Below are 225821 nucleotides of genomic sequence, written 5' to 3'. Positions count from 1 at the left end.
TGCAGGATGCGGCCCCTGTCCTGGGGGTCGTATCTGCGCATCATGGTCAGCAATCCGCATTCGCCACCGGGCAATTCGTGCAGGATCGCGGCGCGGTCGCCAAGCCGCATGACGCCGTTGGCAAGGTCGCCCTCCCAATCCTCTGTGACCGCGTAGCGCTCCATCAGTTCAGGCGCCAACCGCCCGGCCAGTTCGAAGAACGGGTCGATCGTCTTTGTCAGTGTGGAATCGGCTATCTTGAACAATACATTCCCCAAATGTCGCGGCCAAGAAAACTGCCGGCAAAGGCAGAAACATGCGACCGTCCCATTGGCCCCCCGGCTTAATGGCGATCGCTCCCTACGTGGTGGATGCGCGACCGATGATCGATTTACTGTGTACTCCTCTCCATCACGATTACGCAAACAAGGTCGTATTCAAAGATATGCAAATGCTTTTCGAGATGCGATCCGAAGTCGGCCTCCGATACCCGATGAGCAGAGGCAATACGGACCCGCAATAGGATCGTCAGGCTCTTCCGGTCTCTCAATGCCAGGGCGGGAGCCTCGGCATTCAGCGCATCCGTCGACGCCGGATGCCGGAGAAGCGCGTTCTTTTCGCAACAAGATGTAGCATCAATAGAAATCTAATCAATCATCGATTGTGCGCGCGCAATATAGTCAATTTGATAAATTCTAGCTTCCAATGCAATGACAGTGTTTGCGAAAGTCACTGTGGGAGACGCGTAAACCTGTGCTTTGTATTGATAAAAGGACAGTCGAGAGACGTCGAACGCGGCTTGTTTCTGCTTCGAAAGCAACTCAAACCCTTTGGCCGCACTTTGACTATCCCAAGATCTTGGGAGATATGCCGGCACTCAATAAAAAAGGGCGACCCGAAGATCACCCTTTTCAAACGTAAGCGCTTAACCGGCAGGCAAGGACCGAAGTCTTGCATTCCGATGCCCATGCCGCGATTTCAGCGCGCTTGACGCGCTGAAACACTTTGGAACATGGGCGTGCTTGATGGTCAGCTTATCGTAATAAGGCTGTCGCCTTATTACATCATGCCGCCCATGCCGCCCATGCCGCCCATGTCAGGCATGCCGCCGCCGGCTGCTTCCTTCTTCGGAAGCTCGGCAATCATGGCTTCCGTCGTGATCAGCAGCGAAGCAACCGAAGCTGCGTTCTGCAGAGCCGTACGCACAACCTTGACCGGGTCGACGATACCCATGGCGATCATGTCGCCATATTCCGACGTCTGGGCGTTGTAGCCGAAGTTGTCCGTGTCGCCGTCGAGGATCTTGCCGACAACGATCGAAGCCTCGTCACCAGCGTTGGTGGCGATCTGACGGACGAGCGACTGCAGAGCCTTGCGAACGATGTTGATGCCAGCTTCCTGGTCATCGTTCGCACCCTTGACGGTGATCTTGGTCGACGAACGCAGGAGGGCTGTGCCACCGCCGGGAACGATACCTTCCTGAACAGCAGCGCGCGTTGCGTTCAGAGCGTCGTCGATGCGGTCCTTGCGTTCCTTGACTTCGATTTCCGTCGAGCCGCCAACGCGGATAACGGCAACACCGCCAGCGAGCTTGGCAAGACGTTCCTGCAGCTTTTCGCGGTCGTAATCGGACGAGGTCTCTTCGATCTGAGCCTTGATCTGGGAAACGCGACCTTCGATGTCCGACTTCTGGCCGGCACCGTCGACGATCGTGGTGTTTTCCTTGGTGATCGAGACCTTCTTGGCGCGGCCGAGCATGTCGAGCGTGACATTTTCGAGCTTGATGCCGAGATCTTCGGAGATAACCGTACCGCCGGTGAGGATCGCGATGTCTTCCAGCATGGCCTTGCGGCGATCGCCGAAGCCCGGAGCCTTGACGGCAGCGATCTTCAGGCCGCCACGCAGCTTGTTGACGACGAGCGTTGCCAGAGCTTCGCCTTCGACGTCTTCAGCGATGATGACGAGCGGCTTGCCCGACTGAACGACAGCTTCCAGAACCGGCAGCATGGCCTGGAGGTTCGAGAGCTTCTTTTCGTGGAGCAGGATGTATGCGTCTTCGAGATCCGCAATCATCTTTTCCGGGTTGGTCACGAAGTAAGGCGACAGGTAGCCGCGGTCGAACTGCATGCCTTCGACGACTTCGAGTTCGGTTTCAGCGGTCTTGGCTTCTTCGACGGTGATGACACCCTCGTTGCCGACCTTCTGCATGGCTTCGGCAATGTCCTTGCCGACCTGCGTGTCGCCATTGGCGGAGATCGTGCCGACCTGGGCAACTTCTTCCGAGGTCGAGATCTTCTTGGCCTTGGCCTGGAGGTCCTTCACGACTTCGCCGACAGCGAGGTCGATACCGCGCTTCAGGTCCATCGGGTTCATGCCGGCAGCAACAGCCTTGTTGCCTTCGCGCACGATGGCCTGGGCCAGAACGGTCGCCGTGGTGGTGCCGTCGCCGGCGATGTCGTTGGTCTTCGAAGCAACTTCGCGGACCATCTGGGCGCCCATGTTTTCGAACTTGTCTTCGAGTTCGATTTCCTTGGCAACCGATACGCCGTCCTTGGTGATGCGCGGTGCGCCGAAGGACTTGTCGATGATGACGTTACGACCCTTGGGGCCGAGCGTAACCTTCACAGCGTCAGCGAGGATATCGACGCCGTGCAGCATCTTTTCGCGCGCAGTGCGGCCAAACTTGATTTCTTTAGCAGCCATTTTCAAAACTCCCGGGCATCAAGCCCATTGGTGAATTGTTTATCGGGAAGAGGGGTCTTCGGCAGTTCAGCCGATAACGCCCATGATGTCGGATTCCTTCATGATCAGGAGATCCGTGCCATCGAGCTTGACTTCGGTGCCCGACCACTTGCCGAACAGAACGCGGTCGCCGACCTTGACGTCGAGTGCAACGAGTGCGCCCTTGTCGTCGCGAACGCCCGAGCCGACGGCAACGATTTCGCCTTCAGCCGGCTTTTCCTTGGCGGTGTCGGGGATGATGATGCCACCCTTGGTCTTTTCTTCAGACTCGACGCGCTTGACTACAACGCGGTCGTGCAGCGGACGGAAATTGGTGCTTGCCATTGTCTAATACCTCGATCGAATGACATTCGCGGGCATCGAGCCCGCCTGGATGTTGTTAGCACTCTCGTCGGTGGAGTGCTAGCGGCTTCGATCTAGGGATGGAAAAAGGCTGAGTCAAGAAAAAGCGAGAAATTCTCTTCGCAACGTCATCGGTTTTATAGGCGCCCGCAGTGACGGGAATGTGTCTGACCGGCCGAGCCTTTCGGGTCAACCGTCTTGTGATGCGCACACGACCGGAATCGGCAGGCATGGTAAACGCTGCAACGGCGCCCGGCGGGATGGCGCATGCCAGCCGCACCGGCGCCGATCCGAGCGGCGTTATGTGACCGTTTTGCCGTCGTAAAGCGCGTCGTGATAACTGCCGAATTCGCCGATGATCTCCAGTTCGGCCATGAACCGTGCGGGGTCGAAGCCTTCCTTGGCGTGGAAATCCGCCATCGCGGTCTTGGCCGCTGCCATGGCGGCCGCGTCCCTCCATTCGACGAGCGTCGCGATCTTTACGACGGGGGTTCCATGCGCGACGAGGACGCGATTATAGAGGCAGCCGTCCAGTGTACCAACATAGCCGTGGATGGTCGCCAGCCTTTCGGCAAAGGCAGCGACATGGGCTGCGGGGCAGAGGAAGGTGTCGAGGCGAAAGACCGAGCGTCCGCTATCGGGTGGCGGCATCATCTTCATATCTCCCGTTCTGGTGCGGTTGAGGTTCCCATTCTGCCAGGCTAGTTCCTCAACCATGGTCGAGGTCAACACGGTCGTTCCGGTGCCGCGACCCGACGGTCCTGGGCTGAAAATCGGACGTTTGCGCCTGCCGCTATCGGCTTTCCCTGCCGTTTCAACGCAATCTCTCTTGTAATCAGCCGGCCGGTTTGCGATGTGACGCGTGACATTTCGATATGGGACGATGACATGGCTAAGCGCATTCAGGCACTGAACGAAGCGATCGGCGACTACGACGTGATCCTCTGCGATGTCTGGGGCGTGCTTCATAACGGTGTCGATGCCTTCGATCCGGCGTCACAGGCGCTGGCGGCGGCGCGCGAGGCCGGGCTTACCGTCGTGCTGATCACCAATTCGCCCCGTCCGTCACCGGGCGTTATCACCCAGCTGCGCCAGATCGGCGTGCTCGACACCGCCTATGACCGGATCGTCACGTCTGGCGACGTGACCCGCAAGCTGATCGCCGAAGGCCCGAAAAAGGTCTTCCTGCTCGGTCCCGAGCGCGATCTGCCGCTGCTCGACGGCACCGGCGCCGAGGCTGTCCCGGCAGAAGAGGCCGATGCGATCGTCTGCACCGGCTTTTTCGACGACGAGAAGGAAGTGCCGGAAGACTATCACGACATGCTGACGACATTTGCCGGCCGGAACGTGCCGCTGATCTGCGCCAATCCGGATCTGGTGGTCGAGCGCGGCCACAGGCTGATCCCCTGCGCCGGTGCGGTCGCCGCCTATTATGGGCAGCTTGGCGGCGCGACACGCATTGCCGGCAAGCCGCATCGGCCGATCTACGAGGCGGCGATTGCGGCTGCCCGTGAAGCGCGCGGCACCGACATCGACATGACCCGCGTCCTCGGCGTCGGCGACGGGATGCCGACCGACGTCAAGGGCGCTCTCGATTACGGTCTCGATCTGCTCTATATCTCCGGCGGCATCCATGCCGGCGAATACACCCTCGACGGCGAGACCGATGAAGCCCTGCTCAACGCCTATCTCGAACGCGAAAAGGCGACCCCGCGTTTCTGGATGCAGCGTCTCGCCTGAACCCTTCTGAGCCCATGACCGTCTTTCACCGCAACGAACACAAGACGCCGCTTCCCGACACGCTGAAAGGCGGCGTCATTGCCATCGGCAATTTCGACGGCGTGCATCGCGGTCACCAGGCGGTCTTGAGCCGGGCGCTCGAGATTGCCGGGCGCCTCGGCGTTCCGGCCCTGGCGCTGACCTTCGAGCCGCATCCGCGCTCGGTGTTCAACCCGGACAAACCGGTTTTCCGGCTGACGCCGGCGCCGGTGCGGGCGAAGGTACTGGAGGCCATGGGCTTCCAGTCGGTGATCGAATATCCGTTCGACCGGGCGTTCTCTCAGCGTTCCGCCGACGAATTCATCCGCTCGATCCTGATCGACTGGCTGGGGGCCAGTCATGTCGTGACCGGCTTCGATTTCCATTTCGGCAAGGGGCGCGAGGGTGGGCCGGCCTTCCTGATGGCGGCCGGCGAGAGCTACGGTTTCGGCGTCACACTGGTTGACGCCTTTCGCGACGAGAATGCCGATATCGTCTCCTCGAGCCGTATCCGGGCACTGCTCGGACAGGGGGAGGTGGCGGAAGTCGCGGGCCTTCTCGGCTACCGGTTCACGGTCGCTGCCGAGGTGATCAAGGGCCAGCAACTGGGCCGCACGCTCGGCTATCCGACCGCCAACATGGCGCTGGCCGGCGAGTGCGAGCTGAAGCCCGGAATCTATGCGGTGCGCCTTCGTCGCGCCGACGGTTCGCCACATGACGGCGTTGCGAGCTTCGGCTACCGGCCGACCGTGACCGATGACGGCGCACCCTTGCTGGAAACCTTCATCTTCGATTTCGCCGCCGATCTCTATGGGGAGATCTGCACGGTCTCCTTCTTCGGTCATCTGCGCGACGAGCTGAAATTCGACGGTCTCGATCCGCTGGTCGCCCAGATCCGGCAAGACGAGGAAGAGGCAAGGGCGCTACTGGCTGGCGTCACACCGCTTTCCGATCTCGATCGGCGCCTCTGCTTCGCCTGAAAGCCTTCATGATTGACGGCCTTCTTCGGGCGCGGCTGCGCCCGCAAGATTTCAGAATATTCGATCTTGAGCTATTTGCTGCGATGTATAATTAATAGAGTTCAACTCTATTTCTCACCCGCCTGAAGGCAGCATCATCATGAACAAGCGATTTGGAACAGCGGCCTGTTGGCTGCTCGTCATTCCCTATATCGGATTGCTCTGGATCCCGTTTTACAACAAGCACGATCCCGTCTTTCTCGATTTCCCGTTTTTCTACTGGTACCAGCTCGCCTGGGTTCCGATCACTGCGCTCCTGACCTGGATCGCCTACCGGAGCATGCGCCATGACGACTGATATCAATCCGGTGGCGCTCGGCGTCTTCATCTTCTTTTTCGTGCTTGTCACCATCATGGGCTTTGTCGCCGCCCGCTGGCGCCGACCGGCGACCATGGCGCATATCGATGAATGGGGTCTTGGCGGCCGTAATTTCGGCACCTGGATCACCTGGTTCCTCGTCGGCGGCGACTTCTATACCGCCTATACGGTGATCGCCGTGCCGGCGCTGGTCTATGCTGTCGGCGCCTATGGCTTCTTCGCATTGCCTTACACGATCCTCGTCTATCCCTTCGTCTTCATGGTGATGCCGCTGCTGTGGAAGCGGGCAAAGGACCATGGCTACGTGACGGCGGGCGACGTGGTTCATGGCCAGTTCGGCTCGCGTGGCCTGGAACTTGCGGTGGCCGTCACCGGCGTCATCGCCACCATGCCCTATATTGCCTTGCAGCTGGTCGGCATGACGGCGGTGTTCAAGGCGCTCGGCCTGCACGGCGAATTGCCGCTGGCCGTCGCCTTCATCATCCTGGCGCTCTACACCTATTCGGCGGGTCTTCGGGCACCGGCGCTGATCGCCTTCGTCAAGGACATCATGATTTATATCGTGGTGATCGTTGCTGTGGCGATGATCCCGTCGAAACTCGGCGGCTATGCCAATGTGTTCCAGTCGGCAAGCGATGCCTTTGCCGCCAAGGGCTCCGGGTCGATCCTGCTCGGCTCCAACCAGTATGTCGCCTATGCCAGCCTGGCGCTCGGCTCGGCACTGGCGGCCTTCATGTATCCGCACACGCTGACCGGCATCTTCGCCTCTGCCAGCGGCAACACGATCCGCAAGAATGCGGTTCTGCTGCCGGCCTACACGCTGCTGCTCGGGCTGCTGGCCCTGCTCGGCTACATGGGCCATGCGGCGCATCTCACCCTGGCGAGCCCGACAGATGTCGTGCCGGCGCTGTTCCAGACGCTGTTTTCCAGCTGGTTTGCCGGTTTTGCCTTTGCCGCGATCGCCATCGGCGCGCTGGTGCCGGCGGCGGTGATGAGCATCGGGGCAGCCAACCTCTTCACCCGCAATTTCTGGAAGGCCTATGTCAATCCGGATGTCGATCCGGCCGGCGAAGCCAAGGTCGCCAAGCTGACATCGCTGGTGGTCAAGGTCGGCGCTCTTCTGGTGATTTTGTTCCTGCCGACGCAGTTCGCGCTCGACCTGCAATTGCTCGGCGGCATCTGGATCCTGCAGACCCTGCCGGCGCTGGTCTTCGGCCTCTACACCGGCTGGTTCCGCGCTCCGGGACTGCTGGCCGGCTGGGCCGTGGGCTTTTTCGGTGGCACCTGGCTCGTGTGGATCAACGGGCTGAAGCCGCTGCAGGCCATCGGCTTCGGCGAAAATCCCGTCACCGTCTATATCGGCCTGTTGGCGCTTGCCGCCAACATCGCCGTGGCGGTGATCATCAACGCGCTGACGCCGGCCCGGGCGACCGCCTCCGCGTGATATCGGCCGCATGAGAGAACAGGCGCGGGCTTTGCGGTCCGCGCCTTTTTAGTTTGAAGCTTTCTCTGTCCTCAGACTGTCTCCGACGAACCGGCGGATTTCAGTATCGCATTCGCCGTATGGCGACTTTGCAGATTGTGCGGCACCAGAACCAGTTTGCCGGTCTCGCCGTGCCGCCATTTGTCGTGCGAGCCCTTGATATTGGCGAAATAGGCATACCCGAGTGCCGCCAGGATCTTTGTCACCTGCCTGCAATAGCCGACCGGCATCACGCTGCGGCAGGCACCGGCCGCTCCCAGATGATGGCCGGAATGACGTCACGCAGATCTTTGCCGTGCAGGTCGTTGGCGCGCATGTGATTGCTGGCGATCAGATCGATTGCGGCGTCGAACAGCACATCCTCGAAGGCGTCGCGAGTGGGGGATTCGATGTGCAGACCCTCAATGTCGCTTTCCGAGTGGAAGACCTTGGCCTCGTCATCCCAGTGGGCCTTGACGTATTAGCTGCGCTTCAGCATGTCATCGATCCGTCTATTCAAGAATAGCGTGATGATACTGCCAATCCGAGGCATTTTCCAAAGCGATCGGTCGACGGCGTTCTGCCCCCTTCCTTTTCGCCTCAAAACCGCTTAAACAACCGCCACCATGGCGATGAAGCGGTTGATGATCCTATCCCGAATTATTGGCCCGGCCTTCCGCGCGCGCTGATTGCGAGGCCGGAGGGTCCGGGCTACAGGCGCATGTTTGATGTTGCGCGACCTTCACCCTCCCTTGACGAAGACACTCTATGCGGCCCGCATCCGGGCGCCCGATTGGCCGAGATCATGACCGACACCGTTGAAAAAGTAGACTATTCCTCCACCCTCTATCTGCCGCAGACGGATTTTCCGATGCGGGCCGGCCTGCCGCAGAAGGAGCCGGAAACGGTGGCCCGCTGGCAGAAGATGGATCTCTACAAGCGCCTGCGTGCCTCGGCCGCCGGCCGGGAAAAATTCGTCCTGCATGACGGCCCGCCCTATGCCAATGGCAATATCCATATCGGCCATGCGCTGAACAAGATCCTGAAGGACGTGATCAACCGCTCGTTCCAGATGCGCGGTTATGATGCCAACTACGTGCCGGGCTGGGATTGCCACGGTCTTCCGATCGAATGGAAGATCGAGGAAAAATACCGCGCCAAGGGCAAGAACAAGGACGAAGTCCCGGTCAACGAATTCCGCCAGGAATGCCGTGACTTTGCCGCCGACTGGATCAAGATCCAGGCGGAAGAATTCAAGCGGCTGGGCATCGAGGGCGACTTCGACAATCCCTACACCACGATGAATTTCCACGCGGAAGCGCGGATCGCCGGCGAACTGTTGAAGATCGCCCGGTCCGGCCAGCTCTATCGCGGCTCCAAGCCGATCATGTGGTCGGTGGTCGAGCGCACGGCACTCGCCGAGGCCGAGGTGGAGTATCATGAGGTTGAGAGCGACACGATCTGGGTGAAGTTCCCGGTACAGATGCTCCAGGTCGAACGGGAATCCGGGAAATCGGACCTACTTGAAGCTTCGGTCGTCATCTGGACGACCACGCCCTGGACCATCCCCGGCAACCGCGCGATCTCCTATTCCTCGCGCTACCCGTACGGCCTCTACGAGGTCACGGCCGCCGAAAACGACTTCGGCCCGCAGCCGGGTGAAAAGCTGATCTTCGCTACCCGTCTGGCAGAAGAATGCGCGGCCAAGGCCAAGGTGACGCTGGCGCTGGTCCGGTCGGTCGAATCCTCCGAGCTGGCAGCCATCACCTGCGCCCATCCGCTGGCAGCCCTCGGCTACACCTTCCAGGTGCCGCTGCTCGACGGCGACCATGTTACCGATGACGCCGGTACCGGTTTCGTCCACACCGCGCCCAGCCATGGTCGCGAGGACTTCGACGCCTGGATGGACAGGGCCCGCGACCTGGAAGCGCGCGGCATCTCGTCAAAAATCCCGTTCACCGTCGACGATGCCGGCTTCTACACCGACGAGGCCCCCGGCTTCGGCCCGGATGCCGAAGGCGGTGCTGCCCGCGTCATGGACGACGACGGCAAGAAGGGCGATGCCAACAAGCGCGTCATCGAGGCCCTGATTGCGGCCAACAACCTCTTTGCCCGCGGCCGGATCAAGCACGATTATCCGCATTCCTGGCGCTCGAAGAAGCCGATCATCTTCCGCAACACGCCGCAGTGGTTCGTCTACATGGACAAGAACCTCGACGACCAGACCACCTTGCGCAGCCGTTCGCTCTCTGCCATCGACGACACCCGTTTCGTTCCGGCCAGCGGCCAGAACCGCCTGCGCGCGATGATCGAGGGACGCCCGGACTGGGTGCTGTCGCGCCAGCGCGCCTGGGGCGTGCCGATTGCAATCTTTGCCGATGACAAGGGCGAGATCCTGGTCGACGAGGCCGTCAATGCCCGTATCCTCGAAGCCTTCGAGGCCGAGGGCGCCGATGCCTGGTTCGCCGAGGGCGCGCGCGAACGCTTCCTCGGCGGGCGTTCGAACGAGCCCTGGATCCAGGTCATGGACATCCTCGACGTCTGGTTCGATTCAGGCTCGACCCACACCTTCACGCTGGAAGACCGCCCGGACCTGAAATGGCCGGCCGACGTCTATCTGGAAGGCTCCGACCAGCACCGCGGCTGGTTCCACTCGTCGCTGCTCGAAAGCTGCGCGACGCGGGGCCGTGCACCTTACAATGCCGTTGTCACCCATGGTTTCATCATGGATGAGAAGGGTGAGAAGATGTCGAAGTCGAAGGGCAATGTCACCGCACCCCAGGACGTGATGAAGGATTCGGGTGCCGACATCCTGCGGCTCTGGGTGATGACATCGGACTATTCCGAGGACCTGCGCGTCGGCAAGTCGATCATCCAGACCAATATCGACAGCTATCGCAAGATCCGCAACACGGTGCGCTGGATGCTCGGCACGCTCGCCCATGACAAGGGCGAGGAGATCGCCTATGGCGACATGCCGGAGCTCGAAAAGCTGATGCTGCATCGTCTTGCCGAACTCGACAGGCTGGTGCGCGAAGGCTACGACGCCTTCGAATTCAAGAGGATCACCCGCGCGCTGATCGACTTTACCAATATCGAGTTGTCGGCCTTCTATTTCGACATCCGCAAGGACGCGCTCTATTGCGACGCGCCCTCGTCGCTGCGTCGCCGGGCGGCGCTTGCCGTCATCCGCCGCATCTTCGATTGCCTGGTGGCCTGGTTTGCGCCGATGCTGGTGTTCACCATGGAGGAGGCGTGGCTGTCGCGCTATCCGGATGCCGAGTCGGTCCATCTGGAGCAGTTCCCCGAGGTGCCGGCCAAATGGCTGAACCCGGACCTCGATGCCAAATGGGCCAAGATCAAGAAGGTCCGCACGGTGGTGACCGGCGCGCTCGAGGTGGAGCGCCGCGAAAAGCGCATCGGCTCGTCGCTGGAGGCCTCGCCTGTTATCCACATCAATGATCCGGCGCTTGTGAAGGTGCTGGACGGGCTTGATCTGGCGGATATCTGCATCACCTCGGGTGTCACGATTGCAACCGACGAAGGTCCGGCAGAGGCATTCCGCCTGGCCGATATCCCGACGGTTGCCGTCGAGCCGAAGCTGGCGGAGGGCACGAAATGCGCCCGCTCCTGGAAGATCACCGCCGATGTCGGCTCCGATCCGCAGTATCCGGATGTCTCGGCACGCGATGCGGCTGCGCTGCGGGAACTGGCGCAACAGGATTAACGAAATCTGACCGGAGGGTTTGCACATTAGCGGGCCCTCCGGTAATTTGCCTGAAATTGGCCGGATTTTTCCGGCAGGCGATGGTCGAGGATAAGACCGTCGGGGGCAGGGAAGCCGGCAAGGCTGGAAGGTTGGCATGAGCAGGGCAGATTTGTTTCGAGTTGCAGTCGGGATCTCCGGCATTCTTGTCGGATGCGCCGGGCTTTCGGGTTGCGTGGGCAGTCCCACATACGGCACCGACAAGACCGCCATGGAACAGTTGGTGGACGATGTCGGCTCTGCCGTTGCAATCGGCAGCCCGGCCGACAAGAAGGCCGACGTGAAATACAACCCGCGTCCCAAGCTGGTCATGCCGCCGAAGGGCGAGCAGGCCGCGCTGGTTGCCCCGCAGCAGTCGCTGGCCTCGTCCGAGAGCAATCCGGAATGGCTGGAGTCGCCGGAGCAGACCCGCGAGCGCCTGAGACAGGAAGCCAGCGAACACGCCGACGATCCGAACTACCGCTCGCCGCTGCTGGAAGGCTATGGCAAGGCCGGCACCCGGACCGAGACGCAGAAATGGCAGGACTTCCGCGATGCCCGTGCCCTGCAGAAGGGTGCCTATCTCGACCAGCGCCGCTATCTCTCCGATCCGCCGAGCCAGTATCGGGAGACCGAACAGGCAAGCCTCGACGACCTCGGCGAGCCCGAGCTGAAAAAGGCCAAGCGTCGCAAGAAGGAAGCCAAGGCCGCCCAGCAGACCAGCGAATGGTGGAAGCCGTTCCAGTAAGCGTGTGAGCGACACAGGTTTCAGAAAGCAGGCCTTGCGGCCTGCTTTCGTGTTTCAGGGGACATCATGACTTTTACCATCCGCCGCGCGACAGCCAAGGACGTGCCGACCATTCTGCAGTTCATCCGCGACCTGGCGGAATTCGAAAAGGCGCTGGACCAGGTCGAGGCGACTGAGGCGACGCTGGAGGCCGCCATGTTCGGGCCGGGCGCCGTCACTTCCTGCCTCATCCTGGAAAAGGATGCCGTCGCCGCCGGCTTTGCGATCTGGTTCTACAGCTTCTCCACCTGGCAGGGCCGCAAGGGCCTCTATCTCGAAGACCTCTATGTGGCCCCCGCCTTTCGCGGCCGGGGTGGGGCCCGCTTCGTCCTGACGCAATTGGCGAAGATCGCGCTCGAGCAAGGCTGCGGCCGATTCGAGTGGAGCGTGCTCGACTGGAACACCCCGGCGATCCGCGTCTATGACGGCGTCGGTGCCGAGCCGCAAAGCGAGTGGATCCGCTACCGCCTGTCCGGCGACAGGCTGAAGGCGCTTGCCGAGCAATAGGCAGGCAGCGCCAAAGCGCAGGACCGGAACCGGCCCTGGTCGAGCCCTCAGTCTTCCGCCACGCGCCTTTCCTGGAAGAAGGCCCGCAGGATCTCGGCGGATTCGGCCTCGCCGATTCCCGAATAGACCTCCGGTGCATGATGACAGGTGGGCTGGGCATAGAAGCGGCCGCCATGGTCGACGCCGCCGCCCTTCGGATCTTCGGCGCCGTAATAGAGGCGCCGTATCCGGGCAAACGAGATCGCCGCCGCGCACATCGCGCAGGGCTCCAGCGTCACATAGAGATCGGCATCGACAAGACGCTCGTCGGCAAGCGTGGCCGCTGCCCGGCGGATCGCCAGGATCTCGGCATGCGCGGTCACGTCGTTCAACCGGCGTGTCTCGTTGCCGGCGCGTGCGATGATCTCGCCGTCTTTTACCAGGACGGCGCCGATCGGCACTTCGCCGCGTGCGCCTGCAGCCCGTGCTTCCTCGATTGCCGCTGCCATGAAGCCCTTGCCTGCGCGCGCGATCACAACTTTCCTCTTAACCAAAAGGCCTCGACCTGATAGGAGACGCCAAACGACAGGCAAACAGCAAATGACATTCAAAGACAAGCCCAGACGCCCGCCGGCCGGCAAGGCCGCGCGCGGTGGCCCATCCAAGACTCGCAAGCCGGGACCGCGCAAGGATGCTGCGCCCGAGGAAAAGCGTGCGCCAAGGCCGGCTCAGGCCGAGGTCGAGACGGGGGTGGCCGCCGGCAAGCCCGAGCGCATTTCCAAGCTGCTCGCCCGCGCCGGCATCGCCTCGCGGCGTGATGTCGAGCGGATGATCATGGAGGGCCGGGTCAGCCTCAACGGCAAGGTGCTCGACACGCCTGTCGTCAACGCGACCTTCGCCGACACGATCGCGGTGGATGGCGAGCCGATCCGCGGCGTCGAGCGCACCCGGCTCTGGCTCTATCACAAGCCGGCCGGCCTGGTGACCACCAATGCCGATCCGGAAGGACGCTCGACCGTGTTCGACAACCTGCCCGGCGATCTGCCGCGGGTGATGTCCATAGGCCGTCTCGATATCAATACCGAAGGCCTGCTGTTGCTGACCAATGACGGCGGGCTCGCCCGCGTCCTGGAGCTGCCGACCACCGGCTGGCTGCGCCGCTACCGCGTGCGCGCCCATGGCGATGTCGATCAGGAAGCGCTGGACAAGCTGAAGGAAGGCATTGCCGTCGACGGCGTGCTCTACGGCGCGATCGATGCGACGCTCGACCGCAAGCAGGGCCACAATGTCTGGATCACCATGGGTCTTCGCGAAGGCAAGAACCGCGAGATCAAGAACGTGCTGGGCGCCCTCGGTCTCGACGTCAATCGCCTGATCCGCATTTCCTATGGTCCGTTCCAGCTCGGCGATCTCGACGAGGGCAAGGTGCTGGAAGTGCGTGGCCGCATGCTGCGCGATCAGCTCGGGCCCCGCCTGATAGAGGACGCCAAGGCCAATTTCGACGCGCCGATCTACAATGCGCCGGTCGGCGAAGACGAGGAAGACGCAAAGCCGAAGGCGGCGCCTGCGAAATCCACCGGCTGGGACAAGCCCAAGCGCGCCCGCGACTACGATCCGCGCGAGGAAGCCCGCGACCGTCTCGACACCCGCAAGGGGCCAGGTCCGAAATCCTTTGGCGGCAAGGACGACCGCAAGGGTGGAGATCGCAAGGGGGGCTTCAAGAAGAAATTCGGCGATGATGATCGCCGTGGCGGTTTCGCCGCGGACAAGCGCGATGGCGGCAAGCGTGACGGCGAAAAGCGCGAGGATGACAAGCGCAAGCCGTTCGGCACCAGCCGCACCGCCAATGTCTGGATGGCGCCCGGCGCCCGTCCGATGGGCGAGAAGAAGGCCGCCAAGGTGGCCGCTCGTCCGAACCGCCCCGAGCGCGACGAGCGCCCGGCCGTGCGTCCGAACGAGCTCCGCGTGACGGTCGCCCGCGCCCGCGACGAGGATGGCGAATGGATTCGCGCCGAAGGGCCGGACAAGAAAAGCGGTCCTCCGCGCCGTTCGCGCGACGAAGGCGGGTTCGGCGAACGCCGTGACCGTGGCGGCGATGATCGCTCATATCACGGCGGCGGCGGCCGCTCTGACGAAACCGGCCGCGGCGAACGCACCGCCCGTGGTCCGCGGGGCGGCAAGCCCTTCGGCGAGGGGCGCAGCTTCGAGGGCCGGTCAGGCGACGGACGATCGGGTGAAGGACGCCCAGGCGAAGGGCGTGGCGGTGACAAGCCCTATGCCAAGAAGCCCGGCGGCAAGCCTTTCGGTGGAAAGCCCGGTGGCCGCGGCGGTTCCAGCCGTCCGGCACCCACCCGCAATGGTCCCCCCAAGGGCAAGAGGTAAGGCTTCGTGCGGATCGTTGGTGGTGAGTTCCGCGGCCGCAATCTGGCCACGCCGAAGACGAACGCGATCCGGCCGACGACCGACCGGACGCGTGAAAGCCTGTTCAATATCCTGGCACATGCCTATCCGGATGCCGTCGATGGCACGCGTATCCTCGATCTGTTCGCCGGCACGGGCGCCGTCGGCATAGAGGCGCTGTCGCGCGGCTGCCGGCAGGCGCTGTTTGTCGAAAACAGCGTCGAGGGCCGCGGTCTGCTCTGGGAAAATATCGATGCGCTCGGCCTGCATGGTCGCGCCAAGATGCTCAGGCGCGACGCGACCGATCTCGGTCCTGTTGCCCGGGTCGAGCCGTTTCACTTCGTCTTCGCCGATCCGCCCTATGCTCAGGGGCTCGGCGAGAAGGCGCTCTCGGCAGCGCATACCGGTGGCTGGATCGTGCCGGAGGCGCTGGTCATCCTGGAAGAGCGGGCCGATGTCGAGCCCGGTCTTGATCCGGCCTTCGTCATGCTCGAAGATCGCGGCTTCGGCGACACGCGGGTGCATTTCTACCGCTACCGCCCATCCTGAAATCCTGACGAGGCGGGAGGTTCGTCCGTGAACGAGATTGTCGTAGACCCGGTCGCTGCCCCTTCCAATGGCTCCATGCCGACGATTGCCCTGGCGCTGGGCGCCGGCGGCGCGCGGGGCCTTGCGCATATCCCGGTTCTGGAAGCGCTGGACGAGATGGGCCTGGAGCCGGTGGCAATCGCCGGCGCGTCCATGGGCGCGATTATCGGTGCCGGCCGGGCGGCCGGTCTTTCCGGATTGGCAATGCGGGACTATGCGATCGAGACGATCGGCAAGCGCGGAACGATCGCCAACAGGCTCTGGTCGCTCGGTCCCGGCAGCATGCGCGACGCGCTTGGCGGTCTGCGCATCGGTCAGTTCAATCTGGAGCGCATTCTCGAGGCTTTCCTGCCGCCGGAAATTCCGAGCGAATTCGCCGAGCTGAAGATTCCGCTGACGGTGATTGCCACCGATTATTACGGCCAGTGCGAGGCGGTGCTGACCGATGGCAAGCTGCATGAGGCGCTGGCGGCATCGGCCGCCATTCCGGCGCTGTTCATGCCCGTCCGGCTGAATGGCCGGGTGATGATCGACGGCGGGCTTTTCAATCCGGTGCCCTACGAGCACCTGCGGGCGGCAGCCGATATCGTCATCGGCGTCGACGTGATCGGCGGCCCCGAGGGCGACGGTACCACGACGCCCACCCGGATGGAGAGCCTGTTCGGCGCCACCCAGCTGATGATGCTCTCGGCCATGCAGCTGAAACTGCAGCTCGGCCGGCCCGACATCTTCCTGCGCCCCCCGGTCAACGCCTTCGGCGTTCTCGATTTCCTCAAGGCGCGTCAGGTGCTGGAGGCGACCGAAGGCGTCAAGGACGAGCTGAAGCGGGAGCTCGAAACGGCAATCGAAGCGCGGATCAAGGCGGGCTGAACGGGGAGGGGGTGCGGTCTTTGGTGGGGCGGTCTTCGTTTCGCGCCACAGCCGATGGCGTCATTTGCAGCCCACCCCCTCTCTCCTGCCGGACATCTCCCCCTCAAGGGGGGAGATCACCGTGTGGCTGGCTCTCGGCTTTAGTCGTGGTAGGTCGGACGACCGAGGAAGACAATCAGATACAGAGCGTTAGATCCTCAATGGGCGTCGGCAGCCTCCCGCAGGGGATCGAGCCTAAGCAGCGCGCCCAGCTGATCTCCCCCTTGAGGGGGAGATGTCCGGCAGGACAGAGGGGGGTGTCGCACGCTCTCACCGCACCCCTCAATCCGCGGCAGCCTTGCTGTCCTCGTCGCTTTCCGGCCGCGGCTCGGTGTATCGCTTGGGCTTGGTGAGCGGTTCGGGGTGGACGGGGCTGTTGAGCAGCATGTCGCGGCCGGCGGTGACGCCGTGGGTCGCCTGGACGCGCAGGCGCTCCTCGTCCCGGCGGCGGATATCGTCCTTGATGGCGATTGCATCCTCCTCGCTGACACCGAGACCTTCCAGGACGCGCTGACCGAACAGCAACCCCGATTCCAGCGTTTCGCGCAGTTCGAAATCGATATCCTTCGCCCGCAGCTCCAGGCTGTGGATACGGTCATAGGCGCGCACGAAGAGCCGGGCGTCGGGGCATTGCTGGCGCACCATGTCGACGATGAAATTGGTGGTCTCCTTCCGCGCGGTGCAGACGGCCACGAGCTTCGCCCTTTCGAGCCCGGCAGCCCGCAGCACGTCGAGCCGGTTGCCGTCACCGAAATAGATGCGGAAGCCGAAGGAGGCGGCCTGGCGCACGCGGTCGGCGGAGTTGTCGATGATCGTGACCTCGCGGCCGCTCGCCAGCAGGATCTGCGCCGCGATCTGGCCGAAGCGTGAAAAGCCGATCATCAGCACGTCGGCCCCCGCCCCGTCGAAATCCTCCTCCAGTTCCTCGTGCGGTTCCTGGATGAGCAGACGGCGCGACAGCAGGGCGGCAAGCGGCGTGCAGGCCATGCTGAGCGTCACGATGGAGATCAGTACCGATGTGGTGCTGGTGGAAAACAGTCCGGCGCTCGACGCCGTGGTGAACAGCACGAAGCCGAACTCTCCGCCCTGCGGCAGCAAGGCGCCGATCCTGACCGCATCATTGTGTGATGAGCCGAACCCACGGGCAAGGCCGTAGAGCACGAGAGCCTTGATCACCATGACCGCCACCACGCCGCCGATGACGAGGGCGATATTGTCGAGGATGGCGCCGAGATCCATCGATAGCCCGACCGCCATGAAGAACAGCGCCAGCAGGATACCGCGAAACGGCTCGATATCGGCTTCCAGTTCGTGCCGGTAGGACGATTCGGCCAGCAGCACGCCGGCCAGGAAGGCGCCCATGGCCATCGACAGGCCGACAGCCTGCATCAGCATGGCCGATCCGAGCACGACGAAGAGGGCCGCCGCGATCATCACCTCGTGCGCACCGGTGCGTGCGATGATCTGGAACAGCGGCGTCAGCAGAAAGCGGCCGGCGACGATCAGCGCGATGATGGTGACGACCGCGATCAGGATGCTCGACCACAGCGGATCGGCAGCCTCGCTGGCGCCATGGCCGCCGAGCAGGCTGACCAGCGCCAGAAGCGGCACGATCGCCAGGTCCTGCAGCAGCAGGATCGAGAAGGCCCGCTGGCCATAACGGGTGTTGCGGTCGTTCATGTCGTCGAGCAGCTGCATGGCAAAGGCCGTCGACGACAGCGCCAGGCCAAAGCCGACGACCAGCCCGCCGCGCCAGGACGTCAGGCCGATCGCCACCGGCAGGGCCGACAGCAGAAGCCCGCTGAGGACCACCTGTGCCGTGCCGAGCGCGAATATGTCGGCCTTCAGCGCCCAGAGGCGCGACGGCTTCAGCTCCAGCCCGATGATGAACAGCAGGAACACCACACCCAGTTCCGCGACGCTGAAAACGCTCTCGGCATCCAGCAGAAGATGCATGATCGGCCCGAGCATGACGCCGGCGGCGAGATAGCCGAGCACGGTGCTGAGCCCGAGCTTGCGGAAGATCGGCGCGGCTGTGACCGCACCGCCAAGCAGGAGCAGGATTTCGTAGAACTGGCCGTGGGAGGCGCTCATGGGCGTCGGTCTGTCTCTTGGTGGCTGATCGGAATACGGCGTTGAGAGGCGGTGAAATGCACAATCGCATGCCATCGCCCTTGATGACCATCGTCTATCACAATAAATGGTGCCGGAACGAAAGGCCAAGCCATGTCCTCTGAATTCGATTCCCAAAGCCTGCTGTCGCGTGCCGAACAGCTTGTCGATCTCGCGCGCAATGCCGGTGCCGATGCCGCCGATGCGGTTGTCGTCCGGTCTCATGGACGGTCCGTCTCCGTGCGCAACGGCAAGGTCGAGTCGACCGACAGCGCCGAGAGCGACGATTTTTCGCTGCGCGTCTTTGTCGGCAAGAAGGTCGCCAGCGTCTCGGCCAATCCCGGCTTCGACCTGACGGCGCTGGCCGAACGGGCGGTCGCCATGGCCAGGGTGTCACCCGAGGATCCCTATGCGGGCCTTGCCGATGACGCCGATATTGCCCGGTCCTATCCCGATCTCGAACTTTTCGATCCGACCGAAATGTCGGCCGAAGAGCTGACCGATGCAGCCCTTGCGATGGAAGGAGCTGCCCTTGCTGTTCCGGGCGTCACGAATTCCGCAGGTTCCGGGGCATCCGCCGGCATGGGCGGGCTCGTGCTGGTGACCTCGCACGGGTTTTCCGGCTCCTACATGGCCTCGCGCTTTTCCCGCTCCGTCGGGGTGATCGGCGGCGAAGGCACGAAGATGGAGCGCGATCACGATTTCGACAGCCGTCTCTATGCCGCAGATCTCGACGATGCCGCGCAGATCGGCAAGCGGGCCGGTGACAGGGTGGTCCGCCGCCTCAACCCGCGCCAGGTGCCGACCGGCTCCAATCTGACGGTGGTCTTCGATCCGCGGGTGTCGCGCGGCTTCGTCGGGCATATCGCCGGTGCGATCAACGGTGCCTCCGTCGCCCGCAAGACCTCCTTCCTGCGCGACAAGATGGGCCAGCAGGTGCTGAAGGCCGGCCTCAACATTACCGATGATCCGCTGCGCATGCGTGGCTCGTCCTCGCGTCCCTTCGACGGCGAGGGGATCAAGGGCGAGGCGTTGACGATGATCGAGGACGGGGTGCTGAAGCACTGGTTCCTCTCCTCGTCCACAGCGCGCGAGCTTGGCCTCAAGACGAACGGGCGCGGTTCGCGCGGCGGCACCACGGTGTCGCCATCCTCGACCAATCTGGCGCTCGAGCCCGGGGATATTGCCCCCGAGGACCTGATCCGTTCGATCGGCACCGGTTTCTACGTCACCGAACTCATCGGCCACGGCGTCGACATGATCACCGGCGAATACAGCCGTGGCGCAAGCGGCTTCTGGATCGAGAACGGAGAGCTCGCCTATCCCGTGTCGGAGGTCACCATCGCCTCCAACCTGAAGGACATGTTCATGCGCCTGACGGTTGCCAACGACATCGATCGCAAGTTCGGCGTTGCCGCGCCGACGATCGCAATCGAGGGCATGACGCTTGCCGGTCTGTGACGGCTGTGCTTAAGCGGTTAGCTCATGACAGATAAAGACAACCACGACTGGCTGCTGGATCTTGCCCTGATCGGCGAGGCGGCACGGCGTGCCGGGGATGTGGCGCTCGGCTATTTCCGCCAGTCGCCGGACGTCTGGTTCAAGAACGAGGGCCGCTCGCCCGTCAGCGCCGCCGATCTTGCCGCCAACACGCTGCTGGAAGAGATGCTGCGTCCGGCCAGACCGACCTATGGCTGGCTGTCGGAGGAAAACGACGACGATGCCGCGCGGCTCGATTGCGAGACGGTCTTCGTCGTCGATCCGATCGACGGCACCCGCGCCTTCATCGCCGGCGAGGAGACCTGGTGCGTCAGTGTCGCGGTGGTTCATCACGGTCGACCCGTTGCCGCCGCCCTTTTTGCTCCCGTCCTTAACGAAGAGTTTCTCGCCGCCGCCGGCCTCGTGCCGACCCGCAATGGCGCGGCAATCGCGGTGTCTCAGCCGCAAGGCGACGCGCCGCTCCGGCTGGCAACGCCCCAGGATCTGCTCGGCTCCGTCGAGCCGGGCCTGCGCCAAACGCTGGAACGCGTGCCCCACATTCCCTCTCTGGCCTACCGTCTGGCGATTGTGGCGGATGGCAGGATCGATGCGACGCTGGTCAAGCGCAACTCCCACGACTGGGATCTAGCGGCCGCCGACCTGATCCTCGAACGCGCCGGCGGCCTGCTGTGTGGGCTGGACGGACAACCGCTGCGCTACAATCGGCCTGATGTTCGCCACGAAATGCTGTGTGCCGCGCCGATCGGTATCATGCCGCGGCTGCTGCAGGGTCTTGGCGGGCGCGCTCCCGGTTGACCTTTGCGCTGAAATCGCGCAGATGAGGGCCGACGAAAACCCAACGGAAAGACCAGAGCAATGACGGAAAACGAAGGCAAGAAGCAGCTTCTTCACCTCGTCTTCGGTGGCGAATTGACGAGCCTGACGGAAGTCCAGTTTCGCGACCTGAACGACCTGGACATCGTCGGAATTTATCCCGACTATGCAAGCGCGCTGACGGCGTGGAAGTCGAAGGCGCAGCAGACGGTGGACAATGCCCATATGCGGTATTTCATCGTCCACATGCACCGGCTGCTGAATCCGGCCGAAAAGACAGCCTGACTATTCGTTTCCTGATGCCCGAAGCCAGCTGGTTGTCGGGCATCATTATTTAAGCAAAATTTTACTTCACTTGTTTTCCTGCGTCCGCTGCGTTTTCCTGACAGCAGGCGCGTCACACGCAAAAACGGGTTTGTAGACGCAATGCGCAGCGGAATGGCATCGATCGCACTTGCCGCCTACCGTCTGGCAGGCATCGCAGCCTATCCATTCAGCGGCTTGCTGTTTGCCGTGCGCGCGGCCAAGGGCAAGGAAGACCGCGCCCGCAAGCCCGAGCGCTTCGGTTATCCGAGCCTGGAACGGCCCGATGGTCCTCTCGTCTGGGTGCATGCCGCCAGTGTCGGCGAGACGCTGGCCGTCGTGCCGCTGATGCGCGAGCTCAAGCGGCGCGATATCCATGTGCTGCTGACCTCGGGCACCGTCACCTCCGCCGAAGTCATCAACCGGCGTCTCGGCGACGAGGTGATCCACCAATATGTGCCGCTTGATGTCGAGCCGGCGATCGGCCGCTTTCTCAACCACTGGAAGCCGGATGCCGCGATTTCGGTCGAGTCGGAGATCTGGCCGACGACGATCCTGGAGTTGTCGCGGCGCCACGTACCGCAGATTCTGGTCAATGCCCGCATTTCCGATCGCTCCTACAAGCGTTGGATGAACAACCACGGGGTGGCCGAACAGCTGTTCGGCAAGCTCGGCCTGGTGATCGCCCAGTCCGATCTCGACGCGGAACGCTACAGGGATCTCGGTGCCTGGCCTGTCTCGGCCGCCGGCAATATCAAGGTCGATACCGATGCGCCGGCTTGCGATCCGCAATTGCTGGCCCGCTATCGGGGCCAGGTCGGCAAGCGCCGGACATGGGCCGCGATCTCCACCTTCGAGGGCGAGGAGCAGGCGGCCGTCATGGTGCACCGGGCGCTGAAGGCGAAGAACGACCAGCTGACCATCATCGTGCCGCGCCATCCCGAACGCGCCGACGAACTCGCGGCGATGATGGTATCCAAGGGCCTGAAGGTGGCCCGTCGCAGCCGCGATGACGTGATCGGCGCCGATACCGACATCTTTCTCGGCGACACGATCGGCGAGATGGGGCTCTATCTGCGGCTGACCGAGATCGCCTTTGTCGGCCGGTCGCTGATGACGGCGGAAGGCGGACAGAATCCGCTGGAGCCGGCCATGCTCGGCTGCGCCGTGCTGTCCGGTCCGAAGGTCAACAATTTTCGTGAAAGCTATCAGAAGCTGGTGCGCTGCGGCGGCGCCAAGATCATCCGGGACGCAGAAATGCTGGCAAAGGCCGTCCATTTCCTGTCCACCAATGACCTTGCACGGCACAAGATGATCGACGCGAGTTCCGAATGCGTACAGAACATGCGCGGCGCGCTGGCCACGACGATGAAGGGGCTGGAACCCTATCTCAACCCGCTGACGGTCAAGGCGCGGCTGGAGCCGCGCTCGCAGGTCCGTTGACCGGTCTGAACGCAGGAGGCGACATGACATTCTCGGCGATCAAGGGCATCCTGTTCGACAAGGACGGCACGCTTCTCGATTTCGACAAGAGCTGGGAAGTCGTCAATCGCGAGGTGACGCTCATGGCGGCGTCGGGCGATCAGGCGATCGCCGACCGGTATCTTGACCGTTGCGGCATGGACCCGGTCACCGGCCATATTCGCGCCGACAGCCTGTTTGCCTCCGGTAACACGCGCGAACTGGCAGAAAGCCTGATTGCCGATGGTGCCGGTCATGGGCTGGAAGACCTGGTCGAGCGGATCGACATCGCCTTTGCTGCTGCCGCCGACCACTCGGTTGCGATCACAGAACTTGCGGATCTCTTCGCGGCGTTGAAGGACCAGGGTTTCGCACTCGGCATTGCCTCCAGCGACAACGAACGGTCGATCCGCCGCACGGTCGAGCGTTTCGCCCTGACGCCCTATGTCGATTTCGTCGCCGGCTATGACAGTGGCCATGGCGTCAAGCCCACCGCCGGCATGGTTCTCGGCTTCTGCGCCGCAACCGGTCTTCGGCCGGCACAGGTGGCGGTGGTCGGCGACAACAACCACGATCTGCATATGGGGCTGAATGCCGGGGCGGGACTGAAGATCGGCGTGCTCTCGGGCACCGGTTCGCGCGAAAGCCTGCAGGCGGACAGTGACATGCTGATCCCGGATATTTCCCATTTGCCGGGCCTGCTTGGCGCAAGTACGCCCGCCTGAGGCGCCAAGATTTCCGGATCGCCTTGCACGATCAAGGCTTTGGCGTCTATTTAGAAGACCGTAATTGTCAGGCGGACAGCAAGGCCCGCAGGGGAGAGTTGAGTATATGATTTCGGACGCGCCGCCCTTCTGGTGGAAAAGGCCGGACTGGCGGGCCCGCATGCTCTGGCCGATCAGCTTTCTCTATGGACGCATTGCCGGCTGGCGCATGCGCGCCAAAAGCCCGCGCAAGGTGCCGGTGCCGGTGATCTGTGTCGGCAATTTTACCGTCGGCGGGGCGGGCAAGACGCCGACGGCCCTGACGCTCGGGCGCGCGGCGCGCGCCAGGGGGCTGACGCCCGGCTTTCTCAGCCGCGGCTATGGCGGTTCGCTCGATGTGACGACGCGGGTCGATTACGATCACCACAAGGCGGCGGCCACCGGCGACGAACCGCTGCTTCTCGCCCGCGAAGGGCTGACGGTCATCTCCCGCAGACGGCTCGCCGGCGCCAGGATGCTGATCGAGCAGGGCGCCGACCTGATCATCATGGACGACGGTTTCCAGAGCAATGCGCTCTACGCCGATTTCGCGCTGGTGGTGATCGACACCCATCGCGGCATCGGCAATGGCCATATCGTGCCGGGCGGCCCCATGCGTGCACCGCTGAAACGGCAGATGGCGCGGCTGTCGGCGATCCTGAAGGTCGGGTCCGGCCCGGCCGCCGACAAGATCGTGCGCAGCGCGGCACGCGCCGGAAAGCCGATCTATGTCGGGACGATCACGCCGCGAGAGACCGAATGGCTGGCCGGCACCAGGGTTCTGGCCTTTGCCGGGATCGCCGATCCGGACAAATTCTACCGCACGGTCGAGGAGGAGGGGGGCGTCATCGTCGAGCGGCGCGGCTTTGCCGACCACCAGCCGCTCAGCGACGACGAGATCGAGGAACTGCTGTCGGTGGCCTCGGCGCAGGATCTGGTTCTGGTGACAACGGCCAAGGATCTCGTGCGGTTGCGCCACGGGCATGGCCGCTCGGCGGACCTGGCGGCGCTTGCAAGAGTGGTGGAGGTCGACATGGCCTTCGACGATCATCAGGCGCCGGGCAAGATCATCGATCTGGCAATCGATGCCTATCGCCGTCGCCGCAATGCGGATGGTCCGCAACAGGGTCGCGTGAAACGCGGCTGAGGCTGGGCAGAGGATCTCGGCGCCCTGGGCTTGGTGCGAAACCCGGCTGGCCGTTACCGCTTCTGGTTCGGCAACGCGCCGGCGCTCTTTTCCGCATCCAGCGATGCCGCGCAGTCGACATAAGGCTCTTGGCGGCTGACGCTCCAGTAGCGCAGTTCCTCGAGCGGGATCGACTTGCCGGTCATGGCGCAGGTGACGTGCGAGCCGGGCGACAGGATCTGGAAGTCGGCATCGAGATATTTGAGCCGCGCTTCGCGGTTTCCACCGTTGTCGAACCGGTTCAACATGACCTTGCCCTTTCGTGCTCTGCGTAACCCTGAGATAACCGGGCTCGTGCGCGATTTCCAGAAAAACTTGATGACGCGGGCCATGTCGAGCGCGACCGGCGTCAACTGCGACCGAACAGGCGTTCGATATCGCTGAGCTTCAGTTCGACATAGGTCGGCCGGCCATGATTGCACTGGCCGGATCCCGGCGTCACTTCCATCTGCCGCAGCAGCGCGTTCATCTCCTCGACCCGCAGCACGCGGCCCGACCGCACCGATCCGTGACAGGCCATGGTGGCGGCGACATGCTCGAGCTTGGCGGCAAGCCCGCCGGCGGTGTCCCATTCGGCGATCTCGTCGGCCAGCTGGCGCACCAGCGCCGGCGAATCCACCTCGCCCAGCATGGCCGGCGTTTCGCGCACGGCAATGGCGCCCGGCCCGAAGCGTTCGATCGCCAGGCCCAGCTTGTCGAGTTCCTCGGCATGGGCGATCAGCCGGTCGCAATCTTCTTCCGGCAGGTCGATGATCTCGGGGATCAGCAAACCCTGCGAGGGCAGGCGCCGGCCGCGCAGCGCCGTGCGCAGGCTCTCGAACACGAGTCGCTCATGGGCGGCATGCTGGTCGACGATGACGAGCCCGTCGCCGGTCTGGGCGACGATATAGTTTTCGTGCACCTGCGCGCGGGCGGCGCCGAGCGGATGCTGTGCGGGCATCTCGATTGCGCCATTCGGGCGCGCCGCCGCCATTTCGGCCGGTTCGCTGCGCGCGGAGGGTGACTGGAAGTCGGCAAAACGGGCCTGTTGCGCCTCTCCAAAGCCGGACGCTCCGCCAAAGCTGCTTGCGGGGCTGCCGAAAGGCCGGCTGGGCGAACCCGAGGCGCTCCAGTTGGCGGCAGGTGCCGGCTGCGCCGAAAACCCCGGCCGGAAGGCGCGCATCATGCCGCTTGCGCCGGTGGTCGAGGCGCGGTCGCCCTCCCGGTGCAGCGCCTCGCGAACGGCACCGACGATCAGGCCGCGCACCAGTTGCGGATCGCGGAAGCGCACATCCGACTTTGCCGGATGGACATTGACGTCGACCATGGCGGGATCGAGCGTCAGCGACAGCACGGCGACTGGATAACGGCCCTGCGGAATGGTCTCGGCATAGGCACCGCGAATGGCTGACAGGATCAGCTTGTCCTGCACCGGGCGGCCGTTGACGAAGGCGTATTGATGGGCGGAATTGCCGCGATTGAAGGTCGGCACGCCGGCAAAGCCCGTCAGCCCCACATCCTCGCGCGCCGCGTCCAGTTCGATGGCGTTTTCGCGGAAGTCCGCGCCGAGGATCTGCGCGATGCGGGCCAGGCGGTCCTCGCCGGTGGCGTTGAGTTCGAGCGTCGAGCGGTCCGAGCCCGACAAGGTAAAGCGCACCTGGGGGAAGGCGATCGCCAGCCGCTTGACCATTTCGGTGATCGCGGCCGCTTCCGCCCGCTCGGTTTTTAGAAATTTCAGCCGCGCCGGCGTGGCGAAGAACAGGTCGCGCACCTCGACGACGGTGCCGGGATTGGCACCGGCCGGGCGCACATCGGACACCTTGCCGCCTTCGATCGCGATCTCGAAACCGTCGCCGCCCTTCAACCGGCTGGAAATCGTAAGCCTGGCGACCGAGCCGATCGACGGCAATGCCTCGCCACGAAAGCCGAGGCTGCGGATATCGTCGAGGCCGCCGCTGATCTTCGAGGTGCAATGCCGTCGCACGGCAAGCACCAGATCCTCGGCGCTCATCCCAGAGCCGTTGTCGGTGACCCGCAGCAGGGCCTTGCCGCCGCCGGCCGTCGCGATTTCGATCCGGGTCGCCCCGGCATCGATGGCATTCTCGATCAGTTCCTTAGCAGCGCTTGCGGGACGTTCGATGACCTCGCCGGCGGCTATCTGGTTGATCAGTGTTTCTGAGAGTTGCTGGATGGCCATGATCCATTTTCGCGGATTCGCGGATCGGAGGGAAGGGGGCGCATCAGAAGGCTCGTGATTCTTAAGAGATTTGCGCGTATGTTTTCAAGCTGTGGCAAAATTCAATCGGAACGAGACGCGGCGTGGGTGCGCAAGAAGACCAGCAAGGACCGGATGCGGCCGGTGAACGGCCGTCGGACACCTACACCGATCCGCTGACGCGACTGGGCAATCGCAATCGACTGCGCGACAAGGTCGCCATGCTGGTGTCGGAGCGGGCCGCCGATCCGGCGCCGTTCACCATTGCCCTCGTCAATCTTGATGGCTTCCGGCCGATCAATGATCTTTTCGGCACGGTCGGCGGCGACGAAATCCTCTCCCAGGTGGCGCACCGGCTGAAGGCCTGCGTACCCGAGGGCGCGATGGTGGTGCGCGATCGCGGCGATGGTTTCGCGCTGCTCCTGCCGCTGGTCTTCGAGGAGCAGACGGCGATCCGGCTCGGCGAGCTGATCAAGGACGTGCTGTCGGCCCCCTATGACCTGGGCGATCGCAATGTGCGGCTCTCCGCCTCGCTCGGCTTTGCCATCTATCCGTTTGCAGGGGATGAATTCGATGCGCTGATCAAATCGGCGGAAACCGCGCTTTATCGTTCCAAGCGCCAGGGGCGTGGCGCGATTACGGTCTATTCGACGACGATTGCCGAGGACATGCGTCGCGCCACGCAACTGGAGCAGACGCTGCGCAATGCGATCATCAACGACGTGATCGACGTGCATTTCCAGCCGATCGTCCGGCTGAAGGACACGCGGCTGGTCGGTTTCGAGGCGCTGGCCCGCTGGAACGATCCGGAACTCGGTTTCGTCTCGCCCGCGGTCTTCGTGCCGCTTGCCGAAGAGCGCGGCTTTATCGACACCCTGTCGGAGGCGCTGTTGCGCAAGGCGGCGGAATCGATGCTCGCCTGGCCGCCGGAACTGTTCCTGTCATTCAACCTGTCGTCGGCGCAGATGACCGATCCACGCACGGCGGTCAACACGCTGGCCATTCTCGACAGCGTCGGTGTCGATCCCTATCGCATCGAGCTCGAGATCACCGAGACGGCGGTGATGACGTCGCCCGACACCGCAAGGCGGATCATCGCCGAATTGCGGTCGGCCGGCATTGCCATCGCGCTCGACGATTTCGGCACGGGCCAGTCGAGCCTCGGGCGCCTGCGCGATTTCATCTTCGACAAGGTGAAGATCGACCGGGCTTTCGTGTCCGGTATCGACCAGGATCGCGCGGCCGCCCATATCGTCAAGGCGGTGGTAGCCATGTGCGAGGGGCTGGGCCTGAAGACGGTGGCCGAGGGTATCGAAACGCCCGAGGAGGGCGAGACGCTACGCAGTCTCGGCTGCGGCATGGCGCAGGGCTATTTCTTCGGCAAGCCCGCCGATGCGGCAGCCACGCTCGCCTATATCAAGAATGCCGGTCTGCCCAGGGCCGCTTCCTGGAGCTGAGCGCTCGCCGACGAGCGGGCCAAGCTGCCCTCAAGACGGACTGACCCCGAACAGCGTTCGACGGCGGGAATGATAGCTTCCCTCCTGGAAATAGCTGTTGGTCCAGCGGTCGGTTGGATCGAGATAGACCACCTTGCCCAGTTGGCCGCCCTGGCCGCCGTCCGCGTCCGGCCCCTGGCCCGGCGCTTGCCCGCGTCCCGCCACGGCATTCGCCACGGTGCGAAAATAGAAGTGGTTGAACAGGCGAAAGAATTCCGTCGTGTAGATGTCGGCCACCCGGCTGTCGCCCGAGATCAGCAGCATGTTCTCGTCGTTCGACGACAGGGAGGCGGGCGAGAAATTGGCCGATCCGGAAAAGATCTGCGGGCTTGCCGTCAGGGGATCGATCGCCATCAGCTTGGTATGGACGTAGAAGACATGGCCCTCGTGGCGGAAATGGTCTTCCTCCAGCAGCCACTGGTCGAGCTTCCAGCCCGGCAGCTTGCGCCCGAAGGTGTCGCGACCGAGCGGCATGCCGAGCGCGATGCGCGTGTCGCGGTCCCGCTCCAGCATGGCCTGGGTTTCCGGGCTTGCATTGGCCCGCTCCATCAGCAGGAAGCGCAGGTAGTCGCGATCATTGTCGAAATGTGCGGCCAGTTCGCGGGTCACGCCGAAGGCCGCCGTCAGCATCACCGTCTGCTCCGCCGCATCGATCCGCTCGCCATACCATTTGAGCATGCGTTGCGAAGGGCGGGGAGAAAACACCACCGAGGTGCCATGCCCCGGCAGCGGCCCCTTGGGCTCGGGATTGTTGGCGTCGACCCAGGCCTTCAGCTGCTTGCGGTCCGGGTCTGTCGCCAGCTGTTGCCAATAGTCGTTGTAGGTCGACGCGACGACCGGATCGCGGACCAGGTGCCCGACATTGGTCTGGCCGAGAAAGCCCGAGGGGGTGATGTTGGTCGATCCGGTCCACAGCGTCTGCGGCACGCCGTCCTTCAACAGGATCATGAACTTGTTATGGGGAATGGAGATGTGCCGGGTGCGCTTGTGGAAGGTCAGGCCGGCGACATCGGCATATTGGGCGACCGTTTCCAGATTGGCTTTGGCGGTCACATCGATGTCCAGTTCGCCGGAGGCGAGCACATGGCCGGCATCGAAGATCACCTGCACCTTGGCGCCGGCCATGGCGGCGGCCCTCAGGGCGTCCAGAACGGGCTTGTAGGTGAGCTCGTAGAAACAGCAGCGCAGCTCGAAGGACGGGCCACCGGCCTCGGCGATGAAGCCGAGCGCTGCCTCGAGAAGCCCGCGCGACAGCCAGCGAACCTCTTCATCGGCAGGATCGTCCGGATTTGCCGGAGCGCGGTTGCCGAAACGCTCGGCAAAGGCCTGGCTGACGATCGCCCCGCGATTGAAGAACACCGAATGGGTGCCGGTCTCGCTCTCCTCTGTGCGTACCGCAATTGTCAGATCCGTGCCAGGCCGCAGGTGGGCCGGGTCGCCATCGGCCGGGAAGAACATCGGGCGGATGACATAGTGGTAGCGCTCGCCGGGTTCGGCGGAATAGTGACCCCAGAGGAAGGACTGGATCGGATGGTCGTGCGTCGACCGCCGCTCGCCGGGCTTCGGGTCGGGGACACGGCTTTTGAAGAACTTGAACCCGCGCAGCCATCGCGGCCCCTCGGGGCCGACCATGCCGATCGCGAAGCCTGCCAGATGGCGGCGCGCTTCCGGCGTCGCATTCATCGCCAGCAGCACCGCGTGACTGCCGGAAATCGCGTGGACGGAAAAGCCGTCCGCCTTCTCGGAACTGCGCATGACCGGATCCTCCCGGACGTCCAAAAAGGTTGGCGCGTCGTGAAATGCTACTTTTGCGTGTTGTCGGGCGGAAGGCAAGGGATAATGTTGTCACGCCGCAAGCGCAGTTGCGGCCGGGTCATCGGGCACCGCGGACGGCTTGTCTTCATGCATAAAAAAAGCGGCGCCGAAGCACCGCTCTTTTTTTGGGATGTAATCCCGCCAGCTGATCAGTTGCCGGTCGTCGACGAAGTGGTCGTCGCGTCAGGCTGCTGGGCAGTCGTGTCCTTCTGAGCCTGCTGCTGGTCCAGAGTCTTAAATTCCGGAGCAGACTTCAGCGCATCGGCTGTTTCCGTCGTGGTCAGCTTGACATCGTCACCGCCATCTTCGTGGGAAATGGTGATCTTGTCGAGCGGAAGGGCGACGTTCTTTTCACCCATGCCGAGGAAACCGCCAACGCCGATCACTGCGGCAGCAACCTGGCCGTCCTTGGTGATGATCAGGTCGTTGATATCGCCGATGCTTTCATCCTTGCCGTTATAAACGGACGAACCGATGAATTCGTTGGCGCTGACCTGCGTTTCCGACTGTTCGGTCAGATAGGTGCCGCTGGTGGCAGCGTCGTTCTTGGCCATCGGCTTTACGGCGCTGTTGGCGTCGGTCGACATGCTGTCCTTCGACATCGAGCCGTCGGTCGCACCGGCATCCGGGGTCTGAACGGCCGGAGCGGACGTGTCGGCGGCAGGAGCCTTGGTGGTCGCATCCTGAGCCATTGCAAGCGGTGCCATGGCGGTGGAGCCGAGCAGGGTGGCGGCGGCGATAAGCTTCAGAGTCTTCCTCATAGGGGTATCCTTTCCTCTCTCTCTTGGTCTTATGACGAGGCCGTTTATGGCGACCGCGTCGGTTCGAGAGGAAAATGCACAGAGCCTGCGTCGGTTCCGAAAGAAATACCGATGTTTTGCATAAAATTGCCGTCAGGCGCTCCCTGGGGGCAGGTCAAGGCGCGCCAGGAAATCTCGCAAATTCAGGTGCTTAAAGCCTGTAATCGGGTTCCGCGCGGCCCCTCACGGTGATGCCCAGTTCAAAGGTCTGCCCGTCTGCAGGCGTGGCGGCATCGCCGAGCCCGTCGCGCGCCGTCGTCACCAGAAGGCGGTCGAGCGCGGGTCCGATAAAGGCCGGGCAGCTGGGTTGCCGGGCAGGCACGAGATAGCGTGCGACATGCTGCCCGGACGAATCGTAGCGGTCGACCGCGCCGGCACCCCAGCGCGCATTGATGATGTCGCCATCGGCATCGCAGACGGCACCGTCGAAGTCGCCTAGTGCGCCGTCGTTCTCGATCAGCACTTGCGGTGTGGCAAGCGGCAGGCCGGTATGCGGGTCTATCTTCACCGTCATCAGGTGGCCGATCTTGGAGTCGGTATAATAAGCGGTTGCCCCGTCGGGCGAAAAGCAGATCGCATTCGGGATGGAGATCTGCGGAAACAGCGTCGTCACCTTGCCGCCGGCAACATGGTAGATGGCGCCGGCCTTCTCTTCCGCCGATTTGCCCATTGTCCCGATCCACAATGCGCCGGAGCGATGAACCCGTCCGTCATTGGACCGGTTGCCGGGCTTTTCCGGCTCGAGCGCCGTCAGAAAGGTCAGCACGCCGGTGTCGGTCTCGCGCAGGAAAAGCCCGTCCTCCGTTGCCATCAGCTGGCGGTGGCCGTCGATCCGGGCAAGCACGCTGGCCATGAAGGGGAGGGCGTGAACCTGCTTTTCGCCGCTGGAGAGCTGGAGCTGGTGCAGTTCGCGGCCCTTGATGTTGAACCACCAGGCAGTGTCCGTTGTCGGATCATAGGTCGGCCCTTCGCCCAGCGTCAGCTGCTGCGCACACAGGATCGTGCCGGTGAATTCTACAGTTTCGACCATTTTCGCCACTCCTCCACATTGCGGTGTGCCGTCCATGCCGCGCAAACGGCATCGTTGTGTGTCACAATTTTACACGGGACACTGGACTGCGCGCTGTTTGTACGGCTATGGTCGGCGAAAGAAAAGGATGAGATTCGCGATTGTTCATGCCTTGCGATGCCCGCGGCCATTCTCTATCAAAACAGGGTGGTCTAATATTTCGAAGGCTGGATCTTATTGTTAAGAATGCTTATTATTTCAAACCTTTCTGCGTTCCAGATATTCCGAGCACGATCCGTTCATTGAAACTCATCTTCGGTATGGGTCTTTCTGTGGCCATAGTAACCTGTTGCGGTAAGTGAATACTGCCTAGCGCGCATTAAAGAGCCATATATGTCCACGGTTGATAGTCTTTCTTTAGTGAGTGCAGTCGGGGCGCTCATAGACGAGTTGCATCAGTTCAAGACGCAGTTCGATGTCTTCAGGTTCATGAAGCGCTTGACCGAGCTGTCCGGCATGCGGGCGTTTATTGTCGGTCATATGCCGGCATCGACGTCACCGGATCTGGCCAGCAATTCGATCATCTCCAACTGGCCGGCAGATCTTCTGAACAATTACGACCAGCATCACATGCTGGCGGAAAGTTCTTCGCTTCACATCCTGCGCAGCTCGACCATCCCGCTGCAATATGATTTCAATGTCTCGGAGAATGGCGAAATGGCCGGCGCACAACTGGTGCGACGCGATCTGTTTGCGCGGTTCAGCATGCCGCGGGGGGCGATGTTCCCGGTGCACGACGCCAGCAACAATCGCGGCATCGTCGTATTCTCCGGCGATCGTGAGCCGTTCTCCCTGCCGGAAATGATGGCGCTGTCATATCTTTCAGCCCATGTCTACAACCGGCTGGCGGAGATCCGCGAACTCGACAATCGTGCCACCGAAATGCTGACGGAACGCGAGATCGATTGCCTGAACTGGACGGCGGCCGGCAAGACCAGTGTCGAGATTGCCGAGATCCTCGGCCTCTCCGAGCACACCATCAATCACTATCTCAACCGCGCCACCCGCAAGCTCGATACCGTCAACCGCACCCAGGCGGTGGCCAAGGCCTTGCGCATCGGGCTCATCAAGTAAATCGACACCGGGGCGGGATTATCGCCTGCAGAGGATTGTCCGGCGGTCGCTTTTCGCTCATGAATGCTGCCATGCACAATCCCGATCTGACAATCCTGGTCATCGATGAAAACGCGATCCGGGCCTCGGTCATCGAGGCGGGGCTGCTGGCGGCCGGCCATCGCCAGATCACCATCACGCGGGAAGTGTTGGGGGTGGCGCGCGAGATCGAGCGGCTGGCACCCGATGTCATCGTCATCTCGCTCGAAAATCCCAACCGTGACATGCTGGAAAGCATGTTCCAGCTCTCCCGCTCGGCCAAGCGGCCCATTGCCATGTTCGTCGACCGTTCCGACGACGGCATGATCTCGGCCGCCGTCGAGGCGGGCGTCTCGGCCTATGTGGTGGACGGCCTGCGGCAGGAGCGCGTCAAGCCGATCCTCGATATGGCAATCAGCCGCTTCAACGCCTTCTCCCGCATGGCCCGGGAACTGGAAGAGGCGCGCACGGAACTCGAAAACCGCAAGCTGGTCGATCGGGCCAAGGGCATCTTGATGCGGACCAAGGGTATTTCCGAAGACGAGGCCTACAAGCTGTTGCGTTCGACGGCGATGAAGCAGAACAGGAAAATGGCGGAAATTGCCCAGAGCCTTATCATGGCTGCGGGATTGCTAGGGGACTGAAGGATGGCGAATGCGCGCGAGATGACTGTAGGCTTCATGCCGCTCTTCGACAGCTGCATTCTGATTGCAGCGGCCGAAAAGGGGTTTGCAAGCGACGAGAATCTCGATCTGCATCTGATGCGCGAGACGTCCTGGGCGAGCATCCGCGACCGCATCGCGGTCGGCCACTTCCAGGCGGCGCATATGCTCGGTCCGATGCCAATTGCCGCCAATCTCGGCCTGCATCCGATGGCTGCCCCGATGATCTGCCCGATGGCGCTGAACCTTGGCGGCAATGCGATCACCGTGTCGAAGGATCTGCATGCCGGCATGCTCGCCAATGGTCATGTCGATGACCTGGAGCCGCATGGAGCGGGGCGGGCACTCAAGGCCACCATCGCGGCGCGCCGTGCCGAGGGCAGGCCGGCCCTGCGCTTTGCAGTCGTGCATTTTCATTCCGGGCACAATTACGAACTGCGCTACTGGCTGTCGGCCTGCGGCATCTCGCCCGACAGCGATGTCGAGATCGTTGCCGTGCCGCCGTCGCTGATGCCGGATGCGCTGGAACTCGGCCGTATCGACGGCTACTGTGTCGGCGAGCCGTGGAACACCATTTCCGTCGACCGCGACATCGGCCGGATCGTCGCCGTCAAGGCGCGCATCTGGCGCAACAGTCCGGAAAAAGTGCTGGGTGTGTCCAAGCCTTGGGCCGACGACAACCGCGATCTGCTCGACGCGCTTCTGCGTGCCTGCTACCGCGCCGCGCAATGGTGCGGCAATCCTGAGAACATCGAGGAACTGGCCGGCATCATGGCCGCGCCCCAGCATCTCGGGGTCGAGGGTCGCCTGCTGCTGCCGGAGCTTACCGGCCGGATCAATCCGGCGCCGGGCGTCACCGTCCCGGTCGAGGATTTTCTCGTGCTCAGCCGTCGCGCCGCGACCTTTCCGTGGCAGAGCCATGCGCTGTGGTTCTACAGCCAGATGGTGCGCTGGGGTGACTGCCGGCACAGCGCCGAGAACGCCGAGATAGCCCGAAATTCCTACCGGCCGGATATATTCCGCCAGGCGCTGAAGCCGATCTTCGCCGCCATGCCGGCCGCCAACCTGAAGGTCGAGGGTGCCTTGACCGTCGAGCAGGATGTCGGCACGACCGCCGGTCGCCTGACGCTCGGCCCCGATGGCTTCTTCGACGGCAAGATTTTCGATCCCGACAGGCTCGAGGAATACATCGCCAGCCAGATGCCCGGTTTCGCAACTGCGTGATATGTTTGCATGCAGGTCAAGGTGCGGCCCAAATTTTGAGCAGCACTTTCGACGCTGTTTTTGCCCTGAAGCTCTGCGACATTCGGTCAACCATCTGAAAATCATGCATTAATTTTTTATCTTGCAAACTGGCATGATTCCTGCATGCTAATGCACAAGTCCAGAGGGGACTGACCATAAATGCGTCCAATGAAGGACGCTCAAGGCGAAGCCGCCAAACCCGTACCAAGTGCCGTATGTGCAATTGGGTCTCAGGGTTTGGCGGCTTTTTTTGTTTTTGAGCGTCCCATTTTCAATCGCAATTCGGCCGGTGAACCGGCCGTTCGGGAAAACAGGGAACTGACGATGACCGCCACTTTCTTACGCCGTTCGATGTTGATGGCCGTGCTGCTCGGTTCGAGCGCGCTCGCCGCCCATGCCGAGATGCTCGATGTCGAGAAGGACGAGCTGAAATTCGGCTTCATCAAGCTCACCGACATGGCGCCGCTCGCCATTGCCAAGGAAAAGGGCTTCTTCGAGGACGAGGGCCTCTATGTCACGCTGGAGCCGCAGGCCAACTGGAAGGTGCTGCTCGACCGGGTGATCACCGGCGAACTCGACGGCGCCCACATGCTGGCCGGCCAGCCGCTGGCCGCCACCATCGGCTTCGGCACCAAGGCCCACATCGTCACGCCGTTCTCGATGGATCTCAACGGCAATGGCATCACCGTTTCCAATTCGGTCTGGGAGGCGATGAAGAAGAACGTGCCCGTCGGTGCCGACGGCAAGCCGCAGCATCCGATCAAGGCCGACGCGCTGAAGCCGGTGATCGACAGCTACAAGGCCAGTGGCAAGCCGTTCAACATGGGCATGGTCTTTCCGGTCTCCACCCATAATTACGAGCTGCGCTACTGGCTCGCCTCCGGTGGCATCAATCCGGGCTATTATTCGCCAAGCGACGTCTCCGGCCAGATCAAGGCCGACGCGCTGCTCTCCGTCACCCCGCCGCCGCAGATGCCGGCCACGCTCGAGGCCGGAACCATCGAAGGCTATTGCGTCGGCGAGCCGTGGAACCAGGCGGCCGTGTTCAAGGGCATCGGCGTTCCCGTCATCACAGACTACGAGATCTGGAAGAACAATCCGGAAAAGGTCTTCGGCCTGACCGAGGAGTTCACCGAGAAATATCCGAACACGACGCTGGCGCTGACCAAGGCGCTGATCCGCGCCGCCGAGTGGCTGGACGAGAACAACAATGCCAATCGCGCCGAAGCGGTGAAGATCCTGTCCAAGTCCGAATATGTCGGGGCGGACGCAGAAGTGATCGCCAATTCGATGACCGGCACCTTCGAATACGAAAAGGGTGACAAGCGCGACGTGCCCGATTTCAACGTCTTCTTCCGCTACAACGCGACCTATCCCTTCTATTCCGATGCCGTCTGGTACCTGACCCAGATGCGCCGCTGGGGCCAGATCCCGGAAAGCCACGACGATGCCTGGTACGACGCGACCGCCAAGTCGGTCTACAAGCCGGACATCTACATGAAGGCAGCCCAGATGCTGATCGACGAAGGCAATGCCAGCAAGGAAGATTTCCCCTTCGACACCGACGGCTACAAGCCGGCGACTGCCGATTTCATCGACGGCATTTCCTATGACGGCAAGACGCCAAATGCCTACATCGACAGCCTGTCGATCGGCCTGAAGGGTACCGAGAAGATCAACGGCTCGCAGATCGTCGGCGGTTGATGGCAATTGCCGGGGGAGGGTGTTGCACAACGCCTTCTCCCTGCCGCCAAGCCGCATTTTTCACATTCACTCGCCTCCACTCGCCTCATTCGCCAGGGATCAAGGATCAGATCATGACCGATGCGACCGAAACCTTCAGCGCAGTCGCCGCCGAGAAAGCCGCACGCCGCGAACGCATGTTCCAGCGCATCAACCGCGCCTCGCGCTGGCTCGATGCCCTGGGCCTTGCCTGGTTGACGCCGATCCTCAGGATCGCCGCCGGCGACAGCCTGTCGGAGCAGTTGTCCGAACTGAAGCGGGTGCTGATCATTCCGCTGATCGGCATTGTCGTCTTCATCCTCGCCTGGGGCGTGCTGGCCCCGAAGGTTCAGACCTCGCTCGGTGCCATCCCGGGTCCGGTCGAGGTGTCGCAGCAGGCCGGCGCCCTCTGGCAGGACTATCTCGACGAGCGGGCCAAGGCTAGGGCCTTCTATGTCCGCCAGGACGAGCGCAATGCCAAGCTGGTGGCTGAAGGGCATCCGGACCGGGTCAAGGAGCGCGCCTATACCGGCCGTCCGACCTATCTCGACCAGATCGGCACCTCGCTTCTGACGGTGGGGCTCGGTTTCATCATCGGCACGCTGATCGCGGTGCCGGTCGGCATTGCCTCCGGCCTGTCGAAAACCTTCAATGGCGCCATCAACCCGCTGATCCAGATCTTCAAGCCGGTCTCGCCGCTCGCCTGGTTGCCGATCGTCACCATGATCGTCTCGGCCCTCTATGTCGATCCGATGGACTGGCTGCCGAAGTCGATGGTCATCTCGGCCATCACCGTCACACTCTGTTCGCTCTGGCCGACGCTGATCAATACCGCCGTCGGCGTCGCCTCGATCGACAAGGATCTGGTCAATGTCGGCAAGGTTCTGCAGCTGTCGACCGGTACGACGATCCGCAAGCTGGTCCTGCCCTCGGCCCTGCCGCTGATCTTCACCGGCCTGCGACTGTCGCTGGGCGTGGGCTGGATGGTGCTGATCGCGGCTGAAATGCTGGCGCAGAACCCGGGGCTCGGCAAGTTCGTCTGGGACGAGTTCCAGAACGGATCGTCCACCTCGCTTGCCCGCATCATGGTCGCTGTCATCACCATCGGCATCATCGGTTTTGTGCTCGACCGCATCATGTATGCGCTGCAGTCGGCCTTCACCTTCTCGACCAACCGCTGAGGAGGGGATGATGGCTATTCTCCAGCTCAAGGACGTTTCGAAGGGTTTTGGCGACGGCAAAGCCCGCAATGACGTGCTGACCGATGTCAACCTGGAGGTCGCCGAGGGCGAGTTCATTGCCATTGTCGGCTTTTCCGGCTCGGGCAAGTCGACGCTGATCTCGCTGCTGACGGGGCTGACACAGCCGGACGCAGGAAGCGTCACCTTCAAGGGAAGCGAGATCACCGGCCCCGACAGTGCCCGCGGCGTCGTCTTCCAGAACTATTCGCTGATGCCGTGGCTCTCGGTTCGCGCCAATGTGGCGCTGGCCGTCGATGCCGTCCACATGGGCAAGACCCGGACTGAACGGGCGGAGCTGGGCGAGCGCTATATCGCGATGGTCGGCCTCGCCCACGCCGCGGACCGCAAGCCGGCCGAATTGTCCGGTGGCATGCGCCAGCGGGTGTCGGTCGCCCGCGCGCTGGCAACCCAGCCGGAGGTCCTGCTGCTCGACGAGCCGCTGTCGGCGCTCGACGCGCTGACGCGCGGCAAGCTGCAGGACGAGTTCGCGGCGATCTGCGAGCAGGAAAAGAAGACCATCGTTCTCGTCACCAATGACGTCGACGAGGCCATTCTCCTGGCCGACCGGATCATCCCCTTGACACCGGGCCCCAAGGCGACCCTCGGCAGAAGCTTCGACGTCAAGCTTGCCCGGCCGCGTGACCGGGCCGACATGAATTCCGACGAGGAGTTCGTGCGCATCCGCGCGCAGGTGACCGAGTATCTGATGGATCTGGGCAAGGCCCGCAGCCAAGATCTGGAAACCGAGATCGCGCTGCCGAATGTCACGCCGATCACGCAGAAGCCGCAGGCGGAAAAGCTTCCCGCCGCCTATGCCGCCAGGTCCCGCTCGGCCATCGACAAGGGCTATGTCGAGTTCTTCGAGGTAAAGAAGGTCTATCCGACGCCGAAGGGGCCGCTGACCGTGGTGGATGGCTTCGACCTGAAAATGCGCCAGGGCGAGTTCATTTCGATCATCGGCCATTCCGGCTGCGGCAAGTCGACCGTGCTCTCCATGGTCGCCGGTCTCAATCCGATCTCCGGTGGCGGCATCATCCTCGACGGCCGCGAAGTGGCCGGCGCGGGTCCGGACCGGGCCGTGGTGTTCCAGGCGCCGTCGCTGATGCCCTGGCTGACGGCGCGCGAAAACGTCGCGCTAGGCGTCGACAAGGTCTATCCCGACGCCACGCCTGGCGAACGCCGCGACGTCGTCGAATATTACCTGTCCAAGGTCGGTCTCGGCGACAGCATGCATCGCATGGCGGCCGACCTGTCGAACGGCATGAAACAGCGCGTCGGCATTGCCCGCGCCTTTGCGCTGTCGCCGAAGCTGCTGCTGCTGGATGAACCCTTCGGCATGCTCGACAGCCTGACCCGCTGGGAACTGCAGGAAGTCCTGATGGATGTGTGGAAGCGCACCCAGGTGACCGCGATCTGCGTCACCCACGACGTCGATGAAGCCATTCTGCTCGCCGACCGGGTGGTGATGATGTCGAACGGCCCGAACGCCCGCATCGGCAACATCATGGAGGTCGACCTGCCGCGTCCGCGCAGCCGCAAGGGCCTGCTCGCCCATCCCGACTACTATGCCTATCGCGAGGAATTGCTGGAATTTCTCGAGGCCTATGAAGGCGGCGCCAACCCGAGCGCCGAGCAACTCGCATCCATCGAAGAAAAATGCGCCGCCCGCATGAAGCGCCAGCGCGCCGCCCGTACTGAAGCCGCGGAATAGGAGAGAGCCATGACGGAAAAACTGGTCATCATCGGCAACGGCATGGCGCCGGGCCGCATGCTCGAGGAACTGTTCGAAAAGGCGCCCGGCCTTTACGACGTGACGATCTTCAACGCCGAGCCAAGGGTCAATTACGACCGCATCATGCTGTCTCCGGTGCTGTCGGGCGAAAAGGCCTATGAGGACATCGTCATCCATGGCGACGACTGGTACGAGACCCATGGCGTGACCCTGCACAAGGGCGCGCGCGTCACCGGAATCGACCGGGCGAACAAGACGGTCACATCCGCGGCCGGCGTTACTGTCGCCTATGACAAGCTGGTGATTGCCACCGGCTCCAATCCCTTCATCATCCCGGTTCCCGGCCACACGCTGCCCGGCGTGCTGGCGTATCGCGATCTCGACGATGTCGAGACCATGCTGACGGCCTGTCGTACCGGCGGCCCGGCCGTGGTGATCGGCGGCGGCATCCTGGGACTCGAGGCCGCCTACGGCCTGAAGCGCCAGGGCATGGATGTCACCGTGATCCATCTGAGCGACACCATCATGGAACGCCAGCTCGACCCGCCGGCGGCCTATCTGCTGGAAAAGGCGCTGACCGAGCGCGGCATCGACATCATCACCAAGGCCAACACAAGGCAGATCCTCGGGACCGAGAAGGTCGAGGGGGTCGAGCTGGAAGACGGCCGGATCATTCCGGCCCATCTGGTGGTCATGGCGGTCGGCATCCGCCCCTCCGCGCAGCTCGCCAGGGAAGCCGGTCTTGCGGTCAACCGCGGCATCGTCGTCGACGACGGGATGCAGACCTCCGATGCCTCGATCTTTGCGCTCGGCGAATGCGCCGAGCATCGCGGCATTTGCTACGGCCTGGTCGCCCCGCTTTACGAAAGCGCCCGGGTGCTCGCCGATCGTCTGGTGGGCGGCAGCGAGGAATACAAGGGCTCGGTGGTCAACACCAAGCTCAAGGTCACCGGCATCAACCTGTTTTCCGCCGGCGATTTCGGCGAGGGGCCGGACCGCGAGGAGATCGTGCTGCGCGATGCCAATGCCGGCATCTACAAGCGCCTGATCCTGAAGGACAACCGGATCATCGGCGCGGTGCTCTACGGCGAGACCGCCGACGGCTCGTGGTTCTTCGACATGCTGAAGCGCGGCACCGATATCTCGGAGATGCGCGACACCCTGATCTTCGGCCAGGCCTATCAGGGAGGCTCCCCGCTGGACCCTACGGCGGCCGTTGCAGCCTTGCCGGATGATGCGGAAATCTGTGGCTGTAACGGCGTATGCAAATCCAAGATCGTCGGCGCGATCACGGGCAAGGGACTGACCTCGCTCGACGACGTGCGGGCTCATACCAAGGCGTCCGCCTCCTGCGGCTCCTGCACCGGGCTCGTCGAGCAGCTGATGGTGGTGACGCTCGGCGATGCCTATAACCCGGCGGCCGTCACCCCGATGTGCGGCTGTACCCATCTCGGCCATGACGACGTGCGCCACCTGATCAAGGCAAAGAGCCTGAAATCCATTCCAGCCGTCATGCAGGAGCTGGAGTGGAAGACCTCCTGCGGCTGCGCCAAGTGCCGTCCGGCGCTCAACTACTACCTTGTCTGCGACTGGCCGGATGAATATGCCGACGACTACCAGTCGCGCTTCATCAACGAGCGTGTCCATGCCAACATCCAGAAGGACGGCACCTATTCGGTGGTGCCGCGCATGTGGGGCGGGGTTACCTCTTCCGCCGAGCTTCGGGCGATTGCCGACGTGGTCGACAAGTTCGAGATCCCCATGGTCAAGGTCACCGGCGGCCAGCGCATCGACATGCTGGGCATTCAGAAGGAGGACCTGCCCGCCGTCTGGGCCGATCTCGGCAAGGCCGGCTTCGTTTCGGGCCAGGCCTATGCCAAGGGGCTTCGCACGGTGAAGACCTGCGTCGGCTCCGACTGGTGCCGTTTCGGCACGCAGGATTCGACCGGCCTCGGCATCAAGCTGGAAAAATTCATGTGGGGATCCTGGACGCCGGCCAAGGTCAAGCTTGCGGTATCCGGCTGCCCGCGCAACTGCGCCGAGGCGACCTGCAAGGATATCGGCGTGATCTGCGTCGACAGTGGATACGAGATCCATTTTGCCGGTGCCGCCGGTCTCGACATCAAGGGTACCGAGGTACTCGGCCTTGTCCGCACGGAGGAAGAGGCGCTCGAGCATATCGTGGCGCTGACCCAGATGTACCGCGAGAACGCCCGCTATCTCGAGCGTATCTACAAATGGGCGAAACGCATCGGCTATGCCGAGATCCGCCGCCAGATCATGGAAGACGAGGTCAAGCGAAAGGTCTTCTACGACCGCTTCGTCTTTTCCCAGAAATTCGCCCAGGTCGACCCCTGGTCCGAGCGCGTCTCGGGCAAGGACAAGCACGAGTTCAAGCCGATGGCGACGATCGGCTATTCGCAGGCAGCTGAGTAAGGAAACCGGCCCCCCTCTGGCCTGCCGGCGCCGCGTCGCGGGGAGAGACCCGAGCCGCCAGTGTGGCGACAGGTCTCGGCCGGCAAGTCCCTCCCCCTTGTGGCGAGGTGGCGGGGAGGGGTCTTCATTTTTAAGGAACGAACCCATGAACTGGATTTCCATCGGCCACATCAACGAGATTCCCCGCCGGGGCGCACGTTGCGTCAAGACGCCGGACGGCAAGATCGCCGTGTTCCGCACGGCCGAAGACCAGGTCTTCGCGATCGAGGATCACTGCCCGCACAAGGGTGGACCACTGTCGCAGGGCATCGTCCACGATGCCTCGGTGACCTGCCCGCTGCACAATTTCGTCATCTCGCTCGAAACCGGCAAGGCGCTCGGCGCCGACGAGGGGCAGGTGAAGACCATTCCGGTGCGCAATGTCGATGGCGAATTGTCCATCGCGCTGGGTGAGGCCGCGCTTGTGGCGGCGGAGTAGGGTCTATGGGGGCGAAGCGACGATCAGCCAACCGCTTCTATTTCCTTGCGGGCACAACTGGCAAGGAAGGCGGAGCGGGTGAGGCCGCGCTTCGCTGCAGCCTCGTCGATCGCTTTCAGCGTGCCAGCTTCGAAGGTGACGTTTGCCCGCACGACGCGGACATCGTCCTCGATCAGCGGAACCCGAACGAGAAATGCGCCACCAGCCAGCGCGTGACGGATATCCTGCCGCTCGACGATCGCCTCGATCGGGTTCGGGGCCGGCAACGGCGCGTCTTCGGCCCACAGGCGCAGGGCCTCGATCGCATTTCCGATCAGGTCGCCTTCCTCATCTGCGGCCGAAAATACGCCGGGCAGATCCGGAAAACTCACGCCGAAGGCACTCTCGGCATCCTTGTGTACCAGGGCGATATAGTGGCGCATGGTCATTCTTCCTTGGGTAGCCAACCAGCCTGGGCCGCGATTGCGCGGGCGGTGCCGATCGGTAAATCCTTCTTCGGGTGGGGAACGATCACCGTTTTCCCGTTCTTGCGAAACTTGTGGTGCGAGCCGCGAACCGCAATCAGTTCGAAGCCATCCGCTTTCAGGCGCTGGATGATCATGCGGCTATCGCATTCCATGTACCCGTCGCTCCGCAGTATCGGTGCGCATTTATATACACATTTCTGTTTGGCCATTCAACAACGTCGCAGCGCGCGAACATGGGGGAGGCTCTTCCATGCCCACTGAAACCAGGACCACCTGTCCCTATTGCGGCGTCGGCTGCGGGGTGATTGCGACGGTGGCGGAGGACGGTGCCGTCAGCGTCAAGGGCGATCTCGACCATCCGGCCAATTTCGGACGCCTCTGCTCCAAAGGGTCGGCGCTCGCCGAGACGCTGGGCCTGGAGGGCAGGGCGCTTCATCCGCAGATCGGCGATCGGTCCACGGATTGGGACGAGGCGCTCGATCTCGTTGCCGCGAGATTTTCCGAGACCATCGCCACCCATGGTCCAGACGCTGTCGCCTTCTATGTTTCCGGCCAGTTGCTGACCGAAGACTACTACGTCGCCAACAAGCTGATGAAGGGCTTCATCGGCTCGGCCAATATCGATACCAATTCCAGGCTCTGCATGTCGTCGTCGGTGGCCGGTCATCGCCGCGCCTTCGGTGCCGACACCGTGCCCGGCACCTACGAGGATCTCGAGCTGGCGGATCTGGTGATCCTGACCGGTTCCAATCTCGCCTGGTGCCATCCGGTGATCTACCAGCGGATCGTCGCGGCAAAGGAAAGGCGGCCCGAGATGAAGGTCGTCGTCATCGATCCGCGCCGGACCGCGACCTGCGATATCGCCGACCTGCATCTGGCGCTGCGTCCCGATGGCGATCTGGCACTGTTCAATGGATTGCTGGCGCATCTCGCCGATGTCGGCGCGGTTCACTGCGAATATGTGGCAAACCACACGAGCGGGTTCCCGCAGGCCCTGGAGGCGGCCCGTGGCCTGTCTCCCGATGGCGTTGCGAACGCGACCGGCCTGCGCCGCCCCGAGATTGCTGCCTTCTATGATCTCTTCGCCGCCACCCAGAAGGTCGTCACCTGCTACAGCCAGGGCGTCAACCAGTCGTCGATCGGCACCGACAAGGTCAATGCCATCCTCAACTGCCATCTGGCAACGGGCCGCATCGGTCGTCCCGGCATGGGTCCGTTTTCACTGACCGGCCAGCCGAACGCCATGGGCGGACGCGAGGTCGGTGGTCTGGCCAACATGCTGGCGGCGCATATGGCGCTGGAAAGCGCCGAAGACCGTGACCGGGTCCAGCGCTTCTGGGGATCTGCGACCGTGGCCAGCAAGCCCGGGCTGAAGGCGGTCGACATGTTCGATGCCGTCGCCGATGGCCGGATCAAGGCGCTGTGGATCATGTCCACCAATCCGGTGGTGTCGATGCCCGATGCCGACAGGGTGCGGGCGGCGATCGAGGCCTGTCCCTTCGTCGTCGTCTCCGACATCCAGGCCGATACCGACACGGCAAGACTGGCGGACGTGCTGCTGCCGGCCACCGGCTGGGGCGAAAAGAGCGGCACGGTGACCAATTCCGAACGGCGCATTTCGCGCCAGCGCCCCTTCATCGCGACACCGGGCGCGGCACGCCCCGACTGGTGGCAGCTGGCCCAGATCGGTCGGCGGATGGGCTTCGACGGCTTCGACTTCACCGCGCCGGCTGAGATCTTCGCCGAACATGCGGCGCTCTCCGCCTTCGAGAACGACGGCACCCGCGATTTCGACATCGGCGCCCATGCCACGATAGACGCGGCGACCTATGACGCGCTCGGCCCATTTCAGTGGCCGCAGCGCGAAGGCACGCCGCAGACGGAAAGCCGTTTCTTTGCCAATGGCGGCTTTTATCATGCCGACGGAAAGGCACGGCTGGTGCCGGTCAGTGCCCCCGTGCCCGCACGCACCAGCAGCGATTATCCGCTGATCCTCAACACCGGACGCATTCGCGACCAGTGGCACACGATGACGCGCACCGGCAAGAGCGCCCGGCTGTCGGCGCATATGGCCGAACCCTTTGTCGAGATCCATCCGGACGATGCCGCCAAGCTGGAGATCCGCGACGCCGATCTCGTGGCGCTGGAAAGCCCCTGGGGTAGAGCGGTGCTGCGCGCGCTGGTGACAAACCGCCAGCAGCGCGGATCGCTGTTTGCACCGATGCACTGGACGGGCGAGTTCTCCAATGCCGGCCGCATCGATGCGCTGGTGGCGCCGGTCACCGACCCGCATTCCGGCCAGCCGGCGTCCAAGCATGTGGCCGTGCGCGCCAGCCGTCATCCGGCGGATGCGTATGGCTTCATCGTCTCGGCGCAAGGCCCGAAGGCTCTCGACATATCCTATTGGGCGATTGCGCGGGCCACCGGCGGCTGGCGCCTGGAACTCGCCTTCGACACGCGGCCGGGCGACTGGGAGGACTGGTGCCGGACCCGGTTCGACCTGCCGGTCGGAGCCGAGAGCATCGGCTATGCCGATGCCATGACCGGGGATCTGCGTCTCGCCTTCTTCGCCGGGTCACGCCTGCTGCTGGCGCTGTTCATCGCCCGGCAACCGGTTGCCGTCTCGCGCAGCTGGGCGGTGACGCAGTTGTTGCAGGAGCATGCCGACGCCCGCACCCGCTACAGCGTCACTGCCGGACGGCCGGGGGCAGGGCGGCCCGATCCGGGGGCCACCGTCTGCTCGTGCTTTTCCGTCGGCATCAACCAGATTACGGCCGCCGTCTCTGCCGGCTGCCACACCGTCGAGGCCGTCGGGCAAAAGCTCTCGGCCGGCACCAATTGCGGCTCCTGCCGCGCCGAAATCAGGGGGATCATCCATGCCTGCCATCCACTCGCAGCCGAATGAAGCCACGCGCCCCGGCAGATCCGACCGTCGGGCGCTGGAGCGCATGGCCCCGCTCGCCAAGCTGCCGGTGTTCTGGTCGCTGGAAGGAAAGCCCGTTCTGCTTGCCGGCGGAACCGAGGGCGCCGCCTGGAAGGCCGAACTGCTGATGGCCTGCGGTGCCGATGTCCATGTCTGGTGCCCTGCGGCAGAACTCGGCGAGACATTCCGCACGCTGATCACTGAGCGGCATGGCGCGGATTCACCTCTCGCCGTGCGGGCCTCTCCGCGGGTCGAAGTTGTTGAAGGTGAACCAAGGCACATAGAACCTCTTGCTTCTCTCGGCATGGAGATCGAGGGCAAAGGCGATGCTGGCGGCAGCTTACCCCCCTCTGTCCTGCCGGACATCTCCCCCTCCAGGGGGGAGATCGACCCCGCCGCTGCCGCTCGTGCTATCGTCGGCGTTGAGGATGAGGTGGCGTCTGCAGGGCTCCGGGGCAGGCTGGAAAGCAAAGCCATAGGGGCGACTGCATCACGTTTGCTCGCAATCAATGATCCACCGGAGAGGGCACACGATCTCGGCCGATCTGCCGCTAAGGCGCAGTCAACGAAGGTTCAGCCCAACCTTGCTGCGCCGGCCGTCGACCGATCGGCCGGCCGCCAGCCGATCTCCCTGCCTGAGGGAGAGATGCCCGGCAGGGCAGCGGAGGGTGTCCTCACGCAAGGACAGCGGCATGAATCCACCACGGCCAGACGCGGCACCCTCCATCACCACGACGCGCCCTGGTCTCCCGCAAGCTTCGCCGGCGCATCCCTGGCGCTGGCAGACTGCGAGACCGACCTGGAAGCGCTGGCGTTTCACGACGCCGCGGTCGAAGCCGGCGTGCCGGTCAATGTCATCGACAAGCCGGCTTTCTGCCAGTTCCAGTTCGGTTCGATCGTCAATCGCTCGCCGGTGGTCGTGTCGATCTCGACCGATGGCGCGGCACCGATCCTCGGCCAGGCCATCCGCCGCCGGATCGAGACGCTGCTGCCGCCGGCACTGAAAGGCTGGGCCGAACTTGCCCATGCGCTGCGCGACCGGGTGAACGCCCTGCTGGCGCCCGGCAGCGAGCGCCGCAATTTCTGGGAGCGCTTTGTCGATCATACGTTTGCCGGAAACCGGGAACCCGGGGAAGACGCGGCGGAGCGGCTGCTGGCCGATGCCGGCCGGATCTCGGCTGCTGCGCGGACCGGTCGCGTCACACTGGTCGGGGCGGGCCCCGGGGACGCGGAACTGCTGACGCTGAAGGCCGTGCGTGCGCTGCAGGCGGCAGACGTCATCCTGTTCGACGATCTCGTCTCGGCCGAGGTGCTGGAACTGGCGCGGCGCGAGGCCAAGCGCATGCTGGTCGGCAAGCGCGGCGGTCGCACGAGCTGCCGCCAGGAAGACATCAACGCGATAATGGTAGGTTTTGCCAAAGCCGGCAAGCGTGTCGTGCGGCTGAAATCCGGCGATCCGATGATCTTCGGACGCGCCGGCGAGGAGATCGCGCGTCTCGAGGCGGAAGGTATTCCGGTCGATGTCGTGCCCGGCATCACCTCGGCCTCGGCCATGGCCGCGCGGCTCGGCATCTCGCTCACCCACCGCGACCATGCGCAGTCGGTGCGCTTCGTCACCGGCCATTCGCGGCATGGCGACCTGCCTGATACTATCGACTGGAACGGGCTGTCCGATCCGGCCGTCACCACCGTCTTCTACATGGGCGGCCGCACCGCGCCGAAAATCCAGGCAGCCCTGATCGCCGCCGGCATGCCGACGACCACACCCGTCGCGATCATGACCTCCGTCTCCCGCGACAACGAACGCCGCTGGAGCGGACCGCTTTTGGACCTGAGCGACGCCGTTGCCGCAATCGGCGTCGACGAACCGATCCTGATCGGCGTCGGAAATGCGTTTTTGAAGGCGTCGTCTCAGGGGGTGGTCCACCTGTCGGGTGACGCGTTTTCGGTCGCGATCTAAGGAGTAGCCCGGCCGAGCGGAAGCCGATAGAATTTGCTGACGGCCAGCCAAATCAGGCTGGTGGACAGGATCGCCAGATATCCGTCCAGCGCGTAGTGCCAGCCGGTATAGACCGAGCCGAGCAGAATGAGGGCCGCCAGGAGCCAGCCGATTGTGCCTCGAACGGGACCGAAACTTGTCAGATACCAAGCCGTCAATACTGCCAGCGAGACATGAACACTCGGCATTGCCGATATGCCGGAGCCCAGAAGCGCCATGCCGCTTCGGTAGCTTTCCAGCAGGTAGTCGGCATATAGCGGGACATCGTTGATATACGGGTTGCTGGCAATCGCCGCGTTGAGGCCGTTGAACTCCTGTCCTGAATAGAAGTCATGATAGAAAATTGGACCGACCGACGACAAGGCGATCGCAAGAATGGTGCCGTTGATAATCAGGGTGGCAAGGAAGGCGCTACAGAGGCGACGAAATCGTTTCGACGGCTCGATTACCGCGGCGACCATCAGTGTACCCAGCACCAGTCCGAACCACACCCGTGAATAGACGATGTCGATCAGCAGGCCGGTTATATCCGGCAGGCGATGTGCGATCTTCCATGGCTGGTTTCCGTGCAGCCAAAGGCCGGCCCGCGCGATCCAGGGGTCGGCATAGAATGGCACAAGATTGGGTATATTGGATTTCAATGTGGTGAACGCGGTGATGACCAGAATGGTGAGCACGACCGTCGCTGTCAGCCGAGGTGCGCGTTCACGACCAATCCCGATCATGAACTTGATCGGCGATGGTGTCAGGGCCGTGACGGCCAAAACCGCCAGAATGATCAGGATACACAGCGGTAGCGCAATCGCGAACTTGCTGATGTAGATTGCAAGTAGGCCGGTGAAGGTCTCGTGATAGGCAAGAAATGCAACTGAGACATAAGCCATCGCGCATATCGGCAAGGGCGCGGCGAGGTCGGACAGTGGCGAAAGCCATCGCAAAAAGCGCTTGGTAAAGGAATGACTGCCGGTTCGGCGTGCCTCCGGCGGGGTGGCTGTCACATCCGTCATCGCTTACTCCCTCATCCTCGCCAACTCGGCTCTTCCGTTTTGATATTGAAGAGCCTATGTCAGAACTATCACCCAAAAGGTTCGGATTTGGTAAGCACACGCGTAGGCTTTGCCCGGACGACACATCGCATCACAGGATTTAAATATGAGTGACGTGACGAAGGAGACAATTCTCGAGACCCTGAAGACCATCAAGGGGCCGGATCTTGAGGGCAATATCGTCGATCTCGGCATGGTGTCGGACATCTTCATTTCTGATGCGAAGGCCTATTTCTCGATCAGCGTGCCGGCCGAGCGGGCGCGTGAACTGGAGCCGTTGCGGATGGCTGCCGAACGCGCCGTGACCGCGATTGCGGGTCTGAAGGGTGCGCTGGTGACATTGACGGCGGAGAAGAAGGCCGGTGCTCCCAGCCCCCGTCCCGAGCCGACCCGTCAAGCAGCCGGCCACGGCCATTCGCACGGCGCCGGACATGGCCATGGCGCCCCGGCAGGCGGTGCGCAGCGCCCGGCCAAGGCCGGCATTCCCGGCATCAAGACCATCATCGCCGTCGCCTCGGGCAAGGGCGGGGTGGGCAAGTCGACCACTGCCGTCAACCTGGCGCTCGGTCTGGTGGCGAACGGCCTGAAGGTCGGCATTCTCGATGCCGATGTCTACGGTCCGTCGATGCCACGGCTGCTCGGCATTTCCGGCCGGCCGAAGCAGATCGACGGCCGCATGATCGTGCCGATGGAAAATCATGGGCTGAAGGCCATGTCGATCGGCTTCCTGGTCGACGAGGGCACGGCGATGATCTGGCGCGGGCCGATGGTCCAGTCGGCGCTGATGCAGATGATGCGCGAGGTTGCCTGGGGCGAGCTCGACGTGCTGGTCGTCGACATGCCGCCCGGCACCGGCGACGCCCAGCTGACCATGGCCCAGCAGGTGCCGCTGACCGGCGCCGTGATCGTCTCGACGCCGCAGGATCTGGCACTGATCGATGCCCGCAAGGGGATCGCCATGTTCAACAAGGTCGAAGTCCCCGTTCTCGGCATCGTCGAGAACATGAGCTATTTCATCGCGCCCGACACCGGCAATCGCTATGACATCTTCGGTCATGGCGGCGCGCGGGCCGAGGCCGATGCGATCGGCGTGCCCTTCCTTGGCGAAGTACCGCTGACCATGTCGATCCGCGAGCATTCCGATGCCGGCACCCCGGTTACCGTCTCCGAGCCGGATGGACCCCAGGCCGAAACCTATCGCCAGATCGCCATCAATGTCTGGGAACAGGCCAGCGCCGGCGGCAGCAGGGCTGCCCCTTCGATCGTCTTCGAATAGCGGACGGGCTCAGGCAACTCCCGCATCCGGGTGAAAATCCGGTCTGCAGGCGACGGTCGCCCGGCATCGATCTTGAAATGTGGCGGGAAGTGCGCGATATGCCAGTGAGCGTTCAGAAGACGCGCAACTGCGGGCCCCTCTGGCGGGAGAATTCGGCTTTCCCGTGATGTCGGAGTTGATGGTGTAAACACCGCCGGCGCACAGTGTGTCCCAAATGCCAATCTTGCAGTTCGACTTCCTCGGCCAGCCGTTGTGGATGTGGCTCGCCTATCTCGTCTTCGTGACGGTGCTCCTCGTTTTCGATCTCGGCGTGCTCAGCAGGCGCGACAAGGAGATCTCGGTCTCCGCGAGCCTCAAGCTCTCGGCGTTCTACATCGCCATGGGGGTTGCCTTTGCCGGCTTCGTCTGGTGGCGGATCGACAGCGATGCCGCCGTCCTCTATCTCACCGGCTATGTGATCGAGAAAAGCCTGTCGCTCGACAACATCTTCGTCATTGCCCTGATCTTCGGCTATTTCAGCATTCCCCGGCGCCATCAGCACCGGGCGCTGGTGTTCGGCATCATCGGCGTCATCATCCTGCGTGGCGCCATGGTCGCGGCCGGTTCGGCGATCGTCTCCCAGTTCCACTGGGTGCTGTACCTCTTCGCCGCCTTCCTGATCTTCACCGGCATTCGCATGCTGTTTAACGGCGACGAGCAGTTCGACGTTTCCGAAAACCGGCTCTACAAGTTCCTCCACCGCAACCTGCCGCTCACCCGCGATCTGCACGGCGACAAGTTCTTCGTCTGCGAGACCGAGCTCGAGGCGCTCGGCAGGGAAAGCGTCGACCGGCCCGGCCGGCGCAAATTCTTCGCCACCCCGCTGTTCGTCGCGCTTGTCATGGTGGAATTTGCCGATGTGGTCTTCGCCGTCGACAGCGTGCCGGCGATCTTCTCGATCACGACGGATCCCTACATCGTCTTTACCTCGAACATTTCCGCCATACTTGGATTGCGCGCGCTCTATTTTGCCCTGTCGGCCATGCTGGAACGGTTCTCGCTGCTGAAATACGCGCTCTCGGCAGTGCTGATCTTCATCGGCGGCAAGATCCTGATCGGTGAAATGCTCGGCATGGGCGATCTGCCGCCCCTGTGGTCGCTGGCGATCACGGTGGTCATTCTGGCCAGCGGCGTCATCGGCTCGCTGGTCCTGACACGCAAGCACTGAACGAGACGTCGAGGAGAACGCCCCATGATCAAGACCTATTGCCTGGAGAACGGGGGCGGCGAACTGAAGGTTTCGGAGCCGCCGGAAGCCCTGAGCTCCGGCCTTATCTGGCTCGACCTCGTCCATCCGTCGAAGGAAGAGGAGGCGCTTGCGGAGCGGCTGCTCGGCATCGACCTGCCGACCAGGGAGGAGTTGAAGGACATCGAGCCCTCCAGCCGCCTCTATGTCGAGGACGGTGCCGCCTTCATGACGGCGTCGCTGTTGTGGAAGGCCGAGAGTGCCACGCCGCAACTGGCCGACATCGCCTTCATCCTGATCGGCAACCGGCTGGTGACGATCCGCTACGCCGAGCCGCGCTCCTTCGATCTGTTCGCCGCCTCGCTGAAGCGTCAGCACAGCAAGTGTCGCGAGGGCCGCGAGCTTCTGGCCCGCCTGCTGGAGACCGTTGTCGATCGCACGGCGGAGATCCTGGAATTCGGCGTTGCCAAGGTCGACGATCTCTCGGTTCATGTCTTCGTTGACCGCAAGGCGGCATCCCGTCGCCCGCCGGGCTTTCTCGAGGACAAGCTGCTCGACATCGCCAGTCACCACCGGCTGGTCAGCAAGGCGCGCGACAGCCTCGTGTCGCTGTCGCGGCTTGTTAGCTTCGTCCGCTCGCTTCCCGAGCTGCGCAAGGACAGCGAAGCCAATTCCCTGCTGAAAATCGTAGCACGGGATGTCCAATCCTTGGCTGAGCATGCAGCCTTCATTGCGAACAACATCACCTTTATGCTAGACGCCACGCTCGGCCTCATCAATGTCGAGCAGAATGCCATTATCAAGATCTTCTCGATCGCCTCGGTCGTCTTCCTGCCACCCACTCTGGTGGCCTCCATTTATGGGATGAACTTCCATTTCATGCCTGAATTGTCCTGGAGCTTCGGCTATCTCTACGCCATCGCGGCAATGATCGTCTCGGCCGTCGTTCCATTTCTGTTTTTCCGCTGGAAGGGCTGGCTCTAGAGGCCTGACACCGCATGGTCCAAGAACATTCCGCCACCTCCGAAGCCGCCCCGCCGCCCAAGGGCCTGTTGCCCCTGGCGCTCGGATCGGTCGGCGTCGTCTACGGCGATATCGGCACGAGCCCGCTCTATGCCTTCCGCGAGGCGCTGAAACCGATCAGCGTCGACGGCGTCACCCATTTCGAGGTGGTCGGGGTCATCTCGCTGATGATCTGGTCGCTGACGATCATCGTGACGCTGAAATACGTTCTCTTCCTGCTGCGGGCCGACAATGAAGGCGAAGGCGGCACCCTGTCGCTGCTGGCCCTTCTCGCCCGCAAGGGACCGCACAAGACCAGCAAGACAGGCTTTCTGGTGGTGCTCGGCCTGATCGGTGCGGCGCTCTTTCTCGGCGATTCGATGATCACGCCGGCCCTGTCGGTGCTGTCGGCCGTCGAGGGTCTGAAGCTCGTCGCGCCGCAGCTCTACACCTATATCCTGCCGATCTCGGCCGGCATTCTGGTCGGGCTCTTTGCCATCCAGTCGCGCGGCACCGAGGCGGTCGCCCGCTTCTTCGGACCGATCACCGCACTCTGGTTCGTGATCATGGCGCTTGGCGGCATCATCCATATCAGCGACGACCTGTCGATCTTCGCCGCCTTCAATCCCTATCACGCCGTGGCCTTCCTGGTATCGGAGCGCTTCATCGGCGTCGTCGTGCTCGGCGCCGTCTTCCTGACGGTCACCGGTGCCGAAGCGCTTTATGCCGATCTCGGCCATTTCGGCCGCAAGCCGATCCAGCTTGCCTGGTTCGCGCTGGTCTTTCCGGCGCTTGTGCTGAACTATCTGGGCCAGGGCGCGCTGGTGCTGAAGCATCCGGAAGCGGCTACCGATCCCTTCTTCCTGATGTTCCCGGACTGGTCGCGCCTGCCGATCGTCATCCTGGCGACGGCTGCGACGATCATCGCCAGCCAGGCGGTGATTACCGGCGCCTTTTCGCTGGTGCGCCAGGCAATCCATCTCGGCCTCCTGCCGCGCCTGCAGATCCTCTTCACCTCCGAGACCCACACCGGCCAGATCTATCTGCCGGCGGTCAACACGGTGCTGCTGATCGGCGTGCTTGCGCTGGTGTTCTCCTTCGGCAGCTCCGAAGCGCTGGCGACGGCCTACGGCATCTCGGTGACCGGCGCCATGGTGGTCACCACGATCATGGCCTTCCAGTTCCTGCGGGAGCGCTGGCACTGGTCCGTGCCGGCCGCCACGGTCGTGCTGGCGCCGCTGCTGGTGGTCGAGCTGATCTTCCTTGGCGCCAACATGCTGAAGATCTTCGACGGCGGCTATATCCCTGTGCTCTTTGCCATCGCCTTCACCCTGATTATGTGGACCTGGCGGACCGGCACAGACCTCCTGTCGTCCAAGACCCGGCATGCCGATGTGCCGCTGGGCTCGTTCATCGACGCAATCGAGCGCAAGGGCGAGCATTCCCCCGTGATGGTGCAGGGGACCGCGATCTTCCTGACCAGCGATCCGGAAACGGCGCCGGCGGCGCTGCTACACAATCTCAAGCACAATCACGTGCTGCACGAGCGCAATATCATCCTGACGATCCGCACCGTCGGCCATCCGCGCGCCTCGATCGAAGAGCGCTTCAAGGTCGAGAAGGTGTCGGATCACTTCAGTCGGGTGGAGATCCGCTTCGGCTTCATGGAAAGCCAGAACGTGTCGAAGGCGCTGGCGAGCCTGCGGCGCGGCGGTTTGAAATTCGACATCATGTCGACCTCCTTCTATCTCGGCCGACGCAAGCTGGTGCCGGATGCCAAGTCCGGCATGCCGATCTGGCAGGACCACCTGTTCATCGTGCTGGCCAATGCTGCCGCCGACCCGAGCGACTATTTCCACCTGCCGGCCAATCGCGTCGTCGAACTGGGGTCGCAGGTCATCATCTGAGCGGCGGGGGCGACCTTCGCCCCACGCTGGCACAGCAGGGTCTTCCGCACCCATTAGCGTTAACTGATCGCTAAGGTTAATAAGGCATTTTCGGGCAACTAACCGATGTCTTGTAGGGAGTTCCGGTTTTGCTGTTCAAGCGCCGCCCGCCCGTTGTTTTCCGCCGTCGCGGAGACTGGGCCTCACCTTTGCTATTTGGTCTGGCCTGCTGGCTCGGCTTCCCCGCCGCCGCCAGCCATGCGGACCTCGCCGGCCTGCTGGCGGGCCTCGACGGACGCGGCGACAACTGGCGCATGGTGCTGACGAAATCGCCCGCCGGCTCGATCCATACGGCGGAGCTTGCCTTTGGCGGCGAAAACGCGGCAGCGCCGATCCCGGCGGATGCCGGCGTGACGCTGCCCGACGGCCGCAAGATCGCCTTTGCCGAAACGGTCAAGGCGCCGGTGGATACGCCGGACGAGGACCGCGTCAACCGCGGTGACAAGCGCGGCCGCGTCGTCGCGGTCGAGCCGATGCTGCCGCCCAGGGCGTTTTCCGCAGGCTCCATCCTGCAACGCACCAGCATGCTGTTCGAACCCTCCAAGGCGCGCCAGGACCAGGATGGCTTCGTCAAGGCCAAGCCGGCCGACGTGCAGGTCGCGAGCTTCTATTTCCGCAAGGAGGAGCCGCAGATCAGTCACGGCGTGCCGACCTTGCTGGCCAATCTTGTGACCAATCCGCACGCCGACGTGCTGGCCACGGCCTATGCCCCGCCAGCGCCCGATTTCTCCCGCAGTTCGCCGTTTGCGGCCATCCTGAAGCAACCGGAGGCCGGCCGTTTCGTGCCGCCGATCAATCCGGAAGACCATGCCTGGGCTGCCAGCATCCTGCCGCCGGAGGTGTTTTCGGCAAGCGAGCAGCAATGCCTGTCGTCGGGCGTGTATTTCGAGGCGCGCGGCGAATCGGTCAAGGGACAGGCGGCGGTCGCCCAGGTGATTCTCAACCGGGTGCGCAATCCGGCCTATCCGGACACCATCTGCGGTGTCGTCTACCAGAACAAGGACTGGCGCAACCGCTGCCAGTTTTCCTTCGCCTGCGACAATATCCGGGACCGGGTAAACTCCAAGGACCATTGGAAAATCGCCCGCGAGGTCGCGATGGCGGTGACGGCCGGCAAGATCTGGCTGAAGGAAGTCGGATCCGCCACCCACTACCACGCCGTCTATGTGCGCCCGCGCTGGGCACGCTCGATGGAAAAGGTCGGGCGCATCGGGCTGCATGTGTTCTATCGCACCTATGATGGCGGCTGGGGCTGACCGTATTCGCCCGTCATGTCGGGCACTGCCGGCGAATTCTCCACAGGCAGCGTGGAGATTCTCTGGCGTAAAATCATCACTTGCTGCTAAACTTTGTCGCGCCGGGGCCGCCTGTTTTCGGTGGTGACGCGTAAGTGCATGTTTTTCCTTTAAATAATTGTCATGAATTGGCAATTCGTATAGCTTGACTATGCGGGTGCGCAAAATTATGGTGCCCCGACTTCAAAACGGGCCGGGCCGCGTTAAATCCGAGCTGTATGAAACTCTACGATCGACTTAGTGTAAGGCGACGACGAGCAGAAGCAGGGGGATCGGATGGCTGGAAACCGGGAAGAGAGTCTGGAAGAGCGACGCACACGACTGGGAGCCGAACTGGCTGAGGTTCGTGGCGAGGCGAGGGAAGAAGCATCGAGGGAAGAGCATGCAGAGCAGAGCCGTAAAGGTTTTGCCCTGGCTATGAAGCTTTCAAGTGAATTCATCTCCGCAATCGTCGTCGGCGCACTTCTTGGCTATCTGTTCGACCGTTTGGTCGGTACATCGCCCTGGGGCATGATATTGCTTCTGCTTCTGGGGTTTTGCGCCGGAATATTGAATGTCTTGCGGTCCGCCGGCGTTGTTTCATCGCCACATCCGGCAGACCGCATGATGGAACAGCCCAAGGACGACAATCGGCGCGACAGCGTCTGATATCCTCCTTGAAATGACCGAGAATGCCGCTTCGGTGGCCAGACGAGAGAGATCAAGACGGTGTCAAACGATCCTATCCACCAGTTTTCGGTCGCCAAGATCGTTCCCATCGAGATTGGCGGCATCGATTTCTCGTTCAACACGGCATCGTTGTTCATGGTTGCCAGCGTCGGCTGCGCCTCGGCCTTCCTGTATTTCTCGACCGCCAACCGTGGGCTGATCCCCAGCCGGTGGCAGTCGATGGCCGAAATGTCCTACGAGTTCATCGCATCCATGCTGCGCGAAGGCGCCGGCAGCGGGGGGATGAAGTTCTTCCCGATGGTGTTCTCGCTGTTCATGTTCGTGCTGACCGCGAACCTGCTGGGCATGTTTCCGTATTTCTATACCGTGACGAGCCAGATCATCGTCACCTTCGCGCTGTCGCTGTTCGTCATCGGCACCGTGCTGTTCTACGGCTTCTACAAGCACGGGCTCGGCTTCCTCAATCTGTTCGTGCCGGAAGGCGTGCCGGGCGTGCTGTTGCCGCTCGTCATCTTCATCGAGGTTCTGTCCTTCCTCTCCCGGCCGGTTTCGCTCTCGGTTCGTCTCTTCGCCAACATGCTGGCGGGCCATATCACGCTCAAGGTGTTCGCGGGCTTTGTCAGCTCGCTTGGAGCCCTTGGCGCCCTCGGGATCGGCACTGCCATCCTGCCGCTGGCCATGACCGTCGGTCTGACCGGCCTCGAATTCCTCGTCGCCTTCCTGCAGGCCTATGTCTTTGCGGTGCTCACTTGCATGTACCTCAACGACGCAATACACCCGGGCGGGCACTAAGGGATAAACGTTTTGGCGTCCATCTGACGTCAGTCTTCGCCGCAACAACCATTTCGAAGGAGTTTCATACATGGAAGCGGAAGCAGCAAAGTACATCGGCGCCGGTATCGCATGCCTCGGCATGGGTGGCGCAGGCGTTGGCCTCGGCACGATTTTCGGCAACTACCTGTCGGGCGCCCTGCGCAACCCGTCGGCTGCTGACGGCCAGTTCGGCCGCCTCATCTTCGGCTTCGCCGTGACGGAAGCTCTGGGCATCTTCTCGCTGCTCATCGCTCTTCTCCTGCTCTTCGCCGTTTGATTTTCGGCTAAGTTTTGGATCACGGCAGGCGCTTTTTCAAAGACGCCTGTCGTGATCCTTCGCATTCGGAGGATCTCTGGAGATGAGCATGTTCGTGACCCCCGCCTTCGCCCAGGACACTGGCGCGGAAGACCAGCTACACACGGAAACGGGTGTCGCCCACGAAACGGGCCACAGCGGCGCTTTCCCGCCGTTCGACACATCGACTTACGCGTCGCAGCTTCTTTGGCTCGTGATCACGTTCGGTCTTTTCTACCTGCTGATGCAGAAGGTCATCGTACCGCGCGTCGGCGGCATTCTGGAGAACCGGCACGACCGGATCGCCCAGGACCTCGACGAGGCCGCACGGCTGAAGTCGGAGGCCGATGCCGCGATCGAAACCTATGAAAAAGAGCTGGCGGCAGCCCGGGCCAAGGGCCAGGACATTGCCGGCAAGGCGCGCGACGAAGCCAAGGCCAAGGCCGAGGTGGAACGCCAGAAGGTCGAAGCCGAGCTGATGCGGAAGATCGAGGCTGCCGAAGCGCATATCGCCGAGATCAAGGCAAAGGCCTTTGCCGATGTCGACGAAATCGCCAGCGAAGCCGTGGGTGCCGTCGTCAATCAGCTGATCGGCGCCAAGGTGACCAAGACCGATATCAAGTCGGCCCTGACCGCATCTGCCAAGGAGGCCTGATCGATGGCATTTGACGCAACATTCTTCGCGCTTGTCGGCCTCGTCATCTTCCTTGCCCTGATGGTGTACCTGAAGGTGCCGGGCATGATGACCAAGGCTCTGGACGAGCGCTCGGACAAGATCCGCGAAGATCTGGCCGAAGCCAAGCGCCTGCGCGAAGAGGCCCAGCACGTGCTGGCCGAATACCAGCGCAAGCGCAAGGAAGCCGAAGCCGAGGCTGCAAACATCATCGCCTCTGCAGAACGCGAGGCTGCCGCGCTTGCCGCCGAAGCCAAGCAGAAGACCGAGGAATTCGTCGCCCGCCGCACGGCACTGTCCGAGCAGAAGATCAAGCAAGCCGAGATCGATGCGGTCAACGCCGTGCGCAGCGCCGCGGTCGATCTGGCGATCAGCGCGGCGGAAAAGGTTCTCGAGCGCAAGACCGACGAGGCCGTGCAGCAGAAGCTGTTCGAACAGGCGGTCGGCGAGGTCAAGACTCGGCTCAACTGAGCCACCTTTACCATTCCATCAAAGAAGCCGGGCTCTGTCCCGGCTTTTTTCTGTCTTGCATCTTGAGGCGTCGCTCTTGCGCGCGGTCGGTCAATCCTGGCGCAAGGGCCGAAAGCTCATCCGGTGCAGGGGGCAGGGGCCGTGGCGGATAATGGCCTCGCGGTGATGGGCAGTACCATAGCCGGCATGCATCTCGAAGCCATAGGCCGGGAATTCGAGGGCCGCTCGGGTCATCATCCGATCGCGCATGACCTTGGCGATGATCGACGCGGCGGCGATCGAAAGCGAGCGGCCGTCCCCCTTGATCAAAGCATCGGCCGGGCAGCCAAAGCCGGGCGGTACATCGCGGCCATCGACCAGCACATAGGCCGCGGTCTGCGGCAAGCCGGCCACGGCCCGGCGCATGGCATCGAGGCTTGCCTTGCGGATATCGATCCGGTCGATCAGGGCCGCACTGGAACTGGCAATCGAAACGCTTGCGGTCTTCAGGATCTCTTCGAACAGGCTTTCACGCCGCGTCGCGGACAGCTTCTTGGAATCATCGAGCCCATCCGGGATCCTTTTGGGATCGAGGATCACGGCGGCGGCGACGACCGGACCTGCGAGTGGCCCGCGGCCGGCCTCGTCGGTTCCCGCGACCGGCCAGAGGCCGCGCTTGCGCAAACGCAGTTCTGTCGAAAAGTCCGGTCCTTCCGGCAGCGCGGAAAAAAGGGCGGGAGAATCGGGCGGTGAGCGGTGCTTCATGCGGCAGAAGTCGCACACCGGCCCGATTTCCCGCAAGCCCCCCGGTTCGCCGAATGCCCAGGGAATGGAAACATTCGGCGAGGCGGCTCCCGGGGGTATCAACCGGTACGAGGCGGACAGCGTACCGGAAGAGGGGCGACGAGCCGCCCAGGCGGCGGACGACCCGTCAAACTGCAATTCTCGACACGCCCCACCCCTTAGCGGGCAAAACGGTCACAAGATTCTGACAGGCGCCATCGTGACGACAGCGTCCATCCTACGGCACGACCTGCGTCAGAGCAGTGACAGCTGGACTCCGCTGCCATTCGGCGGCACGAACAGGTCGTCGCGCATCTGGATGCCGCGCCGTGCCAGTCCGAGCCGCTTGGCCGTCATCTCGAAGCGGCGGCTGATCTGCCAGGCATAGGGACCGGCGCCCTTCATCCTCTTGCCGAATTCGGCGTCGTAATCCTTGCCACCGCGCATCGAACGCACCAGCGACATCACATGCCGGTAGCGGTCGGGATAGTTCTGCAGCAGCCAGTCGCGAAACAGCGGGCTGACCTCCAGCGGCAGGCGCAGCAGCACATAGCTCGCCTCGCTGGCGCCGGCGGCCTTGGCCGAATCCATGATCCGCTCGATCTCGTGATCGTTGAGTCCGGGGATCACCGGCGCCACCATCACCGCCACCGGAATGCCGGCCTCCGACAGCGCCTTGATCGCCTCCAGCCGCTTGGTCGGCGTCGAGGTGCGCGGCTCCATCGAGCGGGCCAGCTTGCGGTCGAGCGTCGTCACCGAAATCCCGACTTTCGCCAGTCCCCGTTGCGCCATCGACGACAGGATGTCGATGTCGCGCATGACGAGCGCCGACTTGGTCACGATCGCAACCGGATGATTGGCCCGGTCCAGCACTTCGAGGATCTGGCGCATGATCCGCCATTCCCGCTCGATCGGCTGATAGGGATCCGTATTGGTGCCGATCGCGATTGTCCGCGGCTTGTAGCCGGGCTTGGCGAGCTCCCGCTCCAGCAGCTTAGCCGCATCCGGCTTGGCAAACAGTCGCGTCTCGAAATCGAGGCCGGCCGAGAGGCCCATATAGGCATGGCTCGGTCGGGCAAAGCAGTAGATGCAACCGTGCTCGCATCCCCTATAGGGATTGATCGAGCGATCGAAGGGGATATCCGGCGATTCATTGCGGGTGATCACCGAGCGCGGACGTTCGACCTGGACCTCGGTCTTCAGCGCCGGCAGATCTTCCAGCGACTGCCAGCCATCATCGAAAGCAACCCGCTCGGACGATTCGAACCGGCCGGACGGGTTGAGCCCGGCCCCGCGGCCCCGCCGCCTCCCGACATCGATCCTGAGGCCGGATCCGTTGACCAGGGCATCGGCAATATCTGCCGTATTCGCCGGCTGGAAGGCAGCCTGCGTCAGTATGGACAGCTCGCTCATCTTAGATACTCCGTAGGGACTCATGTCCCCCTCAGTGACTTTATTCCTAGCGCTGGAATGAGAACAATGCAAGAACAAAATTGAAAATCTGGCAATAGCAATTATGGCGGCAATGGGGTAGAGATGTCCCATGCTGACAGTCATAATGGAATGCCGAGATCAGGAGCCTGAACTGGCGCAGACGCTCGCCGGGCTGGTGTGCGGCGCGGTGGAAGGCCTGGTCAGCGATGTGGTGGTGCTGGATCACGGATCGAGCGACGGCACGGCACGGGTGGCCGAGGCCGCCGGCTGCCGCTATCACCTGACCTGGAACATGGCCGACATCGTCCAGGCGGCGCGCGGCGACTGGCTGCTGCTGCTGGAGCCCGGCGCGCGTGTCCTGCCCGGCTGGATCGAAGAGGTGGCGGAATATGTCGCCTTCAACAAGGTCCCGGCGCGGTTTTCGACCTCACGCGGTCACAGGCGATCTTTCTTCCGGCGGTTTGTCCGGCGGGCGCCGCCGCTGGAGCAGGGGCTGCTTTTGCCGAAACGCCAGGCATTGTCGCTTGCCCGTGCGGACACCGATCTCGCCGGCTTTGCCCGTGGGCAGAAGCCGCGCAAGCTGATGAGCCAGGTCATTCCGTCCTGGGTGGCGCGGGAAGGCCGGATGCACAGTCTCGAGGCCGGACAGGCGCACGCCTGACGGCTGCAGGCTGCGCTGCCGGTTGCGGGCCGGAACGGCCTTTGGCCGCCATTCTTGCGCAAGAAAATGAAGGCGGCCTTCCCGTTGGCCGGCACGTGCCCGATAGCGTCAACCGGTATTGCGCTTCAGGTGCTCGTCCAGCCGTGGCATGATCTCGACGAAATTGCACGGCATGTGGCGATAGTCGAGCTGCAGTTTCAGGATGCCGTCCCAGGCGTCCTTGCAGGCGCCGGGCGAGCCGGGCAGCACGAAGATGAAGGTGGCATTGGCCACCCCGCCGGTTGCCCGCGACTGGATCGTCGATGTGCCGATCTTGTCGTAGGAAATCCGGTGGAAAACCTCCGAAAACCCGTCCATGCGCTTCTCGAACAGCGGCTCCAGCGCCTCCGGCGTGACGTCGCGGCCGGTAAAGCCCGTGCCGCCGGTGGTGATCACCACGTCGATCTCCGGGTGTTTGGTCCAGCCCTCGACCTTGCCGCGGATCGCATCGCGGTCGTCGGTGACGATTGCCCGATCGACAAGCTTGTGGCCGGCCTCGGCAATGCGGGCCGCCAGCGTGTCGCCGGATTTGTCGGTGTCTGCGGTGCGGCTGTCCGAAACGGTGAGCACCGCGATGCCGACCGGCACGAAGGGACGGCTTTCGTCTAGCCTGGTCATGTCGGACGCTCTCCTTGCAACGTTTCGGCCGGCTGGAAATACCAGTCCGGCATCTGCTCTTCCATGGCTCTCGCCGCCGTCTTGGCCGATGCCAGGTCGGCATAGATGCCGAAACAGGTGGCGCCGGAGCCGGACATGCGCACCAGCTCTGCGCCGCTCTCGCCAAGCATGTCGGCAAGCACGGCGATTTCGGGCAATACCGTGCGGGCAGGTGTTTCCAGATCGTTGCGCAGTTCACCCAGAAAGTCGAGCCAGTCGCCATGCGCCGAGCTTTTCGGTGCCGGGCTGATCGGCGGATTGGTCTTCGACGTCAATTGGCGAAAGATGTCCGGGGTGGAGACCGCCTTCAACGGATTGGCAAGCAGGATGGCAAAGCGAGGCATGCTCTCCAGTGGCGCCAGCGTCTCGCCGACGCCAAGCGCGCGCAGCGGCAGCGAGGCGAGGCACATGGGCACGTCGGCGCCGAGGGCAAGTGCGATCATCGACAGGTCGGCGGCCGGCAAAGTCGCATTCCACACCTTCTGCAGCAGGCGCAGGGTCGCGGCCGCATCGGCCGACCCGCCGCCGATGCCGGCGGCCACGGGCAGGTTCTTTTCCAGCGTGATGGCGACGGGCGGCGCGGACTGGCCACGACTTTCCAGATAGCGGCGCAGCCGGTCGCGCGCCTTGGTCACCAGATTGTCGGCCGGTGCCTCGCCGCCGGTGACCAGCAGCGCGGCAAAGCGGCCGCAGACGGTGAAGCTGTCTGCATTGGACGTGCTGCAGCCCAGGCGATCGCCCTGGCGGGTAAAGGTCACGATGCTGTCGAGCAGATGATAACCGTCCGAGCGCAGGCCGGTGACATGCAGCGCCAGATTGACCTTGGCCGGTGCGACCTCGAGGATGGCACCGGCCGAGAGGGGCGACTCAAGTCCTGCCATGGTCAGGACTTCTTGTCGCCCTCCTGTCCGGCGGGCGCTATTCTGTCATCCGGCTTTTCGGCTGTCTCGCCGGCCTTGTCGAGCGGCGGCAGGCCGTTGGCGATCTTGTCCTCGATCTTCGGGATTTCGGCAGCCTCGGGCTCGTCGCCGAGCGCGCGCTTCCACTGGTAGACGGCCTCCAGCGTCCGTCCGACACGCCAGTAGGTGTCGCCCAGATGGTCGTTGATCGTCGGATCGCCGGCCTTCAGTTCGGCGGCCCGTTCCAGTTCTGTCACCGCATCGTCGAAGCGGCCGAGGCGGTAATAGGCCCAGCCGAGCGAGTCGACGATATAGCCGTCATCGGGCTTCAGCTCGACCGCCTTCTTGATCATGTCCAGACCCTCTTTCAGGTTCCGGTTCATGTCGACCCAGGAATAGCCGAGATAGTTGAGCACCTGCGGCTGGTCGGGCGAAAGCTCCAGCGCCTTGCGGAAATTCGGCTCGGCCTTGGGCCAGTCCTTCAGTCGCTCATAGGCGATGCCGCGCTGGAAATAGATCGACCATTGCGAGCGGGTCGGCTGCTTGATCGAGGTCACGGCGTCGTCGTAGTTCTTCGCCATGGCCGGATAGTCCTTGGCGTCCGACAGCACGCTGCCATAGGCAAGATAGCTGCGAAGGTCGGTGGGATCCGCCTCCACCAGCGCCTTCAGGTGCTGGCGCGCCTCGTCCAGATTGCCGCCCTTGGCAAGCGTCAGGCCAAGCTGCATCTCCGAAAGCCGCGACATCGGCGAGGTCTTCGGAACGTCGCGGTAATAGGTAACCGCCTTGTCTTCCTGGCCGACATTTTCGGCGATGCCGCCAAGCAGGATCAGCATGTCGGCGCTTTTCGGATCGAGCGCGCGGGCAAACTGCAGATAGAGCATGACGGTGTCTTCGGCGCCGGGGCGGTTCAGCGCCCCGCCGACGCCGAAGAGCACGCCGGCTGCGCCTTCTGCGGCCGTCGTGATCAGCGGCGGCAGCTTTTCGCCGGCATTGATGCTGGTGCGCATGGCCTTGAACGGCGCATAATTGTTGAGCGCGTTCTCGCCGACCGACAACGCGTCGAGCGCCTTCTGCTTGTTGCCCTGGTTGGATTCGAGCGTGGCCAGCGCCATGACCGAGCGGACGAAGAGATCGGTGGCGGTCGCAGCGCCATCACGATCGGTGATCGCATCGGCCAGATATTTGCGCGCCCCGTCCGTATCGCCGATCAGGTTGGCGGCGACGCCGGCATTGTAATTCTTGAAGATGTCGTACCAGGGCGGACCCTTCAGGCCGGCCATCCTGGCGACGGCCTGTTTGCCCTTGCTGGCACCGAGCTCGGCCCAGGCGCTGAGCAGGGCGTTCATCAGCCGGTCCAGATCGTTCGGACCCTTGTAATCCAGCGCCTTGTCGGCGGCATTGTATTCCCGGTCGCGGATCGCAGCCAGGCCACGGGCGACCCCGGTGACGCGCTCGACGGCCTTGTCGTTCTTCAGGTCCTTGGCATAACGCACGCCCTCGTCGAAGTCGCCGTTCATGAACAGCGCCAGCATCAGGCGTTCGCGCACATCCACACGGCCTGGCTCGAAGGCGAGGGCCTTCTTGTAGAAGCCGATCGCGTTGGGAAAGTCACGGTCGCCGTCCGCCGTGCGGGCGGCCAGAAAGGCACCGGAAAACGTGTCGATGGTAGACATGTCGAAGGGTTTTTCGACGTGTGCCTTGCTATCCTCGGCAGAGGTGGCGGCAAGGGCTGTCGAATGGACGCCTGCCATCAGCAATGTGGCGAGCGCGGCGCCGGAGAGGAAACGATTGGCAAGGGTCTGCCGCATAAATTGAACCTTTCAACAAGCAAGGGTCGAATCGCGTCGGGCGCCGACGGACTTTTCGACCGTCAAAACGATTCCCGAACACAATGGCTTTTTTGAAGCGGGGTCGCAAGCAAGAGCAAAAATAAGCCTCAATTGATCCGCGCGACGCAGAAATCGATGACCTCCAGAAGGGCGTCTTTCCAGGCACTTTCCGGCAGCGGCGCGAGCGCGTCCCTGGCAATCGTGCCGTAATGCAAGGCGCGCTGGATGGTGTCGCCCAGGCTGCCGTATTTGGATATCAGGCCGAGCGCCTTTTCCAGCTGCGCCGCGTCGGTCTCGCCGCCCTCGATCGCATCGCGCCAGAACTGGCGTTCCTCCTGCGTGCCGCGGCGATAGGCAAGGATGACCGGAAGGGTGATCTTGCCCTCGCGGAAGTCGTCGCCGACATTCTTGCCGAGATCGGCTGCCTTGCCGCCATAGTCGAGCACATCGTCGACCAGCTGGAAGGCGAGACCCAGATTCATGCCATAGGACTTCAGCGCATTGCGTCCGGCCCGGTCGGCATTGGCGATGATCGGCCCGACTTCGGAGGCGGCTGCAAACAGGGCCGCGGTCTTGGCCCGGATGACCTGCAGATAGTCGTCTTCCGTGGTTTCCATGTTCTTGGCGACGGAGAGCTGCAGCACCTCGCCTTCGGCGATCACCGAGGCGGCGGTCGCCAGAACGTCGAGTGCATCGAGCGAGCCGACCTCGACCATCATCTTGAAGGCCTGGCCGAGCAGGAAGTCCCCGACGAGCACGCTTGCCTGGTTGCCCCAGATGATCCGGGCGGTCGACTTGCCGCGGCGCAGATCGCTCTCGTCGACGACGTCGTCGTGCAGCAGCGTCGCCGTGTGCATGAACTCGACCGAGGTCGCGAGCTTCACATCGCTGTCGCCCTGGTAGCCGAACATCGCGGCGGAGGCGAGGGTCAGCATCGGGCGCAAACGCTTGCCGCCGGACGAGATCAGGTGATTGGCGACCTCCGGGATCATCTGCACGTCGGAACCGGCCTTCGACAGGATCAACTGGTTGACGCGGTCCATACCCGAACTGGTCAGATCCACGAGCGGCTTCACCGAGGCCTGTTTGTTCTTGTTTTCACCAAGCGGTATGACTACACCCACCGGACCGTACTCCTGTTCATTTGTTGCGCAGACAATAGTAAACGGGCCACTTGTCCGGCAAGAGGCGAATTGCCTCGCTTCACCGAATTAGGGGAGTAATTCTGTAATGAAAGAGCTGATCCGGACCAATGATCCGGTCGTGTTGAGCTTCGCGGAGAGCCTGATGCGCGATGCCGGCATCCATTGCATGGTGGCCGATCAGGCCACCAGTCTGATCGAAGGGTCGCTCGGCATGCTGCCGCGCCGCTTCCTGGTCGAGGGGGATCGCTCGGGGGAGGCGCGCAATATCCTGGTCGACGCGGGGCTTGCCGACGAATTGCGCGACGAGGATCGCGGGTGACCAGCGAACGCCAGGCATCATCGGTGGAAACCGTGGATGCCTTCCACCGGGGACGGTTTTTTCTTCTTCAGCCCAAGGGCAGGGGCCACCGCGCCGGCATGGATGCCATGCTGCTGGCGTCGCTGGTGACCGGCGCGGGCCATGTCCGCATCGCCGATCTTGGCGCCGGCGCGGGGGCGGCCGGTCTTGCCGCCGCAGCCCGCTTGACCGAGGCGGAGGTGACGCTGGTCGAGCGCTCCGACGAAATGGTCTCCTTTTGCCGTCGCACGCTGGCATTGCCGGAGAATGCAGGGCTTGCAGCGCGTGCGCAGTCCCTGCAGGCGGACGTTACGCTGACGGGGCGTGCCCGTCGCGCGGCCGGTCTCGAGGACGATGTCTTCGACCATGTGATCATGAACCCGCCCTTCAACGATGCCAGCGACCGCAAGGCACCGGACCTGTTGAAGGCGGAAGCGCATGCGATGACGGAGGATCTGTTCGAGGCCTGGATCCGCACGGCATGCGCGATCGCGAAGCCGGGCGGACAATTGTCGCTGATCGCGCGCCCGCAGTCGATCGCCGAGATCATCGCGGCCTGCGGCGGCCGCTTCGGTGGGCTGGAAATCACCGCACTGCATCCCAGGCCGGGCGAGAGCGCTGTCCGGATCCTGGTGACCGGCATCAAGGGATCGCGGGCCCGCCTGCAGCTGCGAAGCCCGCTCACCATGCATGACGACCCGCAAAGCCATGCTTTTTCCAGCGCAGTCGACGATCTCAACAACGGGCGGACCGCCTATTCGCGGCTGCGCACCGGCAAATAGGCCTTGTTCCAGACCGTTCAGCCGACCACGAAGTCGAGAACCAGCTTCACGTTGAGGGCGGTGATGATCACCGCGATCATCAGTGTGATCGCGGTCAGCCAGCGGGGCGAGACGAGGGCGCCCATCTTGCTCTTGCTTGCGGTGAACAGCACCAGCGGGAAGACCGCGAAAGGCAGCTGCAGGCTGAGCACGACCTGGCTCAGGATCAGCAGCTCGGCGGTGCCCTGCTGGCCGTACCAGAAGGAGACGATGGCGGCCGGGATGATCGCCAGGCAACGGGTGAACAGACGCCGGATCCACGGATTGATCCGCATCCGCAGAAACCCTTCCATGACGATCTGGCCTGCAAGGGTTGCCGTCGCGGTCGAGTTCAGCCCGGAGCAGAGAAGCGCAATGCCGAAGAGGACCGGGGCGATGGCTGCGCCGAGCAGCGGCGACAGCAGCGCATGGGCGTCCCCGAGCTCGGCCACTTCGCCGTAGCCGGTGGCATGGAAGGCGGCCGCCGCCAGGATCAGGATCGAGGCATTGATCAGCAGCGCGAAGAACAGCGCGACCGTGCTGTCGATGGTGGCGAAGGTCAGCGCCTCGCGCTTCTCCGCATTGCTCTTGCCGAGCTTGCGGGTCTGGATGATGCCGGAATGCAGATAGAGATTGTGCGGCATCACGGTGGCGCCGAGAATCCCGATGGCGATGTAGAGCATGTCGGGATTGGTGAGGATGTCCGTTGACGGCATGAAACCGGCGGCGACGGCACTCCATTCGGGACCCGCAAGGAAGAGCTGGGCGGCAAAGCAGCCGCCGATCACCAGGGTCAGCGCGATGACGAAGGCCTCGATCCAGCGGAAGCCGAGGCGTTGCAGCATCAGGATCAGGAAGACATCGACGGCGGTGATCAGGATGCCGAGATTGAGCGGGATGCCGAACAGCAGCTGCAGGCCGATCGCGGTGCCGATCACCTCGGCGATGTCGGTGGCGACGATCGCCAGCTCCGCCAGGGCCCAGAGCGCGACCGAGACCGGCCGCGAATAGGCGTCGCGGCAGGCCTGCGCCAGGTCGCGGCCGGATGCGATGGCAAGCCGGGCTGCCAGCGACTGCAGCAGCATCGCCATCAGATTGGAGATCATCACGACGACGAGCAGCGTGTAGCCGTATTTCGAGCCACCGGCGAGGGAGGTCGCCCAGTTGCCGGGGTCCATATAGCCGACCGCGACCAGGTAGCCGGGGCCGAGAAAGGCCAGAATGCGCTGCCAGTAGGGCCGGCTCGACCGGACGTCGATACTGCCATGGATATCCGAAAGGGCGGGTTCTCCGCGATCGGTGCGCCAGGCGTCGCTCTCGGTCTTGTCGAGGACTGTATCGGTCATCCGATGATGGGCTTTCTATGGATTAAATTGCGACTAATTCGCAAGAAGCTAGTGCGAACCGTTCGCAATTGCAAGAGAGGAGGCGAAACGGAGCTGATGACTTTATACGTCCGCCAGGGTGGAACGGTTCAACGCCTGAAGGGTTGCGGGAAGGATAGCCGTCCTGGCGCCCCGGCCCATTGTGTTTTGCCGAAGAAGACATACATGCAAACGCAAAGAGCAATGCAGAACCGCCAACGCAACCGCCACCGCAGCCGAAGGAATTGATCAGGAATGCCGAACTATCTCGCTCGCCTCGTCCCGGGTCGTTTTCGCAAGAAGAAGACGATCATTCCCGTGGTGCGCATGCAGGGCGCGATCATGTCGGGCGGCAGCAAGTTCAAGCCATCGCTCAATCTCGCCAATATCGCGGCAGCGCTGGACAAGGCCTTCGCCAAGAAGGATGCGCCGGCGGTGGCCATCTCGATCAATTCGCCGGGCGGTTCGCCGGTCCAGTCGCGGCTGATCTTCGAGCGCATCCGGGCGCTGGCAGAGGAAAAGAACAAACCCGTGCTGGTCTTCGTCGAGGACGTGGCGGCCTCCGGCGGCTATATGATCGCACTTGCCGGCGATGAGATCTTTGCCGACCCGACGTCGATTGTCGGCTCGATCGGCGTCGTCTCCGGCGGTTTCGGCTTTCCCGAACTGTTGAAGAAGGTCGGCGTCGAGCGCCGTGTCTATACCTCCGGTGAAAACAAGGTGATCCTCGATCCCTTCCAGCCGGAGAAGGAAAGCGATATCGACTATCTGAAGTCGCTGCAGGCCGAGGTCCACGAGATCTTCATCGACATGGTGAAGGCGCGCCGCGGAATCCGGCTTTCCGATCACCCCGATCTGTTCTCCGGCCTGTTCTGGACCGGCCGTCGCGGCCTGGAACTCGGTCTCGTCGATGGTCTCGGCCATATGCGCGAAGTGCTGCGCGGCCGCTACGGCAAGGACGTCAAGCTGGAACTGGTCGGCGCGGCGCGTGACTTCTTCGGCCGCAAGCTGCCGAGTGTTGGCGGCATGTTCGGCAATGTCGATCATATCGCCGCGGCCGCCGTCAGCGGTCTTGCCGAAACCGTCGAGGAAAAGGCATTATGGGGGCGTTACGGCCTTTAAGGTCCTCGCACGGGCCACGCCTGCGCAAGCGCGTAGCCGTCATGCAAAGCCAGCAAGTTCAAGAAGCCCAGTGAGGGGCGATGCCGCAGATTATCCTTCTTCTCCTGTTCGTCGGTGCCGGTCTCTGGCTCTACAGACGCTTCGTCTCCGATGCCCAGCATCTGGCCGGCCGGTCGCGCGTCGATGAGAAGGAGCGTGAAACAGGCGCCAGCGGCACGCTGATCAAGGACGAAAAGACCGGCGAATACCGCCTGCGCCGCGACGACGAGTAGACGCCGCGGCATCCCTTCGCCTCCGTCGGCTAAAGCCCCAGTTCGCTCAGCGACTTGTGGTCATCGGGACGGCGGCCCTGCGGCCACAGGAACAGGCGCTCTTCGTTACCGATCCTCAGATCGTTGATCGACGCATGCCGTCTCGTCATCAGGCCATCCCCGTCGAACTCCCAGTTCTCGTTGCCGTAGGAGCGGAACCACTGGCCGTCGGCATCGTGCCATTCATAGGCAAAGCGCACGGCGATGCGATTTCCCGTGTAGGCCCAGACCTCCTTGATCAACCGATATTCCAGTTCGCGCGCCCATTTGGCCGTCAGGAAGGCAACGATTTGCGGCCGGCCCGTGAGAAATGCATCGCGGTTGCGCCAGCGGCTGTCGGCGCTATAGGCGAGCGACACGCGCTCCGGATCGCGGCTGTTCCAGGCATCTTCGGCAGCGCGTGCCTTCTGGCGCGCGGTTTCCTCGGTGAACGGGGGCAGGGGCGGTCGCTGGCCGGACATGGCGTTTTCCTCGATAGACAGATCTGTCTATACAGTTGACCTATACAGATCTGTCTGTCAATCAGGGGCATGCGCAAAATATCGACACAGTCCGACACGCCTGCCAAAGCCGCTCCGGCCCGCGACCGCATCCTGGCGACCGCTGCCCGGCTGTTCTATGCGCAGGGGATCCGCGCCACCGGCATCGACCGGATCATCGCCGAGGCGGGCGTCGCCAAGATGTCGTTCTACAATCACTTTCCGTCCAAGGACGATCTGGTGCGCGCCTTCCTGGTGGCGCGCCACGAGATGTGGATGGCGATGTTTCGCAGCCGGGTGCAGCCCCATGTCGAAGCGCAAGGGCTTGCCGCGATCGCGCTGGCGCTCGGTGAATGGTTCGCGGAACCCGACTTTCGCGGCTGCGCCTTCATCAACACCGTTTCCGAATTCGACCGGGATTTTCCGCAGGCGATCGCCCACAAGCAGGATCTGGCGCACTATGTCGAGGAATTGGCCGAAAGCCTTGGTCTCGACAGCCCGCAAGGAGTGGCCGCCGCGGCAATGATCGTCATCGAAGGGGCGATCGTGCGGGCGCAGATGGGTGAGACGGAGGGGCTTGTCGAGTGTGCCCAGGCGCTGCTTTGCATGATCGAGGGCAGGGCCCGCAGCGGCTGAGCGCCGCGGACCCCATGGGTCGGAGCCCGCCTTTCTCTCAGAAGCGGGTGGTCAGTTGCGTCAGCCAGTCGGGCGACGCTGCGACGAGGGCGGCTTCCAGCTGCTTGTCGGCGCCGCTCAGGATCAGCACGCCGAGCAGCACCAGCACGACGCCGAAAATGCCCTTCAGCAGCTTGCCGGCATTCAGCATGCGATCGCGCATCCGGTTGAACACGTCGCGGGACAGCACGCCGAGAAGCAGCAGCGGCAAGGCGGCGCCGATGCCGAAGGCGAGCATGGTCGATCCGACCGCCGCGAGATTCTCCCCGCGGGCGGCCATCAGCGAGGCGGCACCCAGTGTCGGTCCGACGCAAGGGCTCCAGACCATGCCGAGCAGAAGGCCGATGCCAAACTGGCCCTGCCAGCCATCGCCGGTACCGCCGCCGAAATGCCGTTCGCTCCAGTTGCCGAGCGGCCCGGCGGCGGTCGCAAGCCGCGTCTGCATGGCGGGCACGAGCAGCACGGCGCCGAGCCCGATCATGATCACCGCCCCGACCGAGCGGAACACACCGAGATCGAGGCCGAGGCCAAAGCCGATCAGCGCGACGAACAGACCGACGGCCACGAAGGAGACGGCAAGCCCGACCGCAAGGGCGACCGGCCCAAAGCGATGCTTGCCGGCCGCCGTCGCCAGCACGATCGGCACCAGCGGCAGCACGCAGGGTGACAGGATCGACAGAACGCCGGCAAGCGCTGCAAGGAGGATCGTCGTGATCATTGGGTCTTTGCAAGCGAGGACGTGAACAGGGCCTTGATCGTCTCGGGCTTGGTGTCGCCGACCGATCGGGCCGTTTCGGTCGTCCCGTTGAAGGCGATCAGCGTCGACTGCATATTGGCGCCGAAGGCCCGCACGACATCCTTCTGGTCGTCGAAATCGACCTGGAAGACGGTGACCGGACCGAGCGCCTCGGAGGCGGCGAGTTCGTCGATGATCGGCTTCTGCGCCTTGCAGGTCGGACACCAGCTGGCGGTGATGTCGACGACGACCGGCGCGCCCGCCTTCTGTGCCGTTTCGAAGGTCTGCTGGCTGTAGGGCTTGATCTCGCCCGCAAGCGCGGCGGAAGCGGCGATGATCGAAAAAGCGGCGGCCGCAAGGCCGGTGAGCATTGTCGTTCTGAGCGTCATCTGGATTGTCCTTCCTCGGGTTGGCATGGGCGCCACCCTCCCGGTGGCATCATGACGCAATTCGAGTTGGCGGGCATGGCGGTTACAGGGCTCTCCTACACATTTGCGTGTTCGCCGCGTGAGGTGGTCGCAGACTTGACCCTGCCGCTGCACCGTGGCACCAGACGCCAAAGACATCTTTCGCGAAACCGGACATCCGTCATGACCACCACGCTCGCCCCCCATATGGATCCGAAGCGCTCCTTCCAGGCGCTGATCCTGACGCTCCACAACTACTGGGCGGACAAGGGGTGCGCGGTGCTGCAGCCCTACGACATGGAAGTCGGTGCCGGCACCTTCCATCCGGCGACCACGCTGCGCGCGCTGGGTCCCAAGCCCTGGCGGGCCGCCTATGTGCAGCCGTCGCGTCGCCCCACCGACGGTCGCTACGGCGAAAACCCGAACCGCCTGCAGCATTACTACCAGTACCAGGTGATCCTGAAGCCCAACCCGTCCAACCTGCAGGAGCTCTATCTCGGCTCGCTGGAAGCGATCGGTCTCGACCCGCTGCTGCACGACATCCGCTTCGTCGAGGACGACTGGGAAAGTCCGACGCTCGGCGCCTGGGGGCTTGGCTGGGAATGCTGGTGCGACGGCATGGAAGTCTCGCAGTTCACCTATTTCCAGCAGGTCTGCGGCATCGAATGCGCGCCGGTGGCCGGCGAACTGACCTATGGTCTCGAGCGCCTGGCGATGTATGTGCAGGGCGTCGACAATGTCTACGACCTGAACTTCAACGGCCGCGAAGGCGATGAAAAGATCTCCTATGGCGACGTCTTCCTGCAGGCCGAGCAGGAATATTCCAGGCATAATTTCGAATATGCCAATACCGAGATGCTGTTGCGCCACTTCACCGATGCGGAGAAGGAGTGCCAGGCGCTGCTCGCCGCCGGGGCGCCTGGCGACAGCGACAACCAGCGCCTGCACAAATGTGTCTTTCCGGCCTATGACCAGTGCATCAAGGCAAGCCACGTCTTCAACCTGCTGGATGCGCGCGGCGTGATCTCGGTCACCGAGCGTCAGAGTTACATTCTCAGGGTGCGCACGCTCGCCAAGGCCTGCGGCGAAGCCTTCCTGCTCACCGACGCCGGTGGTGCCAATCTCGGCAAGGCCGCGTGACAGCGAGCCATAAAGCACCGGCCGAGGTCCTCGGCCGGCGGCTGGCGCATGCGCGCCGGGTCTGGTGGACCCTGGCGCCGCTCACCGGACTGCTTCTGACCGGATCGGTTGCCTATCAGCTCTATTTCGCCTTTATCAGCTACGTGCTGCAGCACACCGGCACGACGCGCAACACCGGCGCCGGCAGCGGCGTGACGCAGGTCATCGTCTCGATCGACGGCTTCTACATGCTGCTGCTCTATCTGGCCGAGCTGATGAGCCTGCTTGCCTGGCTGCGCTATATCTGGCTCTCGCTGCTTCTCACCGACCGCATCGCGCCCGGCCTGCGGCGCCTGTCGCCGCTGGCAACGGTTACCGGCTTTTTCGTGCCGGTCGCCAGTTTCTGGATCCAGATCCAGGCGATGAACGATATCGCCCGTGCCGCACGGAGGGGCGAGACGCAGCGCCGCCCGCTGAACCCGGTGCTGCCGGCTGCCATCACCCTGTCGCTGTTTATCGCGCTGCAATTCTCCCGCGCGGTCGCCGGCATTCCGATCGACGTGTTCTCCGATCCGAATGCGGCCCAGCACGCCATGCAGATGTCGTCTATTGCCGACATTGCTGCTTTCATGCTGCTGATCCTGTGCGATGCCTTCATGCTTTCGGTCGGCCGCGGACAGGCGCGTGCGCTTGCCAAAGAAAAAGGGCGCCGGTCGGAACCGGCGCCTGAGTTGAGGGAGGAGAAGTCAAAGGAAGGCATGTCGGACTAGGCTGATCCAAACCCTGGTGGGTCGGCGTAGTCCGGTTCGGGTAGCCAGTGGAAGCCAGCCACGGCTCCGGTCGGCAATTGCTTTGCACACATCTGCAGAAGGCGCCGGGTTCCGCCGCTTTCCGGGGGACGCATCGCGACCCCGTAGTCGAAGAACAATGCCATGAACGCCACGACATTGATCGCTTTGATGACCGTACACATTGGTTCGGACTTCCGAATTGGTTTCGTGGAACGCCTCGTAAACCGCTCACTGTCCGCCTGGTCCGCCAACCAGGTAGGCTCGGCTTGACCGGTCCGCCAACCGGCCAAGCCTTGAGTTTTACCGGTCCGCCAACCGGCTTTACTCCAACCTGCCCCGACCCGCCTGCCGGGGGACGCTTCTGCCTGCCGCCTCGTTTCTTTGACCTGCATCAGCGAATGATTGAAAGGTATCGGCATCCGGCATCTCTGGATATTCGATGAACTTGCTAACCAGTTCTGCTTAGCAAGATCTTTGGAGTTGCCGGGGGTGGTTGTGGCGATTTGCCGACAGCGTGCGACGACGGCTTTTCCCAGTCAGGTCAACGGTTAAGCGCAGGTCCGGAGGGCGTGACACCGGCCGGGACAAATTTGGTACCTGCTGCGTCATCACGGCGGAGACCGGTCCCCCCATCGGTGGAAAGTCGGCTGACGGGCGGCCATGGCCGGGTCCCGCAAGAGCATGGTTGCGCAATCGCCGTAGTCCGGGGCACGGTCTGCGCGCGCGGTGCATGCGATCGGCCCTGCAGGACCGCTGATCCGGCGTTGTGCTTGTCAAACCAAGTGCCTATGGTTCAATCCGCCGCCCGCGGAAGAACCGCGGCTGCCAAATCCGGAGAGGCTGATGTCCACCATTCTCGTCATCATTGCGCTTGTCGTGCTCGTCGGTCTTTATGCCGTCACGATCTACAACGGCCTCGTCAAGGCGCGGCAGATGGCCGAGGAGGCCTGGTCCGGCATCGATGTGCAACTGAAGCGTCGCGCCGACCTAATCCCCAACCTGGTCGAGACGGTGAAGGGCTATGCCGCACACGAAAAGACGACCCTGGAAGAGGTCGTCGCGCTGCGCAACAAGGCCCAGTCGGTGCCGACGGGCGATGTCGAGGGGCGGGCTGCGGCCGAAGGACAGCTGACCCAGGCGCTCGGCCGGCTGTTTGCCCTGGCGGAGGCCTATCCGGATCTCAAGGCCAACCAGAACTATCTGGAACTGCAGACCTCGCTCGAAACGATCGAGGGCGAGATCCAGATGGCGCGCCGTTATTACAACGGCGCTGCCCGCGATCTGAATGTCCGCGTCGAAAGCTTCCCGTCCAACCTCGTCGCCGGTCAGTTCGGCTTTTCGAAAAAGCCCTATTTCGAGATTGCCAACGAAGCCGACCGTGCTGTACCGACGGTCAAATTCTGAAGACCGCGACGCTCTCGGCACGACCAGACCTTGACCAGACCTTGAAATGACGGACCCGATGACCACCGACAAGCTCACCATTCTTCCGCCCGGCCATCCGCTTTCCGGCCATGTCAGCCCGCCCGGCTCCAAGTCGATCACCAATCGCGTGCTGCTTCTGGCCGGCCTTGCAAAGGGTACGAGCAGGCTCACCGGCGCACTGAAGAGCGATGACACCCGCTATATGGCGGAGGCCTTGCGGGCGATGGGTGTGTCGGTCGAGGAACCGGACGAAACCACCTTCGTCGTGACCTCCACGGGCGAATGGAAAGCCCCGTCCGCGCCGCTCTTTCTCGGCAATGCGGGCACGGCCACGCGCTTCCTGACCGCCGCCGTCGCAAGCGTCAACGGCCAGGTGATCGTCGATGGCGACGAGCACATGCGCAAGCGGCCGATCGGCCCGCTGGTCGCCGCCTTGGCCTCGCTCGGCATTTCGGCAAAGGCGCCGACCGGATGCCCGCCAGTCACCGTCGACGGTCGGGGTCATTTCGGCAGCGGCCGGGTGGAGATTGATGCCGGACTGTCGAGCCAGTATGTCTCGGCCCTGTTGATGGCCGCACCGCTGGCGCCCGCGGGTTCGAACGCGCCGGTGACCGTGGCGCTCACCGGCATCGAGATCGGTGCCCGCGGCTATGTCGATCTGACGCTGGATGCCATGCGCGCCTTCGGCGCCCGGGTCGAGGAAACCGATCTCGGCACCTGGACGGTCGAGCCGACCGGCTACAGGGCTGCCGATTTCCACATCGAACCGGATGCCTCTGCTGCTACCTATCTCTGGGGCGCCGAAGTACTGACCGGCGGCACCATCGACATCGGCACGGCAGCGACCGCGTTTACCCAGCCCGACGCCAAGGCTTATGACGTGATCGCGGCTTTTCCCGACATGCCGGCCGTGATCGACGGCAGCCAGATGCAGGACGCGATTCCGACAATCGCGGTGCTCGCCGCCTTCAACAATCAGCCGGTGCGTTTTGTCGGCATCGCCAATCTGCGGGTCAAGGAATGCGACCGCATCCGGGCGCTGTCGACCGGGCTGAACGCCATTCGCGACGGGCTCGCGGTCGAGGAAGGCGACGACCTCGTGGTCAATGCCGATCCGGCCCTGGCCGGGCAGCTGCTCCCGGCCGAGATCGACACCTTTGCCGATCACCGCATCGCCATGAGCTTTGCGCTCGCCGGCTTGAAGATCGGGGGGATCACCATTCTCGATCCCGGCTGCGTGGCCAAGACCTACCCGGGCTACTGGGATGCGCTTGGCAGCCTTGGCGTTCAGACCGTGGCACCGAACGCCGCCTGAGACGATATTTTCCGGTCTCGCGATCGTGATCGGAACCTTTTGCCGTGTTTCGCATTGTGGAGCGATTGGCGCAGCCCGCGCTCAGTTTATTTGAGAGGATATTTCATGAACCGTACCAACGGTCTTTATCTCGTCATCGGTGCCCTGGTTGTGGTCGTCATCGGCCTCGGGGCCTATGTCTACCACGAGAAGCAGAAGCCGGAGGGCGTCGAATTGAGCATCGGCAAGGATGGCCTCGCCATCGAGAAGAAATAATCGCGATCAGGCACTTCGGTTGTCGCGCGAACCAAGGAGCGCCGCGCAATCGAAGTGCCGAACGGCTTTTCATTATCCCCCGTCTGCCGCTATAACCGCCCCGGAGCCTGCAAACGGGGACGACAGATGAGAAGATTGATTTTCGGCCTCGCTCTGCTGGTGGCCGCCATCTGGTTTCAGACATTGCCGGCCGCGGCCCGCGAAGTCATCAACTCCTATCATTCCGACATCACCGTACATCCCGACGCGTCGCTGACCGTGGTCGAGACAATCGCCGTTCGTGCCGAGGGTCGCGATATCCGACGGGGGATTTTCCGCGATTTTCCGCTCTATGCCAAGGATCAGGTGGGACTCCGGATCAAGGTCGATTTCGATCTGGTGTCGGTCGAACGCGACGGTCAGCCGGAAGCCTATCATACCGAAAGCGTCTCCGGCGGCATCCGCATCTATGCCGGCGATGCCGATACCTATCTGTCGCCCGGCAACTACACCTACAAGATCACCTATAATACCCGCCGCTGGATCCTGCGCTATCCGACGCAGGACGAGCTCTACTGGAACGTGACCGGCAATGGCTGGCAGTTCCCGATCCTGAAGGCCTCGGCAAGCGTGCATCTGCCCGGCGATGCCCGGCCGACGGAGACGGCGGTATTTACCGGCGGCTATGGCGAGGAAAGCAAGGATGCGCTGGGCAGCGTCAGCGGCAGCGATGCCGATTTTCAGACCACCCGACCGCTCGATCCGCAGGAAGGGCTGACCATTCTTGTCGGGATTCCCAAGGGCGTGCTGGCCGCGCCGAGCGAGACCGAGGCATGGCGCTATTTCCTGCGCGACTATGCCGGCCTGCTGATCGGCGGCATCGGGCTGCTGCTCGTCTTTGCCTATTACATGAAATCCTGGATCGCGGTTGGCCGCGACCCGCAGCCGGGCGTCATCGTGCCGCGCTGGGATGCACCGGACGGGCTGTCGCCGGCACTGGTCAACTATGTCGACAACAAGGGTTTTTCCGGTGGCGGCTGGACCGCATTTTCCGCCACCGCCATCGACCTCGCGGTCAAGGGCTATGTCGAACTGGACGACCTGCGGGAGAAACTGGTGATCCGCAGGACCGACAAGCCGGTCAGGGACAAGCTCTCGGCCGGCCAGAAGGTTCTGCTGGACCAGGTGGGTGGTCCGGGTTCCGAATTCGACATCGACAAGGCCCATGGCGCCGCCGTGCAGTCCGCCGGAAACCGCTTCCGTTCGGCGATCGAGAAGGAGCATCGGGGCAAATACTACAAGAGCAACTGGGGTTATGTCGTGGGCGGCGTGGCCTTGAGCCTTGCGGTGCTGCTGGCACTGCTGATCTTCGGTGCGATTCCGGCCGAAGCCGTGCCGCTGATGATCGCGCCTGCCTTCTTCTCCTTTGTCTTTGCCATGCTGGGCATCAAGGTCGGCCGTGGGATCCTGCGCAGCAAGTCCCTGATATCGCGGCTGATGTCGGTGATCGGCATCGTGTTTTTCGGTTTCGTCTTCCTGACCACCTTCGGCGGTCTCGGGGTCTCGCTGGTCAGTGAACTCGTCAGCTCGAACGAGCTGATCGTCGCGGTTGCAGTCGGCGGCATCCTGGTGCTCAACATCCTGTTCTTCTTCCTGATGGGGGCGCCGACGCCGCTCGGCCGCAAGCTGATGGACGGCATAGAGGGCCTGCGCACCTATCTGACGCTGGCGGAAAAGGACCGGATGAACACGGCCGGCGCGCCGACGATGTCGCCGCAGCATTTCGAGACACTGCTGCCCTATGCGGTGGCGCTCGGCGTCGAGGAACCGTGGTCGAATGCCTTCAACGCCTGGCTTGCAACGGCCGCTGCCGGTGCAGCCGCTGCCACCGCCTATGCGCCCGTCTGGTATCACGGCAACTCTATCGGCGGCGTCGCCGGCAATATCGGCAATATTTCCTCCTCCATGGCCTCGACCATTTCCTCCACCATCCCGACACCCAAATCGAGCTCGGGTTCCAGCGGTGGCTTTTCCGGGGGCGGCGGCGGTGGAGGCGGCGGCGGCGGCTGGTGAGCCGCATGTGCCCAAATTTTGGCGTGCGAATGCCCCACCTTTGCGCCCAGCGCATGACTGGCCTGAGGCATTGGCGCTTTTGCCACGCGGTCGGGAGGCGTAGGTTGCCCTCATCAAACGACGCCGGGGCCGAGCAAGGCTGCTGACGTCAAACGGAACCTCAGAAAGGGGATCATCATGAACGTCGCACGTACCCTGAACAACTGGCGCAAATACCGGCAGACCGTGAACGAACTGGGCCGCATGAGCAACCGCGCGCTCGGCGATCTCGGTATCGACCGGTCCGAAATCGAGCGCGTCGCCCGCGCCGCGACCAATTTCTGATCGCTCGCAAAACGCTGAATTTCCGCGAAACGCCCGCTTCCTCGAAGCGGGCGTTTCGCGTTTCTACATCCCACTCGAATGCTCAGTCAGCCAGGCGCTGAGTGCATGGCTGTCATGCCGATCACAGCCCTCGGCCACTCAAAGCCGCAGGTCGAGTTGCGAGCTGTCCTGCTCCGTCTCGCGGGTCAGCGATGAGAGCGTCACGCCAAGCAGCCGCACGGAACGCCGGAAGGGATGGACGCCGGCGAGCAGAAGCGTGGCGATGTCGAGCAGCTCCTCGGCGCTGGAAAACACGGCTGCCATCGTCCGGCTTCGGGTGGCCTGGGTGAAATCCGAATATTTGATCTTCACGGTCACCGTCTTGCCGCTGATGTCATTGGCCTCGCAGTAGCGCCACACCTTGTCGGCCAGCGGCCGCAATTCGGCGGTGGCAAGCGCCAGATCATCGATATCGCTGGCGAAGGTGTCCTCGGCGCCGACCGATTTGCGGATCCGGTCCGGCCGCACCTGCCGCTCGTCGATGCCGCGGGCAATGCCGTAGAAATAGGGACCCGACTTGCCGAAATGCTGCTGCAGGAAGGCCAGCGATTTCTGCTTGAGGTCCAGCCCCGTCTCGATGCCGTGCCGCTTCATCCGTTCGGCGGTGGCCGGCCCGACGCCGTGAAACTTCTTCACCGCCAGGCCCTCGACAAAGCCCGGCCCGTTCTTCGGCGTGATCACGGCTTGGCCGTTCGGCTTGTTGAGGTCGCTCGCCATCTTGGCCAGGAACTTGTTGTAGGAAATGCCCGCCGACGCATTGAGGCCGGTCACCTGCTTGATCTTTGCCCGGATCTCCAGCGCGATTTCGGTGGCGATCTCCATCTGCTTGAAGTTTTCGGTGACGTCGAGATAGGCCTCGTCGAGCGACAGCGGTTCGATCATCGCGGTATATTCGGCAAAGATCTCGCGGATCTGCTGCGAGACCGCGCGGTAGACCTCGAAGCGCGGCTTGACGAAGATCAGGTCCGGACATTTGCGCTTGGCCGTCACCGAGGGCATGGCGGAGTAGACGCCGAAGGCGCGCGCCTCGTAGCTTGCGGCCGCCACTACGCCGCGCGCCGCCGATCCGCCGACGGCGAGCGGCTTGCCCCTGAGGGATGGATCGTCACGCTGCTCAACGGAGGCATAAAAGGCATCCATGTCCACATGGATGATCTTGCGAACGCGGGCGGCTGCAGGCGGAATGTCGACTGCATGTTCTCGTTCGCCCGTACTCATCGCAGTCATGGTCAATGCGTCAGTCCCGCTTATGCGTGCTTCGTCCCGTCGATGTGCGGAACGTAAGGCGAACATATCAGCAAGATCGGATAATGAAAAGTCCGCCGCATCGGGAAACCGACGCCTCATCAGGAGGGCGGCCGTGGCGGAAAAGGGGGGAGGCTGGTGGCCCGATATGGCTAGCCCATCCCTGTCTGCGAGGAGAATATCGACCAAAACGCCAGCGAATGCCGGCAAACGTCATGGCTTTTTTGCGCGGATCAACGGATGACTTTTTGTGCCGGGCTTGCTAAGTCCGCGACACCTGATCAATCCCCTTGAAAAGTGTGCGTGTCCCATGCCCGATCTTCTGCTCGAACTCCGCTCCGAGGAAATTCCCGCCAGCATGCAGCGCAAGGCGGCCGGCGATCTGAAGAAGCTCGTCACCGATGCGTTGGTTGACGCGGGTCTGACCTATGAGGGCGCGCGCGAATACTGGACGCCGCGCCGCCTGACGCTCGACATTCGCGGCCTGACGGCCCGCTCGGCCGACGTCAAGGAAGAGCGCAAGGGACCCCGCACCGACGCGCCGGAAAAGGCGATCGAGGGCTTTTTGCGCGGGGCCGGCCTCTCCGATATCTCGCAGGCCATCGTCCAGACCGATCCGAAAAAGGGTGACTTCTACGTTGCGCTGATCGAAAAGCCCGGTCGCGCAGCCGAGCAGATCGTTGCCGACGTGATGCCCGGCATCATCCGCACCTTCCCCTGGCCGAAGTCGATGCGCTCGGGCGCCGCCTCCATGCCGAGGGGCTCCAGCTATGGCGGCATCGAGGGCCGCGGCACCGAGGCGATGCGCTGGGTGCGCCCGCTGCAGACGATCGTCTGCACCTTCGGCACCGACCATGACGAGACCCAGGTCATCCCCTTCGAGGTCGACGGCATCACCGCGTCCAACATCACCTATGGCCACCGCTTCCACGCGCCGGACGCGATCAAGGTTCGCCGCTTCGACGACTATGTCGACAGCCTGGAAAAGGCGAAGGTCGTGCTCGATGCCGACCGCCGCAAGCAGATCATCGACCAGGAAGCCAAGAACCTCGCTTTCGCCAATGGCCTCGATCTGGTCGAGGATGAGGGCCTGCTGGAAGAGGTCGCGGGCCTGGTCGAATATCCGAACGTGCTGCTCGGTACCTTCGAGCCCGACTTCCTGACGATCCCGCCTGAGATCATCCGGCTGACGATCAAGACCAACCAGAAATGCTTCGTCACCCGTCCGCAGGGCGAGCCCGACAGGCTGTCGAACCACTTCGTCCTGGTCTCCAACATCGAGGCCAAGGACGGCGGCAAGGAAATCATGCACGGAAACGGCAAGGTCGTGCGCGCCCGCCTTTCGGATGCCCTGCATTTCTGGAAGCGCGACCAGGGCGACCTGCCGGATCTCGGCGATCTCACCGCCTCGGCCGAAAAATTCGGTCTCGACTTGAAAAAGCCGCTCGACCAGCGCATGGCCAAGCTCGACGCGCTGAATGTCACCTTCCATGCCAAGCTCGGCACGCAGGGTGCGCGTGTCGCCCGCATCCGCGAACTCGCCGGCACGCTTGCCCCGATCGTCGGCGCCGATGCGACGCTCGTCGATCGCGCCGTGGTGCTGGCCAAGGCTGACCTGCGCACCGAAGCCGTCGGCGAATTCCCCGAGCTGCAGGGCCTGATGGGCCGCAAATATGCCGTCCTGCAGGGCGAGGATGCCTCGGTCGCCGCAGCCATCGAGGATCACTACAAGCCGCAGGGCCCGTCCGACCGCTTAGCCGAAGACGCCGTCGGTCTGACGGTCGCGCTCGCCGACAAGCTCGACACGCTGGTCGGCTTCTGGGCGATCGACGAAAAGCCGACCGGCTCGAAGGATCCCTATGCCCTGCGCCGGGCGGCGCTCGGCGTTGTCCGCATGATCCTGGAGAAAGGCATCCGCCTGCCGCTGTTGACGGTCGTCAAGGACCTGGATCTCCTCTCCTTCTTCCACGACCGCCTGAAAGTCTATCTGCGCGATCAGGGCGCCCGTCACGACATCATCGACGCGGTGCTGACGCCGGAGGCGGACGATCTCCTGATGATCGCGCGCAAGGCGGAAGCCCTGACCGCCTTCATCACCTCGGAGGACGGCCTCAACCTGCTGGCCGGCACCAAGCGCGCCACGCAGCTTCTGGCGGCGGAAGAAAAGAAGGGCACGGTCATCGCCGACGGCGTGTCGGAGGAGTTGCTGAAGCTCGATGCGGAAAAGGCCTTGTCCGCCGCGATCCGCTCCGCCAGCGAAACGGCCGCTGCCGCGGTCGCCACGGAGGACTTCCGCTCGGCCATGCAGGCACTCTCGACCCTGCGCGCGCCGGTCGACACCTTCTTTGACGACGTTCTGGTCAACGACGAGGACGCCGCTGTCCGGGCCAACCGCTTGGCCCTGCTGAAGGCGATACGCGAGGCGACCGGCACCGTCGCCGACTTCTCGAAGATCACGGGGTAGCGGTATGGACGGCCCCGGGATCGTTCTCGTCGTCTCAGGCGCCCGCAAGTTTTCGATAGAGACGCCCGTCGGGCACCTCTGCCTCTTATCGTTTGTCGGTTTGTGGTGCAGCTTCGCGGCTTTGTTCATCAGGATTATATGGGGATATTTCCGCTATCCGTTGACCGAAGCACAAGAAAAAACGCCCGAGGATAAAGGTTTCTGGGGCAAATATAATCGCAGCGCGCGGGGCAGAAACGACATGAATGTCCTGCTGATGAAGGACCTCGGGTCCTATTTTTCCGGCCGAACCGGCATGGTTCACGGCTGGCTCATGATGCTGTTCCTATGCTTGACTGTTATTTTCGGGATCTGGATGTTGGCCGAGCGAAAGGCTTTGCTGCAACGGCACGATAATATTTCGGTCGACACCACCGTCTGAAGTCTGGGACCGATTCGCCGGCAAGCGCTAGGCGATGACAACTGAGCCCGGCCATGTCCGGGCTCTTTGCGTTTCACGAACGTTCAAGACGAAAGGGCAGGCGGGTCATAGGGAGGTTCCCGATAAGCCTAGGAGGCCCTGATGACCGAACAGACCCGCACCCATACCGCCATCAATTTTGCCGACAAGCTGTCGCAGATCACCGATCGCTGGCAGCCGCGGGTGATGGCCGAGCTCAATGATTACCAGCTCAAGATCGTCAAGATCGAAGGGGACTTCATCTGGCACGACCATCCCGAGACCGATGAAGCCTTTATCGTGCTGGAGGGCACCTTGTTCATCGACATGCCGGATGGCACGGTGACGATCGGCCCGGGCGAAATGCATGTCGTGCCGAAAGGCGTGCGCCACAGGCCGCATACGCAGGACGTCGTCAGCATGATCCTGATCGAACCCAAGGGCACGCTGAATACCGGTGCGGAGGGCGGCGAGCGCACCGCTGAGAACGACATCTGGATCTGAACGGCGATTGCCTCGCGGCAGGCGCAGTTCTATCCTGCGGCCATGTCGGCAAAAATCCTGATCAGCGCCTGTCTCCTCGGCCGCCCTGTCCGCTATGACGGCAAGGGCAAGCCGCTCGACCATCCGGCGATTGCCAGGTGGAAGGCGCAAGGGCGGCTGGTCGGCTTCTGTCCCGAACAGGCCGGCGGTCTGCCGACGCCGCGTCCGCCGGCCGAGATCGAGGGTGGCCTGTCCGGCGAGGACGTGCTTTCGGGGCGTGGGCGGGTGATCGAGGTGACCGGCGGCGATGTCACCGCGGCATTCATCGCAGGCGCCGAGCAGGCCGTTGCCTATGCCAAGGCGCAAGGCTGCCCCTTTGCGCTGCTGATCGACGGCAGTCTCTCCTGCGGATCCGGCTTCCTTTATGATGGCCGCTTTTCCGGCGGGACACACGCAGGCGAGGGCGTCACCGCCGCGCTGCTGCGCCGGGCGGGCGTCGCGGTCTTTTCCGATCGCGAGATCGCGCAGCTCGAGGCGCTTCTGCCGCAATGACAGACAGGCCGGCGCAATTGCACTGATCGCTTGAACGACAAAGGCCGCCGGGTGACCGGCGGCCTTCGATGGGTCGAACGGCAGTCCGTCTCAGCCGGCCTTGCGCATCGTCTCGGCCATGGCATGCAGCGTTTCGCTGTCATCGTCGGAGAGGTTGAAGCCGCGGATCAGGTCGAGCAGCTGTTCGGTATCGGCTGCCAGCGTTTCGGCGGCCGCCGTGCTTTCCTCGGCCATCGCCGCATTCTGCTGGGTCGCCGAATCCAGCTGGTTGACGGAGGAGGCGATCGCGCGGAGCGTGGTGTCCTGCTCGACGGCCGAATGCGCGATCTTGTTGACGTATTCGTTGGCCTGCTTGATCTGCTCGGAGATCTTCTTCAGCGCATCACCTGCCTGGCCGACCAGGCCGACGCCATTGCCGACCTGCAGCGAGGACTGCGAGATCTTGTCCTTGATCTCCTTGGCGGCATTGGCCGAACGCTGGGCGAGTTCACGCACCTCCTGGGCGACCACGGCAAAACCCTTGCCGCTTTCGCCGGCGCGGGCCGCTTCCACCCCGGCATTGAGCGCCAGAAGATTGGTCTGGAAGGCGATGTCCTCGATCACGTCGATGATGCTGGCAATCTGCTGCGAAGACTGCTCGATGCCGCTCATTGCGGCCATGGCTTCGGCCACGACACTGTCGGAGCGGGTGGCCTCCGACGAGGCGCTGTTGACCTTTATGGCCGCTTCCTGGGCGCCTTCGGCGGTCTGGCGAACCGCGACGGCCAGTTCGTCGAGGGCCGCCGAGGTTTCCTCCAGGCTTGCCGCCTGGCGTTCGGTGCGTTCCGACAGATCGGCGGCAACGCGGCGGATCTCGTCCTTCGAGGCGCCGATATCGCCACCCTTGGCCTTGACCCGCCCCATGGCGGCTTCCAGCCGATCCATGGCCTCGTTGAAGTTGTCGCGCAGGCCCGCATACTGACTGCCGAGATCGGCGCAGCGGATGCTGAGATTGCCGTCGGCAAGACTTTCGAGCGCGTTGCCGATGGTGGCCACGACATGGGCCTGGGTCTCGGCTTCCGTGCGCTGGATATCGGCGCTGTGCTGGCGCTCGTCGTCAAGCTGTCGCTGTTGCTGCTTCTGCTGCTGCGCCATCGTCTGGCGCTCGCGCACTTTCTCCTGCAGCGCCTGGGTCGCCTTGGCCATCATCCCGACTTCGTTGCTCATGTCGGTATGCGGGATGGTGATGTCGACATTCTCATCGGCCACGGCCTCGAGCGAATCGTGGATGTTCTTCAGCGGCTGCGTGATGCCGCGGATGACGAACCAGGCAGACGCCAGCGCTGCCATGAGGACAACGGCACCTATGCCGATCGCGCTCAGGAACATGCCGCGGATCTGGGCCTGGAGATCGTCGATATAGACACCGGTCGACAGAACCAGTCCCCAGGGCTCGAAGGCCTTGGCATAGGAGCTCTTCAGATAGGCGCCATCCGGTTCGTTCGGCTTGACCGAGCTGTAATAGTTGACGATGCCACCGCCGGACCTGCCGACGGAAACGAGCTCGTCGCGGAACATGTGCCCGACATCGTCGGGCTTGCCCTTGCCGCTCGTTCCCAGCTTCTTGGGATTGGGATTGATGCGCATGATAACATCGTAGTCATAGGCAAAGAGGTAATTGTCCTGCCCGAAGCGGATCCGTGTGATCGTGTCGAAGGCCCGCGCCTTGGCTTCCTCCTCGGTAAGTTCGCCCGACGTCTGGCGGTCGTAGAAGGTCTGCATGATGGAGGTGGCCGCCTCGACCTGCTGTCGCAGCATGGCATAGCGCTCGGCATAGATCGCATTGGTGGAAACGTGGATCTGGTAATAGATGATGCCCGCAGCGGCGATCACCAGCCCGGTCACCAGCATGAACAGCTGGCGGGAAATCTTCAAATTTTTCATCGTGGAGGCCTCGGTGGCAAAACGAAAGGGTCCGGAGGAGGGAGATGCGGCCGATCATCGGGCGCAGTTCCATGACATGCGTGGGGCCTCCGGCTGCTCATTGCCCTCAGCGATCCTCAGAATATTGCAAACGGTACGTATCAATGACGAACAAATTGATAATATTGCATACAATAAGGTAACTATTGATGCCTTCGGCGGACCTTGATGCACGACGCTGCCGAGGCGCAACACGCCAAACGACAATGGCCGCCGCGGAAACCGCGGCGGCCATTGTCGTTTCGGCAGATGTCGGTGCTGATCAGCCAGCCTTGCGCATCGGGTCGGCCCGATAACCGGCCATCGGGCTTCTGGCCTTGGCGGTATTCACCTTGAAGGTCTGGATCAGGTCCAGCAGGTCGCCGGTGTCGTTGGCCAGCACTTCCGCCGAAGCGGTCGTCTCTTCGGCCATCGCGGCGTTCTGCTGCGTGGCGGTGTCCAGCTGGTTGATCGATGTGGTGATCGAGCGCAGCGTCGTGTCCTGTTCCTCGGCCCGGTGGGCGATTTGCGACACGACCGAATTGGCGCTGTCGATCTGGTTGGAGATGCGCTTCAGTGCCTCGCCGGCCTCGGTCACCATGTGAACGCCGGAATCCACCTGTGCCGACGACTGGGAGATCTTTTCGCGGATCTCCTTGGCCGCATTGCCCGAGCGCTGGGCAAGTTCGCGCACTTCCTGGGCAACGACGGCAAAGCCCTTGCCGCTTTCCCCGGCGCGGGCCGCCTCGACGCCGGCATTGAGCGCCAGAAGATTGGTCTGGAAGGCGATTTCGTCGATCACGCTGATGATCTTGGTGATGTCGCTGGAGGATTGCTCGATCCCGGTCATGGCGAGGATCGCCTGGGCGACGATGCTGTCGCTCTTCTGGGCTTCGCTGCGCACGGAGGTGACCCGGCTTGCGGCTTCCCGGGCGCCTTCCGCCGTCTGGCGCACGGCCACCGACAGCTCGTCGAGAGCGGCGGATGTCTCTTCCAGGTTGGCAGCCTGGCGCTCGGTGCGCTGGGCCAGTTCGTTCGAGGCGCGGCGGATTTCTTCCTTGCTCGTGCCGATATCGTTGCCCTTCAGGCGAACCCGGCCCATGGCCTGTTCCAGGCGCTCCATGGCCTCGTCGAAATTCTGGCGCAGGCCGGCATATTTCGGGCCGAGATCGGCGCAGCGTACCGTCAGGTCGCCCTTGGCCAGTTCCACCAGCGCATTGCCGATGGTGGAGACCACATGCGCCTGGGTTTCTGCTTCCGCGCGCTGCATGTCGACATTCTGCTGGCGCTCGTTGTCGATCTGCTTCTGCTGGTCCTTCTGGCGATCGGCCATGGCGTGGCGCTCGCGCACCTTCTGCTGCAGCGCCATCGTCGCCTTGGCCATCATGCCGACTTCATTGCCCATGTCGGTATGCGGAATGGCCATGTCGACATCTTCGTCGGCGACGGCTTCGAGGGCCTTGTGGATGTTCTTCAGCGGCCTGGTGATACCGCGAATGACAAGCAGGGCCGCGCCCACGGCAAACAGGACGATGACAAGGGCCGTGCCGATCGTGCGCAGCGTCGCAGCCCAGATGTCGGCCTTCAGGTCATCGGTATAGAGGCCGGTGACCACGACGATCTGCCAGGGTTCGAAAGCCTTGGCATAGGCCGCCTTGGGAAAGCTGTAGTCGTTGGGATCATGGCCGGGCTTGGGACCTATGAACTCGGTCGAACCGCCGCCGGCACGGCCAAGCTGCACCAGCGCGTCACGATAGGCATAGCCATTTGCATCGGTCTTGCCCTTGCCGCTCTGGCCGATCAGCTTGGCATTGGGATGGAAGGCCATCTTGACGTCGTAGTCATAGCCGAAGAAGTAGCCGTCAGGCTCGAACTTCATCTTGTTCATCATCTCGTAGCCGCGCTTCTTGGCCTCTTCCAGGCTGAACTCGCCGGCCTTGGCGCGGGCGTCGTAGTCCGACAGAACCGAAATCGCCGTCTCCACCTGCGTGCGCAGCATTTCGTACCGTTCTTTGTAGATCGATGCTGTGGACTCACGCACCTGGACATAGGTCATGGCGGCGAAAAGCGCGATGATGGTGCCGACGAGAAGGAAGAGCTGCGTCGATATTCTGATGTTCTTCATGGATCTGACCCCGGAGAGGATTGTCTCGACAATTACCGGTGGCGTGGACCGAACCTCTGGCGACATACCGTGCCGGATGATCGTGACCTACCGGAGCACTATCGCTTCATCTCTAGAAATGGAGGGGTATGATTAAAATTACGCTAATTAAGGAAAATGCGAATTGTTCGCCGGAACGCAAAAGCGCCCTGGCGTGGATGCCAGGGCGCTGGCCGTTGCTTCTGCGCAACGGGCCCGGCCCGTCTGGATCGTTCGACGGAGCGGGGCAGGGAAGGGGACGCGCGTCAGGCGCCTTTCGGCTTCAGCCGCAGGTTCTCGTCGTCAGCGGCGGACGGCGACAGCGGCTCCGCCCCGGCCGTATCCGTGGTCGAGGGGCCGGTCTTTGCCGGCTCGACGGCGGCCGTGGTCGCTGCGGTGTCCACATAGGGTGCGATTGCAAGTTCGGTGCCGTTGGCGTCTGCCGCCCAGACAGGCGAGGTGCTGACGAAGGTGACGGGCGAACCGCCCATCCAGGCTTCGGTACGCATCACCTTGCGCACGCCGCCGATGTCGCTGACGGTGATCTTCTGCGTGCCGATCGCGAGCGACGGGACGTCATTTGCCGTCGCCTCGGCCGGCTTCGGTGCCGGGCAATGGGCGCAGCTGATCGACATCACGCTGTCGCCGCGGGCGTCTCTTGCCGTCAGATACTCGATCGATCCGGCATGGCTCTGGCCGGCGATCGCCAGAAGTGAAACGGTCAGCAATATCCCACGCATCTACACAGACTCCCTTGTTCTTGGGAGAAACCATAGCGCGGCTTTGTTTCCATGCCCTCGACGGGAATGCTAGAATTTTATCGACCTGACGATTTTTGGGCAGCCAGACAGGCCTCAGTCCGGGGTCCGCTCCAGCGCGCGCCAGCCGATGTCGCGGCGGCAGAAACCGTTCTGCCAGTCCACGGTATCGGCCATTTCATAGGCTTTTTTCTGCGCCGCCGCGACGCTCGGTGCCATGGCGGTGGCGTTGAGCACGCGCCCGCCGGTCGCGACCAGCTGGCCGTCTGCCGTGGCTGTGCCAGCATGAAACACTTTGGCGTCCGAGGTCTCCTGCGGAATGGCATGGATCGGCGTGTTCTTCTCGTAGGCGCCGGGATAGCCCTTCGAGGCCAGCACCACGGTCAGCGCCGGCTGGTCGTGCCAGTCGGCCGAAACCGTGTCCAGCCTACCCCGGGCGCAGGCGTCGAGCAGCGGCAGCAGGTCGCTCTTCATCCGCATCAGCAGCACCTGGCATTCCGGATCGCCGAAACGGACATTGTATTCGATCAGCTCCGGCCCCTTGTCGGTAATCATCAGTCCGGCGAAGAACACGCCGGAAAACGGCATGCCGATCTCGGCCATGCCGCGCATGGTCGGTTCGATGATCTCGCTCATCGTCCGCGCGACCATCTCGGGCGTCATGACCGGTGCCGGCGAATAGGCGCCCATGCCGCCGGTGTTCGGCCCGGTATCGCCATCGCCGACGCGCTTGTGGTCCTGCGCGGTGGCAAGCGGCAGCAAGGACTTGCCGTCGCAGAGGCAGAAGAAGCTGGCTTCCTCGCCGTCGAGAAAGGCCTCGACCACGACTTCCGCCCCGGCCGCACCGAAGGCGCCTTCGAAGCAGTCGTCGATGGCAGCAAGCGCCTCGTCGAGCGTCATCGCCACGGTCACGCCCTTGCCGGCGGCAAGCCCGTCTGCCTTGATGACGATCGGCGCACCCTGGTCGCGCACATAGGCCTTGGCCTTCGGCGCATTATTGAACCGCTGATAGGCGCCGGTCGGAATGTCGAAGCGGGCGCAGATATCCTTGGTGAAGCCCTTGGAGCCCTCGAGCTGGGCGGCCGCGGCAGACGGGCCGAAGACGGCGATGTCTTCCGCGCGCAGCACGTCGGCGAGGCCCGCCACCAGCGGCGCCTCCGGCCCGACGACGACGAGATCGATCGCCGTGTCGCGGGCAAAGGCAAGCACGGCTGCATGGTCATCGACATCGAGCGGGACGAGTTCGCAGTGTTCGGCGATTCCGGGATTTCCCGGTGCCGCGTAAAACGCCTCCAGCAGCGGCGACTGGGCAATCTTCCACGCCAGCGCATGCTCGCGTCCGCCCGAACCGATCAACAGAACCTTCATCGCCAGTCTCCGCCAGTCTTTGAGTGTCTTGGTCCGTCCGGCGGTTAAGGGGCCGCAGGCGAAAGGTCAAGGCCGAAGGGACCGTTTGCAGCCATGCTTTCCTGTGGGTCCGGCCACCTTCGCCGTTGCCTTGCCTTGTTCGGTGGCTAAATTCGCCGCCAAGACAAGTAAAGGAAGTGCGACCGCCCATGGCCGAAGATTTGAAGACCCTCTCTGCGACGATTGCCGGCGAGATCAAGGCCAGGCCCGACCAGGTGGTGGCGGCGATCGGTCTTTTGGACGAGGGAGCGACGGTGCCGTTCATCGCGCGCTACCGCAAGGAGGTGACCGGCGGTCTGGACGACACCCAGCTGCGCGAGCTGGCCGAGCGGCTGACCTATCTGCGTGAGCTCAATGCGCGCCGCAAGACGATCTTCGACAGCATCACCGGCCAGGACAAGATGACCGACGAGTTGGCGGTCAAGATCGGCTCGGCCACCACCAAGGCGGAGCTCGAGGATCTCTATCTGCCCTACAAGCCCAAGCGCCGCACCAAGGCGGAGATCGCCCGTGAGCGGGGGCTTGCGCCTCTGGCGGACGCGATCCTGTCCGACCGCGCCTGCGATCCGGCAAGGCTTGCCGAGGCTTATCTGACGGAAGAGGTCGCCGATGTGAAGGCGGCGCTCGAGGGCGCGCGCGACATCGTCGCCGAGCAGATCACCGAAAACGCCGACCTCCTCGGTCGGTTGCGCAACGACATGCGCACCCGCGCCTTCGTCTATGCCAAGGTGGTCGACGGCAAGCAGGATGCCGGCGAAAAGTTCGCCGACTATTTCGACCATTCCGAACGCTGGTCGAATGTTCCGGGCCACCGGGCGCTTGCCATGCTGCGCGGCTGGAACGAGGAAATGCTGACCCTCGCCATAGAGATGGACAAGGACGAGACGGCGCCGATCAAGCCGGCCCAGCGCACCATTGCGGCTGCCTACGACATCCGCGATCGCGGCCCGGCCGACAAGTGGTTGATGGATGTGGCAGGCTGGACCTGGCGGGTGAAGCTGTCGATGTCGCTGTCGCTCGACCTGATGCGCGAACTGCGCGAACGGGCGGAAGAAGAGGCGATCCACGTCTTTGCCCGCAACCTGAAGGACCTGCTGCTGGCAGCCCCCGCCGGCTCGCGCGCCACCATGGGGCTCGATCCGGGCATCCGCACCGGCGTCAAGGTTGCAGTCATCGACGGCACCGGCAAGGTGCTCGACACCACGACGGTCTACCCGTTCCCGCCGAGGAATGATGTGCGCGGCACGCAGGCCGAACTCGCCGCGCTGATCCGCAAGCACAATGTCGAACTGATCGCGATCGGCAATGGCACCGGCAGCCGCGAGACGGAAAAGCTGGTCGCCGACATGCTGGCAGCACTGCCGGCGCCCAAGCCGACCAAGGTGATCGTCTCGGAGGCGGGCGCCTCGGTCTATTCCGCCTCGGCGCTTGCGGCCAAGGAGTTCCCGGGCCTCGATGTGTCGCTGCGCGGCGCCGTCTCGATTGCCCGCCGGCTGCAGGACCCTCTGGCCGAACTCGTCAAGATCGAGCCGAAATCGATCGGCGTCGGCCAATACCAGCACGATGTCGACCAGGGCAAGCTCGGCCGCTCGCTCGACGCCGTGGTCGAGGACGCCGTGAATGCCGTCGGCGTCGACCTGAACACCGCCTCCGTGCCGCTTCTGGCGCGCGTTTCCGGCCTGTCGAACGCGATTGCCGAGGCGATCGTCACCCACCGCGACCAGTCGGGTGCGTTTTCAAGCCGCAAGGACCTGATGTCGGTGCCGCGGCTCGGTGCCCGAACCTTCGAACAATGCGCCGGCTTCCTGCGCATCCCGAACGGCAAGGAGCCGCTGGATGCATCCTCCGTCCACCCGGAAGCCTATGGTGTCGCCAAGAAGATCGTTGCAGCCTGCGGCCGTGACCTGCGCTCGCTGATGGGCGACAGTGCGACGCTGAAGCAGGTCGATCCGCGCCAGTTCATCGACGACAAGTTCGGCCTGCCGACGGTCAGGGACATCATCGCCGAACTCGACAAGCCCGGCCGCGACCCGCGCCCGAGCTTCAAGACCGCGACCTTTGCGGAGGGTATCGACGAGATCACCGATTTGAAGCCCGGCATGCAGCTGGAAGGGACCGTCACCAATGTCGCGGCCTTCGGCGCCTTTGTCGATATAGGGGTTCACCAGGACGGGCTGGTTCACGTGTCCCAGCTGGCCGACCGTTTCGTCAAGGATCCGCACGAGGTGGTCAAGGCCGGTGACGTGGTGAAGGTCCGTGTCGTCGAGGTCGACGTGAAGCGCAAGCGCATCGCACTGTCGATGCGCAAGGATGGTGGCGAGGCACCGCCGCCGTCGATGCGCGAGAGCCGTGGTCCCGGCAACAATTCGCGCGACAAGGCGCGTGCCAATACCGAGCGTCCGTCGCAGACTTCGATGGGGGGATTGGGCGCGGCTCTGGCGGAGGCGATGCGCAAGAAATAACGAGGCAGGCCCGTCAGCGCGCTTCGTCAGGGCGCCCTTACCCCCCTAAGTTCAAAATATATGAAGCTGTTATAACAATCTGGTGCTTGTTTCCGGATCGTTTGAGGCGTTAATGTCAGTGGCATTGACGTAAACGGTTACATTATGGGGCGTATCATGACCTCGGCACTTAGTGATCTGCTGACCAAAATCATTCGCAAGGGATGTCTTGAAGTGACCTACGCCGACGGGCGGGTCGAGACTTTCGGGGATGGATCCGGCGAAAAAGTCAGCCTCCTGCTCACCGATGAAAAGGCGGAGCAGGACCTCTACAACGATCCGCAGCTGAAACTCGGCGAACTCTATATGCAGGGCCGCATGCAGGTGACGGCCGGCGATATTTACGAGCTTCTGGCGCTGATCAAATCCAACACCCTGGCGGAGGACCTGACCTTCGGAATGATCTGGCGCGGGATTGCCAGGATAGCGCTAACAAAGCTGGAATCCTTGAGTCCCGTCAATCACAACCGCCGCAACATCGCCCATCATTACGATCTGTCGGCCAAGCTCTATGATCTCTTCCTCGACGAGGACTGGCAATATTCCTGCGCCTATTTCAACCCGCCGGGCATAACGCTCGAGGAGGCCCAGCTCGCCAAGAAGCGGCACATCGCGGCAAAGCTTCTGCTCGAGCCCGGCCAGCGCGGTGTCGAGATCGGCTCAGGCTGGGGCGGCATGGCGATGTATCTGGCCGAAATGGGCGAGATGGACATGACCGGCATCACGCTGTCGACTGAGCAGCTGGCCGTGTCGCGCGACCGGGCCGACAGGCGGGGCCTCTCCGGCAATGTCCGCTTCAACCTGCAGGACTATCGCACCATGCAGGCCGAGCCCTTCGACCGGATCGTCTCGGTCGGCATGTTCGAGCATGTCGGCAAGAAGAACTATCTGAATTTCTTCAAGAAGATGTTCGAGCTGATGAAGGACGACGGCGTCATGCTGCTGCATTTCATCGGCCAGCCCTATCCGGCTGTGATCAACAATCCGTTCTTCGAGAAATACATCTTCCCGGGCGGCTATATTCCCTCACTCGCCGAGGTGGCGCCAGCAATCGAGAAGTCCGGCCTCATCGTGCGTGACCTCGAAATCATGCCGATGCACTATGCCCACACCCTGCGGGCCTGGCGCGAGCGCTTCGTCGCCCGCAAGGCCGATGCGATAGCGCTCTACGACGAAGCCTTCTTCCGCATGTGGGAATTCTATCTCGCCGGGTCGGAGATGGCCTTCACCCACGAGAATTTCTCGATCTTCCAGTTCCAACTGGCCAAGAGCCAGCATGCGACGCCCGACAATCGCGACTACATGTATCGCCGGGAGCAGGAACTGAAGGAGAAGGAGGCCCGCCGCCGTCCGCTGGAACCCGTGTCCTCCGAGGTGCATTGGGAAGAGGATGAAAAGGTCGCCGCGATGGCGTGACATGCCGCCGCAGCGACGGTCAGCGGTTTGCAGTCTCGCTTGACCGTCTGCGGCGCCCAGCCTTAGATGCCGGCATGGAACATACCGGCAATTTGACAGACCGCGTCTCCGACGCACCATCGGACAATTTCGTCTATCGCATCCTTCCGCGCGGGCTCTGGCCCTATGCGCAACTGGCCCGCTGGGATCGGCCGATCGGCTGGCAATTGCTGATGTGGCCCTGCTTCTGGTCGTCGGGCCTTGCCGCCAACCACATGGCGGCGGAAGGGCGGCTCGATGCCGGCCTGTTCATCTTCCATCTCGTGCTGTTCTTCGTCGGATCGGTCGCCATGCGCGGCGCCGGCTGCACCTATAACGACCTGGTCGACCAGGAGATCGACATGGGTGTCGAGCGCACCCGCTCGCGTCCGCTGCCGTCCGGCCGGGTCACGCGCGGCCAGGCCAAGCTGTTCATGCTGCTCCAGGCCTTGACCGGTGCCGTGGTCCTCTTCTGCCTCAACTGGTTCTCGGTGGCGCTCGGCATCGCCTCGCTGCTGCTGGTGGCGATCTATCCCTTTGCCAAGCGTTTTACCGACTGGCCGCAATTCTTTCTCGGCCTTGCCTTTTCCTGGGGCGGATTGATGGGCTGGTCGGCGCTGGAGGGAAATATCTCGCTCGCCTCGGTGCTGATCTACGCAGCGGCGATCCTGTGGACGATCGGCTATGACACGATCTACGCCCACCAGGACAAGGAGGACGATGCGCTGATGGGGGTTCGCTCGACGGCAAGGCTGTTCGGCGAAAACACCCGCAACTGGCTGATCGGGCTCTACGGGCTGGCGCTGGTCCTGCTGGCGCTTGCCTTCGTGGCGGCCGGCACCGGTCTCCTCGCCTATGCCGGTCTCGTCATCGCCGGCGCGCTGCTGGCCTGGCAGATCCTGACGCTCGATATCGACGATCCGGTCAAATGCCTGGCCCTGTTCAAATTCAACACACGGGTCGGTGCTGTGATCTTTCTGGGGCTGGTTGCGGCGCTGATCGCGGTTTGACATCTGTGTCGGAATGACACGAAAAAGCCGCCTGGGCAGCGATTGCCCGGCGGCCTTGTTAAGCGCATCGAATGACTTTCGCCGTCAGCCGCGCGCGATGATTTCCTTGCCCGAGATCTTCATCGCGACACCGAGCTTGCCGGTCGAGCGGCGCACGAGGAAGCGCGGACGGCGCTGGGCGAAGTAGGAATGCCGGCGGCGTGGCTGCAATTCGCGGGTGCGCACGACACCCAGATGCTCTTCCAGCGGCCGGGCGACGCCGTCTGCCTCGACCATCAGCATGGGAATGCGAAACGCATCCGACCAGCCGCGCCAGTCGGCGGCGATATCGCAAAGGTCGTGGGCGACCAGAAGCGGGATGCACAAATCTGGGTCGTCGTGATGCAATTCCAATGTCACCGTTACCTCGCCGTCTCCGTGGTCGATCGCCCGCGCGGCAACGCCACGGAAGGCGCGCGCCGGCAGTGCGAACGAGATTGGCAGCCCACTGGAGGGGAGCATCTTGCGAAGCACTGCGCCACGTTCGTCAAGTGTAATCGTGACATCTTGCGATGAATCGCGCAATGCGTAAGTGGCATGCTGGGGAAAGCGTGCCGGATCCAAGCGTAACGTCGCGCCCGCCCAAGCTGGCTTCAGGACTGTATTGGTCATTCAAACTACCCTTGTTTTACCCGAGAGCCGATTTCCGGTCTTCCCGCTGGGACTTTTCGTCCTCTGTAGTCCCGAGCATAGGGCGGCCCCCTTCTGGAGGGCTTAAAAATCGCGGTTAAGAAAAGTTTGCTGCGCCAAATGGTTAGCGAAGTCGCACGTATCAGGGTTGCAGCGAGGTTAATGGATGCGCGCGGATTTGATGCAAGGTGAAAGGCTACACGCAAGGCTGGAGGGGCAGACTGGCGCTGAAGCGCTGTCTATCTCCTTGTCTTGAGGGTTCTCCGTCCATGGTCTCGACCTATCTCGCCTACAACCTGGTGTCGCGCGACCTGCGTGCCACCATGGATCGCACTGCAAGCCAGGGGCAGGTCCAGCGCGAGACCGACTATTACGAGGAAAACATCGGCAAGGTCACCTCGGTCGACGATTTCCTCGACGACTACCGGCTCTATTCCTATGCGATGACGGCCTATGGCCTGGAAGACATGACCTATGCCAAGGCCTTCATGAAGAAGGTGCTGGACAGCGATCTCAGCGACGACAGCTCCTTCGCCAACAGCCTGTCCGACGACCGGTACAAGAAATTCGCCCAGGCCTATCAGTTCGACAAGGGCACCGAAGTGCCGATGACCGACGAGCAGATGGATTCGCTGATCGGGCTCTACAATCAGCAGATCGACGACATGGACTCGGATATCACCGGGGAGGCGGGGTATTTCAACGCCAAGATCAAGACGATCACCAGTGTCGACCAGCTGCTGGCCGACGATCGCATGCGGGCCTATGTGTTCCAGGCCTTCGACATCGACGAAAACACGTATGACCGCTCGCTGATCCGCGGCCTTCTGACCAGCGATGCCGACGATCCGGATTCCTATTTCAATACGCAGATCCTGCCCAATGCGACGGACTCGCAAGGCACAATCACCGCCAATGCGGCGACCCTGTCGAAGATCAACGCGCGGGCCAATCTGGTCAGCACCCGTGACAAGGTCCAGGGCTATGCCGATAGCATAGCCTCGGCCCGCAGCCAGATCGCCACCCTGCAGGCACAGCTTTCCTCGGCGAGCGACAAGGAAGGCGTGCAGTCGCAGATCAATACGCTCAATGCCCAGATCAACACGGCGTATGTCGGCTATGACACCGCCCAGGCTTCCGTGCTGTCGTCCACGATCTCCAGTCTCAAGGCGCAGCAGGCGGAAGAGGGAGCGGATGTCGACGGGCTTCAATCCCAGATCGACGCGACGCAATCCCAGCTCGACGGCTGGAATGCGGACAAGTCGAGCCGCAGCAGCTGGGCCTCGCTGACCAGCCAGAAGGCGGCGCTGCAGCTGCAGGTCGACTATCCGAAGTCGGGCACCGACCCGGATGCATTGCAACTGCAGATCAATGACCTGCAGTCGCAGATCTCCGGCATCGAGCCGACGCTGAAATCGCTGGGCGACGGTGACTTCACCAGCTTTGCCAGCCAGTTGCAGAGCCAGATCGATTCCTATGACGGCGACCTGCCGGCGCTTGGAGCAGACACCGACAAGCTGAAGGCGCAACTGACGGCGGCCAACAACACGGCCGCCGGCTATCTGTCGGCGGCGTCCAGCTATGTGAGCCTGGTCGATGCCTTCGACTTCAACGCCGATGGCAGCGTGCCCGACACCGGGGCGGTCAGCGACGACAATCTGGAAGTGATCAACAATGCCTATATCTTCAAGCAGGACCGGCTGACAAAGTCCGGGGCGACGCTGAACGACCAGTATTTCCGCGACAACATCAACAATTACACCACGATCGACGACCTGTTTGCCGACAGCACCATGGTGGATTACCTGAAGGCCGCCTTCGGCCTCAGCACCTATGCGGCCGTCACCTCGTCGACGCTGGAATTTGCCATCGAGAGCGATCCCGACGATCCGACCAGCTATCTGAACACCCAGTACAAGGGCCGGGAATACTACGACAACCTCGTTTCGCTCTCGCGCGCCTTCAACTTCAAGGACGATGGCACGCTTGCTGATGGCGACGTGGCCATGAGCCCGGAAAAGATCGTGTCGACGTCCAGCAGCTATTTCTCCAAATATGATGACGCCGACGAGGCCGACGACGAGGCGGCGATCGCCGGGCTGAAGGCGGCGATGAATTCGTTCAACAGCGAAGGCAGCGAGATCGCCAATGTCGACGATCTCGTCAACAATGCCAAGGTCTACGATTTCGCCATGAAGGCCGTCGGCCTCGACCCGGACGAGGTCTCGAAGCGCACCATGAAAAAGGTGCTGATGAGCGATCTCAACGACCCCAAGAGCTTCGTCTATACCCTGAAGGACGACCGCTATGTCGAGTTCGCCAAGTCCTTCAACTTCGACCAGGATGGCAAGCTGACCTGGCCGACCATGGCGCTGAACGAGTCCGACATGCAGGACTATGCCAGCAAATACATCATCGAGAAGATCCGTTTCCTCGACGGGGACGACAAGGACAAGGCGCAGACCGAGGCGGAGGACGAGTCCAAATACTTCCAGGAACAGATCGCCACGCTCGACAGTCGCGACGACTTCCTTAAGGATCGCCGTCTGGTCGATCTCGTGCTGACCGCCAGGGGCATCGATCCCTCCGGCGTCACCGACGAATATATGAAGAAGATGTTCGAGTCCGATCTCGACGATCCCAACAGCTTTGCCAATACGGAGCCGGACTACCGCTTTGCCGAAATCGTCGCCTCGTTCAACTTCAACGATGACGGCCAGGTTCAGCGCGCGGATTCGAGTGCGATCCAGAGCAAGGGCGACGTGCTGCAGACGGTCGATCTCTATCTTCGCCAGACCATCGAAAATACCGAGGGCGAGGACAATACCGGCGTGCGCCTGGCGCTCTATTTCGAGCGCGTGGCACCGACGGTCACCAGCGCCTATGACCTGCTGGCCGACGACGCGCTTCTGGAATTCTTCCGCACCACCTATGGCTTCTCCGACGAGTTCTCCAACATGGATATCGACGTGCAGGCCAAGCAGGTGGAAAAGAATCTCGACCTGACCGATCTGCAGGATCCGGACAAGCTGAAGAAGCTGATCACCCGCTTCACCGCGATGTACGATTCGGCAAATGCCGAAACCGATCCGCTCCTGTCGCTGTTCTCCGACAGCTCCTCCACCGGCATCAGCGCCGACCTGATGCTCTCGATCGCCTCGCTCAAGGCCGGCTGACGATAGCCCCAGACAGGCGGCTTGTCCGCCTCCGGTTTTTTCGCTATCGATATATCCAGCAGAATATATCGATAGCGTTTCAGGAGTTTTCCAATGTCCATCAAATCGAGGTTTCAGGGCGCCGCGCGCCGGCTCGGGCTCGCCTTGGCGCTCACCGCCGTTCCGCTGGCCGGCGCCTATGCGAAGGATGTCACGGTCTTTGCCGCCGCCAGCCTGAAGGATGTCATGGGCGAGATCGCCGGCTCCTGGAAGACCGAGACCGGCAAGACGGTGAAACTCTCCTTTGCCGCCAGTTCGGCGCTTGCCAAGCAGATCGAACAGGGCGCGCCGGCCGATCTCTATCTGTCGGCAGACCTGAAATGGATGGACTATCTGGAAAAGCAGGGCCTGATCGACAGTGCCTCGCGGCGCAACCTGCTCGGCAATGCGATCGTGCTGATCGCGCCGAAGGATGCCGATACCAGCATCCGCATCGGCAAGGATTTTCCGCTGGCAGAAGCGCTCGGCGATGAGCACCTGGCGATGGGCAATACCGACGCGGTACCGGCCGGCATCTACGGCAAGCAGGCGCTGACCAGCCTCGGCGTCTGGAATAGCGTCAAGGGCAAGATCGCCCAGGCCGACAATGTCCGCGCCGCCCTGCTGCTCGTCTCACGCGGCGAGGCACCGCTCGGCATCGTCTATTCGACCGACGCCAAGGCCGATCCGGGCGTCAAGGTGGTCGACAGTTTCCCCGAGGACAGCCATACGCCGATCATCTACCCGGCAGCCAGGTTGAAGGCCGGCGACAACGAGGATGCCACGGCCTTCCTTGAATATCTCTCCTCGCCGAAAGCCGTGGAAGCGTTCAAGGCTGCCGGCTTTACCGCCCTTGGCGCCGGTCATTGATGAATCTCGATTTCGGTTTTACCGCCGATGACTGGACGGCGATGGCGCTCAGCCTCCGGGTAGCGACCGTCGCCGTCGTCATGTCCCTGCCGTTCGGCATCGCGGTTGCCTATCTCCTGTCGCGCAAGGAGTTCTATGGCAAGACGCTGGTAAACGCGCTGGTGCATCTGCCGCTGGTCATGCCGCCGGTCGTCACCGGCTATCTCCTGTTGCTGACCTTCGGTCGCCGGGGAACGGTCGGCATGCTGCTCGACCACTGGTTCGGGCTGGTACTGTCGTTTCGCTGGACGGGTGCGGCGCTGGCCGCCGCCGTCATGGGCTTTCCGCTGATGGTGCGATCGATCCGGCTGTCGCTCGACAATGTCGACCTGAAGCTCGAAGCCGCCGCATCGACGCTCGGGGCCAGCCGGCCACAGGTCTTCCTGAGCGTGACCCTGCCGCTGATCCTGCCGGGCATCGCCGCCGGCGTCATGGTCGCCTTTGCCAAGGCGCTGGGCGAGTTCGGCGCGACCATCACCTTCGTCTCCAATATTCCCGGCGAAACCCAGACGCTGGCCTCGGCGATCTACACCTATCTGCAGGTGCCGGGCGGCGAACTGGCGGCTTCGCGCCTGACCGCCGTTTCCATCGTCATCTCGATCGGCGCGCTGGTCGCCTCCGAAGCGCTTGGGCGTCGGCTCCAGGCAAGGGCCGGTGGCCAATGACGCTGGCAATCGATGTCCGACACCGCCAGGGCGCCTTCCAGCTCGATGCAAGCCTGCGTATCGATGGCGGGCTGACGGCTCTCTACGGCCCCTCGGGTTCCGGCAAGACGACGCTGATCAATCTGGTGGCAGGTCTCGCGCGTCCGGTCGAGGGACGTATCGCCTTTGACGACACCGCCTGGGTGGACACCGACAAACGGCTCTGGGTGCCGCCGCACAAACGCCGGATCGGGTATGTCTTCCAGGAGGGCCGGCTTTTCCCGCATCTGACCGTCGAGCAGAATCTTCGCTATGGCATGCGATTTTCCAAACAGCCGGTAGACGGCGCCGATTTCGGCCGCATCGTCGACATGCTGTCCATCGGTTCGTTGATGGCGCGGCGGCCGGGGGCGCTGTCGGGCGGGGAGAAGCAGCGGGTGGCGCTCGGCCGGGCGCTGGCAACCGGGCCGCAGATGCTTTTGATGGACGAGCCGCTGTCTGCGCTCGATGCCGGACTGAAGACCGCGATCCTGCCCTATATCGAGCGGGTGCGCGACGAGGCGGCGATCCCGATCCTCTATGTCAGCCATGCGATCGAGGAGGTGGCGCGGCTTGCGACCGGCGTGGTCACGGTCGATCGCGGCAAGGTCGCGGCGGTCGGCGCGACCGACACGTTGCTGTCGAGCCTTTCCGATGCGGGCGCCGCCATGTCGCCCGGCAATTTCCTGCACGCCACGGTCACGGCCCATAGTCCGGAAGAGGGGCTGACAATTGCCGAATGCCGGGCCGGAACGCTCTATCTGCGCGAGACCGACATGGCCGTCGGCACGCGCATCCGCGCCTTCGTGCCGGTCGGCGAGATCGTGCTTTCGGTCGAAGCGCCGCACGGTCTCTCCACCCTCAACCGGCTGCCGGGCGTCATCGAGACGGTCGCCGATGCCGGCCGCACCGTGATCGTCACCGTCGACTGCAACGGCGATCGCATGGCGGTGCAACTGACGCGGCGCTCGGCAAACCTGCTGAACCTGCATCGCGGGCAGCCGGTCCACCTTCTGTTCAAGGCCGTCTCGATCGCGACGGAATCCGTTTTTCGCGCGCGTTGAGACGCCACCGGGAAGTGGCCGGCATGGCAAGACCTGCCGTCGATCACGGCACCCGTTGCAGCGATCGTCTCACGCGACGCCGGAGACGCTTCGATATTGTCCGGCGCGCGGATCGGCGCGGTCGATTTCGGTCATCACCTGCGGACAGCGCCGGCAGGCTTCGCCCCCCTGCTCGGCATACCATCGGCAGCTACGGCGGATCACGCAGGGCGGCAGTGCGTCTGTAACCGGGTCGAGCTGTGCAACGATGCGGCTGGCCAGACGACAGGCCTGCCCGTCGAAATGGGTGCAGCGGCTTTCCTCGCAACGGGCGGCAAAGCGCAGAACCTGCAATGGCTTTGCCGGCGCGGTCATCGCCAGGATCTGGGGGGTGACGGGCTGATGCGCGTTCAGATAGGCAAGGTTGGCCCCGTCGACGCCATGTTCCACCACGCCGAGGATCTCGGCTTCGGTCATATCCGGCTGGGCGCTTGGGCATTTCAACGCCGGCGTGCCGTCAGGCTTGCGCATGGCGTTCACCGGATCGCGACATCGATCGGGAAGAAGCCGACGAGAATGCCGCCGTTCTTCAGCAGCACGCTCGCGCTCTTGACGCCCGCCGGCGAGAACCGTTCGGCCACGGCACCGGCTGTCGCCTCGAGCTCCTTGATGCTGAGCCCGCGGGCGACATCGTCCCGCAGGATATAGCCGATGATACCGGGATCGGGGATGTAGCGCGCCGACAGGTCTTCCGGCAGCAGCTTGGGCGCCACCTTTTCCAGCCCGATGACGGATTTGCCGATCCGGTCGGAAAGATCGGACAGCGCGATAGAAGCAATATTGGCCACGGCCATTTTCCTCCTTCGAATCTTGGGTGCAGTCTTTTGGAAAAGAAACAAAAAACATCGATCACGCTGGTCGGAGACCGGCATGGGGCGCAGAGCTTTGCAACGCGAATACGGAACGAAATGGGATGCTTGGTTTCGAAGTTTAGAATAAACCGGAAATTGTATCCCGTCAATCTTGACGTGCAGCCGCTCAGTCGACGTCTGGACGTTTTGTCGCCGCGCGCGCGCCGCGTCCGGAACCGCTTTCGTCCGCAGCCGGCGCCTGGTTCCTTTCCAGAAAGCGCAGGTCCGCGGCGATCGCATCGGCACTTGCCGCTTCCATGCGCCGGGCGGTATCCAGCAGGCGCTGGCCGAATGCCGTCAGCTCGGCGCCGCCGCCGCTTTTGCCGCCGTGGCGGGTGGCGATCGAGACCTCGGTGAACATGCGATTGATCTCGTCGCCGAGCAGCCAGGCGCGGCGATAGGACATGCCGATCGCTTCGCCGGCCTTGCGGATCGACCCATGTTCGAAGATGCCCGACAGGAGGGCGATCTTGCCCGGCCCGAGCCGGGTACCGTTCGGCAGATCAATCCTCAAGGTCACGCGGGTCTGCTTGCTGCTCATCGCCGCATCTCCGTCCACCGCGCGACCGGGCTTGCGCGTGTCGGGCGCCCAAGGGTCATGGGACGTCGATCACCTTGCCGGGATTCATGATGCCGGCGGGATCGAAGGCGATCTTGATGCGGCGCATAAGTTCGGTTTCGATCTCCGGGCGGATGCCGGCCAGTTCGTCGCGCTTCAGCTGGCCGACACCGTGTTCGGCCGAAATCGAGCCACCATGCTTGCGCACGATTGCATGCACGACCGCGTTCATCTCGCGCCAGCGGCCGATGAAGTCAGCCTTGTCGGCCCCGAGCGGCTGGCTGATATTATAGTGGATATTGCCGTCGCCGAGATGGCCGAAGGCGCAGATCCGGGCGCCGGGCATGGCCGCCATGACCGCATCCGCTGCCTCGCGCATGAAAACCGGGATTTTCGAGATCGGCACCGACACGTCGTGCTTGATCGAACCGCCTTCCGGCTTCTGGGCATCCGACATGCTTTCGCGCAGGTGCCAGAATTCGGTCTGCTGCGCGATCGATGCGGCAATCACCGCGTCTTCCACCAGTTCGTCGCCCAGCGCCGCCTCCAGCAGGGTCGTCATCATCGCGTCGGCGGTCGCTGCCGAATCCGAGGTCGAGATGTCGATCAGCACATACCAGTCATGCGGGGTGGCGAGCGGATCGCGCACGCCCTCGATATGCCGGCTGGTGAATTCGATGCCGATCCGCGGCATCAATTCAAAGCCGGTGAGCGCCGTGCCGCACAGCTTCTCCGCCCGTTCGAACAGTTTGAGCGCCGCGTCCGTCGACTTCAGCCCGACAAAGGCGACCTGCCGGCCGAGCGGCCGGGGAAACAGTTTGAGAACCGCGCCGGTGATGACGCCGAGCGTGCCCTCGGCGCCGATAAAGAGGTCGCGCAGGTCGTAGCCGCTATTGTCCTTCTTCAGCCGGCGCAACCCGTCCCAGATCTCGCCGGTCGGCAGCACGACCTCGAGGCCGAGGCAGAAGCTGCGCATATTGCCATAGGCGAGCACCGCGGTGCCGCCGGCATTGGTCGACAGATTGCCGCCGATCCGGCAGGACCCTTCCGAACCCAGCGACAGCGGGAACAGCCGGCCGTGGGCTTCGGCCGCCTTCTGCACGTCGGCCAGAATGCAGCCGCCATCGGCAACCAGAATATTGGCGACCGGATCCACCTCGCGCACCCGGTTCATCCGCTCCAGCGACAGCACCACATCCTGTCCGTCGTCGCGCGGCACCTGTCCGCCGACAAGGCCCGTGCGCCCGCCGGCCGGCACGATCGGCGTACCGGTCTCGCTGGCAAGCGCCAGGATGGCAGAGACTTCCTCTGTCGAGCCGGGCTTCAGCACCAGCGGCGTTGCGCCATGATACAGGCCGCGGTTTTCGGTCAGATAGGGCGCGACATCAGACGGCTCCGTCATCGCGTTCTTCTCGCCGACAAGGGCAATGAAACGCTGCAGCAGCGGTGTCTCGGGCATGGTTTCGGGTCTCTGGACGGCAGGGCGGTCGCTCATCGCTGTCTCCTGGTCAGGCTTGCCGGGGCGCTGCCGCCCGCAACAGTCGGTCGTTGATTGCTTCACCGAGCCCGCGATCGGGGATCGGCATGACGGCGATGGTCCGGGCACCGCTGGCATCCGCCTGTTTCATATAGGCGAAAAGATTGGCGGCGGCTTGTCTGACATCGCCTTCCAGGCTGAGGTTCAGTGCAATCAACGCTTTTTCCGCGCCGTCGATCCCTTGCCCGCCGAACGACAGCAGCGCTTCACCGGGTTCGACGCGCCGCGCATTCAGCCGGATATGGGCGTTGGGCGCATAATGCGAGGCCAGCATGCCCGGCGCCTCGATGATCGCACCGGCGGCCTCCGGGCGGATCAGCACGGATGCGAGTTCCGCTTCTATGTCTTCGGCTGCCACGCCGCCCGGCCGCAGCAGCCGCAGCCTTCCGTCGGGTTCCGCCTTGACGATGGTCGATTCGACGCCGACGGGCGAGGGGCCGCCGTCCAGAATGAGGTCGATCCGCGGACCGAGATCGGCGTCCACATGGCCGGCGCTGGTCGGGCTGACCCCGCCGGATGTATTGGCGCTGGGAGCGGCGAGCGGCCGGTCGAAGGCGGCGATCAGCCGGGCGGCAGCCCCTGCCGGTACCCGCACGCCGACCGTGTCGAGCCCGGCGGTCGCCAGCGGATGAATGCCGGATCCGTCTTTCAGCGGCAGCACCAGGGTCAGCGGTCCCGGCCAGAAACGCTCGGCCAGTCGTCGCGACAGCGGATCGAACACGGCGTAGCGCTCGGCCATGGCCAGATCCGACATGTGGCAGATCAGCGGGTTGAAGCGGGGGCGTCCCTTGGTCTCGTAGATCGCCGTCACCGCCTCGGCACTTGTGGCGTCGGCGGCAAGGCCATAGACCGTCTCGGTCGGCAGGGCGATGGGGCGGGCGGCATGGAGCACGGCGAGTGCCGCATCACGGGCGGCCGGCCAGTCGCCGCTGAGGGACAGGATGCGGGCCATCTGCTCGTCCGTTGTTGCGTTCATGCCTTCCATAGCGCGTCTTAACCCATCCTCGCAAACCCTGATTTCGGCGGGCCTGTATACAAAACTGCGCCATAATGACGTATCAGTAAATCTTTATGGAATGGCGTAACGCAAAGCTTGGACTCCTTTCCTATAGTCGCTCCCGGATAGAAATTGCGCCGGGGAAACACACATTATGCAGCCGCTGAAGAACCCTGCCTCGAGCATTGCGCTCCGAGTAGCCACCGCCATGCACCAGATGGGCATCGACGGACTTCCACGCAATTACGAGCTCGTCTACGAGGCCTATTCGGGGACCAATCCGGATCTGGTGCGCGATTTCATAGCGCTCGGCAAGCTGAAGACGCAGGAAGCCCTTGATGTGCTCGGGCAGAAATATCTGCCACATCATCACGAGGAAAGCGTGCTTGCCCAGCAGAATGGCAAGGTGCGCTCGGAGATGAGCAATTTCATCAGCATGCTGAACGAGGAAAAGGTCTCCCTGTCCGACTACGGCCGGGTGATCGGCCACGCTTCCCGCGCGATGCAGAAGGAGGGCGATATCGATCCTGCCGAACTCGGCAATTCGATTTCCGCGCTGCGGGCGGCGACCGAAAAGCGCGCCAGCGAAAACAGCAATGTCGTGCGCGCCGTGGTCAACAAGACCGCAAGCCTTGCCGAATTGCAGCGCGAGGCGGAAGAGCAGGATGCGACTCGCTTCACCGATGCGCTGACAGGCCTCGGCACGCGCCGTGCCTTCAATGTCGCGATCTCCAAGGTCTATGCCAATCCGTCCATGCCGGTGCTGTGCGGTGCGGCGATTGGCGAGATCGACGACTATCAGAAGCTGGCAGAGCAACTGGGCGCGCCGGTTGCGGAGCGCTTCCTCAAGCAGACCGCAAAGGTGATCGAAGCCGTGGTCGGACGCGAGGACGTCGCCTGCCGGTTTGACGGCGGTCGTTTCGGCCTGCTGTTTTACACCGGCGACCAGGACGAGATCAGCCGCATCATCGAACTGGTGCGCCAGAAGCTGAAGGCGACCGTGATCAACACGCCCAACGGCAAGGCGATCAGCCCGCTCGGCATGTCCTTCGGCATCTGCCTGTCTTCGCAGGCACCGAATGCCTTCGACCTGACGAATTTCTCGGAAAAGGCGCTGGCTACGTCAAAGGCCGCCGGCGGCAACACCGTCACCGTCTACGGCGCTTCAGACGGCAACTTGCCGAAGAGCTGGATGATCTACCAGAAGGACGTGCGTCCGGCCTGATCGGACCGCGCGTTGAAACACGCGATCTTGAAGCGGCTTTGCCGGCTGTCGGCAAAGCCGCTTTCCCGTGCCGGCAATGTCCGCAGCCTAAAAGACAACACGCGTTACATGCGGTCGATGGCGGCGCGCATGGCAGCGGTCGGTGCGCCGAGCTTCAGGATGTTCTTGATCGCCTTGTTCGGATCGCGGGTGACGAAGAGCACGCCGTTTTCCCGGACGCTGCGGTCGATCTGCACGCGCTTGTTGGTCTTGTCGGGCGTGATCGCGACGGCGAAATACATCCGCGTGCGCTGCGGCTCGATGGTCTCGAAGAACAGCTCGTCGTCGCCGATCTCGGCTGCGAAATTGGCGATGTAGAACGACCAGTTGACATCCGGGTGCTTGGCGAAGGTGGTGCGCGATGCCGTCACGTGACAATAACCCAGATGCGGACTGTTCTTCAGCACCCGGTGAAAGACGATCTTGGGAAAACGGATGTCGCGGTGAAAGGCGTTGATCCGCTCGTGACTGGTCTCGGCGGCCAGTGCCAGCTGGCGTCCCGTGCGCTCGGCCACTTCCTCATAGGTGAGATACCGCCGCTCTTCGGGCAACCAGTCGTCCCGCCGGCGCGAGATCTGGCCCGTGCGCAGGAATTCGGAATGGGCGGTGGCTACCGCGCCTTTCGATCCGATGCCCTTCAGTTTTTCGTAGTATCTCAGCTTCGTCATCAATGCACTTCCGTCTCGATAGGCGGACTCGAGGGCCTGCGCCGACTCATCGTCCGCTTGCTAACAATTACATTCGACGGTTTCGCGAGGCTTGCTTGAAACAATAGGCACTGTTTTAGCGTTTAGTAAATCTGAGCTGGACCTGAACGTTAACAAGTCTAAAACCGTTAATCCAAGGTTCAGCTTGATCCACGTAGTTTCAAAGGCATCCGCACAAGAAACAGGCGCCGATCCGCAAAACGGATGCCTGGCGCGGAAGAACCAGAAAGGGAGAATACCCATGTTCATTTCCATCAAGGGCTTGGCCATTGCCGGTCTGACTTCCGCCATGATTGCAACCAGCTTTGTGCCGTCCCAGGCCCTGCCGCTGTCTGCAACTGCCGTTCCCACGGTCGCGCGGACGGGCGATACCACCAATGTCGTCGACGTTCAGTATCGCCGCCACCGCGCCGACCACTACCGCGGCTATCGCGGTTATCGCAGCCATCGTCGTGGCTATCGCTACCACAACGGCTACTGGTTCCCGCTCGCAGCCTTCGCGACCGGCGCCATCATCGGCGGTGCCGTGTCCTCCGCGCCCGCACGCTCGGCCGGCATCAACCCGAAGCATTACGCATGGTGTGAATCGCGCTACCGGTCCTACGATGCGCGCTCCAACACGTTCCAGCCGTATAACGGCCCGCGTCAGCAGTGCACGTCGCCTTACTATTGATCGCCTGACGGCGATCCCCATGGAAAATGCCCGGTTCGCGCCGGGCATTTTTTTATGGGCGCAAGGGGGCACGCCGCGCTCCATCACCGTTGGCAGCCTTGCCGGTGGGCATTCCCCGCCTCGTCGAAAAGGGTCGCAGCCCGGCCGACGGCACCAAATCCGTCACGCTCCACGTGCCGGACAATTGACGTTTACGTAAAAATCAATTAGCTCAGAGCGGGCTGTCCGGGCCAGGGGACAGTACGGTTTCGAGGAGGATATTGGCATGTACAAGGCACCGGTAGACGCGATCGGCTTCACCCTCAAGCATGTGGCGGGCCTGTCGGGCGCGCTGGACGAGGGTCTGCTCGGCGATCTGAGCGAAGACCTGGTCGATGCGATCCTGCAGGAGGCCGGGCGCTTCGCCAGCGAGGAAGTCGCGCCGCTGGCCGAGATCGGCGATCGTCAGGGCGCCCGCCTCGTGGATGGCAAGGTCGTGGTACCCGATGGCTGGGACGGGCTTTACCGCCATTGGGCGGAAGGCGGCTGGAACTCGCTTGTCGCGTCGCAGGATTATGGCGGCCAGGCGCTGCCGCACATGCTGAATGTCGCGGCGCTCGAAATGTGGAATTCCGGTTCCATGGCGTTCGCGCTCTGCCCGACACTGACAATGGGCGCGGTCGAGGCGGTCACGACCCATGGCACCGACACGTTGAAGACGACCTTCCTGCCGAAAATGGTCTCCGGCGAGTGGACCGGCACGATGAATCTGACCGAGCCCCATGCCGGCTCCGATCTCGGGGTGATGAAAACCCGGGCCGAGCGCCGCGACGACGGCAGCTACCGGATTTTCGGACAGAAGATCTTCATCACCTGGGGCGAGCACGAGGTCACCGACAATATCGTCCATCTGGTGCTGGCACGGCTGCCCGACGCGCCGGCCGGGACCCGCGGCATCTCGCTCTTCCTGGTGCCGAAATTCCTGGTGAACGACGACGGGTCGCTGGGCGCGCGCAACGATCTCCATTGCCATTCGCTGGAGCACAAGCTCGGCATTCACGGCTCCCCCACCTGCACGATGATCTATGGCGACGGCAAGCATGGCGATGCGGCCGGTGCCGTCGGCTATCTGGTCGGCGAGGAGAACAAGGGCCTCGCCTGCATGTTCACGATGATGAACAATGCAAGGCTTGCCGTCGGCATGCAGGGTGTGGCGATCTGCGAGGCGGCGACGCAAAAGGCGATCGCCTATGCCTCCGACCGCACCCAGGGCAGGGCGCCGGGCTGGACCGGTTCCGGCATGAGCCCGATCATCGAGCATCCCGACATCATCCGCACGCTCCTGACGATGAAGGCGCTGACCCAAGGGGCGCGCGCGATCTGCTATGCCTGCGCCCACGCGATCGACATGTCGCATCGCGCGCCGGACGAGACCCGCGCCTTCTGGGCGGAGCGGGCGGCCCTCCTGACGCCGATCGCCAAGTCCTTTGCCACCGATTGCGGAGTCGACGTCGCTTCCCTCGGCATTCAGGTGCATGGCGGCATGGGCTTCATCGAGGAGACCGGCGCTGCCCGCTATCTGCGCGACGCCCGCATCGCCCCGATCTATGAGGGCACCAACGGCATTCAGGCGATCGATCTGGTCGCCCGCAAGCTGCCTTTGTCCGACGGCGAACAGGTGCGCGGCTTCATCGGCGAACTGACGGGGATTGCCGATGCGGTGCGTGCCGCCAACCGTGACGGCTTCGGCGGGACCGCCGATCGGCTCGAGGCATCGATTGGCGATCTCGCGGATGCCACCGACTGGCTGATGGCTCGGCTGAAGGCTGGTGAAAGTGCCGAAGCGCTCGCCGGCGCCACGCCCTATCAGCGGCTGTTCGGCCTGGTGCTGACGGGTGCCTATCTGGCCAAGGGCGCGCTGGCCGAGGAAGATATCGGCCGTCAACAGCGCATCGCGCTATGCCGCTTCGGTGCGGAAAACCTGATTGCCGAAACCGCGGCCTTGAAGGACCGCGTGATCAACGGTGCAGCAAGCCTCGCTGCCGCCAAGATCCTGTTGAGCTGAGGAAAGACGCGCCATGACCGACCACGTTCTGATCGAGCGCCCCGAAGCCCATCCCGGCGTGCTGGTGATCCGCTTCAACCGTCCGGACAAGAAGAATGCGATCACGCAGGCCATGTACGGCGCCATGACGCAGGCGTTGCTGGCTGCCAATGATGACAAGGCCATCCGCTGCATCGCCTTTCTCGGCACCGAGGGCTGCTTTTCCGCCGGCAACGACATGGCCGATTTCCTGGCCTTCGCCATGGCGGGTGCTGTCGGAGAGCCGGCGGCGTTTTCTTTGCTGAAGGCGCTGGCCGGTGCTGAAAAGCCGCTGGTGTCGGGCGTCGACGGGCTTGCGATCGGCATCGGCACGACGCTTCATATGCATTGCGACCTGACGATCGCGTCAACCCGCAGCCTGTTCAAGACGCCCTTTGTCGATCTGGCATTGGTACCCGAGGCCGGCTCCAGCCTGCTGGCGCCGCTTGCCATGGGCCATCAGAGGGCCTTTGCCCTGCTGGTTGCCGGCGAAGGGTTTTCCGCTGAGGCAGCACGCGATGCCGGATTGATCTGGAAGGTGGTCGAACCCGCCGAAGTCGAGGCAGCGACGCTCGGCATTGCTGCCTCGCTGGCCGCCAAGCCGCCCGAAGCGCTGAAGATCTCGCGTGATCTGCTGCGCGGCGACCGGACCGCTCTGTTGCAGCGAATGGACGAGGAACTGGACCATTTCGTCCGCCGGCTGAAGAGCGCGGAGGCGCGCGCAGCCTTCGAGGCGTTCATGACCCGTACATCTGCGCCGTGATAATCGACGGAGGAACCTTTGCGCGTTCCCGTCCTTATTCCAGGTGTTCAGAAGGACAGGCAAATCCGGAGTGACATGATGTCCAAGTTTCTCGTAATGGCAGCCATTGTCGGCCTCACATGCAGTTCCGCGGCGCTGGCGGCCGAGCCCCAGTCGTTTTCCCCGATTAAGCTGCCCGGCATGCAGCTTGCCGACAATGACAGCGTCAACGTGATCACCCGCAGCGACGAGCGTCAGACCGAACGGCCGGGCTATCGGCCGGGCGCGCGCACGATCTATCTCTGCGTCATCGACGACGACAAGCGCTGCGTGACGACCCCGCAGCGTGTCGGCGGTGTCTGCCGCTGCTCCAACATGACCGGCAGCGGGCGCGTCGTTACCCGCTGACCGGCATCAAGGCATGTCGCGACCTTCCAGATAGGCTTACATGCCTTCAGCGGCTTTAGGTCCGCGTCTGTATTTTCCAGACCGCTGTGCCTCGTTCGGCAGACATGACCTGGAAAAAGGTGGGTAAAACCGGACGGCGCGGTTGCCCGGCCCTTCTACCTTCGCGTCAGCGTGGCGACCGCCTCGACATGGTGCGACCAGAGGAACTGGTCGATCGGCGTGACGGTGCCGACCTTGTAGCCGCCGGCCGTCAGGATCGCCAGGTCGCGGGCAAGCGTCAGCGGATTGCAGCTGATCGCAACGATCTTCTTGACCTTCGAGCGGGCCAGTTCCTGGCATTGCGCCTCGGCGCCCGCGCGCGGCGGATCGAACACGACCGCGTCGAACTTGTTCAGTTCCTGGGTCATCAGCGGACGCCGAAACAGATCGCGCTTTTCGGCGGTCAACTGCTTCAGCCCCTGCGTGTTGCGCCAGGCATGGTCGAGCGCTTGAACGGCATTGCCGTCGGATTCGACGGCCTGCACCTGGCCGATCCGTGCCAGCCGGAGCGAAAACGTGCCGATCCCGGCAAACAGGTCGGCGATCCGCTTGGCCTTGCCGATATGGGCGATCGCAAGCTCGGCCATGGCCTCTTCGGCGCGCACCGTCGCCTGGGTAAAAGCTCCCGGTGACGGCACGACGCGCGCGCCGGAAAAATCGAGCAGGGGTTTTGCCGGCTCCAGCAGGATCTCACCGTTGAGCGATACGCGCCCGATGCGCTGCATCGAATTCAGCGTGTCGGTCAGGGTGCGTCGCTGACCGCTGCCGACCGTTTTCGGACCTTCGATCGAGACGTCCAGCCCGTTCAGGGTTTCCGTCACCGTCAGGCGTGCGGCATCGCTGCCGGTCACGATCACCGCGGCGATCCGCTTGAGGTCGCCGAGCCGCGAAACGATGCCGGGCACGGCGATCGGACATTCGCTGATATCGACCACGTGGTGGCTCTGCGCCTGATTGTAGCCGAGCAGCAGCCCCTTGTCGGTACGCTTGGCCGTCAGCACCACGCGGCGACGCTCGCCGGGGGCGGCCGTCATCAGCGGCGCCACCTCGGCCTCGATCCCCTTGGACTTCAGCGCCTGTACCACGAGATCGCGCTTGAACGGATGGTAGAGCGCATCGCCGGCATGCTGCAGCGAACAGCCGCCGCAGGTTCCGCCATCGCCATCCGGCCCGAAATGGCGACAGACCGGCTTGATCCTCTCCGGTGCCGCCGACATCAGCGAGATCAGCGTTGCCTGATCCTTGACGCGCGCGACCTTGGCTTCTTCCTTCGGCAGGGTGAAGGGCACGAAGACCGTCGCGCCTTCGGGATGCGCCACGCCGTCGCCCTGGGCGCCGAGACTGTCGATCTGAAGGGTTTCCGCGCTCATCTCAGCTCCTGTCCGGCTTTCTGCCCGCAAGCAGATATTCCTGGTTGCCGTCGCCGCCGGCGATCGGGGAGGGGAGGATGCCGAGGCTTTCCCATCCGATTGTCCCGGTCAGCCACGCCTCGAGATCGGCGGCGATTGCCGGCCCGCCGTCGGGGTCCTTCAACAGGCCCTTGCGGTTGACCCCGTCGCGCCCGGCCTCGAATTGCGGCTTGACCAGCAGCACGCAGCAACTGCCGGGCTCGGCCATCTCGAGCGCCGGCGGCAGGGCCAGTTTCAGCGAGATGAACGAGACGTCCGAAACGATGAAATCGATCTCGCGATTGTCGATGTCATCCGGCGTCATCGCGCGGGCGTTCAGGCCCTCGATGTTCTCGACACGCGGATCGGACGAAACCATGGCATGCATCTGGTCATGGCCGACATCGACCGCCGTGACATGATTGGCGCCGCGCTCCAACAGAACCTGGGTGAAGCCGCCGGTCGATGCGCCGACGTCGAGACAGTCGCATCCGGCGGGGTCGAGGCCGAAATGGTCGAGGGCCGCCACCAGCTTCAGAGCCGCGCGGGACACGTATTGGCGCGCCGGGTCGGCAATCTCGATGGCCCGGTCGGGTGACACCATCATGGCCGGCTTCACCACGACGGTGCCATCGACGGTCACGGTGCCGCGTTCGATCGCGTCGCGCGCCCGGGCGCGGCTGGCGAACAGGTTCATGCTGACGAGTATTTGGTCGAGGCGCTGGGGGCTCTGGTCTGACATGGAACTGTCAATGACGAGGGTCGGTGCCGGACGCAAGTCTTTTCGACATTTATACCGGATGTCCGCGCCTCTTCCGGGCGCCTTGTACCGATCCGCAGGGCGCTGTCGACGCATCTGTGGCACTGGAATAGGAAGTATTGGTACCTGTTCTGGGTGAATGATACTGCGCAAAATCATTTAGACGATTAGAATATACTTAACGTTTTTGCGGCAACTTGATCGATGGGGAGACGACCGGCACTTCAGATGCGCCGCCACGACGCGCCATCGGCATGCGGCTTGGAAACCTCTCCGGCCAGCGGCCCCTGGCCGCATCGCGAAGAACAAAATTGGGATTGCGAAATGAGACGGCTCAGCCTGAAAGCGTCAACGTTAGGTGTGTTTGCCCTGATTGCCATGGCAGTGGCGGTCAACGGTTACTTTTCCCTGCGGTCTTTGGACTCGGTTGCAAGTTCGGGTGCCGAGATCGCCCGGAAATGGTTGCCGAGCGTTGTGGCTGCCAAGGACATCAAGGCTGAAGTCCTGGAGACCCGTGTTGCCTATCTGAGCTATGTCGCGGCCATGAACCCGGCGCAGGTGCAGGAAGCGGGCGACCTGATCAAGGCCAAGCAGGCAGCCTTTGTCGAGGCGGCCGATCGCTACATGCCGCTGATCTCCTCACCCCGCCAGAAGGAGCTGGTCGACAAGATCAAGGCCGACTTCGATACCTATGTGAAATCCGGCGAGAAAATGATCGTGCTGGTGGGCATCGGCGATTCCTTCGGTGCGAACGACATGATTTCGGGCGAGCTGCATGCCTCCTCCGCTTCGGTGCTGAAGGATATCGACGAACTGGTCGACAGCAGTATGCGCGGCACGGCGGCGGCGACCCAGTCGTCGTTCGCGATAAATGACGATGCACAGCTCACCTCCTATATCGTCCTGGCGATCATCGCGGCGGCCGTCGCGGCGGGCGTGATCCTCATTCTGCGCAGCGTCATTTCGCCGATCCACCGGATCACCGCTTCGATGCGGGGACTGGTCAATGGCGATGTCGAGAGCGAAATCCCGTTCGTTGGCCGCACCGACGAGGTCGGCGCCATGGCCGGTGCCGTCGAGGTGTTCCGTCAGTCAGCCGTCGACAAGTTGCGCCTTGCCGCCGAGGCCGAGGAAAACCGCCGCCGCAACGACGAACAGCGTATCCAGATGCAGCGCCAGGCCGAACAGGATGCGCGCCAGACCCTGCTGGATGCGACCAGCGCCTTTGCCGTCGGCATGAAACAGCTTGCGGCCGGCGACCTCACCTACCAGATCACCGAGACGGTGTCGGAAGACTTCATTGCCCTGCGCGACGACTTCAACACCGCGGTCGAGCAGCTGGCATCGACCCTGTCGGCCGTGGTCGGCGCAACCCGGACGATCGACACCGGCACCCGCGAGATATCGAGCGGCGCTTCGGATCTCTCCAAGCGCACGGAGCATCAGGCTGCCTCGCTGGAGGAGACCGCCGCAGCCCTCGACGAGATCACCGCCAATGTGAAGAATTCCACCGGTCGTGCCGAAGAGGCCCGCCAGGTGGCCGTGGAAGCCAAGGACAGTGCCTCGCGCTCGGCCGGTGTGGTCGCCGAGGCAGTGGACGCCATGGGCCGGATCGAAAGCTCGTCCGACCAGATTTCCAATATCATCGGGGTGATCGACGAGATCGCCTTCCAGACCAACCTTCTGGCGCTGAATGCCGGCGTCGAGGCGGCGCGTGCCGGCGAAGCCGGCAAGGGCTTTGCGGTCGTCGCGCAGGAAGTCCGCGAACTTGCCCAGCGCTCGGCCCAGGCCGCCAAGGAGATCAAGGAGCTGATCCAGAACTCCGCCGGTCAGGTCAAGAGCGGGGTCAAGCTGGTCACCGAGACCGGCACGGCGCTGAAATCGATCGAGAAGCTCATTCTCGTCATCAACGACCATATGGGGGCGATCGCCGTCTCCGCGCAGGAGCAATCCGGCGGTCTGGCGGAGGTCAATTCCGCCGTCAACCAGATGGACCAGGTAACCCAGCAGAACGCCGCCATGGTCGAGGAAACCAATGCGGCCGCCGCCACGCTTGCCAGCGAAAGCCTGCGCCTCAGCGGTCTGATTTCACGCTTCAAGCTTGGCGAAGCCTCGGTTGCGGCAGCCGCAGCGGTGCCGAGCGCCCCGGCGCTCGCCTCGTCCGGATTCCGTTCGCCTGTGGTCCATGGCAATACCGCGCTCAAGGAAGAATCCTGGACCGAGTTCTAAGCGGATCTTCTCCTCTCTGAGATCCGCGACAGTGGAAGCCCACCGGATTCGGGCCCGGTGGGCTTTCGCCGTCTGCATGCCTTGGGCTAAGGTGGGCTCGGCGGACGAAGACTTGGAATTGAAGGACAGGGAATGCGTTTCCACACGATGCTTTCGGGTGCCGCCGCCCTGGCGGGCTTGAGCGGCCAGCCGGGCCTTGCCAATGACACCATGGCCGAACTGAAGACCGGCGGCATCGCATTCGTCGCTTCGCCGGACGTGCGCATGGTCAGCGAGGACCTCTATCTGTCGCCGAAGGCGGTCAAGGTGGACTACCTCTTCCACAATGACGGCAAAACGGACATCGACACGGTCGTGGCCTTCCCGATGCCGGACATCACCGGCGTGCTGGAGGGCGACATGGCCCTTCCGGACGAGAGTTCCGACAATTTTCTCGACTTGAAGGTCAGCCAGGACGGCGTGGCGATCCCGCTCGACCTGCAGCAGCGCGCCTATTCGCCAACCGGGCTCGACGTTACCGGCGACCTTAACGCCCACAAGATTCCGCTCATGCCTTACGGCACCCGGACCTGGACGGCGCTGGAGGGCCTGCCGCCGGAGGTGCTGGCCGACTTCGAGGCCAAGGGTCTGATCATCGACGACCTCTATGACAGCGGCAAGGGCATGGAGCACCATCCGCAGCCGGTCTGGACGCTGAAATCCGTCTATTACTGGCGCACCACCTTCCTCGCAGGCAAGGACGTCAGGGTGCATCACGACTATGTCCCGAGCCTTGGCGGCACGGCGGGCATCAGCTTCGTCTATGACGGCGAAACCAATGTCGATATCTTTCAGGACTACCAGAAGCGCTATTGCGTCGACGATGGCTTTATCCGGCTGGCCGACAAGCTGCAGGCGGCGGCCGCCAAGGATAACGGGCCCTATTACGTGGAGAACTGGATCTCCTACATCCTGAAGACCGGCAGCAACTGGCGCGGCCCGATCGGCCGGTTTCACCTGACGGTCGACAAGGGCGAGGAGAGCAGCTTCGTTAGCTTCTGCGGGCAGGGCGTGGTCAAGACCGGGCCCACCACCTTCGAGATGCAGGTCGAGAATTTCCTGCCAGAGAAGGACCTCGACGTTCTGTTCCTGGTGCGCGCCGGCGATTGACCAGGTTCAGCGGTCGTCCAGATTCGAGACCAGACACGACGAAAGCCCGGCATGTGGATCTGCCGGGCTTTTCATAAGGGCATGACTGGAGATCATGCAAAAAAAGATCCAAGCGATCAGCTATCGTCGGACACGGCAGTCTCGGGCCGGTCGGCGCCCTCGGCATGCTCCTGATGCCAGCGGCCGCCCTGATCCTGGAAATTGATTTCCGCATCGCTGCCGTTCTGCTGATGCTCGGTGGCTGCGATCCGCGCAGCCTCCAGAGCTTCGTCATGGGTCGGAAACGGCTCGGAATAGACATCGCCGACCCGGTAGGCAAAGCCTTCGTCATGCGGGACGACGTGATATGTGACGGTTGCCATCAATGCGTTTCCTCAAATGTCCGGATTGCCTGCGGTCCGGCTCAGTTCCAGCGCCAGCGGCTGGTGCGCTCGGGCTGCATGCTGTTGCCGAGCAGATAGCCGATCAGGCCGCCGACAAGACCGACTGTCAGAAGGGCGGTCGAGGTCGCTGCCGGGTGCTCGCGGGCAATGCTTGCCATGCTGTCGGCTTCGTCGCGGGCATAGCTTGCTGCGTTACGGGCCTTGCTCGAGGCGACATCGATGGCTGCCGAGCCACGGCTCTTGGCTTCGGCCGCCATGCTGCGGCTCTCGCTGCCGAGCAGATCCTTGAAATGTACGACCTGGGCTTCGAGGCTCTTCAGTTCCTGCATGATGTCGCGATTGTTCAAGTTAGCCATGGTGTGGTCCTTCCCGTGCGGATGGTTTTAAAGACGTGTTGACCAGACAACGCGGTCTCCCGGCCTAAGGTTCCGGAGGAAGATGACGGGCATTTCAATCGCACGGCAGGCGCAGGAGCGGGCGGAGCCGGAGGGCGGCAAAATCGATCTCCGGTGTCATTGATGAGCACCCCTATAATTATGGGGTAAATAACTAATTGTTGTCATTTTTGCGTTAGACTTTGTTCACCAATAAGGAGAATGGGGCAAAAAAATGCAAATCTCAGTAGCAAAACTTCTGGCCGGTATCAGCGGCCTTCTGGTCGCGGTCATCCTGGCGCAGGGACTGTTCTCGGTTCGCTCGCTCTCTACCATTCGTATGGACGCCCATGCTGTGGTCGACAGCCGTGTGCCGGCTTTTCTCGTCCTCGGACAACTCAATGCAGATCTCGCCCGAATGCGGATCGACGAGAGCGGATTGCTGAACGCCCCCGCGGGCGATCACGACAGCTTCCTCTCCAAGCTGGAGGATACCGCCGGCCACCTCGACAAGGACCTGCAAAGCTACGAGGCCTTGCTCGTTGATCAGGCCGACAAGGACGCTTTCGCGCAGGTCAAGCAGGCGCTGACCGCGATGGGGGCCGAATGGGACGCCACCTTGGCGCTGCTCGAAGGCGGTGATCGCACGGCGGCGACCGAAAAATTCTTCGGCTCGGCACTGACGGCCTATGAGAACGCGTCCCGCGCGCTGCAGGACGCCGTCGACGACATGTCCGGCGATGTGAGCCAGGAGGGCGCCAACATGCTGGCGACCGCGGCCAGCGCCAGCAATTTCACGATTGCAACGCTGATCGCGGCCCTGCTCCTCGGCATTGCTTCGGCGATCTTCGGCAATCGCAGGATTGCCCGTCCGCTTGTGCAGATCGCCGGCGTGATGCATCGCCTCACCGAGGGCGATACCGACGTCAAGGTGCCCGGCGGCAACCGCAAGGACGAGATCGGCGATATGGCCGCATCCGTCGAGGTGTTCCGCCAGGCCGCTATCTCCAACAAGCGGCTGGAAGCCGAGGCAGAGGCGAACCGCCTGCACACCGAGGCCGAACGGATCGCCACCCAGCAGCGCGCCGAGTCCGAGGCCGCCGAACGCCTGCGCATCGCCACATCCGGTCTGGCTGCCGGTCTGAAACGCCTGGCATCCGGCGATCTCTCCTTCCAGCTCACCGAGGCGTTTGCGCCGGACTTCGAAGCGTTGCGCCACGACTTCAACCGGTCGGTACACCAGCTGGGCAACACGCTCGGGGAGATTTCAACCACCATCGTCACGATGGAATCGGGCACCCGCGAGATCGCCAGCGGCGCAAATGATCTGTCCAAGCGCACGGAGCAGCAGGCTGCAGCGCTCGAAGAGACGGCCGCCGCCGTCGAGCAGATCACCGCCAATGTCAGCAATTCGACCAAGCGGACGGACGAAGCCCGCACGGTCGCTGCCCAGGCCAACAAGTCGGCCGGCGAATCGGCCAAGGTGGTCAGCCATGCCGAAGACGCCATGCGCCGGATCGAGGAGGGGTCCAAGCAGATCTCGACAATCATCAGCGTCATCGACGAGATTGCCTTCCAGACCAATCTTCTGGCGCTGAATGCCGGTGTCGAGGCAGCCCGCGCGGGGGAAGCCGGCAAGGGCTTCGCCGTGGTGGCCCAGGAGGTTCGCGAACTTGCCCAGCGTTCCGCCAATGCGGCCAAGGAGATCAAGGACCTGATCAACACCTCGGCCGGCGAAGTGAAGAACGGCGTCGATCTGGTGCGTGACGCCGGCAGCGCGCTCAACACGATCGGCGAATTCATCGTCCAGATCAACACCCATATGGAGGCGATCGCCATCTCCGCCAAGGAACAGGCAACCGGCCTGACCGAGGTCAATCAGGCGGTCAACTCGATGGACCAGTCGACCCAGCAGAACGCGGCCATGGTCGAGGAATCGACTGCGGCATCGAACTCGCTGGCGATGGAAGCCGCCAAGCTGCGCGAGCTGGTCGGCCAGTTCCACCTGGCCGAGGCCGAACCTGCGGTCAAGGTCGCAGCCCTGCGCCAGACCGCGGCCGCAATGGCCAAGCCTGCCACGCCGGCACCCCAGGCAATGAAGCGCGCCGCCGGCGGCGGCTCGGGCGAATGGCAGGAATTCTGATCCACCGTCTAAGAGCATGATGGAAGAGGGGCCGACAGTCGTCGGTCCCCTTTTTTCATGGAGGTCAGGATATTGGTCGCAGCGGCAAACCGTCGCGCCGGCGATCAGCCCATGGTGCCGAAGCCGAGACCCTTCTGGCCGAGGGCGTCGAACACGGTCTTGACGATGCCCGGTGCGTCGAGGCCGGCGGCGGCATACATCACTTCCGGCTTGGCCTGGTCGATCCACAGATCCGGCAACACCATCTGGCGCACCTTCAGGCCGCCGTCGAGCAGGCCTTCTCCGGCGAGGAACTGCAGCACATGGCTGCCGAAGCCGCCGACCGAGCCTTCCTCGATGGTGATCAGCACCGCGTGCTCGCGCGCCAGCCGGCGGATCATGTCGTGGTCGAGCGGCTTGGCGAAACGGGCATCGGCGACCGTGGTCGACAGTCCGGCGGCATCCAGATCTTCTGCTGCCAGCAGGCATTCGGCAAGCCGCGTGCCGAAGGAGAGCAGCGCTACCTTGGTGCCCTCCTTGACGATCCGGCCCTTGCCGATTTCGAGGATTTCGCCGCGCTCGGGCATCTGCACGCCAATGCCTTCGCCGCGCGGATAGCGGAACGAGATCGGGCCGTCGTCATAGGCCGCCGCGGTGCGCACCATGTGCTTCAGTTCGGCCTCGTCGGATGCCGCCATGACGACAAAGCCGGGCAGGGCGGCAAGGAAGGTCGTGTCGAACGAGCCCGCATGGGTCGGACCATCGGCGCCGACGACTCCGGCGCGGTCGATCGGAAAGCGCACCGGCAGGCCCTGGATGGCGACGTCATGGACCACCTGGTCATAGCCGCGCTGCAGGAAGGTCGAATAGAGCGCACAGAACGGCTTGTAGCCTTCCGTCGCCAGGCCGGCGGCAAAGGTAACCGCGTGCTGCTCGGCGATGCCGACATCGAAGGTGCGCTCGGGGAAGACCTCCTGCAGCTTGTCGATGCCGGTGCCGGACGGCATGGCGGCGGTGATGCCGACGATCTTGTCGTCCAGGCGCGCTTCCTGCACCAGCGCCTCGCCGAACACGGCAGTATAGGCAGGCGCGTTCGGCTTGGCCTTGGCCTGCGCGCCGGTGATCACGTCGAACTTGTTGACGCCGTGATATTTGTCGGCGGCGGCCTCGGCCGGTGCGTAGCCCTTGCCCTTCTGGGTTACCACATGGATCAGCACCGGACCCTTGGCGTTGTCGCGGACATTGCGCAGGACCGGCAGCAGATGATCGAAGGAATGCCCGTCGATCGGCCCGATATGATAAAAGCCCATTTCCTCGAACATGGTGCCGCCGGTCACATAGCCGCGGGCATGCTCGACGGCGCGGGTGACGGCCCGGTCGATCGTCTTGCCGAGATAGGCTGTCAGCTTCTTGCCGAAGTCGCGAAAGCCCATATAGGTGCGGCCGGAGGCGAGACGCGCCAGATAGGCGCTCATCGCCCCGGTCGGGGGCGCGATCGACATGTCGTTGTCGTTGAGGATGACGATCAGCCGGGCGTCCAGCGCGCCGGCATTGTTGAGCGCCTCATAGGCCATGCCGGCCGACATCGCGCCGTCGCCGATGATCGCGATCACCTTGCGGTCGGCTCCCGACAGGTCGGAGGCGACGGCCATGCCGAGGCCGGCCGAGATCGAGGTCGAGGAATGCGCCGCGCCGAAGGCATCGTATTCGCTTTCCGCCCGCTTGGTGAAGCCGGACAGGCCGCCCTCCTGGCGAAGCGTGCGGATACGGTCGCGGCGACCGGTCAGGATCTTGTGCGGATAGCACTGGTGGCCGACGTCGAAGATCAGCCGGTCGTCGGGCGTATCGAAAACCTTGTGGATCGCGATCGTCAGCTCGACCACGCCGAGACCGGCTCCCAGATGGCCACCGGTCTGCGATACCGCGTCGATCATCTCGTCGCGCACTTCGCGGGCAAGCTGCGGCAGGTCGCGGTCCTCGATCGCCTTCAGGTCGGCCGGGATATGCACGGTGTCGAGCAGCGGTGTGGCGGGCAGGGATGTCACGGGGCTATCGCCTCTTCTTCTGATCTTCGGATGCGCGATATCATTCCCCGGATCGTCAGGCAATTGTCCCGCATTCCTCCCTATATAGCGAGGCCTAGCCGGCCGGCAAAGGGACAAACTCCTCTTCGTCCCCCGGTACGATGTCGAAACCCCCGCTGCGCCACTCTTCCTTGGCCTGTTCGATCCGCTCTTTCGAGGACGAAACGAAGTTCCACCAGATATGCCTTTTGGAGGAGAGGGCCGCTCCGCCGAAGACCATGACATGGCAACCGGCCTCACCACCCTTGAGCGTGATCGGGTCGCCCGGCCGGAACACCAGAAGCTGGTCCGCTGCAAACACGTCGCCCGCGACATCGAGCGTACCGGAGAGGATATAGACGGCCCGCTCCTCATGCGCGGTGTCGAGCGGAAAACGTCCGCCGGCCTCGAGTGTCACGTCGACATACAGCGTGTCGGAGAAGACCTTGACCGGCGAGGTGAGCCCGCCCGTCGCGCCGATGACCACCCGTCCGCGGGCGCCGTCCGCGGCAAATTCCGGCATGTCGGCGCGCGCCGTATGGGCGAAGGCGGGGTCAATCTCCTCCATGTGGTCGGGCAGTGCCAGCCAGGTCTGCAGGCCGGAGACGGAGTGGGCCGCGCCGCGCAGCCGCTCCGGTGTGCGCTCCGAATGGACGATGCCGCGTCCGGCCGTCATCAGGTTGATGTCGCCGGGTTCGATCACCAGTTCGGTGCCGAGGCTGTCGCGGTGCTTGATCTCGCCGTCGAACAGATAAGTGACCGTCGAAAGCCCGATATGCGGATGCGGCTTGACGTCGAGCGCGTCGCCGGCCCGCAGCAGGGCAGGGCCCATCCGGTCGAAAAAGATGAACGGGCCGACCAGCCGGCGCCTCGCCGTCGGCAGCGCGCGGCGTACGGCAAAGCCGCCGATATCGCTGGAGCGCGGAATGATCAGGTGCTCGATCGCGTCGCAGGCAAAGGCGTCGCCCACCTGCGGATCGTTGCCGGGAAAGAAGGACATTGGAAAAAGGCTCCTCTTGCAATCGCCCGCAATCTACGCCCGCAGGGGCCGGACCGGAAGGCGCTTTGCGTATACGCATCGTCAACCCTGGCGCGGATCTGGCGGGAAAATCTGTCGCGTGTGCATTGCAAAAATAATCATATGGGTCTATATCATATGGACCCTTATGAAATCTTCCGACTTCGTGGAGCTGCCTTGTGGCCTGTGCGACGACCCCGCCTTCGCTCGGGTTCCTGCTGAACGACATATCGCGCCTGATGAGCAAACGGTTCGAATTCCGCGCCCGTGACACGGGTTTGACCCGGGCGCAATGGCATGCGCTCGCCTACCTGAAGCGCAACGAAGGCATCCACAATGCCGGACTGGCCGAACTTCTTGCCGTCGAGCCGATCTCGCTTACCCGCGTGCTCGACAAGCTTGTCGAGCGCGGGCTTGTCGAGCGCCGCGCCCATCCGACGGATCGGCGGTTGAAGCTGATGTATCTGACCGACGAGGCCCGGGGCCTTTTCAGCGGCATGCAGGGCCTTGCCGAAGAGACCCGCGCCGAAGCGATCGAAGGGTTTTCCGCCGAAGAGCGGGAATTGCTGCTGTCCATGCTCGAACGCGTGAAAACCAACATGTCGCGCGCCTGCCAGGCCCAGGGCCTGGAAGAGGCGACGCCTTGAGGAAAATGAGATGCCCAAAGTGACTGCCGTAGCGAACAATCAGGATCGGGATCTGGACGAGGCGACGCCGGAAACGGCACGCGCCACGGAGACCGTTGCCGCCAATGACCGGGACAGCGCTGTTAGCGCTGTCAAGCCGCGCCGCCGGCGCAGCCTGACCCGCCCCCTGCTGTTTCTCGTGGTGCCCCTCGCGCTGATTGCCGGCGGCTATGTCTACGTGACCGGCGGCCAGGTGATGGAGACCGACAATGCCTATATCGGCGCCGACATCGTCAACCTGTCGACCGATGTCTCCGGCATCGTGCAGGAGATCGCGGTGCACGACAACCAGCCCGTCAAGGCCGGGGAGGTGCTGTTCAGGCTCGACCCGAAGCCGTTCCAGGTGGCGCTCGACGCCGCCAGGGCCAAGCTTGGCGCGGCCCGCAACCAGCTTTTGAACCTGAAGGCCGCCTACAAGGCGTCTCTCGCCGAGACCGCGCAGGCGAAGGCCGATCTGCCCTATTTCCAGACGGTTTATGACCGCCAGGTGCGACTGAATTCGACCTCCGTCGCCTCGCAGAACACGCTCGACGAGGCCAAGCACGATCTGGAGGCCGCCCGCCAGAAGGTGGCGGTCGCCAGGGCGCAGGCCGACCAGACGCTGGCGGTCCTCGGCGGCGATGCCGATGCCGCGATCGAAACCAATCCCACCTATCTGGAAGCCAAGTCTGCCGTCGACGATGCGCAGCGCGAACTCGACCACACCGTGGTGAAGGCGCCGTTCGACGGGATCGCGACGAATGTCAGTGCGCTGCAGGTCGGGAGCTATCTGCCGGCCGCCCAGGCCGCCTTCTCGGTGGTGTCCTCGGAGCATTTGTGGATCGACGCCAATCCGAAGGAAACCGAGCTTACCTATGTGCGCCCCGACCAGCCGGTGACGATCACGGTGGATGCCTATCCCGGTGCGACATGGACCGGAAAGGTGGCGAGCGTCAGCCCGGCATCCGCCTCCAGCTTTTCCCTGCTGCCGTCGGAAAATTCGTCGGGCAACTGGGTCAAGGTCGTCCAGCGCATCCCGATGCGGATCGATATCGACGAGAACCCGGACAATCCGCCGCTGCGGGTTGGCATGAGCACCGTGGTGTCGATCGAAACCGGTCACGCGCGCGGCCTGCCGCTCTTCGTCGAAAATCTGCTCGGCCACGAGAACGCCTACGCCCATGAGTGATGCCGTCGCCGCCGCCAAGCCGATCTTCAATCGCGGCGCGATCTCGGCCTGCGTCATCCTTGCGGTGATCATGCAGGCGCTCGACACCACGATCGCGAACGTCGCGCTGCCCTTCATCCAGGGCAGCGTGTCGGCGAGCGCCGACCAGATCAACTGGGTGCTGACCTCCTATATCGTCGCGGCCGCGATCATGACCCCGCCGTCCGGCTTCCTCGCCGCCCGCTTCGGCCGCAAGCGCGTGCTGCTGGTGGCGATCGCCGGCTTCGTTACCGCCTCGATCCTCTGCGGCCTTGCCCAGTCGCTGACCCAGATCGTCGGCTTCCGGCTGCTGCAGGGCTTCTTCGGCGCGGCGCTCGTGCCGCTGTCGCAGGGCATCCTGCTCGACATCTATTCCGTCGAGGAACGCGGCTCGGCCATGGCCATGTTCGGGGTCTCGGTCATGGTCGGCCCGGTGCTCGGACCGGTGATCGGCGGCTGGCTGACCGACCACCTGAGCTGGCGCTGGGTGTTCTACATCAACGTGCCGATCGGCATCCTCGCCTTTGCCGGCATCTCCGCCTATGTCCACGAGACCGACGTCAACGACAAGGCCAAGCTCGACTGGCTGGGCTTCGGCCTCCTGTCGATCGCCATCGGCGCGCTGCAGATGATGCTCGACCGCGGCCAGCAACTGGACTGGTTCGCATCCGGCGAGATCATCATCGAAACGGTGATCTTCGTCAGCTGCTTCTACATGCTGCTGGTGCACACCTTCACCCGCGAAAAGACCTTCATCAATCCCAGGCTGTTCCTCGACCGGAACTTTGCCGTGTCGATGCTCTTCATCTTCGTCATCGGGGTGACCTATCTGGCCTCGCTGGCGCTGATGACGCCCTATCTGCAATCGCTGATGGGCTATCCGGTGATCACCGCCGGCATTGTCATGGGTCCGCGCGGGCTCGGCACGATGGTCTGCATGATGCTGGTCGGCCGGCTGATCAACAAGGTCGATACCCGCCTGCTGCTGTTCATCGGTCTCGGCATCACCGCTTGGGCGATGTATGACATGACCGCCTGGACGCCGGATGTCTCGCAGTGGACAATCATCTATGTCGGTTTCGTCCAGGGCGCGGGGCTCGGTTTCCTCTTCGTGCCGCTGACGACGATGGCCTTTGCCACCCTGCCGGCCGAGATGCGCGGCGATGGCACCGGGCTCTACAACCTGTCGCGCAATATCGGCTCCAGCGTCGGCATCGCGGTGGTCTCGGCGCTTCTGGTGCAGAATGTGCAGATCAACCATGCCGAACTGATGAGCCACGTGACACCGTTCAACCATGCCTTCGACAATCCGGCGGCGGCAGGTCTCAGTCCCTTTACCGCGGCCGGCCGTGCGGCGCTCGACCAGATGGTGACGCTGCAGTCGACGATCATCGCCTATACCGACGACTTCAAGCTGCTGATGCTGATGTCGCTCGCCGTCATGCCGCTCTGCCTGCTGCTGCGCAAGCCGGGGCAGACGAAGAAGGCCGACGACGACGACCATGCGATCGTCATGGAATAGACGAACGACAAAGCCCGGCGGGAGGCATCTCCGCCGGGCTTTTGCATTCCTTGCTGCCGATGTCTTACTGGCTGTCCAGCGGCTCGACGCCTTGCGGCTTGCCGGCGCGGTCGAGGCGGATCTTCTCGATCCGGTTTTCCGCAGCCGACAGCAGTGTCTCGCAGTGCTTCTTCAACAGTTCGCCGCGCTCATAGATCGCAATCGACTCGTCGAGCGCCACGTCGCCGCGTTCCAGCCGCGCCACGATGCTCTCCAGTTCGGCCACCGCCTTCTCGAACGTGTAGGATGCGATCTCCGTCGTCGCGCTGTCGCTCATGTCTAACCCTTCATCAGTCTCGAAATATGCATGCCTGCCGACTCGGCAAGCCCTTCCAGATCATAGCCGCCTTCCAGCAGGCTGACGACCCGGTTGCCGGCAAAACGATCGGCGACCTCAAGCAGCCGGCCGGTCGCCCAGTCGAAATCGTCGCCGACGAGATTGATCTGCGCCAGCGGATCGCGGTGATGCGCGTCGAAGCCGGCCGAGATCAGGATCAGGTCCGGCGAGAAATCCTTGAGGGCGGCCAGCACCCGCGACTTGAAGGCCTCGCGGAAATGGTCCGACCCGGTATTCGGCGACAGCGGCGCGTTGACGATGTTGTTGCCGGTGCCGGTCTCGTTCTTTGCCCCGCTGCCGGGATAGAGCGGCATCTGGTGGGTGGAACAGAACAGCACCGACGGATCGTCCCAGAAGATGTCCTGCGTGCCATTGCCGTGGTGCACGTCCCAGTCGACGATCGCGACGCGCTCGGCCCCGTGCACCTTTTGCGCATGGCGGGCGGCGATCGCGATATTGTTGAACAGACAGAAGCCCATCGCCTTGGTCTTTTCGGCATGGTGGCCGGGCGGGCGCGAGGCGACGAAGGCGTTGTCGACCGCACCGGTCATCACGTCGTCGACCGCGGCCAATGCCCCGCCGACCCCGGTCAGCGCCGCCTGCAGCGACTTCTGCGAGACATAGGTGTCGGACTCGATCTGGGCGATCTCGCCCTCTTCCTCGGGGATCTGCCGCATGACGGCGAAGAGATGCTCCTCCGGATGGGCGAGCGTCACCGCATCCTCATTCGCCTGCGGCGCCTGCCGGCGGTCGAGGCTGGAAAAATTCGGATGCTGGAGGGCAATGTTGAGCGAGCGCAGCCGGTCCGCGCGTTCGGGATGGCCGCTCGGCGTATCATGCTCCAGAAAGATCGCGTGCTCATAAAGGCGGGTGGTCATCTCTTCGGTTCCTTCTTGCATCCGCATGGAGATGCCATGGGTTTTCGATGGTTCACTTGGGCGATAGCCGGGTTTTGTCAACACGCCACACCGCCCATGCGGCGTCCAGACCCTGTTCTCGCCGTAAATATCCCTCTAAGAATGGGTAGACAGAAGATATGAGGCAATTGCATGAAGCATGTTGAGCGCGTTGTGGTCACCGAGATGCGCGTTCCCTTCCGGGATATCGATATGGACGGTCGGATGCGCGCATCGGCCTATATCGATCACGCGGAAGCGGCGCTTGCCAGCTTCTGGCGTTGCCGACCGGCGATCGAAGACGAGCCGCTCTTCCTCACCACCAAGACCGCCTGCCGCATCGCCGACGCGCTGAAGCCGGACGACCTCGTGCGGATGACCGTCAATGTCGACAAGATCGGCGGGAAATTCGTTGGCTTCACCATCGCCATGGAGCGCGGCAACGTGATCGCCGCCGAAGTCGAACTGATGCGCACCGCCACCGACCGTGACGCCAGCGACCCCGTCGCCATCCCCGAAGACATCCGCGATTGGCTCTATCAGTATCTGGACTGAAAGCTCCTAGAGCTTCTCTTGCGCGACCATGCGCGCCGCTGCGGTCGTTCGCTCCACTGCCGGCCGTCCCCGGTAGACGAAGGCTCCGGGCTTTGCGTTTCCGTCCGTCTCTGCCGCGTCAGCCAGTGTGGCGTGCAAGGGGGAATAGACGCAGACCGGGTCGGTTGCTGCCGCATCGCCGGCAAGCGCCATCGCCTGGCAGCGGCAGCCGCCATGGTCGATGGGTTTTCGCGAACAGCTGCGGCATGGCTCCTGCATCCAGTCGTCGCCGCGATAGGCGTTGAAGGCGGCGCTGTCGTACCAGATCGCGGCAAGCGGCGTGTCACGGACATTTTCGAAGGTCAGATGCGGTATGGTCTCGGCTGCGTGGCAGGGCAGGAGGCGGCCGGACGGCGTGACATTGAGCCCGCTCGAGCCCCAGCCGCCCATGCAGGCCTTGGGGAACCGCGAATGGTGGTCGGCCGGCACGTAATCGATCACCAGCGTCCCCTTCAGCCGCGCGCGCGCGGCGGCCACGATCGCGTTCGTTTCGATCACCTGTGCGCGGGTCGGCATCAGGCTCTGCCGGTTCTTCTCCGCCCAGCCGTGAAACTGCACGGTGGCGATCTCGATGCGCCGGGCGCCGAGCCTGATGGCAAGCTCCAGCATGGCGCCGATATCGCCCATGTTTTGCTTGTGGCAGACGGCGTTGACCGTGAGCGGCAGGCCGGCATCGGCCAGCCAGCCGGCGACTGTCATCTTGCGGTCGTAGCCCCCTTCATACCCCGCATAACGGTCGGCATCGGCCGGTCGCACACCCTGGATCGACAGTTGCACATGATCGAGTCCGGCATCCGCAAGCTCACGGACGCGCCTTTCGGTCAGGCCGATACCGGAGGTGATGAGATTGGTGTAAAGCCCGCGTTCCGAGGCGTTTTGGGCAAGCGCGACGAGATCACGCCGGACGGCTGGCTCTCCGCCGGACAGGTGGAGGTGCAGGACACCGAGATCCGCGGCCTGCTGAAAGACGTCGGTCCATTCGAAGGTCGTCAGCTCTTCAGCAGCGTTGGTCAGTATAAGAGGGTTGGAGCAATAGGGGCACGCAAGCGGGCAACGATGCGTGAGTTCCGCCAGCAGTGCGATCGGTGGCGCCGGACGTGGCTTGGAGGCCGGGGCGGAGGTATCGAGTGGCGCGGTCATCGGACGAACTCCAGCAGCCGGCGCTCGGAAAAGGCGCCGATCATCGCGATGATGTCGGCGAGGATCGTGTCTTCGGGCGCGTCGAACTGGTGGGCGAAATCCGCGGCGATCGCCTGCAATGTCCGTTCGCCGTCCAGCGCCTTGACCACGGCAATGGCGATCTCGTCGAGCGCCAGCGCCCGCTCCGGCGCGAGAAGCACGGTCTGGCCACGCACCGGATCCTCCCGCAGCCGCACACCACGGGCCAGCCGCACCACGCTGTCCCCGGAAATCTGCACGACGGTGGGTTGCCCGGTCATTCCGCCGCTCCCCGCAACCGGTCCTCGTCGACGGCGCCGGTCACGCCTTCACGCCCATCCCAGCCGCCCGGCGCGATCCGCCCGGGGCTGACATAGGCCGCGTGCAGCGCATCGAGCTGCGCCCAGAGAACATCGGTCTTGAAGGTGAGGGCCGCCGCTGCCGCATCCTGACGTTCCAGCGTATCGGCATGGTCGAGCACCCAGGCAAGGCCGAAGGCGACATCGTCGGGTGCCTCGTTCAGCCGCTTACGGAAATAGGAGAGGGCGGCATCATCGGCAAAGCCGTAATGCTCCAGAAGGCCGGCAATCCTGTCGCGATGGATCTGCGGCGCGAAGAGTTCCGTCAGCGAGGCCGCGACGGCGTCCAGCAGCGGCATGTCGCGGACAAAGCGGACATAGGCATCGACGGCAAAGCGCGTGGCGGGCAGCACGCCGCTGGTCGAGGCGACATAGTCGGGATCGAGGCCGACGGCTTCCGCCAGCCGCAGCCAGCGCCGGAGGCCGCCGCCATCCTCGACCCCGCCGTCATGGTCATCGATGCGCCGGCGCCAGACGCGGCGCAGGTCCGGATCCTCGCAGCGCGACAGGAAGGCCGCGTCCTTCATCGGAATGCGGCTTTGATAGTAATAGCGATTGATCACCCAGGCGCGCACCTGTCGCATCGAGCATTGTCCGCCATGCAGCATGGCGTGAAAGGGGTGCTTGTCGTGATAGCGTTCGGCGCCGATTTGCCGAAGCCTCCGTTCGAAGGCCTTGCGATCAAGCGCCGTGTCATTGGAACTGGGCATCGAGGATTACCTCCAGCCCGTCATGGCAGATGGTGAAGCCGGCAGCCTCCACCGCGGCCCGTTCGGGGCCCGCCCGCCAGATCGGGTTCGTGTTGTTGATGTGAATGTAGAGCCGTCGGCCGATCGCAAGACGCCCGAGCGCCTCCAGACTTCCGCCGTCGCCGGTGATCGGCATGTGCCCCATGCGCCGGCCGGTCTTCAGGCCCGTTCCGGCACGGATCATCTCGTCGTCGGTAAACAGCGTGCCGTCGAAGAAGACGATGTCGGCACCGTCGATGCGTCGTGCCAGCGCTTCCGTCATCCGACCGCAGCCGGGAATATAGTAGGCGCGGCGCCCGCCTGCGCAAAGCTCGACGCCGACGGTCTGGTCGGTCTCCTGATCGAGCGAAAGCTCTGACGTCTCCTGGTAGAGGGGTACCTTGCCGGGCACCGCAAACAGCCGCACCGTCAGGCCGGCAAGCGGCGTGATATCCGTTTCGAGATCGACCTCGATCTTCGCGACCAGGGCCGGATCGAGCACGCCGAACACCGGATGGGCGGCGAGAAGCGCCTGCAGTCCGGGCGTGGCAAAGAGGCTGAATTCCTGTTTTTCCCGCAGCGTCAGCAGGCCGGCAATATGGTCGACATCACCGTTCGTGAGCACGACGGAGCGGATCGGGCTGTCGCGCAGGTCCTTCGGGTGAAGCATCCGGTTGTGCTCGATCTGGGTCCGCAGATCCGGCGAGGCATTGAACAGCACCCAGTTTTCACCGTCCACGCTCGCCGCCAGCGACGACTGCGTCTGCGGCATCAGCGGTGCGGCGGGATCGCGCGCGGCCCGGCAATTGACGCAGCCGCAATTCCATTGCGGCAGTCCGCCACCTGCGGCCGCGCCGAGTACCAGAAACCGGATGGATGCCATCGGTTCTCGCTCATCAATCCTGGAACAAGAGGATGCCGGCACGCGGCAAGCCGCGACGCTGCAGGCTTTTGCTGTCATCGGGCGCGCCATGGTGGTCGAGTTCCATGCCCCGCCCGATGCAGGGGCGCATAGGGCACCCAGTCTCGTCGAACAGTGTCGCGTATTCGAAACGCCGGCGGTCGGACGAACGGCACCGAGCGGAAAAATCCGTGCCCGATGCAAAGGCCGTTGAAGTGCCCGCTGTCTGAAGTCGCGACAGCGCTGCGGCTTTCGTCAGAACAGGATCGGCTCGTTGCCGTCGGCCGGCGCGTAGCGATTGATCTCCATGCCGCAGGACACTTCGACGAATTTCGGTGCAGTCCATTTCATGGCAATTCCTCCCGGTTGATACTGTCGGTCACTGCCGCGGACAGCATGCGCCCGATCGACAGCTTGGCCCTCTCCTCAAGGCTCGGCTCATGGTAGGCCGCCGAGGCGAGGCGGCCAATACAGCCAAATGTATCGGTTCCGCGAAATTCTCGTGATACGTGTGTGAATATCGATCTTCCCCTTTGTTCGCGGTCCCTGGCAGGCGTAGAGTCGGGCAGCCGCAAATCGCCGGAGGGGAAACGATCATGCGTCGGATTGTGTTGATGGGCCTCGTCGCCGGCCTTGAGGCCTGGGCTTTTCCGGCCATGGCCGACGAGGCTGTGACCTATGCGGGCACGCTTGGCAAAATCGCTATCATCGCCGAATTCATCAAGCCCGATGCCGGACCCGTCCGCTTCGGCCGCTATGCCTATCTCGCCAAGGGTGGCGACATCCCGCTGCATCTGACGGCGGCCAAGTCGGGTCTGCAGATTGCCGAGGAGGCCCCGTGTCGCGCAGAGACCTGTCTCGGCAAGGATGATGTGCCGCTCAGCAAGGCCGTCATCGGGGCACACTGGACGCTGGACGGCAGGATCGGGCAACCGAGCCTTAAGGGATCCTGGCGTGCGGACAAGGGCAAGACGTCCTTGCCGATCGTGCTTGCGATCAAGGGGACCCGCAAGGCCCGGACGGTGGAGGCGCTCGACTACTTCACCTTCGATCTGGCCGATGAACCCGACGCCGACAAAGATCTGGCAGTCGCGCAATGGAGCGCCGAGGCGCAGCCTTATGTGGCCGCCAAGATGGCGTTCGCGTTGACGCCCGGGAAGGACATCTCGCTCGGCAAGGGCCGCTACCGGCTCGACGTCGATTCGCGCATCGGCTTCGAATATCCGGTTGTCACGGTTCTTCCCGGCGCGGATCTCGCCCGCCTGAACGGCTTGCTTGGCCGCCTGCGTGCCGAGGCCGAGGACCCCGCTTTCGACTGTCTTTCCCAGGCTTATCTCGGCTTTGACTGGTCTCCCGCCACACCGGTCGGCAGCAACGGCTTCGACGGCAATCACAGCATCACGGTCGATCATCTGACCGACCGATTGATGGGGATCACCGAAGGCGGCAGCTTTTTCTGCGGCGGTGCCCATCCCAACAATTTCGAAAACCACGTCATGATCGACGTAGAGGCCGGCCGACTGGTGCGGCCGCGCGACCTGGTAAAGGGTTGGGTCGCCCGCGATTTTGACGGCAATATCGTCGATCCGGCGGCAGTTGGGGTCGATCCGGACCAGATCGTCTGGGGACCGAGCGATGAACTGGTCGACTATCTGGAGGCGCACCGGCAGAAGGGCGACGACCAGATGGAAGCCGATTGCGGCATTCCCGATCTGATCCGGACCAATCTGACCGCCTATATCAAGGGCGAGGATCTGGTCTTTGCCTTGAGCGACCTGCCGCATGTCATCTTCACCTGCACGGATGATGTGCTGAGCCTTCCCTTGAAGGATGCGCGCCCGCTCCTGTCGGAGGCGGGCGCACGGTATTTCGAAGCGCTGGACTGATCGTCAGGCGCGCCGCGGCAGCAGCGGATAGCCGACCATCACCGAGCGGCCGGCAAGCGCCACCACGGCCGATTTCAACAGGTCGCCCGGCACGAAGGCGAGCGAACCGAGGAAGGCCTTGGAAAGGCCGAGACCGGCGCCGAGGCCGAGCCACAGGATGCCGCAGAGATTGACGACGACGATGCCGCCGAGCGCTGCCGCGGCGAAGAAGCCGATCGTCTGCGTCACGGCGGAAAGCGACGGCCTGGCGAAGCGTTCGGCGATCAGGCCGGCGACATAGGCACCCGGCACCCAGCCGATCAGATAGCCGACGGTCGGACCGGCAAAGACCGCAAGGCCGCCGCGGCCGCCGGAGAGCACCGGCAGGCCGATGACGACGAGCAGGATGACGAGCAGGGGCGCCAGCGCGCCGCGTCTTGCGCCGAGCACGACGCCGGCCAGCATCACGCCCATCGACTGCAGGGTGATCGGCACCGGCACGAAGCCGAGCGTGATCGGCGGCATCAGGCCGAGCGCCACGATGATCGCGGCAAACAGTGAAACGAGTACGAGGTCACGGGTTTTCATGAAACTTCCTCAAATAATCTCAGGCGGGTCTTCATTGGCGGCGAATGCCGCGGGCGTCAATGGCGTCGGCGATCGCGTCCGCATCCTTCAGCGTCTGGATCACCAGCGGGGCGATCATGGTAAGGACCGCGGGCTTCAGGCCCCGCGCGCGGTGGGCGAGTTTCAACGCCGCGTAGCGGGCAAGGATTTCCGGCAGGAACCGGATCACCAGGCCGACCGACAGGCCGATATCGTCGGCCCGCACCAGACCGATGCGCTCGAGCGGTCGGGCGGCGAAGGATATTGCATCGACCAGGTCGCCGATCCGCGTGGTCGCCGTGACCGCCGTGGCCGCCAGCACCAGCGCGGTCAGCCTGAGCACGGTCACCAGTGCCTCACCGGGTGAGACGAAGACGAGATTGAACAGGGTGACGACGGCAATCGTCAGAAGGACCGGCCGCAGCGGCTTCAGCGCGGCGCCCGGCCTCTGCCCGAGGGTGAAATAGGCAAGTGCCGCGCAGCCGAGGCCGGTTGATAACAGGGCAGGGCTGCGGGTCAGGAAGAGCAGCAGGCCGAAGACCATCAGCCCGATCAGCTTGACCCCGGCGGGCAGGCGGTAAAGCGGCCCACGGCCTGCGACATAGAGACTTCTCATCGAAGCGCGATCTCCCTGTAGCGGGCAATCGCTTGCTGCGCGGGGCCGTCGAAGGCGATGCGGCCCTGGTCGAACACCAGCACGCGGGGGAATGTCGCGACAAGGTCGAGGTCGTGGCTGATGACGATGGCGCTTTCGTCGAGTGCCGCGATCGCCTGTTCGACGACCGCGCGGTTCTTCAAGTCGAGCTGGTTGGTGGGTTCGTCGAAGATCACCAGGGACGGCGCGGTGACCAGAACGGCGGCAAGCGCTGCCAGCTGCAGCTCCCCGCCGGAGAGCTCGTGCGGGCGACGCTTGGCCAGATGGGCGATGCCGAGACGCGACAGCGCCGCCTCGACCCGGGCCGCGATCTCCGCCTTGCCGAGCTTCAACGGCTTCAGGCCGAGCGCGATATCGTCCTCGACGATCGGCAGGATGATCTGGTTGCCGGGAGTCTGGAAGATGAAGCCGATCCGTCCGCGCAGGGTGTTGGCGTCGGCAACGCTGTCGAGGCCGTCGATCATCACCTTGCCGTCGCTCGGCACTGTCAGACCGGCGATCAGCCGCGCAAAGGTCGTCTTGCCGGACCCGTTGAGGCCGATCACGCCGATCCGATGATCGTCGAGCGAGAGTGTGAGCGGATGAATGGCTTCGCGCGCGTCATGGCGCACCGTCGCGCCGTCGAAAATGATCTGCAAACCTGATGTCCTCGGCCCTGGTCGGCCCCTCTATAGCCATTCCGTCCGCCGATGCGAAGACCGGCACTCCCGGGTTCGCTGGGCGCCGCAGAGAAAACCGCCGCAGACATATTGAACATAACGGGAACATCGGCTAGCGTCGCAACCATGGCTATTCCGGTAAGCAATTCCCAGGCAAGGCGCATCTTTCTCGAACGACAGGGGCTGTCGCGGCCCCCGCAACGGGCGATGGCGCGTGGCGAGCTCTATCAGCTGATCCACGATCTCGGCTTCGTCCAGGTCGACAGCATATCGACCGTCGAGCGCGCCCATCACCAGATCCTGTTTTCGCGCAACCAGACCTATCGGCCGGCGCAGCTGACACCGCTGCTCGAGAAGGACCGGCTGCTGTTCGAGCACTGGACCCACGATGCGGCGATCATCCCGACCGCCTTCTATCCGCAGTGGAAGCATTTCTTCGCCCGCAAGGAAGAGCGCATCCTGGAGCGCTGGCCGAAATGGCGTGGCGAGGGCTTCGACCGGGCCTTCGACGAGATACACCAGCGGATCGTCGACGGCGGGCCGATCCGTTCGCGCGAGGTCAAGGACGAGGACCACCAGTCGGGCGGCTGGTGGAACTGGCATCCGTCGAAGACCGCGCTGGAGTTTCTCTGGCAGTCCGGCAAGCTGGCGATCTCGGCGCGGGAAAATTTCCAGAAGGTTTACGACCTGGCCGAACGGGTGATCCCGGCCGAGCATTTCGCCGCCGTGGTCGAGCATGACGCCTTCGTCGACTGGGCCTGCCGCGAAGCTTTGAAGCGTCTCGGTTTCGCGACATCCGGCGAGATCGCCGCCTTCTGGGCGATTGTCACGCCGCAGGAAGCCAAGGACTGGGTGGAGGCCAATCGCGCGGAGCTGGAAGAGCTGTCTCTCGAAACGGTGGACGGCAGGCCACGCAATGCCTTTGCCTTTTCGGACGGGCTCGAGGCACTGCTCGATGCGCCCGAGCCGCCGGCGCGCATCCGCACGCTCAGCCCGTTCGATCCGCTGATCCGCGATCGCAACAGGGCGGAGCGCCTGTTCGGCTTCTTCTACCGCATCGAGATCTTCGTCCCCGAGCCGAAGCGGCAATACGGCTATTATGTCTTCCCGCTTCTGGAAGGCGACCGGATCATTGGCCGCATCGACATGAAGGCGGATAGGAAGGCAGGCACGCTCGCCGTCAAGCGGCTCTGGCTGGAAGACAAGGTGCGTCCGTCGGCGGGGCGGCTGGAAAGGCTGGACGCCGAACTGATGCGGCTTGCAAGGTTCGCCGGCGTCGAGACGGTGACCTATCTCGAGGGATGGCGAGGGTGACGCGCTAAACACCAAAGTTCTGGCAATTCGTCACCATTTGACCTATATATCCTCCATCATCTGATGGAGTTGACCATGGCGGAACTGGTGGAACTGACACGGAAGAGCGGCACACGACAGGGATTTGCGGCAGAACAGGATCGTCAGCGGCTGTCGAAGACGGCGCTGAAGGCCTATCGGCGGCTGGCCGGCCAGTGGAAGCTGACCGGCGCGCAGGCCGCCGCCTTGCTCGGGGTGTCGACGAGCACCTGGGAGCGAATGAAGCCCGAGGCAGGCGCAAAGACGCTGAGCCAGGACCAGATGACCCGTATCTCCGTGCTGACGGGCATCTACAAGGGCCTGCATCTGCTGTTTGCCGACGACATGGCGGACCGCTGGCTGCAGCTCGACAATTCGGGGCCGCTGTTTGACGGGCGCCCGCCCGTGGCGGCCATGGTGGAGGAGGGCATACCGCTGATGCTGGAGGTGCGGCGCTATATTGATGCCGTTCGTGGAGGATTGTGAGTGCGTTCAAGTGGCGTTCCGGTCGTAACGCTTGCCTATCCGAAGACGGTGCGGCTGGTCTCGACCGCCAGATTGCGCGAGCCGGTGCTGTCGCCGCTCGTCGATACCGATGAGGAGCTGTCGGCGCTGGCCGAAATCGAAGGCGCAACCAGTTCGCGCCGGATGGCCGAACTCGGCGGCATCTCCGGCCTGAAGGCCAATGAACTGGTGTTCGACGTGCCGCATGCGCATTTCATCAATGCCAGTTTCGCCTATGCCAGACCGCGTGCGCCGAACCGTTTCAACGGCCAGACCCGGGGCGCATGGTATGCGGCGCTCGCCGTGGACACCTGTCTTGCCGAAATCACCTTCCACATGCGCGAATTCCTGCGCCAGGCGGGAGACTTCCACGCGGTCGTCGAATATGCGGAAATGTTTTGCAGCCTGTCGGGTGACTTCCTCGACCTGAGGGCGGTGCCGGACCATCCCTCGCTCGATCCGGACATCCGGATCGGCTATCCGGCCGGCAATGCGCTGGCGGCCGAAGCGCGCCGCGAGGCCCTCAACGGCATCGTCTATCCCTCGGTGCGCCAAGAGGGCGGGACCTGCTTTGCGGTGCTGCGGCCCGCCGCCGTCCAGTCGGTGCGCCAGGGCGATGTCTATCGTCTCGTCTGGGCCGGCGATCCCGACCCGCAGACCGATGGCCCGCTGACATTGCCTTGAGCCCCTGGAACCAGCAGGCGTCTTTTGACCGATGCTCCGGATTTTTTGAGCCTGCGTCCTTCATTGACGGTGAGGTTACTCATCGTGCCCTTGGCGCAGCGCACAATGCGTCTTACAACAGCATGAAACGGAAATCGGAAAGACCGCGACGACGTTCATTGGCCGGCGCGCGTCCGAAAGGCAGCGAGTTGATATGACAAAGCCCGTAATCGGTGTGATCGGCAATTCCTATAGCGTGGAACAGCGTTTCGAAGTCCAGATGGTCGGCGTCACCAACATGAAGGCGGTGGCCGAGGTGGCGGGGGCAACCCCGATCATGTTCGCCGGCGATCCGGAGCTCACCGATATCGACGACCTTCTCGACGTGGTCGACGGCATCCTGCTCACCGGTGCGCGCGCCAATGTCCATCCCCTGCGCTTCCACACCGAACCCGATCCGAAGCACGAGCCCTATGACGAGGCGCGCGACAGCGTCGCGCTGCCGCTGATCGATGCCTGTCTGGAGCGCGGCGTGCCGCTGTTCGGCATCTGCCGCGGGTTCCAGGAAATGAACGTTGCGGCGGGCGGCACGCTGCACCCGGAGATCCGCGAGCTTCCCGGGCGCATCAACCACCGCATGCCGAGGCTCGAAAACGGCGAGATTCATCCCGATCCGACCGTGGTCTTTGCCGATCGCCACGAGGTTCGCCTCGTGCCGGAGGGCCGTTTCGCCGAAATTCTCGGTCGTGACGTGATCCGGGTGAATTCGCTGCACGGCCAGGGGATTCTCGACGTCGGAGAACGCATCGCCGTGGAAGGCGTCGCCGACGACGGGACGATCGAGGCGATCCGCTTCAAGGAAACCGATGGCTTCGCGCTCGGGGTCCAGTGGCACGCCGAATACGACCCGGCCACCAACCCGATCAACAAGGCGCTGTTCGAGGAGTTCGGCCGCTCGGTGCGGACCTACCGGACGAAGCGTCGCGGTTGATCTGCAAGCGCGACGGGGTGTTTGAGGCCGGTCAGCCGGCCAAGGCCTGATAGGCAAGCCAGCCCGTCGCCGTAGCGGCCCCCAGCCAGATCAGAACGAAGACGGCGGCGGCAATCCGGCTCGTCGGCCGTTCGGAAAGCTGCGCGGCCCGGGCGCGGCAGTCCGCCATCACCTCGCGGGGCACAAGCCGCACGGCGATCCACAGGCCGATCGGCACGAGCACGACGTCGTCGAGATAGCCGATGACGGGGATGAAATCCGGGATCAGGTCGATCGGAGATAGCGCATAGGCCACGACCGACGCGGCGATGAGCTTTGCAGGCCAGGGTGTTCGCGGGTCACGGGCGGCCAGATAGAGAGACAGCGTATCCCTCTTGATGATCCCGGCCCATTGGCGGATGCCACTCACCATTCCCTTAGCCTATCAGTCTGGTGCTCCTCCACCTGTCCCGGCCGGACAGGGCTAGCGGCAGGCGGTCTGTCCCGCCTGCGTTCGTCGTGCCGCCACAGGTGTGCCCTTGGAGACGGTGCGCCGGCAAGCCCAAGCCGCCCGCCGGCAGCGCCCGGCCCGATCCATGCCGGGCCGAACGACGGGCCGGTTGCAGCCTCAGGCCGTATCGGTGCTGGCGATGCGGATGCCGAAGCCTTCCAGGCCGACATAATGGCGTTCGCGCGACGCATAGAGCCGGATCGAGGTGATGCCGAGATCCTTCAGGATCTGGGCGCCGAGACCGATTTCCAGCCATTCGCTTTCCCGCACCTTCGCCTCGTCATGGCCCTCGCGGTCGAACTTGCCGGTGCGCGCCGTGGTCGAGGCGCCGACGCCGACCGACCCCTCGCGCAGATAGACGATGATGCCGCGGCCTTCGTCGGCGATCCGCTTCATCACGGCATCCACCTGCCGCTCCTTGCCGAATACGTCGCGGCCGACATTTTCAAGTTGCAGGCGCACCGGAATGTCCTCGCCGTCGCGAATGTCGCCGAAGACGACGGCCAGATGCTGCATCGGGTCCCAGGGGAGCGAATAGGCATGCCCCTTGGCCGGCCCATAGGGCGTGTCGATATCGAAGGTGGAGACGTGCTGGATCAGCGTTTCCTTGCGCTGGCGGTAGGCGATGAGATCCGCCACCGAGACATGCTTCAGCTTGTGCGTCTCGGCGAAGGCCGAGACCTGCGGTCCGCGCATGACGCTGCCGTCGTCGTTGACCAGTTCGCAGATCACGCCGACCGGCGGCAGGTCTGCCAGCTTGCAGAGGTCGACGGCGGCTTCGGTATGGCCCGAGCGCATCAGCACGCCGCCTTCGCGGGCGATCAGCGGGAAGATATGACCGGGGCGAACGAAATCGGCGGCACCGACATTCGGATTGGCCAGATTGCGCACCGTCATGTTGCGGTCTTCGGCCGAAATCCCGGTGGTCGTGCCATGCTTGAAATCGACGGAGACGGTGAAGGCGGTGGTGTGGGCGCTGTCGTTTTCGGCCACCATGGCATTCAGGTTCAGCCGCTTGGCCTCTTCCTTCGGCATCGGCGTGCAGACAATGCCGGAGGTATGGCGGACGATGAAGCCCATCTTCTCCGGCGTGCAATGCACGGCCGCGACGATCAGGTCGCCCTCGTTCTCCCGTCCGTCATCATCGGTGACGACGACGATTTCGCCGGCCTCGAAGGCACGGATCGCGTCGACGACGCGCTTCTGGTCAAATGACATGGGCTTGTCCTCGTCTCTGTCTGGTGCCGGCCCTCAGGGCTGGTGGCTCTGGCGGCCGGTCTGGCCGCGGTCTCGCAGGAAATGATCGGCGATCACGCAGGCGAACATCGCCTCGCCGACGGGCACGGCGCGGATGCCGACGCAGGGGTCATGACGACCCTTGGTTCTGAGGTCGACATTGTGGCCGTCGGCGTCGATGGTCTGGCGCTCTGTCAGGATCGACGAGGTCGGCTTGATGGCAAAGCGGGCGACCACCGGCTCGCCGGACGAAATGCCGCCGAGCACGCCGCCGGCATTGTTCGACAGGAAGATCGGCTTGCCGTCATTGCCCATGCGCATCTCGTCGGCATTTTCCTCGCCGGAGATTTCGGCAGCACCAAAGCCGTTGCCGATCTCGACGCCCTTGACGGCATTGATCGACATCAGGGCGGCGGCGATATCCTGGTCGAGCTTGCCGTAGATCGGCGCACCGAGGCCGGCGGGAACGCCTTCGGCGACCACTTCGACGACGGCGCCGATCGAGGAGCCGGCCTTGCGGATCTCGTCGAGATAGGCCTCCCACACGGGCACCATCGCGGGGTCGGGGCAGAAGAACGGATTGTTGTCGACTTCGTCCCAGGTCCAGTTGTCGCGGTTGATCCTATGCTTGCCGATCTGCACCAGGGCTGCCCGGATGGTGACGCCGGGAATGACGAGCCGGGCGATCGCGCCGGCCGCCACGCGGGCCGCCGTCTCGCGGGCCGACGAGCGGCCGCCGCCGCGATAGTCGCGGATCCCGTATTTCACGTCATAGGTATAGTCGGCATGGCCGGGTCGGTACTGGCGGGCAATCTCGCCGTAATCCTTCGAGCGCTGGTCGGTGTTTTCGATCACCAGCGAGATCGGCGTGCCGGTGGTGATCATCGTGCCATCGTCCTGCGGCATGACACCGGACAGCACCTTGACGATATCATCCTCGCGCCGCTGGGTGACGAAGCGCGACTGGCCGGGCTTTCGCTTGTCCATGAAGGACTGGATGTCCTCCGGGCGAAAGCGCAGGCCCGACGGGCAGCCATCGACCACGGCGCCGAGCGCGGGCCCATGGCTTTCGCCCCAGGTGGTGACACGGAAAAGATGACCGAAGGTATTGTGCGACATCGACTTTCAACCGGGTATTGGCGCAGGCGCGCCGCGTGAGGCAATCAGGCGGCCAACACATAGTGGAAAGGCGGCGTGGAAAAAAGGCTTTCCTCGCCTGTTTCCGCCCGATCGTGACGGTCGGCCATGGCGACCGGTCTCAGGAGGCCCGCGCCATGGGTGGGCGCAGCGCCAGCGCGGCCAGCTGGTCGAAGGGCAGGGGCTTGGCGAAGGCATAGCCCTGCAGCATGTCGCAGCCGAGTTCGCGCAGCATGGCGGCATGCTCCTCCGTCTCGACCCCCTCGGCCACGCATTCGATGCCGAGCGAGCGGGATATCTCGACGATCGAGCGCACCAGACTGCGCTCGCGCGGCGAATGGACGATCGGCATGACCAGCTGGCGGTCGATCTTCAACCGCTTCGGCTTCAGTCTCAGCAGGCTGACGATCGAGGTGTGGCCGGTGCCGAAATCGTCGATCTCGATATCGACGCCCAGCGCCTTGATCGCATCGATATTGTGGGCGGCCAGGTTGTCGCCGTCGTCGAGGAAGATCGATTCCACCAGCTCGAAACAGATCTCGCCGGGGGTGAGCGACAGGGTCTTCAGGTGTTCGATCAGGCCGGTGTCATGCAGCCGTTTGGCCGAAACATTGACCGAGACCCGCGGCAGCCGAACGCCGAGGGCTGCAAGCCGCATCTTGTCGATCAGCGACTGCTCGAGCACCAGGCTGTCGATCCGCGCCATGACGTTCAGCTCTTCCGCCGTCTTCAAGAAAGCGCCGGAGGTCAGCAGGCCGCGCTCGGGATGCTGCCAGCGGATCAGCGCCTCGGCGCCGACCAGTTCCATGCTGCGGGCGTCGAACTGCGGCTGGTACCAGGCGACGAATTCGTTGCGGTCGAGGCCGTCGAGCATCTCGTCGGCCAGCTGCCGGGAGCGGACGATATTGGCTTCCAGCTCGGGTGTGAAGAATTCGTGGCAGTTGCGGCCGCGTTCCTTGGCCCGGTAGAGCGCAATATCGGCATTGATCAGCACCTTGCGCGGATCGGCCTCGCGCGTCCTGGCCGTGGCAATGCCGATCGACACGCCGCAGCGGCAGCCGAAGCCCTCGAAATCGATCGGAAGGCTCATCTCCTCGATAATGCTTTCCGACATGGCCGAAAGTGCCTCGCGGTCGGCGTGACCGCGTACCAGGATGACGAATTCGTCGCCGCCCATGCGCGCCACCAGATCGTTCAGCCCGACATGCCGGCATAGCACCTGAGCCGCGTGCACCAGCACGGCGTCGCCAGCGGCATGCCCCAGCGTGTCGTTGATTTCCTTGAAGCGGTCTAGGTCGAGATGGAGGATCGCGAACTTGTCGCCTGCGGCCGATCCGGCCGGCACCAGTTCGTCGAGCTCGATGTCGAGCATGCGGCGGTTGGCAAGCCCGGTCAGCGTGTCGTGCAGCGCGTTGAATTCGATGCGGCTCTTGGCGAGCTCCAGTTCGTGGGCGCGGTTGTCGGCCTCTTCCTTGGCAAGCTTCAGCTCCTCGGTCATCAACACGTCCGAGGTCACATCGAAGGCGATGCCGATCGTCTTCAACCGGCCGTCGCGTCCGACATGCAGCTGCCCGACCGAGCGGACATAGCGGAAGCTTCCGTCGTCATGCAGGATGCGCGACACCGTCTGGACGGTCTTGCCCGGCGCGATAGGTCCTTCAAAGCGTTTGCGGATGGTCGAGCGATCCTCCGGATGCACGGCCTGCAGCCATTGGCTGCGCGTCACCGTGCCGTCCTGATAGGCAATGCCGTGCAACTGGTGCATGCGTTCGTCCCAGATGCCGTTGCCCGTCGAGGCATCGGTTTCCCACAGCCCGCAATTATAGGAGGCCAGCGCCAGGTCGAACTTGTGCGACAGTTCCGAGAGGTCGTGCTCGCGCGAGGTCAGCTCCTCCAGCGCGAGTTCGAGTTCGGCATTCTTGATGTCGCTGCCTTCCTTGGCTTCTTCGAGCATTTCACGCACGGTGGTGTCGGCGGTGGCGTCCCAGGCAACGCCGGTCAGCCGGCTCCTGCCGTCTTCGTCCTCGCTCGAAAGACAGGCGACCTTCAGCGTGCGCAGGCCGCCATCGGCCAGCAGAACACGGCAGCTCCATTCGCGGGTGCTGCCGGGCTCGACCCGGATCAGCGAAAGCGCCACCCGGTCGTCGGGATGCACCGCGCCCAGCCAGTCGCCCATCCTGTTCAGGTTCTCATCCCCATCCGTGCGGCAGCCATGCAGCACCGCCGTGCGGCTGTCCCAGATCAGCCGATGCTCGGCCGGATAATACTCCCAGATTCCGATATTGGAGGAGCGCATGGCAAGATCGAAGCGCTCTGACAAGAGCCGCCAGCGCGCGTCGCGGATGCGAAGGGCGGCGATGTTCTGGTCGCGCTGGTTGAGGATGATCGCCGACAACAGCACCGTCAGGATGAGAAGTCCGCCGGTGCCGTAAAGCATGACGTCGAACAGCCAGTCCGTCGGGATTGCGTCAGCCCAGCCGCTGCTCGGCAGGATCGAGATCTCCAGCCGGGTGCCTTCGAGGTCGAGAGAGGCGGAGAGCGGATGTTCCTCGGCCGGAATGCCGATGCCGTAGAGGAGTTCGGTTCCGGTGAGATCGCCGTCGGGCGCCTGGCGGTCGACCAGGGCGACGGCGAGTGCGATGTCGGGGGTGGTTTCGTCGAGAATATGGCTGAAGCCGAGAATGCTGTCCCGGCGCATGACGGTGACGGCACCGTTCCATTGCGCCGGCGAGACCTGCGCCGCATTGACGGCGATCAGGCAGAGCTGGTCGGCCCCGCACGTCCGCACGATCGCGGCGGACGGACCGGAAGCGCCGGCGCCGAGTGCACCGATGGCCGCCTGCAGCCTGTCGATCACATCGCCCGACATGCCGAGTTCGGCGAGCTGGGCGGAATCGAGCCTGAGATCCGGTGCGAGCACCACGCCGTCGATCGGCACGTGGCTGGTGACGAAATTGCGCCGCACGCCGAACAGCCGGGCGTCGCTCTCCCGGTCGGCGGCGCTCATCGTGGCGGACAGATAACGGGTGAAGGCGAGGGACGGGGTCAGCACCGAGCCGAGCCCGTTTCGCACGTCATGCAGACGGTGGGTCAGACGGGTTTCCAGGTCACGGCGCGCATCGGCAGTGTGGGCGCGGTCGATATTGACCGTTGCAAGTCCGATTCCGATAACGGCAAGTACAGCGGCAGCCAGACGCAGCCGAGAACGGCCCGCCTTTCCAATGCGACGTGCTATGCCGACTATGCTCATGCGCCCAACCACCCCGTTGCCACCCCCTTCAAGGGCTATAGGCAGCGAGTTAATTTCAGGTTTCCCGAAATGGTTATCGCCGGGCCGGCGGAAAAGTTGTTGTCCGATGAAAGTATGTGTTGCGACAAGCATTTGTTCTTGAAGCGACAACACTTGAAAGGATCACATTTCCGATCCGAAAATTCCACGAACAGTCATCATTCCGAGCAAATTTCGCCATAATGTTCCGGCTAGTTCGGATAATCGGATTTTACTCAATTGCCCCTTTCAGGATTGCCGGAATGCGCGTCGTCATTGCTTTTCTGCTCGCCACTGCGAGTTTTCTCTCCCCGCTCGAGGGTTATGCGCGCAGTGCCGACATCGAGGCGACGATCAAGTCGGTCAGCATAGAAGGCATGTCGCTGACCCTCGATGACGGCCAGACCTACGATCTGCCGCCGGAATTCGATTTCGAGGGATTGACGGCCGGGACCAAGGTCGTGGTGTTCTACACCGAAGTCGACGGCAAGCGCGTTGTCGACGATCTCGAAGTGGTGCAATAACCCCAGCCGCTTTTAGCTACTTCAAGTTAAGGCCCGCGCTCGCGCTGAGCGCAGGTTTTTCTACATCCAGAGGGCCTGACCGCCATCGCGGCGGATTCTGAGAATGCGATCCTGCGGAATGTTGATCTCGCAGGCGTCGTCTGCCGAATGTCCACCGACAAGCTTCAGGATCGTGCGGATCACGCCGCCATGCGCGACACAGATCGTTGGCCGCGCGATTTCATTCATCCATGCACCGATCCGCCACGACAGGATCTCGTAGCTTTCGGCGTGGTCGCCGGGTGGGATGAAGCTCCATTTGTCGAGCGCGCGGGCCGCGATCCGTTCCGGGTCGGCCTTGGCAAGCTCGTGATAGGTCTGGCCTTCCCAGTCGCCGAAGCAGATTTCCTTCAGCCGGTCGTCGGTGCGGTAATCTTGAGGCTCCAGACCCATGGCGTCGCGCAGGCGCTCCATGGTCTCGCGGGTGCGCGAGAGGGGAGAGGCGACATAATCGAAGGATGTCGCCTCGTTTCCCAGCACATGGGCGAGGGTCTCGCCATTGAGGCTTGCCTGGCCACGGCCCGTGGCATTGAGGGGGATGTCATGCTGACCCTGAAACCGTCCTTCGGCATTCCAGTCTGTCTGCCCGTGACGGATCATGTAGATGAGCAAGCCTGTCTCCGCTGCCTTTGGGTATGTCAGTCCTTGACGACCGAGATATCCGGTGCGTCCACGGCCTTCATGCCGACCGTGTGATAGCCGGAATCGACGTGGTGCACTTCGCCGGTGACACCGGTCGAAAGATCCGAAAGCAGATAGACGCCCGAACGGCCGACTTCGTCGGTGGTGACGGTTCGTTTCAGCGGCGAGTTGTACTCGTTCCACTTCAGGATATAGCGGAAGTCGCCGATGCCGGAGGCGGCAAGCGTCTTGATCGGACCGGCCGAGATGGCGTTGACGCGGATGCCGCGGGCGCCCATGTCGACGGCGAGATAACGCACCGAGGCCTCGAGCGCGGCCTTGGCGACGCCCATGACGTTGTAATGCGGCATGACCTTCTCGGCGCCATAATAGGTGAGCGTCATCAGCGAGCCGCCGTCGTTCATGATCCGCTCGGCGCGCTTGGCGACGGCGGTGAACGAGTAGACCGAGATATCCATCGAGCGGGCGAAATTCTCGCGGCTGGTGTCGATATAGCGACCGGTCAGCTCGTCCTTGTCGGAAAACGCGATGGCGTGGACGACGAAGTCGATCTTGCCCCAGGCCTTTTCGATGTTTTCGAAGACGGCGTCGATCGAAGCCAGATCGGTCACGTCGCAATCGCCGGCCATCAAGGCATCCAGTTCGGCCGCCAGAGGTTCGACGCGCTTCTTCAGCGCATCGCCCTGCCAGGTCAAGGCGATCTCTGCTCCGGCTTCCCGGCAGGCTTTCGCAATGCCCCATGCGATCGAACGATTGTTGGCAACGCCCATGATGACGCCGCGCTTGCCTGCCATAAGGCCAGACCACTGAGCCATGCTCTGCTCCCTGAGAATTAAACGAACCTGCCTATGGCATAGCCCGATCCGGGGTTCAAGCTAGCTGACCATCATCAACTGTTAGGGAGCGTAACAAAGGGTGTTATTGTCGTGGAAGGCTCACAAATAGAGCCCTTCGCGCATCAAACGCATGAGATCAGTGACTTTTTCATCCGGCTTTTCCCACAGGATGACACTGAGTTCGACCTTCAGGTCGCCGCGTCCGCCCTCGCCATCGGGCAGGCCCTGGCCCTCGAGCGTCACCACCTGATCGGAACCCGACCAGGCCGGCACGGTGATGTCGGCGCGGCCCGTCGGGGTCTCCACCGTTGTGTCGAAGCCGAGCACCGCGTTTTCCAGCGTCACCGGCAGGACGGTACGGATGTCGAGCCCGTCGACGCGGAAACGGTCGGACTTCTTGACCCGGATGGTGGCGACGACGTCGCCGCGGGTCATGCCGGCAAGTTTCAGGCCCTGCGCCTTCAGTCGCACGGTATCGCCCTCCGAAAGACCGCCGTCGAGGGCGACCCGCACGTCGCGGCCGTCGGGCAGTTCGGCGTTGACCGCCGTCTGGGCAATCAGGTCCTCGATCGTGACGGTGGCATCGACCTTGATATCGGGCGCCTTTTCCGGCGGCGGACCGCCGCGGAAGCGACGCACGAGAAGATTGAGGAAATCGAAGGGACCGCCGAGGCGCGCTTCCTCGCTGCCGTCTTCGTCGGCGCTTTCGCGGCGCAGGCTTTCGGCCGCGGCCTGAGCTTCCGGCGAGGCGCCGAAGATCTGGGAAACGATGTCTTCGGCGCTCGCCTGCGCCGTTTTCGCGCGAGCACCGCCCTGGGTGCTGTCACCGGCACCATGATGGCCGGACTGATTTGGCTGTCCCTGCGCCGCATCCGCACCGGCCTTGGCCGCCTGCGGCTGTGCCGGCTGCTTCGCCTGCTGGCCCGTCTGCGAATTTGCAGCCTGCGCGGTGTCGGCGCGCGTTCCCGAGGTCTGCGCACCGCCGGGTTGACCCTGTCCGGCCTGGTTCTGCCCAGCCTGGGTCTGGCCGGTCTGCGGATTTGCGGACTGAGGCTTTTGCGTCTGCGTCTTGTCGGTCTTTGCCTGCTCTGCCTGAACCTTTTCGGCCTGGGCTTTCTGGGCCTTTGCCTTTTCCGCTTCGGCGCGGGCGAGTTCGGCCAGCACGGCCTCCGCCTTGATCTTGGCGGCGCGCGCGCGCTCCTCCGCCTCGCGGGCGGCCTGGCGCTGCTGCATGATGGTCTGGCCCTGTTCCTCCGCCTTTGCCCGCAGAGTGTCGTAGCGGGTGCGCTTGGCCGGATCCTTCAGGACTTCATAGGCCTTGCCGGCCTCTGCGAATTTCTGCGTGGCGTCGGGATCGTCGCGATTGGCATCCGGATGCAGCGACTTGGCCTTCTTGCGCCAGGCCGCCTTGATCTCTCCGGTATCCGCGGTCTGCTTCAGGCCAAGGATGGAATATGGATCACGCATCGATAACCACCGATTTCAATCTGTCGGGTCCGTGCCCCCATGCCATTCGGGCGCATGCCGGAAAACTGCTTCTTCCCGCCTCACTCCCATGCGGGCGGACTCTTGCAGCGAATGATGCGCTAAAACTGCTAATTAGTGGTTACAGGGAAAAGGCCCCTGCGGGCCGTTGTCAATCAGGAGTCGCGGGCAAAGGCGAGCAGGTGCCACTGGCCGTCGTTCAGCAGGCAGGTGCGCCCGTCGAAGCTTGCGATCCCGTCATAGGCATGACGTGTCGTGGTGAACTTGCGGCAGATGGATCCGGTGTCGCGGTCTTCGTTGATGACGCTGATGACGCCGGCGCTGCCGGTCGTGGTGTTGGCCCATGGTACCGGGTCGCCGGCAAGCTTGGACAGGTCGGCGGAGGTCACGGCGTTCTGCACGGTCGCTTCGTCGGAATGATCGGCGGTCTTGGCCGTGGCGATGGTGCTGGTCGAGATCGAACGGTCGACCTTGTCGCCACCGAAGAGATCGAGGCCGGCTCCGACGCAGCCTGAAAGGGCAATCGTCGCAAGTCCGGCGGCGGCAAACCGGATCACCAGCAGCGCCATGCCCTTTTTGTCATCTGTCGACTTTGCTATGTCTTCCACGGATCATCCAGTCCCGGCATTGGGTTGTCGGGGATTGAAACGACTTTGAAACGCATTCGAGGCAAATATGTCTGATACTAAGTTAACATCCGGTGACTTTACCGAAGAAACCGAACCTTTTGCCCTGTTTGGCGCATGGCTCGAGGATGCGACAGCCTCCGAACCGAACGATCCGAATGCCGTCGCTGTGGCAACGGTGGATGAGAATGGCCTGCCGAATGTGCGCATGGTGTTGTTGAAGGACTTCGATTCGCGGGGCTTCATCTTCTATACGAATTTTGAAAGTCGCAAGGGACGAGAAATCCTTGGCCAGAAGAAGGCGGCAATGTGTTTTCACTGGAAAACGCTGCGCCGCCAGGTCCGCATCCGCGGCGAAGTCGAGGTCGTCACCGACGCGGAGGCCGACGCCTATTATGCATCGCGCCCGCGCGGCAGCCGCATCGGCGCCTGGGCATCGAAGCAGTCGCGGCCGCTGGAAAGCCGTTTTGCGCTGGAGAAAGCCGTCGCCGAATATTCCGCCCGCTATGCGCTCGGCGACATCCCGCGCCCGGCCCATTGGTCCGGCTTCCGGCTGAAGCCCCTATCGATCGAGTTCTGGCACGACCGCAAGTTCCGCCTGCATGACCGGGTCGAATTCCACCGCGACACGCCCGATGGCGACTGGGCGAAGACGCGTATGTATCCCTGACGCACGACGGTTCGTGCGCAGGGGCGGACGGGCCTTTGACGGTCAGCCGCCGATCAGCTTGAACGGAATGCCGCTGGCCAGGGCCGCCGCATAGCGCGGTGCCTGGAAAAACCCGTTGAGCGAAACGCGGGGCAGGGCTTTGAGCGATTGGCCGGGAGCCATGGTGCCCGGCCGCGTCGTCACGGCGGCGGCAAAGCCCGACCGGTCCGCCGCGGCGATCGTGGCGTCCGAAACGCTGCGCTCGTCGCCGTAGGGATAGGCAAAGACCATGCCATGGCGATCGCCGAAGGCCGAGGAGACATAGGCTCTGGAGTGCCGCATTTCCGCCTCGGCCTCCTCGGGTGCCATCCGTGCGAGTGACCGGTGGCTGACCGTGTGGGCGCCAAGGGTGACGAGCGGCTGTCGCGCAAGTTCGGCCAGCGCCTTGCGATCCATCACCAGTTCCGCCGTCAGCGCCAGCGGATCGATCCCGTTTTCGCGGGCAAGGTGGTCGAGACGGGCAACGCCGTCCGCCTCCCGCCCTGAGGTTATCGCAGCACCGATGGCAAGGGCGGCGGTCACGCGCTGCGACGGCGTGGTCAGGGCAAACTGCCGCGGTCCGGCGCCGCAATCGAAGGTGACGTTATCCAGTCTGTTGACCACAAGGTCGAGCGTTTCCCACCAGAGCGTGTGCGTGCGCTCGGAAAAACCCTCGCAGACGAAGATGGTGAAGGGCACCTGGTGCCGGGCAAAGACCGGCATGGCATGGACCGCATTGTCGATGAAGCCGTCGTCGAGGGTGAAGACGGCGAAAGGTCTGTCGTCGTCGGGTCGGCCAAGCAGATCCGGCACCTCGTCCAGCCGCACGAAACGGTAGCCGTCGGCCTTCAGTCTGCGGATGGCCGCGTCCAGAAACTCCGGCGTGATTTCGAGATGGCGGATCGTGTTGGTGCCGCGATGGGCATAGGGACGCACGTGATGCAGGGTGAAGATCACGCCGCGTCCGCGCGCGCCGCGCAGAAGGCCCGCGGTCTGCAGCACATGGGCGACCTCCAGGCCCGACGCGATGATGCCGCGTTTGATCGCGCTTTTCAGCATGACGTCTCCTCCTTCCCCACGCGCCGGCCCCTCGGCCCTTGCCCGGCCCGTCGGCCTTCGCACGCCGCTTAACTTGGAACGGATGTGTTAAGTCTTGCTGAAACCCTGCCTGTTAAAAATCCCGTGCTCAGCGCAGAACAGGATCAAGGATCGGCAGGCCGATGATCACGGCCGTGGCGATCAGACCATAGCAGATCCGCCGAAACAAGGTTTCCTCCGCCAGACGGAAACCCGCCGACCCCGCTTTCAGGCCGATCGCATAGGCCGGCGCGGCTGCAAGGGCCAGGGCGGCAGTCTTGACGGTGAGAATGCCGGCAAGACCGTAATTGACGCCGCTCAGCACCGAGGAAAGCCCGAAATAGATGATGATATTGGCGCGAACCAGATTGGCGGGCAGGTATCCGCCGAGCCAGTAGGCGATCACTGGGGGACCGCCCACCTGGGCAGCGCCGGCAAATATCCCCGACAGCGCGCCGACGCCGGCGGTCAGCGGCGGCTTCGGCGCGCCGCCATAGCGCCAGCCCGAGACGAGCAGTCCGAGAAGCCCGATTACCAGCACAACGATGGCCCAGCGCAGGGCGAGCGGGTCGGAATAGGTGAGCACTGCGGTTCCGAGCGGCAGGCCGATGACCGCGCCCGCCAGCATGAAGCCGACCTGCTTTTTGTCCGACAGCCGCCAGGCGCCGGGCAGCATGGGCAGCGACATGGTCGTGTCGATGAACCAGAGGATGGCGGCGGCCGATTTCGGGCCGACCAGGGCGCTTGCCACCGGCATGAAGATCAGCGCCGCACCGAAGCCCGAAAAGCCGCGGGCCAGCCCGGCGACAAGTGCGAAAGCCACCATGACGGCGACATCGCTGCCCGAAGGGCCGCCGAGCTGACCGATATCGGCATAGGTAAGCCAGGTGTCGAACATGTCACGGGGTCCTGACGAAGGAGGGGCAGCGGATCAGCGCCGGTGGGGCGGGATGTGCGTTCTTCTCTTGCTAGCGCGGTTCGGCGGTCGGGGAAAGGGCGCATGCATCCAGATCCGCATCGGCCAACATGTCGCGCCGGGTGGCGCGGACGGCAGCAGCCACGGCCAGGGCCGCCAGCAGGCTTGCCAGCGAGAAGGCGGCGACGACGGGTTGGCGCACAGCCTCGCCGCTGGCGCCGTTGACGAAGCCGGCGGCATTGGCGGTGAAGCCGGCGATCGCGCCGCCCAGCGCAAAGCCTGCACTTTGCAGTGTCGGCAGCAGCGCCGAGGTCTTGTCACGCTCGCTGCTCAGCGAGGCTGCCATCATCGTCTGGCTGATGAAGCTCCAGCTGGTGCCGAAGCCGCAGCCGACGAAGATCTGGCCGGTGATGATCAAGGCCAGGTGCCCGCTCAGAAAGCCGGTGGTGATGAAACCGATACCGATGGTCTGCAGCAGCGGGCCGACCCAGATCAGTGTGATCTGCAGGCGGGGGTGGTGGATGTTGGCGACAAGAACGGCCGAAAGGCTCCAGCAGATCGCCATCAGCGCCCCGGTTGACCCGGCGATGGTCGGGCCGAAATGCCAGAGGTTCTGCAGGCCATAGACCATGAACACGCCGCTTGCAGCCTGGGCGACCGACATCATGACCACCACCCAGAAGCCGAGTCCGGAAAGCGAGGAGAAGCCGAAGGCACTGCGCGGCAAAAGGCCGTTTGGCGCTCGCCGGTCGAGCCGCGCCGTCAGCGGAAAGCCGGCGAGTGCCAGCGCCAGCAGCAGGCCGGAAAGGATGCGGTCCTCGACGACGCCGGCGATCATGACGGCGAGCATGCCAAGGCAGATCAGACCGAGCCTCAGCACGGGAATGGGGCCGTGCGGCTCCGCCCCGTCGCCGGGCACGGATTTCGGCAAAATCAGGAGGACGAAGGCGAGGAAGGTCAGGATGATCGGCACATTGACATAGAATGCGGCCCGCCAGGAGACGAATTCGGTCAGCAGGCCGGCGAGCACCGGTCCGGCAAAGGCGCCGATCGCCCAGACGGCAGCCTCGGTGCCGAACACCTTCGACATCAGCCGCTTGGGATAGATGTCCGGTATCAGCGTGTAGCAGGTGGCCGCGATCAGTCCGTCGCCCAGCCCCTGGCCGATGCGTCCGACGAGCAATTGCGGCATGCTGCCGGCATTGGCGGCGATCAGCGTCCCGAGCAGAAACGTTCCGCCGGCGGCGGTCAACGATGCGCGTGCGCCAAACCGCTGCTTGGCATGCGCGGCCATCATGCCGGCGATGATCGAGGCTGTCAGGAACAGGCTGACCGACCAGGAGATCAGCCGCGCCCCGCCGATCTCGGCAATCGCGGTCGGAAGCGTCGTCGAGACCAGGAAGCCGTTGAACGAAAAGATCGCGACCCCGAGGCAAAGCATGGTGGTCGTGGGCGCATAGGTGCCGGTAAAGATTTCGAGCCAGCGCCCGCCGCTCGGTGCGGGCTCGGTCGTCTCGACTTTCGTGATATCCATCAGGGTCTCCTCGATCTGGGAGCCCGACGCTAGGGCCTCAACCTCTGTTGAGGTAAAGCACATTTTTCCGCAATTGCATCGTTCTTGCTCGATATTCCCCGGGGTGGCGAATCTCGCCATTCGGCCATGCGAAGCCGCTAATCAAAGCGATGCTGAAGTATTTTTGGTCCGCGGGGATATCCGCTAAGCTCCGTCGATCGCCAGCAAACGGGAGGCAAGCGATGACGGACCTTTCGCAACGGATGAAAGACAGGGTCTGCCTGGTGACCGGCGGCGGCACCGGGATCGGGCGGGCCGCAGCCTTGCAGATGGCGCGCGAAGGGGCCGTGGCCGTGGTGATTGCGGCCAGGCGCCGCGAAGAGGGCGAGGCGGCCGCCGCGGCTTGCAGGGCAGAGGGCTGCGAAAGCCTTTTCGTGCCGACGGATGTGTCGCAAGAAAGCGATGTTGCGCGGATGGTCGAGACGACGATCGCCACATTCGGGCGGCTGGATGCGGTGTTCAACAATGCCGGCTACCAGGAGCGGCGCGCACCGCTGGAGGAGCAGACAGCCGAGGTCTATGCGAGCGTCTTCGACACCAATGTGCGCGGCGTCTTCTTTTGCCTGCGGCACCAGATCCCGGCCATGGTGCAGCACGGTGCCGGCACCATCGTCGTCAACGCTTCCGTCAGCGGCATCCGCAATCCCAATCCGGGCTTCTCGCTCTACAATGCGTCGAAGGCAGCGGTGATCGCGATGACCAGAACGGCGGCACTGGAAAACGCGGCGCGCGGCATCCGCATCAATGCGGTGGCCCCCGGCCGGGTGGTCACCGACATGATGCTGTCGGCAGGCGTCGGCGACATTGACACGGTCGCCAGGACGCTGCCGCTGAAGCGGATGGGAACCCCGCAAGAGCTGGCCGAGGCGACCGTCTGGCTGCTCAGCGACCAGTCGTCCTATGTCGTCGGTCATGTGCTCGCGGCCGATGGCGGATTTCTGGCGGGCTAGAGGTGTGGGCGAGGGCGCCAGACAGCCGGTCGGCGAGGGGCCACGGTGCGCCGCGACATTTCGCATTCCCTTGTTTAGGCTTCATTTACCATAAAAGGCGACATCTGGATGGTTGCTCCATTCTTGCCCCAATTTGACGATATTGCGACTGCATTACCTTCTTGATCGGTGCGGGCCGGCCAGACAGAAATGCAGCCGATGGCGGCGGCTGATGGTTCGACGTGTCTGTTTCAGAGCATATGAGTTTCCCTGGGGGACGAATGAGAAAATTACTGGTAGCCCTTGCCTGCCTCGCCGCGACGGTTCTGTCTCCGCAGCTGGCGTCCGCAGGCGGCGCGCAATTCCTGATGGATGCCCGTACCGGACAGGTCATGTTCTCCGAAAGCGGGGACGACCTCAATCATCCGGCATCGCTGACCAAGATGATGACGCTGTACCTCACTTTCGAGGCGCTTCATCGGGGCAAGATCTCCTGGAACAGTTCCGTTCCCTTTTCCAAGCATGCATCGTCGCGTCCGCCGACCAAGCTGAGGGTCAAGGCCGGCGATTCGATCACCGTGCGCGAAGCCGTTCTCGGCATGATCGTCCAGTCGGCCAATGATGCGGCAACCGCCATGGCCGAAAAGCTCGGCGGAACCGAGCCGCAATTCGCCCAGATGATGACCGCCAAGGCCCGCCAGCTCGGCATGGCGCGCACGACATTCGTCAATGCCTCGGGCCTGCCGGACGACCGCCAGATCACCACGGCGCGCGACATGTCGACGCTCGGGATCGCGCTGATGCGGGATTATCCCAAGGAATACGCGCTGTTCGCCACCAAGAACTTCGCCTTCCGCGGCCGTACCATCCACGGCCACAACAACCTGATGTACCGCTACAAGGGCATGGACGGGATCAAGACCGGCTATACCAATGCCTCGGGCTTCAATCTCGTCAGCTCGGTCGAACGCGGCAATGCCCGCGTCGTCGGCGTCATCATGGGCGGTCGCACGGCCGCCAGCCGCGACAAGCTGATGGAACGTCTGGTCAATGCCTATATCGGCCGCGCCTCCGGCGGTTCGCAGCTGGTGGCGGCAACGCATTCGGCGGGCTCCAGGCTCGCCAAGCTCGGCGACGACGTGCCGGTTCCGACCACGCGCCGCTCCGCCGTCGCAGCCGTCAACGCGATGAGCGCCAGCACCGTGCCGGTTCCGGGTGGTCGCTATGATACGGCCTATGCCGAGGACGGCGCCGAAGTGGAGCTGGTGACCAATTCGATCTCGTCCTCGTCCGACGATATCGCGCCGATGCCGGCAAACCCTGTCCTGCCGTCGGCGCCAAGCTCGGCGTCTAAATCGATCCTGCGCCAGATCAACAAGACGGCCGCCAAGACCCAGGCTGTCAGCACGCAGAATGTCGTCGTGGCCAGCGAGCCGGCCCCGGTCGACGGCTGGCAGATCCAGGTTGCAGCCTCCGACGACCGGGATGCTTTGGTCAGGCTGCTGGGCGAAGTCCAGGACAAGTTCTCCGGTCCGCTGCGCGGCATGAAGCCCTATACGCCGGCCGTCACCAGCGGCGGCTCGACCCTCTACCGCGCCCGCTTCGTCGGCTTCAATTCGAAGAAGTCGGCCTGGGATGCCTGCGAGGCGCTGAAGAAGCACAAGCAGGCCTGTCTGGCCTTTCCGGCCCAGGGCTGAAGACCAGCCAGGGCTTCGGCATTCGCCATCATTTTAAGGGCCGGTCTGATGAAGACCGGCCCTTTTTCATGCATCGAACGGGATGACAAACACTGGAGGTGATCCGGTGAGATTTGATCGGCTCAGCTCGCGACCGGACGCTCGCCGAGCGTTTCGCAGAACCGCAACAGATAGCCGTCCGGGTCGGCGACGACGAACTGCCGCTGGCCGAGTTCCTGATCGTCGCGGCGATACCATTTTTCTTCCGGCTCGAGATAGAGCGGGATGCCCGCGACCTTCAGCCGGTCGAGGATGGTGTCGATCGAGGGCACCTTGATCTGCACATTGAGGCCACGACCGAAAGGCCGCTCCAGCGGCGCGCCTTCGATCTCGAAGGTGCGGCCCACCCCGACCTGGTCGATCATCAGCTGGGCGTCGCCGAGCTCCAGATAGCTGAAGCCTTCCTCGGGTCTCTCATAGGCAACCGAAAAGCCGACGAGGTCGCAGTAGAAACTGCGGCTCGTCCACCAGTCGCCGACAGAAAATTCCGGAACCAGCGCGTTTGCGTTTTCCACGTCAGCCCGCCTTCGTGCCGCCCACCGTGACCTGATCCATGCGCAGATGCGGCTGGCCGACGCCGACCGGAACCCACTGGCCGGCCTTGCCGCAATTGCCGAGCCCCTTGTCGAGGCTCATGTCGTTGCCGATCATCGAGATGCGCTTCATCGCGTCCGGGCCGTTGCCGATCAGCATGGCGCCCTTGACCGGCGCACCGATCTTGCCGTTCTCGATCATGTAGGCCTCGGTGCAACCGAACACGAACTTGCCGGAGGTGATGTCGACCTGGCCACCGCCGAAGGAGACGGCATAAATGCCTTTCTTGACCGAGGAAATGATCTCTTCCGGCGTCTTGTCGCCGGAGAGCATGTAGGTATTGGTCATGCGCGGCATCGGCTGATGCGAATAGCCCTGGCGACGGCCGTTGCCGGTCGGCTTCATCCCCATCAGGCGCGCATTCTGGCGGTCCTGCATGTAGCCGACCAGCCTGCCGTTCTCGATCAGGACATTATAGGCGGATGGCGTGCCCTCGTCGTCCACCGTCAGCGAACCGCGGCGGCTGTCGATCGTGCCGTCATCGACGACGGTCACGCCGGGGGAGGCCACCATTTCGCCCATCAGGCCGGCAAAGGCCGAGGCCTTCTTGCGGTTGAAATCGCCCTCGAGCCCGTGGCCGACGGCTTCGTGCAGCATGACGCCCGGCCAGCCGGAGCCGAGCACGATGTCCATGGTGCCGGCCGGCGCCTCGATCGCGTCGAGATTGACCAGCGCCTGGCGCAGCGCCTCGTCGGCACCCTGCTGCCAGCTTTCTTCGGTGAGGAAATCGTCGAAGGTGAAGCGGCCGCCGATGCCGTAGGAACCACTTTCCTGGCGTTCGCCGGCGCCGGCGATCACCGAAACGTTGAGGCGTGTCATCGGCCGGATGTCACGGACCCGGTGACCATCGGCGCGCAGGATCTCGACCACCTGCCAGCTGGCGGCGATCGAGGCCGAGACCTGGCGCACCTTGGCATCCTTGGCCCGGAGATAGGCGTCGATTTCGGCCAGAAGCTTGGCCTTTTCCTCGAAGCTCGGCGTGCCGATCGGATTTTCGTCGGTGTAGAGCTTCTTGTTGGTGCCCTGGGGCGCGGCCGCATAGGAGCCGGAATAGCCGCGGGTCACCGCGCCGACCGCATCGGAGGCGCGCTCCAGCGCCTTCATCGACAGGTCGCCGGCATGGGCATAGCCCACGGCCTCGCCGGCTACCGCGCGCAGGCCAAAGCCCTGGTCGGTATTGAAGGTACCGCCCTTCATCCGGCCATTGTCGAAGGACAGCGCCTCCGCCTGCGCATGCTCGATGTAAAGTTCGCCGTCGTCGGCCCCTTCCAGCGCCTTGGCCACCTGCCGCGTCAGTTGTGCTTCGTCGCAGTCGAACAGGGTGATGAGGTCGGTGGTCATGAAATGCTCCTTTGGGCGACGATGCGCCGGCTGCCACCCGATGTAGGCCGCGTGGCCCGCCGGATCAAGCCTCGGCGGCGGCAGCGCGTGCCCTCAATCGCGTGACCGCCTGCAGGGGCATGCCATGTTTGGGCAGGGTCTCGAACTGATATTGGCCGGTGAACACCATGAAGAAACCGTCGGTTTCCCAGATTTCGATGACGAAGGGCCAGCCAACCATGCGCTGGCCGGGGCCGGAGCGGATGGCGATGCCGGTCTCGTCGACGGTCACCTCGGCGGTTTTGCTCGGCAGGTTGCGGAACCGGCCGAGCGTGTCGGCATGATGGGTATTCCAGAGGAGACCGGTGACGACGAAGGGCAGGGCCGCCGCCACGACGGCAAGCAGCGGCAGAAGATTGGGTTCGCCGCTGACCATCGGGGCGACCGCTGCCAGAAACCCGGCTGTCAGGAAGCCGATCACCCACAGGGTTTTCTGCTGCAGCACGCAGCGGCGCCACACGAAGACGCGGACTGCCCGGCGAAGCAGGTCCTCGTCATATTGAATCTCGAACCGGTTGCCTGCCTGAGCCGATGCCATGGGCGGTTTTTTGCTTTTGTCAGGGCAGGGCGTCGTAGCCGTCGCCGAAGCCGTTGAGTTCGATCGGAATGCCGACGCGGTCCTGGTCGGCGGATTCGCGCAAGGCAAAGACCGCGTTCTTGCCGGAGCGCAGGATCTTCATCAGCTCGTCGTCGATTTCCACCTCGACATAGCAGCCCTCGGAAAAGCAGCGGGTGAAATAGGCGCGGCCGATATTGTTGCCGTCGACATAGAGTTCCATGCCGTCCTTCAGCAGGACGCCGAGCGGCGCCAGGATGCGCAGGATCTTGGCCTTGCGGTCGGCGGTCTTCAGGATGACGACGGACAGCCCGACTTCCGGGCGATCCTCGGCAATCACGTTCTGCATCAGCGCGCATTGTTCGACGGTCGCACCGGCCGGCTTGTCGCAGATCACCGACCAGGCGCCATGGGTGGAGCGGACCGTACCGGCTTGCGGCTGCTGCTGTGCCGTTGCCGTGCCGGCCCCGATCCACAGAGCTACGGCGACCGCCAGCCCCCGATACGCCAAACTGCTCAAACCCATTGATACCTCTGAAAACCGAATCATCGCCGCTGTTCTTGTCGCCCGCTCGAGCCATTCAACAGGCTCGGCCTCCCTTTTTCAAGCCGAACGCGGCATAATTGGGACTGAATGTCCCCGGGCGGAAAAGAAGGCTCTCTACAGACAGTCCCGCGCAGTCGCAGCGTGTATAGGTCTTCGGAAACATTAGGGGAAGGGCAATTTGCCGCGCCTGTAAAGCGGCGAAGATATTGCGAACAAGACTGAACTATGGTTTGAACAATAGCATAGCACGGAGTGCGCGTTCTGATTTGAGTGAGATCAAACGCAAGTGGGGAGAGACATTGTGATTAACAGAGCCCATGCAGTGCTCGCCGCCTTGGCGTGCCTGCTGTTTGCCTCGAATAGCTTCGCCGACCAGCCCGCGCCATGGCAGATCGATCTGCAGCCGGCGGCTTCGCCGATCATGGAACAGATCCGCTGGTTCGAACACTATACATTGTGGTTTGTAGTACCGATCACATTGTTTGTTCTGGCTCTTCTGGTGGTGGTGGTGATGCGCTTCCGCGCCTCGGCCAACCCGGTCGCGACGACGACGAGCCATAACTCGGCAATCGAGATCGCCTGGACTGTCGGGCCGGTTCTGATTCTTCTGTTTCTGGCGATCCCGTCGTTCAATCTCCTCACCGCCCAGCTGACCGTCCCGGCCAATCCGGACCTGACGATCAAGGCGACCGCCACCCAGTGGCAGTGGAATTATGAATACGAGGGCGAGGGCGAGGACCCGCTCGCCTTCGACAGCTATCTCCTGAAGGACGGCGACCGCGCCGCTGCCGGCAAGGAAGACAAGTCGATCTATCCGCGGCTTCTCGCCGTCGACAACGAACTGGTGCTGCCGGTCAACAAGAACATCCGCGTTCTCGTGACCGCCGCGCCGAGTGACGTGATCCATGCCTTTGCCATGCCGTCCTTCGGCATCAAGGTCGATGCCGTGCCGGGTCGGTTGAACGAGACCTGGTTCCGGGCCGAGCGCGAGGGGCTGTTCTACGGCCAGTGTTCGGAGCTCTGTGGCAAGGACCACGCCTTCATGCCGATCGCCATCCGTATCGTCTCCGAGGACCAGTACAATGCCTGGTCGCAGGCAGCCGCCGGTGACCTCGGCGGTGCCTACAAGGCGCTGATGGCTTCCGTCGACCGTCCGGCATCCGCCGTTCAGGTCGCCGACAATGTTTCGAACTGAGGGGAGTGAAGACAATGGCTGACCATGCTGTCCATCACCATCACGACCATAAGCCCGCATTCTTCACGCGCTGGTTCCTGTCGACCAACCACAAGGATATCGGCACGCTCTACCTGATCTTCGCGATTATCGCCGGCATCATCGGCGGCCTGCTGTCGATCGCCATGCGGGCCGAGCTGCAGGAGCCGGGCATCCAGATCTTCCACGGCCTGGCCTCGATGGTCTACGGCTTCGAGGGCGATGCCGCGATCGACGGCGGCAAGCACATGTTCAACGTGTTTACCACCGCGCATGCGCTGATCATGATCTTCTTCATGGTCATGCCCGCCATGATCGGCGGCTTTGCCAACTGGATGATCCCGATCATGATCGGCGCGCCGGACATGGCCTTCCCGCGCCTCAACAACATCTCCTTCTGGCTGATCGTCCCGGCCTTCCTGCTGCTCCTGCTGTCGATGTTCGTCGAAGGACCGGCGGGTGCGTATGGTGCCGGCGGGGGCTGGACCATGTATCCGCCGCTTGCGACCTCCGGCCAGCCGGGACCCGCAGTCGATCTGGCGATCTTCGCGCTGCACGTGGCCGGCGCATCGTCGATCCTCGGTGCGATCAACTTCATCACCACGATCCTCAACATGCGCGCACCCGGCATGACCATCCACAAGATGCCGCTGTTTGCCTGGGCCGTTCTGGTGACCGCGTTCCTGCTGCTGCTGTCGCTGCCGGTTCTGGCCGGCGGCATCACCATGCTTCTGACCGACCGCAATTTCGGCACCACCTTCTTCTCGCCGGAAGGCGGCGGTGACCCGATCCTCTACCAGCATCTGTTCTGGTTCTTCGGTCACCCGGAAGTCTATATCCTGATCCTGCCCGGTTTCGGCATCGTCAGCCACATCATCTCGACCTTCTCCAAGAAGCCGGTCTTCGGCTATCTCGGCATGGCCTATGCCATGGTCGCGATCGGTGCCGTCGGCTTCGTCGTCTGGGCGCACCACATGTACACGGTCGGCCTTTCGCTCGCCGCCCAGCGCTACTTCCTGTTCGCCACCATGGTGATCGCGGTGCCGACCGGCATCAAGATCTTCTCCTGGATCGCGACCATGTGGGGCGGCTCGCTGTCGTTCCGCACGCCGATGCTGTGGGCGATCGGCTTCATCTTCCTGTTCACGGTGGGTGGGGTGACCGGCGTGCAGCTCGCCAATGCCGGTCTCGACCGTTCGCTGCACGACACCTATTACGTGGTGGCGCACTTCCATTACGTGCTGTCGCTCGGCGCCGTATTTGCAATCTTCGCCGCCTGGTATTACTGGTTCCCGAAGATGAGCGGCTACATGTACAACGAATTCGTCGGCAAGCTGCATTTCTGGGTGATGTTCATCGGTGTGAACATGGTGTTCTTCCCGCAGCATTTCCTCGGACTGGCCGGCATGCCGCGCCGCTACATCGACTATCCGGACGCCTTTGCCGGCTGGAATTTCGTCTCGTCGATCGGCTCCTATATCTCGGGCGTCGCCGTGCTGATCTTCCTCTACGGCGTCTGGGAAGCCTTCGCCAGGAAGCGTCTGGCCGGTGACAATCCGTGGGGCGAGGGTGCGACCACGCTGGAATGGCAGCTGTCGTCTCCGCCGCCGTTCCACCAGTGGGAACAGTTGCCCCGCATCAAGTAAGACAGCATATCGGGCGCCGCCCTGCCGGGATGAAGCGGGCGGCGTTCGAAAGCACACATCAGGACAAGCATAGATGACGGTCATCGACGAATACGAGGCATTGGGCGGCCAGAGCGAGAGCAGGCTGTCGGAGGCGAGTGCCGGTGACTTCATCGCGCTTTTGAAGCCGCGCGTCATGTCGCTCGTCGTCTTTACCGCCTTTGCCGGCCTGGTGCTGGCGCCGGGCCACATCAATCCGATCCTCGGGGCCATCGCCATCCTGTGCATCGCCGTCGGCGCCGGCGCGTCCGGTGCGCTCAACATGTGGTATGATGCCGATATCGATGCGGTCATGACCCGCACGGCGCGCAGGCCCATTCCGGCCGGCCGCATCGCGCCGCAGGAGGCGCTGGCCTTCGGCCTGACGCTGTCGGCCTTTTCCGTCGTCATTCTCGGTCTTGCGGTCAATGTCTTTGCCGCCGCGCTGCTTGCCTTCACCATCTTCTTCTATGCCGTCATCTACACGATGTGGCTGAAGCGCTCGACACCGCAGAACATCGTCATCGGCGGTGCGGCCGGCGCCTTTCCGCCGATGGTCGGCTGGGCCTGCGTGACCGGTGGCGTATCGCTCGACAGCATCGTTCTCTTCCTGATCATCTTCCTCTGGACGCCTGCCCATTTCTGGGCGCTGGCGCTGTTCAAGATGCGCGATTATGAATCCGTTGGCGTGCCGATGCTGCCCAATGTCGCCGGGGAGCGCGTGACCAAGCACCAGATCGTCGCCTATGCGGCGCTGACCGGCATTATCGGCGTGGTGCCGACCGTCACGGGGCTTGCAAGCCTTGGCTACGGCCTCTTCGCCGCGGCGCTCGGCCTCGTCCAGTTCATCTGTTCCATCGCGGTCTGGCGGATGGCCGACGGCGACCCGAAGATGGTTCCGGCAAAAAAGCTGTTTGCTTTTTCGATCGTCTATCTGTTCGCGATCTTCTCGGCATTGCTGGTCGATCATTACGTGGCCGATCTGACCTTGCTGATCGGGGCTTTGTGATGGAAACCGTTGAACTGACCGAAAAACAGAAGAAATCGCGGCGCGGACGCAATATCGCGCTGGGGCTGGTGCTGGGGGGATTGGTGATCGCCTTCTACCTCATCACGCTGGTGAAGATCGGCCAGCCGGGATAGGCTGAGGGAAAGAGGGGGAGGACATGACGGGACAGAACGAACGGGAGCGAAGATCGGCACGCCGCAACGGCGCCGTGCTTGTCGCATGCGTCGCCTTTGTCGGCGGCATGGTCGGCATGAGCTATGCCGCCGTTCCGCTCTATCGGATGTTCTGCCAGGTCACCGGCTTCAACGGCACCACCCAGCGCGCCGAGCAGGGTTCCGACGTCATCCTCGACCGCAAGATCACCGTCACCTTCGACAGCAATGTCTCGCCGGGCCTGAACTGGGCGTTCAAGCCGATGCAGCATGCGGTCAATCCGAAGATCGGCGAGACGGTCAAGATCAAATATCTGGCGACCAATCGTTCGCCGCGTCCGGTCACCGGCCAGGCCGTGTTCAACGTCACGCCGCTGGAGGCTGCCGCCTATTTCAACAAGATCGAGTGCTTCTGCTTCACCGAGACAACGCTGAAGCCGGGGGAAAGCCTTGAAATGCCGGTTGTGTTCTACGTCGATCCGGAGATCACGACGGCGCCGGAGACCAAGGGTATCAATACCCTGACCCTGTCCTATACCTTTTATCCGCGGGAGCCGGCCGAGCCGGTCGCAGCCCTGCCGGACAAGGCGGACGAGGCCAGGCGCAAGCTTTAATGTGAGAGAGGGGCCTGCCTTCCGGCAGGTCTGGAGAGACACTATCGGGGATTGCTGACATGGCAGACGCGCATCAAAAACAGCATGATTATCACATCATCGATCCGAGCCCCTGGCCGCTGATCGCTTCGATCGGCGCCTTCGTGGCCACGTTTGGCGGTGTGTGCTTCATGCGCTATCTGTCGGGCGGCTCGTTCAGGCTGTTCGGACTGGAACTGGCCAATCCCTGGCTGTTCTTCATGGGACTGGCGCTGATCATCTACACGATGATCGGCTGGTGGGCCGACACGATCAAGGAGGCCCATGACGGGGCCCATACCCGCGTCGTCTCGCTGCATCTGCGCTACGGCATGATCATGTTCATCGCCTCCGAGGTGATGTTCTTCGTCGCCTGGTTCTGGGCCTTTTTCGACGCCAGCCTCTATGCCAACGAGGCGATCCAGGCGACCCGTGTCGAGTTCACCGGCGGTCAGTGGCCGCCGAAGGGCGTCGAGGTGCTCGATCCCTGGCACCTGCCGCTTTATAACACCGTGATCCTGCTGCTGTCGGGCACCACGGTCACCTGGGCGCACCATGCGCTGCTGGAAAACGACCGCAAGGGCCTGATCTCCGGCCTGACGCTGACAGTGCTGCTCGGCATTCTGTTTTCCTTCGTCCAGGGCTGGGAATACGTCCACGCACCGTTCGAGTTCAAGAGCTCGATCTACGGCGCCACCTTCTTCATGGCGACCGGGTTCCACGGCTTCCACGTGCTGATCGGCACGATCTTCCTGCTGGTCTGCCTGTTGCGGGCGGTAAAGGGCGACTTCACCGCCAAGCAGCATTTCGGCTTCGAGGCGGCCGCCTGGTACTGGCATTTCGTCGACGTGGTCTGGCTGTTCCTGTTCTTCTCGATCTACATCTGGGGTGGATGGGGCGCGCCGCTGGCCGAAGGCTGAGCCTTGGCAACCACAATCACAACGGCGCCTTGCGGGGCGCCGTTCATCGTTTCGAGCACCTTGTCGTTTCCGATTTGCGATCCGCCCGGCACAGTTTGACGCATGGCGCCGGCTCTGGCCGCGCCCTATAATGCCGCAACGCGCAGTATCCGGATCGCTGGCGGCAAGCGGGCGGGGGAAGGAATAGCATGGATGAAGATCACGCCCATTTCGCGCCTGTGGACCCTATAAGGGCCGGGCTGACGGCGCGCTGTCCGCGCTGCGGGCAGGGCAAGCTGTTCGACGGGTTGACCAAACTGAAGCCGGTCTGCGCCAATTGCGGGCTGGACTATTCCTTCATCGATGCCGGCGACGGGCCGGTGATCTTCGTCATCCTGCTGGCCGATCTGATCGTCGTCGGGCTGGCGGTCTGGACCGACATCACCTACCAGCCGCCGATCTGGGTGCACATCCTGATCTTCGGTCCCTTGGCGATCGCAGTCTCGCTCTGGCTGCTGCGCACGATCAAGGCTATGCTGATCGCCCTGCAGTATCGCCACAATGCGGGCCAGGGCACGATAGACCGTGGCTGAAACCTCCAGGCGTCCGTCCTTTCGCCTCCTCGCTGCCGTGATGGCCGCGCTCGTTGCCTTTGCCATCCTGATCTCCCTCGGCAACTGGCAGGTGCGCCGGCTGCACTGGAAGGAGGCACTGCTGTCGGACATCGAGACGCGCCGCACGGCCGCCGTGGCGCTGCCGCTCGAGGATATCCGGCGGATGGTGGCCGACGGGCAGGATGTCGACTATCGCCGCGCCACGGCAAGCGGCCATTTCCTCAACGACAAGGAGCGGCATTTCCTTTCGACCTACCAGGGCGAGGCGGGCTTCAACGTCTATACGCCGCTCGCGCTCGACGACGGCCGCTATCTGTTCGTCAATCGCGGCTTCGTGCCCTACGATCTGAAGGCGCCTGACAAACGCGCCGCCGGGCTGCCGGCGGATGCGGTGACGGTCACCGGCCTTGCGCGCGGCAGGCTTGCGGCCAAGCCTTCCAGCCTGGTGCCGGACAATGATGCGGCGAAGAACATTTTCTACTGGAAGGATCTCGACGGCATGGCCGCAAGCGTCGGCCTGCCGTCCGACAAGGTGCTGCCGTTCTTCATCGACGCCGATGACACGCCCGTGCCGGGCGGCTGGCCGAAAGGCGGGGTGACCCTGATCGATCTGCCGAACAGCCACCTGGAATATGCGATCACCTGGTATGGACTGGCGCTGGCCCTTGCCGGCGTTTGCGGTTACGCACTGCTGCGCCGCAGGCGGTAGGGCGATTCCCGGCAAAGCCGGAACCGGTCTCCTCTCCGGACATGGTGGGAGAGCCTCGGGATGCAGCCGTGCCGGCGATCCGTTTTCGCCGGGAAGTCCGTATCTTGTGGCGGCAGGCAATGCGTGATGCCGTGCCGGACACGGTTAGAGATCAACGGGGAGGATAACGATATGCATTATCTGGGGCTCATTCTGGTGGCGCTGGTCGCCGTCGAACATGTCTATATTCTCGTGCTGGAAATGTTTCTCTGGACCCGGCCGCGCGGCCTGAAAGCCTTCGGCATGTCGAAGGCGCAGGCCGAGGCGACGCGGGTGCTGGCGGCCAATCAGGGGCTCTATAACGGCTTCCTGGCGGCCGGCCTTTTCTGGAGCCTTCTGGTGGCCGATGCCGGCTTCGCCACCGCATTGAAACTGTTTTTTCTTGGCTGCGTGGTCATCGCGGGCCTATATGGGGGCCTGACGGCGTCGCGGCGGATCCTGCTGATCCAGGCATTTCCGGCCGCCCTTGCCTTTCTTGCTGTTCTGATTGCTGGCTGACCGACATGAACATGACCGTGACCAAACCGAAACTGACGATCCGCCTTTGCGGCCCGCGCGGCTTTTGCGCCGGCGTCGATCGGGCGATCCAGATCGTTGTTCTGGCCCTCAAGCGCTACGGAGCCCCGGTCTATGTCCGCCATGAGATCGTCCACAATCGCTACGTGGTCGAAGGGCTGGAGGCCAAGGGGGCCGTCTTCGTCGAGGAGTTGCACGAAATCCCGGCAGAGCATCGCGACCAGCCGGTGGTGTTTTCCGCCCATGGCGTGCCGAAATCGGTGCCGGCCGATGCGTCCGATCGCAATCTCTTCTATCTCGACGCCACCTGCCCGCTGGTCTCCAAGGTGCACAAGCAGGCGATGCGCCACGAGCGTCTCGGCCGCCATGTCGTGCTGATCGGCCATGCCGGCCATCCGGAAGTGATCGGCACCATGGGGCAACTCCCCGAAGGCGCGGTATCGCTGGTGGAAACTGTCGCCGATGCCGAGACCTACCAGCCGGTCGATCCCGACAATCTCGGCTTCGTCACCCAGACGACGCTTTCGGTCGACGACACGGCCGGGGTGATTGCCAAGCTGACCGAGCGCTTTCCCAATTTGAAGGCGCCGGCGGCAGACAGCATCTGCTATGCGACCACCAACCGCCAGGAGGCGGTAAAGCAGGCAGCCCCCGGCTGTGACTTCTTCCTGATCGTCGGCGCGCCGAATTCGTCCAATTCCAGACGCCTTGTCGAAGTGGCACTGCGGGCAGGGGCCAAGCAGTCTCTGCTGGTCCAGCGTGCCTCGGAAATCGACTGGGACGCCATCGGCCCGGTCGCGACCGTCGGCCTGTCTGCCGGTGCATCGGCGCCGGAGGTCATCGTCAACGAGATCATCGAGGCGTTCAAGGCGCGGTATGAAACGACGCTCGAACTGGCCGAATTCTCGATCGAGAACGAGCATTTTCTCGTCAACCGCGAACTGCGGGACGTCGAATTGACGACCGAGGACATGGCCTGGGTAAATGGGTGAGCCGCGATCGATCCCGTGAATCGATTGCAGCGGCGAACGCCCGCAGCCAAAGCGACGGGCCGGCAGTGCGCGACGGCTTTGGCCGCCACTGCCAGCCCGTGAAATCATTTGATCGATACCTGCGGTAACCTCTGACGGCGTTCCAGCGGAACTGTCAGGCGACTTCGACCCCGCAGTCCCAACCTCCGCGCCTCACCGCTCGCTTACCATTCCCACCCCCCCCGCATCCGGCATGCCCTGAAGCCTCCTCAGCATCCTCTCCAGGCAGCGTTGTGCAGTTGACCTCATGCAAAGTATGCTTATCTTCAATCGGCAGATCGAGGTCGCCAAATGCCGCCGGAGGATAGGGTTTGAAGAAAGTTTTGGTGGCCGTGTTCCTAGGGCTTTTGGCCTGCTGCCATGCCGGCGCCCAGACGATTGCCCTGGGCGACGAGGATCTGACCGACAAGCGGACCTATGCCGCGCGTGACGGCTATTGGAGCGCCATCGGACGGATGGAGCCGGACGTGTTGGCGCCGCTGGTCAGCGCCGGACTGCGTGGCGCCGCCGCCTGGCCGACGACCCGTCAGGCCTACCGCGTGATCCGCCGCGACGGCCGGGTGATCCTTGCCACCGACGGCCTTTCGGATCCGTTCAAAGGCGTTTCCGGCGCCGGCAACGGCTTCGAGGTCGAACTCTTCATCGAAACGGGCGACATTCCGGACGATCTCGCAGGCCCTGCCGGCACGGTCGGCGATCTCAGCCGAAGCTGGGCCTTCGTCATCCTGCAGCAGGTCGCCGGCATGGTCGCGGAGGCCGGCGGCATCCGGCCGCAATTGCAGGACTACGGCGTGCTGTCGCTCGAAATCCCCGGCGTCAGCGCCTCGCAGGTCCTGACCAGCCAGTTGCCCGCACGCTTTGTCACGTCGGACGATGCGATCGGGATGCTGATCGGCGGGCCGGCTCCCGATTTCGCCACCCGGATTTCCGACACGCCGCTTTCGCCCGTCACCGTCGTACCGGTGGTGCTGTTGACGGCGCGCGAACTCGAAGCGATCCGCAAGGACGGCGCCAGTGCCCGCCGCAGGGTGACCGAGCGGCTGGCGGCCCGCCCACAGGGGGCCTTGAGCGATCTCGGGCGCGAGGACGTTTCCGACTGAGCGTGGGAGCCACGCGAACCTGTACGCCACGATGGATCGACGGAGACCATTTTAGGGTGACGACCGATCGCCGCATTGACCGACCGGCGGCATCGCTCCATACCGGCCATGGGGTAAGCGACGTTCGGGCGTCGCGGACATGTCGGTGTTTGCGCCCCTTTTGGGGGAGTTCATGCAAGGCATCGGCCGCCATCTCGGGCCTGTTTTCAAGGTTGTCCTGTCGCAAGGTGCCGTGCTGGCCGCGCTCTGGCTGCTGCGCGACCTCATTCCGCCGGTCGGCTCGATCACCCAGATCGTCATTTTCCTCGTCCAGGGGGCGGCGGCGGCGCTGATCGGCCGGCTTCTCGGCCTGCCGCTGATCTGGTGGCCGCTGCAACTCCTGCTGCCGCTGATGCTGGCCATGGCCCCGATCGTGCCGGCCTGGACCTTTCTCGCGGCCTTCGCCCTCTGCCTGCTGATCTACTGGAACAGCGCGTCCGAACAGGTGCCGCTTTATCTCACCAATCGCCGCACCTTCGAGGCGGTCGGGCAGATCGCCGAGGACGCGGGTGCCGAAAGCCTGGTCGATCTGGGCAGCGGCACCGGCGGCATCGTCCTTTATCTGGCAAGGACACGGCCGCATCTGCATGCCCAGGGCGTCGAGACCGCACCACTGGTCTTCCTGCTGTCGCGGTTGCGGCTGCTGCTGGCCCGTCTGCCGAATGCGCATATCCGCTATCGCAGCCTCTGGGCAGAAGACCTGTCGCGCCACGACCTCGTCTACTGCTTCCTCTCGCCGGTACCGATGCCGAGACTCTACGAGAAGGCCAAGGCCGAAATGCGCCCCGGCACGCTGCTGGTCAGCAACAGCTTTCTGGTGCCGGATGTCGAGCCGGAGCGGGTGGTCGCGGTCGATGACGGCCGCCGGACGGCACTGTATGTCTACCGAATGGAATGATCCTCCACTGCCTTGCACGCCTATCCGCCATCGCCCCGAATTCCTGTGCTCATTTGCGCGAAAGGCTGGCACTCGCTTTTCCGCCCCTGTATGCCTTGCGCTAAGCTTCAGGGCGAAACCGCAAGTCAGGGAAAAGGCGCAAGGCAACCGTGGCAGTCTATACCGACATCAACGAAGTCGATCTGAAGGCGTTTCTGGCCGAGTACGAGGCAGGCGATCTGCTGTCGTTCAAGGGCATCGCCGAGGGCGTCGAAAATTCCAACTTCCTGCTGCACACCTCGACCGACCCGCTGATCCTGACGCTTTACGAAAAACGCGTGGACAAGAACGATCTGCCGTTCTTTCTCGGTCTGATGCATCATCTGGCCGAACGTGGGCTGAGCTGCCCCCTGCCGCTGCCGCGCAGGGACGGGGCATTGCTGGGCGAACTGTCGGGACGTCCAGCCGCGCTGATCTCGTTTCTCGAGGGCATGTGGCTTCGAAAGCCGGAGGCACGGCATTGCCGCGAAGTCGGCGTAGCGCTGGCGCGGATGCATGTCGCCGGCCGCGACTTCGCCATCCGCCGCCCGAATGCGCTGTCGCTCGACGGCTGGCAAGACCTCTGGGCGAAGTCGAAGGATCGCGCCGACGAGGTCGAGCCCGGTCTGGAGGCCGAGGTCGGCGACGAGATGGCCTTTCTCGGAACGCACTGGCCGAAGGACCTGCCGGACGGCGTCATCCATGCCGATCTCTTTCCGGACAACGTCTTCTTTCTCGGCGACGACCTGTCGGGCCTGATCGATTTTTATTTCGCCTGCAACGACCTGCTCGCCTATGACCTGGCGATCGGCCTCAATGCCTGGTGCTTCGAGAAGGACGGCGCCTACAACATCACCAAGGGCAAGGCGATGATCGAGGGCTACCAGTCGGTGCGCCCGCTCCTTGACGCCGAAGTCGATGCCCTGCCGGTGCTTTGCCGCGGGTCTGCGCTGCGCTTCTTCCTCACCCGCCTCTACGACTGGCTGATGACGCCGGAGGGCGCGCTGGTGGTCAAGAAGGACCCGCTCGAATATCTGAAGAAACTGCGCTTTCACCGCGCCATCGAAAACAGCACGGAATACGGACTGACGCCATGAAACATGTCGACATCTTCACCGACGGGGCCTGTTCGGGCAATCCCGGTCCCGGCGGATGGGGTGCGGTGCTGCGCTACGGCGACACCGAAAAGGAACTCAACGGCGGCGAGGCCCAGACGACCAACAACCGCATGGAGCTGCTGGCGGCGATCACCGCCCTCAGTGCGCTCAAGGACCCCTGCGAGGTCGATCTTTATACCGACAGCAAATATGTGATGGACGGTATCTCGAAATGGATCTTCGGCTGGAAGAAGAACGGCTGGAAGACCGCCGACAAGAAGCCGGTGAAGAACGGCGAGCTCTGGCAGCAGCTGGACGCCGCCAACCAGCGCCACAAGGTCAAGTGGCACTGGGTCAAGGGGCATGCCGGCCATCCGGAAAACGAGCGCGCCGACGAACTCGCCCGCAATGGCATGGCGCCGTTCAAGAAGCCCAATCTGGGCAAGGCGCTGCTCGGCAAGTAGCCCGCCGGTCGTCCTCAACCTTGTCAGACGGTGCTTCGCGACTTGATTTAATCAGCGCTCGTCTTATTTTCCGGCGGTTCGAACCAGGAGAATTTCATGATCCAGCACAGCGTTTTTCTGCGCTTCAAGGCCTCATTTCAGGCGCCCGACAAGGAGGCGATCTATGCCTCGCTCGCCGATCTGCAGCAGGATCTTCCCGGCGGTGTCGACTTCAAGTCGGGCCCGAATGTTTCGACGGAAGGCCTGAACGGCGGGTTTCTCGACGGCTTTTCCGTCACCTTCACCGACGCGGATGCGCTCGATATCTTCCTCAGCCATCCCAAGCACCGTGAGATCAACGAGCACCTGCTGGCCGTCACCGACGGCGGCCTGTCCGGCATGCTCGTCTTCGACATGGAAGTCTGAAGGGGGCAGGAGGCGCGGTGATGCCTCACCTCCTGCCGTCGCTCGGCGACAGCGCTCAGCTATTGCCCTTCATCGCCTTTGCCAGCTGCTGGATGTCATAGCGCATCATCTGCTCATAGGTTGCCGCCGGGCCGGAGGCGTCCGACAGCGATTCGACATAGAGTTCGCCACCGGGCCTGGCGCCGGTCGCCTTGGCAATCTGGTTGACGAGGCGCGGATCGTTGGAGTTCTCGAAGAAATAGGCCTTCACCCCCTCCGCCCTGATCTGGTCGATCAGCCCGGCAACGCCGGCGGCCGAGGCCTCGCTTTCGGTCGACAGGCCGACGGGCGACAGAAACGTCACGTCATAGGCCCGGCCGAAATAGCCGAAGGCGTCGTGGCTGGTCAGCACCTTGCGCTCGGAGACCGGGATGCTGTCGAAGGCCTGATGCGCCTGCGCGTCCAATGCGGAGAGCTTGGCGAGGTAGGCTTTCGCATTGGCCGCATAGGCCTTGGCATTGGCGGGATCGGCCTTTGCCAGCGCCGCCTCGATATTGCCGACCCAGGTTTTGACATTGTTCGGGTCGTTCCAGACATGCGGATCGGTGATCGTCTCGCCGTCCTCGTCCATCGTCCTTGTGTCTATCCCGGCCGAGGCGGTGACCGGCGTACCGGCAAAGCCCGATGCCGTGACCAGCCTGTCCATCCAGCCTTCCAGCCCCTCGCCGCTGACGAAGACGAGGTCGGCCGATTTCAGCATCTTCGCGTCCTTTGGCGAGGGTTCGAATTCGTGCGGATCGCCATTGGGGCCGATCAGGCTTTCGACCGTGACGTGATCGCCGGCGACCTGGTGGACCACGTCGGCCAGCACGGTGAAGCTGGCGACGGCCGTCAGATCCCTGGCGGACGCCGTGCCGGCGACAAGCGGCAAAGCGAGGCTGGCAAGCAAGAGATATGGTCTCATGGGGAACTACTCCTTGGTTGATGTCAGTTCTGCAGGTGAGGGCGGGGAAAGAGGCGGCGGACCAGGCCCGACGGGGCGGCGAGAAGCGAGACGGCGTAGAGGAGGGCCGCGGCAACGATGATCGTCGGACCGGAGGCGAGCGCCAGACGGTAGGAGACGACGAGGCCGGAAAAGCCCGCGGCAAAGGCGCTTGCCGCGGCGATCGCCATCATCCCCGGCAGCGACCGCGCCCAGAGCTGCGCGATCGAGGCGGGCAGGATCATCAGGCCGATGGAGAGCAGCGTGCCGAGCGTCTGGAAGCCGGCGACGAGGTTCAGCACCAGCATCAGCAGGAAGAGCCCGTGATAGACGCTTCCGCGCACCTTGATCGACCGCAGATAGCCGGGGTCGAAACATTCGGCGACCAGCGGGCGATAGATCAGCGCCAGCAGCATGAGGGTGAGGGATGCGATCCCGCCGACCAGATAGAGCGCCTCGTCATCGATCGCGAGCACGCTGCCGAACAGCACATGCAACAGATCGATGTTCGAGCCTTTCAGCGAGACGATCAGCACGCCAAGGGCCAGGGAGGCGAGGTAGAAGCAGGCAAAGCTTGCATCCTCCTGCTGGCTGGTCAGGCGGCTGACGGCGCCGGCCAGCAGCGCCACGGACAGACCGGCCACCAGCCCACCGAGGCCCATGGCCGCAACGGAAAGCGAGCCGGCCAGCAGATAGCCGATCGCCGCCCCCGGCAGTACCGCGTGGCTGAGCGCATCGCCCATCAGGCTCATCCGCCGCAGCGTGAGGATACAGCCGATCGGGGCGGCACCGAGTGACAGGCAGAGACAGGCAATCAGCGCGCGACGCATGAAGCCGTAATCGGCGAAGGGCGAAACGATCAGGTCGTGCAGCATCAGGAGACTTTCCGGCAGGGTTCGCTGTTCTCGTCCCAGGCCTCGGCAAGCGCCATGGCGTGCGCCAGGTTGTCGGGGCTGAGCGCCTGGCATGTCTGGCCCCAGGCAATCGGGCGGCGCGCCAGCAGCAGCGTCTCTGGAAAGTGGCGGCGGATGAGGTCCATGTCGTGCAGCACGGCAAGCACCGTACGGCCCTCGCGATGCCAGCCGGCGATGATCTCGACAAGCACCGCAATGGTGCGTGCGTCGATGGCGTTGAACGGTTCGTCGAGCAGGATGACAGGCATGTCCTGCAGGATCAGCCGGGCGAACAGCACGCGCTGCAACTGACCGACCGACAGCGAACCGATCAGCCGGTAGTCGAAACCGGCAAGCCCGACATCCTCCAGCGCCGCGCGCGCAAGCGACAGCATCTCCCGTCCAACCCGGCCGAAGGCGCCCGTCGCCTTCCAGCCGCCCATCAGCACCGTGTCGAGGACGGTGATCGGGAAGCGGCGGTTGATCTCGGCGATCTGCGGCAGATAGCCGATGTCACGGGCATGCGCGCCGTGGACGATCCGTCCCTCGGACACCGGCACCTCGCCGATTATCGCCTTCAGCAGCGTCGATTTGCCGGCCCCGTTCGGCCCGGCCACCGCCGTCAGGCTGCCCTCCTGCAGCTTGCCGCTCAGATGGTGCAGGGCAGGGTGGCGCTGGTAGGCGAGCGTGACGTTGTCGAAGGTCAGGACCGGCGGGGTCATGCGAGGTTGGCGGCCCAGAGGATCGCAAGCCAGAGACCGGCGATCAGCAGGCAGGCGACGACCAGCCGGTGCAGGGCACTCTGCTGCAGCAGATCGGTGAAGCGGAATGGAGAGGACATCGGTACCCGAATAAATGTTATACAATTACATTTGCGTAATTGTATAACATTAAGGCGTAAATGCGGCAGCCCGACGTTTTGCCTCTCTGTTTGTGAGACGAGGGGGCAATGCGGGGGAAGGGTGGGCCAATAGGGGAAGACGGATGCGGCCCCCTAAGTCCTTCCGCGCGCTCCGTCAGGGCGCCGGATGTTGGACGGCAGGACGAATGCGGGTTCACACGAACCGCGGCCGCAGAAGATGAGCATCACCAAATGCCTGAAACGCCCGCGACTGTTCGCGCCTGTGCGCTCGTTGTTCAAAATGCCCTCGCCGGAATGCGCGCGGATCCGCTAGAAGCCGCTGCCGCCGCTCCGTTCGGCAAACGCCTGTTGGGCCGACAGCACGTCCCCCCGGTGGTCGCTGGCCCATTGCAGGATGGCCTGCAGATGTGGTTCCAGCGAGCGGCCGAGCGGCGAGACCTCGTAGACCACGGCCACCGGCGCCAGGCTGGCCACCGAGCGGGTGATGAAGCCGTTCGATTCCAGCCGGCGAAGGCATTGGGTCAGGGCCTTCTGGGTGACCATCGGGTTGGCGCGGCGCAGCGCATTGAACCGCATCGGGCCGCTGCACAGACAACCAAGCACGATCAGCGACCATTTGCTGGTGATCTCCTCCAGCACGATGCGGTTGATTTCGAGGTCTTCGGACGATGTCGCCGACATTTCGGTATACTCCCGGCTACCAGGTAGCATGCAGGTGCGTAATTGCCTCCACGTATAAAATGTATACCTAGTCTGGCCTCCATAAACAAGGAGGCTAAAATGCCAGCTGGAAACGACAGATCACAGACCCGAAGCGCGGATGCTTCGCATGACAGCAAGACCATTCTGGTCTTCGGTGCCACCGGCCAGCAGGGCGGTGCGGTGGCCGAAGCGCTGCGGGCCGCCGGATGGAACGTGACCGCCCTGGTGCGCGCGCCGACGAGCGCAAAGGCGCAGGCGCTTGCTGATATCGGGGTGGCCCTGCATCAGGGCGATCTCTCAAACGGCGCGTCGATCAGGGCCGCGCTGGCCGGGGTTTACGGCGTCTTCAGCGTCCAGCCGAGTTCCGGCCAGGGGGCGGCCTATGGTGTCTCCGACGCGCAGGAGATCGGTTACGGCAAGACCGTTGCGGACCTGGCCGTCGAGGCCGGCGTCCGGCATCTCGTCTATACCTCGGTCAATGCCGCCGGCGAGGAAAAGACCGGCATGGGCCATTTCGACAGCAAGGCGGAGATCGAGGCGCATATCCGCGGGCTTGCGGTCGCCAGCACCATCATCCGGCCGGCGGGCTTCATGGAATTGCTGATGCTGCCCGGCATGGGACTGGATCAGGGCCGCTTCAATTTCTTCCTGCGGCCGGATCAGGTGGGGCAGACGATTGCCGTGCGTGATATCGGCCGGATCGTTGCGGCGATCTTCGCAGATCCCGACACCTATGTAGGGCGCACCTTCGAGATCGCCGGTGATCGCCTGACGGGCAAGGATCTTGAGAAAAGCCTCAGCCGCGCCGCCGGACGGCCGATCCAGTATGCGCGCTTCCCCGACGCTGTGCTTGAGTCAAATCCGTTTCTCGGCCATCTGGCCGCACTCTTCGACGACGGGCGGCTGGCAGGCAATGCCGACATCGAGGGCCTCCAGCGCGAATTCGGCCCCTTGCTCAGCTTCGACGCATGGCTGGACGGGCCGGGCAAACCCCTGTTGCAGAGGGCGCTCGAGGCGGGCGACGCGGATCTCGCCCTGCGCTGAAAAATCAGAGAGGCGGTGCTCGATCGCGCCGCCTCTCGACGATTGTTCATTGCAAGCGCCGTTGCTGCAGACCGATTATGGTTCAGGCGCTCAGATGGTCGAGCATGGTGGCCGCGGCCGAGACGGTCGCCTTGCCCGGGCTGTCCTCGACGTCGAGTGACTTGACCACGCCGTCCTTGACCAGCATCGAATAGCGCTTGGAGCGCGTGCCCATCATACCGCCCGAAAGGTCGATATCGAGGCCGACGGCCTTGGTAAAGGCGCCGTTGCCGTCGGCGAGGAACCGGATCTTGCCCCTGCCGCCGCTCTGCTCCGACCAGGCGCCCATCACATGCGGATCGTTGACCGAGACCACGGCGATCTCGTCGACGCCGCGTGCCAGGATCGCGTCCCGGTTTTCCAGATAGCCGGGAAGATGGTTCAGCGAACAGGTCGGCGTAAACGCGCCCGGCACGGCAAACAGCACGACGGTCTTGCCGGCAAACAGGCTGTCTGCGCCGACATCGACGATGCCGTCGGCCGTCTTTTCCTTGAATGTGGCTTCGGGCAGACGATCACCGATCGCAATGGTCATGGGATATCCTCCAGGGGGGCGAGATGGGCCGACAGGACCCGCTTTGAAAATTATAGGGGGCGGTCAGTCGAAGGCAAGGGGCGTCTGCATGGCGCGGCTGCCGTCGATGGCAAGCAGGCGCCAGGTGCCGGCCTCGGCCTTCGGTTGGCCAGCGAGCGGCAGGCCCGCAATCGGCATGCGTACGCTGACGAGACCGCCCGCCGTCTTCTCGACGTTATAGGTCATGTAGACCATGCCGGGCTTGCCGGTGACATAGAGTTGCAGGCCCTCAGCCGAGCCGCCGGGCAGGGCGAGATCCATCAGCAGCGCCTTGCCGTCGTCGCTGCGGCGTACATCGGCCACGCTGAAATCCTTCGATGGTGCGGCCGGCAGCGTCTGGCGGGCCATGCGGATCCTGATCGCATCCTGCGGCTCCGAGCCGGCCGGCACGGCCAGCTTGAAATCGGCCTGGAAGGGAATGCAGATATTCTTGCAGAGCCCGATGAACACCTGCAGGTCCAGGGGCTTGCCGGCGGCATCGACCTTGCCGTCCGTCTGGAATGTCAGCGGCAGGGACACCGGTCTGTCATAGGCGAGATCGGTGACGGGACCGTTGTCGATCCGCTTCGGCGTCGGATAGGCGATCGATTGCAGCGTCAGCGGACTGTCCGGCGACACGGTGATCTGCGGTGGAATGCCGCTGTCGCCCGGCTCGCGCCAATAGGTGATCCAGCCCGGCTGCGGCTCGATTTCGAGCGCGCCCTCATAGATGCCGTTGCCGTCATTTCCAGCCAGGATCAGGCGCATGCGCCCGCCCTCCGTCTCGGCCCAGGCGCTTTCGCCGGCGGTGGCTGCGGTGGACATGGCGGTTGCTCCGGCAAGGCCGGCGGCAATGACAAGAAGCGCACGTAGCGCCCGTATATGCGGGAACGAACTCATGGGTCAGGGATTTAGCCTATGGCGCCAGTCCGGACCAGTCACGCTTTCGGGTCGGCGTTCATTTTCAGTTGATTGAACGGCTGGGATGCAGCATGCTGTTGCTCAAGCATGCAACGGTGAACTCGAAGCACGGCCCTTGAACGGGCTCCTGGCCGGAGGAAGCATGACACTGACAACCCTGACCAAGGATAGGGAACGCGGCTTTCTCGACGGGCAGTTCGTGATTGCCATGCCGGGCATGGCAGACAGCAACTTCGCCAGGGCCGTCGTCTATATCTGCGCCCATTCGCCTGCCGGCGCCATGGGCTTCATCATCAACCGGCACCAGGCCGTGACCTTTCCCGACGTGCTGTCGCATCTGGAAATCGTGCCCGGCGAAGAGCTGATCATGCTGCCGCGCGAGGCGCGCGATTTTCCGGTGCAGAATGGTGGCCCGGTCGAAAGCGGCCGCGGCTTCGTGCTCCATACGGACGATTATCTGAGCGACAGTTCTATCCCGGTCAGCGACGACATCTCCTTGACCGCCACCCTCGACATTGTCCGTGCGATCTCCGACGGCCATGCGCCACATCGCGCCGTCATGCTGCTCGGCTATGCCGGCTGGGGGCCGGGGCAGCTGGAACAGGAAATCTCCAACAATGGCTGGCTCAACTGTACGGCCGCCGACGAACTGATCTTCGACCGCAGCCTTGATGACAAATACGACCGCGCCTTGGCCCTGATGGGCATCAACCCGGCGATGCTGTCCATGGAAGCCGGACACGCCTGAGGCGGTTGAACAGGGACACGCCTGAGGCGGTCGAACCGGACGGCGATCAGCGGAAAACCGCGCGTCGACGTGTTGCGGAAGGCGAAGAGAGGTTGCGGTGCATCAGATGCCGGCTCTTCAAACCCGGCTTTCACGCCCGCTTCATCAACGGAAACCGCTCCCGCAGCAGCCGCAGCACCGAATCGGCACCGACCGGCGCGCCGTAATGGGCACTCTGGCCGAACTGGCAGCCGATCTTCTGCAGCACTTCGGCGTCTTCTTCCGTCTCGATGCCTTCGGCAATCACCTGCATGTCCATGCCACGCGCCATCGAGACGATGGATTTCAACAGTACGGCGCGCTTGTCGGAACGGTCCTGCACCAGCGCCCGGTCGAGCTTGACCGTATCGAAGGGCAGGCGCGTCAGATAGGTCAGCGAGGACGAGCCGGTGCCGAAATCGTCGAGCGCCAGTTTTACCCCGATGGTTTTCAGCGTTTCGAGCACGAGACGGGCCTGCTCGGGATTTTCCTGCAGGACGGCTTCGGTCAGTTCCAGCTTGATCCGGCTCGGTTCGCACTGGGTCTTCGACAGCAGGCTGCGCACGTCGTTGCACAGTTCGGTGCTGATCAGCTGGGCGCTCGACAGGTTGACGGAGAGGAAGACCGGCAGGTCGCCGGTGGCCTTTTCCCATTCCATCAGGTCCTGCGTCGCCCGCTCCAGCGCATACATGCCGAGTTGTCCGATCATGCCCGCCGCCTCGGCAATCGGGACGAATTCGGCCGGGGAGATCGCGCCGCGGCGCGGATGTTCCCAGCGCAGCAGCGCCTCGAAACCGGCGATTTCGCTGTCCTCCAACCGGACGATCGGCTGATAGGCGATGGTCAGTTCCTGGCGCTCGATGGCCCGACGCAGATCCGTCTCGATCTGCAGCCGGTCGGTGCCGCCATTGCGGAAGGCGGGCCGGAAGGGCTCGACGCGGGCGCCGCCGGCGCGTTTGGCGCGGTACATGGCAAGCTCGGCATCGTTCAGCAGGCTGGCTGCATTCTCCTGCTGATCGACCCAGGAGACCAGGCCGATCGACGCGGTGAGCACGATGTCGCGGTTGCCGAAATTGATCGGCACCATGATCGCCTTCGACACCGCATCGGCGAAATCCGCGACCTTGGCCGGATCGCTTTCCGACATCAGGATCAGGCCGAACTGGTCGCCGTTGAGGCGTCCGAGCGTATCCTGCGGCTTCATCAGCCGGCGCAGGCGCCGCGTCAGCGCGATCAGCAGATTGTCGCCGGCAGCGATGCCCAGCTGGTCGTTGACCTGCTTGAACCGGTCGATATTGATCGCCATCACCGTCGGGCGCAGCTGCACATGGGCCGGCGCCAGCGTCAGCGCCGCCTGCAGCCGGTCGAGGAAGACCTCCCGGTTCGGCAGGCCGGTCAGGTTGTCATGCATCGCGTCCGACATCAGCCGGTCGATCGAGTTCTTCTGCTCGGTCGTGTCGATGATCGTGCCGACGCAGCGGATCACCTCGCCATTGGAGCCGAGCACCGGCCGCGCGCGGATCTTCAGCCAGTGATAATGGCCGTCCTCGGCGCGCACACGGAATTCATGGGCCAGCCGTCCCTTGCGGTGTTCCAGCAACACATCGAGGGTCGCGCGGAACCGGTCGCGGTCCTCCGGATGCAGCCGCGACAGCCAGGTGCGGGCAGGCCCGTGCATGGCGCCCGCCTGCAGGCCGAGCAGGCCGGCGATATCGGGACTGGTCAGCAGCCGGTCGCGCGCCACGTCCCAGTCCCAGACGGTGTCGCCGGAACCGGTCAGCGCAAGCGACTGGCGCTCCAGGTCCGAGAACAGGCCCTGCTGGTAGGCGCCGCCGGCAAAGGCGTGCTGCATGACGGTAAAGCCGATCAGCAGCACGATCAGCACGAGGCCGCCGCCGAGCGCAGGCTGGATGATGTCGTTGTCGAGCTGGCCGGTGACGGCCAGCCAGCCGCCGAACAGCCAGACCAGCAGCAGTGCCCAGGTCGGCACCAGCAGGATCGCCCGGTCGTAGCGGCTGAAGCCCAGATAGATGATCAGCCCGATACCGGCGGTCGCCGTCAGGGCAAAGGAGAGGCGGGCAATGCCGGCGGCAATCGACGGGTCGTAGATCGCAACGCCGAACAGCAGGCCGAGGCCGAGGATCCAGGCGAAGGTCGCATAGCCGAGATTGACGTGCCAGCGGTTTAGATTGAGATAGGTGAACAGGAAGATGACGAAGCTGGAGGCGAGCGCCACCTCCGCGCCCGCATGCCATATGCGCTCGTCGGAAGAGGTGACGTTGATCAGCTTCGTGAGGAAACCGAAATCGACGCAGATATAGGCAAGCACGGCCCAGGCAAGCGCCGCTGCCGCCGGCAGCATGGAGGTGCCCTTGACCACGAAGAGAATGGTGAGGAAAACCGCCAGCAGGCCGGAAATGCCAAGCACGATACCGCGATAGAGGGTGAACGAGTTGACCGTGTCCTTGTAGGCGTCGGGTTCCCAGAGATAGAGCTGCGGCAGGTTGGGGGTCGAGAGTTCGGCAACGAAGGTGATCACCGCGCCGGGGTTCAGCGTGATGCGGAACACGTCGGCATCGGGGCTCGGCACCCGGTCGAGCGCAAAGCCTTCCGAAGGCGTGATGGCGATGATCCGCTGCGAACCGAGATCCGGCCAGAACATGCCGGAATTCACCAGCCGGAAATGCGGGGCGACGATCACCCGTTCGAGCTGTTCTTCCGAAACATTGGCCAGCGCAAATACCGCCCAGTCGCCCTGGTGGGCCGGCGAACTGGAGCGCACCTCGATGCGGCGCCGGATGCCGTCGGTACCGGCCGCCGTCGATACCTGGAAGGCCTCGCCCTGGCCGCTATAGATGTCGGTCGTCGGCGTCAGGTCCAGCGCCGTGTCATCGCGGGAAATCTTGACGGGCTCCAGCGCCTCGGCGGTGGTCGTCCCAAGCCCGATCGCGCCTGCGACCGTCACGGCCAGCAGCAGGATCATCAACAGGCGGTCTCGCATTGCCGTCCGCATTACATTCACGGCCTTCATTCGCAGCGGGTGTCCCCATTCAAACTGACGTCGGTCGAAAGCAGCGCGAAAAGCTGATGGTCGCGCCAGGCTCCGTTGATCTTCAGGTATTGCCGCAACAGCCCCTCCGTCTTGAAACCGGACCGTTGCAGCAGGCGCATGCTCTTGACGTTATCCGGAATACAGGCAGCTTCGATCCGGTGCAACTGAAGCTCCCCAAAGATGTAGGGTTTTGCGATTGCAAGTGCGGCAAACATATGGCCCTTGCCCGCATGCGGGGCGCCCATCCAGTATCCGATCATGCAGGCTTGCGCCGCACCACGCCGGATCAGGCCGATCGTCAGCCCGCCGAGCAGGCCCCCGCTGGAACGCTCGAAGATGAACAGCGGAACCGCCGCACCGGATTGATATTCCTGCTCGTTGCGCTGGACCCGGGCGCGAAACGAATGGCTGGTGAATTCGTCCGGCCGCCAGCTCGGCTCCCAGGGCTGCAGGAAATCACGGCTTTCGACCCGCAGGCGGCGCCAGGCGTCGAAATCGCTCATCTGCGGCAGTCGGAGCCGATAGGTCGCATTGCCGAGATCGGGCGTTTCCGGCCGACGGGACAGGAAGTGAAACACCGAACGTGCCATGCCGCACTCCCACGGACCTGCCCATGGCGGGTCGAACGATCGAACTGTTGCCTCTCTCGCCGCCTTAGCCGGCGACCTTGATCTTGTCGACGGAGCCTGCATTCAGCGACTGCATCAACTCGTCCAGCGGCACGAGATTTTCCAGTTGCCCGACGGCAGACAGGGTCGGCTTGGTATCGAAGAACAGCCGGCCGGCAAGATCGGTCAGGCGTTCGATGGTGATGCCTTCCAGCCGTTCCATCATCTCCTGGGTGGAGATCGGACGGCCGTAGAGCATCAACTGGCGCGCCATCTGGCCGGCACGGGCGGACGGGCTTTCCTGACCCATCAGCAGCTGTGCACGGATCTGGGCACGGGAGCGCTCGATTTCCTGCTGGTCGATGCTGTCGGCGACCTTGCGCATCTCGTTGATCAGCACCGGCATCAGTTCCGGCAGGTTCTCGCCGCCGGTCGCGGCGTGGATGCCGAAGATTCCGGTATCGGAAAAGCCCCAATGGAAGGCATAGACCGAATAGCACAGGCCGCGGAATTCGCGCACTTCCTGGAACAGCCGCGAGGACATGCCGCCGCCGAGGATATTGGCAAGGATCTGCGAGCAGTAGAAGTCGCGGGCATGATAGGCGCGGCCCTCGAAACCGAGCAGCAGCTGGGTGTCCATCAGGCTGCGGGTTTCGCGCATCTCGCCGCCGGTATAGCGGGCGGGTTCGGCAATCGGCTCCGGCGTATCGCCGCGCGGCTTCAGACCCGCATAGCGCTGCTCGACCTGGCGGACGAACTTGTCATGATCGACGGCACCGGCCGCGACGATGAAGATCCGCTCCGGCGTGTAATTGCGTGCCAGGTAGGCGCGGATATTGTCGCTGCTGAACGAGCGCACGCTTTCCGGCGTGCCGAGGATTGGACGGCCGAGAATCTGGCCGGCATAGGCCTGTTCGGAAAAGCGGTCGAAGACGACATCGTCGGGCGTGTCGTTGGCAGCGCCGATTTCCTGCAGGATGACGTGCTTTTCGCGCGTCAGTTCCTCGTCGTCGAATTCGGATTCGGTCAGGATGTCGGCGAGGATATCGACGGCCAGCGGCACGTCGTCCTTCAGCACCCGGGCATAGTAGGCGGTTGTCTCGGTCGAGGTCGACGCGTTCAGTTCACCACCGACATTCTCGATCTGCTCGGCAATGTCACGGGCCGAACGCGACCGCGTGCCCTTGAAAGCCATATGTTCGAGAAGATGGGCGATGCCGTGTTCGGCTTCGGTTTCATCGCGGGATCCCGACTTGATCCAGGTTCCCAATGCCACACTTTCCAGATGCGGCATCCGTTCCGTCACGACCGTTACCCCGGACGGCAGCCGGGTGCACTCAACATTCATGTCTTGTCTTTCCGCATTTCACTGTGTCGACTATCGCGCGCGGGCCTTGTCGCCGACGAATGTTTCGACGGCCTTCAGCTCGGCGTCCAGGACTGTGAAACGCTCCTCCATCTGCATTAGTTCAGAAAGCCACGGCGGAAGTTCCGGGTCAATACCGCAGGCGGATTTGACTGCTGCGGGAAATTTTGCCGGATGCGCCGTGGCCAACGTGATCATCGGAGTATTGGCTTTTTCGTGCTTCTTGGCAACCAGCACCCCGCAGGCCGTGTGCGGATCGATGAGGTAGCCGGTCTTTGAAAGCATCTCGCGGATGGTCTCGGCCACCTGCTTTTCGGTGGCGCGGCCGGCGCGGAAATTTTTCCGCATGGCCTTCAAGGCGCTCTCCTTGATGTCGAAGGCGCCGGACTGCTTCAGGTCGGCCATGGCCGAACGCACGGCGGCCGGATCGCGGTCATAGGCCTCGAACAGCAGCCGCTCGAAATTCGACGAGATCTGGATATCCATCGACGGCGAGGTGGTGGCCTTGACGCCCTTCATCTCGTAACGACCGGTCTTCAGCGTGCGTGCCAGGATGTCGTTGTCATTGGTGGCGATCACCAGCCGGTCGATCGGCAGGCCCATCTGCTTGGCCACATAACCGGCGAAGATATCGCCGAAATTGCCGGTCGGCACGGTGAAAGACACCTTGCGGTCCGGCGCGCCGAGCGACAGCGCCGCGGTGAAATAATAGACCACCTGCGCCATGATCCGCGCCCAGTTGATCGAGTTGACGCCGGAGATCTTCAACCGGTCGCGGAAGGCCGCGTCGTTGAACATCTCCTTCACCAGGTTCTGGCAGTCGTCGAAATTGCCCCGCACGGCAACCGCATGGACATTGTCCGACAGATGGGTGGTCATCTGCCGCTGCTGCACCGGCGAGACCTTTTCATGCGGGAAGAAGATGAAGACGTCGGTGCGCTCACTGCCGGCAAAGGCATCGATCGCGGCTCCGCCGGTGTCGCCGGAGGTGGCCCCGACGATGGTCGCCCGCTCGCCGCGCTCGGCCAGCACGTGATCCATCAGCCGTGCGAGCAACTGCATCGCCACGTCCTTGAAGGCGAGCGTGGTGCCGTGGAAGAGCTCGAGCACGAAGGAATTCGCGCCGGTCTGTACCAGCGGCGCAACGGCCGGATGACGGAAGGTGCCATAGGCGTCCTCGATCATCGCCTTGAAGGCGTCCCGCCCGATCTCGTCGCCGATGAACGGGTAGAGCACTTCGAAGGCGATCTCCTGATAGGATCTGCCGCGCAGTGCCTTGATCTCCTTCTTGGAGAGCTTCGGCCAGGTTTTCGGCAGATAGAGACCGCCATCGCGCGCAAGACCCGCAAGCAGGGCATCGCAAAATCCGAGGCTCGGGGCTTCGCCCCGGGTGGAGATATATTCCATTGCGGTCATCCTTGGTATTGGCAAACAGGCGGTTCGATCGCCCGCAGTCTTGCAGGTGGGAGAGGTCGGGTGCGCCTCTGTCTGCGTCCGCTTTCAGCCGCCGACGTCGCTTCCAGTCCGACGCGATGCGGTGGAGCGTCCGGTAGCCTGCAGTGACATGCTGCGCAGTCGGCTGAAAATTCTCTCAAAACGCGAACGACCCAATCGATTTTTTTTGGCGTCGCTGATATAGACCATCGGCATTGGTCATGAAAAGGCCTCTGTCACGGCTGAATTCCACTCTTTTGGCCGCGATCGGGTCGTGAATGCAGAAGGTTTAGGTATCGTGTTTGCAAAAGTCGCCCGCGGCGTTCTCTTTCTTTCCATGGCGACAGCCCTCGCATCCTGCAATTCGACCGGCTCCGGTCTGGGCTTCGGCAAGTCCAATCCGCCGGCCGATGCCGGTCGTGCCGCAGCCGTCGTCCAGGGCATCTGCCCGCCGCTCGAGCTTCGCACCGGCACGGCCTTCTACCGCACCTATGCAAATGGCGGCAAGGACGATCCGGAAAAGGTGATCTACCAGGCTTCGCTTGCCGACAGCACGCGCGCCTGCACCCGCAACGACACCAGCCTCGGCGTCAAGGTCATGGTGCAGGGCCGCCTGATCGCAGGCCCGGTCGGCAAGGCCGGCACGGTGCAGCTGCCGATCCGGGTCGAAGTGGTACAGGGCGATCAGGTGATCTATTCCGAGCTGACCCAGTTCCCGGTCACACTTGCCGATGCCGATCTGCCGCAGCAGTTCCTGTTCACCAAGGACGTGGCCGGCCTGCCGGGCGACATTACCGGCTTTGCCAAGGTGTATGTCGGCTTCGACGACGGCGCCAAGACAAAGAAGCGCTGATCGGCTCCAAAGCCCGATCGTTCAGCGGCGTGGCCCGTTGCGGGCCACGCATGGGCCGGCTGACGGCCGGATAGCGGCGCCTCAGAGCACGCCGTTCCATTCCGCAAGCGCCGAGATCACGCCGGGCAGATCGCTCATCCGCGCAATCACGGTTTCCGCGCCGGCATCGGTCAGCCGGTCGGCATGCGACGGATAGGTGTGCGATCCGCCGGTAAAGCCGATCACCCGGCAGCCGGCGGCGCGTGCGGCATGCACGCCGTGCACGCTGTCTTCGATCACGACCGCATCGGCCGGCTTGACGTTGAACTGCTCGGCGCCGTGCAGAAAGATGTCCGGCTTGGGCTTCACCCGGTCCGCGCCCAGATCCTTGGCGGAATAGATATGCGGCGCGAAGGCCTCCTTCAGGCCGACCTTGGTCAGCATCATGTCGAGCCGCGACAGGGAGGAATTCGAGCAGATGCAGCGCGGCCCGGGGATGCGCGAGAGGGCGAAGGCGACGCCTTCGATGCTCTTCACGTCGCGCGCCAGCCGCTGGTCGAGCAGGGCTTCCGACTTGTCGATCAGGCTTGCCGACAGCGGAATGTCGATTTCCTTCTCGATCGCCAGGAGAATGTTCTTCCAGGTCATGCCGGCAAAGCGCTCGCCCATTTCCTCGACCGAGATCGGATAGCCGGCCTCGGTCAGCAGCTTCGATTCCACGCGCGCCGCGATGATCTCGCTGTCGACGAGCACGCCGTCGCAATCGAAAATGGTCAGTTCAAAGCCGCTCATGGGATATTCCGTCGTGATGGATGGTGTCGCGTCCACCTACAGCAAAAGTCGCAAGGCGGCAAATCCGTCGATCCCGGCAGGCAGACGGCATCGCGCCGCCTCTGCCTTCCGTGTTTTTACAGCAGGATATGATCGACCGCCGCCGGCATCGGCGGCAGATCCTTGTCGCCGAGGGCCTCGCGCAGATTGATCTCGATGACGTCGGCGATCGTCGCGATCGGCAGGCCGTTGGGCGACGTGCCGAAGGGCTCCTCCAGCTGGTCGCCCAGGGCGTCGAGGCCGAAGAAGGTGTAGGCGACGAGCGCCGAGGCAAACGGCGTCGCCCAGCCGAGCGCATCGGCAAAGCCGAAGGGCAGGAAAAAGCAGAAGAGATGCGCCGTGCGGTGTAGCAGCAGGGTGTAGCCGAACGGCACCGGCGTGTGGCGGATGCGCTCGCAGGAGCCGAGCGCGACCTGCATGCCGCCGACGGTTTCGTCCAGCAGGCGGAACTGGAGGTCGCTGATCCGGCCCTTGCGCAGCAGGGCCACCAGCCGCATTTCGATCTCGCGCAGGATCAGGTCCGGTGGGTTGCGGCTGGCGGCGATCTTCTCGGCCAGTCCCGCCGGCATCCAGCGCAGAGCCTTGTCGAGCGGGTGGCCGGGCCGAAGATGGCTGACCATCATGTGGCTGAAGGCGATCGTCAGTTCGAGCATGTCGCGGCGGGCGGCACTGTTGATCTCGTTGTCGGCCAGCAGCAGCGTCTGGCGGGCAAAATTGCGCACCGCGATGACCTGCAGGCCCCAGATCTTGCGCGCTTCCCACCAGCGATCGTAGCAGGCATTGTTGCGGAACCCGAGAAAGATCGACAGGGCCAGCCCAAGCAGCGCGAACGGCGCATTGATCAGCGAGGGAATGTCGCTCGGATAGGCGCGGTGCAGCAGCACGATGGCAAGCGACACGCCAAAGACGACGAGCACCTGCGGATAGATCATCGGCACGATGGAGCCGCGCAGGATGAAGAACAGTCTGAGAAGACCGGGGCGGTCGCGAACGATCATGGATTTGGGCTTTTGGTAGATGTGACGGCGGAACGGTCGTCTCCATACGCTGTCGCAAAGGCGGCGTCAGGGACTTCCGGCCGTGCGGCCCGTGCCGAATTGACGCATGCCAGGTTGCCGAAAGCGATAGTTCGGTCCCGGCCGAAGCATTGCGCCTGTCCGGCATGGCAGAATGGCCGCATTGCAAACGGAGTTGCCCCCATGATTACCTGTGTCATCCGCTACCAGATCGATCCCTTCGCCCGCGACGCGTTCGCCGAATATGCCCGCAACTGGGGGCAGGCGATCCCGCGGGCGGGCGCCGACCTCGTCGGCTATTTCGGCCCGCATGAAGGATCGGCGACGACGGCCTACGGCATCTACCATGTCGACAGCCTGTCGGCCTACGAGCAGTATCGCGCGCGGCTGGCGGCCGATCCGCTGGGACGCGAAAACTACGAATTCGCCCGGCGCGAAAAATTCATTCTGAAGGAGGAGCGGCTGTTCCTCAAATGCATGTCCATGCCGCATGCAGGGCTGGTAAAGCCGTGATCGCGGTGATCTTCGAGGTCTGGCCGGCGGAAGGCAGACACGACGCCTATCTCGACATTGCCGCCAGCCTGCGCGGCGAGCTGGAGCGGATCGAAGGTTTCGTCGGCGTCGAGCGGTTCCAGAGCCTTACCGATCCGCAAAAGATGCTGTCGCTGTCCTTCTTCCGCGACGAGGAGGCCGTCCGCGCCTGGCGCAATACGAAAGCCCATCGGGCCGCGCAGTCGGCCGGGCGAGGGGGCGTCTTTGCCGGCTACCGCCTGCGCGTCGCAGCGGTCATCCGCGACTACGGTCTCGATCAGCGCGACGAGGCACCGGATGACAGTCGCCGCACCCACGGATGAGGCGAGGTGCGCCGGAGGTCATCGGCTCGGGCAGACCCCGAACACCCCCGGCAGTTCGCCTTCGACGCTGCACAGGATGCCGCCCCACTGAAAGGCGGTCTTGCCGGATGGCAGCCTGACCTCGAACCAGTCGTATTCGTTGAAGCGTATGCCGGCATTGCTGACGATCGTCAGCGGTGCGCCTTCGCCAAGGCTGCCCACCTGGGCGAACTGCATGCCGGGGCCCTTGCGCAGCTTGCCGCCCCAGGACTGGCCGGGACGGTTCACCGGCGTCCCCTTGCCGTCGGGCGATGTCGGTGCGGCGGGCGTGCCGGCGGCATGGGAAGCGGCGGAGGATTCCGCACAGGGCGTCGGTCCGGAGGTGATCTCGAATTCGGTCGGCTTTTGCGTGGTCCGAAGGGTCATGTGGACACGGTTGGACGTGTCGTCGCAGTCGGAGCCGGCGGCAAGCGCCGTGCCATAGCCTCCCATGAGAAGCACGACGGCTGCCCCTGTCATCACGCTGATCGATGTCATCCACGCTCCTCCTTGGGTGTCGTCATCCAGACGGCCTCGCTCGACAGCCGACCCTATGGGCAAACGGCGTTCGACGAAAGCCGCAAATGAACCGCGTCTCCCGGTCCTCTGCGCCTCGCCGTTGCCGGTCCCTGCCTGCCCGGCCCATGCCGGCCCTTGACCCGCCGATTATTTTTTGTCGGGCGCCGGTGATCCTTCAGGGTTTGGTAACCAAGTTCGGTAACCATAACAGACACTAAGTACAGCGTCCGTGTAACAGTGAGTATCAGATGCCAACCGTTTTTCCGCTCGCCGAACTTCGCCGTTCCTCCGCCCCGGTTTCGGTCATCGACACGATCATCAAGGGCGATTGCGTCGCGGCCCTCGAGGCCCTGCCGGACAATTCCGTCGACATGATCTTTGCCGATCCGCCCTATAACCTGCAGCTCGGCGGCACGCTGCACCGTCCCGACCAGTCCAAGGTCGACGCGGTCGACGATGCCTGGGACCAGTTCGCCTCCTTCGAGCTCTACGATGCCTTCACCCGCGCCTGGCTCTTGGCCTGCCGCCGGGTGCTGAAGCCGACCGGCACGATCTGGGTCATCGGCTCCTACCACAACATCTTCCGCGTCGGCGCGACCCTGCAGGATCTCAATTTCTGGATCCTCAACGACATCGTCTGGCGCAAGACCAATCCGATGCCGAATTTCAAGGGCCGGCGGTTCCAGAACGCCCATGAGACGATGATCTGGGCCAGCCCCGATCCGAAAGCCAAGGGTTACACTTTCAACTATGATGCGATGAAGGCGGCCAATGACGACGTGCAGATGCGCTCGGACTGGCTGTTTCCGATCTGCTCGGGCGGCGAGCGGCTGAAGGGCGACGACGGCAAGAAGGTCCACCCGACCCAGAAGCCGGAGGCCCTGCTCGCCCGCATCCTGATGTCGTCAACCAAGCCGGGCGACGTGGTGCTCGATCCGTTCTTCGGTTCGGGGACGACTGGCGCGGTCGCCAAGCGTCTCGGCCGCCATTTCGTCGGCATCGAGCGGGAGCAGGACTATATCGATGCGGCTGCCGCGCGGATTGCCGCGGTCGAGCCGCTCGGTAAGACGGAACTGACGGTCATGACCGGCAAGAAGTCCGAACCGCGCGTCGCCTTCAATGTTCTGGTCGAGAACGGCATGATCAAGCCCGGCCAGGTGCTGAGCGATGCCAAGCGCCGCCACAGCGCCATCGTGCGGGCCGACGGCACGCTGACGGCCAACGGCGAGGCGGGCTCGATTCATCGCCTCGGGGCAAAGGTTCAGGGTCTGGATGCCTGCAATGGCTGGACCTTCTGGCATTTCGACGACGGGACGTCCCTGCGCCCCATCGACGAGCTGCGGACGGTGGTCCGCAATACCATGGCAAGGCTGGACTGACCTCCGCCACCAGCCTGCCTTCGCATACTCCTGCCGGTTAAGTACCTTCAGTCCCGGCAGGAGCTGCATGACGCCCGGATCGGCCACGATCCGGGCGTCATTGTTTTAGCATTTTCAAACGGTCAGCTTCGGGCAAGCAGAAGTTTTTATCCCTCTTTTCACCGGCGAGCGGGGGCTAGCCGAGCCGCTAAACAGCGAGAACAAGGGGACACTCGCGACACTTCCAAACTCGCGCATGTCACAAAAAAGAACAGTTGTCGAAAGACACATCTTTCGTTCGTCTTGACGAACGAACTGGCGCGGGTCGGGGACCGCCATTCTCTCCCGCGCCAGTCCATCTTTTGCATGTCTTCAAAAAAACCGAACCGAATCCAATTAGCGCGTCAGGCCTCGTGGTCCTTCCGCGTGATGTCGCGCGGCACGCCCTTGGAGATCTTCGGCCAATCGGCCTGCTGCATGCGAAGGTTATGGGCCGCGAGCGCCGATTCGCTTTCAAACACCTCCGAGATCATGAAACGTCCAGGCATGCTGTCGCTCGGCCTTGCCGCGAACTTGATGCAGCCGGGCTCTGCCTGTGTCAGCCGGACATGCTCGGCCAGCGCCGCCGACAATTCTTCAAGGCGCTCTTCCGGCAGGTCGATATAACCGCTCAGATAGACTTTTTCGTCGTGCATGTTTTGCCCTTCTCAAAGATGTCTGTTGTCGTCGGATGTCGCCGCCCGCGCCGCGGAAGTCCCCCAGATGGACGTGTCGGGTGATAGTGGCAGCGTTTTCGCGATCGGCAAAGGTTTGCGGTCTTCAATGCACAGGGCAGACGGGTGCTGGAAGTGAGCCGTGCTCGGCGCAGGACGCCAAGCCCGCTTGCAATCCATTCTCTGCCGCTGCCCTCAGCCGCAGCTCTTGGTGGAGGCGCAGACCACGCCGGTTTGATAGGCCTTGCTGCTGGTGCATTTTTCCAGTCGCTGAATAACCGTCAGCACGTCGCCGACCTTGATCGGTCGTGTCAGCCCGACCACCATTCCCGAGCCGTCGCCAATCTCGGTGAGGGCGGCATCGTAGACGAGGATGCGCGCACCGGCTGCCGCCGAGGTCACCGTCACGAAGTTCTGTCCGACCAGCGGCGTTGCGATCGCCGGCGGGTCGAGCCTCTCGCATCCGCGGGCCGGCGGGATCTCCACCTTGGTTGCGTCGCAGAGCTTGGAGACGATGACGAATTTGTCGCCAGGCAGAATGGGGCGGCCAAGGACACTGGCAACATCAACCTCCGGATTCCAGGTGACCGCCGTGGAGAACGTGTTGACCGTGCCGGCGGAGTTCTCGTCGACCGTGGTCAGGGCGCCCTCGGCAAGGTTCGAGACATGGACGATCGGCTGCCCGGCGATCGGCTGCTCCATCTTTGGCACGGGCAGCGGCGAGGGCTCGGACACGGCCGTCTCGGGCCCAGATGTTCCGCTCGTGTCCGTGCACAGCGCCTGCTGGGCGGTGTATTTGTCGCCGAGCACGAACGGGCGGATGGCCGGCGGCAGATTGCTCCAGTCGCCACCCGACGAATAGGTGGCCGGTGAGCCGCCATTGGTGAACACGGTCACCTGGGCGCCGCGCACGTGGCGCACGGCGATCACGTGGCCGCATTCGTGGATCTTGGTCGGATCGATGACGGGTGTCGGAAGCCCGGAAGGGTATGCAACGGTGTGGTCGATGACGTCGACAGGCGGGAAGGAGGGATCGGAGACTACGCCGTCCTTGTCCTGCACGGCCGTCACCTGGTCGCCTGCAATAAGCGTGGCAACCTTGACCATTGTCTTGCTCGGGGTCGTCACCGTGACGGCCGGCTGGGGATTGCCGTTGACCGACACGGTGAGCTTGGCGCCGTAAATGCCCCCGGCCACCTCAACCATGTCCACGCAGGCATAGAGCGGCCCGAGCACCAGCGGCGGGGATACGACGTCCGGGTTATCCTTGGTATCGGGCACCGGCACGTCACCCTGTTGCGGGGTCTGTTGGCCGCAAAAGGCGAAGATTGCCTGCACGTGCTTGTCGTAGGAACTGCCTGGGCCGGGCATGGTGTTGCCGATCGCCGATTTGAGGATCGTCCTGCAATAGCTCGATTCGCCGCCCGCCCAGGCATTGAGGGCGAGAATGTCGGGAAAGCGTCCCGCATCGCCTTGGCTGTGGCAGGTCAGGCAGCTGCTGTCGCTGACCGGCGGCAGCGGGTTGATCGGCACCATTCCGAGCAACGAAAACGGCCCGGGATTTTGCGGCCAGGAGGGCTTGATCAGCGGAGTATAGAAATTCACGGCATGATTGTCCGGACGCATGTCGAGCGGTCCTCCGGGATGCACGACATAGGGGTTTTCGCCGGCATGGCAGTCCGTGCACACGCCGTTGAACAGGTCGGCACCGCCGAGAAAGTCGCTGATCGGCTTCTTGTCGCCGACCGGCACGTTTGCCGCATCGAAGAAACATGCATTGCTACTCTGGGTACCAAGACAGATAATGCCGAGCGCGGAGATATTCGATCCGCTAACCCTCGGCAAGGCGACGCACAGTCCCTTCGGTGAGGCGCTGTCCCAGCGCCAGACCTCGGCCGGATTGCCCAATCCGAGAAAATTGGTGGTCAGGTCGCCGACATGCTTCCACTGCGACGATCCCCAATCGGGCGGGATCGGCACCTCGGCCTTGCGGCATTCAGCGAGGTATTCGCGCCCGGATGCGGTGGTGGCCTTGGTCAACATGCCGAGACGCTCGGCCGCGTCCTTGACCGTGAACGGCAGGTTCGTGCGGGCGTCGACCTCCTTGCGATACCGCTCGATGCCGAATAGGCCCTCGTACCACTGGCGGCGCAGGACATGGCTGCGAACCTCGAGCCGCGCCTGCTCGGGGCCAGTAAGGCTGTTCGACAGGAATTCCAGAAGCAGGAACTTCTGGACCATGTCGTCATCTCCGAAGGCCTCTGCAATCTTGCCGCGACGGTCGTCCAGCGCGGCGCGGGCGCTACGTGCTGCCGAGACGGAGAACCGCTCGATATAGAAGTCGAGCGCCCGGCGCATGAATTCCGGCGTCACCTCGATCTGCTTACCCCTGGCGTCGAACAGTTTGCCATAGGCGGCAAACGCGATCGGATCGGTCTGGTCGACCGCTCGCCTGGCCGGATCGATCCGCAGTGCCGGCGCCGGACTGGCCTGGGCATGCGCATCGCCCGGTGAAAAGGCGAGACCCGTAAGGACCGCGATGACGAGGTAAGAGAGATGCCGACAGACGCTATTCATTCCAGCCTCCAGACAAGCGGGCTGCCGGACGGCCGGCGGCCGACGATAGGGACTCCGGGCTACAGCACGCGCGCACAGCAGGGCCTCAAGCGAATGACATTGAGATACGCAATCGAGAGAACGCAATCGTAAGAATGGTTATGAAAGTGGTCTTCGGATGCAGAGCGGCCGAAGGCGGATGGCGCACCACGCCGCGCAGCATCTTAGATGCGGCAACGTTTCCCCGCATCAGATATGATATTTATAGCAGAACAACTTAAGATTGCTAGTGCAAGATAATGACGGCGCAGACGGAACGACGGAGAATCCTGCCCCCGCCTTCCGCCGCGCAAGTATCGCCGGGAGGAACGACAGCCATTTGCATCGGATGATTGCGCTGCTGCCGGGTGCCGGGGCCTGGTCCCCGGGAAGGACTGAGTTCGTCGTGCCGGGATGAGCCGGGCGGTGCCTCGTCACGCCGCGATGCCGTATCCGGCCAGATCGCGCTTCAGCGTCTGCGCATCGACAAACTGTACCGACTGCCAGCCGGCGGCTCTCGCGCCGTCCACATTGGCAGCCGAATCATCGATGAAAAGGCTTTTCGCCGGGTCGAGGCCGAAGCTGCCGGCATGGGTCTCGTAGATCGCCAGATCGGGCTTGATCAGCGCGATGTCTCCGGAGACGGTGACGCCGCGGGGAATCTTGAGGAACGGATAGATTTCCTGCGCCTCGCGAAAGGTGTCGGAGGCGAAATTGGTTAGCAGTGTCACGTCGCGGCCCGCCTCGATCAGCGCAAGCATGATCGCGACGCTGTCCTCATAGGCATGCGAGACCATTTCCGGCCAGTATTTGCGAAAGGCGCGGATCTGATGCTCGCGGTCCGGATAGTCGGCGATCAGCACGGCTTCCGCCTCGTCCCAGCGCCGTCCGCGATCCTGTTCCAGATTCCATTCATGGGTGCAGACATTGTCGAAGAACCACTGGCGTTCCGCAGCGTCCGGGATGACCCGCTGGAACGGCAGGTTGGGGTCGTAATGGATGAGCACCTTGCCGATGTCGAAGACGATGTGCTGGATGTCGGGTTTCATGCATTATCCTTTTGGTACTCGAAAAACGTGGGGAATAGCAGCTTCGATTGCCTTTTTCATGACGGTTGGAAGCGCCTGGTCGGCCAAGGTCTCGAGCGGCGCCCACCAGCCGCGGTCGTCTGTCTCCGCGATGTCGACGGCGAGATAGACCGAAAGCCGAAGCTCGAAATGGGTGAACACATGGATGACCGTGCCCTTTGGCTGCCAGTCGGCGGCAAAGGGGGCGGCGTCGCTGCCGGATGCGCCGTCGATACGCGCGGTCCAGTCGGTCGTCGGCACTTCCGTCATGCCGCCGAGCAGGCCCTTGTCCGGTCGGCGGCGCAGCAGCATCCGCCCTTTGGAACTTACCGCGACGAAGACGGCGCCCTGGCGTACCGGCTTTGCCTTCTTCGGCGCCTTGACCGGGAAGCGCTCGGGATCGTCGGCTAAAAGCGCAACGCAGGCTTCGCGGAAGGGACAGAGCACGCAGCTCGGCCGTTTCGGCGTGCAGGTGGTGGCGCCGAGATCCATCATCGCCTGGGCGAAGTCGCCGGGCCGGTCGGCGGGTGTCATCTCCGCGACCCGTGCCTTCATCTGCGGCTTGGCACCGGGCAGCGGCGCGTCGATCGCGTAGAGCCTCGATATCACCCGCTCGACATTGGCGTCCATCACCGCCGAGGGGCGGTTGAAGGCGATCGCGGCGATGGCGGCGGAGGTGTAGTCGCCGACGCCCGGCAGCGCCCGAAGGCCGTCTTCCGTGTCGGGGAAGATACCGCCATGGTCGCTGGCGACCGCATCGGCGCATTTCTTCAGGTTGCGGGCCCGGGCATAGTAGCCGAGCCCGGCCCAGGCGGCCATCACGTCCTCGACCGGGGCTGCGGCAAGATCGTTGACCGTTGGCCAGCGGCGGACGAATTTGTCGAAATAGGCCTTCACCGCCTGCACGGTGGTCTGTTGCAGCATCACCTCCGAAAGCCAGATATGATAGGGGTCGGGCAGCACGCCCTGTTTCGCCATCGGCGGCGAGACGCGCCAGGGCAGGTCGCGGTGATGGCGGTCGTACCAGGCAAGCAGCGCACCCGCGTCGGGTCTGGCTGTCGATGTTCTGGAGACCCGTTCGTTCATCATTTGCCGTGCCTTTGAGATTTGCTATGACTATCTGGCCAAATCAGCCGGCCCGATCAAGGCATTGCCGGCAAAGGACAGGTTTTTGCCCGCATGAAAGAGCCGAGACGAGGCGCAAAGCAGCTCGCCGAACTCGCCAATGGGATCGTCGATCCGGTGCTGGCAAGGCGCGCCGGCATCTCGACCGCGCTGCTCGGCTCGTGGAACGAGATCGTCGGCGACAGCTTTGCCGATTGCACGCGCCCGGAAAAGATCGCCTGGCCGCGGCTGCGCGATATCGGCGAGGATGGTGGCCATCGGCCGGGCGTGCTGACCATTGCCTGCGAGGGCGGGCGGGCGCTGTTTCTCTCCCATGCCCAGGGCGAACTGATCGGCCGGATCAACTCCTTTTTCGGCTACCCGGCGGTGGTGCAGATCCGCATCGTGCAGAAACCGGTGCTGCCGCTCAGCAACCGGCGCAAGCTCAAACCGCTGGATGCGGTCAAGTCGCGGCGGCTGGAAGCCATGGTCGAGGATATCGAAAGCGACAAGCTGAAGGACGCGATCCGCAGGCTCGGGCGCGGCGTGCTCGGAGCCAAGCGGTAGGTGCGGCGGACACGAAGATGACGAAGAATTCATCTTCAAACCCTTGGCTTGTCACGTTTGTTTGACTTAATTGACGACACATTGCCTTGTTTCCGGCCCTTGGCCGCTATAACGAGAGGCATGACAGATGAAACTCTTTGCGAGCGACCCATGGCCGAATTTCAGATGACTTCCACCAGACGCGCCCTTCTCGGCGGCTTTGCCGTTGGCGTCGGCGCGTCCTGCCTCTCCGTCCCGGCCTTTGCCGCAGAGATCCCGAAGCCGGATCACGATGTCGACATGGCTGAAGTGATGAAGCCGGGGCCGTTGCCGGAAATGGCGATGGGCGACGAGAAGGCGCCGGTGAAGATCGTCGAATACATGTCGATGACCTGCCCGCACTGCGCCCATTTCGAGACGACGACGCTGCCGGAAATCAAGACCAAGTATATCGACACCGGCAAGGTCTACTTCATCACCCGCGAATTCCCCTTCGATCCGGCCGCAACCGCCGCCTTCATGCTGGCCCGTTGCGCACCCAACAACGAGGCTCTCGCCTTCATCTCGATGATGTTCAAGCAGCAGCGCGCCTGGGCCGCTCCCGCAGACGGCGATGTCAAGGGCGCCATGCTGCAGCAGTCGAAAATCGCCGGTTTTACACAGGAGAGCTTCAACGCCTGCTTGACGAACCAGGAACTTGCCGGTCAGGTGACGGCCATCAGGGATCGTGCGGCGAAGGAATTCGGTGTCAACGCGACGCCGACCTTCATGATTGATGGCAAGGCCTATGCCGGGGATATGTCGGTCGACGAAATGTCGGCCCTCATCGACAGCCTTCTTTAATCGGCGCCTCTTCAGATCGACGGGCGGCGGGGAAACCCGTTCGCCCGTTTTTTCGTTTTGGGGACCGGGTGCGGGATCGGCAGAGCCGGATGTGCGGGGACGCGAGGCGCCAACCTGGCGGATCAGAGCTCCGGTTCTGAGCGTCCCCGGAGCTCGGCCATGAAGTTCACCAAACTTCGCCTGCTGGGCTTCAAGACCTTCGTCGAACCTTCCGAATTCATCATCGAGCGCGGGCTGACCGGCGTTGTCGGGCCGAACGGCTGCGGCAAGTCGAACCTGGTCGAGGCCTTGCGCTGGGTGATGGGGGAGAATTCCTACAAGAACATGCGCGCGTCGGGCATGGACGACGTGATCTTTTCCGGTTCCGGCCACCGCCCGGCGCGCAATTCGGCCGAAGTCGGCCTGTTCCTCGACAATTCCGACCGCACCGCGCCGGCCGCCTTCAACGATGCCGACGAGATACAGGTGACGCGCCGGATCGAGCGCGAACAGGGCTCGGTCTACCGGATCAACGGCAAGGAGGCGCGCGCCAAGGATGTGCAGCTGCTGTTTGCCGACGCCTCCACCGGCGCGCGCTCGCCGTCCATGGTCGGGCAGGGGCGGATCGGCGAACTGATCCAGGCGAAACCCCAGGCCCGCCGCCAGCTGCTGGAAGAGGCGGCCGGCATTTCCGGCCTGCATTCGCGCCGCCACGAGGCCGAGCTTCGCCTGCGTGCCGCCGAGACCAATCTGGAGCGGCTGGAAGACATCACCGCCCAGCTGGAAACCCAGATCGAGAGTCTGAAGCGCCAGGCCCGCCAGGCCAACCGCTTCAAGGCGCTGTCAGCCGATATCCGTGCCCGCGAGGCGACGCTGCTTTATGTCCGCTGGGTGCAGGCCAAGCAGGCCGAAGGGGAGGCCGAGAGCGAGCTCAACCAGGCGACCTCGATCGTTGCGGAAAAGGCCCAAGCGCAGATGGAGGCGGCGAAGGCGCAAGGCATCGCCAGCCTGAAAATGCCGGAACTGCGCGAGGCCGAGGCCGCCGCTGCCGCCACCCTGCAGCGGCTGCAGATCGCCCGCACCCAGCTCGACGAGGAGGCCTCGCGCCTGATGCGCCGCCGCGAGGAACTGGTCCGGCGGCTGGCGCAGCTCGACGAGGACATCCGCCGCGAACAGCGCCTTGTCGCCGACAATGCCCAGGTGCTCGAACGGCTGGCGGCCGAGCAGGCGGAGATCGAGGCATATCTCGCAGATGCCGGTCATCAGGCCGACGAGACCCGCGCCGCCTTCGAGACGGCCAATGCCGAACTTGCCGAAGCCGAGCGCGTCTTTGCCACGCTCACCGCCGAACGCGCCGAAGCCTCGGCCGGCCGCAACCAGCTGGAGCGGGCGATCCGCGATCTTGCCGAGCGACGCATGCGGCTGGAGCGCCAGTCGGATGATGCCAGATCGGAGCTGGAGGCCATCGCCGAAAAGATCGCAGACCTGCCGGATCCGGCGGAAAAGCAGGAACTGGTCGAAAGCGCCGAAGCGCTGGTCGAGGAAGGCGAGAGCCGCATATCCGAGGCGGAAGACCGGATAACCGGCGCCCGCCGCGCCGAGGCCGATGCCCGCCAGCCGGTGGAAATGGCAAAGTCGCGGCTGAATGCGCTGGAGACCGAGGCGCGCACGATCGCGCGCATGCTCGCCAATTCAGCGGCCTCCGGCGATTTCCCGCCGGTCGCCGATGCGCTCGATGTCGACCGCGGCTACGAGATGGCGCTGGGTGCCGCGCTCGGCGACGATATCGACTCGCCCGTGGACGAGGAGGCGCCGGCCCATTGGCGCTATGTCGGCGATGGTGCCGGCGATCCGGCCCTGCCACCGGGCGCCGTAGCTCTTGCCGATCACGTACGGGCGCCGAAGGCGCTTGCCCGCACCCTGCGCCAGATCGGCGTGGTCGAGACCGCCGATGCCGAGCAGATGATGCCGGCGCTCGCCCCCGGCCAGCGGCTGGTGACCCGCGACGGCGCCGTCTATCGCTGGGACGGCCATGTGCGCAGCGCCGAGGCGCCGAGCGCGGCAGCCCTGCGTCTGTCGCAGAAGAACCGGCTGGCCGAACTGGAAGACGAGACGGCCGAGGCGCAGGAACAGCTAGACGAGGCGAATGAACGGCTGGTGGGCGCACAGGAGGCGATCGAGGCCGCCGATCGCGGCCTGGCCGAGCAGCGCGAACGCCAGCGCCTGGCCGCCCGGCAGTTGAGCGAGGCACGCGAAGCGCTGGCACTGGCCGAGCGCGCCTCCGGTGACCTGATCCGCCGCCGCGCGGTGATCGAGGAGGCGCTGAACAGCCTCACGGCGCAGGTCGAGGAGGTCGATGCGCAGGCCGAGGATGCCCGGATCGCGCTGGAAGACGCGCCCGACGTTTCCGATCTCGACCGCCGGCTCGCCGAACAGCAGACGGCGGTCGCGACAGGCCGTGCGGTGCTTGCCGAAGCCCGTGCCGTGCATGAAAGCCTGAATCGCGAAAACGAGCAGCGGCGCCGGCGCATCCTGGCGATTGCCCAGGAGCGCGTCACCTGGCAGGAACGCGCGGCCTCTGCCGACGATCATATCGCCACCTTGCGCGAGCGCGAGCAGGATGCGCGCGAGGAGATGGAAGGTCTCGATCTGGCGCCGGAGGAATTCGACGACAAGCGCCGTGCGCTGCTCGACGAATTGCAAAAGGCGGATGGCGCGCGCAAGGCGGCCGCCGACCGTCTGGTCGAGGCCGAGACGAAACAACGCGAGGCCGACCAGCTGGCGGCCCAGGCTCTGTCGACGCTGGCCGAGGCCCGCGAACGGCGCGGCCGTGCGGAGGAGCGGCTGGTCTCGATCCGCGAGCGCCGCCGCGAGGGCGAGGCGCGGATTTCCGAAGCACTCAGCGTCCAGCCGGCCGGCGCCTTCCAGTTGACGGGCCTGAAGAGCCCCGACGAGATCCCGGATCTGCGCGAAGTCGAGCGCGATCTGGATCGTCTCAGGATGGAGCGCGAACGGCTCGGCGCGGTCAACCTGCGGGCGGACGAGGAACAACAGGAGCTGTCGGAAAAACTGGCCGCCCTGATCAAGGAACGCGACGACGTGATCGACGCCATCCGCAAGCTGCGCGGCGCCATCCAGAGCCTTAACAAGGAAGGGCGCGAGCGGCTGCTGGCAGCCTTCGACGTGGTCAATGCCCAGTTCCAGCGGCTCTTCACCCATCTTTTCAATGGCGGCACGGCCGAACTGCAGCTGATCGAAAGCGACGATCCGCTGGAGGCGGGCCTCGAAATTCTCGCCCGCCCGCCGGGCAAGAAGCCGCAGACCATGACGCTTCTTTCCGGCGGCGAGCAGGCACTGACGGCCATGGCGCTGATCTTTGCGGTGTTCCTCACCAATCCGGCGCCAATCTGCGTGCTCGACGAGGTCGATGCCCCGCTCGACGACCATAATGTCGAACGCTATTGCAACCTGATGGAAGAGATGGCGTCGTCGACCGAAACCCGCTTCCTGATCATCACCCACAACCCGATCACCATGGCGCGGATGAACCGCCTGTTCGGCGTCACCATGGCCGAGCAGGGCGTCTCCCAGCTCGTCTCCGTCGACCTGGAGACCGCCGAGCAGATCCGCGAGCGCGAGACGGCCTGATTGCAGCTAGCGGCTGGTCGGCGTCGTCGCGGCCATCGAGGGGCGCGCCTTCACCCGCGTCCACCATGCCGAAAGATTGTGGTGCCGTTCGATCAGCGCCCGGCCTTCGGCGGTCATCAGAGCGTAATCAAACATCGGGGCGGCATAGAGGTCCGCAAGCGTGATGGTGTCGCCCGCGAGCCACGCAGCGTCCCCCATGATGTCGGACATGGCAGCCAGGCACGTGCGGGCCTTCGGGAGCATGGACGAGATCGCCTCTTCGTTTGCTGGCGTGCCCCGCGCCGGCTTGGAGAGCCTTTCCACATAGAGACCCCATACGAGGTGGGGATAGGCGTAGTGGTCGGCAATGCTGATCATCTGGTTGCACCGCGCGCGCTGCCGGGCGTTCGATGGCTGGAGCGGCGGCCCGGGGAAACCCTCGTCGATATAGCGGGCTATCGCGCTGGTCTCGAACAGGAGAAACCCGTCATGCTCAAAGGCGGGAATCCGGCCGAACGGATGTCTCGGGAGGTAGTCCGATGGCGGGCCCGTTTCCGCGAAGACATCGACCGGCAAAAGGTCGTAATCGATTCCCTTCTCGATCAGGCACAGCCGGACAATTCGCACATAGACACTGTAGTCCGCACCGAAAACCTTGGGCCGTTCGATCATCGTCGCGCTCCCTGAGCCGAGGGCCTGGGCTTTCAAAGCGCCAGCCGTTGATGCTAACCTAAGCATGTCTGGCGCAATTGGCGAACCGCTTTCGGGCTCTGAGCATTGTGTTCTCAGGTCTGAATCATCGAAAGACAGGTTCTAGGACGCGCATCTCGCCGACGCCTTGCTCTAATGGGGCGAGGCCGGGACCGGAAGATAGAGGTGACGAGGCTGCTGATTTGGATGTCCGGGGTGGGTATATCAATCTGATGCGCAGAGCCTCTTTTCAGCTCGGCCTCGGTCTTGTCTTGACCTTTGCGGCTCTTGCCGTCCATGCCGCAGAGCCAACCCTCGGTGGGCGATTCCTGCCGCAGGTGGTGGCGACGTCGAAACCGCATCACGATTCGCTGGAAAAGCTGATCCGGGGGCGGGCGGGCATCCCGACCTGGGTCCGCAACATGCTCTACCGCGACCGCTATGTCGCGCTTGCCTCGGTGCCGGTCGATCTCGGCAAGGAAAGACATGAACGCTTCGACGCCTGCGAGGCCGGGCGCTGTGCCGCAAGCCGCATCGTCGTGCTCTATTCGGGCGACGGCAAGCATGCCGCAATGGTGGTCGAGGACATCAAGCTGGGCGAGGTGTTTCTCGGCGACCCCAGCGCCGCGGAGAAAAAGGTCCTGTCAGCGCCGGTTCGCTGAACGCCTGTGCGTTCTCACCGGCGTTGCGGCCGTCTCCCGCCAGAACGGCGTATTGGCGATTGCCTCCGCCGCGCCATAGGTCAGGCCGAAATCCTTCAGCATGCAATCCGGCATGGTCGGCAACTCCCGCCGCAGCGCCCGGCGTTCCCGCCGGCGCGCCAGCCAGCAGCGCAGCACGAAGGAGAAAGGCGCCGGCCGCCTGTCATCCCTGGCATCAGCCGTGTCGTTGCGGCGCGTCTCCAGCTGGGCAAGCAGGGCGCCGGTGTCGAGGGTGACGATCCGGCCGGTGTTTTGAGACTGTTCCAGCATCATTGTCTTCTCCTTGTCGTTGTCTGTGAATATGCCTCTTGCCGGTGCCCGGGAAAATTGAATAATGCTGCGTTGCTATGTGAGAAAAAGAAACATTGTAGAGATCTGCGGATCATCTGGGGAAACCGGCCATGGATAGATTGCCGCCGCTTGCATCGCTGCTGGCCTTCGAGGCGGTTGTCGAGACCGGATCGGTGACCGCCGCGGCCATAAGGCTCGGGCGCACCCACGGCGCCGTCTCCAAGCAGATCCACCAGTTGCAGGCGCATGCCGGCGTCGAGCTGTTCTCAAAGCGCGGCACAGGCATCGTGCTGACGCTGGAAGGGCGAAAATTCGGGCGGACCGTCGCGCAGGCCTTTGCCGATCTGCGCGAGGGTTACCGGCATCTGGCGGGATCGGATGCCGCGCGGCCCGTGACCATCGCGGTCAGTGCCAGTTTCGCCCGGGTCTGGGCCATCCCGACGATTTCGCGGTTCAACAAGGACCATCCCGATATCGACGTCTTGATCCGCCTGATCGGCCCGCGCGGCAGCCGCGAACTCGATCCGCCACCGGACCTGGTGATGTCCTGGGACCGGCTGCTGGCGCCGCGCCGGGTCGATCCCTATGCGATCTCGCTCGGCGACGTGCACATGGGCCCGGTGGTGGCGCCCGGCCATCGCTTCACCTTCGACGGCAAGATGCTCTCCTGTGGCACCCGCATCGACAGGCGCGAGGCGGAGATCGTCTGGGACAACTGGCAGAAGATGTCCGGCATCCGCCTGCGGGCCGAAAAGGAGATCGCCTATGAGCACTTCTATCTCGCCTTCGAGGCGGCGCGGCTCGGCATGGGCGTGGCGATCGCCCCGCGCTTTCTGATCGAGGAAGAGCTGGCCTCCGGTGCGCTACTGGCACCGGCCGGCTTTCTCACCTTCAGGGACGGTTTCTATGTACGCCCGCATGAGCATCTGCAGGACCGGCTGCCGCGCAATGCGGCGGTCTTCCTTGAGTGGCTGAAGCTCCATGCGCGCACGGGGGCATGAGAAGGGGCTATCAACCCAACCGATGCCGCATTTATGATGCAATGCAGCAAAATCTGATCGTACAGCGTTTTCAAGCCGCAGGGATTGCTGTAAATGGCATGGAAAGGGTGGAGAAGAGGAATGACCAAGTGGGTCTATGCGTTCGGTGGCGGCAAAGCCGAAGGCCGGGCTGTCGACCATGAGCTTCTGGGGGGCAAGGGTGCCAATCTGGCGGAAATGGCAAGTCTCGGCCTGCCGGTGCCGCCCGGTTTCACGCTGATTGCCGATGCCTGCCGGCGCTTTCACGACAAGGGCCGCTGCCTGGAAGAGACGATCCGCGCAGAGGTGATGGACGCCTTGCATGCGCTGGAAGGCGAGACGGGCCGCCACTTTGGCGATACCGCCCATCCGCTGCTGCTCTCGGTCCGCTCGGGCGCCCGGGCCTCGATGCCCGGCATGATGGACACCGTGCTCAATCTTGGCCTCAACGATGAAACCGTCGAGGCGCTTGGCCACACCGCCGGCGATGCGCGCTTTGCCTGGGACAGCTATCGCCGCTTCATCCAGATGTATGGCGACGTGGTCATGGGGCTTGACCACGAGGTGTTCGAGGAATTGCTCGAGCATGAAAAGGGTCGGCTCGGCCGCGACCTCGACACGGAATTGTCCGCCGTCGAATGGCAGCATGTCGTCGGCCTCTACAAGACGCTGATTTCGGACGAACTCGGCCAGACCTTTCCGCAGGACCCGTTCACCCAGCTCTGGGGCGCCATCGGCGGAGTGTTCTCCAGCTGGATGAACCCGCGCGCCGTCACCTATCGCGACCTGCACCAGATCCCCGGCCACTGGGGCACGGCGGTCAATGTCCAGGCCATGGTGTTCGGCAATCTCGGCTCGTCGTCGGCCACCGGTGTTGCCTTTACCCGCAACCCTTCGACCGGCGAAAACGCGCTCTACGGCGAGTTCCTCGTCAATGCGCAGGGCGAGGACGTGGTGGCCGGCATTCGCACGCCGCAATCGATCACCGAGGCCGGCCGCATCGCCTCCGGCTCCGACAAGCCGTCGCTGGAAAAGCTGATGCCGTCGCTGTACGGCGAATTCGCAGCCATCTGCAACCGTCTCGAAGCCCATTACCGCGACATGCAGGATGTCGAGTTCACCATCGAGCGCGGCAAGCTGTGGATGCTGCAGACCCGCGAGGGCAAGCGGACCACGAGGGCGGCGATGAAGGTCGCCATCGACATGGTGGCCGAAGGGTTGATCTCGGAGGAAGAGGCGGTGTCGCGCATCGATCCGGCCTCGCTCGACCAGCTTTTGCACCCGACCATCGATCCGAGGGTCGACCGCCAGGTGATCGGCTCAGGCCTGCCGGCGTCGCCGGGTGCGGCCTCCGGCGAAATCGTGTTTACCGCCGAGGATGCCGTGGCCGCCGACGCCGAGGGGCGCAAGGTGATCATGGTCCGGGTCGAGACCAGCCCTGAAGATATCCACGGCATGCATGCGGCCGAGGGCATCTTGACGACGCGCGGCGGCATGACGAGCCATGCGGCGGTGGTGGCGCGCGGCATGGGAATCCCTTGCGTTGCCGGTGCCGGCACCATGCGCGTCGACCAGCGCAACCAGCTTCTGATCGGGCTCGGCGTGTCGCTGAAAAAGGGCGACATCATCACTATAGACGGCTCCACCGGACGGGTGCTGAAGGGCAATGTCCCGATGCGCCAGCCGGAACTGTCCGGCGATTTTGCCCAGCTGATGGTCTGGGCCGACAAAGCGCGGCGCATGACGGTCAGGACCAATGCCGATACGGTCGCCGATGCGCGGGCGGCCCGCGATTTCGGTGCCGAGGGCATCGGCCTTTGCCGCACCGAGCACATGTTCTTCGAGGGCGACCGCATCCATGCGATGCGCGAAATGATCCTGGCAGAGGACGAGCAGGGTCGCCGCGCGGCACTCGACAAGCTGCTGCCGATGCAGCGGGCCGACTTCACCGAGCTGTTCTCGATCATGCACGGCCTGCCGGTGACGATCCGCATGCTCGATCCGCCGTTGCACGAGTTCCTGCCGAAGACCGACGAGGAGGTGGCCGAGGTTGCCGCCCGCATGGGCATGGAAGAACCCTTCCTGCGTCGCCGGGTCGATGCGCTGCACGAGTTCAATCCGATGCTCGGCAATCGCGGCTGCCGCATCGCCATCTGCTACCCCGAGATCGCGGAAATGCAGGCCCGCGCCATCTTCGAGGCGGCGGTGGCGGCCGCCCGCGACACGGGCGCGGCGGTGGTGCCGGAAATCATGGTGCCGCTGGTCGGCCTGAAATCCGAACTCGACTACGTCAAGGACGTGATCGACCGGATCGCCCGCCAGGTGATGGCGGAAGCCGGCATGGAGCTTTCCTATCTTGTCGGCACGATGATCGAATTGCCGCGCGCGGCCCTGCGCGCCCATGTGATCGCCGAGACCGCCGAATTTTTTTCCTTCGGTACCAATGACCTGACGCAGACCACCTTCGGAATTTCGCGCGACGATGCATCGAGCTTCATCGCCACCTATCAGCGCAAGGGCATCATCGAGCACGATCCCTTCGTGTCGCTCGATTTCGATGGGGTCGGCGAATTGATCAAGCTTGCGGCCGAGCGCGGGCGCCAGGCCCGGCCGGACATGAAGCTCGGCATCTGCGGCGAGCATGGCGGCGAGCCGCGCTCGATCCGGTTTTGCGAAAGCGTCGGTCTCGACTATGTCTCGTGTTCGCCGTTCCGCGTGCCGATCGCGCGCCTTGCCGCCGCCCAGGCGGCGATCGCGGCAGCAAAGGGGTAGGCGGGTTTCGAGATGACATCGGGAGATTACAGCAGGGGAACGCCGGATACGGCACCCGGGGAGGCGAAACCGCATCTGAGCCGCGCCGAACGCCGACGGCTGGAGCGGGAGGCGCAGAAGGCGCCCGAGCAGGCGCTGCCACCGTCCGGGCTTGCCGGACGCCTGCCCCCGGCACTGCGGGAAAAGGCAGCCACCGGCGGCTTTCGGCTTGCCGTCGGCTTCCTGCTGCTCGGCTTCGTCATCCTCGGCCTCTCCCAGACCATTCCGCATGACTACGGCTTCCTGGAACTCGGCTGGCTTTTCCCGTTTTCGGTCTATGACCTGGTGCTTGCCATGCTCGGCCTTGGCGTCGCCGTCGGCATGGCGGCATCCACGCGACGGGCAGCGCTGATCGTGGCGGTCTTTGTCGTGGTGATGCTGCCGATGCTGATGTTTTTCGACCTGATCTTCACCGCGGTGCGCGAAAGTCCGCTCGGCAATTACCTCTTCCTGATCGCGCCGGGCGCCGTCGTCTCCACCGGTCTCGTGCTCTGGCTGCCGGGGCGGGTCCGCGATCACGCCGCCCTGTTTGCCAGCGCCTTCGTCTCCTTTGCCATGTCGCTGTTCATCGGCCTCGACGACATGGGCGTCGGCATTGCCGATTTCGCCTCCGGCACGCTGTTTTCCTCGATCTGGCTGGTCGCGGCACCCGGCTTCGTGCTGCGTCAATTCGCCGGTCCCTGGCTGAAGATCCCGGCCCGCATCGTCGGATCCTGGCTGGTGGTGATCGCCATCGTCGTCACGGTGTCCCTCTATGTGCCGACGGTGCCGTTTGCGCCTCCGCCGCCACAACTGGGCAGCGATGTCGAACAGAACACGATGGACATGGCGCCGGACGGCAGCCTGCCGGGAGACGTCATACCGCAGGACATCCTGCCGCAGGACGTTTCCCCGGACGACGGCATGCCTGACGAGGCGATGCCGCAGGATCCGCCCGGGGACGATGGCGGGGATCCGTCGGGCACCTCGCAGCAAGGCGAGGCGCCGCCGCCCTAACCCTGCTTGCGGGAAAAAGCGCCGAACGCTAAACAAAGGGCATCCGGGGGCAGGTCTGTGCCCTTGCCGCGGGGCCGGTTCTGGCCAGGCCCCGGTTTCGTTCCCGCCTTGCCGTGCCGCTTGAAAGACCGATGAACCCTTGATGACGATCCGCTACGACCGCCCGGTTTCCAATTCGGCCCTGATGGCATTCCGGCTGGCGGTGTTTGCCGCGTCGATGATCGTGCTGACGGTGGCCGCCCATCGCTTCGGCCCGCTGGCCACGCCCGATTTCGTGGCGCTTGCCCTGGTATCCGCCATCCCGGCGCTGATTGCCGTGCCGCTCGCGGTGATCGGCCTGATGCAGCTTTGGCAGAACGGCGCCGAAGGGGGCGCTGCGGCCGGCAAGGCGCTGGTCTTTGCAGCGCTGCCGCTTGCCTTTGTCGGGTTTGGCCTGGCGCGCGGCCTGACGTTGCCGACGCTCTACGACGTCACCAGCGACACCGCGGCGCCACCCGTCTTCATCGTGCCTGTCGCGGCCAACCAGAAATGGCTGCCGCGTCCGCCGATCACCCTTGCCCAGCGTGCAGGGCAGGCCGAGGCCTATCCGGGACTGACCGGCCGGCGCTACGAGGGCGCACTCGACCGCGTCTACGAGGCGGTGGTCACCGTTGCCGACAAGACCGGCTGGCGGATCGGGGCGACGCGCGGAACGGAATTCGCCCTGCCGGAATTTCCGGCCGAAGACGAGGCCGCCGACAAGAACGCGGCGAAAGCCGACGATGACGCGCCACCGGATGTCGGGCCGATACCGCTGCCGCGACCGCTCGAACAGCCGGCGGAGATCGACCCGACCGTCGAACCGGGCGTCATCCGGCTGCAGGCCTCCACCCGCACCCTGTTCCTCGGCCTGCCCTTCGACGCGATGATCAGGCTGCGCGAGGAGGCCGAGACGACGCTCGTCGACGTGCGCGTGCAAAGCCGCTACGGCCCGACAGACCTCGGTATCAGCGCCGAACTCGCCGAAGACTACCTGCATGCGCTGGATGCCGAACTGCTGGGGATTGCCGGAGACTGAGGGCAGGGGGCTTGCGGTCGGCAAAGCGCCAGACCGCTCGACGATACTGACGCAAAGGTGCAGCGCTACCTACAGGTGGGACCGCTACGGCATCGCCGCCGCGCCTCAAGCGGCCAGATACACCCCATCCAGCCGCGGCGGCCCGTCGGTCGAGACCAGACCTTTCTCAATGAGATCTTCGATATGGGCATAGACCGACAAGGCGGCCGCGCCGTGCAGGCGCGGGTCGGTGTCGCGGTAGATCGCCTTGACCATCTCGGGGATCTTGCGATCGCCGGCCTTGATCCGCTCCAGCACGGCACGCTCGCGCATTCGCCTGTGAGTGCGAAGCCCGCGCAGGAAAGCATCGGGTGCTGTCACAGGTCCGCCATGGCCCGGCAGATAGATCCGGTCGTCGCGGCCCATCAAGCGTTCCAGCGAGGCCATGTAGTCTCCCATGGCGCCATCCGGCGGGGCAACGATGGTCGTGGCCCAGGCCATGACGTGATCGGCGGAAAACAGGATGCCGGTGCCATCCAGCGCAAAGGCCAGGTGGTTTGCGGTGTGGCCGGGGGTATGCAGCGCTGTCAGCGAGAAGCCGTCGGCCTCGACCCGGTCACCATCGGCAAGCCGGATATCCGGCACGAATGCGCTGTCGGAGCTTTCGGCAAACGGATTGCTTTCGCCCTGGTGCAGCGGCCGCGAGGCCCGGTGCGGGCCTTCTGCGACGATCACGGCGCCGGTCTCGGCCTGCAGCCGGCGCGACAGCGGCGAATGATCCCGGTGCGTATGGCTGACCAGGATATGGCTGACCGGCCGTCCGCCGATCTCCCGCAGCAGCGCCTGGAAATGCGCCTCGTCCTCCGGCCCCGGATCGATCACCACCAGGCTTTCGCGGCCGACAAGATAGGAATTCGTGCCATGAAAGGTAAAGGGGCTCGGATTGTTGACGGTGATGCGCGACACGCCGTCGGCAACCGCCACGGCTTCGCCATAGGCAGGCTCGAACATCAGGTCAAAAACCGGCAGGTCGGACATGGAAAAACGGCCCCGCGTCACGCATCGTCATCCTTACTTGTACTCGATCTCGATGAAACTCATCGGCTGCTCTCCGCCATTGACCACGTTGTGCGACACGCCGGCCTCGCGGCGATAGACCTCACCCGCCCTGGAAAAGGCGCGGCTCTCCCCGTCAGGGCCCTCGATCAGGAAGCTGCAGTCGGTCATCGGCACGACGACATAGCGCAGTCCGTGGGTATGGTGGCCGGTCGCGGCCCCCGGTTCGAAATCCCAGCGCGTGACGCCCACGACGGCATCATCGACCAGCAGGCTGGCAATTGCAGGCGGGCGGGCGGAAAATCCGGGCATGACCAAGTTCCTCGCATGGACTGGCAGCAGTCTTAGCGGTTGAGGGGGCCGCTGGAAAGGGCAGGGGTCGGAGCACGCGTCCGCACGCTTGGTGTGTCGTTTCGGCGGGTCGCAGATTGGCTACCAACTGATGGTGGACCATAAAAAATGCCGCGCCCACCCGTCTGTCCACCCCGACGGGACATTCGAGCAGGCGCGGCCTCTGCCGGGCTAGGCAGATCTCTTGAACCGGATTATGAGCTTCGCGGCTTCAAGCGGCGTGACGCTGATGGCGTCCTTCGCCGATTTCCTCGACGATCTTGGCCACGAAGGCATCCAGATCGTCAGGCGAACGCGAGGTGATGATCCCCTCGTCTGTCACGACTTCCTTGTCCTGCCAGTTGGCGCCGGCATTGATCAGGTCGGTACGGATCGAGCTGAACGACGTGGCATCACGTCCCTTGAGGGCATTGGCCTCGACCAGCAGCCACGGACCGTGGCAGATCGCGGCAACGACCTTGCCGGAAGAGACGAACTGCTTGACCAGATCGACGGCGGTGTCTTCCTTGCGCAACAGATCCGGGTTGATCTGGCCGCCGGGAATGACGAGGCAATCGAAATCGTCGATCGAAACCTGCTCGACCGTCAGGTCGACATCGATCGTGTCGCCCCAGTCTGTCTTGTCCCAGCTCTTGATCGGATCGGTCGCAAGCGAGGCGATCTTCACCTTGGCACCCTGCTGGCGCAGCTTGTCATAGGGTACACGCAGCTCCGAGCGTTCATACCCGTCAGTGGCCAGAATGAGTACCCGTGCGGATGTGATAGCAACCATGTGGTAACTCCTTCTTTCGGTTTGTCTTAGAATGTGACCCTACAACCGACGAGCCGAGGGGAAGGTTCCCGGATTTTTATGTCTTCGTCGCATGGAACTTGTGGGCGCCACCGGTTTCGCGCGGCGCGCTGCGAAAGCGCGACTTTCAGCTGCAACCGCCACAGCATATGCAGGCCCGGTCGCCGCAGAACCGCTTCTGCGCGCCTGGCGCAAGGCGGCCGCCGCAAGATGGTGGAAAAAAGTCATTCCAGTGATTGCCGCAGAACGGAAGCTTTGCTAATCAGGCGTTCCGGGCGACGCAGTGTTCCACACGGCGATTTCAGCCCCCGGCATTGGGGTGTAGCCAAGCGGTAAGGCAGTGGTTTTTGGTACCGCCATCCCTGGTTCGAATCCAGGCACCCCAGCCACTTTGCAGGCTTCCACGGTTCTCGCTCCCGCCTGCGTGCCGGCGCCATCGTGAGGCGGCAGGGCTAACCCCCTGTTAACCATGCTTGTTCCCCCGCCATTAACCCTAACGCTTTTATAAATATGCCTGCGGCGTGTGAGGACGTCGCGGGGCGGATGCGGCATGTGATCAAGGCCGTTCGCTGCGTCTCGTCATCTGTATTGCGTCACTACGAGTATTTTGATGATCACATTGCTTACCAATACCAATACCAAAACCGCGCTTGAGGTCCTGCGCGCCAATGGCAGCCAGATCAATTCGGCCGAGCGGCGGGTGTCCACCGGCTATGCGGTGGCGACGGCGGCCGACGATGCGGCCTACTGGTCGATCGCCACCACCATGCGATCGGATTCCAAGACCCTTTCGGCGGTTGAGGATGCGCTCGGCATGGCCGCCGCCGTGGTCGACACCGCCGCCAACGGCTTTTCCAACGCGACGGAAGCCTTGAAGGATGTGAAGGCATTGCTGGTTCTGGCGCGAGAGCCCGGCGTCGACCGGGAAAAGATCGGCACCGATCTCGACGAGTTGAAGGCGCAGCTGAAGAGCGTTGCCCATGCCTCGTCGTTTTCCGGCGAGAACTGGCTGTGGCGCAGCGATGCATCGCAGGATGCCGACCGCAACCTCGTCGCCTCGTTCAACCGGTCGGCGGACGGCACCATCAAGCTGGTCGACATGACCTATGAGATCGCCGGCCAGGCCGGCACCTCGGACGTCAATTTCCTCGTGGACGACGCCTCCGGCGAAAGCGGCATCCTGACCGGCAGCGGTTTTGCAAGCGAGCTTGGTACGTCGAAGGACTGGGTGCTGTTCAACGGCGAGAATGGCCCCATCCACACCGAGATGGCGCTGTCCAAGACCACCAGCGATGCCGATATCGACGAGATGATCACCGTGGTCGATGCCATGGCGGAGCGGGCGATCGATGTCGGCAGCACGCTCGGCTCGCTGTCGTCACGCGTGGCCCTGCAGACCAGCTTTGCCGGCAATCTGACCGATTCCTTGAGCCGCGGGGTCGGCAAGATGGTCGATGCCGACATGGACCAGGAATCGTCGAGACTGCGCGCGCTGCAGGCGCAGCGCATGCTCGGCTCCCAGTCGCTGTCGATCATCAATGCCAGCGCCTCGGTCTTCCGCCAGCTGTTCAACTGATCTGGCACCGGCGTGCCGGGGAGGGCACAAATGCCACGCCCCGATGCGCCCAATCCTTCCTGCGCAATCCTGCGCGCTCAGCCCAGCAGTTCTTCGCAATAGGTCTTGCCGTTCTGGCCGGGCTTGTCGACCACGATGCGCACGCTGCGGATCGTGTAGTCCGGGCTGACGGAAAGCTGCACCGCGCAGTTCATGTATTCGACGCGGGCGGGGGTCAGGCGCTTGCCGCGCTTGCCATTCGGCAGCGTCTCGTAGGTGGCGGCGATGGTGCGCGTCTTGTGGCCGCCGCGCCAGGAATAGAGCGTGGTGCCGCCGGCCGGCGTATCGCTCGACGGCGCGCCGAATTCGGCGAAGAACGCACCGGCCGACTGGCCGTTCCAGCGGGCCTCGACGGCATTGCGCGTGCCGCTCGTGGTGGTGCATCCCGCGGCAGCAAGCATCAGGCCGGCACTGAGAAGTCGAAGAAAGCGCATGTTTTTCATTATCCCTGATCGCCCGCCTGCCATGATCGGCCTTGGAGCCCAATTGTCCGCATGACCCCGCGCCGTCCCGGGCGCGATGCCGTCCCGTCCGGCTTTATCGCGATTTCCTTCACGATGAAATCGGCAGCCCGTCCGTCGCGGTGAAATCTTCCACCTGATGCGGCGGCGCAACGCTTTGGCGGGCCACGGGGAACCGACTTTCTTGCACGGTCGAGGACCGCTTGCCGCTCGCTTGGGATGCGCATCTTCCGATTTTTCCAAAATCCCGCTTGTGCATCAAAAACGGCTGGTCTATAGAGGCGCCGCTGGTCACGGAGTGTAGCGCAGCCTGGTAGCGCACCACGTTCGGGACGTGGGGGTCGCAGGTTCAAATCCTGCCACTCCGACCAGCCAAAACCGTTCGGTTTTCCCCTCCCGAAAATTTGTCGATATCCTCTGCGATCTGGCTGATCGAACCGAAGTCGGGTCGATGGCTTTGCGGATTGCCGTCATCCGCTGCCGCCTTGCATCGCAAGCCGTCGCTGGAACAAATCTCAGCTCATGCGAATTGAATTTGACGAGAATTCGATTCTAGAAAAAGAGCGCGCCGATCCCGGCCGCCCGCAACGCGCGAGGACGATGTCATGGTATTCAAACCCGCAACCTTTCATGGCGAGCCACCCGAAGTCGAGATCGAGAATCCGCCCCAACCCAGCCTCGAGATCGTCGCGGCCGACCTGCTGGCGACCACCGACGGGGTGGATGCGACCGGCATCAGCGTGACGCAGCGCGATGGCGGCATCGTGCTGTCCGGCACGGTGGCCGAGCCGAGCGAAGTCGAACGCGCGCTGCAGATCGTGCGCTCCATTCCAGGCGTCGAAAGCGTCACCCTGGAACTGGAGGTGATCAATGCGGCCGAGCGTCATCTCGGATAATCATATTTCGCCGGTCGCCATCGGAACCAACGCCTCAGGTTGGAATTGTAGCAGCGGCAATTCTGCCACTTTAGGGAGAGAGTAGCATGGCTGACAAAACGCTGGACGATCTGTTTCACGACACTCTGCGAGACATCTATTACGCAGAGCGCAAGATCCTGAAAACCCTGCCCAAAATGGCACGCGGCGCCCAGTCTGAAGAGCTGAAGCAGGCCTTTCTCACGCATCGCGACGAGACCGAGGGCCAGATCGAGCGCCTGCAGCAGGTGTTCGAGATCATCGGCAAGCGGCCGCGGGCCAAGACTTGCGACGCCATCGAAGGGATCGTCTCCGAAGGCGAGGAGATCCTCGATGAGTTCAAGGGTACGGCGGCGCTCGATGCCGGCCTGCTGGCGGTCGCCCAGGCGGTCGAACACTACGAGATCAGCCGTTACGGCAGCCTGCGCAGCTGGGCCGAGGAACTCGGTATGAAGGATGCGGCAAAACTTCTTCAGGAAACCCTGGACGAGGAATCGAAGACCGACGAGCTGTTGACCAAGCTTGCCAAGACGACGATCAACCTGGCGGCACAGAAAAAGGCGGCGTGAGAGCTCCTCGGCTTGACGGAATGCAAGAACAAAGGCCGGCTTCCCTCGAAGCCGGCCTTTTCCATGGGCGTTTGTGTTGATTGTGGGGACAGGCCGATGATGTCGCGCCTTCGCTTGTTACATCAGCCGCGTCGATGCGACGAGATCGTCGACCACCTGGTCATAGCTCAGCGGCTTGGAGCGGATCACGCCGGGCGGTATGCCTTCGCGCTCGATCAGTCCGGGGGCCATGCCCGATACGATCCGGAACGGGATCTTGCCGTCATTCAGGCGGCGGATCACTTTCAGGATCGTGCCGTCCTGCACCTGATAGTCGAGGATGGCTGCGCGGAACCGCCGGCTTTCGAGAAGCGTCAGGGCTTCGCCACCGCGGCCCGTCATCACCACGTCGAAGCCGGCCGCCGTAACACTGCTGGCGGCATCGAGCGCCAAGAGGGCGTTGTCTTCCACGACGAGAATCGTCTCGCTCGGTAACTCTGAAATGCCTGCCATGTCGGTCTCCATTCGGCGTTGCACAAGGAAAACGCCATGGACGTGTATTTGTTCGAAACTGGCACAGAAAAGTGCTTCTTATGGTTGATGAAGGGTTAATCTCGACGCCGCTCATGGTGCGCTGCGGAACAAAGCCGATGCTCCCGCATTTAAGGCGAGCCTCAGGGGCATTCTCTCGCACAGGAACGTCATATATGGACACGTTGCGCAGCACGTATGAAGTCAAGCCCGGTGATCCAAGCCGGCGCGGGGCGGTTTTCGATGGCGAAGGCGTCAATTTCGCGCTGTTCTCGGCCCATGCCGAACGCGTCGAACTCGTGCTGTTCGATCCGGCCGGCAAGACCGAGACCGCTCGGATCACTCTGCCGGAATTCACCAACGAGGTCTGGCATGGCTACATCCCCGGGTTGAAGCCGGGTGCGCTCTATGGATACCGCGTTCACGGCCCCTATGACCCGTCAAACGGTCACCGTTTCAATCCCAACAAGCTGCTGATCGATCCGTACGCGCGCGAACTGGTGGGGGATGTGACGTGGGGGCAGGAAGTGTTCGGCTACGACCTCGAAAGCGAGGAAAAGGACCTTTCCTTCAACGACAGCGACAGTGCGCCCTTCATGCCGAAATGCCGGGTGACGGACCCGGGCGCGGTCGATTGGGCCAATGACCGGCGGCCACAGATCTCCTGGGCCGATACCATCGTCTACGAGACCCATGTGAAGGGTTTCACGCAGCTCAATCCGGCGATCCCGCAGGACCTGCGCGGCACCTTCGAGGGACTCGGCCACAAGGCGGCAGTGGATTACATCCGCAGCCTTGGCATCACCTCGGTCGAACTGATGCCGATCCATGCCTTTCCCGACGACAGCTATCTGCAGGAAAAGGGTCTGAAGAACTACTGGGGCTACAATACGCTTGGCTTCTTTGCGCCGGCCGCCCGCTATTTCGGGCCACGCGGCACTCAGGGGTTCCGCGACATGGTGCGGGCCCTGCACGATGCGAATATCGAGGTCATCCTCGACGTGGTCTACAACCACACGGCCGAAGGCAACGAGCTCGGCCCGACCCTGTCCTTCAAGGGCATCGACAATTTCTCCTACTACCGCACCCTTCCGGACAATCACCGTTACTATATCAACGACACAGGCACCGGGAACACGGTCAACACGTCGCAGCCGCGCGTGCTGCAGATGGTCATGGACAGCCTGCGCTACTGGACCGAGGAGATGCATGTCGACGGCTTCCGTTTCGACCTCGGCACCATTCTCGGCCGCGAGCCCGAAGGCTTCGACCAGCGCGGCGGCTTCTTCGATGCCGTGCAGCAGGACCCGGTCCTGTCCGGCGTCAAGCTGATCGGCGAACCCTGGGATATCGGGCCGGGCGGTTACCAGGTCGGCGGCTTTCCGCCGGGCTGGGCCGAATGGAACGACAAATATCGCGACAGCGTGCGCGAATACTGGCTGAACGGCGACAATTCCGCGCCCGACTTTGCCGCCCGCATTCTCGGCTCCGGCGACATCTACGACAAGCGCGGCCGACGCCCCTGGTCGAGCGTCAATTTCGTCTGCGCCCATGACGGCTTCACCCTGAACGATCTCGTCTCCTATGACGGTAAGCACAATGATGCCAATGGCGAGGATAACAATGACGGCCACAACAACAATCTGAGCCACAATTACGGCGCGGAAGGGCCGACGGAGGACGAGGGAATCAACGCCGTACGCGAGCGGCAGAAGCGCAATTTCCTGGCGTCCCTGTTCTTCTCGCATGGTACGCCGATGCTGCTGGCCGGCGACGAATTCGGCCGCTCGCAGATGGGCAATAACAACGGCTATTGCCAGGACAGCGACATCAGCTGGCTGCATTGGGAAGACCTGCCTGAGACCTGTGACAGCCTGCGCGACTTCACCCGCAAGCTGATCGCGCTGCGCAAGGCGCAGCCGCTGTTGCGGCGTGAGAACTGGCGCGACGGTACCGTCATCGAATGGCACAATGCGGAAGGTGGCGAGCAACTGCCCGAGCACTGGCTGGACGGCAACACGCTGACGCTTCGATTGCGCCGCGATGACCTCGAAGGCGAACCGGAAGTCTGGTCCGAACTCCTGCTGCTGTTTAACCCGGTGGATGAGGAGACGGAATTCGCCCTGCCGGAAGGGGATGGCCGCTGGCGTCTCGAACTCAGCACGGACGATCCGGATGTCGAGCCGTACGTGATTGAAAGTGGTGCAACATTTCGCATGCCCCCGCGAAGCCTAGGGTTATTTTCGATTGCCACGTGAGTTAGACTTGGGTCATAAGTGACGTATCGTCAGACAGGCCGCTTCACGTGCCTGCATGCCGGGGCCGATTGAACGATCACGCCCCGGCTGCCCATCGCACGGCCGGTCACGACCCAGGTCAGGAGTGGTAATTTCAGCATGCGGAAAAGACGGAACGGACACGCAGAGAGAGTTACTCTGAACGATGTTGCTCGGGCTGCTGGTGTTAGCGCTATCACGGTGTCCCGCACCCTGCGCAATCCCGATATCGTCTCTCCGGAGGTGCGCGAGAAGGTGCTGAAATGCGTCGACAGTCTGGGCTATGTGCCGGACCTTGCCGCCCGCTCGCTCGCCAGCCGCAATTCGAGCCTGATCACCGTCCTCGTCCCGTCGATGACGAGCTATCTGTTCGCCGAGGTGATGCATGGGATCGAGGCGCGGATCGAAGACAGCGATTTCAGCCTGCATTATGCCAATTCGCGGATGAGCCAGGAGGCGGAAGCCCGTCACCTGAAGCTGCTCGCCGGCCAGCGGCCGGTGGGCTTGATCATCGCCAATGTCGCGGGCGAAATGGACAACAGGGAGCTGATGCGGCGCCTGGGCTGCCCGGTCGTGCAGGTGCAGGACATCAGCCTCGACGTGTTCGACATGGCGATCGGCATCGATCACGCCAAGGCGGGCGCCACCGCGACACGGCATCTGCTGGATTGCGGCTACAGGCGCATCGGCGTGCTCGGGCGTTTCTACGGCACGCGCGGCGAACGGCGGCATTACGGCTACCGCAGCGAGCTGGAACGGGCAGGTTGTTATGATCCCGCGCTGATCGAGGATGCCTCGGGGGGCTTTACCGTGCAGTCCGGCGGCGAAATGCTGGCATCCTTGCTTAATCGTGTCGGCCCCGTCGACGCGGTGCTGTGCCAGAGCGACGAACTGGCGCTCGGGGCGGTGTTCGAAAGCCAGCGTCGCGGCCTGCGGGTCCCGGAGGAGATCGGCATTTGCGGTTTCAACGATCTGGAATTTTCCAGGGTCAGCGTGCCGCCGCTGACCACCATCCGCCTGCCGCGCTTCGACATCGGCTACAAGGCCGCCGACATGCTGCTGCGTGCTCATCAGGGCCGCTATGACGGCCCCATGACCACCGAGATGGAATACGAGCTGATGCCCCGGGGATCCACCGTGAAGGTCGCAGACCGGTAGGGCAGGGGGAAGGTCAGGCGAATGTCAGGCCGACAGGAAAAAACCGGTCGAGGCGCAGCCCCGACCGGCTTTTCGATTTTCCGACTGGACGCGCTTTGGGCTCAGTCGAGTCCGCCCAGCAGGTCCTGCGCCTTGGCGGCCGTGGTGCGGCGGATCTCGACCTCGTCGCGACGATTGGCCATCAGTTCGGTCGCCATCAGCTGGTCGGCAAGATCGGCCGGCAGCGAGACGAGGACGCGCGCTTCGCCGGCGTTCAGCCCGCCGATTTCCGTGCGCTTGGCCGTAATCATGCCGCCGGCCACCGTGTTGTTGGTGTCGGGGTCGATCAGGATGAAGGCGCCGGTGACGCGGTTCTGCTCGTAGGGATCGAAGATCGCGGTCTCGTCGAAGGCCAGATGCACCTTGCCGATCGCGTTCATCGCCAGGCTTTCGGCCGGGTTCCACTTGCCCGAATGGAGATCGAGCTGGGTGACCGGCTGCACCTGCACGCGCTGGCGACGGGCGCCGGACTTCAGCCAGTAGCGCTTGTTCGGCTGGATGCCGTCCTGCTGCAGGGCAACGAGCTGGGCGTCGAAGGCAAGACCGGTCTGCGGCTGCGCATCGACCGAAACGATCACGTCGCCGCGCGACACGTCGACCTGACGGTCAAGCACCAGGGTGATCGCATCACCCGAGACGGCGGCGTTGCGCACCAGGTCGAAGGTGACGATCTGCTTGACGTTGGCGATCTGACCGGATGGCAGGATGGCGACGCTGTCGCCCGGCTTGACCGAACCGCCCGAAACCGTGCCCTGGTATCCGCGGAAGCTTTCGCCCGGGCGCGACACGCGCTGCACCGGCAGGCGGAAGCCGGTCGTCTGGTTGGACCGCTGGGTGGCAAGCTCAAGCGCTTCGACCAGCGTCGGGCCGTCATACCAGCCCATCACGGCGGTGCCGCGATAGACGACGTTTTCGCCCTTCAGCGCCGACATCGGGATCGCGGTCACCTGGCGCACGCCGAGCGACAGGGCGAGCGCCTTGAAGTCGTGGGAGATCTGGTCGAACACCACCTTGTCATAGCCGACCAGGTCGAACTTGTTGACCGCCAGCACGAATTGCTTGATGCCCATCAGCGAGGCGATGGTTGCATGGCGGCGCGTCTGTTCCAAGAGCCCGGTGCGCGCATCGACCAGCAGCACCGCAAGATCGGCGGTCGAGGCGCCGGTTGCCATGTTGCGGGTATACTGCTCATGGCCGGGGGTGTCGGCGACGATGAAGGAGCGCTTTTCCGAGGCGAAATAGCGATAGGCGACATCGATGGTGATGCCCTGTTCGCGCTCGGCCTGCAGGCCGTCGAGCAAAAGGGCGAAGTCGGGCAGGCCGAGATCGTTCTGCTTGGACGAGTCGCGGTTGAGGGCGGCGGCCTGGTCTTCCTTGACCGCCTTGGTGTCCCAGAGCAGGCGGCCGATCAGGGTGGACTTGCCGTCGTCGACGGAGCCGCAGGTGATCAGCCGCAACGGGCGCGAATCCCGCACGATCGGCTGGACTTGGGTTTCGGGCACTTCGGCCCTGAGTGTGTTGGCGACGGTCATCTCAGAAATATCCTTCGCGTTTCTTCTTTTCCATCGATCCCGCTTGGTCGCGGTCGATGGCGCGGCCCTGGCGTTCGGAGACGGTGGCGATTTCAAGCTCGGCGATGACCTCGTCGAGGGTGGTGGCGGTGGATTTGATCGCCCCGGTCAGCGGCCAGCAGCCGAGCGTGCGGAAGCGGATCATGCCCTCCTGGATCTGCTCGTCGGGCAGGGGTTCGAAGCGCGGATCCTCGGCCCAGACCAGCATGCCGTCGCGATCGACGAATTTGCGGTTCTTGGCATAGTAGAGCGGCGGCAAAGGGATATCCTCGGCCTGGATGTAGCGCCAGATATCGACCTCGGTCCAGTTCGACAGGGGAAAGGCGCGCACGCTCTCACCCTTGCGGATCATCCCGTTATAGAGGTTCCACAGTTCCGGGCGCTGGTTGCGCGGGTCCCATTTGTGATCGGGCGTGCGGAACGAATAGATGCGTTCCTTGGCGCGGCTCGCCTCCTCGTCGCGGCGCGCGCCGCCGAAGGCCGCGTCATACTGGCCGGCATCGAGCGCCTGGCGCAGGGCCTCGGTCTTCATGATGTCGGTGTAGAGTGCCGAGCCGTGGGTAAACGGCGTGATGTTCTCCGCCTTGCCGCGCGGATTGGTGTGGACCACGAGGTCGAGATCGAAACGCCGCGCCATCTCGTCGCGAAAGGCGATCATCTCGGCAAACTTCCAGCCGGTGTCGATATGCAGCAGCGGGAAGGGGATGCGGCCGGGATAGAAGGCCTTGCGCGCCAGATGCAGCAGAACGGACGAATCCTTGCCGATCGAATAGAGCATCACCGGTGTCTCGAACTCGGCCGCCACTTCCCGGAAGATGTGGATCGCTTCGTTTTCGAGGGCCTTCAGATGGGGATCGAGCGGAGACTTGCTCTTGGCGTCGGTGGAATGCGGATCGAATTCCGACTGGTGACTGTGATACATGAGAAACTTCCGTACTGTGGGCGGTCCGGCGGTGCAGGGACTGACTGCCGCCTTAAAGCGAACTGGAATTGAGCGAGGGGATGGCCGCGTCCGGCACGTGCAGGCCGCATTCGCGCTTTTCGTCGTTTTCCCACCACCAGCGGCCGGCCCGTTCGGGCTCGCCCGGCTTGATGGCGCGGGTGCAGGGTTCGCAGCCGATCGACGGGTAGCCGCGCGCATGCAGCGGGTTGATCGGCACGCTCTCAGCCTCGACAAAGGCGTTGATGTCGTCGATCGACCAGTCGGCCAGCGGGTTGACCTTGATCAGGTTGCGCTCGGCGTCATACTCGGCGAACGGCGTATTGGCGCGGTTGCCCGACTGCGAGCGGCGCAAGCCCGTGACCCAGACGGAGGCACCTTCCAGCGCCTTGCCGAGGGGAACGATCTTGCGCACATGACAGCAGGCATGGCGGGCTTCGACGCTTTCGTAAAAGCCGTTGATCCCGTATTTCGCGGCGAAGTCCTCGACGTCGGCCGGATCGGGGCGGAACCGCCGGATCGCGAGGCCGAAACGCTCTTCCGTCTCGCCGATCAGGTCGACGGTCTCCTGGAAGAGACGGCCGGTCTCCAGCGTCGACACCTCGATGTCGAGCCGGTCGAGACCGATGGCGGCGGTGATCACCTGGTCCTCGATGCCGAGCGAAGTGGTGAACACGGCGCGGCCGGAAAGCCCGGCCACCAGCGCCAGACGTCCGGCAAGGTCGAGTTCGCCAAGCTGTGCGTCGAGGGCTGCTGCGGTGTCCTGGCGGGAATGAAACGTCATCGGCCATATCCTCCTTCATTCAGAGCGTGGCCGATTATTTCAGCGGTTGCGAAGAAGAGACAGGAAAACCCGTTTCGATTTCTCCCGTGGCGGAGCAAATATCTCTCTGCTGCTTTCGATCCTGCGGAAAAGGTGCTCCGCATTGCAGTAACCTATCTTCCGGTTGTGGTTTGAGTTTACCGGGAATTTCGCGTAAGCCCGATATTGGAACTGGCTTTCTCCCTTTCGCAGGCGCATGAAATCGCAATGATCTCCCAAAAGGCAAAATATGCATTTCGAGCCCTCTCGGTCCTGGCACGGGCAGAGCCGGACCAGCCGGTGCTGACGTCGGAGATCGCAAGGCAGCAGCGCATCCCGAAGAAGTTTCTCGAACAGATCCTGCTGGAGCTGAAGCGGCAGGGCTTCGTCGTCTCGCGCCGGGGCAAGGCCGGCGGCTACCAGCTCTTGAAATCGGCCTCCGACATCAGCTACGGCGAAGTGCTGCGTGTCATGGACGGGCCGATGGCGCCGCTGTCCTGTCTGTCCGAGACCGCGTATCGCCGCTGCGACGACTGCGACGGCGAACAGATGTGCGAGATCCGCCGCGTCTTCCACAAGGTCGCCCAGTCGACCCGCCAGGTGCTGCTCACCACCACCATCGCCGATGCGCTGTCCCAGGACGCGCCCGTCGAGGAAGACGCCTGAGGGCAGCCTCGGACGGTCCTTTGCGGCCGACGCGAACTTTTCTCCGTTTCCCGTTTTCCCGGTCGATCCATCGCTTCGGCTGTCCGGCTGCTGCCGGTTTTTTGCGTGCCGCGCGGCGCCGGCGGGAACCATTTTGCTATTTTCCGGCTTATCTTGACTAACTCGACCCAGTAGGTAGGGTTTAGTTGTCAACGGAAATAGAGGAGAAGTTGCATGAATGGGTTCTGCAAGTATCTGGGAAATTTCCTGATCGGCCTGTCGCTGACGACAGGGACCTTCACCCCCGCCTTCGCCGAGACGCGGCTGCTGAATGTGTCCTACGATCCGACACGCGAGTTCTACGAGGACTTCAACGCCGCCTTCGTCAAGTACTGGAAGGGCCAGGGCGGCGATGAGGTGACCATCCAGCAGTCGCATGGCGGCTCCGGCAAGCAGGCCCGCTCGGTGATCGACGGGCTCGACGCCGATGTCGTGACGCTGGCGCTGGAAAGCGATATCGACGCGATCGCCAAGGCGACCGGCAAGATCGCGCCCGACTGGCGCAAGCACCTGCCGAACAATTCCGCCCCTTATACCTCGACGATCGTCTTCCTGGTGCGCAAGGGCAATCCGAAGGGCATCCACGACTGGGGTGACCTGGTGAAGGGCGACGTGCAGATCGTCACCCCCAACCCGAAGACCTCGGGCGGTGCACGCTGGAACTATCTGGCCGCCTGGGCCTGGGCCAGCAAGCAGTATGGCGGCGACGAGGGCAAGATCCGGCAATATGTCGCCGATCTCTACAAGCGCGCGCCCGTGCTCGACACCGGTGCCCGTGGGGCGACGATCAGCTTTGCCCAGCGCGAGATCGGTGACGTGCTGCTCGCCTGGGAAAACGAGGCCTATCTCGCCAGCGAAGAATTCGGCGAGGACGCCTTCGACATCGTCGTGCCCTCGATGTCGATCCTGGCCGAACCGCCGGTGGCGGTCGTCGACGCCAATGTCGACGAGAAGGGGACGCGCAAGGTGGCCGAGGCCTATCTCGACTACCTCTACTCGCCGGAAGGGCAGACGCTGGCGGCTAAGCACTATTATCGCCCGTCGCGGCCGGATCTCGTTCAAGGCGACGTGCCGAAACTGCCCAAGCTCGATCTGGTCAGCATCGACGACCCGCTGTTCGGCGGCTGGGCCAAGGCGCAGCCGACCCACTTCGCCGACGGCGGCGTCTTCGACCAGATCTACAAGCCCGGCCTTTAGGGCCGCCCTTGACGCCATGCGGATCCGCCGGGACACCGGCGGCTCCGGCCTGCAACCAACCTGACAGGAAGGGCTGATTGCCTATGGTGAGCGGATTGCTGACGACCCCCTGGCGCAAGCCGGGGATCATTCCGGGCTTCGGCCTGGCCTTCGGTTACACTCTCTTTTATCTGACGGTGATCATCCTGATCCCGCTCGGCGCCCTCGTCTGGCGGACATCGAGCCTCGGGCTGTCCGAGTTTCTCGCCATCGCCTCCGATCCGCGCACGCAAAAGGCGCTGCAGATCAGCTTCGGCTCGGCGCTGATGGCCGCCGCGATCAACACCGTATTCGGCGTGCTGACCGCCTGGGTTCTGGTCCGTTACCGGTTTCCCGGACGGCGCCTGCTCGATGCGATCGTCGATCTGCCCTTTGCCCTGCCAACCGCCGTTGCCGGCATTGCGCTTGCCTCGCTCTATGCCTCGAAGGGCTGGATCGGCCAGATCTTCGCACCCCTCGGCATCAAGATCGCCTTCACGCCGCTCGGCATCGTCGTCGCCCTTGTTTTCGTCGGCCTGCCTTTCGTCGTGCGCACCGTGCAGCCGGTGATGGAGGAGCTCGACCGGGAGGTGGAGGAGGCGGCCGCCACGCTCGGCGCCAGCCGTTTCCAGAGCCTCGTCCATGTCGTTCTGCCGATGCTGCTGCCCTCCGTGCTGACCGGCTTCGCGCTCGCCTTTGCCCGCGCCGTCAGCGAATACGGTTCGGTGATCTTCATCGCCGGCAATATCCCGTTCAAGTCGGAGATCGCACCGCTGCTGATCGTCATCCGGCTGGAAGAATTCAACTATGCCGGTGCCACCGCGATCGCCAGCCTGATGCTGCTGATTGCCTTCGTCATGCTGCTGGTCATCAACCTGTTGCAGGTGTGGAGCCGAAGGAGATATGCCGATGTCCGCTGATATCGCCCTGCCGGCCGTCGTTCCGGTCCGCCCCCAGGCTCGCCCGCCGCTGCAGGAGGTGGCGCATGAACCGCGTCTGGTACGCCTGGTGCTGATCGTAATCGCCACGCTGTTTCTCGGTCTCGTGGTCGTGGTGCCGCTGGTCGCGGTCTTTGCCGAAGCCTTCCGCAAGGGGGTGGGCCCGTTCCTCGAGGCGTTGAGCGAACCGGATGCGCTGGCCGCGATCCGCCTGACGCTGACGATTGCCGCGATCTCCGTACCGCTCAATCTCGTCTTCGGCATTGCCGCTGCCTGGACGATCGCCAAGTTCGCGTTTCGCGGACGCACCTTCCTGATAACCCTGATCGACCTGCCGTTCTCGGTGTCGCCGGTGATCTCCGGTCTGGTCTGGGTGCTGCTGTTCGGGTCGCAAAGTCTTGTGGGCCCCTGGCTGAAGGGCCAGGGCATCGAGGTGATCTTCGCGCTGCCGGGCATCGTGCTCGCCACCGTCTTCGTCACATTTCCCTTCATCGCGCGCGAGCTGATACCGCTGATGGAGCAGCAGGGTACCGGCGACGAGGAGGCGGCGCTGTCGCTCGGTGCCACCGGCTGGCAGACCTTTCGCTACGTCACGCTGCCGAACATCAAGTGGGGCCTGCTCTACGGCGTGCTGCTGTGCAATGCCCGCGCCATGGGCGAATTCGGCGCCGTCTCGGTGGTCTCGGGTCATGTGCGCGGCCTCACCGAAACCATGCCGCTGCATATCGAGGCGCTTTACAACGAATACGACTTCGTCGGCGCCTTCGCCGTCTCGACCCTGCTGGCGGCCCTGGCCCTCGTCACGCTGGTGCTGAAAACCCTTCTCGAA

General features: G+C 63.6%; 215 protein-coding genes, 2 tRNA genes and 3 pseudogenes (2 of these 220 running past the window's edge). 123 read left to right on the top strand and 97 right to left on the bottom strand.

From position 1 onward, the window contains the following. The 4 genes from J2Z17_RS09440 to J2Z17_RS09425 form a co-directional block, all read right to left on the bottom strand. A protein-coding gene (locus tag J2Z17_RS09440) for a hypothetical protein (RefSeq protein WP_245223967.1) crosses the window boundary here: on the bottom strand, positions 1-245 show its 5' portion. The gene continues 199 nt to the left of window position 1, outside the view; 245 of the gene's 444 nt are visible here — the first part of the coding sequence; it begins with the start codon at positions 243-245; the stop codon falls past the left edge of the window. 793 nt (positions 246-1038) lie between these two features. Beyond that, the gene (gene groL / locus J2Z17_RS09435; RefSeq protein ID WP_209944185.1) at positions 1039-2682 is read right to left on the bottom strand and encodes a chaperonin GroEL; all 1644 of its coding nucleotides are present in this window, start codon (positions 2680-2682) and stop codon (positions 1039-1041) included. A gap of 66 nt (positions 2683-2748) precedes the next feature. Beyond that, a complete protein-coding gene (gene groES, locus J2Z17_RS09430) occupies positions 2749-3045 on the bottom strand; it encodes a co-chaperone GroES (RefSeq protein ID WP_209944183.1) in 297 nt (98 codons plus the stop codon). A 318-nt stretch (positions 3046-3363) separates the two neighbouring features. After that, positions 3364-3717 (bottom strand): hypothetical protein, encoded by a 354-nt coding sequence (locus J2Z17_RS09425; protein ID WP_209944181.1) that lies wholly within the window; start codon positions 3715-3717, stop codon positions 3364-3366. 234 nt (positions 3718-3951) lie between these two features. Between J2Z17_RS09425 and J2Z17_RS09420 the strand changes: the two genes are divergently transcribed. The 4 genes from J2Z17_RS09420 to mctP all read left to right on the top strand — a co-directional run bounded on the left by J2Z17_RS09420 (position 3952) and on the right by mctP (position 7603). Continuing rightward, positions 3952-4803 carry a TIGR01459 family HAD-type hydrolase gene (locus J2Z17_RS09420; RefSeq protein WP_209944178.1) on the top strand — a complete coding sequence of 284 codons (852 nt, stop codon included), beginning with the start codon at positions 3952-3954 and terminating at the stop codon, positions 4801-4803. Between the two features lie 14 nt (positions 4804-4817). Beyond that, positions 4818-5801 carry a bifunctional riboflavin kinase/FAD synthetase gene (locus J2Z17_RS09415; RefSeq protein ID WP_209944176.1) on the top strand — a complete coding sequence of 328 codons (984 nt, stop codon included), beginning with the start codon at positions 4818-4820 and terminating at the stop codon, positions 5799-5801. Between the two features lie 139 nt (positions 5802-5940). Beyond that, entirely contained in the window at positions 5941-6138 is a 198-nt protein-coding gene (locus tag J2Z17_RS09410; protein WP_209944174.1) for a DUF3311 domain-containing protein, read from the top strand. Next, entirely contained in the window at positions 6128-7603 is a 1476-nt protein-coding gene (gene mctP, locus J2Z17_RS09405; protein WP_209944172.1) for a monocarboxylate uptake permease MctP, read from the top strand. The genes J2Z17_RS09410 and mctP overlap by 11 nt, the downstream gene beginning before the upstream one ends. A gap of 71 nt (positions 7604-7674) precedes the next feature. Here mctP and J2Z17_RS09400 read toward each other — a convergent pair whose 3' ends face one another. Then, positions 7675-7848, bottom strand: coding sequence for a type II toxin-antitoxin system HicA family toxin (locus tag J2Z17_RS09400; RefSeq protein WP_342454391.1), 174 nt, complete (start codon positions 7846-7848; stop codon positions 7675-7677). 23 nt (positions 7849-7871) lie between these two features. After that, positions 7872-8087: pseudogene (locus J2Z17_RS25400) on the bottom strand (hypothetical protein); the annotation flags it as partial. 339 nt (positions 8088-8426) lie between these two features. On the opposite strand from J2Z17_RS25400, the gene ileS reads away from it, so the two are divergent. The 3 genes from ileS (at position 8427) to J2Z17_RS09380 (ending at position 12660) form a co-directional block, all read left to right on the top strand. Beyond that, the gene (ileS, locus tag J2Z17_RS09390) at positions 8427-11348 is read left to right on the top strand and encodes an isoleucine--tRNA ligase (RefSeq protein ID WP_209944168.1); all 2922 of its coding nucleotides are present in this window, start codon (positions 8427-8429) and stop codon (positions 11346-11348) included. A 136-nt stretch (positions 11349-11484) separates the two neighbouring features. Continuing rightward, positions 11485-12114, top strand: coding sequence for a hypothetical protein (locus J2Z17_RS09385; RefSeq protein WP_209944166.1), 630 nt, complete (start codon positions 11485-11487; stop codon positions 12112-12114). A gap of 66 nt (positions 12115-12180) precedes the next feature. Beyond that, positions 12181-12660 carry a GNAT family N-acetyltransferase gene (locus tag J2Z17_RS09380; RefSeq protein ID WP_209944164.1) on the top strand — a complete coding sequence of 160 codons (480 nt, stop codon included), beginning with the start codon at positions 12181-12183 and terminating at the stop codon, positions 12658-12660. A 47-nt stretch (positions 12661-12707) separates the two neighbouring features. Here the strand turns inward: J2Z17_RS09380 and J2Z17_RS09375 are convergent, their stop codons facing one another. Next, positions 12708-13148 carry a nucleoside deaminase gene (locus tag J2Z17_RS09375; RefSeq protein WP_209944357.1) on the bottom strand — a complete coding sequence of 147 codons (441 nt, stop codon included), beginning with the start codon at positions 13146-13148 and terminating at the stop codon, positions 12708-12710. Positions 13149-13239: 91 nt separating this feature from the next. Here J2Z17_RS09375 and J2Z17_RS09370 point away from each other — a divergent pair, with 91 nt between their 5' ends. The 3 genes from J2Z17_RS09370 to J2Z17_RS09360 all read left to right on the top strand — a co-directional run bounded on the left by J2Z17_RS09370 (position 13240) and on the right by J2Z17_RS09360 (position 16497). Further along, positions 13240-15021, top strand: a complete 1782-nt coding sequence (locus J2Z17_RS09370; RefSeq protein WP_209944162.1) for a pseudouridine synthase — start codon at positions 13240-13242, stop codon at positions 15019-15021. Positions 15022-15027: 6 nt separating this feature from the next. Then, positions 15028-15588 carry a 16S rRNA (guanine(966)-N(2))-methyltransferase RsmD gene (gene rsmD, locus J2Z17_RS09365; protein WP_209944160.1) on the top strand — a complete coding sequence of 187 codons (561 nt, stop codon included), beginning with the start codon at positions 15028-15030 and terminating at the stop codon, positions 15586-15588. Positions 15589-15663: 75 nt separating this feature from the next. Beyond that, positions 15664-16497, top strand: a complete 834-nt coding sequence (locus J2Z17_RS09360; protein WP_209944355.1) for a patatin-like phospholipase family protein — start codon at positions 15664-15666, stop codon at positions 16495-16497. Between the two features lie 321 nt (positions 16498-16818). Here the strand turns inward: J2Z17_RS09360 and J2Z17_RS09355 are convergent, their stop codons facing one another. Beyond that, complete coding sequence (locus J2Z17_RS09355) at positions 16819-18630, bottom strand: monovalent cation:proton antiporter-2 (CPA2) family protein (protein ID WP_209944158.1); 1812 nt, start codon at positions 18628-18630, stop codon at positions 16819-16821. A gap of 132 nt (positions 18631-18762) precedes the next feature. Between J2Z17_RS09355 and J2Z17_RS09350 the strand changes: the two genes are divergently transcribed. From J2Z17_RS09350 to lpxK, 6 genes are all read left to right on the top strand, one after another. Next, complete coding sequence (locus tag J2Z17_RS09350) at positions 18763-20109, top strand: TldD/PmbA family protein (protein ID WP_209944156.1); 1347 nt, start codon at positions 18763-18765, stop codon at positions 20107-20109. A 24-nt stretch (positions 20110-20133) separates the two neighbouring features. Continuing rightward, positions 20134-20943: a 3'(2'),5'-bisphosphate nucleotidase CysQ gene (locus tag J2Z17_RS09345; RefSeq protein ID WP_209944154.1), complete on the top strand. Its 810-nt coding sequence runs from the start codon at positions 20134-20136 to the stop codon at positions 20941-20943. Positions 20944-21003: 60 nt separating this feature from the next. Next, positions 21004-21246, top strand: coding sequence for a DUF4170 domain-containing protein (locus tag J2Z17_RS09340; RefSeq protein WP_209944152.1), 243 nt, complete (start codon positions 21004-21006; stop codon positions 21244-21246). A 141-nt stretch (positions 21247-21387) separates the two neighbouring features. Next, complete coding sequence (waaA, locus tag J2Z17_RS09335; RefSeq protein ID WP_209944150.1) at positions 21388-22707, top strand: lipid IV(A) 3-deoxy-D-manno-octulosonic acid transferase; 1320 nt, start codon at positions 21388-21390, stop codon at positions 22705-22707. Positions 22708-22730: 23 nt separating this feature from the next. After that, positions 22731-23450 carry an HAD family hydrolase gene (locus J2Z17_RS09330; RefSeq protein ID WP_209944148.1) on the top strand — a complete coding sequence of 240 codons (720 nt, stop codon included), beginning with the start codon at positions 22731-22733 and terminating at the stop codon, positions 23448-23450. Between the two features lie 106 nt (positions 23451-23556). Continuing rightward, positions 23557-24615 carry a tetraacyldisaccharide 4'-kinase gene (gene lpxK, locus J2Z17_RS09325; RefSeq protein ID WP_209944146.1) on the top strand — a complete coding sequence of 353 codons (1059 nt, stop codon included), beginning with the start codon at positions 23557-23559 and terminating at the stop codon, positions 24613-24615. A 53-nt stretch (positions 24616-24668) separates the two neighbouring features. Here lpxK and J2Z17_RS09320 read toward each other — a convergent pair whose 3' ends face one another. Together J2Z17_RS09320 and mutL are read right to left on the bottom strand one after the other, a co-directional pair. Then, a complete protein-coding gene (locus J2Z17_RS09320) occupies positions 24669-24902 on the bottom strand; it encodes a DUF2093 domain-containing protein (RefSeq protein WP_377300046.1) in 234 nt (77 codons plus the stop codon). Positions 24903-25003: 101 nt separating this feature from the next. Continuing rightward, the gene (gene mutL / locus J2Z17_RS09315; protein WP_209944144.1) at positions 25004-26830 is read right to left on the bottom strand and encodes a DNA mismatch repair endonuclease MutL; all 1827 of its coding nucleotides are present in this window, start codon (positions 26828-26830) and stop codon (positions 25004-25006) included. Positions 26831-26952: 122 nt separating this feature from the next. On the opposite strand from mutL, the gene J2Z17_RS09310 reads away from it, so the two are divergent. Then, positions 26953-28305 (top strand): putative bifunctional diguanylate cyclase/phosphodiesterase, encoded by a 1353-nt coding sequence (locus tag J2Z17_RS09310; protein ID WP_342454390.1) that lies wholly within the window; start codon positions 26953-26955, stop codon positions 28303-28305. A gap of 30 nt (positions 28306-28335) precedes the next feature. On the opposite strand, the gene J2Z17_RS09305 is transcribed toward J2Z17_RS09310, so the two are convergent. From J2Z17_RS09305 to J2Z17_RS09295, 3 genes are all read right to left on the bottom strand, one after another. Beyond that, complete coding sequence (locus J2Z17_RS09305) at positions 28336-30099, bottom strand: phospholipase D-like domain-containing protein (RefSeq protein ID WP_209944142.1); 1764 nt, start codon at positions 30097-30099, stop codon at positions 28336-28338. A gap of 209 nt (positions 30100-30308) precedes the next feature. Next, positions 30309-30920, bottom strand: coding sequence for a PRC-barrel domain-containing protein (locus J2Z17_RS09300; RefSeq protein ID WP_209944140.1), 612 nt, complete (start codon positions 30918-30920; stop codon positions 30309-30311). A gap of 190 nt (positions 30921-31110) precedes the next feature. Beyond that, complete coding sequence (locus J2Z17_RS09295) at positions 31111-31989, bottom strand: SMP-30/gluconolactonase/LRE family protein (protein WP_209944138.1); 879 nt, start codon at positions 31987-31989, stop codon at positions 31111-31113. 372 nt (positions 31990-32361) lie between these two features. On the opposite strand from J2Z17_RS09295, the gene J2Z17_RS09290 reads away from it, so the two are divergent. From J2Z17_RS09290 to nirD, 8 genes are all read left to right on the top strand, one after another. Next, positions 32362-33102, top strand: coding sequence for a helix-turn-helix transcriptional regulator (locus J2Z17_RS09290; protein ID WP_209944136.1), 741 nt, complete (start codon positions 32362-32364; stop codon positions 33100-33102). A gap of 71 nt (positions 33103-33173) precedes the next feature. After that, positions 33174-33764, top strand: coding sequence for an ANTAR domain-containing response regulator (locus J2Z17_RS09285; RefSeq protein ID WP_209944134.1), 591 nt, complete (start codon positions 33174-33176; stop codon positions 33762-33764). Positions 33765-33767: 3 nt separating this feature from the next. Continuing rightward, on the top strand, positions 33768-35006 hold the full coding sequence (locus J2Z17_RS09280; RefSeq protein WP_209944132.1) for a CmpA/NrtA family ABC transporter substrate-binding protein: 1239 nt from the start codon (positions 33768-33770) through the stop codon (positions 35004-35006). A gap of 345 nt (positions 35007-35351) precedes the next feature. After that, positions 35352-36731: a CmpA/NrtA family ABC transporter substrate-binding protein gene (locus J2Z17_RS09275; protein WP_209944130.1), complete on the top strand. Its 1380-nt coding sequence runs from the start codon at positions 35352-35354 to the stop codon at positions 36729-36731. A 113-nt stretch (positions 36732-36844) separates the two neighbouring features. Then, the gene (locus tag J2Z17_RS09270; RefSeq protein ID WP_209944128.1) at positions 36845-37930 is read left to right on the top strand and encodes an ABC transporter permease; all 1086 of its coding nucleotides are present in this window, start codon (positions 36845-36847) and stop codon (positions 37928-37930) included. A 10-nt stretch (positions 37931-37940) separates the two neighbouring features. Then, positions 37941-39701 (top strand): ABC transporter ATP-binding protein, encoded by a 1761-nt coding sequence (locus tag J2Z17_RS09265; RefSeq protein ID WP_209944126.1) that lies wholly within the window; start codon positions 37941-37943, stop codon positions 39699-39701. 9 nt (positions 39702-39710) lie between these two features. Further along, complete coding sequence (gene nirB, locus J2Z17_RS09260) at positions 39711-42158, top strand: nitrite reductase large subunit NirB (RefSeq protein WP_209944124.1); 2448 nt, start codon at positions 39711-39713, stop codon at positions 42156-42158. A gap of 145 nt (positions 42159-42303) precedes the next feature. Beyond that, complete coding sequence (gene nirD / locus J2Z17_RS09255; RefSeq protein WP_209944122.1) at positions 42304-42636, top strand: nitrite reductase small subunit NirD; 333 nt, start codon at positions 42304-42306, stop codon at positions 42634-42636. A gap of 23 nt (positions 42637-42659) precedes the next feature. On the opposite strand, the gene J2Z17_RS09250 is transcribed toward nirD, so the two are convergent. Both J2Z17_RS09250 and J2Z17_RS09245 read right to left on the bottom strand, forming a co-directional pair. Further along, positions 42660-43058 carry a type II toxin-antitoxin system HicB family antitoxin gene (locus J2Z17_RS09250; protein WP_209944120.1) on the bottom strand — a complete coding sequence of 133 codons (399 nt, stop codon included), beginning with the start codon at positions 43056-43058 and terminating at the stop codon, positions 42660-42662. 2 nt (positions 43059-43060) lie between these two features. After that, complete coding sequence (locus J2Z17_RS09245) at positions 43061-43255, bottom strand: type II toxin-antitoxin system HicA family toxin (RefSeq protein WP_209944118.1); 195 nt, start codon at positions 43253-43255, stop codon at positions 43061-43063. 98 nt (positions 43256-43353) lie between these two features. On the opposite strand from J2Z17_RS09245, the gene J2Z17_RS09240 reads away from it, so the two are divergent. From J2Z17_RS09240 to cysG, 3 genes and pseudogenes are all read left to right on the top strand, one after another. Then, a complete protein-coding gene (locus tag J2Z17_RS09240) occupies positions 43354-46008 on the top strand; it encodes a nitrate reductase (protein ID WP_209944116.1) in 2655 nt (884 codons plus the stop codon). Continuing rightward, a pseudogene (locus tag J2Z17_RS25600) lies at positions 45980-46183 on the top strand (NAD(P)-dependent oxidoreductase); the annotation flags it as partial. The gene J2Z17_RS09240 and the pseudogene J2Z17_RS25600, both read left to right, overlap by 29 nt. Positions 46184-46732: 549 nt before the next feature. Continuing rightward, a pseudogene (cysG, locus tag J2Z17_RS09235) lies at positions 46733-47986 on the top strand (siroheme synthase CysG); the annotation flags it as partial. Here cysG and J2Z17_RS09230 read toward each other — a convergent pair. Next, entirely contained in the window at positions 47983-49032 is a 1050-nt protein-coding gene (locus J2Z17_RS09230) for a phosphatase PAP2 family protein (protein ID WP_209944114.1), read from the bottom strand. The pseudogene cysG and the gene J2Z17_RS09230 sit on opposite strands and share 4 nt — an antisense overlap. A 145-nt stretch (positions 49033-49177) precedes the next feature. Between J2Z17_RS09230 and apbC the strand changes: the two genes are divergently transcribed. The 10 genes from apbC (at position 49178) to J2Z17_RS09180 (ending at position 58736) form a co-directional block, all read left to right on the top strand. After that, positions 49178-50347 carry an iron-sulfur cluster carrier protein ApbC gene (gene apbC, locus J2Z17_RS09225; RefSeq protein WP_209944111.1) on the top strand — a complete coding sequence of 390 codons (1170 nt, stop codon included), beginning with the start codon at positions 49178-49180 and terminating at the stop codon, positions 50345-50347. Between the two features lie 214 nt (positions 50348-50561). After that, a complete protein-coding gene (locus J2Z17_RS09220) occupies positions 50562-51554 on the top strand; it encodes a TerC family protein (protein WP_209944109.1) in 993 nt (330 codons plus the stop codon). Between the two features lie 24 nt (positions 51555-51578). After that, on the top strand, positions 51579-52556 hold the full coding sequence (locus tag J2Z17_RS09215) for a magnesium transporter CorA family protein (protein WP_209944107.1): 978 nt from the start codon (positions 51579-51581) through the stop codon (positions 52554-52556). A gap of 14 nt (positions 52557-52570) precedes the next feature. After that, positions 52571-54481 carry a potassium transporter Kup gene (locus tag J2Z17_RS09210; protein ID WP_209944105.1) on the top strand — a complete coding sequence of 637 codons (1911 nt, stop codon included), beginning with the start codon at positions 52571-52573 and terminating at the stop codon, positions 54479-54481. A gap of 128 nt (positions 54482-54609) precedes the next feature. Continuing rightward, positions 54610-55776: a cell wall hydrolase gene (locus J2Z17_RS09205; protein WP_209944103.1), complete on the top strand. Its 1167-nt coding sequence runs from the start codon at positions 54610-54612 to the stop codon at positions 55774-55776. 315 nt (positions 55777-56091) lie between these two features. Beyond that, on the top strand, positions 56092-56463 hold the full coding sequence (locus J2Z17_RS09200; RefSeq protein WP_209944101.1) for an AtpZ/AtpI family protein: 372 nt from the start codon (positions 56092-56094) through the stop codon (positions 56461-56463). A gap of 60 nt (positions 56464-56523) precedes the next feature. Then, positions 56524-57276 (top strand): F0F1 ATP synthase subunit A, encoded by a 753-nt coding sequence (locus J2Z17_RS09195; protein ID WP_209944099.1) that lies wholly within the window; start codon positions 56524-56526, stop codon positions 57274-57276. Positions 57277-57346: 70 nt separating this feature from the next. Further along, positions 57347-57574 (top strand): F0F1 ATP synthase subunit C, encoded by a 228-nt coding sequence (locus tag J2Z17_RS09190; RefSeq protein ID WP_209944097.1) that lies wholly within the window; start codon positions 57347-57349, stop codon positions 57572-57574. An 88-nt stretch (positions 57575-57662) separates the two neighbouring features. Next, the gene (locus J2Z17_RS09185) at positions 57663-58247 is read left to right on the top strand and encodes a F0F1 ATP synthase subunit B (RefSeq protein ID WP_209944349.1); all 585 of its coding nucleotides are present in this window, start codon (positions 57663-57665) and stop codon (positions 58245-58247) included. 3 nt (positions 58248-58250) lie between these two features. Further along, positions 58251-58736, top strand: coding sequence for a F0F1 ATP synthase subunit B (locus tag J2Z17_RS09180; protein WP_209944095.1), 486 nt, complete (start codon positions 58251-58253; stop codon positions 58734-58736). A gap of 90 nt (positions 58737-58826) precedes the next feature. On the opposite strand, the gene J2Z17_RS09175 is transcribed toward J2Z17_RS09180, so the two are convergent. Both J2Z17_RS09175 and J2Z17_RS09170 read right to left on the bottom strand, forming a co-directional pair. Further along, positions 58827-59480 (bottom strand): ribonuclease HII, encoded by a 654-nt coding sequence (locus tag J2Z17_RS09175; protein ID WP_209944092.1) that lies wholly within the window; start codon positions 59478-59480, stop codon positions 58827-58829. Between the two features lie 273 nt (positions 59481-59753). Next, entirely contained in the window at positions 59754-60911 is a 1158-nt protein-coding gene (locus J2Z17_RS09170) for a PA0069 family radical SAM protein (protein ID WP_209944091.1), read from the bottom strand. A 130-nt stretch (positions 60912-61041) separates the two neighbouring features. Between J2Z17_RS09170 and J2Z17_RS09165 the strand changes: the two genes are divergently transcribed. Further along, a complete protein-coding gene (locus tag J2Z17_RS09165; RefSeq protein ID WP_209944089.1) occupies positions 61042-61593 on the top strand; it encodes a glycosyltransferase in 552 nt (183 codons plus the stop codon). A gap of 108 nt (positions 61594-61701) precedes the next feature. On the opposite strand, the gene moaB is transcribed toward J2Z17_RS09165, so the two are convergent. The 4 genes from moaB to J2Z17_RS09145 form a co-directional block, all read right to left on the bottom strand. After that, a complete protein-coding gene (moaB, locus tag J2Z17_RS09160; protein ID WP_209944087.1) occupies positions 61702-62250 on the bottom strand; it encodes a molybdenum cofactor biosynthesis protein B in 549 nt (182 codons plus the stop codon). After that, a complete protein-coding gene (locus tag J2Z17_RS09155) occupies positions 62247-63170 on the bottom strand; it encodes a 4-(cytidine 5'-diphospho)-2-C-methyl-D-erythritol kinase (RefSeq protein WP_209944085.1) in 924 nt (307 codons plus the stop codon). The genes moaB and J2Z17_RS09155 overlap by 4 nt, the downstream gene beginning before the upstream one ends. 2 nt (positions 63171-63172) lie before the next feature. Beyond that, positions 63173-64999 (bottom strand): tetratricopeptide repeat protein, encoded by a 1827-nt coding sequence (locus J2Z17_RS09150; protein WP_209944083.1) that lies wholly within the window; start codon positions 64997-64999, stop codon positions 63173-63175. 128 nt (positions 65000-65127) lie between these two features. After that, the gene (locus tag J2Z17_RS09145; protein WP_209944081.1) at positions 65128-66144 is read right to left on the bottom strand and encodes a polyprenyl synthetase family protein; all 1017 of its coding nucleotides are present in this window, start codon (positions 66142-66144) and stop codon (positions 65128-65130) included. Positions 66145-66250: 106 nt separating this feature from the next. Here J2Z17_RS09145 and J2Z17_RS09140 point away from each other — a divergent pair, with 106 nt between their 5' ends. After that, positions 66251-66484: a putative signal transducing protein gene (locus J2Z17_RS09140; protein ID WP_209944079.1), complete on the top strand. Its 234-nt coding sequence runs from the start codon at positions 66251-66253 to the stop codon at positions 66482-66484. Further along, on the top strand, positions 66481-67284 hold the full coding sequence (locus J2Z17_RS09135) for a tRNA1(Val) (adenine(37)-N6)-methyltransferase (RefSeq protein WP_342454389.1): 804 nt from the start codon (positions 66481-66483) through the stop codon (positions 67282-67284). Before J2Z17_RS09140 ends, J2Z17_RS09135 begins: the two co-directional genes overlap by 4 nt. Before the next feature lie 17 nt (positions 67285-67301). Here the strand turns inward: J2Z17_RS09135 and J2Z17_RS09130 are convergent, their stop codons facing one another. Next, entirely contained in the window at positions 67302-68648 is a 1347-nt protein-coding gene (locus J2Z17_RS09130; RefSeq protein WP_209944077.1) for an Nramp family divalent metal transporter, read from the bottom strand. A gap of 273 nt (positions 68649-68921) precedes the next feature. Between J2Z17_RS09130 and J2Z17_RS09125 the strand changes: the two genes are divergently transcribed. Together J2Z17_RS09125 and J2Z17_RS09120 are read left to right on the top strand one after the other, a co-directional pair. Next, complete coding sequence (locus J2Z17_RS09125; protein ID WP_209944075.1) at positions 68922-69788, top strand: S49 family peptidase; 867 nt, start codon at positions 68922-68924, stop codon at positions 69786-69788. Between the two features lie 80 nt (positions 69789-69868). Continuing rightward, entirely contained in the window at positions 69869-70060 is a 192-nt protein-coding gene (locus J2Z17_RS09120; protein ID WP_209944073.1) for a hypothetical protein, read from the top strand. 29 nt (positions 70061-70089) lie between these two features. Here J2Z17_RS09120 and J2Z17_RS09115 read toward each other — a convergent pair whose 3' ends face one another. After that, entirely contained in the window at positions 70090-70560 is a 471-nt protein-coding gene (locus J2Z17_RS09115) for a nuclear transport factor 2 family protein (RefSeq protein ID WP_209944071.1), read from the bottom strand. Positions 70561-70629: 69 nt separating this feature from the next. Here J2Z17_RS09115 and J2Z17_RS09110 point away from each other — a divergent pair, with 69 nt between their 5' ends. Further along, positions 70630-71214 carry a TetR/AcrR family transcriptional regulator gene (locus J2Z17_RS09110; protein WP_209944069.1) on the top strand — a complete coding sequence of 195 codons (585 nt, stop codon included), beginning with the start codon at positions 70630-70632 and terminating at the stop codon, positions 71212-71214. Positions 71215-71251: 37 nt separating this feature from the next. On the opposite strand, the gene J2Z17_RS09105 is transcribed toward J2Z17_RS09110, so the two are convergent. Both J2Z17_RS09105 and J2Z17_RS09100 read right to left on the bottom strand, forming a co-directional pair. Next, the gene (locus J2Z17_RS09105) at positions 71252-71971 is read right to left on the bottom strand and encodes a cytochrome c biogenesis CcdA family protein (protein ID WP_209944067.1); all 720 of its coding nucleotides are present in this window, start codon (positions 71969-71971) and stop codon (positions 71252-71254) included. Further along, positions 71968-72378 (bottom strand): thioredoxin family protein, encoded by a 411-nt coding sequence (locus tag J2Z17_RS09100; protein ID WP_209944065.1) that lies wholly within the window; start codon positions 72376-72378, stop codon positions 71968-71970. The genes J2Z17_RS09105 and J2Z17_RS09100 overlap by 4 nt, the downstream gene beginning before the upstream one ends. 201 nt (positions 72379-72579) lie before the next feature. Here J2Z17_RS09100 and J2Z17_RS09095 point away from each other — a divergent pair, with 201 nt between their 5' ends. The 7 genes from J2Z17_RS09095 to J2Z17_RS09065 all read left to right on the top strand — a co-directional run bounded on the left by J2Z17_RS09095 (position 72580) and on the right by J2Z17_RS09065 (position 79677). Continuing rightward, a complete protein-coding gene (locus J2Z17_RS09095; RefSeq protein WP_209944063.1) occupies positions 72580-73536 on the top strand; it encodes a glycine--tRNA ligase subunit alpha in 957 nt (318 codons plus the stop codon). Beyond that, positions 73533-74285, top strand: a complete 753-nt coding sequence (locus J2Z17_RS09090; RefSeq protein ID WP_209944061.1) for a DUF4328 domain-containing protein — start codon at positions 73533-73535, stop codon at positions 74283-74285. The genes J2Z17_RS09095 and J2Z17_RS09090 overlap by 4 nt, the downstream gene beginning before the upstream one ends. Before the next feature lie 864 nt (positions 74286-75149). Then, positions 75150-75710, top strand: a complete 561-nt coding sequence (locus J2Z17_RS09085) for a LemA family protein (protein WP_245223966.1) — start codon at positions 75150-75152, stop codon at positions 75708-75710. A gap of 58 nt (positions 75711-75768) precedes the next feature. Then, positions 75769-77046 (top strand): 3-phosphoshikimate 1-carboxyvinyltransferase, encoded by a 1278-nt coding sequence (locus J2Z17_RS09080; protein ID WP_209944059.1) that lies wholly within the window; start codon positions 75769-75771, stop codon positions 77044-77046. Positions 77047-77151: 105 nt separating this feature from the next. Then, on the top strand, positions 77152-77301 hold the full coding sequence (locus J2Z17_RS09075) for a hypothetical protein (RefSeq protein WP_209944057.1): 150 nt from the start codon (positions 77152-77154) through the stop codon (positions 77299-77301). Between the two features lie 126 nt (positions 77302-77427). Further along, positions 77428-79353, top strand: a complete 1926-nt coding sequence (locus tag J2Z17_RS09070) for a DUF2207 domain-containing protein (RefSeq protein WP_209944055.1) — start codon at positions 77428-77430, stop codon at positions 79351-79353. Positions 79354-79530: 177 nt separating this feature from the next. Beyond that, complete coding sequence (locus tag J2Z17_RS09065; RefSeq protein ID WP_209944053.1) at positions 79531-79677, top strand: DUF1127 domain-containing protein; 147 nt, start codon at positions 79531-79533, stop codon at positions 79675-79677. Between the two features lie 138 nt (positions 79678-79815). Here J2Z17_RS09065 and dinB read toward each other — a convergent pair whose 3' ends face one another. Beyond that, positions 79816-80934: a DNA polymerase IV gene (gene dinB, locus J2Z17_RS09060; RefSeq protein WP_209944343.1), complete on the bottom strand. Its 1119-nt coding sequence runs from the start codon at positions 80932-80934 to the stop codon at positions 79816-79818. Between the two features lie 337 nt (positions 80935-81271). On the opposite strand from dinB, the gene glyS reads away from it, so the two are divergent. From glyS to J2Z17_RS09040, 4 genes are all read left to right on the top strand, one after another. Then, positions 81272-83425, top strand: a complete 2154-nt coding sequence (glyS, locus tag J2Z17_RS09055) for a glycine--tRNA ligase subunit beta (protein ID WP_209944051.1) — start codon at positions 81272-81274, stop codon at positions 83423-83425. Between the two features lie 4 nt (positions 83426-83429). Further along, entirely contained in the window at positions 83430-83846 is a 417-nt protein-coding gene (locus J2Z17_RS09050) for a hypothetical protein (protein WP_209944050.1), read from the top strand. 141 nt (positions 83847-83987) lie between these two features. Further along, complete coding sequence (locus tag J2Z17_RS09045) at positions 83988-84368, top strand: cupin domain-containing protein (protein ID WP_209944048.1); 381 nt, start codon at positions 83988-83990, stop codon at positions 84366-84368. Between the two features lie 42 nt (positions 84369-84410). Then, positions 84411-84899, top strand: coding sequence for a 2-thiouracil desulfurase family protein (locus J2Z17_RS09040; protein ID WP_209944045.1), 489 nt, complete (start codon positions 84411-84413; stop codon positions 84897-84899). A gap of 90 nt (positions 84900-84989) precedes the next feature. Here the strand turns inward: J2Z17_RS09040 and J2Z17_RS09035 are convergent, their stop codons facing one another. The 4 genes from J2Z17_RS09035 to purD all read right to left on the bottom strand — a co-directional run bounded on the left by J2Z17_RS09035 (position 84990) and on the right by purD (position 91109). Beyond that, positions 84990-86822, bottom strand: coding sequence for a methyl-accepting chemotaxis protein (locus J2Z17_RS09035; protein ID WP_209944043.1), 1833 nt, complete (start codon positions 86820-86822; stop codon positions 84990-84992). 301 nt (positions 86823-87123) lie between these two features. After that, positions 87124-88965 carry a methyl-accepting chemotaxis protein gene (locus J2Z17_RS09030; protein ID WP_209944041.1) on the bottom strand — a complete coding sequence of 614 codons (1842 nt, stop codon included), beginning with the start codon at positions 88963-88965 and terminating at the stop codon, positions 87124-87126. A gap of 284 nt (positions 88966-89249) precedes the next feature. Next, the gene (locus tag J2Z17_RS09025) at positions 89250-89723 is read right to left on the bottom strand and encodes a plant virulence effector HPE1-like domain-containing protein (RefSeq protein ID WP_209944040.1); all 474 of its coding nucleotides are present in this window, start codon (positions 89721-89723) and stop codon (positions 89250-89252) included. A gap of 114 nt (positions 89724-89837) precedes the next feature. Continuing rightward, positions 89838-91109 carry a phosphoribosylamine--glycine ligase gene (purD, locus tag J2Z17_RS09020; protein WP_209944038.1) on the bottom strand — a complete coding sequence of 424 codons (1272 nt, stop codon included), beginning with the start codon at positions 91107-91109 and terminating at the stop codon, positions 89838-89840. A gap of 188 nt (positions 91110-91297) precedes the next feature. Here purD and J2Z17_RS09015 point away from each other — a divergent pair, with 188 nt between their 5' ends. From J2Z17_RS09015 to ubiA, 3 genes are all read left to right on the top strand, one after another. Next, positions 91298-93610: a Tex family protein gene (locus tag J2Z17_RS09015; RefSeq protein ID WP_209944037.1), complete on the top strand. Its 2313-nt coding sequence runs from the start codon at positions 91298-91300 to the stop codon at positions 93608-93610. A 156-nt stretch (positions 93611-93766) separates the two neighbouring features. After that, on the top strand, positions 93767-95065 hold the full coding sequence (locus J2Z17_RS09010; RefSeq protein ID WP_209944035.1) for a cyclopropane fatty acid synthase: 1299 nt from the start codon (positions 93767-93769) through the stop codon (positions 95063-95065). Positions 95066-95139: 74 nt separating this feature from the next. Continuing rightward, positions 95140-96093, top strand: a complete 954-nt coding sequence (gene ubiA / locus J2Z17_RS09005; protein WP_209944033.1) for a 4-hydroxybenzoate octaprenyltransferase — start codon at positions 95140-95142, stop codon at positions 96091-96093. Positions 96094-96177: 84 nt separating this feature from the next. On the opposite strand, the gene J2Z17_RS09000 is transcribed toward ubiA, so the two are convergent. Beyond that, positions 96178-96744, bottom strand: a complete 567-nt coding sequence (locus J2Z17_RS09000; protein WP_209944030.1) for a DUF6101 family protein — start codon at positions 96742-96744, stop codon at positions 96178-96180. A 287-nt stretch (positions 96745-97031) separates the two neighbouring features. Between J2Z17_RS09000 and J2Z17_RS08995 the strand changes: the two genes are divergently transcribed. From J2Z17_RS08995 to modC, 4 genes are all read left to right on the top strand, one after another. Beyond that, positions 97032-99938: a DUF1217 domain-containing protein gene (locus tag J2Z17_RS08995; RefSeq protein WP_209944027.1), complete on the top strand. Its 2907-nt coding sequence runs from the start codon at positions 97032-97034 to the stop codon at positions 99936-99938. Positions 99939-100031: 93 nt separating this feature from the next. Then, entirely contained in the window at positions 100032-100826 is a 795-nt protein-coding gene (modA, locus tag J2Z17_RS08990) for a molybdate ABC transporter substrate-binding protein (RefSeq protein WP_209944025.1), read from the top strand. Further along, a complete protein-coding gene (gene modB, locus J2Z17_RS08985) occupies positions 100826-101530 on the top strand; it encodes a molybdate ABC transporter permease subunit (protein WP_209944022.1) in 705 nt (234 codons plus the stop codon). The genes modA and modB overlap by 1 nt, the downstream gene beginning before the upstream one ends. Beyond that, on the top strand, positions 101527-102612 hold the full coding sequence (gene modC / locus J2Z17_RS08980; RefSeq protein ID WP_209944020.1) for a molybdenum ABC transporter ATP-binding protein: 1086 nt from the start codon (positions 101527-101529) through the stop codon (positions 102610-102612). The genes modB and modC overlap by 4 nt, the downstream gene beginning before the upstream one ends. A 69-nt stretch (positions 102613-102681) precedes the next feature. Here modC and J2Z17_RS08975 read toward each other — a convergent pair whose 3' ends face one another. The 5 genes from J2Z17_RS08975 to J2Z17_RS08955 form a co-directional block, all read right to left on the bottom strand. Next, on the bottom strand, positions 102682-103122 hold the full coding sequence (locus J2Z17_RS08975; protein WP_209944018.1) for a hypothetical protein: 441 nt from the start codon (positions 103120-103122) through the stop codon (positions 102682-102684). Positions 103123-103127: 5 nt separating this feature from the next. Beyond that, positions 103128-103439, bottom strand: a complete 312-nt coding sequence (locus J2Z17_RS08970) for a hypothetical protein (RefSeq protein ID WP_209944017.1) — start codon at positions 103437-103439, stop codon at positions 103128-103130. A gap of 190 nt (positions 103440-103629) precedes the next feature. Continuing rightward, complete coding sequence (locus J2Z17_RS08965; RefSeq protein WP_209944015.1) at positions 103630-104043, bottom strand: winged helix-turn-helix domain-containing protein; 414 nt, start codon at positions 104041-104043, stop codon at positions 103630-103632. 55 nt (positions 104044-104098) lie between these two features. Further along, positions 104099-105556 carry an FAD-binding oxidoreductase gene (locus J2Z17_RS08960; RefSeq protein WP_245223965.1) on the bottom strand — a complete coding sequence of 486 codons (1458 nt, stop codon included), beginning with the start codon at positions 105554-105556 and terminating at the stop codon, positions 104099-104101. A 13-nt stretch (positions 105557-105569) separates the two neighbouring features. After that, positions 105570-106550 carry an L-threonylcarbamoyladenylate synthase gene (locus J2Z17_RS08955; protein WP_209944338.1) on the bottom strand — a complete coding sequence of 327 codons (981 nt, stop codon included), beginning with the start codon at positions 106548-106550 and terminating at the stop codon, positions 105570-105572. 199 nt (positions 106551-106749) lie between these two features. Between J2Z17_RS08955 and J2Z17_RS08950 the strand changes: the two genes are divergently transcribed. After that, positions 106750-107820: a GGDEF domain-containing protein gene (locus J2Z17_RS08950; protein WP_209944013.1), complete on the top strand. Its 1071-nt coding sequence runs from the start codon at positions 106750-106752 to the stop codon at positions 107818-107820. 104 nt (positions 107821-107924) lie between these two features. Here the strand turns inward: J2Z17_RS08950 and J2Z17_RS08945 are convergent, their stop codons facing one another. Further along, positions 107925-108527: a DUF6656 family protein gene (locus J2Z17_RS08945; RefSeq protein WP_209944011.1), complete on the bottom strand. Its 603-nt coding sequence runs from the start codon at positions 108525-108527 to the stop codon at positions 107925-107927. Between the two features lie 280 nt (positions 108528-108807). Here J2Z17_RS08945 and J2Z17_RS08940 point away from each other — a divergent pair, with 280 nt between their 5' ends. The 4 genes from J2Z17_RS08940 (at position 108808) to J2Z17_RS08925 (ending at position 112451) form a co-directional block, all read left to right on the top strand. After that, positions 108808-109239 carry a BA14K family protein gene (locus J2Z17_RS08940; RefSeq protein ID WP_209944009.1) on the top strand — a complete coding sequence of 144 codons (432 nt, stop codon included), beginning with the start codon at positions 108808-108810 and terminating at the stop codon, positions 109237-109239. 265 nt (positions 109240-109504) lie between these two features. Continuing rightward, a complete protein-coding gene (locus tag J2Z17_RS08935) occupies positions 109505-111283 on the top strand; it encodes an acyl-CoA dehydrogenase family protein (protein ID WP_209944007.1) in 1779 nt (592 codons plus the stop codon). Between the two features lie 13 nt (positions 111284-111296). Beyond that, positions 111297-112064: a crotonase/enoyl-CoA hydratase family protein gene (locus J2Z17_RS08930; protein ID WP_209944005.1), complete on the top strand. Its 768-nt coding sequence runs from the start codon at positions 111297-111299 to the stop codon at positions 112062-112064. Positions 112065-112142: 78 nt separating this feature from the next. Then, on the top strand, positions 112143-112451 hold the full coding sequence (locus J2Z17_RS08925; RefSeq protein ID WP_209944003.1) for a hypothetical protein: 309 nt from the start codon (positions 112143-112145) through the stop codon (positions 112449-112451). Between the two features lie 155 nt (positions 112452-112606). Here J2Z17_RS08925 and J2Z17_RS08920 read toward each other — a convergent pair whose 3' ends face one another. Further along, positions 112607-113860, bottom strand: a complete 1254-nt coding sequence (locus J2Z17_RS08920) for a class I SAM-dependent RNA methyltransferase (protein ID WP_209944001.1) — start codon at positions 113858-113860, stop codon at positions 112607-112609. Position 113861: 1 nt separating this feature from the next. After that, positions 113862-114620 carry a TlyA family RNA methyltransferase gene (locus J2Z17_RS08915; RefSeq protein ID WP_209943999.1) on the bottom strand — a complete coding sequence of 253 codons (759 nt, stop codon included), beginning with the start codon at positions 114618-114620 and terminating at the stop codon, positions 113862-113864. 342 nt (positions 114621-114962) lie between these two features. On the opposite strand from J2Z17_RS08915, the gene J2Z17_RS08910 reads away from it, so the two are divergent. Both J2Z17_RS08910 and J2Z17_RS08905 read left to right on the top strand, forming a co-directional pair. Beyond that, positions 114963-116867, top strand: coding sequence for a methyl-accepting chemotaxis protein (locus tag J2Z17_RS08910; protein ID WP_280923353.1), 1905 nt, complete (start codon positions 114963-114965; stop codon positions 116865-116867). 132 nt (positions 116868-116999) lie between these two features. After that, the gene (locus J2Z17_RS08905) at positions 117000-118016 is read left to right on the top strand and encodes a DUF4424 domain-containing protein (RefSeq protein WP_245223964.1); all 1017 of its coding nucleotides are present in this window, start codon (positions 117000-117002) and stop codon (positions 118014-118016) included. 116 nt (positions 118017-118132) lie between these two features. Here the strand turns inward: J2Z17_RS08905 and J2Z17_RS08900 are convergent, their stop codons facing one another. Beyond that, positions 118133-118378: a DUF2188 domain-containing protein gene (locus tag J2Z17_RS08900; protein ID WP_209943997.1), complete on the bottom strand. Its 246-nt coding sequence runs from the start codon at positions 118376-118378 to the stop codon at positions 118133-118135. A 41-nt stretch (positions 118379-118419) separates the two neighbouring features. After that, complete coding sequence (locus J2Z17_RS08895; RefSeq protein ID WP_209943995.1) at positions 118420-118755, bottom strand: hypothetical protein; 336 nt, start codon at positions 118753-118755, stop codon at positions 118420-118422. Between the two features lie 253 nt (positions 118756-119008). On the opposite strand from J2Z17_RS08895, the gene J2Z17_RS08890 reads away from it, so the two are divergent. Then, positions 119009-120916 (top strand): methyl-accepting chemotaxis protein, encoded by a 1908-nt coding sequence (locus tag J2Z17_RS08890; protein WP_209943993.1) that lies wholly within the window; start codon positions 119009-119011, stop codon positions 120914-120916. 104 nt (positions 120917-121020) lie between these two features. Here the strand turns inward: J2Z17_RS08890 and dxs are convergent, their stop codons facing one another. Then, positions 121021-122940, bottom strand: coding sequence for a 1-deoxy-D-xylulose-5-phosphate synthase (gene dxs / locus J2Z17_RS08885; protein ID WP_209943991.1), 1920 nt, complete (start codon positions 122938-122940; stop codon positions 121021-121023). Positions 122941-123034: 94 nt separating this feature from the next. Beyond that, positions 123035-123958, bottom strand: a complete 924-nt coding sequence (locus J2Z17_RS08880) for a pirin family protein (RefSeq protein ID WP_209943989.1) — start codon at positions 123956-123958, stop codon at positions 123035-123037. Between the two features lie 257 nt (positions 123959-124215). Between J2Z17_RS08880 and J2Z17_RS08875 the strand changes: the two genes are divergently transcribed. From J2Z17_RS08875 to J2Z17_RS08865, 3 genes are read left to right on the top strand one after another with little or no spacing between them, the layout of a single operon-like run. Then, complete coding sequence (locus J2Z17_RS08875; RefSeq protein ID WP_209944332.1) at positions 124216-124623, top strand: MarR family winged helix-turn-helix transcriptional regulator; 408 nt, start codon at positions 124216-124218, stop codon at positions 124621-124623. Positions 124624-124633: 10 nt separating this feature from the next. After that, positions 124634-125830 carry an HlyD family secretion protein gene (locus J2Z17_RS08870; protein ID WP_209943987.1) on the top strand — a complete coding sequence of 399 codons (1197 nt, stop codon included), beginning with the start codon at positions 124634-124636 and terminating at the stop codon, positions 125828-125830. Further along, positions 125823-127370 (top strand): DHA2 family efflux MFS transporter permease subunit, encoded by a 1548-nt coding sequence (locus J2Z17_RS08865; protein ID WP_209943985.1) that lies wholly within the window; start codon positions 125823-125825, stop codon positions 127368-127370. The genes J2Z17_RS08870 and J2Z17_RS08865 overlap by 8 nt, the downstream gene beginning before the upstream one ends. Positions 127371-127434: 64 nt before the next feature. On the opposite strand, the gene J2Z17_RS08860 is transcribed toward J2Z17_RS08865, so the two are convergent. Together J2Z17_RS08860 and J2Z17_RS08855 are read right to left on the bottom strand one after the other, a co-directional pair. Beyond that, complete coding sequence (locus tag J2Z17_RS08860; RefSeq protein WP_209943983.1) at positions 127435-127686, bottom strand: exodeoxyribonuclease VII small subunit; 252 nt, start codon at positions 127684-127686, stop codon at positions 127435-127437. A gap of 2 nt (positions 127687-127688) precedes the next feature. After that, positions 127689-128624, bottom strand: a complete 936-nt coding sequence (locus J2Z17_RS08855) for a histone deacetylase family protein (RefSeq protein WP_209943981.1) — start codon at positions 128622-128624, stop codon at positions 127689-127691. A 171-nt stretch (positions 128625-128795) separates the two neighbouring features. Here J2Z17_RS08855 and J2Z17_RS08850 point away from each other — a divergent pair, with 171 nt between their 5' ends. Further along, on the top strand, positions 128796-129197 hold the full coding sequence (locus J2Z17_RS08850) for an acyl-CoA thioesterase (RefSeq protein ID WP_209943979.1): 402 nt from the start codon (positions 128796-128798) through the stop codon (positions 129195-129197). 6 nt (positions 129198-129203) lie between these two features. Here the strand turns inward: J2Z17_RS08850 and pqqE are convergent, their stop codons facing one another. The 5 genes from pqqE to pqqA form a co-directional block, all read right to left on the bottom strand. Continuing rightward, the gene (pqqE, locus tag J2Z17_RS08845; RefSeq protein WP_209943976.1) at positions 129204-130376 is read right to left on the bottom strand and encodes a pyrroloquinoline quinone biosynthesis protein PqqE; all 1173 of its coding nucleotides are present in this window, start codon (positions 130374-130376) and stop codon (positions 129204-129206) included. Beyond that, entirely contained in the window at positions 130373-130675 is a 303-nt protein-coding gene (gene pqqD, locus J2Z17_RS08840) for a pyrroloquinoline quinone biosynthesis peptide chaperone PqqD (protein ID WP_209943974.1), read from the bottom strand. Before pqqD ends, pqqE begins: the two co-directional genes overlap by 4 nt. Beyond that, positions 130672-131463 (bottom strand): pyrroloquinoline-quinone synthase PqqC, encoded by a 792-nt coding sequence (pqqC, locus tag J2Z17_RS08835; RefSeq protein WP_209943972.1) that lies wholly within the window; start codon positions 131461-131463, stop codon positions 130672-130674. Before pqqC ends, pqqD begins: the two co-directional genes overlap by 4 nt. Continuing rightward, positions 131447-132364, bottom strand: a complete 918-nt coding sequence (gene pqqB / locus J2Z17_RS08830) for a pyrroloquinoline quinone biosynthesis protein PqqB (RefSeq protein ID WP_209943970.1) — start codon at positions 132362-132364, stop codon at positions 131447-131449. The genes pqqC and pqqB overlap by 17 nt, the downstream gene beginning before the upstream one ends. 273 nt (positions 132365-132637) lie before the next feature. Further along, on the bottom strand, positions 132638-132733 hold the full coding sequence (gene pqqA, locus J2Z17_RS08825; RefSeq protein ID WP_209943958.1) for a pyrroloquinoline quinone precursor peptide PqqA: 96 nt from the start codon (positions 132731-132733) through the stop codon (positions 132638-132640). Positions 132734-132978: 245 nt separating this feature from the next. Between pqqA and J2Z17_RS08820 the strand changes: the two genes are divergently transcribed. Beyond that, complete coding sequence (locus J2Z17_RS08820; protein ID WP_209943957.1) at positions 132979-134268, top strand: hypothetical protein; 1290 nt, start codon at positions 132979-132981, stop codon at positions 134266-134268. A 3-nt stretch (positions 134269-134271) separates the two neighbouring features. Here J2Z17_RS08820 and J2Z17_RS08815 read toward each other — a convergent pair whose 3' ends face one another. From J2Z17_RS08815 to J2Z17_RS08805, 3 genes are read right to left on the bottom strand one after another with little or no spacing between them, the layout of a single operon-like run. Beyond that, positions 134272-134835 (bottom strand): biotin transporter BioY, encoded by a 564-nt coding sequence (locus tag J2Z17_RS08815; RefSeq protein WP_209943956.1) that lies wholly within the window; start codon positions 134833-134835, stop codon positions 134272-134274. 31 nt (positions 134836-134866) lie between these two features. After that, positions 134867-135469 carry a CbiQ family ECF transporter T component gene (locus J2Z17_RS08810; RefSeq protein ID WP_209943955.1) on the bottom strand — a complete coding sequence of 201 codons (603 nt, stop codon included), beginning with the start codon at positions 135467-135469 and terminating at the stop codon, positions 134867-134869. Further along, complete coding sequence (locus J2Z17_RS08805; RefSeq protein ID WP_209943954.1) at positions 135466-136146, bottom strand: energy-coupling factor ABC transporter ATP-binding protein; 681 nt, start codon at positions 136144-136146, stop codon at positions 135466-135468. Before J2Z17_RS08805 ends, J2Z17_RS08810 begins: the two co-directional genes overlap by 4 nt. A 147-nt stretch (positions 136147-136293) precedes the next feature. Here J2Z17_RS08805 and J2Z17_RS08800 point away from each other — a divergent pair, with 147 nt between their 5' ends. The 4 genes from J2Z17_RS08800 (at position 136294) to J2Z17_RS08785 (ending at position 139657) form a co-directional block, all read left to right on the top strand. Beyond that, positions 136294-137481 carry a winged helix-turn-helix domain-containing protein gene (locus tag J2Z17_RS08800; protein WP_209943953.1) on the top strand — a complete coding sequence of 396 codons (1188 nt, stop codon included), beginning with the start codon at positions 136294-136296 and terminating at the stop codon, positions 137479-137481. 75 nt (positions 137482-137556) lie between these two features. Then, entirely contained in the window at positions 137557-137985 is a 429-nt protein-coding gene (locus J2Z17_RS08795; protein ID WP_209943952.1) for an antitoxin Xre-like helix-turn-helix domain-containing protein, read from the top strand. After that, positions 137986-138687, top strand: a complete 702-nt coding sequence (locus J2Z17_RS08790; RefSeq protein ID WP_209943951.1) for an RES family NAD+ phosphorylase — start codon at positions 137986-137988, stop codon at positions 138685-138687. 193 nt (positions 138688-138880) lie between these two features. Beyond that, positions 138881-139657: a gamma-glutamyl-gamma-aminobutyrate hydrolase family protein gene (locus tag J2Z17_RS08785; protein ID WP_209943950.1), complete on the top strand. Its 777-nt coding sequence runs from the start codon at positions 138881-138883 to the stop codon at positions 139655-139657. 31 nt (positions 139658-139688) lie between these two features. Here the strand turns inward: J2Z17_RS08785 and J2Z17_RS08780 are convergent, their stop codons facing one another. The 4 genes from J2Z17_RS08780 to J2Z17_RS08765 form a co-directional block, all read right to left on the bottom strand. Then, positions 139689-140069 (bottom strand): YkvA family protein, encoded by a 381-nt coding sequence (locus tag J2Z17_RS08780; protein WP_209943949.1) that lies wholly within the window; start codon positions 140067-140069, stop codon positions 139689-139691. Positions 140070-140264: 195 nt separating this feature from the next. Beyond that, positions 140265-141365 carry a 3,4-dihydroxy-2-butanone-4-phosphate synthase gene (gene ribB, locus J2Z17_RS08775; RefSeq protein WP_209943948.1) on the bottom strand — a complete coding sequence of 367 codons (1101 nt, stop codon included), beginning with the start codon at positions 141363-141365 and terminating at the stop codon, positions 140265-140267. 33 nt (positions 141366-141398) lie between these two features. Beyond that, complete coding sequence (aroC, locus tag J2Z17_RS08770; protein ID WP_209943947.1) at positions 141399-142502, bottom strand: chorismate synthase; 1104 nt, start codon at positions 142500-142502, stop codon at positions 141399-141401. 139 nt (positions 142503-142641) lie between these two features. Further along, the gene (locus tag J2Z17_RS08765) at positions 142642-145770 is read right to left on the bottom strand and encodes a bifunctional diguanylate cyclase/phosphodiesterase (RefSeq protein WP_245223963.1); all 3129 of its coding nucleotides are present in this window, start codon (positions 145768-145770) and stop codon (positions 142642-142644) included. 281 nt (positions 145771-146051) lie between these two features. On the opposite strand from J2Z17_RS08765, the gene J2Z17_RS08760 reads away from it, so the two are divergent. Beyond that, positions 146052-146312 (top strand): DUF1344 domain-containing protein, encoded by a 261-nt coding sequence (locus J2Z17_RS08760; RefSeq protein ID WP_209943946.1) that lies wholly within the window; start codon positions 146052-146054, stop codon positions 146310-146312. 60 nt (positions 146313-146372) lie between these two features. Here the strand turns inward: J2Z17_RS08760 and J2Z17_RS08755 are convergent, their stop codons facing one another. From J2Z17_RS08755 to J2Z17_RS08740, 4 genes are all read right to left on the bottom strand, one after another. Beyond that, positions 146373-146963: a histidine phosphatase family protein gene (locus tag J2Z17_RS08755; protein ID WP_209943945.1), complete on the bottom strand. Its 591-nt coding sequence runs from the start codon at positions 146961-146963 to the stop codon at positions 146373-146375. A gap of 26 nt (positions 146964-146989) precedes the next feature. Further along, entirely contained in the window at positions 146990-147808 is an 819-nt protein-coding gene (fabI, locus tag J2Z17_RS08750) for an enoyl-ACP reductase FabI (RefSeq protein ID WP_209943944.1), read from the bottom strand. A 120-nt stretch (positions 147809-147928) separates the two neighbouring features. Next, a complete protein-coding gene (locus tag J2Z17_RS08745; RefSeq protein WP_209943943.1) occupies positions 147929-149296 on the bottom strand; it encodes a J domain-containing protein in 1368 nt (455 codons plus the stop codon). A 173-nt stretch (positions 149297-149469) separates the two neighbouring features. Then, complete coding sequence (locus J2Z17_RS08740) at positions 149470-149922, bottom strand: RT0821/Lpp0805 family surface protein (RefSeq protein ID WP_209943942.1); 453 nt, start codon at positions 149920-149922, stop codon at positions 149470-149472. Between the two features lie 67 nt (positions 149923-149989). Here J2Z17_RS08740 and pdxH point away from each other — a divergent pair, with 67 nt between their 5' ends. After that, entirely contained in the window at positions 149990-150610 is a 621-nt protein-coding gene (gene pdxH, locus J2Z17_RS08735) for a pyridoxamine 5'-phosphate oxidase (protein ID WP_209943941.1), read from the top strand. 42 nt (positions 150611-150652) lie between these two features. On the opposite strand, the gene J2Z17_RS08730 is transcribed toward pdxH, so the two are convergent. The 3 genes from J2Z17_RS08730 to J2Z17_RS08720 form a co-directional block, all read right to left on the bottom strand. Next, the gene (locus J2Z17_RS08730) at positions 150653-151687 is read right to left on the bottom strand and encodes a polysaccharide deacetylase family protein (protein ID WP_209943940.1); all 1035 of its coding nucleotides are present in this window, start codon (positions 151685-151687) and stop codon (positions 150653-150655) included. A gap of 127 nt (positions 151688-151814) precedes the next feature. Next, on the bottom strand, positions 151815-152603 hold the full coding sequence (locus J2Z17_RS08725; protein WP_209943939.1) for a sulfite exporter TauE/SafE family protein: 789 nt from the start codon (positions 152601-152603) through the stop codon (positions 151815-151817). Between the two features lie 70 nt (positions 152604-152673). Then, positions 152674-154155, bottom strand: a complete 1482-nt coding sequence (locus tag J2Z17_RS08720) for an MFS transporter (protein WP_209943938.1) — start codon at positions 154153-154155, stop codon at positions 152674-152676. A gap of 221 nt (positions 154156-154376) precedes the next feature. On the opposite strand from J2Z17_RS08720, the gene J2Z17_RS08715 reads away from it, so the two are divergent. Further along, positions 154377-155144, top strand: coding sequence for an SDR family NAD(P)-dependent oxidoreductase (locus J2Z17_RS08715; protein WP_245223962.1), 768 nt, complete (start codon positions 154377-154379; stop codon positions 155142-155144). A gap of 260 nt (positions 155145-155404) precedes the next feature. Beyond that, positions 155405-156820, top strand: coding sequence for a D-alanyl-D-alanine carboxypeptidase (locus J2Z17_RS08710; protein ID WP_209943937.1), 1416 nt, complete (start codon positions 155405-155407; stop codon positions 156818-156820). 122 nt (positions 156821-156942) lie between these two features. Here the strand turns inward: J2Z17_RS08710 and J2Z17_RS08705 are convergent, their stop codons facing one another. From J2Z17_RS08705 to J2Z17_RS08690, 4 genes are all read right to left on the bottom strand, one after another. Further along, the gene (locus J2Z17_RS08705; RefSeq protein WP_209943936.1) at positions 156943-157374 is read right to left on the bottom strand and encodes a bleomycin resistance protein; all 432 of its coding nucleotides are present in this window, start codon (positions 157372-157374) and stop codon (positions 156943-156945) included. 1 nt (position 157375) lies between these two features. Continuing rightward, positions 157376-158794, bottom strand: coding sequence for a metalloprotease TldD (tldD, locus tag J2Z17_RS08700; protein ID WP_209943935.1), 1419 nt, complete (start codon positions 158792-158794; stop codon positions 157376-157378). 64 nt (positions 158795-158858) lie between these two features. Further along, positions 158859-159371 (bottom strand): YcxB family protein, encoded by a 513-nt coding sequence (locus tag J2Z17_RS08695; protein WP_209943934.1) that lies wholly within the window; start codon positions 159369-159371, stop codon positions 158859-158861. A 19-nt stretch (positions 159372-159390) separates the two neighbouring features. Then, on the bottom strand, positions 159391-159915 hold the full coding sequence (locus tag J2Z17_RS08690; RefSeq protein WP_209943933.1) for an invasion associated locus B family protein: 525 nt from the start codon (positions 159913-159915) through the stop codon (positions 159391-159393). A gap of 322 nt (positions 159916-160237) precedes the next feature. Here J2Z17_RS08690 and coxB point away from each other — a divergent pair, with 322 nt between their 5' ends. The 15 genes from coxB to J2Z17_RS08620 all read left to right on the top strand — a co-directional run bounded on the left by coxB (position 160238) and on the right by J2Z17_RS08620 (position 172435). Further along, positions 160238-161131 (top strand): cytochrome c oxidase subunit II, encoded by an 894-nt coding sequence (coxB, locus tag J2Z17_RS08685; protein WP_209943932.1) that lies wholly within the window; start codon positions 160238-160240, stop codon positions 161129-161131. Between the two features lie 14 nt (positions 161132-161145). Further along, a complete protein-coding gene (gene ctaD, locus J2Z17_RS08680) occupies positions 161146-162795 on the top strand; it encodes a cytochrome c oxidase subunit I (RefSeq protein ID WP_209943931.1) in 1650 nt (549 codons plus the stop codon). A 73-nt stretch (positions 162796-162868) separates the two neighbouring features. After that, positions 162869-163822, top strand: coding sequence for a heme o synthase (locus J2Z17_RS08675; RefSeq protein WP_209943930.1), 954 nt, complete (start codon positions 162869-162871; stop codon positions 163820-163822). Then, positions 163822-163956, top strand: a complete 135-nt coding sequence (locus J2Z17_RS25395) for a hypothetical protein (protein ID WP_280923352.1) — start codon at positions 163822-163824, stop codon at positions 163954-163956. Before J2Z17_RS08675 ends, J2Z17_RS25395 begins: the two co-directional genes overlap by 1 nt. A 23-nt stretch (positions 163957-163979) precedes the next feature. Continuing rightward, complete coding sequence (locus J2Z17_RS08670) at positions 163980-164588, top strand: cytochrome c oxidase assembly protein (RefSeq protein WP_209943929.1); 609 nt, start codon at positions 163980-163982, stop codon at positions 164586-164588. A gap of 59 nt (positions 164589-164647) precedes the next feature. Continuing rightward, positions 164648-165526, top strand: coding sequence for a cytochrome c oxidase subunit 3 (locus J2Z17_RS08665; protein WP_209943928.1), 879 nt, complete (start codon positions 164648-164650; stop codon positions 165524-165526). A 188-nt stretch (positions 165527-165714) separates the two neighbouring features. After that, positions 165715-166098, top strand: coding sequence for a DUF983 domain-containing protein (locus J2Z17_RS08660; protein WP_209943927.1), 384 nt, complete (start codon positions 165715-165717; stop codon positions 166096-166098). 40 nt (positions 166099-166138) lie between these two features. Beyond that, positions 166139-166828 carry an SURF1 family protein gene (locus J2Z17_RS08655; protein WP_209944326.1) on the top strand — a complete coding sequence of 230 codons (690 nt, stop codon included), beginning with the start codon at positions 166139-166141 and terminating at the stop codon, positions 166826-166828. A 171-nt stretch (positions 166829-166999) separates the two neighbouring features. Next, on the top strand, positions 167000-167365 hold the full coding sequence (locus J2Z17_RS08650; RefSeq protein WP_209943926.1) for a DUF1304 domain-containing protein: 366 nt from the start codon (positions 167000-167002) through the stop codon (positions 167363-167365). Positions 167366-167370: 5 nt separating this feature from the next. Next, a complete protein-coding gene (gene ispH / locus J2Z17_RS08645) occupies positions 167371-168375 on the top strand; it encodes a 4-hydroxy-3-methylbut-2-enyl diphosphate reductase (protein WP_209943925.1) in 1005 nt (334 codons plus the stop codon). 350 nt (positions 168376-168725) lie between these two features. Beyond that, positions 168726-169514, top strand: coding sequence for a suppressor of fused domain protein (locus J2Z17_RS08640; RefSeq protein WP_209943924.1), 789 nt, complete (start codon positions 168726-168728; stop codon positions 169512-169514). Positions 169515-169686: 172 nt separating this feature from the next. Then, positions 169687-170451, top strand: coding sequence for a hypothetical protein (locus tag J2Z17_RS08635; RefSeq protein WP_209943923.1), 765 nt, complete (start codon positions 169687-169689; stop codon positions 170449-170451). Between the two features lie 149 nt (positions 170452-170600). Then, positions 170601-171566, top strand: a complete 966-nt coding sequence (locus J2Z17_RS08630; RefSeq protein WP_209943922.1) for a homoserine kinase — start codon at positions 170601-170603, stop codon at positions 171564-171566. Then, positions 171563-172030 carry a ribonuclease HI gene (gene rnhA / locus J2Z17_RS08625; RefSeq protein WP_209943921.1) on the top strand — a complete coding sequence of 156 codons (468 nt, stop codon included), beginning with the start codon at positions 171563-171565 and terminating at the stop codon, positions 172028-172030. The genes J2Z17_RS08630 and rnhA overlap by 4 nt, the downstream gene beginning before the upstream one ends. Before the next feature lie 96 nt (positions 172031-172126). Continuing rightward, complete coding sequence (locus tag J2Z17_RS08620) at positions 172127-172435, top strand: Dabb family protein (protein ID WP_209943920.1); 309 nt, start codon at positions 172127-172129, stop codon at positions 172433-172435. 55 nt (positions 172436-172490) lie between these two features. Here J2Z17_RS08620 and J2Z17_RS08615 read toward each other — a convergent pair whose 3' ends face one another. The 5 genes from J2Z17_RS08615 to J2Z17_RS08600 form a co-directional block, all read right to left on the bottom strand. Further along, entirely contained in the window at positions 172491-173378 is an 888-nt protein-coding gene (locus tag J2Z17_RS08615) for a metal ABC transporter solute-binding protein, Zn/Mn family (protein WP_209943919.1), read from the bottom strand. A gap of 23 nt (positions 173379-173401) precedes the next feature. After that, positions 173402-174271 (bottom strand): metal ABC transporter permease, encoded by an 870-nt coding sequence (locus tag J2Z17_RS08610; protein WP_377300054.1) that lies wholly within the window; start codon positions 174269-174271, stop codon positions 173402-173404. Then, positions 174271-175011 (bottom strand): metal ABC transporter ATP-binding protein, encoded by a 741-nt coding sequence (locus J2Z17_RS08605; RefSeq protein WP_209943918.1) that lies wholly within the window; start codon positions 175009-175011, stop codon positions 174271-174273. The genes J2Z17_RS08610 and J2Z17_RS08605 overlap by 1 nt, the downstream gene beginning before the upstream one ends. Further along, positions 175008-175130 carry a hypothetical protein gene (locus J2Z17_RS25390; RefSeq protein WP_280923351.1) on the bottom strand — a complete coding sequence of 41 codons (123 nt, stop codon included), beginning with the start codon at positions 175128-175130 and terminating at the stop codon, positions 175008-175010. Before J2Z17_RS25390 ends, J2Z17_RS08605 begins: the two co-directional genes overlap by 4 nt. A 330-nt stretch (positions 175131-175460) precedes the next feature. Further along, complete coding sequence (locus J2Z17_RS08600; protein ID WP_209943917.1) at positions 175461-175832, bottom strand: winged helix-turn-helix transcriptional regulator; 372 nt, start codon at positions 175830-175832, stop codon at positions 175461-175463. Positions 175833-175931: 99 nt separating this feature from the next. On the opposite strand from J2Z17_RS08600, the gene J2Z17_RS08595 reads away from it, so the two are divergent. After that, complete coding sequence (locus J2Z17_RS08595; protein ID WP_209943916.1) at positions 175932-176897, top strand: NmrA/HSCARG family protein; 966 nt, start codon at positions 175932-175934, stop codon at positions 176895-176897. An 82-nt stretch (positions 176898-176979) separates the two neighbouring features. On the opposite strand, the gene J2Z17_RS08590 is transcribed toward J2Z17_RS08595, so the two are convergent. Beyond that, positions 176980-177471: a peroxiredoxin gene (locus J2Z17_RS08590; protein ID WP_209943915.1), complete on the bottom strand. Its 492-nt coding sequence runs from the start codon at positions 177469-177471 to the stop codon at positions 176980-176982. A gap of 63 nt (positions 177472-177534) precedes the next feature. After that, positions 177535-178314, bottom strand: coding sequence for a protein-disulfide reductase DsbD domain-containing protein (locus J2Z17_RS08585; RefSeq protein ID WP_209943914.1), 780 nt, complete (start codon positions 178312-178314; stop codon positions 177535-177537). Positions 178315-178552: 238 nt separating this feature from the next. On the opposite strand from J2Z17_RS08585, the gene J2Z17_RS08580 reads away from it, so the two are divergent. Beyond that, positions 178553-179158 carry a YqgE/AlgH family protein gene (locus J2Z17_RS08580; RefSeq protein ID WP_209943913.1) on the top strand — a complete coding sequence of 202 codons (606 nt, stop codon included), beginning with the start codon at positions 178553-178555 and terminating at the stop codon, positions 179156-179158. A 130-nt stretch (positions 179159-179288) separates the two neighbouring features. Here the strand turns inward: J2Z17_RS08580 and J2Z17_RS08575 are convergent, their stop codons facing one another. From J2Z17_RS08575 to thrC, 4 genes are all read right to left on the bottom strand, one after another. Beyond that, the gene (locus tag J2Z17_RS08575; protein WP_209943912.1) at positions 179289-182177 is read right to left on the bottom strand and encodes an EAL domain-containing protein; all 2889 of its coding nucleotides are present in this window, start codon (positions 182175-182177) and stop codon (positions 179289-179291) included. Between the two features lie 26 nt (positions 182178-182203). Next, positions 182204-182818, bottom strand: coding sequence for a GNAT family N-acetyltransferase (locus J2Z17_RS08570; protein WP_209943911.1), 615 nt, complete (start codon positions 182816-182818; stop codon positions 182204-182206). Between the two features lie 64 nt (positions 182819-182882). Next, positions 182883-184184, bottom strand: a complete 1302-nt coding sequence (locus J2Z17_RS08565) for a M16 family metallopeptidase (protein ID WP_209943910.1) — start codon at positions 184182-184184, stop codon at positions 182883-182885. 30 nt (positions 184185-184214) lie between these two features. Continuing rightward, positions 184215-185609, bottom strand: coding sequence for a threonine synthase (gene thrC / locus J2Z17_RS08560; protein WP_209943909.1), 1395 nt, complete (start codon positions 185607-185609; stop codon positions 184215-184217). A 325-nt stretch (positions 185610-185934) separates the two neighbouring features. On the opposite strand from thrC, the gene J2Z17_RS08555 reads away from it, so the two are divergent. Then, a complete protein-coding gene (locus J2Z17_RS08555) occupies positions 185935-186489 on the top strand; it encodes a hypothetical protein (RefSeq protein ID WP_209943908.1) in 555 nt (184 codons plus the stop codon). Positions 186490-186570: 81 nt separating this feature from the next. On the opposite strand, the gene J2Z17_RS08550 is transcribed toward J2Z17_RS08555, so the two are convergent. After that, positions 186571-187260, bottom strand: coding sequence for an HAD family hydrolase (locus J2Z17_RS08550; protein WP_209943907.1), 690 nt, complete (start codon positions 187258-187260; stop codon positions 186571-186573). A gap of 116 nt (positions 187261-187376) precedes the next feature. Further along, on the bottom strand, positions 187377-188297 hold the full coding sequence (locus tag J2Z17_RS08545) for a bestrophin family protein (RefSeq protein ID WP_209943906.1): 921 nt from the start codon (positions 188295-188297) through the stop codon (positions 187377-187379). A 201-nt stretch (positions 188298-188498) separates the two neighbouring features. Between J2Z17_RS08545 and J2Z17_RS08540 the strand changes: the two genes are divergently transcribed. Further along, positions 188499-188828: an NIPSNAP family protein gene (locus J2Z17_RS08540; protein WP_209943905.1), complete on the top strand. Its 330-nt coding sequence runs from the start codon at positions 188499-188501 to the stop codon at positions 188826-188828. Continuing rightward, entirely contained in the window at positions 188825-189169 is a 345-nt protein-coding gene (locus J2Z17_RS08535) for an antibiotic biosynthesis monooxygenase family protein (RefSeq protein ID WP_209943904.1), read from the top strand. The genes J2Z17_RS08540 and J2Z17_RS08535 overlap by 4 nt, the downstream gene beginning before the upstream one ends. Before the next feature lie 18 nt (positions 189170-189187). On the opposite strand, the gene J2Z17_RS08530 is transcribed toward J2Z17_RS08535, so the two are convergent. Next, positions 189188-189685, bottom strand: coding sequence for an SH3 domain-containing protein (locus tag J2Z17_RS08530; protein WP_209943903.1), 498 nt, complete (start codon positions 189683-189685; stop codon positions 189188-189190). 269 nt (positions 189686-189954) lie between these two features. Here J2Z17_RS08530 and J2Z17_RS08525 point away from each other — a divergent pair, with 269 nt between their 5' ends. Then, the gene (locus J2Z17_RS08525) at positions 189955-191085 is read left to right on the top strand and encodes a site-specific DNA-methyltransferase (RefSeq protein WP_209943902.1); all 1131 of its coding nucleotides are present in this window, start codon (positions 189955-189957) and stop codon (positions 191083-191085) included. Between the two features lie 383 nt (positions 191086-191468). Here the strand turns inward: J2Z17_RS08525 and J2Z17_RS08520 are convergent, their stop codons facing one another. The 4 genes from J2Z17_RS08520 to mutY form a co-directional block, all read right to left on the bottom strand. Next, a complete protein-coding gene (locus J2Z17_RS08520; RefSeq protein WP_209943901.1) occupies positions 191469-191759 on the bottom strand; it encodes a putative quinol monooxygenase in 291 nt (96 codons plus the stop codon). A gap of 213 nt (positions 191760-191972) precedes the next feature. Further along, positions 191973-194354 carry a hypothetical protein gene (locus J2Z17_RS08515; protein ID WP_209943900.1) on the bottom strand — a complete coding sequence of 794 codons (2382 nt, stop codon included), beginning with the start codon at positions 194352-194354 and terminating at the stop codon, positions 191973-191975. Positions 194355-194806: 452 nt separating this feature from the next. Beyond that, positions 194807-195421 carry an HAD family hydrolase gene (locus J2Z17_RS08510; protein WP_209943899.1) on the bottom strand — a complete coding sequence of 205 codons (615 nt, stop codon included), beginning with the start codon at positions 195419-195421 and terminating at the stop codon, positions 194807-194809. Between the two features lie 3 nt (positions 195422-195424). After that, entirely contained in the window at positions 195425-196525 is a 1101-nt protein-coding gene (gene mutY / locus J2Z17_RS08505) for an A/G-specific adenine glycosylase (RefSeq protein WP_209944323.1), read from the bottom strand. Positions 196526-196618: 93 nt separating this feature from the next. Between mutY and J2Z17_RS08500 the strand changes: the two genes are divergently transcribed. The 3 genes from J2Z17_RS08500 (at position 196619) to J2Z17_RS08490 (ending at position 201559) form a co-directional block, all read left to right on the top strand. Next, complete coding sequence (locus J2Z17_RS08500; protein WP_209943898.1) at positions 196619-197110, top strand: DUF721 domain-containing protein; 492 nt, start codon at positions 196619-196621, stop codon at positions 197108-197110. Positions 197111-197260: 150 nt separating this feature from the next. Next, positions 197261-197932: a DsbA family protein gene (locus J2Z17_RS08495; RefSeq protein WP_209943897.1), complete on the top strand. Its 672-nt coding sequence runs from the start codon at positions 197261-197263 to the stop codon at positions 197930-197932. 159 nt (positions 197933-198091) lie between these two features. Continuing rightward, complete coding sequence (locus J2Z17_RS08490) at positions 198092-201559, top strand: AAA family ATPase (protein ID WP_209943896.1); 3468 nt, start codon at positions 198092-198094, stop codon at positions 201557-201559. 6 nt (positions 201560-201565) lie between these two features. Here J2Z17_RS08490 and J2Z17_RS08485 read toward each other — a convergent pair whose 3' ends face one another. Then, positions 201566-202210, bottom strand: coding sequence for a glutathione S-transferase family protein (locus tag J2Z17_RS08485; RefSeq protein WP_209943895.1), 645 nt, complete (start codon positions 202208-202210; stop codon positions 201566-201568). A gap of 251 nt (positions 202211-202461) precedes the next feature. Here J2Z17_RS08485 and J2Z17_RS08480 point away from each other — a divergent pair, with 251 nt between their 5' ends. After that, positions 202462-202890 (top strand): Ivy family c-type lysozyme inhibitor, encoded by a 429-nt coding sequence (locus tag J2Z17_RS08480; RefSeq protein WP_209943894.1) that lies wholly within the window; start codon positions 202462-202464, stop codon positions 202888-202890. Here J2Z17_RS08480 and J2Z17_RS08475 read toward each other — a convergent pair. Then, positions 202873-203202, bottom strand: coding sequence for a YjiS-like domain-containing protein (locus tag J2Z17_RS08475; RefSeq protein WP_245223960.1), 330 nt, complete (start codon positions 203200-203202; stop codon positions 202873-202875). The genes J2Z17_RS08480 and J2Z17_RS08475 overlap by 18 nt on opposite strands. 128 nt (positions 203203-203330) lie before the next feature. Between J2Z17_RS08475 and J2Z17_RS08470 the strand changes: the two genes are divergently transcribed. The 4 genes from J2Z17_RS08470 (at position 203331) to J2Z17_RS08455 (ending at position 209103) form a co-directional block, all read left to right on the top strand. Then, positions 203331-204221 carry a LysR family transcriptional regulator gene (locus tag J2Z17_RS08470; protein WP_209943893.1) on the top strand — a complete coding sequence of 297 codons (891 nt, stop codon included), beginning with the start codon at positions 203331-203333 and terminating at the stop codon, positions 204219-204221. Between the two features lie 120 nt (positions 204222-204341). Further along, positions 204342-207011 (top strand): pyruvate, phosphate dikinase, encoded by a 2670-nt coding sequence (ppdK, locus tag J2Z17_RS08465; RefSeq protein WP_209943892.1) that lies wholly within the window; start codon positions 204342-204344, stop codon positions 207009-207011. A 12-nt stretch (positions 207012-207023) separates the two neighbouring features. Then, a complete protein-coding gene (locus tag J2Z17_RS08460) occupies positions 207024-208046 on the top strand; it encodes a hypothetical protein (protein ID WP_209943891.1) in 1023 nt (340 codons plus the stop codon). A gap of 142 nt (positions 208047-208188) precedes the next feature. Continuing rightward, positions 208189-209103, top strand: coding sequence for a DUF1499 domain-containing protein (locus J2Z17_RS08455; RefSeq protein WP_209943890.1), 915 nt, complete (start codon positions 208189-208191; stop codon positions 209101-209103). A 105-nt stretch (positions 209104-209208) separates the two neighbouring features. Here the strand turns inward: J2Z17_RS08455 and J2Z17_RS08450 are convergent, their stop codons facing one another. The 3 genes from J2Z17_RS08450 to J2Z17_RS08440 all read right to left on the bottom strand — a co-directional run bounded on the left by J2Z17_RS08450 (position 209209) and on the right by J2Z17_RS08440 (position 211261). Next, positions 209209-210120 (bottom strand): MBL fold metallo-hydrolase, encoded by a 912-nt coding sequence (locus tag J2Z17_RS08450; RefSeq protein ID WP_209944319.1) that lies wholly within the window; start codon positions 210118-210120, stop codon positions 209209-209211. 33 nt (positions 210121-210153) lie between these two features. Beyond that, entirely contained in the window at positions 210154-210450 is a 297-nt protein-coding gene (locus J2Z17_RS08445; RefSeq protein ID WP_209943889.1) for a cupin domain-containing protein, read from the bottom strand. Positions 210451-210700: 250 nt separating this feature from the next. Continuing rightward, complete coding sequence (locus J2Z17_RS08440; RefSeq protein ID WP_209943888.1) at positions 210701-211261, bottom strand: type 1 glutamine amidotransferase domain-containing protein; 561 nt, start codon at positions 211259-211261, stop codon at positions 210701-210703. A 333-nt stretch (positions 211262-211594) separates the two neighbouring features. Between J2Z17_RS08440 and J2Z17_RS08435 the strand changes: the two genes are divergently transcribed. Continuing rightward, positions 211595-211668, top strand: a tRNA-Gln gene (locus tag J2Z17_RS08435). A 221-nt stretch (positions 211669-211889) separates the two neighbouring features. Beyond that, complete coding sequence (locus J2Z17_RS08430) at positions 211890-212855, top strand: flagellin N-terminal helical domain-containing protein (protein ID WP_209943887.1); 966 nt, start codon at positions 211890-211892, stop codon at positions 212853-212855. Positions 212856-212932: 77 nt separating this feature from the next. Here J2Z17_RS08430 and J2Z17_RS08425 read toward each other — a convergent pair whose 3' ends face one another. Beyond that, positions 212933-213328, bottom strand: a complete 396-nt coding sequence (locus tag J2Z17_RS08425) for a hypothetical protein (protein WP_209943886.1) — start codon at positions 213326-213328, stop codon at positions 212933-212935. A gap of 321 nt (positions 213329-213649) precedes the next feature. Here J2Z17_RS08425 and J2Z17_RS08420 point away from each other — a divergent pair. From J2Z17_RS08420 to J2Z17_RS08410, 3 genes are all read left to right on the top strand, one after another. Continuing rightward, a tRNA-Pro gene (locus J2Z17_RS08420) sits at positions 213650-213726 on the top strand. Between the two features lie 234 nt (positions 213727-213960). Beyond that, positions 213961-214251 (top strand): BON domain-containing protein, encoded by a 291-nt coding sequence (locus J2Z17_RS08415; RefSeq protein ID WP_209943885.1) that lies wholly within the window; start codon positions 213961-213963, stop codon positions 214249-214251. A gap of 86 nt (positions 214252-214337) precedes the next feature. Then, positions 214338-214838, top strand: coding sequence for a YciE/YciF ferroxidase family protein (locus J2Z17_RS08410; RefSeq protein WP_209943884.1), 501 nt, complete (start codon positions 214338-214340; stop codon positions 214836-214838). Between the two features lie 117 nt (positions 214839-214955). Here the strand turns inward: J2Z17_RS08410 and J2Z17_RS08405 are convergent, their stop codons facing one another. After that, positions 214956-215330 (bottom strand): response regulator, encoded by a 375-nt coding sequence (locus J2Z17_RS08405; protein ID WP_209943883.1) that lies wholly within the window; start codon positions 215328-215330, stop codon positions 214956-214958. A 194-nt stretch (positions 215331-215524) separates the two neighbouring features. On the opposite strand from J2Z17_RS08405, the gene glgX reads away from it, so the two are divergent. Together glgX and J2Z17_RS08395 are read left to right on the top strand one after the other, a co-directional pair. Further along, the gene (gene glgX / locus J2Z17_RS08400) at positions 215525-217606 is read left to right on the top strand and encodes a glycogen debranching protein GlgX (protein ID WP_209943882.1); all 2082 of its coding nucleotides are present in this window, start codon (positions 215525-215527) and stop codon (positions 217604-217606) included. A gap of 138 nt (positions 217607-217744) precedes the next feature. Next, entirely contained in the window at positions 217745-218782 is a 1038-nt protein-coding gene (locus tag J2Z17_RS08395) for a LacI family DNA-binding transcriptional regulator (protein WP_209943881.1), read from the top strand. Positions 218783-218883: 101 nt separating this feature from the next. On the opposite strand, the gene cysN is transcribed toward J2Z17_RS08395, so the two are convergent. Genes cysN through J2Z17_RS08380 form a run of 3 tightly spaced genes read right to left on the bottom strand, consistent with a single transcriptional unit; the run spans position 218884 to position 222116 of the window. Continuing rightward, the gene (gene cysN / locus J2Z17_RS08390; protein ID WP_209943880.1) at positions 218884-220353 is read right to left on the bottom strand and encodes a sulfate adenylyltransferase subunit CysN; all 1470 of its coding nucleotides are present in this window, start codon (positions 220351-220353) and stop codon (positions 218884-218886) included. A gap of 1 nt (position 220354) precedes the next feature. After that, on the bottom strand, positions 220355-221314 hold the full coding sequence (gene cysD, locus J2Z17_RS08385; protein ID WP_209943879.1) for a sulfate adenylyltransferase subunit CysD: 960 nt from the start codon (positions 221312-221314) through the stop codon (positions 220355-220357). Positions 221315-221366: 52 nt separating this feature from the next. Beyond that, positions 221367-222116: a phosphoadenylyl-sulfate reductase gene (locus tag J2Z17_RS08380; protein ID WP_209943878.1), complete on the bottom strand. Its 750-nt coding sequence runs from the start codon at positions 222114-222116 to the stop codon at positions 221367-221369. 246 nt (positions 222117-222362) lie between these two features. On the opposite strand from J2Z17_RS08380, the gene J2Z17_RS08375 reads away from it, so the two are divergent. The 4 genes from J2Z17_RS08375 to cysW all read left to right on the top strand — a co-directional run. Continuing rightward, on the top strand, positions 222363-222800 hold the full coding sequence (locus J2Z17_RS08375) for an RrF2 family transcriptional regulator (RefSeq protein ID WP_209943877.1): 438 nt from the start codon (positions 222363-222365) through the stop codon (positions 222798-222800). Between the two features lie 213 nt (positions 222801-223013). Then, positions 223014-224036 carry a sulfate ABC transporter substrate-binding protein gene (locus tag J2Z17_RS08370; RefSeq protein WP_209943876.1) on the top strand — a complete coding sequence of 341 codons (1023 nt, stop codon included), beginning with the start codon at positions 223014-223016 and terminating at the stop codon, positions 224034-224036. Between the two features lie 83 nt (positions 224037-224119). Further along, the gene (gene cysT, locus J2Z17_RS08365; RefSeq protein WP_209944317.1) at positions 224120-224974 is read left to right on the top strand and encodes a sulfate ABC transporter permease subunit CysT; all 855 of its coding nucleotides are present in this window, start codon (positions 224120-224122) and stop codon (positions 224972-224974) included. After that, a protein-coding gene (cysW, locus tag J2Z17_RS08360; RefSeq protein ID WP_209943875.1) for a sulfate ABC transporter permease subunit CysW crosses the window boundary here: on the top strand, positions 224964-225821 show its 5' portion. 42 nt of this gene lie beyond the right edge of the window; only the first 858 of its 900 coding nucleotides appear in the window; it begins with the start codon at positions 224964-224966; the stop codon falls past the right edge of the window. The genes cysT and cysW overlap by 11 nt, the downstream gene beginning before the upstream one ends.

The sequence above is a fragment of the Heterorhizobium halophytocola genome (assembly GCF_017873095.1).
Taxonomy (GTDB): Bacteria; Pseudomonadota; Alphaproteobacteria; order Rhizobiales; family Rhizobiaceae; genus Allorhizobium; species Allorhizobium halophytocola.
Note: the sequence above shows the minus strand (reverse complement) of the source record. Positions and strands in the feature narration are given on the sequence as shown.

Bases quoted from the DNA above. Each gene is read 5' to 3' on its own strand.
- J2Z17_RS08965 (WP_209944015.1), bottom strand. From the start codon at position 104,043: ATGAGCAGCAAGCAGACCCGCGTGACCTTGAGGATTGATCTGCCGAAC.
- J2Z17_RS08610 (WP_377300054.1), bottom strand. From the start codon at position 174,271: ATGCTGCACGACCTGATCGTTTCGCCCTTCGCCGATTACGGCTTCATG.
- pqqD (WP_209943974.1), bottom strand. From the start codon at position 130,675: ATGACCGGGCAACCCACCGTCGTGCAGATTTCCGGGGACAGCGTGGTG.
- J2Z17_RS08455 (WP_209943890.1), top strand. From the start codon at position 208,189: ATGACGATCCGCTACGACCGCCCGGTTTCCAATTCGGCCCTGATGGCA.
- J2Z17_RS08895 (WP_209943995.1), bottom strand. From the start codon at position 118,755: ATGGCTAACTTGAACAATCGCGACATCATGCAGGAACTGAAGAGCCTC.
- J2Z17_RS09245 (WP_209944118.1), bottom strand. From the start codon at position 43,255: ATGGAATGCGATAGCCGCATGATCATCCAGCGCCTGAAAGCGGATGGC.
- J2Z17_RS08950 (WP_209944013.1), top strand. From the start codon at position 106,750: ATGCAGCCGCTGAAGAACCCTGCCTCGAGCATTGCGCTCCGAGTAGCC.
- J2Z17_RS08940 (WP_209944009.1), top strand. From the start codon at position 108,808: ATGTTCATTTCCATCAAGGGCTTGGCCATTGCCGGTCTGACTTCCGCC.
- J2Z17_RS08520 (WP_209943901.1), bottom strand. From the start codon at position 191,759: ATGCACGACGAAAAAGTCTATCTGAGCGGTTATATCGACCTGCCGGAA.
- lpxK (WP_209944146.1), top strand. From the start codon at position 23,557: ATGATTTCGGACGCGCCGCCCTTCTGGTGGAAAAGGCCGGACTGGCGG.
- cysD (WP_209943879.1), bottom strand. From the start codon at position 221,314: ATGTATCACAGTCACCAGTCGGAATTCGATCCGCATTCCACCGACGCC.
- J2Z17_RS08500 (WP_209943898.1), top strand. From the start codon at position 196,619: ATGAAAGAGCCGAGACGAGGCGCAAAGCAGCTCGCCGAACTCGCCAAT.
- J2Z17_RS09070 (WP_209944055.1), top strand. From the start codon at position 77,428: ATGAGAAGATTGATTTTCGGCCTCGCTCTGCTGGTGGCCGCCATCTGG.
- J2Z17_RS09240 (WP_209944116.1), top strand. From the start codon at position 43,354: ATGCCCACTGAAACCAGGACCACCTGTCCCTATTGCGGCGTCGGCTGC.
- dinB (WP_209944343.1), bottom strand. From the start codon at position 80,934: ATGAGTACGGGCGAACGAGAACATGCAGTCGACATTCCGCCTGCAGCC.
- J2Z17_RS09230 (WP_209944114.1), bottom strand. From the start codon at position 49,032: ATGACGGATGTGACAGCCACCCCGCCGGAGGCACGCCGAACCGGCAGT.
- J2Z17_RS09355 (WP_209944158.1), bottom strand. From the start codon at position 18,630: ATGAGCGCCTCCCACGGCCAGTTCTACGAAATCCTGCTCCTGCTTGGC.
- J2Z17_RS09035 (WP_209944043.1), bottom strand. From the start codon at position 86,822: ATGAAAAATTTGAAGATTTCCCGCCAGCTGTTCATGCTGGTGACCGGG.
- J2Z17_RS08490 (WP_209943896.1), top strand. From the start codon at position 198,092: ATGAAGTTCACCAAACTTCGCCTGCTGGGCTTCAAGACCTTCGTCGAA.
- J2Z17_RS09190 (WP_209944097.1), top strand. From the start codon at position 57,347: ATGGAAGCGGAAGCAGCAAAGTACATCGGCGCCGGTATCGCATGCCTC.
- J2Z17_RS09015 (WP_209944037.1), top strand. From the start codon at position 91,298: ATGGCCGAAGATTTGAAGACCCTCTCTGCGACGATTGCCGGCGAGATC.
- J2Z17_RS08725 (WP_209943939.1), bottom strand. From the start codon at position 152,603: ATGTTCGACACCTGGCTTACCTATGCCGATATCGGTCAGCTCGGCGGC.
- J2Z17_RS09290 (WP_209944136.1), top strand. From the start codon at position 32,362: ATGTCCACGGTTGATAGTCTTTCTTTAGTGAGTGCAGTCGGGGCGCTC.
- J2Z17_RS09010 (WP_209944035.1), top strand. From the start codon at position 93,767: ATGACCTCGGCACTTAGTGATCTGCTGACCAAAATCATTCGCAAGGGA.
- J2Z17_RS09415 (WP_209944176.1), top strand. From the start codon at position 4,818: ATGACCGTCTTTCACCGCAACGAACACAAGACGCCGCTTCCCGACACG.
- J2Z17_RS09270 (WP_209944128.1), top strand. From the start codon at position 36,845: ATGACCGATGCGACCGAAACCTTCAGCGCAGTCGCCGCCGAGAAAGCC.
- moaB (WP_209944087.1), bottom strand. From the start codon at position 62,250: ATGACCAGGCTAGACGAAAGCCGTCCCTTCGTGCCGGTCGGCATCGCG.
- J2Z17_RS08590 (WP_209943915.1), bottom strand. From the start codon at position 177,471: ATGACCATTGCGATCGGTGATCGTCTGCCCGAAGCCACATTCAAGGAA.
- J2Z17_RS08905 (WP_245223964.1), top strand. From the start codon at position 117,000: ATGCGTTTCCACACGATGCTTTCGGGTGCCGCCGCCCTGGCGGGCTTG.
- J2Z17_RS08910 (WP_280923353.1), top strand. From the start codon at position 114,963: ATGAGACGGCTCAGCCTGAAAGCGTCAACGTTAGGTGTGTTTGCCCTG.
- J2Z17_RS08530 (WP_209943903.1), bottom strand. From the start codon at position 189,685: ATGACATCGATCAGCGTGATGACAGGGGCAGCCGTCGTGCTTCTCATG.
- J2Z17_RS08865 (WP_209943985.1), top strand. From the start codon at position 125,823: ATGAGTGATGCCGTCGCCGCCGCCAAGCCGATCTTCAATCGCGGCGCG.
- rnhA (WP_209943921.1), top strand. From the start codon at position 171,563: ATGAAACATGTCGACATCTTCACCGACGGGGCCTGTTCGGGCAATCCC.
- groES (WP_209944183.1), bottom strand. From the start codon at position 3,045: ATGGCAAGCACCAATTTCCGTCCGCTGCACGACCGCGTTGTAGTCAAG.
- J2Z17_RS08730 (WP_209943940.1), bottom strand. From the start codon at position 151,687: ATGCTGAAAAGCGCGATCAAACGCGGCATCATCGCGTCGGGCCTGGAG.
- J2Z17_RS08410 (WP_209943884.1), top strand. From the start codon at position 214,338: ATGGCTGACAAAACGCTGGACGATCTGTTTCACGACACTCTGCGAGAC.
- cysN (WP_209943880.1), bottom strand. From the start codon at position 220,353: ATGACCGTCGCCAACACACTCAGGGCCGAAGTGCCCGAAACCCAAGTC.
- pqqB (WP_209943970.1), bottom strand. From the start codon at position 132,364: ATGGCATCCATCCGGTTTCTGGTACTCGGCGCGGCCGCAGGTGGCGGA.
- J2Z17_RS08570 (WP_209943911.1), bottom strand. From the start codon at position 182,818: ATGGCACGTTCGGTGTTTCACTTCCTGTCCCGTCGGCCGGAAACGCCC.
- J2Z17_RS08915 (WP_209943999.1), bottom strand. From the start codon at position 114,620: ATGTCAGACCAGAGCCCCCAGCGCCTCGACCAAATACTCGTCAGCATG.
- J2Z17_RS08765 (WP_245223963.1), bottom strand. From the start codon at position 145,770: ATGAGCATAGTCGGCATAGCACGTCGCATTGGAAAGGCGGGCCGTTCT.
- J2Z17_RS08960 (WP_245223965.1), bottom strand. From the start codon at position 105,556: ATGAGCGACCGCCCTGCCGTCCAGAGACCCGAAACCATGCCCGAGACA.
- J2Z17_RS08760 (WP_209943946.1), top strand. From the start codon at position 146,052: ATGCGCGTCGTCATTGCTTTTCTGCTCGCCACTGCGAGTTTTCTCTCC.
- J2Z17_RS09040 (WP_209944045.1), top strand. From the start codon at position 84,411: ATGTCGGCAAAAATCCTGATCAGCGCCTGTCTCCTCGGCCGCCCTGTC.
- J2Z17_RS08930 (WP_209944005.1), top strand. From the start codon at position 111,297: ATGACCGACCACGTTCTGATCGAGCGCCCCGAAGCCCATCCCGGCGTG.
- J2Z17_RS08620 (WP_209943920.1), top strand. From the start codon at position 172,127: ATGATCCAGCACAGCGTTTTTCTGCGCTTCAAGGCCTCATTTCAGGCG.
- J2Z17_RS08920 (WP_209944001.1), bottom strand. From the start codon at position 113,860: ATGAGCGCGGAAACCCTTCAGATCGACAGTCTCGGCGCCCAGGGCGAC.
- J2Z17_RS09130 (WP_209944077.1), bottom strand. From the start codon at position 68,648: ATGACCGATACAGTCCTCGACAAGACCGAGAGCGACGCCTGGCGCACC.
- J2Z17_RS09425 (WP_209944181.1), bottom strand. From the start codon at position 3,717: ATGATGCCGCCACCCGATAGCGGACGCTCGGTCTTTCGCCTCGACACC.
- aroC (WP_209943947.1), bottom strand. From the start codon at position 142,502: ATGTCGCACAATACCTTCGGTCATCTTTTCCGTGTCACCACCTGGGGC.
- J2Z17_RS09150 (WP_209944083.1), bottom strand. From the start codon at position 64,999: ATGCGGCAGACCCTTGCCAATCGTTTCCTCTCCGGCGCCGCGCTCGCC.
- J2Z17_RS08785 (WP_209943950.1), top strand. From the start codon at position 138,881: ATGACAAAGCCCGTAATCGGTGTGATCGGCAATTCCTATAGCGTGGAA.
- thrC (WP_209943909.1), bottom strand. From the start codon at position 185,609: ATGGAATATATCTCCACCCGGGGCGAAGCCCCGAGCCTCGGATTTTGC.
- J2Z17_RS08695 (WP_209943934.1), bottom strand. From the start codon at position 159,371: ATGGCATCGGCTCAGGCAGGCAACCGGTTCGAGATTCAATATGACGAG.
- mutL (WP_209944144.1), bottom strand. From the start codon at position 26,830: ATGGCCATCCAGCAACTCTCAGAAACACTGATCAACCAGATAGCCGCC.
- ispH (WP_209943925.1), top strand. From the start codon at position 167,371: ATGAACATGACCGTGACCAAACCGAAACTGACGATCCGCCTTTGCGGC.
- J2Z17_RS08670 (WP_209943929.1), top strand. From the start codon at position 163,980: ATGACGGGACAGAACGAACGGGAGCGAAGATCGGCACGCCGCAACGGC.
- J2Z17_RS09330 (WP_209944148.1), top strand. From the start codon at position 22,731: ATGACATTCTCGGCGATCAAGGGCATCCTGTTCGACAAGGACGGCACG.
- pqqA (WP_209943958.1), bottom strand. From the start codon at position 132,733: ATGAAATGGACTGCACCGAAATTCGTCGAAGTGTCCTGCGGCATGGAG.
- J2Z17_RS08415 (WP_209943885.1), top strand. From the start codon at position 213,961: ATGGTATTCAAACCCGCAACCTTTCATGGCGAGCCACCCGAAGTCGAG.
- J2Z17_RS08375 (WP_209943877.1), top strand. From the start codon at position 222,363: ATGATCTCCCAAAAGGCAAAATATGCATTTCGAGCCCTCTCGGTCCTG.
- J2Z17_RS08525 (WP_209943902.1), top strand. From the start codon at position 189,955: ATGCCAACCGTTTTTCCGCTCGCCGAACTTCGCCGTTCCTCCGCCCCG.
- ubiA (WP_209944033.1), top strand. From the start codon at position 95,140: ATGGAACATACCGGCAATTTGACAGACCGCGTCTCCGACGCACCATCG.
- groL (WP_209944185.1), bottom strand. From the start codon at position 2,682: ATGGCTGCTAAAGAAATCAAGTTTGGCCGCACTGCGCGCGAAAAGATG.
- J2Z17_RS08495 (WP_209943897.1), top strand. From the start codon at position 197,261: ATGGCCGAATTTCAGATGACTTCCACCAGACGCGCCCTTCTCGGCGGC.
- J2Z17_RS09295 (WP_209944138.1), bottom strand. From the start codon at position 31,989: ATGGTCGAAACTGTAGAATTCACCGGCACGATCCTGTGTGCGCAGCAG.
- J2Z17_RS25395 (WP_280923352.1), top strand. From the start codon at position 163,822: ATGGAAACCGTTGAACTGACCGAAAAACAGAAGAAATCGCGGCGCGGA.
- J2Z17_RS09210 (WP_209944105.1), top strand. From the start codon at position 52,571: ATGGTCCAAGAACATTCCGCCACCTCCGAAGCCGCCCCGCCGCCCAAG.
- J2Z17_RS08635 (WP_209943923.1), top strand. From the start codon at position 169,687: ATGCAAGGCATCGGCCGCCATCTCGGGCCTGTTTTCAAGGTTGTCCTG.
- J2Z17_RS09370 (WP_209944162.1), top strand. From the start codon at position 13,240: ATGACATTCAAAGACAAGCCCAGACGCCCGCCGGCCGGCAAGGCCGCG.
- J2Z17_RS08810 (WP_209943955.1), bottom strand. From the start codon at position 135,469: ATGAGAAGTCTCTATGTCGCAGGCCGTGGGCCGCTTTACCGCCTGCCC.
- J2Z17_RS08575 (WP_209943912.1), bottom strand. From the start codon at position 182,177: ATGCGAGACCGCCTGTTGATGATCCTGCTGCTGGCCGTGACGGTCGCA.
- modB (WP_209944022.1), top strand. From the start codon at position 100,826: ATGAATCTCGATTTCGGTTTTACCGCCGATGACTGGACGGCGATGGCG.
- J2Z17_RS08425 (WP_209943886.1), bottom strand. From the start codon at position 213,328: ATGCGCTTTCTTCGACTTCTCAGTGCCGGCCTGATGCTTGCTGCCGCG.
- J2Z17_RS09185 (WP_209944349.1), top strand. From the start codon at position 57,663: ATGTTCGTGACCCCCGCCTTCGCCCAGGACACTGGCGCGGAAGACCAG.
- J2Z17_RS08475 (WP_245223960.1), bottom strand. From the start codon at position 203,202: ATGATGCTGGAACAGTCTCAAAACACCGGCCGGATCGTCACCCTCGAC.
- J2Z17_RS08600 (WP_209943917.1), bottom strand. From the start codon at position 175,832: ATGTCGGCGACATCGTCCGAAGACCTCGAAATCAACCGCATCGTGCTG.
- J2Z17_RS09385 (WP_209944166.1), top strand. From the start codon at position 11,485: ATGAGCAGGGCAGATTTGTTTCGAGTTGCAGTCGGGATCTCCGGCATT.
- ppdK (WP_209943892.1), top strand. From the start codon at position 204,342: ATGACCAAGTGGGTCTATGCGTTCGGTGGCGGCAAAGCCGAAGGCCGG.
- J2Z17_RS08540 (WP_209943905.1), top strand. From the start codon at position 188,499: ATGATTACCTGTGTCATCCGCTACCAGATCGATCCCTTCGCCCGCGAC.
- J2Z17_RS08550 (WP_209943907.1), bottom strand. From the start codon at position 187,260: ATGAGCGGCTTTGAACTGACCATTTTCGATTGCGACGGCGTGCTCGTC.
- J2Z17_RS09305 (WP_209944142.1), bottom strand. From the start codon at position 30,099: ATGCGCAGTTCCGAGAAGGCGGACGGCTTTTCCGTCCACGCGATTTCC.
- J2Z17_RS08975 (WP_209944018.1), bottom strand. From the start codon at position 103,122: ATGCGCAAGCCTGACGGCACGCCGGCGTTGAAATGCCCAAGCGCCCAG.
- J2Z17_RS08945 (WP_209944011.1), bottom strand. From the start codon at position 108,527: ATGACGAAGCTGAGATACTACGAAAAACTGAAGGGCATCGGATCGAAA.
- J2Z17_RS09110 (WP_209944069.1), top strand. From the start codon at position 70,630: ATGCGCAAAATATCGACACAGTCCGACACGCCTGCCAAAGCCGCTCCG.
- J2Z17_RS08515 (WP_209943900.1), bottom strand. From the start codon at position 194,354: ATGAATAGCGTCTGTCGGCATCTCTCTTACCTCGTCATCGCGGTCCTT.
- J2Z17_RS09050 (WP_209944050.1), top strand. From the start codon at position 83,430: ATGGACGGCCCCGGGATCGTTCTCGTCGTCTCAGGCGCCCGCAAGTTT.
- J2Z17_RS08955 (WP_209944338.1), bottom strand. From the start codon at position 106,550: ATGGCCCGCATCCTGTCCCTCAGCGGCGACTGGCCGGCCGCCCGTGAT.
- tldD (WP_209943935.1), bottom strand. From the start codon at position 158,794: ATGACCACCGACCTCATCACCCTGTTCGACTGCGACGAAGCACAACTG.
- J2Z17_RS08440 (WP_209943888.1), bottom strand. From the start codon at position 211,261: ATGGTTGCTATCACATCCGCACGGGTACTCATTCTGGCCACTGACGGG.
- J2Z17_RS09220 (WP_209944109.1), top strand. From the start codon at position 50,562: ATGCCAATCTTGCAGTTCGACTTCCTCGGCCAGCCGTTGTGGATGTGG.
- J2Z17_RS08510 (WP_209943899.1), bottom strand. From the start codon at position 195,421: ATGAAACCCGACATCCAGCACATCGTCTTCGACATCGGCAAGGTGCTC.
- J2Z17_RS09280 (WP_209944132.1), top strand. From the start codon at position 33,768: ATGGCGAATGCGCGCGAGATGACTGTAGGCTTCATGCCGCTCTTCGAC.
- J2Z17_RS09080 (WP_209944059.1), top strand. From the start codon at position 75,769: ATGACCACCGACAAGCTCACCATTCTTCCGCCCGGCCATCCGCTTTCC.
- J2Z17_RS09030 (WP_209944041.1), bottom strand. From the start codon at position 88,965: ATGAAGAACATCAGAATATCGACGCAGCTCTTCCTTCTCGTCGGCACC.
- J2Z17_RS09095 (WP_209944063.1), top strand. From the start codon at position 72,580: ATGACCACCACGCTCGCCCCCCATATGGATCCGAAGCGCTCCTTCCAG.
- J2Z17_RS08405 (WP_209943883.1), bottom strand. From the start codon at position 215,330: ATGGCAGGCATTTCAGAGTTACCGAGCGAGACGATTCTCGTCGTGGAA.
- J2Z17_RS08660 (WP_209943927.1), top strand. From the start codon at position 165,715: ATGGATGAAGATCACGCCCATTTCGCGCCTGTGGACCCTATAAGGGCC.
- J2Z17_RS09340 (WP_209944152.1), top strand. From the start codon at position 21,004: ATGACGGAAAACGAAGGCAAGAAGCAGCTTCTTCACCTCGTCTTCGGT.
- J2Z17_RS08370 (WP_209943876.1), top strand. From the start codon at position 223,014: ATGAATGGGTTCTGCAAGTATCTGGGAAATTTCCTGATCGGCCTGTCG.
- J2Z17_RS09105 (WP_209944067.1), bottom strand. From the start codon at position 71,971: ATGATCACGACGATCCTCCTTGCAGCGCTTGCCGGCGTTCTGTCGATC.
- pqqC (WP_209943972.1), bottom strand. From the start codon at position 131,463: ATGCCCAGTTCCAATGACACGGCGCTTGATCGCAAGGCCTTCGAACGG.
- glgX (WP_209943882.1), top strand. From the start codon at position 215,525: ATGGACACGTTGCGCAGCACGTATGAAGTCAAGCCCGGTGATCCAAGC.
- J2Z17_RS09100 (WP_209944065.1), bottom strand. From the start codon at position 72,378: ATGACGCTCAGAACGACAATGCTCACCGGCCTTGCGGCCGCCGCTTTT.
- J2Z17_RS08860 (WP_209943983.1), bottom strand. From the start codon at position 127,686: ATGAGCGACAGCGCGACGACGGAGATCGCATCCTACACGTTCGAGAAG.
- J2Z17_RS08605 (WP_209943918.1), bottom strand. From the start codon at position 175,011: ATGACCCCGCCGGTCCTGACCTTCGACAACGTCACGCTCGCCTACCAG.
- J2Z17_RS08470 (WP_209943893.1), top strand. From the start codon at position 203,331: ATGGATAGATTGCCGCCGCTTGCATCGCTGCTGGCCTTCGAGGCGGTT.
- J2Z17_RS08745 (WP_209943943.1), bottom strand. From the start codon at position 149,296: ATGCGTGATCCATATTCCATCCTTGGCCTGAAGCAGACCGCGGATACC.
- J2Z17_RS08935 (WP_209944007.1), top strand. From the start codon at position 109,505: ATGTACAAGGCACCGGTAGACGCGATCGGCTTCACCCTCAAGCATGTG.
- J2Z17_RS09360 (WP_209944355.1), top strand. From the start codon at position 15,664: ATGCCGACGATTGCCCTGGCGCTGGGCGCCGGCGGCGCGCGGGGCCTT.
- J2Z17_RS08585 (WP_209943914.1), bottom strand. From the start codon at position 178,314: ATGTCCACCGCAGCCACCGCCGGCGAAAGCGCCTGGGCCGAGACGGAG.
- J2Z17_RS08650 (WP_209943926.1), top strand. From the start codon at position 167,000: ATGCATTATCTGGGGCTCATTCTGGTGGCGCTGGTCGCCGTCGAACAT.
- J2Z17_RS09065 (WP_209944053.1), top strand. From the start codon at position 79,531: ATGAACGTCGCACGTACCCTGAACAACTGGCGCAAATACCGGCAGACC.
- J2Z17_RS08450 (WP_209944319.1), bottom strand. From the start codon at position 210,120: ATGTCCGACCTGCCGGTTTTTGACCTGATGTTCGAGCCTGCCTATGGC.
- modA (WP_209944025.1), top strand. From the start codon at position 100,032: ATGTCCATCAAATCGAGGTTTCAGGGCGCCGCGCGCCGGCTCGGGCTC.
- J2Z17_RS08880 (WP_209943989.1), bottom strand. From the start codon at position 123,958: ATGTCCTTCTTTCCCGGCAACGATCCGCAGGTGGGCGACGCCTTTGCC.
- J2Z17_RS08820 (WP_209943957.1), top strand. From the start codon at position 132,979: ATGCGTCGGATTGTGTTGATGGGCCTCGTCGCCGGCCTTGAGGCCTGG.
- J2Z17_RS09180 (WP_209944095.1), top strand. From the start codon at position 58,251: ATGGCATTTGACGCAACATTCTTCGCGCTTGTCGGCCTCGTCATCTTC.
- J2Z17_RS08380 (WP_209943878.1), bottom strand. From the start codon at position 222,116: ATGACGTTTCATTCCCGCCAGGACACCGCAGCAGCCCTCGACGCACAG.
- apbC (WP_209944111.1), top strand. From the start codon at position 49,178: ATGAGTGACGTGACGAAGGAGACAATTCTCGAGACCCTGAAGACCATC.
- J2Z17_RS09200 (WP_209944101.1), top strand. From the start codon at position 56,092: ATGGCTGGAAACCGGGAAGAGAGTCTGGAAGAGCGACGCACACGACTG.
- J2Z17_RS09115 (WP_209944071.1), bottom strand. From the start codon at position 70,560: ATGTCCGGCCAGCGACCGCCCCTGCCCCCGTTCACCGAGGAAACCGCG.
- J2Z17_RS09420 (WP_209944178.1), top strand. From the start codon at position 3,952: ATGGCTAAGCGCATTCAGGCACTGAACGAAGCGATCGGCGACTACGAC.
- glyS (WP_209944051.1), top strand. From the start codon at position 81,272: ATGCCCGATCTTCTGCTCGAACTCCGCTCCGAGGAAATTCCCGCCAGC.
- J2Z17_RS08715 (WP_245223962.1), top strand. From the start codon at position 154,377: ATGACGGACCTTTCGCAACGGATGAAAGACAGGGTCTGCCTGGTGACC.
- modC (WP_209944020.1), top strand. From the start codon at position 101,527: ATGACGCTGGCAATCGATGTCCGACACCGCCAGGGCGCCTTCCAGCTC.
- J2Z17_RS09345 (WP_209944154.1), top strand. From the start codon at position 20,134: ATGACAGATAAAGACAACCACGACTGGCTGCTGGATCTTGCCCTGATC.
- ctaD (WP_209943931.1), top strand. From the start codon at position 161,146: ATGGCTGACCATGCTGTCCATCACCATCACGACCATAAGCCCGCATTC.
- J2Z17_RS08595 (WP_209943916.1), top strand. From the start codon at position 175,932: ATGCCAGCTGGAAACGACAGATCACAGACCCGAAGCGCGGATGCTTCG.
- J2Z17_RS08665 (WP_209943928.1), top strand. From the start codon at position 164,648: ATGGCAGACGCGCATCAAAAACAGCATGATTATCACATCATCGATCCG.
- J2Z17_RS08850 (WP_209943979.1), top strand. From the start codon at position 128,796: ATGAAGCATGTTGAGCGCGTTGTGGTCACCGAGATGCGCGTTCCCTTC.
- J2Z17_RS09285 (WP_209944134.1), top strand. From the start codon at position 33,174: ATGCACAATCCCGATCTGACAATCCTGGTCATCGATGAAAACGCGATC.
- J2Z17_RS08815 (WP_209943956.1), bottom strand. From the start codon at position 134,835: ATGAAAACCCGTGACCTCGTACTCGTTTCACTGTTTGCCGCGATCATC.
- J2Z17_RS09000 (WP_209944030.1), bottom strand. From the start codon at position 96,744: ATGACCAATACAGTCCTGAAGCCAGCTTGGGCGGGCGCGACGTTACGC.
- J2Z17_RS08430 (WP_209943887.1), top strand. From the start codon at position 211,890: ATGATCACATTGCTTACCAATACCAATACCAAAACCGCGCTTGAGGTC.
- J2Z17_RS08720 (WP_209943938.1), bottom strand. From the start codon at position 154,155: ATGGATATCACGAAAGTCGAGACGACCGAGCCCGCACCGAGCGGCGGG.
- cysT (WP_209944317.1), top strand. From the start codon at position 224,120: ATGGTGAGCGGATTGCTGACGACCCCCTGGCGCAAGCCGGGGATCATT.
- J2Z17_RS08780 (WP_209943949.1), bottom strand. From the start codon at position 140,069: ATGGTGAGTGGCATCCGCCAATGGGCCGGGATCATCAAGAGGGATACG.
- J2Z17_RS09125 (WP_209944075.1), top strand. From the start codon at position 68,922: ATGCCGAACTATCTCGCTCGCCTCGTCCCGGGTCGTTTTCGCAAGAAG.
- nirD (WP_209944122.1), top strand. From the start codon at position 42,304: ATGAACTGGATTTCCATCGGCCACATCAACGAGATTCCCCGCCGGGGC.
- J2Z17_RS08580 (WP_209943913.1), top strand. From the start codon at position 178,553: ATGACACTGACAACCCTGACCAAGGATAGGGAACGCGGCTTTCTCGAC.
- J2Z17_RS08655 (WP_209944326.1), top strand. From the start codon at position 166,139: ATGGCCGCGCTCGTTGCCTTTGCCATCCTGATCTCCCTCGGCAACTGG.
- J2Z17_RS08615 (WP_209943919.1), bottom strand. From the start codon at position 173,378: ATGAGACCATATCTCTTGCTTGCCAGCCTCGCTTTGCCGCTTGTCGCC.
- J2Z17_RS08545 (WP_209943906.1), bottom strand. From the start codon at position 188,297: ATGATCGTTCGCGACCGCCCCGGTCTTCTCAGACTGTTCTTCATCCTG.
- J2Z17_RS09165 (WP_209944089.1), top strand. From the start codon at position 61,042: ATGCTGACAGTCATAATGGAATGCCGAGATCAGGAGCCTGAACTGGCG.
- J2Z17_RS09140 (WP_209944079.1), top strand. From the start codon at position 66,251: ATGAAAGAGCTGATCCGGACCAATGATCCGGTCGTGTTGAGCTTCGCG.
- ileS (WP_209944168.1), top strand. From the start codon at position 8,427: ATGACCGACACCGTTGAAAAAGTAGACTATTCCTCCACCCTCTATCTG.
- J2Z17_RS09320 (WP_377300046.1), bottom strand. From the start codon at position 24,902: ATGTTGAACCGGTTCGACAACGGTGGAAACCGCGAAGCGCGGCTCAAA.
- J2Z17_RS09265 (WP_209944126.1), top strand. From the start codon at position 37,941: ATGGCTATTCTCCAGCTCAAGGACGTTTCGAAGGGTTTTGGCGACGGC.
- J2Z17_RS08900 (WP_209943997.1), bottom strand. From the start codon at position 118,378: ATGGCAACCGTCACATATCACGTCGTCCCGCATGACGAAGGCTTTGCC.
- J2Z17_RS08710 (WP_209943937.1), top strand. From the start codon at position 155,405: ATGAGAAAATTACTGGTAGCCCTTGCCTGCCTCGCCGCGACGGTTCTG.
- ribB (WP_209943948.1), bottom strand. From the start codon at position 141,365: ATGTCATTTGACCAGAAGCGCGTCGTCGACGCGATCCGTGCCTTCGAG.
- J2Z17_RS08460 (WP_209943891.1), top strand. From the start codon at position 207,024: ATGACATCGGGAGATTACAGCAGGGGAACGCCGGATACGGCACCCGGG.
- J2Z17_RS08795 (WP_209943952.1), top strand. From the start codon at position 137,557: ATGGCGGAACTGGTGGAACTGACACGGAAGAGCGGCACACGACAGGGA.
- J2Z17_RS09075 (WP_209944057.1), top strand. From the start codon at position 77,152: ATGAACCGTACCAACGGTCTTTATCTCGTCATCGGTGCCCTGGTTGTG.
- mutY (WP_209944323.1), bottom strand. From the start codon at position 196,525: ATGAACGAACGGGTCTCCAGAACATCGACAGCCAGACCCGACGCGGGT.
- J2Z17_RS08800 (WP_209943953.1), top strand. From the start codon at position 136,294: ATGGCTATTCCGGTAAGCAATTCCCAGGCAAGGCGCATCTTTCTCGAA.
- J2Z17_RS09025 (WP_209944040.1), bottom strand. From the start codon at position 89,723: ATGCGTGGGATATTGCTGACCGTTTCACTTCTGGCGATCGCCGGCCAG.
- J2Z17_RS08690 (WP_209943933.1), bottom strand. From the start codon at position 159,915: ATGGGTTTGAGCAGTTTGGCGTATCGGGGGCTGGCGGTCGCCGTAGCT.
- J2Z17_RS09375 (WP_209944357.1), bottom strand. From the start codon at position 13,148: ATGGCAGCGGCAATCGAGGAAGCACGGGCTGCAGGCGCACGCGGCGAA.
- fabI (WP_209943944.1), bottom strand. From the start codon at position 147,808: ATGGCTCAGTGGTCTGGCCTTATGGCAGGCAAGCGCGGCGTCATCATG.
- J2Z17_RS09170 (WP_209944091.1), bottom strand. From the start codon at position 60,911: ATGAGCGAGCTGTCCATACTGACGCAGGCTGCCTTCCAGCCGGCGAAT.
- mctP (WP_209944172.1), top strand. From the start codon at position 6,128: ATGACGACTGATATCAATCCGGTGGCGCTCGGCGTCTTCATCTTCTTT.
- J2Z17_RS08890 (WP_209943993.1), top strand. From the start codon at position 119,009: ATGCAAATCTCAGTAGCAAAACTTCTGGCCGGTATCAGCGGCCTTCTG.
- J2Z17_RS08675 (WP_209943930.1), top strand. From the start codon at position 162,869: ATGACGGTCATCGACGAATACGAGGCATTGGGCGGCCAGAGCGAGAGC.
- J2Z17_RS09215 (WP_209944107.1), top strand. From the start codon at position 51,579: ATGATCAAGACCTATTGCCTGGAGAACGGGGGCGGCGAACTGAAGGTT.
- nirB (WP_209944124.1), top strand. From the start codon at position 39,711: ATGACGGAAAAACTGGTCATCATCGGCAACGGCATGGCGCCGGGCCGC.
- J2Z17_RS09300 (WP_209944140.1), bottom strand. From the start codon at position 30,920: ATGAGGAAGACTCTGAAGCTTATCGCCGCCGCCACCCTGCTCGGCTCC.
- J2Z17_RS08485 (WP_209943895.1), bottom strand. From the start codon at position 202,210: ATGATCGAACGGCCCAAGGTTTTCGGTGCGGACTACAGTGTCTATGTG.
- J2Z17_RS09380 (WP_209944164.1), top strand. From the start codon at position 12,181: ATGACTTTTACCATCCGCCGCGCGACAGCCAAGGACGTGCCGACCATT.
- J2Z17_RS08995 (WP_209944027.1), top strand. From the start codon at position 97,032: ATGGTCTCGACCTATCTCGCCTACAACCTGGTGTCGCGCGACCTGCGT.
- J2Z17_RS09275 (WP_209944130.1), top strand. From the start codon at position 35,352: ATGACCGCCACTTTCTTACGCCGTTCGATGTTGATGGCCGTGCTGCTC.
- J2Z17_RS09120 (WP_209944073.1), top strand. From the start codon at position 69,869: ATGCCGCAGATTATCCTTCTTCTCCTGTTCGTCGGTGCCGGTCTCTGG.
- J2Z17_RS25390 (WP_280923351.1), bottom strand. From the start codon at position 175,130: ATGTCCTCTCCATTCCGCTTCACCGATCTGCTGCAGCAGAGTGCCCTG.
- J2Z17_RS08480 (WP_209943894.1), top strand. From the start codon at position 202,462: ATGCGCAGAGCCTCTTTTCAGCTCGGCCTCGGTCTTGTCTTGACCTTT.
- J2Z17_RS08875 (WP_209944332.1), top strand. From the start codon at position 124,216: ATGAGCAAACGGTTCGAATTCCGCGCCCGTGACACGGGTTTGACCCGG.
- J2Z17_RS09175 (WP_209944092.1), bottom strand. From the start codon at position 59,480: ATGAAGCACCGCTCACCGCCCGATTCTCCCGCCCTTTTTTCCGCGCTG.
- J2Z17_RS08855 (WP_209943981.1), bottom strand. From the start codon at position 128,624: ATGACCACCCGCCTTTATGAGCACGCGATCTTTCTGGAGCATGATACG.
- waaA (WP_209944150.1), top strand. From the start codon at position 21,388: ATGCGCAGCGGAATGGCATCGATCGCACTTGCCGCCTACCGTCTGGCA.
- J2Z17_RS08565 (WP_209943910.1), bottom strand. From the start codon at position 184,184: ATGAATGTTGAGTGCACCCGGCTGCCGTCCGGGGTAACGGTCGTGACG.
- J2Z17_RS09155 (WP_209944085.1), bottom strand. From the start codon at position 63,170: ATGGCAGGACTTGAGTCGCCCCTCTCGGCCGGTGCCATCCTCGAGGTC.
- J2Z17_RS09250 (WP_209944120.1), bottom strand. From the start codon at position 43,058: ATGCGCCACTATATCGCCCTGGTACACAAGGATGCCGAGAGTGCCTTC.
- J2Z17_RS09085 (WP_245223966.1), top strand. From the start codon at position 75,150: ATGTCCACCATTCTCGTCATCATTGCGCTTGTCGTGCTCGTCGGTCTT.
- J2Z17_RS08395 (WP_209943881.1), top strand. From the start codon at position 217,745: ATGCGGAAAAGACGGAACGGACACGCAGAGAGAGTTACTCTGAACGAT.
- J2Z17_RS09045 (WP_209944048.1), top strand. From the start codon at position 83,988: ATGACCGAACAGACCCGCACCCATACCGCCATCAATTTTGCCGACAAG.
- pqqE (WP_209943976.1), bottom strand. From the start codon at position 130,376: ATGACCGCGCCACTCGATACCTCCGCCCCGGCCTCCAAGCCACGTCCG.
- J2Z17_RS09410 (WP_209944174.1), top strand. From the start codon at position 5,941: ATGAACAAGCGATTTGGAACAGCGGCCTGTTGGCTGCTCGTCATTCCC.
- J2Z17_RS08445 (WP_209943889.1), bottom strand. From the start codon at position 210,450: ATGCCCGGATTTTCCGCCCGCCCGCCTGCAATTGCCAGCCTGCTGGTC.
- J2Z17_RS09350 (WP_209944156.1), top strand. From the start codon at position 18,763: ATGTCCTCTGAATTCGATTCCCAAAGCCTGCTGTCGCGTGCCGAACAG.
- pdxH (WP_209943941.1), top strand. From the start codon at position 149,990: ATGTCTGATACTAAGTTAACATCCGGTGACTTTACCGAAGAAACCGAA.
- J2Z17_RS08925 (WP_209944003.1), top strand. From the start codon at position 112,143: ATGTCCAAGTTTCTCGTAATGGCAGCCATTGTCGGCCTCACATGCAGT.
- J2Z17_RS08870 (WP_209943987.1), top strand. From the start codon at position 124,634: ATGCCCAAAGTGACTGCCGTAGCGAACAATCAGGATCGGGATCTGGAC.
- purD (WP_209944038.1), bottom strand. From the start codon at position 91,109: ATGAAGGTTCTGTTGATCGGTTCGGGCGGACGCGAGCATGCGCTGGCG.